General features: G+C 67.5%; 219 protein-coding genes, 3 tRNA genes and 1 pseudogene (2 of these 223 only partly in view). 131 read left to right on the top strand and 92 right to left on the bottom strand.

The annotated features are described in order from the left end of the window. The 3 genes in view from nadC to nadA are tightly spaced (at most 2 nt apart) and all read right to left on the bottom strand, a layout consistent with a single transcriptional unit that may run on beyond the window. A protein-coding gene (nadC, locus tag BLU38_RS07755; protein WP_091522494.1) for a carboxylating nicotinate-nucleotide diphosphorylase crosses the window boundary here: on the bottom strand, positions 1-360 show its start. Its footprint begins 561 nt before the window's first position; the window shows 360 of its 921 coding nt (coding positions 1-360); the start codon lies at positions 358-360; its stop codon lies off the left edge, out of view. Then, a complete protein-coding gene (nadB, locus tag BLU38_RS07750; RefSeq protein WP_091522491.1) occupies positions 357-2,063 on the bottom strand; it encodes an L-aspartate oxidase in 1,707 nt (568 codons plus the stop codon). The genes nadC and nadB overlap by 4 nt, the downstream gene beginning before the upstream one ends. A 2-nt stretch (positions 2,064-2,065) precedes the next feature. Continuing rightward, positions 2,066-3,046 (bottom strand): quinolinate synthase NadA, encoded by a 981-nt coding sequence (gene nadA / locus BLU38_RS07745; protein WP_197680182.1) that lies wholly within the window; start codon positions 3,044-3,046, stop codon positions 2,066-2,068. Between the two features lie 113 nt (positions 3,047-3,159). On the opposite strand from nadA, the gene BLU38_RS07740 reads away from it, so the two are divergent. Beyond that, a complete protein-coding gene (locus BLU38_RS07740) occupies positions 3,160-3,858 on the top strand; it encodes an NUDIX hydrolase (RefSeq protein ID WP_091522483.1) in 699 nt (232 codons plus the stop codon). Positions 3,859-3,928: 70 nt separating this feature from the next. Here BLU38_RS07740 and BLU38_RS07735 read toward each other — a convergent pair whose 3' ends face one another. Further along, positions 3,929-4,420: a hypothetical protein gene (locus BLU38_RS07735; RefSeq protein WP_157683281.1), complete on the bottom strand. Its 492-nt coding sequence runs from the start codon at positions 4,418-4,420 to the stop codon at positions 3,929-3,931. A gap of 211 nt (positions 4,421-4,631) precedes the next feature. Between BLU38_RS07735 and BLU38_RS07730 the strand changes: the two genes are divergently transcribed. Further along, on the top strand, positions 4,632-4,880 hold the full coding sequence (locus tag BLU38_RS07730) for a hypothetical protein (protein ID WP_231920226.1): 249 nt from the start codon (positions 4,632-4,634) through the stop codon (positions 4,878-4,880). Between the two features lie 388 nt (positions 4,881-5,268). Here the strand turns inward: BLU38_RS07730 and BLU38_RS07725 are convergent, their stop codons facing one another. The 12 genes from BLU38_RS07725 to BLU38_RS07670 form a co-directional block, all read right to left on the bottom strand. Further along, on the bottom strand, positions 5,269-6,246 hold the full coding sequence (locus tag BLU38_RS07725; protein ID WP_172836095.1) for an aldo/keto reductase: 978 nt from the start codon (positions 6,244-6,246) through the stop codon (positions 5,269-5,271). A 170-nt stretch (positions 6,247-6,416) separates the two neighbouring features. Further along, on the bottom strand, positions 6,417-7,394 hold the full coding sequence (locus BLU38_RS07720; RefSeq protein WP_091522472.1) for a hypothetical protein: 978 nt from the start codon (positions 7,392-7,394) through the stop codon (positions 6,417-6,419). After that, positions 7,391-8,185, bottom strand: a complete 795-nt coding sequence (locus tag BLU38_RS07715; protein ID WP_091522469.1) for a hypothetical protein — start codon at positions 8,183-8,185, stop codon at positions 7,391-7,393. The genes BLU38_RS07720 and BLU38_RS07715 overlap by 4 nt, the downstream gene beginning before the upstream one ends. Positions 8,186-8,290: 105 nt before the next feature. Further along, positions 8,291-8,929 (bottom strand): 5-formyltetrahydrofolate cyclo-ligase, encoded by a 639-nt coding sequence (locus BLU38_RS07710; RefSeq protein WP_157683280.1) that lies wholly within the window; start codon positions 8,927-8,929, stop codon positions 8,291-8,293. Between the two features lie 14 nt (positions 8,930-8,943). Beyond that, on the bottom strand, positions 8,944-9,915 hold the full coding sequence (gene ligD, locus BLU38_RS07705; RefSeq protein ID WP_091522463.1) for a non-homologous end-joining DNA ligase: 972 nt from the start codon (positions 9,913-9,915) through the stop codon (positions 8,944-8,946). Positions 9,916-10,022: 107 nt separating this feature from the next. Next, positions 10,023-11,369, bottom strand: coding sequence for an aspartate aminotransferase family protein (locus BLU38_RS07700; RefSeq protein WP_091522460.1), 1,347 nt, complete (start codon positions 11,367-11,369; stop codon positions 10,023-10,025). A gap of 4 nt (positions 11,370-11,373) precedes the next feature. Then, positions 11,374-12,747, bottom strand: a complete 1,374-nt coding sequence (locus BLU38_RS07695) for a hypothetical protein (protein ID WP_091522457.1) — start codon at positions 12,745-12,747, stop codon at positions 11,374-11,376. Further along, positions 12,744-13,655: an amidohydrolase family protein gene (locus BLU38_RS07690; RefSeq protein WP_091522453.1), complete on the bottom strand. Its 912-nt coding sequence runs from the start codon at positions 13,653-13,655 to the stop codon at positions 12,744-12,746. The genes BLU38_RS07695 and BLU38_RS07690 overlap by 4 nt, the downstream gene beginning before the upstream one ends. Further along, positions 13,652-14,434, bottom strand: coding sequence for an amidohydrolase family protein (locus BLU38_RS07685; protein WP_091522450.1), 783 nt, complete (start codon positions 14,432-14,434; stop codon positions 13,652-13,654). The genes BLU38_RS07690 and BLU38_RS07685 overlap by 4 nt, the downstream gene beginning before the upstream one ends. Then, the gene (locus tag BLU38_RS07680) at positions 14,427-16,703 is read right to left on the bottom strand and encodes a heparinase II/III family protein (RefSeq protein WP_091522446.1); all 2,277 of its coding nucleotides are present in this window, start codon (positions 16,701-16,703) and stop codon (positions 14,427-14,429) included. The genes BLU38_RS07685 and BLU38_RS07680 overlap by 8 nt, the downstream gene beginning before the upstream one ends. Next, on the bottom strand, positions 16,700-17,794 hold the full coding sequence (locus BLU38_RS07675; RefSeq protein WP_197680033.1) for a Gfo/Idh/MocA family protein: 1,095 nt from the start codon (positions 17,792-17,794) through the stop codon (positions 16,700-16,702). Before BLU38_RS07675 ends, BLU38_RS07680 begins: the two co-directional genes overlap by 4 nt. Positions 17,795-17,800: 6 nt before the next feature. Further along, on the bottom strand, positions 17,801-19,111 hold the full coding sequence (locus tag BLU38_RS07670) for an ABC transporter substrate-binding protein (RefSeq protein ID WP_091522442.1): 1,311 nt from the start codon (positions 19,109-19,111) through the stop codon (positions 17,801-17,803). 202 nt (positions 19,112-19,313) lie between these two features. On the opposite strand from BLU38_RS07670, the gene BLU38_RS07665 reads away from it, so the two are divergent. From BLU38_RS07665 to BLU38_RS07620, 10 genes are all read left to right on the top strand, one after another. Then, positions 19,314-20,342, top strand: a complete 1,029-nt coding sequence (locus BLU38_RS07665) for a carbohydrate ABC transporter permease (protein ID WP_231920225.1) — start codon at positions 19,314-19,316, stop codon at positions 20,340-20,342. Then, positions 20,342-21,172, top strand: a complete 831-nt coding sequence (locus BLU38_RS07660) for a carbohydrate ABC transporter permease (protein WP_091522433.1) — start codon at positions 20,342-20,344, stop codon at positions 21,170-21,172. Before BLU38_RS07665 ends, BLU38_RS07660 begins: the two co-directional genes overlap by 1 nt. Before the next feature lie 64 nt (positions 21,173-21,236). Continuing rightward, complete coding sequence (locus BLU38_RS07655; protein ID WP_091522430.1) at positions 21,237-22,766, top strand: glycoside hydrolase family 88 protein; 1,530 nt, start codon at positions 21,237-21,239, stop codon at positions 22,764-22,766. Further along, complete coding sequence (locus BLU38_RS07650) at positions 22,763-23,593, top strand: fumarylacetoacetate hydrolase family protein (RefSeq protein ID WP_091522426.1); 831 nt, start codon at positions 22,763-22,765, stop codon at positions 23,591-23,593. The genes BLU38_RS07655 and BLU38_RS07650 overlap by 4 nt, the downstream gene beginning before the upstream one ends. A gap of 131 nt (positions 23,594-23,724) precedes the next feature. Further along, positions 23,725-25,047, top strand: a complete 1,323-nt coding sequence (glp, locus tag BLU38_RS07645) for a molybdotransferase-like divisome protein Glp (RefSeq protein ID WP_091522422.1) — start codon at positions 23,725-23,727, stop codon at positions 25,045-25,047. 2 nt (positions 25,048-25,049) lie between these two features. Continuing rightward, complete coding sequence (gene moaC, locus BLU38_RS07640; protein WP_091522418.1) at positions 25,050-25,538, top strand: cyclic pyranopterin monophosphate synthase MoaC; 489 nt, start codon at positions 25,050-25,052, stop codon at positions 25,536-25,538. 1 nt (position 25,539) lies between these two features. After that, entirely contained in the window at positions 25,540-26,073 is a 534-nt protein-coding gene (locus tag BLU38_RS07635) for a MogA/MoaB family molybdenum cofactor biosynthesis protein (RefSeq protein WP_091522413.1), read from the top strand. Next, positions 26,073-26,909 carry a GNAT family N-acetyltransferase gene (locus BLU38_RS07630; RefSeq protein WP_091522410.1) on the top strand — a complete coding sequence of 279 codons (837 nt, stop codon included), beginning with the start codon at positions 26,073-26,075 and terminating at the stop codon, positions 26,907-26,909. The genes BLU38_RS07635 and BLU38_RS07630 overlap by 1 nt, the downstream gene beginning before the upstream one ends. A 132-nt stretch (positions 26,910-27,041) precedes the next feature. Then, a complete protein-coding gene (sepX, locus tag BLU38_RS07625; protein ID WP_091522407.1) occupies positions 27,042-27,845 on the top strand; it encodes a divisome protein SepX/GlpR in 804 nt (267 codons plus the stop codon). 104 nt (positions 27,846-27,949) lie between these two features. After that, a tRNA-Ala gene (locus BLU38_RS07620) sits at positions 27,950-28,022 on the top strand. Between the two features lie 250 nt (positions 28,023-28,272). Here the strand turns inward: BLU38_RS07620 and BLU38_RS07615 are convergent. Beyond that, complete coding sequence (locus tag BLU38_RS07615) at positions 28,273-28,992, bottom strand: SDR family oxidoreductase (RefSeq protein WP_091522403.1); 720 nt, start codon at positions 28,990-28,992, stop codon at positions 28,273-28,275. Positions 28,993-29,078: 86 nt separating this feature from the next. On the opposite strand from BLU38_RS07615, the gene BLU38_RS07610 reads away from it, so the two are divergent. Beyond that, a complete protein-coding gene (locus BLU38_RS07610; protein ID WP_091522399.1) occupies positions 29,079-29,648 on the top strand; it encodes a TetR/AcrR family transcriptional regulator in 570 nt (189 codons plus the stop codon). 76 nt (positions 29,649-29,724) lie between these two features. Here the strand turns inward: BLU38_RS07610 and BLU38_RS30785 are convergent, their stop codons facing one another. Continuing rightward, positions 29,725-29,925 (bottom strand): hypothetical protein, encoded by a 201-nt coding sequence (locus BLU38_RS30785; protein WP_157683279.1) that lies wholly within the window; start codon positions 29,923-29,925, stop codon positions 29,725-29,727. Between the two features lie 85 nt (positions 29,926-30,010). Here BLU38_RS30785 and BLU38_RS07605 point away from each other — a divergent pair, with 85 nt between their 5' ends. Further along, entirely contained in the window at positions 30,011-30,949 is a 939-nt protein-coding gene (locus BLU38_RS07605) for a phosphotransferase enzyme family protein (protein ID WP_157683278.1), read from the top strand. Between the two features lie 7 nt (positions 30,950-30,956). Here the strand turns inward: BLU38_RS07605 and BLU38_RS07600 are convergent, their stop codons facing one another. Beyond that, complete coding sequence (locus tag BLU38_RS07600) at positions 30,957-32,525, bottom strand: AMP-binding protein (RefSeq protein ID WP_091522392.1); 1,569 nt, start codon at positions 32,523-32,525, stop codon at positions 30,957-30,959. A gap of 178 nt (positions 32,526-32,703) precedes the next feature. On the opposite strand from BLU38_RS07600, the gene BLU38_RS07595 reads away from it, so the two are divergent. After that, entirely contained in the window at positions 32,704-33,726 is a 1,023-nt protein-coding gene (locus BLU38_RS07595; protein ID WP_091522390.1) for an ABC transporter substrate-binding protein, read from the top strand. A gap of 35 nt (positions 33,727-33,761) precedes the next feature. Here the strand turns inward: BLU38_RS07595 and BLU38_RS07590 are convergent, their stop codons facing one another. Then, positions 33,762-34,997 carry an MFS transporter gene (locus tag BLU38_RS07590; protein WP_091522387.1) on the bottom strand — a complete coding sequence of 412 codons (1,236 nt, stop codon included), beginning with the start codon at positions 34,995-34,997 and terminating at the stop codon, positions 33,762-33,764. 106 nt (positions 34,998-35,103) lie between these two features. Between BLU38_RS07590 and BLU38_RS07585 the strand changes: the two genes are divergently transcribed. Further along, entirely contained in the window at positions 35,104-36,621 is a 1,518-nt protein-coding gene (locus BLU38_RS07585; protein ID WP_091522384.1) for an alpha-N-arabinofuranosidase, read from the top strand. A gap of 48 nt (positions 36,622-36,669) precedes the next feature. On the opposite strand, the gene BLU38_RS07580 is transcribed toward BLU38_RS07585, so the two are convergent. The 4 genes from BLU38_RS07580 to BLU38_RS07565 all read right to left on the bottom strand — a co-directional run bounded on the left by BLU38_RS07580 (position 36,670) and on the right by BLU38_RS07565 (position 40,352). Next, positions 36,670-37,260: a cysteine hydrolase family protein gene (locus tag BLU38_RS07580; RefSeq protein ID WP_091522378.1), complete on the bottom strand. Its 591-nt coding sequence runs from the start codon at positions 37,258-37,260 to the stop codon at positions 36,670-36,672. Further along, on the bottom strand, positions 37,257-38,009 hold the full coding sequence (lipB, locus tag BLU38_RS07575) for a lipoyl(octanoyl) transferase LipB (protein ID WP_091522374.1): 753 nt from the start codon (positions 38,007-38,009) through the stop codon (positions 37,257-37,259). Before lipB ends, BLU38_RS07580 begins: the two co-directional genes overlap by 4 nt. Next, positions 38,006-38,947 (bottom strand): helix-turn-helix domain-containing protein, encoded by a 942-nt coding sequence (locus tag BLU38_RS07570; RefSeq protein WP_091522370.1) that lies wholly within the window; start codon positions 38,945-38,947, stop codon positions 38,006-38,008. Before BLU38_RS07570 ends, lipB begins: the two co-directional genes overlap by 4 nt. Positions 38,948-39,782: 835 nt before the next feature. Next, the gene (locus tag BLU38_RS07565; RefSeq protein WP_091522368.1) at positions 39,783-40,352 is read right to left on the bottom strand and encodes an ArsR/SmtB family transcription factor; all 570 of its coding nucleotides are present in this window, start codon (positions 40,350-40,352) and stop codon (positions 39,783-39,785) included. Here BLU38_RS07565 and BLU38_RS07560 point away from each other — a divergent pair. Together BLU38_RS07560 and BLU38_RS07555 are read left to right on the top strand one after the other, a co-directional pair. Beyond that, a complete protein-coding gene (locus BLU38_RS07560) occupies positions 40,345-41,259 on the top strand; it encodes a DinB family protein (protein ID WP_231920224.1) in 915 nt (304 codons plus the stop codon). The two genes, BLU38_RS07565 and BLU38_RS07560, sit on opposite strands and share 8 nt — an antisense overlap. 2 nt (positions 41,260-41,261) lie before the next feature. Next, positions 41,262-41,909, top strand: coding sequence for a GNAT family N-acetyltransferase (locus BLU38_RS07555; RefSeq protein ID WP_091522362.1), 648 nt, complete (start codon positions 41,262-41,264; stop codon positions 41,907-41,909). A 324-nt stretch (positions 41,910-42,233) separates the two neighbouring features. Here the strand turns inward: BLU38_RS07555 and BLU38_RS07550 are convergent, their stop codons facing one another. From BLU38_RS07550 to BLU38_RS07540, 3 genes are read right to left on the bottom strand one after another with little or no spacing between them, the layout of a single operon-like run. Further along, a complete protein-coding gene (locus tag BLU38_RS07550; RefSeq protein WP_091522359.1) occupies positions 42,234-42,965 on the bottom strand; it encodes a CE1759 family FMN reductase in 732 nt (243 codons plus the stop codon). Beyond that, positions 42,962-43,468, bottom strand: coding sequence for a MarR family winged helix-turn-helix transcriptional regulator (locus BLU38_RS07545; protein ID WP_091522355.1), 507 nt, complete (start codon positions 43,466-43,468; stop codon positions 42,962-42,964). The genes BLU38_RS07550 and BLU38_RS07545 overlap by 4 nt, the downstream gene beginning before the upstream one ends. Before the next feature lie 28 nt (positions 43,469-43,496). Next, a complete protein-coding gene (locus BLU38_RS07540; protein WP_091522351.1) occupies positions 43,497-44,684 on the bottom strand; it encodes an LLM class flavin-dependent oxidoreductase in 1,188 nt (395 codons plus the stop codon). Between the two features lie 285 nt (positions 44,685-44,969). Here BLU38_RS07540 and BLU38_RS07535 point away from each other — a divergent pair, with 285 nt between their 5' ends. Genes BLU38_RS07535 through BLU38_RS07525 form a run of 3 tightly spaced genes read left to right on the top strand, consistent with a single transcriptional unit; the run spans position 44,970 to position 46,791 of the window. Next, complete coding sequence (locus BLU38_RS07535) at positions 44,970-45,398, top strand: ArsR/SmtB family transcription factor (protein ID WP_231920223.1); 429 nt, start codon at positions 44,970-44,972, stop codon at positions 45,396-45,398. Then, a complete protein-coding gene (locus tag BLU38_RS07530) occupies positions 45,395-46,447 on the top strand; it encodes a serine hydrolase domain-containing protein (protein WP_091522344.1) in 1,053 nt (350 codons plus the stop codon). The genes BLU38_RS07535 and BLU38_RS07530 overlap by 4 nt, the downstream gene beginning before the upstream one ends. After that, positions 46,444-46,791: a hypothetical protein gene (locus BLU38_RS07525; protein ID WP_091522341.1), complete on the top strand. Its 348-nt coding sequence runs from the start codon at positions 46,444-46,446 to the stop codon at positions 46,789-46,791. The genes BLU38_RS07530 and BLU38_RS07525 overlap by 4 nt, the downstream gene beginning before the upstream one ends. Positions 46,792-46,845: 54 nt before the next feature. On the opposite strand, the gene BLU38_RS07520 is transcribed toward BLU38_RS07525, so the two are convergent. Next, a complete protein-coding gene (locus tag BLU38_RS07520; RefSeq protein WP_091532098.1) occupies positions 46,846-47,724 on the bottom strand; it encodes a fructosamine kinase family protein in 879 nt (292 codons plus the stop codon). Positions 47,725-47,992: 268 nt separating this feature from the next. Between BLU38_RS07520 and BLU38_RS07515 the strand changes: the two genes are divergently transcribed. The 3 genes from BLU38_RS07515 (at position 47,993) to BLU38_RS07505 (ending at position 54,352) form a co-directional block, all read left to right on the top strand. Then, positions 47,993-48,301, top strand: coding sequence for a hypothetical protein (locus BLU38_RS07515; RefSeq protein WP_091522338.1), 309 nt, complete (start codon positions 47,993-47,995; stop codon positions 48,299-48,301). Positions 48,302-48,314: 13 nt separating this feature from the next. Next, positions 48,315-51,308: a helix-turn-helix transcriptional regulator gene (locus BLU38_RS32015; protein WP_172836094.1), complete on the top strand. Its 2,994-nt coding sequence runs from the start codon at positions 48,315-48,317 to the stop codon at positions 51,306-51,308. Between the two features lie 158 nt (positions 51,309-51,466). Then, a complete protein-coding gene (locus BLU38_RS07505) occupies positions 51,467-54,352 on the top strand; it encodes a glycoside hydrolase family 2 TIM barrel-domain containing protein (RefSeq protein WP_091522331.1) in 2,886 nt (961 codons plus the stop codon). Between the two features lie 278 nt (positions 54,353-54,630). Here BLU38_RS07505 and BLU38_RS07500 read toward each other — a convergent pair whose 3' ends face one another. After that, positions 54,631-55,668, bottom strand: coding sequence for an ABC transporter substrate-binding protein (locus tag BLU38_RS07500; protein WP_091522326.1), 1,038 nt, complete (start codon positions 55,666-55,668; stop codon positions 54,631-54,633). A gap of 66 nt (positions 55,669-55,734) precedes the next feature. Beyond that, on the bottom strand, positions 55,735-57,267 hold the full coding sequence (locus BLU38_RS07495) for a dolichyl-phosphate-mannose--protein mannosyltransferase (protein WP_091532096.1): 1,533 nt from the start codon (positions 57,265-57,267) through the stop codon (positions 55,735-55,737). 512 nt (positions 57,268-57,779) lie between these two features. Here BLU38_RS07495 and rsmI point away from each other — a divergent pair. The 5 genes from rsmI to rsmA all read left to right on the top strand — a co-directional run bounded on the left by rsmI (position 57,780) and on the right by rsmA (position 62,534). Beyond that, positions 57,780-58,631, top strand: a complete 852-nt coding sequence (gene rsmI, locus BLU38_RS07490) for a 16S rRNA (cytidine(1402)-2'-O)-methyltransferase (protein WP_091522323.1) — start codon at positions 57,780-57,782, stop codon at positions 58,629-58,631. 134 nt (positions 58,632-58,765) lie between these two features. After that, on the top strand, positions 58,766-59,668 hold the full coding sequence (locus BLU38_RS07485) for a TatD family hydrolase (RefSeq protein WP_091532094.1): 903 nt from the start codon (positions 58,766-58,768) through the stop codon (positions 59,666-59,668). Positions 59,669-59,680: 12 nt separating this feature from the next. Next, on the top strand, positions 59,681-60,361 hold the full coding sequence (locus BLU38_RS07480; RefSeq protein WP_091522318.1) for a nitroreductase family protein: 681 nt from the start codon (positions 59,681-59,683) through the stop codon (positions 60,359-60,361). A gap of 65 nt (positions 60,362-60,426) precedes the next feature. Continuing rightward, positions 60,427-61,692, top strand: a complete 1,266-nt coding sequence (locus tag BLU38_RS32010; RefSeq protein WP_172836093.1) for a resuscitation-promoting factor — start codon at positions 60,427-60,429, stop codon at positions 61,690-61,692. After that, positions 61,689-62,534, top strand: coding sequence for a 16S rRNA (adenine(1518)-N(6)/adenine(1519)-N(6))-dimethyltransferase RsmA (gene rsmA / locus BLU38_RS07470; RefSeq protein ID WP_172836274.1), 846 nt, complete (start codon positions 61,689-61,691; stop codon positions 62,532-62,534). The genes BLU38_RS32010 and rsmA overlap by 4 nt, the downstream gene beginning before the upstream one ends. A 65-nt stretch (positions 62,535-62,599) precedes the next feature. Here the strand turns inward: rsmA and BLU38_RS07465 are convergent, their stop codons facing one another. Next, positions 62,600-63,085 carry a carboxymuconolactone decarboxylase family protein gene (locus tag BLU38_RS07465; protein ID WP_091522311.1) on the bottom strand — a complete coding sequence of 162 codons (486 nt, stop codon included), beginning with the start codon at positions 63,083-63,085 and terminating at the stop codon, positions 62,600-62,602. 187 nt (positions 63,086-63,272) lie between these two features. Here BLU38_RS07465 and BLU38_RS07460 point away from each other — a divergent pair, with 187 nt between their 5' ends. From BLU38_RS07460 to BLU38_RS07425, 8 genes are all read left to right on the top strand, one after another. Then, on the top strand, positions 63,273-64,202 hold the full coding sequence (locus tag BLU38_RS07460) for an RNA polymerase sigma-70 factor (protein ID WP_091522307.1): 930 nt from the start codon (positions 63,273-63,275) through the stop codon (positions 64,200-64,202). 151 nt (positions 64,203-64,353) lie between these two features. Further along, complete coding sequence (locus BLU38_RS07455) at positions 64,354-65,283, top strand: 4-(cytidine 5'-diphospho)-2-C-methyl-D-erythritol kinase (protein WP_091522303.1); 930 nt, start codon at positions 64,354-64,356, stop codon at positions 65,281-65,283. Positions 65,284-65,741: 458 nt separating this feature from the next. Beyond that, positions 65,742-66,596 carry a PIG-L deacetylase family protein gene (locus BLU38_RS07450; protein ID WP_091522300.1) on the top strand — a complete coding sequence of 285 codons (855 nt, stop codon included), beginning with the start codon at positions 65,742-65,744 and terminating at the stop codon, positions 66,594-66,596. A 47-nt stretch (positions 66,597-66,643) separates the two neighbouring features. After that, positions 66,644-67,780, top strand: a complete 1,137-nt coding sequence (locus BLU38_RS07445) for an ankyrin repeat domain-containing protein (RefSeq protein ID WP_091522296.1) — start codon at positions 66,644-66,646, stop codon at positions 67,778-67,780. Between the two features lie 23 nt (positions 67,781-67,803). Next, the gene (locus BLU38_RS07440; protein ID WP_091522293.1) at positions 67,804-69,051 is read left to right on the top strand and encodes an amidohydrolase family protein; all 1,248 of its coding nucleotides are present in this window, start codon (positions 67,804-67,806) and stop codon (positions 69,049-69,051) included. Positions 69,052-69,067: 16 nt separating this feature from the next. Further along, positions 69,068-70,279, top strand: coding sequence for an amidohydrolase (locus BLU38_RS07435; RefSeq protein WP_091522289.1), 1,212 nt, complete (start codon positions 69,068-69,070; stop codon positions 70,277-70,279). Further along, positions 70,272-71,378: a ring-opening amidohydrolase gene (locus tag BLU38_RS07430; protein WP_157683277.1), complete on the top strand. Its 1,107-nt coding sequence runs from the start codon at positions 70,272-70,274 to the stop codon at positions 71,376-71,378. Before BLU38_RS07435 ends, BLU38_RS07430 begins: the two co-directional genes overlap by 8 nt. A 41-nt stretch (positions 71,379-71,419) precedes the next feature. Continuing rightward, positions 71,420-72,649 (top strand): low temperature requirement protein A, encoded by a 1,230-nt coding sequence (locus BLU38_RS07425; protein ID WP_091522282.1) that lies wholly within the window; start codon positions 71,420-71,422, stop codon positions 72,647-72,649. Positions 72,650-72,767: 118 nt separating this feature from the next. On the opposite strand, the gene BLU38_RS07420 is transcribed toward BLU38_RS07425, so the two are convergent. Next, the gene (locus BLU38_RS07420; protein WP_091522277.1) at positions 72,768-74,555 is read right to left on the bottom strand and encodes a glycoside hydrolase family 35 protein; all 1,788 of its coding nucleotides are present in this window, start codon (positions 74,553-74,555) and stop codon (positions 72,768-72,770) included. Positions 74,556-74,745: 190 nt separating this feature from the next. Beyond that, a complete protein-coding gene (locus tag BLU38_RS07415) occupies positions 74,746-75,246 on the bottom strand; it encodes a MarR family winged helix-turn-helix transcriptional regulator (RefSeq protein ID WP_091532090.1) in 501 nt (166 codons plus the stop codon). A gap of 422 nt (positions 75,247-75,668) precedes the next feature. On the opposite strand from BLU38_RS07415, the gene BLU38_RS07410 reads away from it, so the two are divergent. The 5 genes from BLU38_RS07410 (at position 75,669) to BLU38_RS07390 (ending at position 81,823) form a co-directional block, all read left to right on the top strand. Then, entirely contained in the window at positions 75,669-77,525 is a 1,857-nt protein-coding gene (locus BLU38_RS07410) for a patatin-like phospholipase family protein (protein ID WP_157683276.1), read from the top strand. A 79-nt stretch (positions 77,526-77,604) separates the two neighbouring features. Beyond that, on the top strand, positions 77,605-78,318 hold the full coding sequence (locus BLU38_RS30780) for an HAD family hydrolase (RefSeq protein ID WP_157683275.1): 714 nt from the start codon (positions 77,605-77,607) through the stop codon (positions 78,316-78,318). Between the two features lie 99 nt (positions 78,319-78,417). Then, positions 78,418-78,496: transfer RNA gene (locus BLU38_RS07400), tRNA-Gln, on the top strand. A 298-nt stretch (positions 78,497-78,794) separates the two neighbouring features. Further along, positions 78,795-80,435, top strand: a complete 1,641-nt coding sequence (locus tag BLU38_RS07395; RefSeq protein ID WP_231920222.1) for an FAD-dependent oxidoreductase — start codon at positions 78,795-78,797, stop codon at positions 80,433-80,435. Then, a complete protein-coding gene (locus tag BLU38_RS07390; RefSeq protein ID WP_091522263.1) occupies positions 80,435-81,823 on the top strand; it encodes an ATP-binding protein in 1,389 nt (462 codons plus the stop codon). Before BLU38_RS07395 ends, BLU38_RS07390 begins: the two co-directional genes overlap by 1 nt. A 41-nt stretch (positions 81,824-81,864) precedes the next feature. Here BLU38_RS07390 and BLU38_RS07385 read toward each other — a convergent pair whose 3' ends face one another. The 4 genes from BLU38_RS07385 to BLU38_RS07370 all read right to left on the bottom strand — a co-directional run bounded on the left by BLU38_RS07385 (position 81,865) and on the right by BLU38_RS07370 (position 85,630). Continuing rightward, a complete protein-coding gene (locus BLU38_RS07385; protein ID WP_091532088.1) occupies positions 81,865-82,086 on the bottom strand; it encodes a ferredoxin in 222 nt (73 codons plus the stop codon). A gap of 5 nt (positions 82,087-82,091) precedes the next feature. Next, a complete protein-coding gene (locus tag BLU38_RS07380) occupies positions 82,092-83,288 on the bottom strand; it encodes a cytochrome P450 (RefSeq protein ID WP_157683274.1) in 1,197 nt (398 codons plus the stop codon). Between the two features lie 79 nt (positions 83,289-83,367). Beyond that, entirely contained in the window at positions 83,368-84,216 is an 849-nt protein-coding gene (locus BLU38_RS07375) for a PIG-L deacetylase family protein (protein WP_091522257.1), read from the bottom strand. 94 nt (positions 84,217-84,310) lie between these two features. Beyond that, complete coding sequence (locus tag BLU38_RS07370) at positions 84,311-85,630, bottom strand: aspartate aminotransferase family protein (protein WP_091522252.1); 1,320 nt, start codon at positions 85,628-85,630, stop codon at positions 84,311-84,313. 155 nt (positions 85,631-85,785) lie between these two features. Here BLU38_RS07370 and BLU38_RS07365 point away from each other — a divergent pair, with 155 nt between their 5' ends. From BLU38_RS07365 to BLU38_RS07355, 3 genes are read left to right on the top strand one after another with little or no spacing between them, the layout of a single operon-like run. Further along, on the top strand, positions 85,786-87,051 hold the full coding sequence (locus BLU38_RS07365) for a mandelate racemase/muconate lactonizing enzyme family protein (protein ID WP_231920221.1): 1,266 nt from the start codon (positions 85,786-85,788) through the stop codon (positions 87,049-87,051). Between the two features lie 2 nt (positions 87,052-87,053). After that, entirely contained in the window at positions 87,054-88,070 is a 1,017-nt protein-coding gene (locus BLU38_RS07360) for a D-2-hydroxyacid dehydrogenase (RefSeq protein WP_091522245.1), read from the top strand. 13 nt (positions 88,071-88,083) lie between these two features. Continuing rightward, positions 88,084-90,255, top strand: a complete 2,172-nt coding sequence (locus BLU38_RS07355; protein WP_157683273.1) for an alpha-galactosidase — start codon at positions 88,084-88,086, stop codon at positions 90,253-90,255. Positions 90,256-90,270: 15 nt separating this feature from the next. Here the strand turns inward: BLU38_RS07355 and BLU38_RS07350 are convergent, their stop codons facing one another. Further along, positions 90,271-92,604, bottom strand: coding sequence for a sialidase family protein (locus BLU38_RS07350; RefSeq protein ID WP_172836091.1), 2,334 nt, complete (start codon positions 92,602-92,604; stop codon positions 90,271-90,273). A 211-nt stretch (positions 92,605-92,815) separates the two neighbouring features. Between BLU38_RS07350 and BLU38_RS07345 the strand changes: the two genes are divergently transcribed. From BLU38_RS07345 to BLU38_RS07335, 3 genes are read left to right on the top strand one after another with little or no spacing between them, the layout of a single operon-like run. After that, complete coding sequence (locus BLU38_RS07345) at positions 92,816-93,910, top strand: Gfo/Idh/MocA family protein (RefSeq protein ID WP_091522235.1); 1,095 nt, start codon at positions 92,816-92,818, stop codon at positions 93,908-93,910. Continuing rightward, complete coding sequence (locus BLU38_RS07340; RefSeq protein WP_157683272.1) at positions 93,903-94,835, top strand: Gfo/Idh/MocA family oxidoreductase; 933 nt, start codon at positions 93,903-93,905, stop codon at positions 94,833-94,835. Before BLU38_RS07345 ends, BLU38_RS07340 begins: the two co-directional genes overlap by 8 nt. Positions 94,836-94,880: 45 nt before the next feature. After that, positions 94,881-95,726 carry a fumarylacetoacetate hydrolase family protein gene (locus BLU38_RS07335; protein ID WP_091522228.1) on the top strand — a complete coding sequence of 282 codons (846 nt, stop codon included), beginning with the start codon at positions 94,881-94,883 and terminating at the stop codon, positions 95,724-95,726. A gap of 42 nt (positions 95,727-95,768) precedes the next feature. Here BLU38_RS07335 and BLU38_RS07330 read toward each other — a convergent pair whose 3' ends face one another. Continuing rightward, positions 95,769-96,560, bottom strand: coding sequence for an alpha/beta hydrolase family protein (locus BLU38_RS07330; protein WP_157683271.1), 792 nt, complete (start codon positions 96,558-96,560; stop codon positions 95,769-95,771). 263 nt (positions 96,561-96,823) lie between these two features. On the opposite strand from BLU38_RS07330, the gene BLU38_RS07325 reads away from it, so the two are divergent. From BLU38_RS07325 to BLU38_RS07290, 8 genes are all read left to right on the top strand, one after another. Continuing rightward, positions 96,824-98,455 carry an ABC transporter substrate-binding protein gene (locus BLU38_RS07325; protein WP_157683270.1) on the top strand — a complete coding sequence of 544 codons (1,632 nt, stop codon included), beginning with the start codon at positions 96,824-96,826 and terminating at the stop codon, positions 98,453-98,455. A gap of 89 nt (positions 98,456-98,544) precedes the next feature. After that, positions 98,545-99,504 (top strand): ABC transporter permease, encoded by a 960-nt coding sequence (locus BLU38_RS07320; RefSeq protein ID WP_269458164.1) that lies wholly within the window; start codon positions 98,545-98,547, stop codon positions 99,502-99,504. Further along, positions 99,501-100,436, top strand: coding sequence for an ABC transporter permease (locus BLU38_RS07315; RefSeq protein WP_091522216.1), 936 nt, complete (start codon positions 99,501-99,503; stop codon positions 100,434-100,436). The genes BLU38_RS07320 and BLU38_RS07315 overlap by 4 nt, the downstream gene beginning before the upstream one ends. 23 nt (positions 100,437-100,459) lie before the next feature. Beyond that, positions 100,460-101,530 (top strand): ABC transporter ATP-binding protein, encoded by a 1,071-nt coding sequence (locus tag BLU38_RS07310; protein WP_197680032.1) that lies wholly within the window; start codon positions 100,460-100,462, stop codon positions 101,528-101,530. Continuing rightward, entirely contained in the window at positions 101,523-102,635 is a 1,113-nt protein-coding gene (locus tag BLU38_RS07305) for an ABC transporter ATP-binding protein (protein WP_091532086.1), read from the top strand. The genes BLU38_RS07310 and BLU38_RS07305 overlap by 8 nt, the downstream gene beginning before the upstream one ends. Before the next feature lie 57 nt (positions 102,636-102,692). Continuing rightward, entirely contained in the window at positions 102,693-103,553 is an 861-nt protein-coding gene (locus BLU38_RS07300) for an IclR family transcriptional regulator (RefSeq protein WP_172836090.1), read from the top strand. A 126-nt stretch (positions 103,554-103,679) separates the two neighbouring features. Beyond that, positions 103,680-105,299, top strand: coding sequence for an N-acyl-D-amino-acid deacylase family protein (locus tag BLU38_RS07295; protein ID WP_091522205.1), 1,620 nt, complete (start codon positions 103,680-103,682; stop codon positions 105,297-105,299). A 25-nt stretch (positions 105,300-105,324) separates the two neighbouring features. Further along, a complete protein-coding gene (locus BLU38_RS07290; RefSeq protein WP_091522202.1) occupies positions 105,325-106,158 on the top strand; it encodes an amidohydrolase family protein in 834 nt (277 codons plus the stop codon). A gap of 32 nt (positions 106,159-106,190) precedes the next feature. On the opposite strand, the gene BLU38_RS07285 is transcribed toward BLU38_RS07290, so the two are convergent. Both BLU38_RS07285 and BLU38_RS07280 read right to left on the bottom strand, forming a co-directional pair. Beyond that, the gene (locus BLU38_RS07285; RefSeq protein ID WP_091522197.1) at positions 106,191-106,739 is read right to left on the bottom strand and encodes a response regulator transcription factor; all 549 of its coding nucleotides are present in this window, start codon (positions 106,737-106,739) and stop codon (positions 106,191-106,193) included. 43 nt (positions 106,740-106,782) lie between these two features. Continuing rightward, complete coding sequence (locus BLU38_RS07280) at positions 106,783-108,780, bottom strand: ATP-binding protein (protein ID WP_157683269.1); 1,998 nt, start codon at positions 108,778-108,780, stop codon at positions 106,783-106,785. Between the two features lie 104 nt (positions 108,781-108,884). Between BLU38_RS07280 and BLU38_RS30775 the strand changes: the two genes are divergently transcribed. The 5 genes from BLU38_RS30775 to BLU38_RS07260 are packed head-to-tail and all read left to right on the top strand — an operon-like array spanning position 108,885 to position 112,467. Beyond that, positions 108,885-109,088 carry a hypothetical protein gene (locus tag BLU38_RS30775; RefSeq protein ID WP_157683268.1) on the top strand — a complete coding sequence of 68 codons (204 nt, stop codon included), beginning with the start codon at positions 108,885-108,887 and terminating at the stop codon, positions 109,086-109,088. A 9-nt stretch (positions 109,089-109,097) separates the two neighbouring features. Further along, positions 109,098-109,631 (top strand): alternate-type signal peptide domain-containing protein, encoded by a 534-nt coding sequence (locus BLU38_RS07275; RefSeq protein WP_091522189.1) that lies wholly within the window; start codon positions 109,098-109,100, stop codon positions 109,629-109,631. 43 nt (positions 109,632-109,674) lie between these two features. Continuing rightward, complete coding sequence (locus BLU38_RS07270) at positions 109,675-110,235, top strand: signal peptidase I (RefSeq protein ID WP_091522185.1); 561 nt, start codon at positions 109,675-109,677, stop codon at positions 110,233-110,235. Beyond that, positions 110,204-110,830 (top strand): SipW-dependent-type signal peptide-containing protein, encoded by a 627-nt coding sequence (locus BLU38_RS07265; RefSeq protein WP_091522182.1) that lies wholly within the window; start codon positions 110,204-110,206, stop codon positions 110,828-110,830. Before BLU38_RS07270 ends, BLU38_RS07265 begins: the two co-directional genes overlap by 32 nt. After that, complete coding sequence (locus BLU38_RS07260) at positions 110,830-112,467, top strand: S24/S26 family peptidase (protein ID WP_091522180.1); 1,638 nt, start codon at positions 110,830-110,832, stop codon at positions 112,465-112,467. The genes BLU38_RS07265 and BLU38_RS07260 overlap by 1 nt, the downstream gene beginning before the upstream one ends. Before the next feature lie 90 nt (positions 112,468-112,557). On the opposite strand, the gene BLU38_RS07255 is transcribed toward BLU38_RS07260, so the two are convergent. From BLU38_RS07255 to BLU38_RS07245, 3 genes are all read right to left on the bottom strand, one after another. Then, a complete protein-coding gene (locus BLU38_RS07255; protein WP_091522176.1) occupies positions 112,558-113,091 on the bottom strand; it encodes a GNAT family N-acetyltransferase in 534 nt (177 codons plus the stop codon). A gap of 172 nt (positions 113,092-113,263) precedes the next feature. Continuing rightward, complete coding sequence (locus tag BLU38_RS07250) at positions 113,264-114,073, bottom strand: (d)CMP kinase (RefSeq protein ID WP_091522171.1); 810 nt, start codon at positions 114,071-114,073, stop codon at positions 113,264-113,266. Between the two features lie 222 nt (positions 114,074-114,295). After that, positions 114,296-115,291: a ketopantoate reductase family protein gene (locus BLU38_RS07245; protein WP_091522168.1), complete on the bottom strand. Its 996-nt coding sequence runs from the start codon at positions 115,289-115,291 to the stop codon at positions 114,296-114,298. Positions 115,292-115,468: 177 nt separating this feature from the next. Between BLU38_RS07245 and BLU38_RS07240 the strand changes: the two genes are divergently transcribed. Beyond that, positions 115,469-116,164: a TetR/AcrR family transcriptional regulator gene (locus tag BLU38_RS07240; RefSeq protein WP_091522164.1), complete on the top strand. Its 696-nt coding sequence runs from the start codon at positions 115,469-115,471 to the stop codon at positions 116,162-116,164. A gap of 49 nt (positions 116,165-116,213) precedes the next feature. Here the strand turns inward: BLU38_RS07240 and BLU38_RS07235 are convergent, their stop codons facing one another. Further along, positions 116,214-117,017 carry an SDR family NAD(P)-dependent oxidoreductase gene (locus BLU38_RS07235; protein WP_091522160.1) on the bottom strand — a complete coding sequence of 268 codons (804 nt, stop codon included), beginning with the start codon at positions 117,015-117,017 and terminating at the stop codon, positions 116,214-116,216. Then, entirely contained in the window at positions 117,014-118,024 is a 1,011-nt protein-coding gene (locus BLU38_RS07230) for an aldo/keto reductase (RefSeq protein WP_091522157.1), read from the bottom strand. Before BLU38_RS07230 ends, BLU38_RS07235 begins: the two co-directional genes overlap by 4 nt. 366 nt (positions 118,025-118,390) lie before the next feature. Here BLU38_RS07230 and BLU38_RS07225 point away from each other — a divergent pair, with 366 nt between their 5' ends. From BLU38_RS07225 to BLU38_RS07210, 4 genes are all read left to right on the top strand, one after another. After that, complete coding sequence (locus BLU38_RS07225; protein WP_197680031.1) at positions 118,391-119,419, top strand: hypothetical protein; 1,029 nt, start codon at positions 118,391-118,393, stop codon at positions 119,417-119,419. A gap of 152 nt (positions 119,420-119,571) precedes the next feature. Continuing rightward, positions 119,572-121,518, top strand: coding sequence for a LamG-like jellyroll fold domain-containing protein (locus tag BLU38_RS07220; protein WP_091522154.1), 1,947 nt, complete (start codon positions 119,572-119,574; stop codon positions 121,516-121,518). Between the two features lie 41 nt (positions 121,519-121,559). Then, on the top strand, positions 121,560-122,471 hold the full coding sequence (locus tag BLU38_RS07215; RefSeq protein ID WP_091522151.1) for an RNA polymerase subunit sigma-70: 912 nt from the start codon (positions 121,560-121,562) through the stop codon (positions 122,469-122,471). 91 nt (positions 122,472-122,562) lie between these two features. Next, positions 122,563-123,120: a dihydrofolate reductase family protein gene (locus BLU38_RS07210; RefSeq protein ID WP_091522148.1), complete on the top strand. Its 558-nt coding sequence runs from the start codon at positions 122,563-122,565 to the stop codon at positions 123,118-123,120. 28 nt (positions 123,121-123,148) lie between these two features. Here the strand turns inward: BLU38_RS07210 and BLU38_RS07205 are convergent, their stop codons facing one another. Together BLU38_RS07205 and BLU38_RS07200 are read right to left on the bottom strand one after the other, a co-directional pair. Then, complete coding sequence (locus tag BLU38_RS07205) at positions 123,149-124,147, bottom strand: aldo/keto reductase (RefSeq protein ID WP_091522145.1); 999 nt, start codon at positions 124,145-124,147, stop codon at positions 123,149-123,151. A 169-nt stretch (positions 124,148-124,316) separates the two neighbouring features. Next, on the bottom strand, positions 124,317-124,802 hold the full coding sequence (locus tag BLU38_RS07200) for an Lrp/AsnC family transcriptional regulator (protein ID WP_091522142.1): 486 nt from the start codon (positions 124,800-124,802) through the stop codon (positions 124,317-124,319). A gap of 114 nt (positions 124,803-124,916) precedes the next feature. Here BLU38_RS07200 and ddaH point away from each other — a divergent pair, with 114 nt between their 5' ends. From ddaH to pth, 6 genes are all read left to right on the top strand, one after another. Further along, on the top strand, positions 124,917-125,756 hold the full coding sequence (ddaH, locus tag BLU38_RS07195) for a dimethylargininase (protein ID WP_091522138.1): 840 nt from the start codon (positions 124,917-124,919) through the stop codon (positions 125,754-125,756). After that, positions 125,753-127,063 (top strand): ornithine--oxo-acid transaminase, encoded by a 1,311-nt coding sequence (rocD, locus tag BLU38_RS07190; RefSeq protein ID WP_231920220.1) that lies wholly within the window; start codon positions 125,753-125,755, stop codon positions 127,061-127,063. Before ddaH ends, rocD begins: the two co-directional genes overlap by 4 nt. 113 nt (positions 127,064-127,176) lie before the next feature. After that, positions 127,177-128,640, top strand: a complete 1,464-nt coding sequence (gene glmU, locus BLU38_RS07185) for a bifunctional UDP-N-acetylglucosamine diphosphorylase/glucosamine-1-phosphate N-acetyltransferase GlmU (protein ID WP_269458162.1) — start codon at positions 127,177-127,179, stop codon at positions 128,638-128,640. A 127-nt stretch (positions 128,641-128,767) separates the two neighbouring features. Beyond that, positions 128,768-129,745, top strand: a complete 978-nt coding sequence (locus BLU38_RS07180; RefSeq protein WP_091522135.1) for a ribose-phosphate diphosphokinase — start codon at positions 128,768-128,770, stop codon at positions 129,743-129,745. Between the two features lie 299 nt (positions 129,746-130,044). Continuing rightward, positions 130,045-130,692: a 50S ribosomal protein L25/general stress protein Ctc gene (locus BLU38_RS07175; RefSeq protein WP_091522131.1), complete on the top strand. Its 648-nt coding sequence runs from the start codon at positions 130,045-130,047 to the stop codon at positions 130,690-130,692. Between the two features lie 72 nt (positions 130,693-130,764). Continuing rightward, positions 130,765-131,343, top strand: coding sequence for an aminoacyl-tRNA hydrolase (gene pth / locus BLU38_RS07170; protein ID WP_091522127.1), 579 nt, complete (start codon positions 130,765-130,767; stop codon positions 131,341-131,343). A gap of 673 nt (positions 131,344-132,016) precedes the next feature. Here the strand turns inward: pth and BLU38_RS07165 are convergent. Together BLU38_RS07165 and BLU38_RS07160 are read right to left on the bottom strand one after the other, a co-directional pair. Further along, on the bottom strand, positions 132,017-132,640 hold the full coding sequence (locus tag BLU38_RS07165) for a response regulator (RefSeq protein ID WP_091522124.1): 624 nt from the start codon (positions 132,638-132,640) through the stop codon (positions 132,017-132,019). 10 nt (positions 132,641-132,650) lie between these two features. Further along, entirely contained in the window at positions 132,651-133,868 is a 1,218-nt protein-coding gene (locus BLU38_RS07160; protein WP_231920219.1) for a sensor histidine kinase, read from the bottom strand. A 215-nt stretch (positions 133,869-134,083) separates the two neighbouring features. Between BLU38_RS07160 and BLU38_RS07155 the strand changes: the two genes are divergently transcribed. Next, positions 134,084-134,626: a GlcG/HbpS family heme-binding protein gene (locus BLU38_RS07155; protein ID WP_091522119.1), complete on the top strand. Its 543-nt coding sequence runs from the start codon at positions 134,084-134,086 to the stop codon at positions 134,624-134,626. An 83-nt stretch (positions 134,627-134,709) separates the two neighbouring features. Here the strand turns inward: BLU38_RS07155 and BLU38_RS07150 are convergent, their stop codons facing one another. After that, positions 134,710-135,120: a hypothetical protein gene (locus BLU38_RS07150; protein ID WP_091522116.1), complete on the bottom strand. Its 411-nt coding sequence runs from the start codon at positions 135,118-135,120 to the stop codon at positions 134,710-134,712. 396 nt (positions 135,121-135,516) lie between these two features. Between BLU38_RS07150 and BLU38_RS31595 the strand changes: the two genes are divergently transcribed. The 5 genes from BLU38_RS31595 to BLU38_RS07120 all read left to right on the top strand — a co-directional run bounded on the left by BLU38_RS31595 (position 135,517) and on the right by BLU38_RS07120 (position 142,820). Beyond that, entirely contained in the window at positions 135,517-135,876 is a 360-nt protein-coding gene (locus BLU38_RS31595; protein WP_091522113.1) for a hypothetical protein, read from the top strand. A gap of 358 nt (positions 135,877-136,234) precedes the next feature. After that, entirely contained in the window at positions 136,235-136,801 is a 567-nt protein-coding gene (locus BLU38_RS07135) for a hypothetical protein (RefSeq protein ID WP_091522109.1), read from the top strand. 113 nt (positions 136,802-136,914) lie between these two features. Beyond that, the gene (locus BLU38_RS07130; RefSeq protein WP_091522106.1) at positions 136,915-137,484 is read left to right on the top strand and encodes an SH3 domain-containing protein; all 570 of its coding nucleotides are present in this window, start codon (positions 136,915-136,917) and stop codon (positions 137,482-137,484) included. A 795-nt stretch (positions 137,485-138,279) separates the two neighbouring features. Further along, entirely contained in the window at positions 138,280-141,888 is a 3,609-nt protein-coding gene (gene mfd, locus BLU38_RS07125; protein ID WP_091522102.1) for a transcription-repair coupling factor, read from the top strand. Between the two features lie 107 nt (positions 141,889-141,995). Next, positions 141,996-142,820, top strand: coding sequence for a MerR family transcriptional regulator (locus BLU38_RS07120; protein WP_197680028.1), 825 nt, complete (start codon positions 141,996-141,998; stop codon positions 142,818-142,820). Positions 142,821-142,881: 61 nt separating this feature from the next. Here the strand turns inward: BLU38_RS07120 and BLU38_RS07115 are convergent, their stop codons facing one another. The 10 genes and pseudogenes from BLU38_RS07115 to BLU38_RS07075 all read right to left on the bottom strand — a co-directional run bounded on the left by BLU38_RS07115 (position 142,882) and on the right by BLU38_RS07075 (position 151,427). Continuing rightward, positions 142,882-144,234 carry a sulfatase-like hydrolase/transferase gene (locus BLU38_RS07115; protein WP_091522099.1) on the bottom strand — a complete coding sequence of 451 codons (1,353 nt, stop codon included), beginning with the start codon at positions 144,232-144,234 and terminating at the stop codon, positions 142,882-142,884. Between the two features lie 65 nt (positions 144,235-144,299). Continuing rightward, a complete protein-coding gene (locus tag BLU38_RS07110) occupies positions 144,300-145,295 on the bottom strand; it encodes a LacI family DNA-binding transcriptional regulator (RefSeq protein WP_172836089.1) in 996 nt (331 codons plus the stop codon). A gap of 5 nt (positions 145,296-145,300) precedes the next feature. Beyond that, positions 145,301-146,185, bottom strand: coding sequence for a carbohydrate ABC transporter permease (locus tag BLU38_RS07105; protein WP_091522093.1), 885 nt, complete (start codon positions 146,183-146,185; stop codon positions 145,301-145,303). Next, entirely contained in the window at positions 146,178-147,143 is a 966-nt protein-coding gene (locus BLU38_RS07100; RefSeq protein ID WP_157683267.1) for a carbohydrate ABC transporter permease, read from the bottom strand. Before BLU38_RS07100 ends, BLU38_RS07105 begins: the two co-directional genes overlap by 8 nt. 8 nt (positions 147,144-147,151) lie before the next feature. Beyond that, complete coding sequence (locus tag BLU38_RS07095; protein ID WP_157683266.1) at positions 147,152-148,435, bottom strand: ABC transporter substrate-binding protein; 1,284 nt, start codon at positions 148,433-148,435, stop codon at positions 147,152-147,154. A 316-nt stretch (positions 148,436-148,751) separates the two neighbouring features. Then, positions 148,752-148,853 (bottom strand): annotated as a pseudogene (locus BLU38_RS32465) (CysS/YqeB C-terminal domain-containing protein); the annotation flags it as partial. An 18-nt stretch (positions 148,854-148,871) separates the two neighbouring features. Continuing rightward, a complete protein-coding gene (locus BLU38_RS07090) occupies positions 148,872-149,330 on the bottom strand; it encodes a class I SAM-dependent methyltransferase (RefSeq protein WP_091522085.1) in 459 nt (152 codons plus the stop codon). A 64-nt stretch (positions 149,331-149,394) separates the two neighbouring features. Further along, positions 149,395-149,973, bottom strand: coding sequence for a hypothetical protein (locus BLU38_RS07085; protein ID WP_157683265.1), 579 nt, complete (start codon positions 149,971-149,973; stop codon positions 149,395-149,397). A 139-nt stretch (positions 149,974-150,112) separates the two neighbouring features. Next, positions 150,113-150,661, bottom strand: coding sequence for a hypothetical protein (locus BLU38_RS07080; RefSeq protein ID WP_091522079.1), 549 nt, complete (start codon positions 150,659-150,661; stop codon positions 150,113-150,115). A gap of 82 nt (positions 150,662-150,743) precedes the next feature. Continuing rightward, positions 150,744-151,427, bottom strand: coding sequence for a tyrosine-protein phosphatase (locus tag BLU38_RS07075; RefSeq protein WP_157683264.1), 684 nt, complete (start codon positions 151,425-151,427; stop codon positions 150,744-150,746). A gap of 110 nt (positions 151,428-151,537) precedes the next feature. On the opposite strand from BLU38_RS07075, the gene BLU38_RS07070 reads away from it, so the two are divergent. The 16 genes from BLU38_RS07070 (at position 151,538) to BLU38_RS07000 (ending at position 164,196) form a co-directional block, all read left to right on the top strand. Further along, positions 151,538-152,092, top strand: coding sequence for a SurA N-terminal domain-containing protein (locus BLU38_RS07070; protein WP_157683263.1), 555 nt, complete (start codon positions 151,538-151,540; stop codon positions 152,090-152,092). 74 nt (positions 152,093-152,166) lie between these two features. Continuing rightward, positions 152,167-152,823 (top strand): MazG family protein, encoded by a 657-nt coding sequence (locus BLU38_RS07065; RefSeq protein WP_091532076.1) that lies wholly within the window; start codon positions 152,167-152,169, stop codon positions 152,821-152,823. 1 nt (position 152,824) lies between these two features. Then, positions 152,825-153,481: an HAD family hydrolase gene (locus BLU38_RS07060; RefSeq protein ID WP_091522068.1), complete on the top strand. Its 657-nt coding sequence runs from the start codon at positions 152,825-152,827 to the stop codon at positions 153,479-153,481. A gap of 16 nt (positions 153,482-153,497) precedes the next feature. After that, complete coding sequence (locus BLU38_RS07055) at positions 153,498-154,379, top strand: NAD-dependent epimerase/dehydratase family protein (RefSeq protein WP_091522065.1); 882 nt, start codon at positions 153,498-153,500, stop codon at positions 154,377-154,379. Continuing rightward, on the top strand, positions 154,376-154,945 hold the full coding sequence (locus tag BLU38_RS07050; RefSeq protein ID WP_091522062.1) for a P-loop NTPase family protein: 570 nt from the start codon (positions 154,376-154,378) through the stop codon (positions 154,943-154,945). The genes BLU38_RS07055 and BLU38_RS07050 overlap by 4 nt, the downstream gene beginning before the upstream one ends. Before the next feature lie 643 nt (positions 154,946-155,588). Beyond that, positions 155,589-155,960, top strand: a complete 372-nt coding sequence (locus BLU38_RS32295) for an alpha/beta fold hydrolase (protein WP_407939656.1) — start codon at positions 155,589-155,591, stop codon at positions 155,958-155,960. Then, positions 155,855-156,220, top strand: coding sequence for an alpha/beta fold hydrolase (locus tag BLU38_RS32290; protein WP_407939699.1), 366 nt, complete (start codon positions 155,855-155,857; stop codon positions 156,218-156,220). The genes BLU38_RS32295 and BLU38_RS32290 overlap by 106 nt, the downstream gene beginning before the upstream one ends. 224 nt (positions 156,221-156,444) lie before the next feature. After that, the gene (locus BLU38_RS07040; protein ID WP_091522055.1) at positions 156,445-156,825 is read left to right on the top strand and encodes a hypothetical protein; all 381 of its coding nucleotides are present in this window, start codon (positions 156,445-156,447) and stop codon (positions 156,823-156,825) included. A 289-nt stretch (positions 156,826-157,114) separates the two neighbouring features. Further along, entirely contained in the window at positions 157,115-158,398 is a 1,284-nt protein-coding gene (eno, locus tag BLU38_RS07035; RefSeq protein WP_091522052.1) for a phosphopyruvate hydratase, read from the top strand. 8 nt (positions 158,399-158,406) lie between these two features. Beyond that, positions 158,407-159,126 carry an FtsB family cell division protein gene (locus BLU38_RS07030; protein WP_091522050.1) on the top strand — a complete coding sequence of 240 codons (720 nt, stop codon included), beginning with the start codon at positions 158,407-158,409 and terminating at the stop codon, positions 159,124-159,126. Positions 159,127-159,488: 362 nt separating this feature from the next. Then, positions 159,489-160,040, top strand: coding sequence for a DUF501 domain-containing protein (locus BLU38_RS07025; protein ID WP_091522047.1), 552 nt, complete (start codon positions 159,489-159,491; stop codon positions 160,038-160,040). Continuing rightward, complete coding sequence (locus BLU38_RS07020; protein WP_091522043.1) at positions 160,037-160,990, top strand: Ppx/GppA phosphatase family protein; 954 nt, start codon at positions 160,037-160,039, stop codon at positions 160,988-160,990. Before BLU38_RS07025 ends, BLU38_RS07020 begins: the two co-directional genes overlap by 4 nt. A 134-nt stretch (positions 160,991-161,124) precedes the next feature. Next, positions 161,125-161,640 (top strand): glycine cleavage system protein R, encoded by a 516-nt coding sequence (locus tag BLU38_RS07015; protein ID WP_091522039.1) that lies wholly within the window; start codon positions 161,125-161,127, stop codon positions 161,638-161,640. Continuing rightward, positions 161,637-162,233: a peptide deformylase gene (locus BLU38_RS07010; protein ID WP_091522035.1), complete on the top strand. Its 597-nt coding sequence runs from the start codon at positions 161,637-161,639 to the stop codon at positions 162,231-162,233. Before BLU38_RS07015 ends, BLU38_RS07010 begins: the two co-directional genes overlap by 4 nt. An 85-nt stretch (positions 162,234-162,318) precedes the next feature. Then, complete coding sequence (locus BLU38_RS07005; protein ID WP_091522032.1) at positions 162,319-163,983, top strand: metallophosphoesterase family protein; 1,665 nt, start codon at positions 162,319-162,321, stop codon at positions 163,981-163,983. A 139-nt stretch (positions 163,984-164,122) separates the two neighbouring features. Further along, positions 164,123-164,196: transfer RNA gene (locus BLU38_RS07000), tRNA-Leu, on the top strand. Positions 164,197-164,224: 28 nt separating this feature from the next. Here BLU38_RS07000 and BLU38_RS06995 read toward each other — a convergent pair. Together BLU38_RS06995 and BLU38_RS06990 are read right to left on the bottom strand one after the other, a co-directional pair. Beyond that, positions 164,225-164,764 carry a MarR family winged helix-turn-helix transcriptional regulator gene (locus BLU38_RS06995; RefSeq protein ID WP_091522028.1) on the bottom strand — a complete coding sequence of 180 codons (540 nt, stop codon included), beginning with the start codon at positions 164,762-164,764 and terminating at the stop codon, positions 164,225-164,227. Positions 164,765-164,794: 30 nt separating this feature from the next. After that, positions 164,795-166,180, bottom strand: a complete 1,386-nt coding sequence (locus BLU38_RS06990; RefSeq protein ID WP_091522024.1) for an MFS transporter — start codon at positions 166,178-166,180, stop codon at positions 164,795-164,797. A 163-nt stretch (positions 166,181-166,343) separates the two neighbouring features. Between BLU38_RS06990 and BLU38_RS06985 the strand changes: the two genes are divergently transcribed. From BLU38_RS06985 to BLU38_RS06975, 3 genes are all read left to right on the top strand, one after another. Beyond that, positions 166,344-167,471: a phosphoribosylaminoimidazolecarboxamide formyltransferase gene (locus tag BLU38_RS06985; RefSeq protein WP_157683262.1), complete on the top strand. Its 1,128-nt coding sequence runs from the start codon at positions 166,344-166,346 to the stop codon at positions 167,469-167,471. Between the two features lie 340 nt (positions 167,472-167,811). Further along, complete coding sequence (locus BLU38_RS06980) at positions 167,812-168,558, top strand: RluA family pseudouridine synthase (protein WP_091522017.1); 747 nt, start codon at positions 167,812-167,814, stop codon at positions 168,556-168,558. 236 nt (positions 168,559-168,794) lie between these two features. Continuing rightward, a complete protein-coding gene (locus BLU38_RS06975; protein ID WP_091522014.1) occupies positions 168,795-169,700 on the top strand; it encodes a Bax inhibitor-1/YccA family protein in 906 nt (301 codons plus the stop codon). Positions 169,701-169,729: 29 nt separating this feature from the next. Here the strand turns inward: BLU38_RS06975 and BLU38_RS06970 are convergent, their stop codons facing one another. Then, entirely contained in the window at positions 169,730-170,602 is an 873-nt protein-coding gene (locus BLU38_RS06970; protein ID WP_091532074.1) for a phosphotransferase, read from the bottom strand. Between the two features lie 172 nt (positions 170,603-170,774). On the opposite strand from BLU38_RS06970, the gene BLU38_RS06965 reads away from it, so the two are divergent. Continuing rightward, on the top strand, positions 170,775-172,145 hold the full coding sequence (locus tag BLU38_RS06965; protein ID WP_091532072.1) for a cystathionine beta-synthase: 1,371 nt from the start codon (positions 170,775-170,777) through the stop codon (positions 172,143-172,145). On the opposite strand, the gene BLU38_RS06960 is transcribed toward BLU38_RS06965, so the two are convergent. Next, entirely contained in the window at positions 172,138-172,836 is a 699-nt protein-coding gene (locus BLU38_RS06960; RefSeq protein WP_091522011.1) for an NUDIX hydrolase, read from the bottom strand. The two genes, BLU38_RS06965 and BLU38_RS06960, sit on opposite strands and share 8 nt — an antisense overlap. 68 nt (positions 172,837-172,904) lie before the next feature. Here BLU38_RS06960 and BLU38_RS06955 point away from each other — a divergent pair, with 68 nt between their 5' ends. Beyond that, complete coding sequence (locus BLU38_RS06955) at positions 172,905-173,270, top strand: hypothetical protein (protein WP_091522007.1); 366 nt, start codon at positions 172,905-172,907, stop codon at positions 173,268-173,270. Further along, positions 173,263-173,706: a hypothetical protein gene (locus BLU38_RS06950; RefSeq protein ID WP_231920218.1), complete on the top strand. Its 444-nt coding sequence runs from the start codon at positions 173,263-173,265 to the stop codon at positions 173,704-173,706. The genes BLU38_RS06955 and BLU38_RS06950 overlap by 8 nt, the downstream gene beginning before the upstream one ends. 12 nt (positions 173,707-173,718) lie before the next feature. Here BLU38_RS06950 and BLU38_RS06945 read toward each other — a convergent pair whose 3' ends face one another. Together BLU38_RS06945 and BLU38_RS06940 are read right to left on the bottom strand one after the other, a co-directional pair. Continuing rightward, positions 173,719-174,987, bottom strand: coding sequence for an RNA polymerase sigma factor (locus BLU38_RS06945; RefSeq protein ID WP_172836087.1), 1,269 nt, complete (start codon positions 174,985-174,987; stop codon positions 173,719-173,721). Between the two features lie 151 nt (positions 174,988-175,138). Continuing rightward, positions 175,139-175,558, bottom strand: coding sequence for a YciI family protein (locus BLU38_RS06940; protein WP_091521939.1), 420 nt, complete (start codon positions 175,556-175,558; stop codon positions 175,139-175,141). Between the two features lie 209 nt (positions 175,559-175,767). On the opposite strand from BLU38_RS06940, the gene BLU38_RS06935 reads away from it, so the two are divergent. Both BLU38_RS06935 and BLU38_RS06930 read left to right on the top strand, forming a co-directional pair. Then, positions 175,768-176,712, top strand: a complete 945-nt coding sequence (locus BLU38_RS06935; protein WP_091521936.1) for a transglutaminase-like domain-containing protein — start codon at positions 175,768-175,770, stop codon at positions 176,710-176,712. Between the two features lie 1,072 nt (positions 176,713-177,784). Continuing rightward, positions 177,785-178,186 (top strand): YccF domain-containing protein, encoded by a 402-nt coding sequence (locus BLU38_RS06930; RefSeq protein WP_091521933.1) that lies wholly within the window; start codon positions 177,785-177,787, stop codon positions 178,184-178,186. A gap of 119 nt (positions 178,187-178,305) precedes the next feature. Here the strand turns inward: BLU38_RS06930 and BLU38_RS06925 are convergent, their stop codons facing one another. Beyond that, a complete protein-coding gene (locus BLU38_RS06925) occupies positions 178,306-178,962 on the bottom strand; it encodes a vWA domain-containing protein (protein WP_091521930.1) in 657 nt (218 codons plus the stop codon). Between the two features lie 10 nt (positions 178,963-178,972). After that, on the bottom strand, positions 178,973-179,440 hold the full coding sequence (locus BLU38_RS06920; protein ID WP_157683261.1) for a hypothetical protein: 468 nt from the start codon (positions 179,438-179,440) through the stop codon (positions 178,973-178,975). A gap of 97 nt (positions 179,441-179,537) precedes the next feature. Here BLU38_RS06920 and BLU38_RS06915 point away from each other — a divergent pair, with 97 nt between their 5' ends. After that, entirely contained in the window at positions 179,538-180,413 is an 876-nt protein-coding gene (locus BLU38_RS06915) for an LLM class flavin-dependent oxidoreductase (RefSeq protein WP_091521923.1), read from the top strand. Between the two features lie 28 nt (positions 180,414-180,441). Here the strand turns inward: BLU38_RS06915 and BLU38_RS06910 are convergent, their stop codons facing one another. Both BLU38_RS06910 and BLU38_RS06905 read right to left on the bottom strand, forming a co-directional pair. Continuing rightward, positions 180,442-180,822 (bottom strand): YciI family protein, encoded by a 381-nt coding sequence (locus BLU38_RS06910; RefSeq protein ID WP_091521921.1) that lies wholly within the window; start codon positions 180,820-180,822, stop codon positions 180,442-180,444. Between the two features lie 75 nt (positions 180,823-180,897). Then, positions 180,898-182,355: an MFS transporter gene (locus BLU38_RS06905; RefSeq protein WP_091521917.1), complete on the bottom strand. Its 1,458-nt coding sequence runs from the start codon at positions 182,353-182,355 to the stop codon at positions 180,898-180,900. A gap of 121 nt (positions 182,356-182,476) precedes the next feature. On the opposite strand from BLU38_RS06905, the gene BLU38_RS06900 reads away from it, so the two are divergent. Further along, entirely contained in the window at positions 182,477-183,190 is a 714-nt protein-coding gene (locus BLU38_RS06900) for a dienelactone hydrolase family protein (protein ID WP_091521914.1), read from the top strand. A gap of 78 nt (positions 183,191-183,268) precedes the next feature. Here BLU38_RS06900 and BLU38_RS06895 read toward each other — a convergent pair whose 3' ends face one another. The 3 genes from BLU38_RS06895 to BLU38_RS06885 all read right to left on the bottom strand — a co-directional run bounded on the left by BLU38_RS06895 (position 183,269) and on the right by BLU38_RS06885 (position 184,665). Then, on the bottom strand, positions 183,269-183,454 hold the full coding sequence (locus BLU38_RS06895; RefSeq protein WP_091521912.1) for a YegP family protein: 186 nt from the start codon (positions 183,452-183,454) through the stop codon (positions 183,269-183,271). A 207-nt stretch (positions 183,455-183,661) separates the two neighbouring features. Continuing rightward, positions 183,662-184,174 carry a DinB family protein gene (locus BLU38_RS06890; RefSeq protein ID WP_197680027.1) on the bottom strand — a complete coding sequence of 171 codons (513 nt, stop codon included), beginning with the start codon at positions 184,172-184,174 and terminating at the stop codon, positions 183,662-183,664. An 89-nt stretch (positions 184,175-184,263) separates the two neighbouring features. Next, positions 184,264-184,665 carry a DoxX family protein gene (locus BLU38_RS06885; protein ID WP_091521908.1) on the bottom strand — a complete coding sequence of 134 codons (402 nt, stop codon included), beginning with the start codon at positions 184,663-184,665 and terminating at the stop codon, positions 184,264-184,266. Between the two features lie 31 nt (positions 184,666-184,696). Between BLU38_RS06885 and BLU38_RS06880 the strand changes: the two genes are divergently transcribed. Together BLU38_RS06880 and BLU38_RS06875 are read left to right on the top strand one after the other, a co-directional pair. Further along, positions 184,697-185,245, top strand: coding sequence for a TetR/AcrR family transcriptional regulator (locus BLU38_RS06880; RefSeq protein WP_091521905.1), 549 nt, complete (start codon positions 184,697-184,699; stop codon positions 185,243-185,245). 5 nt (positions 185,246-185,250) lie between these two features. Then, positions 185,251-185,922: a histidine phosphatase family protein gene (locus BLU38_RS06875; protein WP_091521902.1), complete on the top strand. Its 672-nt coding sequence runs from the start codon at positions 185,251-185,253 to the stop codon at positions 185,920-185,922. Between the two features lie 41 nt (positions 185,923-185,963). On the opposite strand, the gene BLU38_RS06870 is transcribed toward BLU38_RS06875, so the two are convergent. Next, positions 185,964-186,857 (bottom strand): SDR family oxidoreductase, encoded by an 894-nt coding sequence (locus BLU38_RS06870; RefSeq protein WP_231920217.1) that lies wholly within the window; start codon positions 186,855-186,857, stop codon positions 185,964-185,966. On the opposite strand from BLU38_RS06870, the gene BLU38_RS06865 reads away from it, so the two are divergent. Further along, on the top strand, positions 186,842-187,693 hold the full coding sequence (locus tag BLU38_RS06865) for a helix-turn-helix transcriptional regulator (protein WP_091521900.1): 852 nt from the start codon (positions 186,842-186,844) through the stop codon (positions 187,691-187,693). The genes BLU38_RS06870 and BLU38_RS06865 overlap by 16 nt on opposite strands. 78 nt (positions 187,694-187,771) lie before the next feature. Here BLU38_RS06865 and BLU38_RS06860 read toward each other — a convergent pair whose 3' ends face one another. Then, entirely contained in the window at positions 187,772-188,404 is a 633-nt protein-coding gene (locus tag BLU38_RS06860) for a maleylpyruvate isomerase N-terminal domain-containing protein (RefSeq protein ID WP_091521897.1), read from the bottom strand. Between the two features lie 250 nt (positions 188,405-188,654). Here BLU38_RS06860 and BLU38_RS06855 point away from each other — a divergent pair, with 250 nt between their 5' ends. Next, positions 188,655-189,638 (top strand): EamA family transporter, encoded by a 984-nt coding sequence (locus BLU38_RS06855; RefSeq protein WP_091521894.1) that lies wholly within the window; start codon positions 188,655-188,657, stop codon positions 189,636-189,638. A 51-nt stretch (positions 189,639-189,689) separates the two neighbouring features. Here the strand turns inward: BLU38_RS06855 and BLU38_RS06850 are convergent, their stop codons facing one another. Beyond that, a complete protein-coding gene (locus tag BLU38_RS06850) occupies positions 189,690-190,790 on the bottom strand; it encodes an acyltransferase family protein (protein ID WP_157683260.1) in 1,101 nt (366 codons plus the stop codon). A 265-nt stretch (positions 190,791-191,055) separates the two neighbouring features. On the opposite strand from BLU38_RS06850, the gene BLU38_RS06845 reads away from it, so the two are divergent. The 9 genes from BLU38_RS06845 (at position 191,056) to BLU38_RS06810 (ending at position 200,367) form a co-directional block, all read left to right on the top strand. Beyond that, a complete protein-coding gene (locus tag BLU38_RS06845) occupies positions 191,056-191,760 on the top strand; it encodes a GntR family transcriptional regulator (RefSeq protein ID WP_197680026.1) in 705 nt (234 codons plus the stop codon). Between the two features lie 96 nt (positions 191,761-191,856). Then, complete coding sequence (locus BLU38_RS06840; RefSeq protein WP_157683259.1) at positions 191,857-193,125, top strand: extracellular solute-binding protein; 1,269 nt, start codon at positions 191,857-191,859, stop codon at positions 193,123-193,125. 2 nt (positions 193,126-193,127) lie between these two features. Then, positions 193,128-193,802: a carbohydrate ABC transporter permease gene (locus BLU38_RS31590; protein WP_231920463.1), complete on the top strand. Its 675-nt coding sequence runs from the start codon at positions 193,128-193,130 to the stop codon at positions 193,800-193,802. Then, positions 193,718-194,017 (top strand): carbohydrate ABC transporter permease, encoded by a 300-nt coding sequence (locus tag BLU38_RS06835; protein ID WP_231920376.1) that lies wholly within the window; start codon positions 193,718-193,720, stop codon positions 194,015-194,017. Before BLU38_RS31590 ends, BLU38_RS06835 begins: the two co-directional genes overlap by 85 nt. Continuing rightward, complete coding sequence (locus BLU38_RS06830) at positions 194,014-194,958, top strand: carbohydrate ABC transporter permease (RefSeq protein WP_091521879.1); 945 nt, start codon at positions 194,014-194,016, stop codon at positions 194,956-194,958. The genes BLU38_RS06835 and BLU38_RS06830 overlap by 4 nt, the downstream gene beginning before the upstream one ends. An 8-nt stretch (positions 194,959-194,966) precedes the next feature. Continuing rightward, positions 194,967-196,058, top strand: coding sequence for a sialidase family protein (locus BLU38_RS06825; RefSeq protein ID WP_091532060.1), 1,092 nt, complete (start codon positions 194,967-194,969; stop codon positions 196,056-196,058). 95 nt (positions 196,059-196,153) lie between these two features. After that, positions 196,154-196,951 carry a dihydrodipicolinate synthase family protein gene (locus BLU38_RS06820; protein ID WP_157683258.1) on the top strand — a complete coding sequence of 266 codons (798 nt, stop codon included), beginning with the start codon at positions 196,154-196,156 and terminating at the stop codon, positions 196,949-196,951. A 36-nt stretch (positions 196,952-196,987) separates the two neighbouring features. After that, positions 196,988-198,580 carry an ABC transporter transmembrane domain-containing protein gene (locus BLU38_RS06815; RefSeq protein ID WP_231920216.1) on the top strand — a complete coding sequence of 531 codons (1,593 nt, stop codon included), beginning with the start codon at positions 196,988-196,990 and terminating at the stop codon, positions 198,578-198,580. Then, positions 198,577-200,367 (top strand): ABC transporter ATP-binding protein, encoded by a 1,791-nt coding sequence (locus BLU38_RS06810; RefSeq protein WP_091521869.1) that lies wholly within the window; start codon positions 198,577-198,579, stop codon positions 200,365-200,367. Before BLU38_RS06815 ends, BLU38_RS06810 begins: the two co-directional genes overlap by 4 nt. 72 nt (positions 200,368-200,439) lie before the next feature. Here BLU38_RS06810 and BLU38_RS06805 read toward each other — a convergent pair whose 3' ends face one another. The 5 genes from BLU38_RS06805 to BLU38_RS06785 form a co-directional block, all read right to left on the bottom strand. Next, complete coding sequence (locus BLU38_RS06805) at positions 200,440-200,976, bottom strand: hypothetical protein (protein WP_091521866.1); 537 nt, start codon at positions 200,974-200,976, stop codon at positions 200,440-200,442. A 178-nt stretch (positions 200,977-201,154) separates the two neighbouring features. Next, positions 201,155-201,823, bottom strand: coding sequence for a flavodoxin family protein (locus BLU38_RS06800; RefSeq protein ID WP_091521863.1), 669 nt, complete (start codon positions 201,821-201,823; stop codon positions 201,155-201,157). Next, on the bottom strand, positions 201,820-202,617 hold the full coding sequence (locus BLU38_RS06795) for a DUF2306 domain-containing protein (RefSeq protein ID WP_091521860.1): 798 nt from the start codon (positions 202,615-202,617) through the stop codon (positions 201,820-201,822). The genes BLU38_RS06800 and BLU38_RS06795 overlap by 4 nt, the downstream gene beginning before the upstream one ends. Further along, positions 202,614-203,570 (bottom strand): NmrA/HSCARG family protein, encoded by a 957-nt coding sequence (locus tag BLU38_RS06790; protein WP_231920215.1) that lies wholly within the window; start codon positions 203,568-203,570, stop codon positions 202,614-202,616. The genes BLU38_RS06795 and BLU38_RS06790 overlap by 4 nt, the downstream gene beginning before the upstream one ends. Before the next feature lie 76 nt (positions 203,571-203,646). Continuing rightward, positions 203,647-204,783: an amidohydrolase family protein gene (locus BLU38_RS06785; protein ID WP_091521853.1), complete on the bottom strand. Its 1,137-nt coding sequence runs from the start codon at positions 204,781-204,783 to the stop codon at positions 203,647-203,649. Between the two features lie 183 nt (positions 204,784-204,966). On the opposite strand from BLU38_RS06785, the gene sigJ reads away from it, so the two are divergent. Next, entirely contained in the window at positions 204,967-205,848 is an 882-nt protein-coding gene (gene sigJ, locus BLU38_RS06775; protein WP_091521847.1) for an RNA polymerase sigma factor SigJ, read from the top strand. Between the two features lie 200 nt (positions 205,849-206,048). Here sigJ and BLU38_RS06770 read toward each other — a convergent pair whose 3' ends face one another. After that, positions 206,049-206,561 (bottom strand): GNAT family N-acetyltransferase, encoded by a 513-nt coding sequence (locus tag BLU38_RS06770; protein ID WP_091521844.1) that lies wholly within the window; start codon positions 206,559-206,561, stop codon positions 206,049-206,051. Between the two features lie 129 nt (positions 206,562-206,690). Here BLU38_RS06770 and BLU38_RS32005 point away from each other — a divergent pair, with 129 nt between their 5' ends. From BLU38_RS32005 to BLU38_RS06745, 5 genes are all read left to right on the top strand, one after another. After that, positions 206,691-207,308: a TetR family transcriptional regulator gene (locus BLU38_RS32005; RefSeq protein ID WP_157683257.1), complete on the top strand. Its 618-nt coding sequence runs from the start codon at positions 206,691-206,693 to the stop codon at positions 207,306-207,308. Continuing rightward, on the top strand, positions 207,308-208,243 hold the full coding sequence (locus BLU38_RS06760; protein WP_091532058.1) for an ABC transporter ATP-binding protein: 936 nt from the start codon (positions 207,308-207,310) through the stop codon (positions 208,241-208,243). The genes BLU38_RS32005 and BLU38_RS06760 overlap by 1 nt, the downstream gene beginning before the upstream one ends. Continuing rightward, entirely contained in the window at positions 208,236-209,810 is a 1,575-nt protein-coding gene (locus tag BLU38_RS06755; protein WP_091521837.1) for an ABC transporter permease, read from the top strand. Before BLU38_RS06760 ends, BLU38_RS06755 begins: the two co-directional genes overlap by 8 nt. A 55-nt stretch (positions 209,811-209,865) precedes the next feature. Continuing rightward, complete coding sequence (gene ccsB / locus BLU38_RS06750; RefSeq protein WP_331715069.1) at positions 209,866-210,897, top strand: c-type cytochrome biogenesis protein CcsB; 1,032 nt, start codon at positions 209,866-209,868, stop codon at positions 210,895-210,897. A 69-nt stretch (positions 210,898-210,966) separates the two neighbouring features. Next, entirely contained in the window at positions 210,967-211,812 is an 846-nt protein-coding gene (locus BLU38_RS06745; RefSeq protein WP_091521834.1) for a TIGR03619 family F420-dependent LLM class oxidoreductase, read from the top strand. A 164-nt stretch (positions 211,813-211,976) separates the two neighbouring features. On the opposite strand, the gene BLU38_RS06740 is transcribed toward BLU38_RS06745, so the two are convergent. Next, on the bottom strand, positions 211,977-212,336 hold the full coding sequence (locus BLU38_RS06740; protein WP_091521830.1) for an ArsR/SmtB family transcription factor: 360 nt from the start codon (positions 212,334-212,336) through the stop codon (positions 211,977-211,979). An 86-nt stretch (positions 212,337-212,422) separates the two neighbouring features. Here BLU38_RS06740 and BLU38_RS06735 point away from each other — a divergent pair, with 86 nt between their 5' ends. Genes BLU38_RS06735 through BLU38_RS06725 form a run of 3 tightly spaced genes read left to right on the top strand, consistent with a single transcriptional unit; the run spans position 212,423 to position 215,425 of the window. Continuing rightward, positions 212,423-213,838: an FAD-dependent oxidoreductase gene (locus tag BLU38_RS06735; RefSeq protein WP_231920214.1), complete on the top strand. Its 1,416-nt coding sequence runs from the start codon at positions 212,423-212,425 to the stop codon at positions 213,836-213,838. Positions 213,839-213,896: 58 nt separating this feature from the next. Beyond that, positions 213,897-215,003: an ACR3 family arsenite efflux transporter gene (gene arsB / locus BLU38_RS06730; RefSeq protein WP_091521827.1), complete on the top strand. Its 1,107-nt coding sequence runs from the start codon at positions 213,897-213,899 to the stop codon at positions 215,001-215,003. Next, positions 215,000-215,425 carry an arsenate reductase ArsC gene (locus BLU38_RS06725; RefSeq protein ID WP_091521823.1) on the top strand — a complete coding sequence of 142 codons (426 nt, stop codon included), beginning with the start codon at positions 215,000-215,002 and terminating at the stop codon, positions 215,423-215,425. Before arsB ends, BLU38_RS06725 begins: the two co-directional genes overlap by 4 nt. A gap of 4 nt (positions 215,426-215,429) precedes the next feature. Here the strand turns inward: BLU38_RS06725 and msrA are convergent, their stop codons facing one another. Then, a complete protein-coding gene (gene msrA / locus BLU38_RS06720; RefSeq protein ID WP_172836085.1) occupies positions 215,430-215,981 on the bottom strand; it encodes a peptide-methionine (S)-S-oxide reductase MsrA in 552 nt (183 codons plus the stop codon). 205 nt (positions 215,982-216,186) lie between these two features. Between msrA and BLU38_RS06715 the strand changes: the two genes are divergently transcribed. Both BLU38_RS06715 and BLU38_RS06710 read left to right on the top strand, forming a co-directional pair. Beyond that, a complete protein-coding gene (locus BLU38_RS06715) occupies positions 216,187-217,338 on the top strand; it encodes a cystathionine gamma-synthase (RefSeq protein ID WP_091521815.1) in 1,152 nt (383 codons plus the stop codon). 27 nt (positions 217,339-217,365) lie between these two features. After that, on the top strand, positions 217,366-217,869 hold the full coding sequence (locus tag BLU38_RS06710) for a nucleotidyltransferase domain-containing protein (RefSeq protein WP_197680025.1): 504 nt from the start codon (positions 217,366-217,368) through the stop codon (positions 217,867-217,869). Between the two features lie 29 nt (positions 217,870-217,898). Here the strand turns inward: BLU38_RS06710 and BLU38_RS06705 are convergent, their stop codons facing one another. The 3 genes from BLU38_RS06705 to BLU38_RS06695 form a co-directional block, all read right to left on the bottom strand. Then, on the bottom strand, positions 217,899-218,714 hold the full coding sequence (locus BLU38_RS06705) for a MarR family transcriptional regulator (protein ID WP_091521811.1): 816 nt from the start codon (positions 218,712-218,714) through the stop codon (positions 217,899-217,901). Between the two features lie 9 nt (positions 218,715-218,723). After that, positions 218,724-219,929 carry an MFS transporter gene (locus BLU38_RS06700; RefSeq protein ID WP_091521807.1) on the bottom strand — a complete coding sequence of 402 codons (1,206 nt, stop codon included), beginning with the start codon at positions 219,927-219,929 and terminating at the stop codon, positions 218,724-218,726. Between the two features lie 133 nt (positions 219,930-220,062). Beyond that, on the bottom strand, positions 220,063-220,743 hold the full coding sequence (locus tag BLU38_RS06695) for a uracil-DNA glycosylase (RefSeq protein WP_091521804.1): 681 nt from the start codon (positions 220,741-220,743) through the stop codon (positions 220,063-220,065). A gap of 169 nt (positions 220,744-220,912) precedes the next feature. Here BLU38_RS06695 and BLU38_RS06690 point away from each other — a divergent pair, with 169 nt between their 5' ends. Further along, complete coding sequence (locus tag BLU38_RS06690; RefSeq protein WP_091521801.1) at positions 220,913-222,292, top strand: AI-2E family transporter; 1,380 nt, start codon at positions 220,913-220,915, stop codon at positions 222,290-222,292. A 49-nt stretch (positions 222,293-222,341) separates the two neighbouring features. On the opposite strand, the gene BLU38_RS06685 is transcribed toward BLU38_RS06690, so the two are convergent. The 3 genes from BLU38_RS06685 to BLU38_RS06675 all read right to left on the bottom strand — a co-directional run bounded on the left by BLU38_RS06685 (position 222,342) and on the right by BLU38_RS06675 (position 224,738). Then, complete coding sequence (locus BLU38_RS06685) at positions 222,342-222,773, bottom strand: HIT family protein (RefSeq protein WP_091521798.1); 432 nt, start codon at positions 222,771-222,773, stop codon at positions 222,342-222,344. A 57-nt stretch (positions 222,774-222,830) separates the two neighbouring features. Further along, on the bottom strand, positions 222,831-223,367 hold the full coding sequence (locus tag BLU38_RS06680; RefSeq protein ID WP_157683256.1) for a DUF402 domain-containing protein: 537 nt from the start codon (positions 223,365-223,367) through the stop codon (positions 222,831-222,833). Positions 223,368-223,448: 81 nt separating this feature from the next. Continuing rightward, a complete protein-coding gene (locus BLU38_RS06675; protein ID WP_157683255.1) occupies positions 223,449-224,738 on the bottom strand; it encodes a L,D-transpeptidase in 1,290 nt (429 codons plus the stop codon). A gap of 536 nt (positions 224,739-225,274) precedes the next feature. Here BLU38_RS06675 and BLU38_RS31345 point away from each other — a divergent pair. Then, entirely contained in the window at positions 225,275-226,465 is a 1,191-nt protein-coding gene (locus BLU38_RS31345; RefSeq protein ID WP_197680024.1) for a hypothetical protein, read from the top strand. Next, positions 226,462-226,902 (top strand): DUF2089 domain-containing protein, encoded by a 441-nt coding sequence (locus tag BLU38_RS06665; RefSeq protein WP_231920213.1) that lies wholly within the window; start codon positions 226,462-226,464, stop codon positions 226,900-226,902. The genes BLU38_RS31345 and BLU38_RS06665 overlap by 4 nt, the downstream gene beginning before the upstream one ends. Before the next feature lie 39 nt (positions 226,903-226,941). On the opposite strand, the gene greA is transcribed toward BLU38_RS06665, so the two are convergent. Continuing rightward, positions 226,942-227,254, bottom strand: partial view of a transcription elongation factor GreA gene (greA, locus tag BLU38_RS06660; RefSeq protein ID WP_091521783.1) — the 3' portion only. Its footprint extends 197 nt past the window's final position; only the last 313 of its 510 coding nucleotides appear in the window; its start codon lies off the right edge, out of view; the stop codon is at positions 226,942-226,944.

Here is a 227,254-nt window from a genome sequence, read left to right as displayed (position 1 = left end):
GGCGGTCAGCAGGGTCCGCAACGGGCCGGCGATGCTGAGCACGCGATCACCCGGCAGCACCCGATCGCCGTCGACACGGACGATGTCGATCGTCAATCGATCGCCGCGCTGCTCGGCCAGCTCGTCGGCGATCACTGCTGCCACCGGGATCCCGGCAAGCGTCCCGGCGGCGCGCGCGACGACATCGGCGACACCCTGCTGGTCGGCCGGGATGGTGGCCTCGGTCGTCAGATCCGGACCCCACTGCAGGTCCTCGGCCAGTGTCGATCGGGCAAAGCCGGCGATCTCTGCCGGGTCCAGTCCGGCTACTCGCAGTTGATCATCGATCGTTGCTCGGTCGATCGCCGTCGTCGTCGTCATGCCGCCACCGCCTCGGACTGACCGGTGCCGACCAGTCGACCCGACCGGTCCAGCACCAGATGGCTGTGCCGTTGCCATTGCGGCAACGGTCGATCATGATCGGAACGTCGATGACAGCCGCGGCTTTCGGTACGGGCCAGGGCAGCCGTTGCCACCAGAGCTCCGATCGTCGCCAGGTTGGTGGTTTCGACGTCCGCGGCCGACGCGGGCCGGTCAGTGTCCCGCAGACCGGCCAGGCTCCGCTGCAGCTCGAGCAGCCCGTCGCCGGAGCGCAGCACGCCCGCACCGCGAGTGATGGCTTCGGTGACGGCCGGTCGCTGATCGGCTGCGATCAGCGATCCGCGTCGTACCGGATCGATCGGCTGCTGATCATGGTCCAGCCCGGTCTGGTAGCGCAGTGCCGCGGCCGTGACGGTGATCTTCGCATCCTGCTCCGCGGTGGGCACGGACAACAGCACCCCGAGCCGGTCACCGGCGACGAACGCCTCGGTCAGACTGTTGGAAGCCAGCCGATTGGCGCCTTGGACGCCGGTCGAGGCGACCTCGCCGATCGCGTACAGACCGGGGACCGTGGTGATCCCGTCGAGGGTTGCGAGCACACCGCCACAGAAGTAGTGCTCGGCGGGGCGGATCGGGATCGGTTCGCTGACCGGGTCGACTCCGCGTTCTCGACAGAGGCTGAGGATGGTGGGGAAGTGTCGGTGCCAGACATCGGCGCCGAGGCCGACACCGTCCAGGAAAACATGATCCTCACCGCTGGCGAGCAGATCGGCATGGATGGCCGAGGCGACCACATCCCGTGGCGCCAGATCGGCCAACGGATGCCGGCCTTCCATGATCAGATTTCCGCGGCGGTCCACCAGCCGCGCCCCCTCGCCGCGGACCGCCTCGGAGATCAACACTCCGCGGTCGCCGGCTCGACGATGCGCGGACGGGACCGCGAGCACCGTCGGATGGAACTGGACGAATTCCGGATCGCGGATCACCGCGCCGGCTCTCAGCGCGATACCCGGACCGTCACCCGTTGCGGTGGTCGGGTTGCTGGTCGTGGTCCAGGCCTGCCCGATGCCCCCGGTGGCCAACACCACGGCGTCGGCCAGCAGCTGCACGACCTCGCCGTCGGTGTCGATCAGCCACAGACCGCGGACGCTGCCGGTGTCATCGGTGATCACGTCGACGGCCGTGCCGACGATCACCGTCAGCAGCTCGGAGGTGCGCTCACCGGTGGTCAGTGCGGCAGCCAGAGCACGCGCCACTTCGGCGCCACTGGCGTCGCCGCCGGCGTGCACGATCCGACGACGATGGTGGCCACCCTCCAGCCCCAGCGCCAGCCGATCCTCGGTGTCGCGGTCGAACACGGCGCCGAGAGTGATCATCCGGTTGATCGCCGAAGGTGCGGCGGCGACCAGCTCGGCCACCTGGTCCGGCTCGCAGAGACCGGCACCGGCGACCAGGGTATCGGCGAGATGGTCGGTGAGGCTGTCGGTCGGTGCGGTCACCGCCGCCATGCCGCCCTGCGCCCAGGCCGTCGATCCGTCGCCGAGCGTTCCCTTGGTGATCATGGTGACCCGACGACCGGCAGCCAGCAGTCGGATCGCGGCCGCCATCCCTGCAGCGCCGCCGCCGACGATGATCACGTCGGCCTCATCGTGATCACTGGCGGGGTCGATCCGCAATCGGGTGGGGAGTTCAGGAGCGCTCATGGTCACTCCCCACCGCCGGGGCGACCGATCGCGACCATTCGCTCGACGGCCTGCCGGGCACGATCCGCGACGTCCGGGGCGACTCGTACCTCGTCGGTCTCGTTGCGCAGCGAATTGATCAACTTCTCCGGTGTGATCATCTTCATGAACCGGCAGGAGGCCTGCGGGTTGACCGGCTGGAAGTCGGTGCCCGGATTGGCCCTACGCAGCTGGTGCAGCATCCCGACCTCTGTCGCTACCAGCACCTTGCGGGCTGTGCTGCTGCGAGCCTCGTCCAGCATCGCTCCGGTGGACAGGATGTGGGTCCGCTCGGCCGGAATGTCGCCGACGGTGGTCATCCACAGCGCCGAAGTGGAGCAGCCACACTCGGGATGCACGTAGAGCTCGGCATCGGTGTCGGCATGGACCGCGGCCTCCAGGTCCTGCGGCGAGATCCCTGCGTGCACGTGGCATTCGCCCATCCAGTTGTGGATGTTGCTGCGACCGGTCTTCCGCTTCACGTGTGCGGCCAGGAACATGTCGGGCAGGAACAACACCTCCTGATCGGCCGGGACCGACTCGACGACCTCGACGGCGTTGGAGGAGGTGCAGCAGATGTCGGACTCCGCCTTCACCTCGGCCGTGGTGTTGACATAGGCGACCACGACCGCACCGGGATGCTCGGCCTTCCAGGCCCGCAGCTGGTCGGCGGTGATGGTGTCGGCCAGCGAGCAGCCGGCCCGAGCATCGGGGATGAGTACCTTCTTGTCCGGCGAGAGGATCTTCGCGGTCTCGGCCATGAAATGCACGCCGGCGAAAACGATCATGGACGCCTCGGCCGAGGCTGCCAGCCGGGACAGGGCCAGCGAGTCACCGACATGATCGGCAACGTCCTGGATCTGTGGCAGCTGGTAGTTGTGCGCAAGCACGACAGCGTCCTTGCGCCGGGCCAGCTCGTGCACTTCGCGCTGCCAGCTGGTCCAATCGGCGAAGTCCGGCGGCAATGCTCCGTCGCCGGTGTCGTAGCGGTTGACCGACTCGATGATGGTCACAGAATCTCCCGTAGTCAGGTTTTCGCCTCATAGTCGAAAACTAGGATCGACGGTAGCATCAGGTCGTGGTCAGATCGAGCGCAGCGCCCACCTATCGACACGAAGCGGTGGCCGTTGTGTTCAAGATCACGGATTCCGAGCTGACCGTGCTGGCCTGGCAGCGGGTCCGTGACCCGTACGACGGGGCCTGGGCTCTGCCCAGCGGACCACTGGCGATCGATGAGTCACTGGGCGCCTGCGTCGCCCGCCATCTGGCGACCAAGGTCGACCTGGACGAGATCGCCCACCTGGAGCAGTTGGAAACCCGCAGCGACCCGGATCGGGACCCGTTCCAACGCACGATCGCGACGGCGTACCTGGGGCTGGTGCCGAGCACCGCCGAGCCGCAACTGCCGGAGAATGCGGCCTGGATCAGGGCGGGGGAGTTGCCGCCGATGGCGTTCGATCATGCCTCGGTGGTCACGTCGGCGATCGAGCGGCTGCAACGAAAGCTCTCCTACAGCAACCTCGGCTTCGGGCTGGCTCCGGAGGAGTTCACCATCGCCCAGCTACGCGACATCTACTCGGCCGCGCTGGGTCGCGATGTGTCGGCGACCAACCTGCAGCGGGTGCTGCAACGGCGCGGCCAACTCGAGCCGACCGGCCGCACGGCACCCTCCCGAGGCGGTGGCGGACGTCCCGCGGCGCTGTTCCGATTCGCCGACCGCAGCCTGGCGATCACCGACCCCTTCGCCGCCCTGCGTCCCGGAGACCGCACCAGCTGACCGGTGTGGCGTCGTTGTCGGCCTCCAGCTCGCCGACCGATGATGCTGGGTGGCGAAGCCGTACCTGTTCTCAGGCGTGCACCAATCCCTTGACCCCGCAGTTGTAGAGCGTTTTCGACGCCATCCTGATCTCGCAGGGCTGAAAAGTGATGGCGCGGCCTTCGGCGAAGTCGAAGTCGTACTTCTCCACGTCGATCGGGCCCTCGTTCGGTCCGCTGTCGCGGTAGAGCGTGTCGTGCCAGGTCCCGTTCACGCAATAGCTGAAGAGTGCAACGATCCGCCGGCCGTTCGACGAGGTGTCGACGACGCGCAGGCGTTCGCCGTCGGAACTCCAGGTCACGTATCCCCGCTTGGACCCGTCGGGTCCGTAGCTGTACCCCGTGGCAGTGTCGTCGTTCGAGCCGCCGATGAACTCCTTGCACCATCCATCGGCATGGGCAGGGGCCGCGAAGACCACGTCCATCACGGCCGCCATGACCGCGACGACAGTCGCGGCAATGATGCGCTGGAAGGCAGCGGTGGCTCGCGAGGACGATCCAGTAGTCGTTTGCATGACATCCATCGATATCCGCTCGACGGTTCGCTGAGGCCGGAGATTCGACCCCCTTCGAATCTGGACCCGGCACAACGCAGGAACGCCTCCGAGGAAACGCCTGTCACGCCATTGCCGTGTGGTGTGGAGGGGTGTGCGCAGCGTCGTCGTGGTCGCAGACTCCTTCGTGCGCGGCGGTAAACTCGGGCCTCAGGCGATCGCTCTCGGTTGAGGAGTAGCAGTGATTCCCACCATGATCTTGTTCGGAGCAGTCCTCGGGCGCTGGTGGCGTTTGACCTTGGTCGCGGGCACGATCGGTTGGCCGGTCCTGCTGCTGCTTGCAGACATCCCCATGTCGCCGCAAGGTCTCGCGGAGGCAGCAGCCCTGGGACTGGCCAATACCCTGGCTGGGGTGTTGGTGCATCAGGCGGTGCTCAAACTTGTCCGGATCGTGCGCAGCCGGCGGCACGCGATTGTCCAACCTCAATAGCTGCGGCGCGAACGAGCGCTGAACCACGACGACCGAGATCGTCTACGAGAAGCACTCATGGCGTGAACACGATGATCGCGGGTCGCCTCCGGCTGGCTGGGCAGCCGGTTCTCGGCACGCGACGGCAGCGGAGTTGGGAGACCGCCGGTCGTCGAACGTGGCGGACCTGTCCTGAGTGACCTACGATGCGGTTGTCCTGTTCACGCGTCCTGATCATCGACACGCCGCGACTCGTAGGTCGCTCGATCATTGCGTTGACGGTCAACCGATGCGACGCTGATCAACTCCGACTTCGCCTGGCGGCGACAGGGCTGGGAGCATCGGCTCAATCCCTGACGCCGGAACGTTCCCGCTGGAACGCTCCGGCGAGGGGACATCTCAGCGGAATCTACTGGTGGCCCTGGATCGCACGCGGGGTGTAGGCGGCCTCCAGTTCCTCGATCTCGTGATCATCGAGGGCGATGTCCACGCTGGTGAGTGCCTCGGTGAGCTGCTCGGGCTTGGTCGCGCCGATGATCGGTGAGTGCACGTACGGCTTGCTCAGCATCCAGGCGAGGGCGACGCCGGCCCGCGGCACGCCACGCTCTGTGGCGATCTTGGTGACCGCCTCGTGGATCGACTTGTCCGACGCGTTGGTCGGGGACGCCTTGCGCTCGCTCTGCTCCGAGCGCGCGGTGCCGCGGACGCCCCAGTCCCGGGCCAGTCGGCCGCCGGCCAGCGGACTCCACGGGATGACGCCGACGCCGGTCGCGGCGCAGTACGGCATCATCTCCCGCTCCTCCTCGCGGTAGAGCAGGTTGTAGTGGTTCTGCATCGAGATGAACGGCGTCCAGCTGTTCGCCTCGGCTACGTTCTGCAGCTCCTGGAACTGCCAGGTCCACATCGACGAGGCGCCGATGTAGCGGGCCTTGCCGGCCTTGACGACGTCGTGCAGTGCCTCCATCGTCTCCTCCATCGGCACCTCGGCGTCGAAGCGGTGGATCTGGTAGAGGTCGACGTAGTCCATGTTGAGTCGGCGCAGGCTGTTGTCGATCTCGGCCAGGATCGCCTTGCGGGACTGGCCGTGCCCGTACGGTCCGGGCCGCATCTCGCCGTGCACCTTGGTGGCGACGACGATGTCGTCACGGTCGGCGAGCTCGCCGAGGACCTTGCCGGTGATCTCCTCCGAACGCCCCGTCGAATAGACATTGGCGGTGTCGAAGGTAGTGATGCCTGCGTCCAGGGCCTGCTTGATGATCACTCGGCTGGCGTCCTCGTCCAACGCCCAGCTGTGCCGTCCGGAACCGCCGCCGAAACTCATACACCCGAGGGTGATCTCCGAGACCTGCAAACCACTGTCGCCGAGGCGTACTACGTCCACCGTCATCTCTCGTTGCTCCTCATCGCGTTGAGTCGTCGATCCGCTTCCGGGCTATGCGTTAGCCGGCTGCGTCGGCGTGGGACCAGGCACCATCCTTCGCCGGATCGGTCCGCACCGCAATGCTCTTGCCAGGGCTTGGGATGCTGCCGGCGTCAGCGCGGCGCACGCCGAATGAGTCAATAGCTGGTGTAGTCGCTGCCGGTCAGATCGTCCAGGGACCACACCATGTGCTGCACGGCGAATTTTCCCTTCTTCGGAACGCGCAACGCATATCGACAGTAACTGGTGTACGTGAGCGAACTGTACTTTCCCGGGAGCAGCTTCTTCTCATAGCCGCTCTTGAAGTAGGTGTAGTAGTCGTCGAGGTAGTCATAGCGGGTGGTGCGCGTGAAGGCGCCAAACACGATCAGATCACCCTTGCCGGTCCGGTAGGCCTGCTGCCACGGGACACTGATGTAGTCGAAGGTCCGCTTCTGGTGGGCACTCTCCTTCTTGTCCAGGGGCACGGCTTTCGCGTCGTTGAAAGAGTCGTTGGCGACGAAACGCTTGGATACCTTTGCCGTCGGCTGCCGCAGCGCGTCAGTGAGCAGGTCGGTGATCCTGCCGGCGGTGACGCCGTTGATCTTGGTCTTCGCGCCGACGGGTTTGAACATCCGTTCACGCTTGTCGACAGCGGGCAGGAAGGTATTGAGGTCCTCCCCGGCGGAGTAGCTGATCAACCAGGGGTCGGCAGCGGACGCCCGCTCGGCCAGATAGAAGCTGTCCGGAGCGTCCTCCGCCTCGGCGAAGCCGCTGATCACAGCCAATGCGGGGTAGTGTCCGCCGGGTGTCGAGGTGACGGTGTAGCGGGCATCCGTGGGCAGGTGGGGTGGTCTGTCCTTGCCCCCGATCCGTTTCTGTATGGTCATCAGATGGCCCTGTCGCGCCAACTCGGGTCCTGTGGCTGTCTCGCTCAGCCGCGACGGGTCCAGCTTCTCCCAAGCCGCGTTGTCGAGGGCGATGTAGCGTTTGACCAGCTTGGTCGCAGTGGCGCCCGTCATCGAGGGGCGGGGATCGGTCGTTCCGGTGACGCGCTGCGGGATCTGGACACATCCGGTGAGGGCGGCGATCACGCATGCGGTTGCGATCGCGCAGATCCGTCGGAGCATGATCATCGGCCTCCTGCCGGATCGGACTCGGTCGACGGAGGTCGGGCCGTCGTCGGAGAGGCCGATGGCTGCGGTCCAGGGTCTGCGTCCGTCGCCGGGTCCGAACCCGCCGAAGCGCTCGAGCCTGGGGTCTGGCCGGCGTCGGCTGGAGTCGAGCCGATCGTGGGGTCCGGTGTCGGTCGACGTCGCGGGCGGGTGGCGATGAAGACCCCGATTCCGAGCAGGATACCGATCAACCCGCCCAGACCGGCCAGCTCGGCGGTCTCGAAGACGCCCTTGATTTGAAGCCCGAGGCCGACGTCACCGGAGAACTTCCGACTGCCGTTCTGATTCATGATCACCGCGCCGTAGGCGGCGTTGCGCATCGGCCAGGAAAGCTGCGCCGATCCGGTGCCCTTCGCCGAGGCGACCCACCAGTCCAGCTGTGCCGGTGCCACGAGATCGTTGTCGACGCCCCGGTAGTTGTTGATCCCGATCTGATCCGGGTACTGATACGAAATGATCTCGGCCCGCGACTTGTCGGCCAGGTAGCTGGACAGGTCGTCCTGATGAGCGATACCGATCCAGACCTTCGCCTTCGGATCTTTCGCCTTCACCTGCACGGTCAGGGTGGTGTCGTAATAGGACAGCAGGCCCTTGCCCGTTGTGACGGCCGGTCCGGCGGTGCTGACCGTCCGGGGATCCATCATGATCGTGTTGTCCTTGCCGATGAATTTCATCGTCACAATGGCCACGGCAATCGCCAGCACGCCGATGAAGATCAGCAGCGAACCGCCGACCCTGGCCAGAATGCGCATCTCCAACTTCCCTTTCGAGAATCGTTGACAGCAAACTAGCGGACCGGGGAGTCGCCTCGCGGATTTCTTGTGGACAGCGTCGCAGAGGGCTCTGCGGAGAGCCCTTCACCGTCGGGTGCCGGCGATCACACGGGTCGGGGTGATGATCACGTCGACCCGACGGTCCCAGCCGTGGCTGGGGATCACCTCGACGACCTCGTCGTCGTTGAGCAGCATCACCACGACGGCCCCGGGGCCGATGTGTTGCAACGCCCGGTCGTACCAGCCGCCGCCGCGACCGAGACGTCGGCCGTCGACACCGCCGGCCAACCCGGGGACGATGATCAGGTCGGCCTCGGCGAGCGCCGTCGGTCCGAGTGGGTTGCCGGTCGGCTCGATGATCGACAATCGGCCACGGTGCAGCGACTCCGGGCCGTCGTACGGCGCCCAGTCCGGTTCGCCGAACAGTTGATCATGATCTGTCGGTTCGGTGATCACCGGCAACAAGATCGGGACATCCTGGGCGGCGAACCAGGCGATCAGTTGCAGGGTTGCGGGTTCGGGAGGTTCGGAGACGTAGCAGGCAACCGATTTCGGCAGCCGTCCGGCGATGAAATCCCGGAGCCGGTCGAAGCGAGCGTGGTCCAGGGCGGCACGTTCGTCGTCGGGCCGGGCACGCCGTCGCACCAGCACTGCCCGCCGCAGGGCCTTCTTCGCGTCGGTGATCGCGGCCACATCGGCCTCGGACTGCGGTGGCCACATCATCGGCACGATGTTGATCAACTCTCCGGTTCGGGTGGGGTCTCGGCGCCGTCACGTTCGTCGCGATCGGCCCAGTCGAGCAATTCGTCGATCGCGAACACGGCGTCGTCGATCCCGTCATGCAGATCACCCAGCTCGGCGAACCGGGACGGCATGGTCGCGATGGTGAAGTCGGCCGGCAGCGCGTCGTCGATCTCGTCCCAACGCAGCGGTGCCGACACCGTACCCTCGGGATTGCCGCGCACCGAATAGGCCGCAGCGATCGTGTGATCGCGGGCGTTCTGGTTGTAGTCGATGAACAGTTTTGCCGGATCGCGGTCCTTGCGCCACCAGGTGGTGGTGGCCCGTTCGGGGGTTCGCCGCTCCACCTCGCGGGCAAACGCCAGCGCGGCCCGTCGGACCTCGGAGAAACCGTGGTCGGGCGGGATCCGGACGTAGATGTGCATTCCCGACCCGCCGGAGGTCTTCGGCCAACCGGTGGCACCGAGTTCGTCCAGCACCTCGTGCGCGACGTGGGCCACCGCCCGTACGGTGTCGAAATCGCAGTCCGGCATCGGATCGAGATCGATCCGCCATTCGTCCGGCTGCTCGGTGTCGGCCCGGCGGGAGTTCCAGGGGTGGAATTCGACTGTCGACATCTGGACCGCCCAGATCACCTGCGCAGGATCGGTGACGCACAACTCATAGGCGTGCCTGTTGTAGCGCGGGAATTCGACCCGGACGGTTTCGACCCAGGGCGGTGCGCCGTGCGGGATGCGTTTCTGATGCACCTTTTCCCCGGACACCCCGGTCGGGAATCGGTGCAGCATGCAGGGCCGTTCCCGCAGTGCGTTGACGATGCCGTCGGCGACACTCAGGTAGTAGTTGGCCAGATCGAGCTTGGTCTCCCCGCGGGCAGGGAAATAGACCCGGTCCGGGTTGGAGATCCGCACCGCGTACGGGCCGACCTCCAGTTCGGTCGCCGGCGACGAGCTCCGCGAACTTGCCATGCGCTGAGCCTACTGACCCGGCGCTGTCAGAACGCCGACCCGGCAGTTTCTCCCCGACACGCCGGGCGTTTCGGGGAGAAACTGCCGGGTCAGCGTTGGGAGGTGGGTCAGAGGGCGGCGAGGGCGGTGTCGGCGATCTGGAGGGTCTCTTCGATCTGGGCGGTGGTGTGTTCGGTGGACAGGAACCAGAGTCCGCGCGGGACGATGTTGATGCCGTCGGTCAGCAACAGTTCGTGCAGCCGGGCCATCGCGGCGCGGTCGCAGCGGGCGAACGTCCGGTAGTCGGTGACGGCCGGCTGGTCGGTGATGCAGGTCTGGAAGACCGGGCCCGGGCCGTCGACCAGCATCGGTACGCCGTGTCGCCGGGCGGCGGCCCGCAGACCGTCCATCAGGGTCCGGCCCCGTTCGTCGATCGCCGGGTAGAGCACGTCGGCCTGCTCCTCCAGCTGCGCCAGGGTCGCGTCGGCGGCGGCCATCGCCACCGGGTGGGAGTTGAACGTACCGGCGTGAGCAACGGTGCCGTCGCTGATCGTGTCCATCACCCGACGGCTGCCGGCCAGCGCGGAGACCTGCATGCCGCCTGCCATCGCCTTGCCGAAGGTGGCCAGGTCGGGCGTCACGCCGTACAGCTGCTGGGCGCCGCCGGGTGCAACCCGGAAGCCGGAGATGATCTCGTCGAAGATCAACAGCGCGCCGTGTCGGCTGGTGATCTCGCGGATGCCTTCGAGGTAGCCGGGGAGTGGTGCGATGCAGCCGGTGTTGCAGAGCAACGGTTCCATGATCACCGCGGCGATGTCATCGGAGTCGGCGAAGGCGTCCGCGACAGCGGCAAGATCGTTGTACGGAAGGATGATCAGGTCCGCCGCCCCGGCGCTGGGCAACCCGAGCGTGCCGCCGACCGCCGCCGGGTGTGCCGCGTCACCGGCCAGCGCCAGATCGGGGTGGACGCTGTAAAGCACCGGATCGAGCCAACCGTGGTAGTTACCCTCGAACTTGATGATCTTGCTCTTCCCGGTGTGCCCGCGGGCGAGCCGGATCGCGCCGTGCACCGCCTCGGAGCCGACACTGTTGAAGCGGACCAACTCCGCGCACGGCACCATCCGGCAGATCCGCTCGGCGACCGCGGCCTCCAGCTCGTGCTGGGCGGCGTAGGCGACCCCGCGGGTGACCTGACGACTGACCGCCTCGGCGACAATCGGCGCGGCATGGCCGAGCAGATTCGGTCCCTGGCCGAGCACATAGTCGATCAGCCGGTTGCCGTCCACATCCCAGAGCTCTGCGCCGGCCGCATGGTCGACGAACAGCGGGGTCCCGGTCGACCGGCGGGCGTCGCTGGAGACGCCGCCGGCGATCACCCGGCGGGCGCGGTCGTAGGCGGCCTCGGCACGGGAATGCCCGACACTGTCTGAGCCACGGACGGACCGGGCCGGTCGGGCGGAGGGTGGGGATGTCATCTCATCACTCCAGCTTTTCGGTGAGCAGGCGGAACTGTTGACGGGGACGTCCACCGGAGACCGAACGCACCGGCGGCAGCGGCCACGCCAGTCCGGCGTCGACGAGCTCCTTCAGCATCCGACGCCCGGTCCGCTGGGTGACCGACATGACCTCGGCGACGGTCTCGACGTCGGCAACCAGCCGGTCGTCGCCGGTTGCCGGAACCGCTGCGATCAGCTGTCCGGCGATCTCGGCGGCACGCGTCTGCGACGTCCCGCCCCGTTCGCCGGGCTCGGAGCGTGCGGTCGGCCGCGGCGAGCGGACCGGCAACTCGGAGCGTTCGCCGGCCGCGCCCAGATAGATCGCCACCTCGCCGCCGCTGTCGAGCGATCCCTCGACGGCGGTCAGCGCGTTGACCTCGGCGGCCCGGGCGGTGTGTCCCAGCCCGACTCCGACGGCGACCGGCACGCCGAGCCGGCGACCGAGGTCGGCGGCGAACGGCGCCACCTGCAGTTGATCGGTCGCCCGGGTCAGGGCGCCGTAGGTCATCGTGGTCAGGAACAGCCGGTCGGTGTGCCGGGTCACGGTGGCGCCGGCGCCGCGAGCGGCGGCCAGGAGCTGTTGATGGGCCGACAGAGCCAACTCCTGCTGCCAGTAGTCTCCGGCTCCGCCCACCGACCGGGTCGGCACCAGATGGACCGCCACCATGGCGATCTGGTTCTCGCCGAGCCGGGTGCCTTGCCCGAGCAGCGTTGCGGTCTGCAGCGCGTCCCGGATCGAGGCGTGGGTCGGGACGATCCGCAGGGCCGGCACCGACCGCGACCGCAACGCCCGATCGACCGAGAGGATGGTGGTCAGCGCCAGCGTCGAGCGTTCGGCTTGGTAGGCAGCGCGGTGGAAGTCGACGTAGCCGGCGACCGAGTCCGGCCCGAGATACGCCTGACAGTGGACCGCTGAGCTGTCCAGGCCGATCTCGTCGTAGGCCTCGTCGACGTCCTGGGCGGAGAGCGAATCGATCGTCACCCGGGTCAGATCGACCTCGGGCATCGTCAACGTAGCGCGCAGCAGGGCGGCGTAGAGCGCCGCCCCGGTCAACGGGATGTGGGTTGCCGGACCGGTCAGCCAGCCACCGGAGCGAGCAAGATCGTAGAGCCACGGGCCGGCGAACACCGCGGCGTCGATCCGCGGCGCCAGTTGCCGGTAGCGGTCCTCGGCCTGTTGCGGATGATCATGAATGCCGCTCAGAAACTTGATCCGTTGGGCGCCGGGACGCTCGGACAGTTGGTGCGCGCTGTCCAGCATCAACCGGACCACCCGGCGCGGTCCGAACAGGCCGATCGTCAGGTCCGGCATCCGGTCGGCGATGCTCCGGGCCGCCTCCGCCTCCGCCCCGCTCATCGGGTGCGCTCCGAGGTTTCGGCCGGGTGCTGTGTCGAGGTTCGCGGCGGTGTCGTACGACGACCCGGCGCACCGTCGGGAGTTGGCGCGCCGGCGGGGATCGGCAGCGGGCGCCAGCGGAACAGACGTCGGCTGTTCGCACCGAGGATCGCTCGCTGGGCCGCAGCGTCCAGGCCGGAATGGACCACCCGACCCAGCGACATCCGTTGATCGATGAACGGGAAGTCCGAGCCGAACAGGACGCGCTCGGAGCCGACGTGTCGCACCATGTGTCCGATTAGCGCACCGGTCAGCTGCGAACCGCAAATCTCCAGGTAGCTGTGTGCGCTGTCGGCGACGACCGCGATCGAGGCATCGACCCCGGCCGGGGAGATGCCGGCGTGGCCGAGGATGATCGGCGCGGACGGATAGCGGGCGGTGATCGAGGCGAACAGGCCCGGATGATCGACCGCGGAGTCGGCATCGGTGTGGCTGAGCACCGGGCAGCCGGTGGCGTCGGCGAACTCCCAGACTGCGGCATAGCGGGCGCCGGTGACCGGATAACGATGCAGGGAGGGGTGGATCTTGATCCCGACGAAGCGAGGATCGTCGACCACCCGGTCGATCTCGACGGTCGGTCGTTGCCACGGATTGATCACCGCATAGGCGGCGATCCGGTCGGGATGGGCCTCGACGGCGGCCAGCGTCTCGGTGTTGCCCGCATGGGCGTCGGCCTGGATGCCGAGATTGCTGGCGATCACGGCGACGTCGGTGCCGGTGCGATTCATCACGTCGATCATCGTCGCGGCGTCGGGATCGGGGATGAAGAACCGGGAGTACGGCCCGAGGTGGGCATGGACGTCGACCACGTCGACCGACAGCGGCGCGCCGGTGATCTTGGGACGATGATCATTCGGCGGACCGTTCACGGCCGACCTCCGAACAGTCGATAGGCGTTGGCCGACCCGACGGTGACCACGTCGGTCTCACTGAGTCCGGACCAGCCGAGGCGGGCCATACTTTCGCCGGGATCGCGCAGGCCGAAGCCGGTGCCGAACAGGATCCGCCGGGCACCGAAGGCGCCGACCAGCCACTCCAGTCCCTGGTGGGTGGCGAAGTTGACCAGATCCAGATGGAGTTGATCATGGCGCGTGAGCATGGTCGCGACCGTCCGCAGCTCGCGGTAGCCGACCAACGAGATGATCATCGGCAGTTCCGGATGATCACCGGCGATCCGGTCGATGGTCGGCCAGTCGATCTCGGTGCGGTTGAGGCACAGCGGCATCCGATGACCGGACAGGTCGTCGAAGAACTGTGACCAGGCGGGATCGTCGACAACGTAACCATGGGTATGCGGGTAGAGCCGGAACGCGGCGACGCCAGCCGCCACCGCCTGTCGCACCAGCGCCGTCAGGCTGGTCAGTTCCCCCGGTGTCGGCGGGATCGCCGTCCAGCAGGCCCGGACCCCGGCAGTCCGGGATGCTGCGGCGGTTGCCGCGGCGTTGCCGGACAGCGGGTCGTGCAGCCAGCTCAGCATCGAACCGGCCAGCGCTCCGGTCAGACCGTAGCGCTGCAGATGATCATCGAGTCGGTCCCGGCCGGCGGGTTGCTCGGGGTGGGCGCCGATCAGGACGTGGGCGTCGAACCAGCCGGCGCCGGCGGCCCCTGCCTGATCATGGGGGTCGGTGCTGTCGTGGGGTTCAGACATCGCGGACTCCGGTGATCGTCCAACGTCCGGCGTAGGGGAGCGTCAGCTCGGTCCCGTCAGCGGTGCTGGCCGCCGGGACCACGATGTCGTCCAGGGTGACGCGCCGCCAGCTGTCCCGGAGCCGGACCCGGCTCCGGGTGGCACAGTCGATCACCAGCGTCAGGAGCCCGTTCGCGACGATGGCCGACAGCATCGCCGGGCCGTCGGTGCGGATCAGCGGTCCGGCGTCGTCGTTCAGCCGGTCGGTGTCCCAGCCGGCGGCCTCCCAAACGCTCTGGTCGTTCCGGCTCCACTGGGACGGGCCGATCCGATCGACCCGGTCGGCGGTGCGGATGATCAGGGAATCACCGTCGGTGGTGATCACCGGCCGGGTGCTCGACGAGGTCGCGAGCGGCCACAGCACCGTACGGAAGCTGCCGTTGTCCCGGCCAACGGCCAGGGTGTGCAGCGGGCCGTACTCGCTGGAACGTGTAACCGGCAGTGGTCGCCGTGCGGTGCCGGTCTGCTGTTGGATCGTCGAGCCGCCGGGGTCGCCGACCTCGGCGACGTGCAACCCGGGACCGGTGTCGTCAACTGCCTCGAACAGCAGCATCTCGGCCTCCGGCGGACCGTCGATCTGCTGCCAGCCGGTCAGCGCCTGCAGCCGCAGCTCGAACCGATGATCATGGTCGTCGGCGGCGCTGTCCAGGATGATCAGGTAGCCGGGCCGGTCACGGATCAGCAGGATGGTTCGCTGCTGGTACAGGCCGTTGCCCCGATGGCTGCCGGTGAAGACGGTCACCCGTCCGGCGGTCGGATCGGAGCCGACCGGGAGGGGTGGGGTGTCGGTGAACCGGTGACATCGGGCATCCCGTTCGGTCCCACATTCGCCGTCGTCGACCAGCACGGTGTTGTGGCCCCGACCGGATTGGAACCAGCTCCGGTAGTCGTCGACGTCGTAGCTCGGCGGGCCGCCGGCCTCCCAGAGCAGCGGCCGGCCCCAGCCGGACAGTACGAGGTCGAGCACCGCTTGATGGGAGTGCGACTCCAGTTCGTGCTCGATGTGCGGACCGACGTTGATCACGACCTGCAGGTCGTCGGTCGATCCGCCCGTGCGGGCGATCGCGTAGCCGGACTCCGGCAGCAGCCGGCTACTCGGCCGGGTCGGTGGCGTGCTGGGCGATCCGACGGCTCGTTGCCACCGCTGTCCGCGATCGGCGTCGGCGTGTGCGGGCAGTTGAGCCGCCTCGGTCGCGAACTGTTCGGGATCCATCCATCCGCGCGCGTGGTTCACCAGGTCCAGGGCGTCCAGCAGGTAGCCACCGCGGAGCAGGTGCCGGCCGGCCCAGACCAGACCGCTGTCCTGCAGATGCGGCAGCCAGCCGGTCGGGTCGGCCAGGTCGATCAACCAGTCATGCATGGCCCGGATCCGCGTCTTGAATTCGGCATCATCCAGCAATCCGCCGCCGTACCGCTGGTCGATCATGAGCGCGGTCTGGACGGCGTCCAGGCACATCGTGTGATAGCCGGGGGATCGCTCGTAATGTCCGCCGTCGGGATAGACGTCCAGGATCAGGTGTTCGGCCAGCCGTCGGCGCCCGCGCTCCCGCCAAGCCGCGGCCTCAGGCAGATCCGGCAGTACCGAGCCGATATGCAGCAGTTCGGCGGCCGAAGCCAACTGCCAGTTGCCGTGCCGGAAGCTGTCGTGTTCGTCATGGGCCCAGCGCGCACCGCCGATCAAGGTCGCGAACAGGGCCTGCCAGGCCTCATCCGACACCGGCGAGCGGGTGAGGATCTCCAGGGCCGGCAGCAGATTGTGACAGCGGGCCCAGGTGCCGAGCGAATACCAGATCACGTCCAGTCCGGGCCAGTCACCGGACACCGCATCGCGTTCGGCCTGCCAGCGCACCAGGTGCCGGTCGAAGCCGTCCAGATAGCGATGATCAGCGGTCAGCAGCCAGGCCGAGACACCGGCACGAAGCCAACCCAGGTAGTGGAATCCGTAACGTCGGGATCGCCCCTCGGCAGCGCCGGTGACATCGATGGAACCGAGCAGCGGTGCCGCCGAGGCCACGATCGCGTCGGCGTCGGCGGTGCCCCGGACCGCCGACGCCCACTCCGGCAACGGCCACGCGGGACGCTGCATCCGACCGCCGACCCAACGGCGCAGCGTCTCCAGGTCGCTGACGCCGTCCGGCTCGCCGCAGGCCACGATCAGGTCGGCGGTGTCGAGATGGCGGATCCGGTCGTCGATGTGTGCCGGCTTCTCGATCGCTGTCGTCGCCGTCATCGCACCCTACCGGTCGGATGGGGGATGTCGACCGGCTGCCGGGTGCTGATCGAATGATGGGCCGCTTCCAACACCGCGGTCACCGAACGGCTGCTTTCCACACTGATCAGCGGCTGCTCGCCGGTCCGACAGCAGCGCAGGAAGTGGGCGATCGCGTCGGCGTAGGCGCCGGCCGGCACACCGTGGACGACTCGCTGTAGGAGATTGCGCGGGTACCGCACCCCGGACGGATCGGCGACCACGACGTTCTCGGTCTGCCGATCGAGCTGGATCACCCCGTCGGCACAGGTCAGGGTGACGTAGGAGTCGACCATGGTGGGGAAGGTGTTCGGATAGATCCAAGCTGATTCGAAGGTGGCCACCGCGCCTCGGGAATACTCGGCCTGGATCTGGATCGCATCGGGGGTGTCGATGCCGAGCGACTGCAGTTTGCCGGTCCGTGCCGTCGCAAAGACCCGGATCACCTGATCGTCGATCAACCAGCTCATCAGGTCGATGTCGTGGCTGGACAGGAACCAGGCACAGGTCGTGCGATGTGCCCAGGACAGCATCTCGGTCGGTACGTACAGGGTGTCGTTCTTCCGGGCATAGCCGACGGCCGGCGCACCCAGTCCGGCACTGAGTTCCTTCGCCTGCGCGTAGGCCGGAACCCACCGATGATTGAACAGGCACATCGCCACCACGCCCGCTTCACGGATCGCGGCGACGGCCCGATCGGCCTCTGCGACCGATGTAGTGAACGGCTTCTCCACCAGGATGTGTTTGTCGGCCCGCGCGGCGGCCACCATCATCGGGCCATGCAGGTCGTCGGGAGTGGTGAGCACCACCGCGTCGACCTGCTGATCGGCCAGCAGTTGATCAAGGTCGGCATGGACGACCGGGCGCCGGCGGCCGCGGCCGGCGATCTCGTCGGCCAGAGCGTCGGCATGGTTTGCTGTCGCCGAGGTGACAGCAGTGATCTCGACGCCGCGTTGCTGCGACATCGCCAACGCATTGCCCTGGCCCATGATCCCGGCGCCGACGATCCCGATCCTCAGCGGAGGGTCATCGTCGGGCCGCCCGCGGTCGGGGGCCGTGGTGTGGGTCTGCACAGACGGTCACTTCTCCTTGGAGAGCTCGGTATTCCAGGACTTCTCCGCTGCAGCGAGGGCCTGCTGGGCGGTCTTCTTCCCGGGCAGGTAGGCCTGGACCTCGGCGGCGAAGAGCAGCCCCAGCTGCTCGTCGTTGCCGGAGCCGAGCGAGCCGTCGACGGCATGCGGGAAGGTCTGCACCAAGGTCTTGCGCGCCTCCGAGGCGGGATCGGTGCCGCTGATCTCGGTGAAGAACGGGTCCTGCAGGGTCGCCGACGTCGACGGGTAGATCGCCACCAGCTTGCAGAAGGCGAGCTGGTTCTCCGGCGACGTGACGAACTTCAGCCATTCCGCCGCTGCAGCCTGATTGCCCGACGCCTTGGGGATCCCGAACACCTGTTGTCCGGGCAGGATGAAGCGGTCGGCGGTGCCGGTGACCGGTGGTGCGACTGCGATCGCCCGGTAGACGTCCGGGGCGTTCTTCTGGATGTTCAGCAGGTTGGTCGAGATCTCCATCGGGGAGAAGGCGACCCGTTTGTTGTCCAGCGTCTGTGGCAGGTTGCGGATGTCGGTGCTGATCGCGCCCGGGGCGATCGCGCCGGAGCCGTAGAGCGGTTTGAACTTCTCCAGGATCGCCGCTGCCTCCGCCGTGTTGAACGCCGCGGTCCTCTTGTCCGCCGACAACATCTCGATGCCGTAGGACTGCAACAGGGTGACGCTGGGGATCAGGTTCATCGCCGACTTCTTGGTGGCGGTGTGGTAACGCTCGGCCAGCGTGACCGCCTGGTCGATGGTGGTCGGCGGATCGGCCTCGTCGAAGGAGACCTTCTTCAGCAGATCGGTGTTGTAGAAGCCGAGCGATGTGCCGCCGTTGTACCAGGGGATGGCGACGCGACGGCCGTCGGCCGCCTTCAACGGATCGGCCAGTCCAGCGGCGTAGCGGCCGAGCTCATCGGCGCTGAAGAGCTGGGAGAGGTCGGTCATCGAGGAGGCGAACAGGCCGAGCGTGGTCGAGGTGTAGTTGACCGCATCCGGCACCTTGCCCGACGCGATCGCGGCCAGCAGCTTGGTGGTGATGTCCTGGCCCGGTACGTCGACCCAGTTGATCTTCACCTTCGGGTGCTGCTTGGTGTAGCCGGCGATCATCGAGTTGATGTAGTCGGCATAGTTCTTCTGCAGGTTGATCGTCCACCACTCGACCTCGCCGGAGAACTTGTCGCCGGTCTGCGTGGTCTTGGCTGCCGTGGGATTGCCGGACAGGCAGCCGGACAGCACGAACGGCGCCGACGCCCCGGCGCCGAGGGCGAGTAGATGCCGCCGGGAGAGGGATTGGGTCATCGCGTACTCCGATGTCCTGAAGATGGGTTATGGACATGAGTCTCTAGGTCTTTGAGCGTGGCGTCAAGGTTTCGGTGAGCAGTAGATGTTCCGAATGCGTTACCGAAATTGCAGAAGGTCTTGACATCGCCGATCGCTGAGTGGGTTACTTATGGGTATCCGAAATGGCAGTTTCGGACGCTCCCCGAGCCGTGGTGGGCGAGTGCTCAATCCGATTGGGGAGGGGATGCCGGTGGGGGTGGTGGACGCGGCCGTGGACACCCGCGAAGTTGACCGGCATCGCCGAGCAGAGCGTCCGCGCGGACAGCGTCTGCAGCGCGATCCGCGGTCCGGCCGCGGCGTGTTCTTCGGTCGAGTGCCGGCCGGCCGGGTCGTCGGCCAGCGCTGGTTCACCCCGTACCTGTTCATGCTCCCGGGATTAGTGCTGTTCGCTCTGATGTTCGCCTGGCCGGCGGTGATCGCGATCCAGTTGGCGTTCTCCCATTACGACATCTCCTCGCCGATCGAACCGGTCGGATTGGCCAACTTCGTCGAGCTGACCCACGATCCGCAGTTCGGTCGGGCCATGATCAACTCGCTGGCCTTCGTCGCGATGCACCTGCCGCTGACCGTCGTGTTGCCGCTGCTGCTGGCACTGTTGGTCAACCAGCGGTTGCGCGCTATCCAGTTCTTCCGGGTGCTCTACTACCTTCCGGTGATCACCTCGATGGTCGCTGTCGCCGTCGCCTGGCGGTACGTCTTCAACCGGGAGGGAGTGATCAACTTCCTGCTCGGGCTGATCGGTGTCGGTCCGATCGACTTCCTGCTGAACACTTCCTGGGCGTTGCCGACGGTGGTGATGCTCGAAGCCTGGAAGAACATGGGCCTGTTCATGATGATCTATCTCGCCGGCCTGCAGGCTGTGCCGTCGGAGCTGATCGATGCCGCCAAGGTCGACGGGGCGCGGGCCGCGAGTCGACTGATCCACGTCATCGTCCCGTCTCTGCTGCCGACCGTCGCGGTCACGCTGACACTGAGCATGCTGGACGCGATGCGTGCCTTCGAATCGGTCTACGTGCTGACCCGCGGCGGCCCGCAGGATGCGACCGTCACGCTCGGCTACTTCATCTGGGCCAAGGCGTTCCAGCAGTACGACATGGGTTACGCCAGTGCCGCCGGCCTGGTGCTCTGGGCGATCATGATCATCCTGGCCGGGGTCAATCTGCTCCTGACTCGGCGGCGGGACCGCTGATGCGCCCGACCTCGCTGTCGGCTCGGACAGTCCTGCGTTACGCACCGTTGGTGCTGATCGCCTGCGTCTTCGTCGGGCCGTTCTTGATCCTGCTGTCCTCGGCCATCAAACCGGCGAGCCAGGACGTCTTCGGTTTCCCGCCCGACCTGATCCCGCGGCCGCCGGTCGCAGACTACTTCGTCGAAGCCTGGTCGACCATCCCGTACGCGCGGTTCTTGATCAACTCGGTGATCTACATCGTGATCATCATCCCGCTCTACCTCGCCGTGTCGGCGTTGACGGCCTACCCGCTGGCCAGGATCGCCTTCCGCGGACGCGGACTGTTCTTTCTGCTCTTCCTGTCCACGATGTTCCTACCCGGTGAGCTGATGCTGATCCCACGGTTCCTGGTGATGAGCCAACTCAGGCTCACCGACACCTACACCGCGGTGATCCTGCCCGCGATCCTTTCCTCGCTGGGGATCTTCCTGCTCAGACAGGCCTTCGCGCAGATCCCGGACGAGGTGGTGGAGGCTGCCCGGATCGACGGAGCCGGCGAGTTCGCGATCTTCTGGCGGGTCTGCATCCCGGTGGTCCGACCGACCCTGGCTGTGCTGTCCATCCTCGGCTTCATCTCGGTCTGGAACAGCTTCATCTGGCCGTTGGTCGTGCTGACCAGCCAGAGCAAGTTCCCGATCACACTCGGGCTGGCTTATCTGACCGGCGTCAGCGGCACCGACGTCCGCGGGCTGGCTGCCGGAACGATCATCTCGTTGGTTCCGGTCCTGATCATCTTCGTCCTGCTGCAACGCCACATCCTGAACAGCATGAGCGGTGCCGTCAAGGGGTAGCCGCTCCTGATCACGTTCTCCTCCCTCCCATCCCGGCCCCGACCACGGGGCGAAAGGAATCACCATGACGATCCCCATCGGCAATCGGCCGATCGGTCGCCGTCGAGTGTTGCTCGGCGCGCTGGCCGCCGGCACCGCCAGTTGGGCGCTCGGCAGACCCTCGGTAGCCGGCGCCGCCGCCCTGGAATACGACGGCCCGGGTGCCTTCGACATCGCCGAACAGGCCTACTTCGATCAAGGATTTACCGACAACGAGGGCGGCGGGTACGCCTGGGGTGCCTCCTACTATCTGCTCGGCCTGCTCCGGATGTACCAGGCGCATCGGGATCGTGGCTACCTCGACAGGTTCGCCGACTACGCCGACACCGTGCTGAACCGTACGGACACGGCTCGCGGAGTCACCGACTACGCCGGCCGTTCCGGAGACGTCTGGCGGACCGCCGGCAACTACACCGCGGCGCACGGGACGGTGACCACAGCCGACGGCACGCCCGCGGTGCAGGTGCGCTGGGCCGGGACCAGGGGCGCGGAGACGTCCGGAACGATCAGCGCGGTCGTCGGGGACCGTTTCACCCTCACCCTGAACAATCCGACCGCCGCGGCGCTGACGCTGACCGACGTCAGCCTCGACCCGGCCGACGACCGCTACCTGGTCGCGTTGATCAACGCCGCCTACAAGACCTCTGCCCGGTGGACCGCGGTCGAGCTGAGGGAGCAGCCGGCAGCGGCGCCGGTCGGGACGACGATGAGGTTCGCCATCCAGTACTACGTGTTCGCGGTGCACACGGGCATGATCAGCTATCCGCTGGCGAAGTTCGCTCGGATCGTCCTCGACTCCGACGCTCTGCTGCTGGACCGGCTCGGCGGTCAGGCCCGGCGGGCCTTGGGGGCGGCCGAGCGGGCGGCAGCGTTCCATGATCACGAATACCGGACGGCTCCCGACGGCAGCGGTGACTACGTGTTCGAAAGGGGTGCGCCGATACCGTTCGACGGTGCGGTGCAGCCCTACAACCAGAGCCACGCGATGGGCCAGACGCTGGCCGAGCTGTACCGGGCGACCGGCGACACCGGCTATCGGGACAAGGTCGAGGCACTGCTGGCGTCGTACATGCACGGTCTGCGATCGAGTGCTGACGGTGCCTACTCCTGGCCCTACTGGGCGGTGAATTCCGAGGTGTACCGGGGCTACTCGGCCGCCGATGACGTCTCCAGCTATACGCCGTCCTATTCGGCGTCCCAACAGGTCGAGGACATCAGCCACGCAGCCATCTCGGTCGAGTTCGTACACGCCGCAGCCGATGCCGGGATCCGGTCCGCCCAAGATCAACTCCCGAGGTTCGCCGCCACCTACCGCAACCTTGTGGTGCGGAGCGACACCGAGGTCTGGTATCGGGTCGACGGCACCGGCGACGCCGCACCATCCAATGCCGTGCAGTGTGCCCGCTGGGGTGCCTACGCCCAACAGGATGTCGAGATCTATCGGCAGGCGCTGCGGGTCTACGAGGCGGCCGAACTGGTCCCGAACCAGGGATCGCACGCCCTCGGGATCGGCTATCTCAACTGGGGTCGCTTGAAGGGAAGGCAGAACCGATGAGACGTGCCCGGATCCGGACCGCCGACGGTCTCGTCGATGCGGTCGTGGTCGAGCTGGCCGGCGAGGACACGGTGCTGACCGTGCCGGACGGCAGCAGCCCGCAGCAGGTGATCGACGACCCGACGACGGCGGGAGCGGAGCTGTCGCTGGAGAAGGTGAGGTTTGCGCCGCCGGTCACGCCGGGCAAGATCATCTGCGTCGGCCTCAATTACGCCGACCACGCCGCCGAAGGCGGTCAACAGGCGCCCGACCAGCCGATCCTGTTCATGAAGGCGCCGGACACGATGATCGGGGCCCGGGACGACATCGTCCTGCCGCGCGGGTCGGTGAAGACCGACTGGGAGGTCGAGCTCGGAGTGGTGATCGGCGGCGAACCGACCGGTACGGCCTATCTGGACTCCGAGGAGCAGGCCGACGCCTACATCGCCGGCTACGTCCTGGTCGACGACGTCTCCGAACGGGAGTTCCAGCTGGAGCGCGGCGGACAATGGGACAAGGGCAAGAACTGCGCCACCTTCTGCCCGATCGGGCCGTGGCTGCTGACCGCGGACGAGGTGCCGGACCCGCAGGCGATCCGGCTCGGTCTGGAGGTGAACGGGCAGCCCCTTCAGGACAGCGACACCGGCCGGATGATTTTCGGCGTCCGGCACCTGGTGCACTACATCTCGCAATACCTGACCCTCTATCCCGGCGACGTGATCAGCACCGGCACCCCGGCCGGCGTCGGCGCCGGCCAACACCCGCCCCGCTACCTGACCGCAGGCGACACCGTACGAGCCTGGGCCGACGGCCTCGGCCAGCACCTCAACCAGGTGCGGTCCAACTAGGCGCGATATATCAAGGTTAGGCACGTTCCCGCACCCCTGGAACGTGCCTAACCTTGATATATCGCGCGCAGGTGGCCTGCCTGTGGGCGGGTTGCCGGGGCTGAGTGGGGTCGGAGATTAGGGTTGGCGGCATGCCATTGTTGCGCCGCAAGCGAAAGCCGGAACCGGTTGTCGAAGAGCCGGAGGCTCCGAAGCTGCCCGATCCGCCGGAGCCGGGGGCCGGTGGACTGCGTGCGATGGCGGACCACCGGGCATACCTGTTGAGCTGCATCGAGCCGCTGCCGCCGTTCGGCCAACAGATCCTGGACTCGGTCGGGTTGAGCTTGTGCGAGGACGTGGTCGCCGGGGTGAGCATGCCGCGGTTCGACAACTCCGCGATGGACGGCTACGCGGTCCGTGCCGCCGATGTCCAGAACGCCACCGAGCAGACTCCGGTCAGCCTGCCGGTCGTCGGTGAGGTGCAGGCCGGTTCCCCGGCGCCGCACACCCTGTCGCCGGGGACGGCTATGAAGATCATGACCGGCGCCGCGCTGCCGGAAGGTGCCGACGCGATCGTGCCCTACGAGGCGACCGATCGCGGCGCCGAGGACGTCCGGATCAACGAACCGTCGATCAACGGTCAGCATGTCCGCCGCGTCGGGGAGGACGTCAACGAGGGCGACACCGTACTGCGTGCCGGTGACCGGCTGACCTCCCGCTCGATCGGGCTGCTGGCGGCGATCGGCGTCGATCAGGTGATGGTCCGGCCTCGGCCCCGCGTCGTGGTCGTCTCCACCGGCAGCGAACTGGTCGAGCCGGGACTCGCGTTGCAGAACGATCAGCAGATCTACGATTCCAATTCCTACATGCTGGCTGCTGCTGCCAAGGCCGCCGGCGCGCAGGTGTTCCGGGTCGGCCGGGTGCCCGACGACCCGGCGCAGCTCAAGCAGGTGATCTCCGATCAACTGGTCCGCGCGGACCTGATCCTGACCACCGGTGGGGTCAGCCAGGGTGACTACGACATCGTCAAGCAGGTGCTGCCCGAACTCGGCCCGTGCGACTTCTCCGGCGTTGCGATGCAGCCGGGAAAGCCGCAGGGATTCGGGCTGATCGGCGAGGACCAGACGCCGATCATCATGATGCCGGGCAACCCGGTGAGCGCGTTCGTCTCCTTCGAGGCGTTCGTCCGACCGGTGCTGCGCAAGCTTGCCGGGGTCGAACCGTTCGTCCGTCCGACCGTCCGACTGACTGCGGCGCGAGCGATCACCTCGGTCCCGGGCAAGCTGCAGTTCGCCCGTGGCGTGGTGCGGACCGATGATCAAGGACACCGGACGGTTGATCTTGCCGGCGGGCACGGATCACACCTGCTCGGTGGGCTGTCGCTGTCCGATGCGTTGCTGCTGATCGACGAGGAGACCGACTTCGTCGCCGCAGGCGACGAGATCGACTGTTGGTTGCTGGGTGAGGACAACTGACGATGCCCGGTGATCTTCCGCACCTCACTGCCACCGGGACGGCCCGGATGGTCGACGTGTCGGACAAGGAGTCGACGGCTCGTACCGCGACAGCCTCCGGCCTGGTGCGATTGAACGCCGAGGCCGTCGGCGCGCTGCGGGACGGCACGGTTCCGAAGGGCGACGCGCTGGCGGTTGCCCGGATCGCCGGTATCCAGGGCGCGAAGAAGACCCCCGATCTGGTGCCGTTGTGTCATCCGCTGCCGCTCAGCGGAGTGGACATCGACCTCGAGGTCGTCGACGAGGGAGTCCGGATCGCCGTCACCGTCCGGACCACCGGCCGGACCGGGGTGGAGATGGAGGCGCTGACCGCGGTCAGCGTGGCCGCCTTGTCGGTGGTCGACATGATCAAGGCGATCGATCGGGGTGCGGTGATCACCGATGTCCGGGTCGAGTCCAAGAGCGGCGGTCGACGCGGCGACTGGCGGCGTCCGGCGACAGAAGCCGGGTGAGATGGCAGCTCCTGTCGCGGGTCGACCAGAGCCGGCCGAACCGTCCGAAGGTGATCGCAGCGGACTGAGCGCCGCCGTGATCACGGTGTCGACCCGCGCGTCGGCCGGCGTCTATGCCGACCGATCCGGTCCGCTGATCGTCGACGCGCTGGCCGAAGCCGGCTTCGCGGTCGGTGACCCGGTCGTCGTCGCCGACGGTGAGCCGGTGGCGACCGCCCTGTTCGCCGCCGTCGCCGCCGAGCACGCCGTGATCATCACCACCGGTGGCACCGGTCTCAGCCCGGATGACCACACCCCGGAGATGACCCGCCGGGTGATCGAACGCGAGATGCCGCAGCTGGCCGCGGCGATCGCTGACTATGGTGTCGATCATGGAGTACCGACGGCCGTGCTGAGCCGAGGGATCGCCGGAACCGCCGGCCGCAGCCTGATCGTCAATCTGCCCGGTTCTCGCGGCGGCGCCCGGGACGGGATGGCGGTCCTCGCCCCGGTGCTGGGGCACGCCGTCAGCCAACTCCGGGGCGGGGACCACTGATGGACACACCGCCGGTCGGCCGACGGTGGCCGGTCACCCTGCAACACCGCGACGTGACGCTGCGACCGATGCGGCTACGAGACGCCGCCGAGTGGGAACGGGTCCGGCGTCGGAACGCGAGCTGGTTGCGCCCCTGGGAGGCGACGTTGCCGCCGAACTCCTCGCCCGGACCGCCGACCTACGGTGCCCTGGTACGCAATCTCAACCGGCAGGCTCGACAGGGCCGGATGCTGCCGTGGCTGATCGTCTTCCAACCCGAGGAGCACAGCCGGTCCAACCGGCCGGTGCTGGCCGGTCAACTGACGGTCAGCGGGATCGTCGGCGGATCGGCCGCCTCCGGACAGATCGGATATTGGATCGACCAACGGCTGGCGGGTCGTGGGCTTACCCCGACGGCGGTGGCGATGGCGGTCGACTATTGCTTCCGGACCCTGCAACTGCATCGGATCGAGGTCGCGATCCGTCCCGAGAACGCCCCGAGCCTGCGGGTGGTGGAGAAGCTCGGCTTCCGCAGTGAGGGCAGTCGGCCGCGCTATCTGCACATCGACGGCGACTGGCGTGATCATCTGATCTTCGCGTTGAACGGCGACGAGGTCGGCGACGGTCTGCTCGACCGCTGGGATCACCGTCGGGAGCAAGATCAAATTCGTTCAGCCGGTGAGTCCGTCCAGGACGCCGAGTCCACCGAGGTCCCTGAACCTGTCGAAGGGCGTCCCGGCGAGCACCCTGAGCCTGCCGAACGGCACACCGAGCACACCCGGCCCATCGAGCACCCTGAGCCTGACGAGCGCCCTGAGCCTGTCGAAGGGCAGGAGCCCAACGCACACGCCTCCTGATCACTCCGGTCGTGAGAAATCCTTCGATGGGATCCCGGGCGAGGTGTCCGAACCAGACCGGGTGGACACAGACTCCGCGACACACCGCACGACATCGGGCCGGACCGGGCGAACAACCCGTACGGTTTCGGTGTGGGTACGACAGGTCTGATCTATGCAGCCATCGCGTTCGCCTGGCTGGCCTATCTGGTGCCCAATTACCTGCGACGCAAGGAAGAATCGACCAGCACCGAGGCCGATCCTCATGATCGTTTCTCCGACTCGGTCCGGATCATCCGGTCCGGCTCGGCTCCGTTGCTCGATCAGGATCTGACCGAGATGCCCGAGGTCGAGATCTCCACCCCGTTGACCCGCCGGGCAGCGGTCGGTGAACTCCGCCGGCTCGAACAGACCGCCGCGTTGCGCCGCCGTCGGGTCCTGCTGGTGCTGATGATCTTGCTGACCGCAGCCGTCGTGGTCTGGGCGACCGGCCTGGTCCCATGGTGGGTGATGGCCATTCCGGCGGGCTTGGTGGTCGGCTTCTTCGGACTGTCCCGCTTCACCGTCGCCGCGATGCACCGTGACCTCGACGCCCGCTACGCCGAGATCCGGCGGGGGAGCGAGGAGTCCACCGTGCTGCTCAATCGGCGGACGGTCGCCGATCTGGTCGGCACCCCGGACTCCGAGCCGTCGATCAAGATCAAGTCCAAGTCCGGCGGGCTCTGGGAGCCGTTGCCGATCACGATGCCGACCTACGTGTCCAAGCCGCTCGCGCCGCGGACGGTCCGAACCATCGATCTGGCCGCACCGGAGATGTCCCAGCCGGTCCGGGAGGACGGTCCGGTGACGGCGGACCGGCCGACTCCGCAGCCGGTCGCGCAGCCCGACCAGGTGGTCGAGGTGGCCCGTAAACCCGAGCAGACCGGCGACGACCTGGGGCGTGCCGTCGGCGAGTGATCGCCGGCTGGTCCGGATCGGGCGGCCGATTCGGACCGATCGCGTCACCGGTGTTAGTCTTGCTCGCGCACATCACCCGAGGTCCACGGATAGCGGCGTGATCTGGGGCTATAGCTCAGTTGGTAGAGCGTCGCGTTCGCAATGCGAAGGTCAGGGGTTCGAATCCCCTTAGCTCCACATCAGTTCAGAAGATCGGAACCTGCCCCGCCTGATGACGGGGCAGGTTCGTTTTTGTGTGCACATCGCCGGCCACCGCGGTGTTGGCGTGGGCGAGGATGCCGGCGGCAGGCTCGCAGGGTGTAGCCGAGGTCTTCGTCCAAGATGATCTTGGTGAACAGCGTCCGGTCGGATCGGTGGCATCCAGCTGTCGAGCCGGTTCGTGATCGCGTTGATTCTGTGCTTCCGTCGGCCCTTGAGCGTCGACGTGTCAGCTCTCGGACAGTGCCGCGAACAACTGCTCGTATCGCTGTGCGGGGTCGAGGGTGAGTCCGGACTTCACGAGCTTCGCCCAGTCGTCGGCCAGGACTTCGTCGTGACCCGACTCGATCGCGTCCAGCCCGGCGTCGACCAAGGCGCGCGGAGTGATCTTCGGCCCGTCGGAACCCGCAGCCATGTCGGTGTCGACAAGACCCATGTGCACGCCGACGACGTGCGTGCCCTGATCCGCGAGTTCGAGACGCGTACTGTCCGTCAGACTCCAGGTGGCCGCCTTGGATGCGGCATAGGCGCCGGCGACCGGGATTGTGAACCACGACAGTGCCGAGACGACGTTGAGGATGGCACCTCCCCCGTTGGTCTTCAGGATCGGCGCGAACGCTTGCGTCATGAGTAGCGGGCCGAAGAAGTTCGTGTCCATCTCCCGCCGGATCTCCGCCACGTCACCGGAAACGAGGGACGTACCGGTCGCGACTCCGGCGTTGTTGATCAGGACCTGCACGTCGTCAGCCGCGGCGGCGACGGCCTTGATCTGCGAGGGGTCGGTGATGTCGAGCTGGATCGGCTCGACTCCGTCTGCGGCGATGGCACTCGCATCGCGGGCGGTCGCGTAGATCCTTGACGCTCCACGCTCCTTGAGCTGCGCGACGAACTCCGCTCCGATCCCTCGGTTCGCTCCGGTCACCAGCACCACGGCGTTCTTCAATTGCACGTGACTCTCCCTTTTTGTAGCGATCACTATTGATTGAGTCCTGAACGTATCACATTCAATAGCGATCGTTACGATATGCTGGTGGCATGGCTGGCAGACCTCGAAGCTTTTCCCGTGACGCTGCGCTGGCCGCAGCCGTCGAGCAGTTCTGGCGCACGGGCTATGCCGAGACCAGCGTTGCCATGCTGACCAGAGCGATGGGCGTGACTCCGCCGAGCCTGTACGCGGCGTTCGGCGACAAGGAAAGCCTCTTCGCGGAGGCCTCCGACCTCTACTTCCGCCGGACCTGCGACGCCGTGCAGCGGGCGTTCGCCTGTCCGACCGCTCGCGAGGCCATCGCCGCGATGCTCGACGACACCGCCCGGGCGCACACCAGCACGGAAACTCCACTGGGCTGCCTGTTGCTGACCGAACCGCGCCTGGCCGCACAACGTGAAGCCCTCCGTCGCAGGCTCACCGACCGGATCGAACAAGGCGTCGCCGACGGCGACCTTCCGCACGCCGTTCGACCTGACGACTTGGCGTCGTTCCTGATGGCGGTGATGCGCGGCATGTCAGGGTGTGCCAGGGACGGGGGCTCGACCGAGGAGGTACTCGCCATCGCCGGTGCCGCCCTGGCAGCCGTACCGGACCGACCGGCCGCCCACGCGCGTTGAGAGGCTCGCACGCATGGTCGTGCTGCCCGTGCCCGGTGGATCGTTGACGCCCCTCGCGCCGGCCCGGAGCTGTGGTTCAGCCGAGTCCGATGCCACGCTCACCCAGCCACCGCGTCAGCCGCAGCGGGTCGGTCAATCGGCGATCACCATCCGACGGAGTCCGCACCGTGGCCGCGTCGCTCAGGACGCCGTACTCGGCAAGGACAGTACGCCGATCGAGGAAGACCACGGACGCGACCGGCCACTCCATCGGGGCCGCCGGCCCGTCCGGTCGCATCCGGCTCTCGCCCGATCACGCGGTCCACACCAGCGGCACGCCGGGACGCTACCGTGCTGCCGACGCCGATACCTGGAGGACTTCGATGCTGATCGCACCGCCGCCGGAGATGCTCTGGGAGAGTGTCGACCCGGAGAACGAACTGCGCCGGCGGTTCGGCTTCGAGGATGCCGCGGCGGCGGTCGACTGGGCGGCCGATCTGTTGGCCGGGGACTACCGGATCAGCGTGCGTTCGGTCGACCGGCTGGTGATCAGCGCGCAGAATCTGATGGTCTGGGTGACGACACCCCCGTCGCGATTGATGATCAAGATCTGCCGGATCGCGGCGGTGCACGGCTGGCTCGACGCTCGCGCCGCGATGGTCGACTGGCTCGCCGATCATGATCATCCGGTGGCCCGGCCGCTGACCTCGCTCGGCGGCGAACGACAACTGCTACGAGACGACAGATCGATCGGTGTCCAGCCGGTCCTGGACGGGTCGCTGTTGGACGCCGGCGACGATGTTCAGGTGCGTGCCGCGGGTCAGACCCTGGCCGCCTTGCACGACGATCTGGCCTGCTGGCCGGACGCGAAACGGCTCACTGACGCATGGCCGGTCGCCGGCCGCGGCGAGCTGTGGGTGCTGCCCGAAGGGCGTGCGGAGACCGCACCGGAACTGGTGGAGCGGTTGCGGCGCAGGATCGACGAACTGCCCGACCGGTCCGGCCTGCCGGCCGAACAGCCGGTGCATACCGACTTCCGCGGCGCCAACCTGCTCTGGCACGACACCAGGATCAGCGGCGTACTCGACTTCGAGGAGGCCCGACTCGATCCGGCCGTCGTCGACCTGGCGCACGCCGTCTGCCTGCTCGGCACCTGGTATCACGACTGGCAACCGATCACACCGCAGCGGCAGCGACTGCTGATCGACAGTTATACCGATCGTCGGCCGCTCAGCGAAACCGAGGACCGGTGGCTGCAGGCATTGATCGGCTGGGGCATGCTCGGGCTCGGATGGTACGCCGAGGCCGACCGCTGGTTGTGACGACAGGTCAGTTCACCTGACGGTCCAGCCCCGTCCAGTACCGTGCCCGCAGTTCGCGTTTGAGCACCTTCCCGGTGGGCGACAGCGGAAGCGCCGCCGCGAGCTCCCAGCTCTGCGGGACCTTGAAATCCGGCAACAACGCGCCGCAATGTTTGTGCAACTGCGCGGTATCCGGTTCGCTTCCCGCCCGGGCCACCACCACGGCATGAACGCGCTCGCCGGTGGTGTCGTCGGGGACGCCGATCACGGCACAGGCCGCCACGTCAGGGTGGGAGGCCAGGACGTTCTCCACCTCGGGAGAGTGCACGTTGTCGCCGTCGACGATGACGACATCCTTGAGTCGGTCGACGATGTAGAGGTAACCGTGTTCGTCGAGGTAGCCGACGTCGCCGGTGTGCATCCAGCCACCGCGAAGTGCGTCGGCGGTGGCGTCAGGGGCGTCCCAGTAGCCGCGCATCAGCCCGGGGCCGCGGAGCAGGATCTCCCCGGCCGTGCCGGTCGGCAGATCGTTGTCGTCGGCATCGACGACCCGCAGCTCGGTGTGCAGCATCGCCCGACCGCCGGAGCGGCGCTGCGGCCCCGGCCGACGGTGGTCCTCCGGCGTGGACATCGTGAAGGACAGTGACTCCGACAGCCCGTAGAGCTGGGCAAAACCTGCCTGCGGGAAGCGCGCCGAGGCTCGCTGCAGGAGTTGCTCGGTGATCGGGGAGGCGCCGTACATGATGTTGCGGACGCTGCTGAGCTCACTCCGTTCGATGTCGGGGTGGTCGACGACCCGCTGCAGCATCGGCGGCACGATGAATACCGCCGTGATCCGGTGCTTCTCGATCGCCTCCAGGACCACCGCCGGGTCGAATCGCGGGAACGGTACCAGAGTGTTGCCGAACTGGGACTGCATCAGCACCGAGCCCACGCCGGAGACATGCGAGATCGGCGTCAGTTGCAGCTGGCGGGTACCGGGCCGGATGAAGTCGGGATTCGTCAGCCCCATCGTCATGATCATGGTGAGCATCGCGCGGTGGGTGTGCATCACGGTCTTCGGTGCGCTCGTCGTCCCTCCGGTGTGCACCAGTCCCGCGAGCGCGTCGCCGCCCCGGTTCGCGTCCTCCGCCGGGGAGCTGCCGGCGATCAGTGCCTCGTAGTCGATCATCCCGTCCGGTGTCGGTTCGTCGCCGAGGTGGATCACGGCGCGGAGCCGAGGCCACCCCCGTCGGACCTCGGGCACCACAGCTGCGAAGGCGTCGTCGACGAAGAGGATTTCGGTATCGGATTCGGCCAGCATCGGCGCGATCTCGAACGGTGCGCGCATGGTGTCGATCAGGTTGAACACTCCGTCCGCCCACGGGATCGCGAGGATCGTTTCGACAGTACGGTCTGAATTGAGGGCGAGCAGGCCGACCCGAACGCCATCACCGACGCCGAGCCCGCGCAACCCACCGGCGAGCCGGGCCACCCGATCGGCCTGCTCGGCGAAGGTGCGCTGCCGGTCCCCCTGGATGGTGGCGATCCCGTCCGGCTGTTGTTGCAGCGCACGATGCAAGCCGGAGGTCCAGTACGGTTCGGGCTGAGTCCTCATGGTCTGTGACGGTAGGACCGCCCGGCCGGCGACGCTCGCACATTAGACCGGCCTCGAAACAGCCAGCGCGGAACATCCGGTTCGAGCCGCCGGTCCCAGGGATCGGGCCGGGGTCGGTATTGCCGCGCCGGCTCGCTAGGGTTAGGTGCACCTAACTTCTAGTGGAGGGTTGTTCTCGATGCCGTCTCGTTCCCGGCCCGTGATCGTGGCCGTCGTCTTCACCCTGCTGGCGTTGGCCGGCTGTTCGGGAGGGGCAGGAGCCGGCTCCGGCGCAACGTCGGACTCCGCGGCGTTGACCGCCGTCGGGCCGAAGAAGGCGCCGGGTGACGAGGTCTGCGGTCGCGCCGCGAAGCCGTCCGGTTCGCGGACGATCAAGCATGCGATGGGGCAGACCGAGGTGCCGGCGGACCCACAGCGGATCGTGGTGCTGGACAGCGACAAGCTGGACACCGTCTGCGCACTCGGTCTGCAGGACAAGCTGGTCGGTGCGATCGCGGTCGGAACCGGTGAACAGCCCCAGTACCTCGGTCCGACGGTTCACGACGTGCCGACGGTCGGCAGCATCGCCGAACCGGCGTTGGAGAAGATCGCGGCGCTCAAGCCGGACCTGATCCTGGGATCGAAGTTCCGCACCCCGGACAAGTACGACGAGTTGTCCAAGATCGCGCCGACGGTGTTCACCGAGTCGGTCGGCAGCACCTGGAAGCAGAATGTCCTGCTCGACGGGAAGGCGCTGCGTCAGGGTGATCGCGCGAAGACGTTGCTCACCGAGCTCACCGATCGGGCCGAGAAGGTCGGCCAACAGGTCGACGGGCCGACCGCCGATGTCTCCCTGGTGCGCTTCATCAAGGCCGGGATCCGGATCTACGGTCCGGACAGCTTTGCCGGTCAGGTGCTCGCCGACGCCCGGATCTCGCGTCCGCAGTTCCAGCAACTCAACGGAGCCGAGGATCGGCGCTTCACCGAGATCAGCGAGGAGGAGTTGCAACACGCCGACGGCAAGACGATCTACGTCGCCACCTACGGCCAGGAGAATGTCGAGGCCGAGCAGTCGGCACTCGGCTCGCCGCTGTGGAAGACCTTGAAGGGTGTGAAAGCCGAGCGGGCCTTCCGGGTCCAGGACGAGGTCTGGATGACCGGCATCGGTGTGATCGCCGCCGGTCGCATCCTGGACGATCTGCAGGAGTCGTTGGCATCCTGATCGTCACCTGTGCGGTCGCGGCCCGGTCGTCATTGTCAGGCCGGGTCGGCGGCGACCTGGCGAGCGTGTCGCGCGGTCAGTCCGGCGACCACTCCGTGCAGGATCAAGGTCAGGGCGAGAACACCGGCGGCAACCCACAGCAGGCTGGGTGCCGGGGCACCGGCGGTCAAGGTCAGGCCGCCGAGCCCACCGCCGAGCGCTGAGCCGAGCGAAATCGCACTGGCGTTCAGGGCCATCACGATCGCCGCCGACTGCGGTGCCATCGAGGCCAGCCGGGCCTGCTGCGGCACCGCTGCGCCACCGTTGCCGATGCCGGCCAGGAAGAACCAGGCCAGTCCCAGAACGGCGATCACCGCCGGTGCGGCCGCTGCGAACGCGACCGCACCCAGCAGGGCATTGGCGAACAGGCCGATCAAGATCACCGTCAGCACCCGAAGCGGGGTGAACCGGTCGGCCAGTCGGCCGGTGAAGGCGTTGCCGAGCATGCTCGCCAGGCCGTAGCCGAACATGATCAGGATCATCATCCAACCGGCCGGGTGGGTCGGACTCAAGATCAACACGGCGTAGGTGAAGCAGGTGTAGCTGGCGCACAGGATGCCGGTGGTGACCAGCAGGCCGGCGACCAGTCGCGGCTGCTTCAGCGGGAGCAGTCGCTCGGCCAGGGTGGTCGGCGGTAGCCGCAGCTTCGGCAGCTTGATCAGGATCCCGATCAGCGCGACAGTGCCGACCACCGAGACCATGACCAGCGGGAACCGCCAGCTGGTCTGGCCGAGCACCAGCCCGACCGGTACGCCGAGCGCGGTCGCGGTCATCCAGCCCCCGAGCACGAAGGACAGAGCCTTGCCGCGATGCTCCGGCGGGGCCAGATGGATCACGTGGCCGGTGATCGCGGCGTTCAGCAGGCAGCCGCCCAGAGCAGCGATCACCCGGCCGGCCAGCGCGACCGGGTAGATCGGCGCCAGCGCAACCACCAGGTTGCCGAGCACGAAGACCGCCAGCGCCAACGCGATCGTCCGGCGCCGTTCCCAGGAGCTGGTGGCCGTCCCGAGCAGGGGAGCGGCCAGCGCCGAGGTCAGCGCGAACACCGAGACCAGCTGGCCGGCCAGTGCCTCGGTGACGCTCAGCTCGCCGGCGATCTTGGGCAGCAGACCGGCCAGCACGTAGCCGTCGATCCCGGTGGAGAAGGCGGCCACGGCCAGCCAGATCAGAGCGTTGTACGGCAGCGGCGACCCGACCCGGGGCGTCGATGTCGTGGCGGGTGAGGTGTTCACCGGGCGAGCTCCTCGCGGACGAGCCGAATCGATTAGGCGCTAACGCTACTCACCGTACCGGTAGCGTTCACTCACCACCCCATCACACCGGAAAAGGTATTCATCGATGAGCACCGCTGCAGCCGTGATCGACCTCGACGTCACCGGGCCCAAGATCAGCAAGCACCTGTACGGACACTTCGCCGAGCATCTCGGCCGCTGCATCTACGGCGGCTTCTGGGTCGGCGAGGACTCCGAGCTGCCGAACACCGGAGGGATCCGGACCGATGTCGTCGACGCACTCCGGGCGCTGAACATCCCCAATCTGCGTTGGCCCGGCGGCTGCTTCGCCGACGAGTATCACTGGATGGATGGCATCGGACCTCGCGACCAGCGGCCGTCGATGGTCAATACCCACTGGGGCAACGTCGAGGAGAACAACCAGTTCGGCACGCACGAATTCATGGCGCTGTGTGAGCTGCTGGACGCCGATCCGTACATCAACGGCAACGTCGGATCCGGCACCGTACGGGAGATGAGCGAGTGGGTCGAATACCTGACCCGGGACGGCGCCTCCCCGATGGTCAGCCTCCGGAAGGCCAACGGCCGGGACAAGCCGTGGCGGGTGCCGTACTTCGGGATCGGCAACGAGGCGTGGGGCTGTGGTGGCCAGATGCGGGCCGAGGCCTATGCCGACGAGGCCCGCCGCTATGCGACCTACCTGCGTGATCACGGTGACAACGAGCTGTACCGGATCGCGGCCGGTGCCTCCGACGGCGACCTGGTCTGGACCGAGGCGCTGCTGAAGGCAGTCAGCCAGATGAACTGCGGCCGGGTCAAGCCACGGAAGATCTTCCAGGGCGTCTCGTTCCACTACTACACCCACGGCGGCGAAGGCATCCGACGCGGCTCGGCGACCGAGTTCGGTGATGATCATTTCTACCGCACCATGATCAAGGCGAACGGGATCGATGCGGTGATCCGCGGTCACAGCGCCCTGATGGACGTCTACGATCCGGACCGGACCCTCGGGCTGATCTGCGACGAGTGGGGGACCTGGTGGGAGGTCGAGCCCGGCACCAACCCCGGTTTCCTCTATCAGCAGAACACGCTGCGGGATGCGCTCGTCGCCGGACGGCATTTCGACATCTTCCACGCCCACGCCGAGCGGCTGGTGATGGCCAACATCGCCCAAACCGTGAACGTGTTGCAGGCGATGATCCTGACCGACGACGCCGGTGCGTTGGTCCTCACTCCGACCTACCACGTGTTCGAGATGAACAAGGGCCACCAGGACGCGCTCCGGCTGCCGGCCCACCTGATCTCGACGCCGGACCCGGTTGAGATCGACGATGATCAACTACAGCCCGTCTCGCTGACCGCCAGCACGACCGGTGACCGGGCGCTGCTGTCGGCCAGCAACCTGTCGGCCACCGAGGATCTGACGCTGTCGATCGACCTGCGCGGCCGTCCGGTGCGGAACGCAACCGCTCGGCTGCTGTCAGCCGATCGGCCACAGGCGCACAACACCCCGGAGGCGACCGCGGTCAGCCCGGTGCAGCATGAGGCCACCCTGGCCGACGGCAAGCTCACCCTGGAACTGCCCAAACACTCCTTCGGCACGGTGTCGCTCGAGCTTGCCTAGTGTTGTAAGTCGGATGATGACCCGCGCAGCAATCCTCGGCCGAACGGCTCAGCTGCTCTCTCGGCGGGCATCGGGAAGCGATCGAAGATCAGTCGCGAGCTCGGTGAAGGTGATCACCGTGGCGAACTCGCCGTGCAAGTTCGCTGCGGTCATCGCCGATACAGTCGCGGCCGGGATCATGGAACCGTCGAGCGCCTGACGATCGAAGGTGTGCGTCGCGTCGACGACGAAGTACGTGTCATAGCCGAGGTTGCCCGCGACGCGGGCGGTGGTCTCGCAGCAGTGGTTCGTCGTGATCCCGCAGATGACGACTTCAGTGATGTCCTCCGCGCTGAGCCAGCGATCCAGGTCGGGGGACCCGTGGAAGCTCGAGTTCACCCTCTTGCTGACCAGGAGATCCGGTTCACCGGTGATCATCTCCTTGAAGTCGTTGCCCCGGCTGCCGCTCGCGAGCGGGGATCGCGGATCGGCGGAGTCGTGGCGGACGAACACGACCGGCCAGGAGCGTCGCCGCCAGACGCCGAGGAGCGTCGCGATGTTGGCCTCGCAGTCCGGGTTGTCGCGAGGACCCCACGAGGCGTCATCGAAGCCGCGCTGTACGTCGATGACGATCAGAGCCGGGCGACGCAACGGGTTCATCGTTCTTGATCTTCATCGGAGGACGGCTGATCCGCGGAAGCAGCATTCTTCGACGGTCCTGCCGGATGACCAGCGGCGAAGCGCGACGCGAGTGCAGCGCGCACCGCCTCCACGGTCGGAATCGGAGCGCCATGTTCGGCGGCCAGGCGTGCGAGCGAGGTCATCTCCACTCCGGGGAGACGACACGCGGTGAAGCGGGTGAACACCGTCAGGTCGGGGTCGACGTTGATCGCGAAGCCGTGACTGGTGATGCCGTCTCGGATCCGCATCCCGATCGAGACCAGCTTGTGGTCCTCGCCTGCCCAGACACCGACCAGGCTGGCAGCTCCGGGTGGGGTGTCGCGCCGATAGGCGCAGAATCCGAGGTCCTCCAGGGCACCGATCACGGTCTCCTCCAACCATCTGATCAGACGTGCCGGACCGGCGCCGTCGAGGTCGATAACGAGATATCCGACGAGTTGGCCCGGACCGTGATACGTCGCGTAGCCGCCCCTGTCGGCGGGGACCAGGTCGATGCCGAGCGCATCGTCCGGCAGTTCGTCGGTGCGGGTGTTGCGGCCGAAGGTGATCACCGGTGGATGTGAGAGCAGGAACAGCCGATCTCCGACCGACTCCGATCGACGCCGCGCAACCCAGTGGTCCATCATCGTCACGGCTTCGGTGTAGCGCAGCTCGCCGAGATCGACCGTCTCGATCGCAGCCCGCTCTCGAGCGTTACAGGTCACCGCTTCCCTGTCGGTGATGATCATGTGTTCGATCCAACGACCTCAACCGCAGTTGATGTCAACGGGCTCCGACGGTCACGCTGCACACCGGATGTCTCGCGTGACGAACGGGGCGAACCGGAGGGCCTGGACAGGCGTGCCAGAGCGGCCTCGGTGACTGAGCCGACCGGCAGGTGGACGACCAACGAGAACCCGTCGCGTGCTGCCAGTGTCTCTGCCTGCAGTTCCAGACGACCGACGTCGGGGCTGACGACGGAGCCGAGGCCAAGATCGAGTCGGCCCAGCGGACGGCGGCTCCAGCGGTCGGCGAATTCCGATCCCGCCAGAGCAGAGAGTTCGTCCACGATCGCCTCGGTCCCCGGGTTGGCGTTGGTATGCAACCAGGTCACGAGGGCATCGGCCATCGCACCCCAGTCGGCGACGACTTGCTTCGCGCGCGGGTCGGTGAACGCGAAACGGATCATGGACGGACGTGGCTCGGAGGACAGCAGCCCGAACGGTCGCATCAATGCAGCGAACGAATCGTTCCACGCACACAACTCGGTTCCCGGTGCGACGACGACGGCCGGCGCCGGGTCGAGCCGGCCCAATAGGTCGCGCAGAGTGGCCGGAACGACCTGGTGAACAGGGCATCCGACGCTGCAGGCAAGATCCCTTCCGTGGCTCTTCGCTACCAGATCATGGAGATGCAACTTGTCGTGCGGGCCCATTTTCAGCGCGTCGGCGATCGCCCCGACGACCTGGATGCTGGGGTGCCGGTCGTGTCCCTGCTCAAGCCGTGTCAGGTACTCGACGCTGATCCCCGCCAAGCTCGCGACCTCGTGGCGTCGCAGCCCCGGTGTTCTGCGGCGCTCGCCCCTCGGCAGACCGACATCCTCCGGACGAACCAGTTCGCGACGAGCACGTAACAGGCTGCCGAGATCGTTGGTTGGGCCCGACCCGGTTCCATTCCTTGTTGGCATCTGCGTGCTTCCTGTTTCGGTGTCGGCATCAATGGGTGTGCAAGGAGGGATGAGTCCGAGTCTAAGCAGGCGGAATCAGTCCTCGCGACGGCTGTCGACGATGCCGATGGATGCTTCAGCCGAACTTGTCGATCTTGATCACGATCCAGCAAAGAAGTTGACCGGCTGGAAGTCAACGTCCGTGGCTATCCCCACGAGGGCCATGATCGCCCGACCTCCGACGACGAGGGCGTGTCCCGTGAGCTCTCGGCTACTGCGCGGCGCCCAGTACGCACGCTGACGACGTTGTCCCCAGTCGACAGAGGACCCATCCTGCTGAGGACAGGATGATTGCCCGTAACGCCCCGTTGATGCCACGTCCCCGCCCGGTGCTGTGGCCGCTGAGACCCACGCAGTCAGCCGATGTACGGCCACCTCCCGGGCCCGATGACCTACGGCCGGAGCGGGCTATCCCCGCTATTTCGTGTGGCACCCACTGGATCACATCAGCCGCGACGCTGATCGTGTGCCCGGTACGGACTCGGTGACGGCCGCTGCAGGGCTGCACATTGTCGGAGCATCCGGGCGAGACCCGAGCCGGGTCCTCGACGTCAGGGTCGAGGTGAAGAGCTTCGAGCGATCTGCGGTGTCGATCGCCAAGCAGGCTGCTCAACCGTCGCGCTCGGCGGGCCCGACGCTTCGAGATCTGCCGAAGATCGCCGCATCGTCAGCGGAGGTCCTACGACGCAACGCTCCCGTCGTAGCGATCACTGACCGGCCGCGTGGGTTGCGTCTTCCGTCGTCCTGACCTCCGCCAGCCCCGTGGTTGAGGGCTACCGGCGCAGCCGCCGGCAGGTTACTCCTCGGGGTCCGGGAGACGCGGGGCCTGAGTAGTGGGATAGATGGCAGCCATGAAGGCGTGCGCTTCGCCATTGTCGACGCTGGGAAGCTCGGAGAACTCGCGGACCAGCAGCAGCACGCGGTCCCAGAATGCGTTGGCGTGTTCTTCGCTGATCCAGGCGTACCGGCGGATCGCTCGGAGCTGGTCGGCTTCGTGGGCGAGTGTGGTGTCGGCAGCCCACTGGGGCATCGCGTTGGGGATCAGGGAGACCTGTTCGGGGTTGATCTCGCCGACGCTGAAGAGTCGGGCGGTCCGGCCGTAGAAGCGTTCCTGTTGGCCGCGGATTCTGCGTGTTCGGACCACCTTCACCATTCCGGCCGCGGTCAGTACGCGGACGTGATAGGCGACGGTGCCCTTGGGGCGCCGGGTCGCGACTGCAAGCTCGTGGATGGTTGCTGCTCTGTCCAGGAGTAGCTGTAACAGGATGCTGCGAAAGGGGTCGAACATCGCCTTGAGCTCTTGGCTGGACGTGACGACGTGTACGTCGTCGAGCCCGTAATCGGGGACTTGCTGATTGGTGGACAACTTCTTGATCGCTCCGCTACTGTCACTGTTTGAAGATCCGAAACAGTCTTTCAGAGGCCGCGTTGAACCGGTAGGGCCGGATCCGATTCAGCACGAGACGGCGAGAGGACGGCGCATGTCCGAATTCGATGCTGACGACGATCTGCAGGACGCCACGTTCACCGACACCAAACTGAGCAACGCTCGGTTTCACCGTGTCGACCTTCGGGGCGCACGATTCCGCGCCAGCAACATGTCGGGCATGGTGTTGCGAGCCGTTGACGTCGACCGATCCGAGATCGACGCGCCGTGGCTCTACGAGGGCACGCTGATGGTCAACGACGTCGACGTCGTTCCCCTCGTCGACGCGGAGCTGGACCGACGCTTCCCTGGTCGGTCCCAACGTCGCGCCGCTGACCCCGACGGTGTCCGCGCAGCCTGGACAGCAGTCCAAGCCGCGTGGGATGCGGTTCTCCGTCGGGTGGAGACCATGCCGGATGGGACGGCCGACCTCTCGATCGCCGATGAGTGGTCCTTCGCCGAGACCCTGCGTCACCTGGTGCTGGCCACCGACATGTGGCTCGGCAGGTCGGTTCTGGGGAAGGAACAGCCGTTCCATGCGCTCGCGCTCGGGGCCAACTTGCCCGACTGGGCTGATCACTCGGTCTTTGTCGCCGGGATTCCGACCTACGCTGAAGTGCTCGACGCGCGCGTCGGACGGGTCGCGATGGTGACCGAATTCCTCTCGACTGTGACCGTGGAAGACCTGGCGGGTCAAGTATCGAATCCGAATGCGCCCGAATACAACGAGACGGTGTTGTCCTGTCTGCACACGATCTTGGAAGAGGAATGGGAACACCAGCGCTACGCCGTGCGTGATCTCGACCGAATCGCCGCCGGCCAGGTGTCAGCGTCGGCCGGAATTTGATCATGGCCGACAGCAATGACAACGAAGTCAACAATCTGCGGATCGTCCCGGCGAACCACGCAGCCGCCGTGGATCTGGACACGATCTACGGCAGCGAAACGGCGTCGAGGTGCCGCTGCCAATGGTTCAAGTTGGAAAAGAAGGAGTCGCTCGGGGCCATCGGCGGAGAAGGGCTGCGGGAGAGACATCTGAGACAGACCGGCTGCGGCCATCCCGACGGGCGGAGCACCAGTGGTCTGGTCGGATACCTCGACGAAGAACCGGTCGCGTGGGTCGCCGTCGAACCACGACCCAACTATCCGGGAATGCTTCGCGTTTATCGCGTCCCGTGGGACGGCCGTAACGAGGACAAGACCGATCCGTCGGTGTGGGCTATCACCTGCCTGTACACCCGAGCCGGCTATCGCGGGCGCGGTATCAGTACACGGATGGCGATCGCAGCTGTCGACTTCGCGCGCGAAAACGGGGCCGCTGCAGTTGAGGCGTACCCGATCACCCACGGTGCGTTGAGCTACGAGCGGCGGGTCGGCACTCCGGCGACGTTCGGCGCAGCCGGGCTGCAGGAGGTTCACCAGCCGTCAAAGCGTCGGATCGTGATGCGACTCGACTTCGGGCCGTCCGCAGCCGACGCCCGCGCCGCAAAGAACTGAACTGTGGCGTGATCACGAACGGCACCAACGACGTCGCGGCCGACGCTTGACCGGGCGATCATCACTCGTCCCGTGGTCGGGGGAGCAGTGGGCATGGCGATCGGATCCGCGCCCGGTTCGACCTGACGGGTTGCTGGGGCCGGCACAGTCCGAACCGGTCGCCATTGTGGTCGCGCCCAAGGCGCGGGCGTTCCTGCTGGAATGTCCCGGTGCGCCGATGAGCTCGTCCGATCGGCCGCTCCGAGCCTGTCGAAGGACTGTCGCGTGACCGGCGTGGGTCGCTCCGGTCGGCGAGTCCTTCGACAGCCGCAGCGCGGTGTCGAGTCAGCGCCGCGGTCGGGCTGCCGAACCGCCGGTGGCCAGCTGCATCAGGTCGGTGCCGAGATCGATGTCGAGCTCGGTGCCGCCGGCACTGCCGTACTCGTGTTGGTAGTGCTGCCAGGAGTCGCTCTTGATCTTGTGCGAAAAACCGCTCTCGATCAACAGCAGCAGCTCGAAGGCAGCCCGATCGATCCGAGTGCCGAGGTCGCCGGAGTTCCAGTCCTCGCTGGCTGCGAAGACCGAGGTCGGTACGGTCAGGGTCCGCAGGTAGGCGAACAGCGACCGCATCTGATCATCGATCACCAGGGCGTGCCGGGCCGTACCGGCAGTCGCCGCCAGCACCACTGGCTTGCCGATCAACAGGTCGTTGTCCAGCACGTGGAAGAACGAACTGAACAGCCCGCTGGGCGCAGCCTTGTAGACCGGCGCGCTGGCCACGATCCCGTCGGCCGCACCGAGCACCTCGATCGCCCGGGTGAGTTTCGGTCCGATCAGCTGAGACACCAGGGCGGTGGAGATCTCGGTGGCCAGCTCCCGCAGATCGATGACACTGACCAGCACCTTCTCGTCCCGGTCGGCGGCCAGGCCGCGGACCCGATCGGCGATCCGGTCGGCCAGCATCCTGGTCGAGGACGGATCGCTGGTGCCGGCACTGACCACGGCCAACCGGTAGCCGACCGTCTGCTCGGCGACCCCGTTGGTGGTCGGTGTGCTGTCGTTCAGTGGGCTGTTCATACGGCCACGTCCTCGCTCTCGTTCGCTTCGTTGTTGATCGTGTCGTCGCTCGGATCGGCAGTCACGTCCTCTGTTCCGGCCAGTTTGTTGCAGAGTCGCTCCAGCTGGCGCAGTTCGTCCTCGTTCAACCGATCCGTGACGGCCCGGGCGACGTCCAGCGCATGCTGGCCGCCGACCCGTCGTTGTGCGTCCCGTCCGCTCGGCGTCAGCGAGAGCCGGACGCCGCGTCCGTCGTCGGGGTCGGAGGTCCGAGCCACCAGCTCCCGCTCGACCAGCCGGTCGACCATCCGGGACAGCGCCGGCTGGCTGAGCAGGACGTTGCGGTTGAGCTCGGTCAGCCGGATCGGTCCGGGGCACTTGGACAGTGTGTAGAGGACGTCGTACTCCCGGATCGTGACCGGATGCCAGATGTCCTGGGCGGTGAATCTCTTCATCATCGTCGCGTGCGCGGTGAGCAGCGACTCCCAGGCATCGTTGGCCAGCCTGCTGGTGGTTCGTTCCATGATCGACTCAGACCCTGACTCCGGCGCCTCAGACGAGGCTGGGGTAGCTGACGGCAACGTTTTCGCTATCCTGGTAGGGAGAATCACCGGTCACGTTGTCGCCGCGGTTGGCATTCGGTCGTGGCTGGCGGGCCGGCTCGTCGCCGTACTTGGCACGCACCAGGCTCTCATGGGTCGGGGCGTCGGCCGACTCCGGATCCTTCCGCGACGCGAACTCCTTGCGCAGCGTCGGAATCACTTCCTCACCCAACAGATCGAGCTGGTTCAGCACCGTCTTCAGCGGCAACCCGGCATGGTCCATCAGGAACAGCTGGCGCTGGTAGTCGCCGAACGCGTCGTGGAAGGTCAACGTCTTCTCGATGAACTCCTGCGGGCTGCCGACGGCCATCGGAGTCATCTGGCTGAAGTCCTCCAGGCTGGGTCCGTTGCCGTAGACCGGCGCCTGATCGAAGTACGGCCGGAACTCGGCGTAGGCATCCTGCGACCGCTTGGCGATGTAACCCTGACCACCCAACCCGACGACCGCTTGCTTCTGCGTCCCATGACCGTAGTGCTCGAACCGCTGCCGGTAGAAGTTGATCAAGCGCAGCGAATGCGAGGTCGGCCAGAAGATGTGGTTGGCGAAGAAGCCGTTGCCGTAGAACGCGGCCTGTTCGGCGATCTCCGGGGTCCGGATCGAGCCGTGCCAGACGAACGGAGGTACGTCGTCCAGCGGCCGAGGGGTGGAGGTGAAGCCCTGCAGAGCCGTCCGGAACTGTCCCTCCCAATCCACGACATCCTCGCGCCACAGCCGATGCAGCAGGTTGTAGTTCTCCAACGCCAGCGGCAGACCCTGTCGGATGTCGGCGCCGAACCAGGGGTAGACCGGCGCTGTGTTACCGCGCCCGAGCATCAGGTCCATCCGGCCCTTGGCCAGGTGCTGCAGCATCGCGTACTCCTCGGCGATGCGAACCGGATCGTTGGTGGTGATCAACGTCGTCGAGGTGGAAACGATCAGCCGCTTGGTCAGCGCAGCGATGCTGGCCAGCAACGTGGTCGGCGACGACGAAAAGAAGGGCGGGTTGTGGTGCTCGCCGATGGCGAACACGTCCATCCCGACCTCCTCGGTCTTCTGGGCGATCTTGACGACGGCGTCGATCCGCTCCGCCTCGCTCGGTGTGATCCCCGAGACCGGGTCCCGCGTGATGTCGCTGACCGACATGATTCCGAACTGCATCGTCTCTCCTTCGACTTCCCGCTCCGGCGGGTTCATGCGTTTGCATCTACTCTAACCGGGGTGGACCGGGGTCTATTCCCGGAGAACCGGAGTTGCGTTTTCCGGAAATTCCGTAATTATGGATATATGGATGAAGGAGAGCTTGCCGATCGGTTGAGCGCGATCGAAGCCCGGCTGACCGAACTCGAGGCCGTTCGGCGACCGGCACTGTCGGAGCGCTCGGCCCCGGGCGATTCGACCGTGGGCGACTCGGCCGTGGGCGATTCGACTGTGGGCGATTCGACTGTGGGCAGGGCAGGCCGGGATGCGGACGTGTTCTGGGTGCTGGACGGCCTGCGGAGCCGGATCGGTGGCAACGGCGGGGTCACGTTCGCCGGCTCGGTGACCCTCGCCGACGGACCGGTCGACTGGCAGATCGGGGCCACCACCGATCAGCTGATGTCGCTGGACTGGGCCGAGTTCGCCGCAGATCTCGCTGCCCTCGGACACGCGACCCGGCTGGCGCTGGTGCAGGCCGTGCTCGGTGGAGCACACACGGTCGCCGAACTGTCCGCCATGGACGGGATGGGCAGCACCGGACAGCTCTACCACCATCTCGGGCAGCTGTCGTCGCACGGCTGGTTGACCACCGCCGGTCGCGGCACCTATGTCGTGCCGGCTCCGCGGGTGGTGCCGTTGTTGGCGATCATCAGCGCGACCAGGAGGATGACATGAGAAGACCGCCGACTCGCACAGTGATCATGATCGTCGTCGCGGCACTGATCATCGGCTCTGGCGTGCTGACGATGCCTCGTCCGCCGAAACTGTCGACCCAGGTCGCCGGAGACCGAGGACTGATCGATCAGGTCCGACAGCGGCTCGGACCCGGACCGCATGATCGTCTCAGCGTCGCCGTGATCGACCACGATCAGGTCCGGACTGCCCGCTTCGGTGCGGACGAAGACGACAGCTACGAGATCGGGTCGGTCACCAAGACCTTCACCGGATCGCTGTTCGCGATCGCGCTCGAGCGCGGCGAGGTACGTCACGACACCCGGCTGTCCGAGCTGCTCGACGTCGGCGACGGTCCGGTCGGCGACATCACCCTGCGGCAGCTCGCCACCCAGTCCAGCGGACTTCCGCGGCTGCCCACAGGTGTGCTGAACACCCTGCGCACCGTGATCAGCGCGCTGCGGGCCGATGACCCCTACCCCCAAGATCCTGCGACCTTGATCGAGGAGGCACGGAGGGCGTCGGTCGGGGAGAAACGCTACCTGTACTCGAATTTCGGCATGTCGCTGCTTGGCGCAGCGCTGGCCGCTGCCGCTGACACCGACTATCAGAGCCTGGTGTCGCAGCGGATCACCGGCCCATTGCATCTGGGGTCGACCCGCCCGGGTACGGCCGATGATCCGCACATCGGCTACACCGCTTCGGGGCGTCCGTCGGCCAACTGGGTGATGGGTGCCTACAGCGGTGCCGGCGGGTTGCGCTCCACGCTGCCGGACATGATCACCTACATCCGCGCCCAGGCCGACGGCAGTGCTCCTGGCGCCGACGCGCTTCGCCCGATCGCACCAGCGGGGAAACAACGGATCGGCTACGCCTGGATGACCACCACGACCGTCGGCGGCGGAACGATCACCTGGCACAACGGAGGGACCGGCGGCTTCACCAGCTTCGTCGGGTTCGATCGTGACGCGGGCCGGGCGGTCGTCGTACTCAACAACACGGCGACGTCGGTCGATGATCTCGCGGTCGGACTGCTGGAGGAATCGTCATGATCATCGACCTGATCCTGGGGCTGTTGGTCCTTGCCGCATTGGGCTACCGATGCTGGCAGGCTGCTACCGGCACCGGCCGGCAGAGCAGACTGGGCTGGCTGGTCGCCGCCGGCGAGATAGCCCTGACCATGGTGATCGCCAAACTGTTGTTGACCTGGTCGGTGATTCCGCCGCTGCTCTGGTTGCTGCCGATCATGATCATCGCCGGGACAGCGGCCCTGGTGGTCCGCCGCTGGCATCAGCTCCCCTGGTTGCTGGCGGGGCGCCGCCGCGCCGTCTCGATCGCCGGCTCAACAGTCAACGGCCTTGTGATCATCGCCTGTGGTGTGCTGCTGCTCGGTTGACCTGGGTCCGAAGCTCCGGGCGGATGCCCTTCGCCAAGCTCAGGGGCCTTCAGGTCAGCTCGACCGCAGACAGGCCCGTGCAGTATCGCCGACAGCGGCGCCGTAGGAGCCGCCGAAGATCACCGCGTGGACCAGCAGCGGGAACAGTTGGTGCACGGCGATCCGCTGCTGCCAACCGTCGGCCAATGGTGCCTGCTGCTGATAGGAGGCCAGCACCACGTCGAGTTGGGGGAGTCCGAAGAGGGGAAGCATCGCCAGGTCGGTCTCCCGATGACCGCCGTAACAGGCCGGGTCGATCAACACCGCCTCGTCGGTGGTCCACAGCACATTGCCCGACCACAGGTCGCCGTGCAGCAGGGCCGGCGGCTCCGCCGCGCCGGCCAGGCTCGGCAGCTTGTCGATCACCTGCTGCAGCGATCGCCGGTCGCGATCGTCGAGACGACCGCGCGCGACGGCACGCTCCAGGAACGGCGTGAGTCGGGCCGCTGCATAGAAGTCCGGCCAGTTGTCGTACCCGTTGCCGGCGGGCAGCGGCTCGGAGGCGATCACGCTGTCGGTGTCGCGACCGAATCCAGTGGCGGCCGCGGCGTGGGTGACGGCCAGCCGGCGCCCGAAGTCCGCCGCTGCGGCATGGCCGGCCGGTGCCTGGTCGACCCATTCCAGGATCAGGAGTCCGTCGTCGGCGGCAACGACCGCTGCGGTCCTGGCTCCGCCGGCAACGGCTCCGAGTCGACGCAAACCGTACGCTTCATGATCGAAGGCACCCGGCAGCGGCTCGGTAGCCTTGACGAACAGCTCACTGCCGTCGTCCGCCGTCGCCCGATAGGCCCGCCCGAACCCGGCACCACCGAGCGGACGGATCGACGCCAGAGGAGTCCCGGTCAGCTCGGCCACCCGGTCGGCGAGCCGCTGACTGTCGTCTTCGGTCACCATGACGGCCATGCTGCCTTATCCGTCGCCGGCGGTTCGACCGGACGGACCAGAAACGAAACCCGCTCCTAAGCCTGGATCCAGGCTAAGGCGATCAGCGACCCGATGAGGTGGCTCTAAGGCACCTTAGGCATCGCCTCAGTCGCGGTCTGAGTCGTTACCGGCGGGTATCGCGCGGAGAAGATACGGCAGTTGCCCGATGTCGGCGCCCGTGCCTCAGGACGAGGATTGTGTCATCGGATCGAACAGGTCCGAAGCCGGAGGAGGCGACATGATCAACGACATCTACTACACAACGGTGGTCAAGCAGGAAGCCCAGGAGCTGCGCGACCGCGCGGCGGAGGACCGGCTGGCAAACGAGGCGAAGAAGTTGCGTCGGCAGCAGCGTGCTCATCAGCGCGAGATCGACAGTCTGGAGCACGCCGTCCACGGTCGGCCCAGCTGGTGGACGCTGTTGGTGCGTCGGTTCGGTGGCCGGAGCGCGACGAGGCCCGGTACGACGATCGATGCGGGCCCGCAGCAGGGCGTGAGTCGTGAGACCAGCCATGACGAGACAGGGGCCACCACCCACAAGGCATGACACCATGACGTCCATGAGTGCCCGACACGTCGTGGTGTCAGATGCGGCCGGCCATCCGCCGGTCGGCCGTGGCGACGACGATCACGTCGCATTCGCAGACCGTGCGTCCGGTCTGTCGGATGCGACGTCGATCGTCGGTCGCATGCCCGAGTTGGAACGACTGCACGGCATCCGCGATGCTGCCTTCGACGGCGGCTTCGGCTGTGCGCTGGTCGGCGGCGAGGCCGGGGTCGGCAAGACCAGCCTGGTCAACGCCGCAGCCGCGATCGCCGACCGCGACGTCGCCGGCCTGACGATCGCCCGTGGCGAATGCGTACCGCTCGGCGGCGAGGGACTCCCGTACGCGCCGGTGGTCGGTCTCCTCCACGATCTTGCGCACCGCTTCACCGAGGCCACACTGTTGGAGTGGGCCGGCGCCGGAGCCGCCGAGCTGTGCTGGTTGATCCCCGAATTCGGCGATCCGCAGGAACCCGTCGATGCCGGTGGTGCGCAGACCCGGCTGCGCCTGTTCGAGACGATCGCCGGTCTGATCGAAGAGGCGGCGCGGCGTGCGCCGCTGTTGATCGTCATTGAGGACCTGCACTGGGCCGACGACTCGAGCCGCCATCTGATCGAGTTCCTGCTCCGGGCCATCGGACCGGTGCCGGTGATGTTGATCTTGACCTATCGGACCGACGAACTGACCCGGCGACATCCGCTGCGGCCGTTCCTGGCCGAGCTCGGCCGGCTGCCGGTGGTGACCCGCGTCGAGGTCGGACCGTTGGGCGCCGCCGAGGTCGAGCAATTGATCACCAGCGGATCGGCGGCCCTCGGCGTTGCCGACGAGCAACGGTCCTTGATCAAGAGGGTGGTCCGAGCCAGCGGCGGGATCCCCTACTTTGCGGTCGAATTGGCCCGGGCCAGCAGCAGCGTCGGCTCCGATCTGCCGGAAACTCTCCGGGACACGCTGCTGCTGCGGGTGTCCCGGGTCGGCGAGGAATGCCAGCGGCTGCTGCGACTGTTGGCGATCGGCGGCAACCGGGTCGAGCATGATCTGATAGCCGCCGTGGCTGAGCTGCCCGCCGGCGAGCTGGAATCGACGCTGCGGGAAGCGGTCGAAGCCAACCTGCTGATCCCTGACAGCAGTGGGTACGCCTTTCGGCATGCACTGATGCGAGAAGTGCTGGACGACGATCTGTTGCCCGGCGAACGGACTCGGATGCATCGGGCGTACGCGCCGTCGTTGGAGGGAATGAGTGTCGGGCCGACGCTGCCGGAATCGGTCCGCGCGGTCGAACTGGCCCGACACTGGTACGCGGCTCGGGACAACGCCGAGGCACTGCGCTGGTCGGTCGCCGCCGCCCGGTTGCAGCGGTACGGCTTCAGCGAGGCGCTGCGGCTCTACGAACGAGCGCTCGAGCTGCACGAGGTCGTGCCGGACGCCGACCGGATCGCGGCACCGCTGCTGACGCTGCTGGACGAGGCAGCCTCGTCCGCCGCCGACGCCGGTGAGCCGGAGCGTGCGCTGGCGTTGCTGGACGAGGCACTGCGGCTGACCGACGAGGAGACCGATCCGCTGACCGCGGCCGACCGGCTCTCGGAGAAGAGTCGGGTGCTGCAGAATCTGATGCAGCCCGGTGCCCTGGAAACGGTCGACCGTGCGTTGTCTCTGGTTCCCCGCGAGCCGCCGACCCGGCGGCTCGCCGACGTGCTCACGATGCGTGCGGCACGGTTGTTGCTGCTGCACAAGCCGGCCTCGATCGAGGCGGCTAGGGAGGCGATCGTGGCCGCTCGACAGGTCGACGCCATCGGTCTGGAGGCGCATGCCCGGAACACCCTGGGCAGCGCCCTGATCGTGCTGGACGTCGATCCCGAGCAGGGCTGGACCGAACTGGATCAGGCGGGCGCCCTGTCGCCGGTCAGCGACAACGTGCGACTGCGACATTCCATCAACTGCTCCGACACGTTGTATCAGACGGGCCGCTATCGGGAATCCTTCGACGTGGCCGTTCGCGCACGCGACGTCGCCGGCCGTCTCGGGCAGGAACGGCGCAGCGGAGTGATGCTGGCCGGCAACGCTGCCGAAGCGGCGATGGCGCTCGGCGATTGGAGTCGTGCCCGGGAGCTGGTGGAGTGGGCGCTGAAGCTGAGCCCGCCGGGCAACCACTGGGTGCATCAGCGGAGGCTGTTGGCATCGATCCTGCTCTGGGTCGACGACGACGCCGACGCGGCCGCGGAGATCCTCTGCGAGATCAGTGCGCACTCCCAACTGGCTGCCACCGGACCGCAGTATTTCGCTGCCCTGCAACAGAGTCTGGCCGAGGTGGCATTGGCCAATGGTGATCCGGTCGGTGCCTGGGACATCGAACGCCGGACGTTGGACACCCTGCCGTGGGCCGAGCTCGGGCACGACCTACCGGCGCTCGGTGTCGCGGCGATGGCGTACGGACGGGCCGACGGACGACCGGCCGATTGGGCGCCCTGGCTGAGGCAACGGATGATCTTCCGTGACACGTTGCCGATCACCCGGCAGTGGGCCAGTTACATCGAGGCCGAGTTGCGCGCCTCGACGCAGCAGTGGACGTCGGCAATCGCGACGATGCGTGCGGCGGCCGCACCGCCACACATGATCGGTTACGCCACCCTGCGATCGGCCGCCAGCCAACTCGCCGACGGGCAGCACGACGAGGCGCGCCGCAGCGCGCAGGTCGCTCGTGAGCTCGCCGACCGGATGGGGCTGCGGCTGCTGCAGCGGTGGGTCGTCGAATTCTGCGATGCCGCGTTCGCCGACGACCCGAAGGGCGTCCGGTCGGGCGACAGTCCGCAGCCTGACGTCGGGGGAGGGCTGACCCCGCGCGAGCAGGAAGTGCTGACGTTGGTGGCCGATGGACTCTCCAACCGACAGATCGGCCAGCAGTTGGTGATCTCGACCAAGACCGCCAGCGTGCACGTGTCCAACATTCTGGCCAAGCTCGGCGTCGGCAGCCGTGGTGAGGCGGCGGCGGTGTTTCGCGCCGGTCGACCCTGAGCGGCCGGCGGACAGCGACGACAACTCGCGGACCGTCCCTGATCGTGAACGTTCACGATCCCGATGTGCCGTCCGTCGCTCGGAGGCGATAGCGTGAGCCGCGGCGGCGCCGACGACGCAGGAGCGGCGCCGGAGTCGTACATCGTCTGGAGCCCAGCATGGACCTGTCATCGCTCGATCCCGGAGTCGGAACCCTCCCGCCGAGGGCTCGTTTCAGCTCGAGTCTCGGCGAGCAATCGCTGAACGGGACATGGCGGTTCCGGCTGTCCGCCCGGCTTGCCGACGCGCCGGCCGGGATCGAGGCCGAAGGCTACGACGATGCCGACTGGGGGACCATCCCGGTGCCGTCCAGTTGGCCGATGCACGGACATGGCGCCCCCGCCTACACCAATGTCCAGTATCCGTTCCCGGTCGATCCGCCGTACGTTCCCGACGAGAATCCGATCGGTGATCATCGGCTCGTCTTCGATGCCGAGGCCTTCCTGCTGGACGGTGCAGTGCTCCGCTTCGACGGCATCGACAACACCGCAGATGTCTGGCTGAACGGTGAACTGCTGGGCAGCACCCGGGGTAGCAGACTGGTCAGCGAATTCGACGTCAGCCGGCTGCTGCGTGCCACCGGCAACGTCCTGGTGGTGCGGGTCGCGCAGTGGTCGGCCAGCAGCTATCTCGAAGATCAGGACATGTGGTGGCTGCCCGGGATCTTCCGCGACGTCACGCTGTTGGCCAAGCCGCAGGGTGCGATCAACGACCTCTTCGTGCACGCCGACTACGCCGACGGCTCCGGCACCCTGAGCATCGACGTCGACAGCGCCTCGCCCGCCACGATCAGCATTCCCGAGCTGGGCGTCGAGACCGCACCGGGCAGCTCGGTCGAGATCCCCGAGGTCGTCGGCTGGACCGCGGAGGAGCCGAAGCTGTATCGGGCCACCGTTCGCACCGAGTTGGAGACCGTCGAGTTGGCGATCGGATTCCGCACCGTCTCGGTCGTCGACAGCACGTTGTTGATCAACGGCCGGCCGATCCTCTTCAAGGGTGTCAACCGACACGAGCACCATCCTGATCTTGGTCGGGTCGTTCCCCGGGAGGTCGTCGAATCCGAGCTCCGGTTGATGAAACAGCACAACATCAACGCGATCCGGACCTCGCATTACCCGCCGCACCCGGTGTTGCTGGAGCTGGCCGACGAGCTCGGTTTCTACGTGATCGACGAATGCGATCTGGAGACCCACGGCTTCGGGATGAACAAGTGGCGACGCAACCCGGTCGCCGATCCGGCCTGGCGCCCCGCCCTGGTCGAGCGCATGATCAAGACCGTCCAGCGGGACAAGAACCACCCGTCGATCGTGATCTGGTCATTGGGCAACGAATGCGGCACCGGCGACAACCTGGCGGCGATGGCCGACGCGGCGCGGGCGATCGATGGCTCGCGGCTGATCCACTACGAGGGTGACTGGGACTCCAGCTACGTCGACCTCTACTCCCGGATGTATGCCTCGGTCGACGAGGTCAAGGCGATCGGGGAGAAGACCGAGGAGCAGACCAAGGATCCGACCGTCGACGCGCATCGTCGTTCACTGCCGTTCATCCAATGTGAATACATCCACGCGATGGGCAACGGCCCGGGTGGGATGACGGAGTATCAGGAACTGTTCGAACGCTACCCGCGGCTGGCCGGTGGGTTCGTCTGGGAGTGGCTGGAACACGGCATCCGGCAGCACACCGACGACGGCGTCGAATACTACGGCTACGGCGGCGACTTCGGCGAGACCGTGCATGACGGCAACTTCGTGATCGACGGACTGGTCAGCGCCGATCGGGAGCCGCGGCCCGGCCTGGTCGACCTGAAGAAGGTCTACGAGCCGGTCGGGATCGGCATCGGCACCGACTGGAAGACGATCACCATCGCCAACAAGTACGCCTTCAGCGACCTTGATCATCTTCGGTTGGACTGGGCGGTCGAGGACGCCGAGGGTCGGTACGCCGCCGGTGTGCTGCCCGCGATCGAGGTCGCTGCCGCTGACCAGGTCACCGCCGTGTTACCCGACGAGATCGCCGCCGCCCGCAGGGACGGGGCGGTGTTGACCGTCGTCGCTCGACTGGCCAAGGACACCGATTGGGCCGGCGAGGGACACGAGGTCGCCTGGGGCCAGGCCGGGGCAGTGACCATGATCAGCGAGCCGATCGACGGGACCGCACCTGTGCTCACCCAGGACCGGACGCTGTCGGTCGGCCCGGCCCGCTTCGACGCGACCACCGGTCGGCTGATCGCACTCGACGACGTGGCGATCGACGGCCCGCGGCTGACGCTGTGGCGATCACCGACCGACAACGACAACGGGATGGATCATCGGGTCAAGCGACGCGATTCCAGCGGCTGGACGGGGCAGCGGCTGGACAAGGTGGTCGGCCGTCTGGTCGGTCTCACTGAGGTCGATGATGATCATGGTCATGGACTGCAGGTGACGACCCGGTACGCCGCACCGTCCTACGATCGGCATGTCGACGTCACGATCACCTGGCGCAGTGACGGCTCACGGGTGGCCGCCGCCGTACGGCTGGAACCGTCCGGGGACTGGAAGCAGAGCTGGGCCAGGATCGGTCTGGACTTCGTCCTGGACGGTGCCGCCGACCGGGTCAGCTGGGCGGGGCACGGACCGGGGCAGAAGTATCCCGACACCGGGCAGGCGGCCCGACTGGGCTACTTCGAGTCCTCGGTGACCGATCTGCAGGTGCCCTATGTCCGTCCGCAGGAGAACGGTGCCCGTTGGGCCGAGCGGCTGACCCTGTCCGGTAGCGGCCGCGGGATCACGATCGGCGGCGACGGGTTCGCCTTCACCGCCCGGCCGTGGTCGACGCCGGCTCTGGATGCGGCCGAACACACGCCGGATCTGCAGCCGGACGGCTCGACCTACCTGACCATCGATCACCGCCAGCACGGCATCGGTACCGCGTCCTGCGGCCCGGGCGTACTGCCGGCCTACCACCTCGACCCGACGCAGCTCACCGAGGCGGACCTCAATTTCGAGCTGACCTTCTCCTGACCTCTGCGGCCCGGCGGGGCGCGTTTCGTATCACATGGTGCGAAAACTCCCCGCCGAGTCGAGATCCAGCGGCGATATGGCGCCACGTGCTGGGATCTGGCCGCTGCCTGGGTCGGGCGTGCGGCGGCGCGTACGGGGTGCTCCGGGCTGGACGAAAGCCGGTGCGTTTCGTATCACCTGCTGCGAAAAGTCCCTGCCGGGTCGAGTTGGAGGGGCGATTCGGTAACAGCTGCTGAGAAATGCGCCGAGGGGTACGCCGACGACCGGTCGGTCAGGAGTCAGGAGGTCGGGGGCAGGTAGCCGACGTCCGGCCAGATCACCGAGGACTTGCCGAACGCCCCGTAGTTGGCCAGTGACCGCCGGGTAGCGACGAACTGGCTGGTGCCGCCGGGCACGGAGGCCTCGCGGACCTCGCAGTTGGCGATCTTGCTGATCTCGGCGGACTTGCTGGAATCGGCGGTCAGGTCGACGGCATCGATCCGGTTCTGCTTCAGCGCGTTGATCCGGTCCTTGGCCGCGAACCGGCGGAAGGTGAGCTGGGCCAGCTTCGGCTGGTCGCCCCACCACTCGGCATTCGGCTTCTCCGTCAGCAGACCCTCGCGGTCGTCCAGTCGGTCGACCTGGAACGGGCCGGCGGTCCAGTCCGACACCTTGGTCAGCGACTTCCAGCCGTCGTTGAACGTCTCCGGGTCCTTGACCCCCGCTGCCGGCAGCAAGGTGTTGAACGTGGACGGCCAGTCGTCGTACGCGCCGCGATAGGTGACGACCACCTGCTGGGCGGTGCTGCCCTGCTTCACCGAGGCGACCTCGGCCATGCCCTTGGTGTCGGCGCATTTGAAGCTGACGTTCTGCCCGTTGCAGGCCTGCCAGTCGGCGATGAAGTCCGCCGCGCTGATCGCCTTGCCGTCGCCCCAGACGGCGCCCGGGTTGAGCGTGTAGGTGACCACCTGCGGATTGTCGCCGGTGGCGTTCACCGCGGACAGGTAATCGGGATTGGGTGACGGGTTGCCGGTGCCGTCGTCGTTGAACAGTCGCGGCAGCAGGGTGCTGGTGATCAACCGGGTGTCGGCGTCGGCGTCGGCGTGCAGCGGATTCCACTGGTCACCGAATCCGCCGACCGGGAGCCGCAGCTCACCGCCCGAGGCGACCACGCTGCGCGGCTGGCTGTTGACGGTGACCGCCGCGGCCGCGGACGGGGTCGGCGTACTGCTCGGTGCCTGTCCGCCGGCACCGCTGCAGGCGGTCAGCACGGTGAACAGCAGCAGCACGGGAATCGCCAGCAGCCTGCCGGGGTGGCGTCGGTTCAGTCCAATCATCGCGGAGCCACGATAGCCGGGGACGCCCAACCAGCCACATTTCCGGTGCCCCGGGCGACGACCGGATCAGATCCAACCGCGGAACCACATTCGGGCCAACCACTTGCTGTACGGCAGTAACTGATCGGTCAGCACCGGGTAGATGTAGGCGAAGTTGACCGCCACCAGGGCGACGAACGCGCCGGCGACCACACCTCCGATCATCCGTCGCCGCTGTTGCTGCGGCGTCTGCGGCTTCGGTCCGATCAATAAGCCCAGACACAGTGCCACGGCCATCGCCGAGAACGGGATGATGGTGATCGCGTAGAAGAAGAACTGCGGCCGGTCGGTGTACTGGAACCAGGGCAGCCAGGCGCTCAGGACACCGACGATCGGGATGCCGAAGCGCCAGTCCCGGCCACCCACCCAGAGGATCAGTGCGACCACCAGCGCGATCACCGCGCCCCACCAGAGCACCGGGGTGCCGATCCCGCTGATCACCCGCAGACAGTTCTCGCCGGTGGCGTGGCAGCCGTCGGTGCCGGGCTTGATGTCGTTGACCGCATCGATGCCGATGGTGCGGGCGATCACCAACCAGCCGGCCGGATTGGCGTTGTAGGTGTGGGTCTGGTGATTGATGTAGTCGCCGGTGTGGAAGTTGTAGATGTCGCGTTGGTAGTGCAGGAAGGACGCGATCGCTTCGCCGAAGGTTCGGGTCGTCCGAGCCTCGGGGTTTTCCGCACCCCACTGCCGGTCGTAGCCACCGGCGGTGACGAACCAGTTGGTCCAGCTGGCGACGTACACGATCGCGGCGACCACGACGACCGACACGAACGCCGGTACGCCGTCGGAGATGATCGCCCGGGCCGACCGGCGACCGGCGCCGGCCAGCCGGCGGGCGCCGACATCCCAGGCCAGGGCCAGCAGGCAGAACGCGGCGATCACGTACATCGCGTTCCACTTGGTGCCGACGGCCAGCCCGAACATCAGACCGGCCAGCAACCGCCACGGACGGAACAGCACCAGCGGACCGTAATCCTGGCCGAGGTCGGGTTTGCCGATCCGGACCAGATGATCGGCCAGCCGGCCGCGGAACCAGTCCCGGTCGGCCGCCAGACAGGCGACCCCGGCGACGATGAAGAAGGCCAGGAAGATGTCCAGCAGTGCGATCCGGGACATCACGAAGCTCAGCCCGTCGACGGTCAGCAACAGGCCGGCGATGCAGCCGATCATGGTCGACCTGCTGACCCGGCGGACCAGCCGGATCGTGATCAAGATCAACAACGAACCGAAGACCAGCGAGCTGAAGCGCCAGCCGAACGAGTTCATCCCGAACAGCTGCTCGCCACCGGCGATCAGCCACTTGCCGACCGGCGGGTGCACGATGAACTCGGCGGAATCCTGCAGAGTCGGCGTCCGACCGGAGGCCAGGACGGTGTTGGCGTTGTCCGGCCAGTTGCGCTCGTAACCGTGTTTGAGCAGCGACCAGGCGTCCTTGGCGTAGTAGGTCTCGTCGAACACGATGTAGCCGGGCCGGCCGAGATGGACCAGCCGGATCACGAACGCGATCGCGGTGATCACCAGGGTGGCCAGCCAGCCGATCAGCCGGTCTGTCGGCATCGGGGAGCGGAGCCGTTCGATCGTGGTCGGCGGTGTCGCCGGTCGCGGCCGCCGGATCAACGCGTACGAGGGACGATCGGGCACCATCGCACCCGGTCCCGGGTCACCGGGACCTTCGTCGAGCGCGGCCCGATCCGTCGCGGGTGGGGCGCCGAACCGTGACCGCCCGGCCGTCGCCTCTTCCGTCACGCCGACATAGTAGGTGGCCGGACGGCGGCCCGCTCAGTTGCCGCCCAGCCAGGAGGGTGCTGAACAATGTGCCCGTCGCGAGCGGTGCGATGTGCGTGCAGCGGCAAGGCGCGCGACTGAGGTCGTGCGTCAGCACGTTGAAGGAGTGCAACGCCGCCGATGTGCGTGCAGCGCACCGCGCAGCAGGGCAGATTGTTCAGCAGTCTCCTCTGCAGAACGCGATCTCAATCCGATCCGCCGGGGCGCCTCAGGCGTGACCGGCCCCGGCCGACCGCCGATGACATCGCAGATCGCCTGGTGTCCGCGTGTGCCAGGCTTGCCCGGTGACGCAGAACGAGGACACCGGCCTGGTCGTGCTGGCCGCGACGCCGATCGGTGACAGCCGGGACGCCAGTCCACGGCTGATCGAGGAGTTGCGGTCGGCCGACGTGATCGCCGCCGAGGACACCCGGCGACTGCAGAACCTGCTGCAGCGGCTCGCCGTGACGACCACGGCACGGGTGGTGTCCTACTTCGAGGGCAATGAGGCGGGGCGGACCGGGCAGCTGTTGGCCGAGGTCGAGGCGGGCGCCCGACTGCTGCTGGTCACCGACGCCGGAATGCCGTCGGTCTCCGACCCGGGGTATCGGCTGGTCGCGGCCGCCGTTGACGCCGGCGTCCGGGTGACCGCCGTACCGGGGCCGTCGGCGGTGCTGACCGCGCTCGCCGTCTCCGGACTGCCGGTCGACCGGTTCTGCTTCGAAGGCTTCCTGCCACGCAAGGGCGGCGAACGGCAGCGCCGACTCGACGAACTGGCCACCGAGCCGCGGACCCTGGTGTTCTTCGAAGCGCCGCATCGGACCGCTGACGCGCTGACCGCGCTGGCGACCGCCTTCGGTGCCGATCGGCGAGCGGCGGTCTGCCGGGAGCTCACCAAGACCTACGAGGAGATCCGGCGCGGTCCGCTGGCCGAGCTCGCCCAGTGGGCTGCCGACGGCGTACGGGGTGAGGTCACGATTGTGGTGGACGGTGCACCGGCCACCACAACCGACAGCGTCGACGCGGTCGGCGAGGTGACCGAACTCGTGGCCGGCGGGATGCGCCTCAAACCGGCGGTCGCGGTGGTCGCCGAGCGGCACGGTCTGGCCAAGAACGCGCTGTACGAGGCCGCCCTCGCCGCCCGCAACCAACCCTGACCCTCCATTCTTCCCGCACGATCTACGAATTCCCGCACCCAGTGCACGCGCTGCGGGAAGTCGTAACTGGTGCGGGAAGGGGCGGCCGGATCGGCGGCGGCCGGAGGAGTTCCTAGGCTGTCGGGGTGAACGATCTGCAACCGCGGGAGCGCCGGGCGGCCGACACCGAACAAGGTCAGCGCCGCAATCTCGACCATCCACCGGTACCGCAACCGTTGCCGCACCCGGTCGTCGACACGCATTGCCATCTCGACGTCGCCGACGGTCGGACCGATCTGTCACCGGCGGCCGCGATCGAGTTGGCGGCCGAGGTCGGCGTCACCCGGATCATCCAGGTGGGCTGCGATGTCGAGGGCTCCCGCTGGGCGGTGCAGGCCGCGCACCGGTGGCCGACCGTGCTGGCCTCGGTCGCCATCCATCCCAACGACGCCGCCCGGTTGGGCAGTGCTCTGGACGACGGGCTGGCCGAGATCGAACGGCTCGCCGCCGATGACCGGGTGGTCGGGGTCGGCGAGACCGGACTGGACTACTTCCGCACCCGGGACGAAGCGGGCCAGCAGATCCAGAAACGTTCCTTCGCAGCACACATCGCGCTGGCCAAGCAGTACGACAGGACGCTGGTGATCCACGATCGCGACGCCCATGCCGACATCCTGGAGGTGCTGGACGCCGAGGGCCTGCCGGATCGGATCGTGATGCACTGCTTCTCCGGCGACCCCGACTTCGCCCGGGCCTGCCTGGACCGCGGAGCGTATCTGTCCTTCGGCGGGACCGTCACGTTCAAGAATTCGACCGCGCTGCGGGATGCGCTGGCGATCACCCCGTTGGACCGGATCGTGACCGAGACCGACGCGCCCTACCTGACACCCGAGCCGTTCCGGGGCCGGCCGAATGCGTCGTACCTGATCCCGCACACGGCCCGCCGGATCGCCGACGTCCTGGGCGCCGACCTGGAAACCGTCTGTCGTGCCCTCGACACCAACGCCACCACCGCCTTCGGCACGCTGCCCCCAACCCCGCTTCCGGCTCGGGTTTGAGGAGGAGGTCTCGTGGAGTTCGGTGAGGTGGCGCGGCGGCGCCGAATGGTGCGGGACTACGACCCCGAACGGCCGTTGCCGGACGGGCTGCTCGACCGTCTGGTGGATCTCGGGTTGCGGGCGCCGACGGCCGGCTTCACCCAGGGGGTGTCGTTCCTGATCCTGGCGACGGCGGCGGACCGGGAGCGCTTCTGGGCCGCGACCAGCGACGGCGGGGAGCCGGACAGCTGGCTACGAGGGATGCGGACCGCGCCCGGGCTGGTCCTGGTGCTGTCCAGTGCCGAGGCCTACCTGGACCGTTACGCCGAGCCGGACAAGGGGTGGACCGAGCGTTCGACCGAACCGTGGACGGCACCGTACTGGTTCGTCGATGCCGGGATGGCGGCAATGGCGATGCTGTACGGAGTGGTCGACGCCGGGCTCGGCGGCTGCTTCTTCGGTGTGCCCGCCGATCGGGTGCAAGCGGTCCGCGGTAGCTTCGCCATCCCGCCGGATCGATCGGTGGTCGGGGTGCTCAGCGTCGGGTACCCGGCCGGCGGAGAACGACGCTCCGGATCTCCGCGGAGCAGGCGACGCCGGCCGCGTACGGAGTTGGTCCGTTACGGCCGATGGGCGGAAACGAACGGAAATATCGACGATTCTGTGACTCATGTGACTCGTGAGACGGGCGAGATCGGGGCGGGTGGCGGATAGCACCCTGGGCCGTTATGCTCTCGTGACGTTCCAGACCGTTGTGGGCCGACCCGTTATGGAGAGCCGTGCGCAAGATCATTCCCATTGCCGTCGCCAGTGCTGTCGTTGCAGCAGCCTCCGGTGGGACGTTCGCCTACGCCGCCGCCGACAAGCAGGTGACGGTGTCGGTCGACGGTCAGCAGCAGACGATCAACACCTTCTCCGGCACCGTCGGTGGCGTGTTGGCCGACCGGGGCATCAAGGTCGGCGAGCATGATCAGGTGGCGCCGGCCGCGGACGCCAAGCTCTCCGAGGGCACCGAGATCGCGGTCCAGTACGGCCGTCCGGTGACGGTTCAGGTGGACGGCAAGTCCAAGACCTTCTGGACCACGGCCAAGTCGGTCGGCGACGCGATGAAGCTGGCCGGGATGGACAAGCCTCAACTGGAGGTCTCCACCAGCCGTGACACCGCGATCGGCCGCAAGGGCCTGAGCTGGACTGTGGACAGCGTCAAGCAGGTCACGATCACCGCCGACGGCAAGTCCAAGAAGCTCAAGACCTCGGCCAGCACCGTCGGCGCGGCGTTGCAGGAAGCCAAGATCTCCGCCGATGACGACGACCTGGTGTCGACGCCGAAGAGCGCGGCGCTCAAGAACGGCGAGACGATCAAGGTCACCGACGTCGTCACCAAGACCGAGAAGAAGACCGAGTCGGTCGACTTCAAGTCCACCGAACGCAAGACCAAGTCGCTGGAACAGGGCGAGACCCAGGTCGAGACCGAAGGCAAGGCGGGAGAGCGTACCTCGACCTACCTGGTCACCTCCTATGACGGCAAGGAACACCAGCGGCGGTTGATCTCCAAGGAGATCACCACCGAGCCGATCGACAAGGTCACCCTGGTCGGGACCGGCGAGGTCACCGAGGACACCTCCGACGACGAAGCCACCGACGACGAGACGTCGAGTGATGACTCCTCGAACGATGACGGCTCCGCAGACGACAACAGCAGCTCCGACGACAAGAGCGATTCCGACGACAGCGGTTCCGACGACAGCGGTTCCGACGACAGCGGTTCCGACGACAGCTCCGACGACGGCGCACCCTCGGTCCCGTCCGGCAGCGTCTGGGACAAGATCGCCGAGTGCGAGTCCGGCGGCGACTGGAGCATCAACACCGGCAACGGCTTCTACGGCGGCCTGCAGTTCACCCTGCAGACCTGGCACGGTTTCGGCGGCAGCGGGATGCCGAACAATGCCAGCCGCGAGGAGCAGATCCGGATCGCCAAGAAGGTCCAGGCCGAGCAGGGCTGGGGAGCCTGGCCAGTCTGCAGCGGCAAGGCCGGACTCCGCTGACCCGACTGCTTGATCCGACCGCGGTCCGCGAACTGGCCGGCCGGCTCGACCTGCGCCCGACCAAACAGCGTGGACAGAACTTCGTCACCGACGCCAACACCGTACGGCGGATCGTGCAGCTCGCCGGTGTCCGTTCCGATGATGTGGTGCTCGAGATCGGCCCCGGGCTCGGCTCGTTGACCCTGGCCCTGCTGGAGGTCGCCGACCGGGTGGTTGCGATCGAGATCGATCATCTGCTGGCCGACGCCCTCGGTGACACCGTCGCAGCCCGGGCGCCGGAGCATCGCGACCGGCTGGACGTCGTGGAGGCCGACGCGATGGCGGTCACCGAACTGCCGCATCCGCCGACGATCGTGGTGGCCAATCTGCCGTACAACGTCTCGGTGCCGGTGCTGCTGCACCTGCTGGCCCGCTTCGACAGTTGGCGACGGGGTCTGGTGATGGTGCAGTCCGAGGTCGCCGATCGGCTGGCTGCCGGTCCCGGCTCGAAGATCTACGGCATCCCGTCGGTGAAGATGGCCTGGTACGCCGCCACCAGCCAGGTCGGCTCGGTGCCGCCGCGGGTCTTCTGGCCGGTGCCCAACGTCGACTCCGGGCTGGTCGCCATCGAACGTCGCGACCCGCCGACCACCAGCGCCACCCGGGACCAGGTGTTCGCCGTGGTCGACGCCGCGTTCGCCCAGCGCCGCAAGATGTTGCGGTCGGCGCTGTCCGGTCTGGCCGGCTCGTCGGCTGCGGCGTCGACCGCTTTGGAGGCCGCCGGGGTGGACCCGACGGCCCGTGGCGAAGTCTGTACCGTGCAGGACTTCGCCCGGATCGCCGAACAGCTGCACGGGTCCTGAGCCCACCAAGGTTCCTGAGCCTGTCGAAGGACCGCAACCGAACCTCCGACAAGCCCACGGACCACTCAGCCGACGGCCGCGGCCAGCATCCCGGCCTCGTACGATCCGCCCTTCTTCCGGACGATCACGCCCATCCGATTGGCCGCGTTGATCAACGCCACCAGCATCACCAGGGCCGCGACCTCATCGTCGGTGAAGTAGCTCCGGACGGCGTCCCAGGTCTCGTCGGAGACGCCGGTGGAGGCGTCGGCCAGCCGGGTTCCCTCCTCGGCCAGCGCGAGCGCGGCACGTTCGGCGTCGGTGAACACCTCCGCCTCCCGCCAGCCGGCGACCAGATGCAGCCGGGTCGCGGACTCGCCGGCGGCGGTGGCTTCCTTGGTGTGCATGTCGATGCACCAACCGCAGCCGTTGATCTGGCTGGCGCGCAGCGATACCAGCTCCTGGAGGGACTGCGGCAACGGCGATTGGCTGATCACCATGCTGACATTGGCCAGCCGGCGAGCCGCCTTGGCGCCGAGCTCGTTGGCCTGCAGATCGAATCGGGCAGTCATGAATGTTTCTCCTCGAGAGTGATGAATCCGATGACCACCAGATGCCGCCCGGTGTGCGGCTGTGACAGGCTGCCGCCGTGACGGATGCCACAACCCATCGCTGTCACAAGATCACCGTCGCCGGTGTCTGGTGCACGTGACCGCGAGGAGATACCGGGGTCGCATCTCGATCGGCAGGAGGAGTCAGATGGCCACCGAGCCAGACCCGACGCAGCAGGTGCCGCGCGGCGCGGGCGGTCCGGACGCCGCGACCGAGGCGTTCGTCGCGCACCGCAACCTGTTGTTCACCGTTGCCTACGAGATGCTCGGCTCGGCCGCCGATGCCGAGGACGTGCTGCAGGAGACCTGGCTGCGCTGGGTCGGTGTCGATCTCGACGAGGTACGGGATCGGCGCGCCTACCTGGTCCGGATCGCCACCCGGCAGTCGCTGATCCGGCTGCGTACGCTCGGTCGGCGACGTGAGTCCTACGTCGGCCCGTGGTTGCCCGAACCGTTGCTGACCACTCCGGACGTCGCCGACGATGTCGAGCTCGCCGAGAGCGTCTCGATGGCGATGCTGCTGGTGTTGGAGACGCTCGCGCCGACCGAGCGCGCGGTGTTCGTGCTCCGCGAGGTGTTCGCCGTCGACTACGACGAGGTCGCCGAGGCCGTCGGCAAGACGCCGGCGGCGGTGCGGCAGATCGCCCACCGGGCGCGTGAACACGTGGCGGCTCGGCGACCACGGACGTCGGTGTCGGCGACCCAGACCCGTGACGTCATCGACGCGTTCCGGCGGGCGACCGAGACCGGTGACCTGCAGAGTCTGCTCGACCTGCTTGCTCCCGATGTGGTGTTGCTCGGCGACGGCGGTGGGGTCAAACAGGCCGTGCCGCGGCCGGTCGTCGGCGCTGACAAGGTGGCCCGGCTGATCGTCGGTGGGCTCGGTCGGCTGGCGGCCGATGTCGGGTTCCGGCCGACCACGGTGAACGGTCTGCCGGCGTTGATCATCCAGCTCGACGGCGAGACCGACACGGTGATCGCGGTACGGATCGACGACGGCCTGATCAGTGGCCTCTACGCGGTCCGCAATCCTGACAAGCTGACGCACATGGCGCGGGAGACCGTCCTGGGCCGATGAGCCCGCGCCCCTCAACCTCAGCACCCCACTTCCGCCGACCCGTCAGTTTCTCCCCGACATGCCCGGCATGTCGGGGAGAAACTGACGGGTCGGCGGAAGTGGGGTGCGGGGATGATCGGCCGTCCGATCCGGCACCGCTACGCTCGCAGCTGTGGCAGAACCGATTCTTCCCGGCCCGCCGGAGATCACCGTCCGTGCTCCCGCCAAGATCAATCTGACCTTGCGGGTCGGTCCGGCGCGCCGCGACGGGTTCCATCCGCTGGCGACGGTGTATCAAGCGGTCTCGTTGTACGAGGAGGTGACCGCGACACCGGCGGAGGCCGGCGTGTTCGACCTGGAGGTACGCGGTGAGGGAGCCGATCAGCTGCCCACCGATGATCGCAATCTCGCGCTGCGCGCTGCCCGGCTGCTCGCCGAGGATGCGGCGCTGGACGGGCAGGTCGGTGTCTCGCTGGTGATCAACAAGCAGATCCCGGTGGCTGCCGGGCTGGCCGGCGGATCCGCCGACGCGGCCGCCGCCCTGCTGGCCTGCGCCGAGGTCTGGGGACTTGATCTTGCTCCGCAGGACCTGCAGCCACTGGCCGCGCGGCTCGGATCCGACGTCCCGTTCGCCTTGATCGGTGGAACGGCCGTCGGCAGCGGCCGCGGTGAGAGCGTCGTCCCGGCTCTGGCCCGCGGTCGCTATCATTGGGCGCTCGCCTTCGGCCGGCGTGGGCTGTCCACCCCGGCGGTGTACGCCCGCTATGACGAGCTCGGTCCGACCCCGCCGTCGCCGTTCGAGGTCTCGACCGAGCTGATGAACGCCGTGCGCAGCGGCGATCCGGAACTTCTCGGCGGGCAGTTGATCAACGATCTGCAGGCGCCGGCGATCGATCTGATGCCCGAGCTGGGCACGCTGCTGCAGGCTGGTCGTGATCTCGGCGCGATCGGCGCGGTGGTTTCCGGGTCGGGACCGACCTGTGCGTTCCTGGCCGGCAGCGAATCCGCCGCGGTCAACCTCACCGTCGGACTGTCGTCCTCGGGGCTGTGCCGCTCCACCCGTTACGTCACCGGTCCGGTGCCGGGGGCGCGGCGAACCTAGTGGGTTGGAAGCCGAAGCGGTCATCCGCCGCGCGTGTGTCGAGGTGACATCGCCCGGTGAGTGCACCGCCCGCCCTTGCAACTCACCGCTTCGGCCGCCTGGCCAGCACCGACAGACTGGCGCGGACACCAGGCTGGGGACCTCAGTGCCCGGCTGGCTCTTAAAGATTGCATACCATTTCAGGTGGCGTGATGTGCGCCGTGGTTGAGATCAGCGGCCTTGGCTCCGCGCTGTGAAGTCGTGCGCATACATCGGGATTTCACTGGTTTACAAGGGAATTCTCCCACACGTCCGATGGTGACGAGATCGGAATCGTCGCTGCGATGACGTCGCAATGCTTGTCGACGGGGAGTAATTCTGTATACAGTTTGACGGGACGGAGCTCGGGGCTGAGATCGTGAACACGGACCGAGTTCCACGGCTCCCGCTGTCCGACTCGTCGAGAGGTTCGCCGATCCATGTCAGACCGACTCCGTGTCCTCGTTGTCGTCGCGCATCCCGACGAGGCCGAGGAGTACGTTGCCGGCACCCTCGCCCAGCTCACCGCCCGCGGTCACCACGTGAAGGTGTTGTCCGCCACCAACGGCGACGCCGGCCATCACAGCCTGCGGCGCAAACCGCTCGCGCTGCGACGGGCCGAGGAGGCCTACGCCGCGTTGCGGATCCTCGACCTCGCCGACTACGAGATCTGGGACGTCCACGACGGCGATCTGATGGACAGCCTGGAGAACCGGCACCGGATGGTGACCGCCATCCGCCGCTGGCGGGCCGACATGATCATCACCTTCACCGACGAAGGCCCGGGACACAGTGACAACCGGACCGCGGCCCTGCTGGTTCGCCGCGCGACGGATCTGCTCACACTGCGCAATCAATGCCCGAAAGTGCCGGCTCTGGACGAAGTGCCGATCGTCCTGCGCATGATCGACGACGGGTCGACCGATCGCCATCGGCACCAGGTCGCGGTCGACATCGGCTCGACGCTGACTGCCAAGCTGCGGGCCTGTGCCGCCCATCGGACCCAGTTCCTCGAGTTCGCGGCGACCGGAAACGGTTGGGCCGACGACGTCCCCGACGTCGACGACCACGAGGCGGTGGATGCCTTCATCCTCCAACACTGGAACGAGTTCTTCGTGACGCCGGCGGCAGCCGGACCGGCACTGGAGCGTGCCTACGGTCCCGAGGCAGAAGAGATCGAATACTGCGAGACCTTCGATCTCGCTCCGTACGGCCGCCCGACGACAGCGGAGGAGATCGACCGCCTGCTGGTGGGGAGCCGGGCAGCCGGAACCGAAGCGATCGACCGGTGTTGAGGTCGATCAGACCCGACCACCAACGACGAATGAGGAGAATCCTGCCGATGGCCGCGACCGAGAACGCCCACCGAAATGATCATGAACGGGCCGCTGATCTGCGGGCGGCCGTGTGGGCATCCGACCGGGACGCGGCGATCGATCTGATCGAGGCCGGCGCGGATGTCAACGACCAGGACGACACCCAGCAGTCGGCGTTCCTGATCGCTGCCAGCGAAGGGGAGTGGGAGATCCTGCGCGCCACCTTGCAGCACGGCGCCGACCTCGCCGATCTGGACTCCTGGCGCGGTACGGCGCTGATCCGAGCCGCCGAACGCGGTCATGCGACCGTGGTCGGCGACCTGATCAGGGCGGGCATCGACCACAGCCATGTCAACCGGATCGGCTACCAGGCGCTGCATGAGGCCGTCTGGCTCGGTCGGGACACGGCGGCCTATCACGACACCGTACGCATCCTGCTGGCCGGCGGTGCCGAAACCGACAGGCCGTCCGGGTCGGAAGGACTGACTCCGGCGCAGATGGCCGAGCAGCGTTCGTCCGCTGGAGTCGTGCGGATCTTCCGAGCCCTGACGACCTCGCCCGGGACCGCCGATCCGGATGCCGCCCTGTTGGCGGCGGCGCGGGACGGGGACGCCGACCGTGCCATGGTGGCGCTCCGCGCCGGGGCGGACCCGGAGATCACCGACACCGCCGGTCGGACTCCGTTGTTGCTGGCCGCGGCGGCCGATCACCTCGAGGTGGCGAGGCTGCTGGTCGGGATCGGTGCCGACCCGAATGCTGTCGACGACCGTCGGGACTCCCCGTGGCTGGTGACCGGCGTGACGGGCAGTACGGCGATGGTCGATGCGCTATTGCCCGGACGCCCCGACTTCGCGCTGGTCAACCGCTTCGGCGGCATCTCGGTGATCCCGGCCAGCGAACGTGGTCACGTCGATTACGTCCGGCGGATGGTCGACCTTGCCGTCGACCTCGATCACGTCAACCGACTCGGCTGGACCGCATTGCTGGAGGCGATCATCCTCGGCGACGGTGGTGTGCAGCATCAGCGGATCGTCGACGTCCTGCTCGGTGGTGGTGCGGATCCGAACCGTGCCGACGCCGACGGGCGATCACCGCTGCACCACGCTGAGCAGCAGGGTTACACCGAGATCGCCGATCGGCTGCGCCGCGCCGGCGGCCGCTGACCGACCAGGAAAGGAACTCCGCGATGACCATCGAACAGACACAGCCGGCCGCCGAGAACACACCCCGGTGGATCGAGGGCGTCCTCATCGAGACCAAGATCATCGACACCGACGACGGTGCCCGGACGCTGACCGAGCCCGCTGCGATCAAGATCGAGAACGGCACCTTCACCGAGATCAGGTTCGGTGCCTCGGCGCCGTCGGATGCGCATACGCGGATGGATGCCGACGGGATGCTGATGCTGCCGTCGTTGCGGGACACCCATGTGCATCTGGACAAGACCTTCTACGGCGGACCGTGGCGGGCTCCGATCCCCGGCCGACACTGGCTGGCCGAGGAGGAGCGGCTGTTGCCGGAGATGTCGGAGAACATCCCGATCCGCAGCAACGCGATCCTCGACCTGCTGATCTCCAACGGAACAACAGAAGTGGTGGCGCACTGCAATGTCGATCATGTGATCGGCACCCGCAACGTCGAACGGTTGCTGCAGGTCGTACGGAGCCGCGACGACGTCGACACCGCAGTGGTGGCCTACCCACAACACGGCCTGCAGGGAGGAAAGATCAAACCGTTGCTGGCCGACGCCTTGCGAGCCGGCGCGTCGGTGATCGGCGGGCTGGACCCAGGATCACGCGAGCGCGACGTCGACCGGACACTGGACACGATCTTCGACCTCGCCGTGGAGTACGACGTCGGCGTCGACCTGCACCTGCACGACCCGGGCACCCTGGGTCTGTTCGAACTGGACCGGGTGATCGACTACACCCTGCAGGCCGGTCGGCAGGGTCGGGTGTCGTTGAGCAACGCCAACGCACTCGCGAACGCCGATGCCCCGACGGTCCGGGCGATGGCGGAGCGACTCGCCGAGAACAGGATCGGGATCGGAACCACAATCGGAGTCGGCGGATCGGTGATCCCGATTTCCGCGCTGTCGGCTGCCGGGGTCGAGGTCTCGTTGGGCAGCGACAGCATCACCGACATCCTCACCCCGTTCGGGCAGGGCGACATCCTGGAACAGGTGTGGATGCTGGCCCAGCGATTCGGCTGGTCCGACGAACGACGTCTGGCCCAGGCACTGTTGTACGGCGCCGGCGAGCCGGCGCGCTGGTCCGCGGACGGTCGTCGGGCCTGGCCGGCCGTCGGTGACGCCGCCGACTTCCTCCTGGTCCGGGCGTCCTGCACGGCGGAAGCCGTCGCCCGCCGGGCGGACCGATGCCACGTCTTCCACCGCGGACGCCAGGTCTGTGGTCCGACCACGGAAACTCGATAACGGAATCGGAGCAGAGATGGCGAACAACCTGTTGATCACCGACGTGTTGCCGCGGGGCCACCAGCAGCGCTGCGACGTGTTGATCATGGACGGCAAGATCGTGTCGATCGGCGTCGGACCGGCGGCTCCCGACGGTGTCGAGGTGATCGACGGCAGCAATCAGGTGCTACTGCCGGGGTTCGTCGACGCACATTCCCACCTGGACAAGTCACTGGTCGGCATGCCCTGGTATCGCCGGGAACCCGGCCGCGGACTGCAGCAGATGGTGGCCGACGAACGGCGGCTGCGCAAGACGCCGGAGTGGGACTACCAGCGCCAGATCGGGCGCAACGCGGAGATCATGATCAGCAACGGCGCGACCAGCACCCGGGCGTTCGTCGACATCGACACCGACGGCGGTCTTCGTGGACTGGAGGCGATGTTGGCGGTCCGGGAAACGTACGCGCACGCCTTGACGATGCAGATCATCGCCTTCCCGCAGAGCGGAGTGGCAGCCCGCCCGGGGACAGCGGAGCTCCTGGACCAGGCTCTGGCTTGTGGCGCCGACGTGATCGGCGGGATCGATCCGTGCCTGCTCGAACGTGATCCGGTGCAGCATCTCGACCTGTTGTTCGCGCTTGCGGAGCGGCACCACGCCGGGGTCGACGTCCATCTGCACGAGGGTGGCGCTCTGGGCGCCTTCTCGGCGGAGTTGATCATCGAACGGACCCGACGTGCAGAGCTGGCGGGCCGGGTAGTGATCAGTCACCCGGACTTCCTCGGCGGGATCGGGGAGTCGGCAGCACGGAAGCTGGTCGACGACCTGGCCGAGGCCGGCGTCGCGGTGACCACGAATGCACCCAGCGGTGATCCGAAGCCACCGTTGCCGCTGTTGCGTGCATCGGGCGTGAACGTCGGCGCCGGCTGCGACGGTGCACTGGACTCGTGGGGTCCGATGAATCGATCGGACATGCTGTTCAAGGGCTATCAGTTGGCCTGGCGCAACGGATTGTCCACCGATGACGAGCTGGACACCGTGTTCGATCTGATCAGCGTCGGCGGGGCGGCGATCATGGACCTCGACAGCCGCGGCATCACCGTCGGTGGGGCGGCCGACCTGGTGTTGCTACCGGGCGAGACACCGATCGAACCGATCGTGACGCTGCCGGTCGAGCGGACGGTGATCAAGGCCGGCCGCGTCGTCGCACGCGCCGGGACGTATCTGCCGCCGAGGACACCAGGTGTCTGAGGAAACGTCGCTCGCCGTCGATGCGGTCCGAATCCCGATGGAGCATCCGCGCGACACCGCCGGACTGGCCGAACTGGTGTCCGAAGGGCGGATCGATCCGGACAAGATCATCGCGGTCACCGGAAAGACGATCTCCAGCACGTCGGTGGAGAACAGCAGGGTCGACGCCGACCGTGCCGTCCGGGCCTTCCTGGTCGAGCAGGGCAGCCGATCGGCTCGTGAGATCGACGCGATCCCGATGATCTTCACCGCCGGCATCGCGGGACTGTTGACACCTCAGATCGTCGTCTTCAGCCGGTACCGGGCCGATTCGACCGCCGATGGCTCCGGCCGGCTGGCCATCGGCACCGCACGATCGGCGATCATGCGCCCCGAATGGACCGGGGGACTGCAGGTCGTCCGGGCCATTGCCGACACGGTACGCGGCGCCGCTCGCGACGCCGGGATTCGCCCGAGCGAGATCGAGTACGTCGTCGGCAAGGCCTATCACCCCGTCCTGGAAGAGATCCAGCGTGCGCGGGAGCGCCACGACATCCCTGCGGTCGACGATGCCACCGTCTTCCGCACGACCAGTGGCAGTGCCGGACTCGGCATCGCGGTCGCAACCGAGGGTCTGGAACTCTCCGATCCAGCGGTGATCGGCGACCTCGACGTCTGGACCGGACGCTCGGCCGTGTCGGCCAACGCCTGGGAGCCGGTGGGCGGTGACGGCCCGCACACCCAGCTGATCGCGTTCGGCAACCGCGCCGACGCAGCCGGTCGGCTACGCGTCGGGCACGCCGTGATGGCAGACCTGCTCGACGTCCACGCGCTGCCACGAGCACTCCGGTCGGCCGGCCTCGACGTCGGGGACGGACCACTCACCGAAGATCAACAACGGCGGGTGGTCTCGGTCTATGCCAAGATCAGCGGCGCTCCCCGGGGCAGGCTCCGGGGGCGGCGCCAGGTCACCGAGAACCCCGGCTACGACGCCAAGACAGCGGTCGGCGGGATGCTCGCCGGCTGGCTGCAGGACACTCTGATCTGGATCTCGGCTTCGGCCGTCCAACAGGGACCTCCCGGCGGCGGCACCCTGGGAGTCATCGTCGACGTCGGATGACACCTGTTCCTTGCAAGCTCGGGACCGTTTAACCTGAGGCCATGCCGAGCCCCACCGGCCCGCTGATCCGGGCCATCCGACCGCGCGACCCCGACGAACAGCACCGGGTCGCGACACCGCTGGAACTGTTGACCGACCTGTGCTTCGTCGTTGCGGTGGCGCAGACCTCGGTGCAGTTGCATCACGCCTTCGTCGAAGGTGAGATCGCACACGGGCTGATCGGTTTCGCGATGGCCTTCATGGCGATCTGGTGGACCTGGTTGAACTTCACCTGGTTCGCATCCGCTTACGACAACGACGACGTGATCTATCGGTTGTTGACGATCCTGCAGATCGTCGGTTCGTTGATCATCGCGGCCGGCGTGGAGGCGATGTTCGACGGGCACTTCACGATCGCCGTCATCGGCTACATCGTGATGCGCGTCGCTCTGGTGGCGCAATGGCTGAGGGCGGCTCGACAGGATCCGGGTCGGGCGATCACCTGTCGCCGATACGCCGTCGGCATCATCGCGGTCCAAGTGCTCTGGGTGATCTTCCTCTTCCTGCCGTCCCAGGCAGCGATCCCGGTCTGGGTGCTGATCATGCTCTGCGAGTTCGCTGTCCCGGTCTTCGCCGAGCGGCGGGTGCCGACCACCTGGCACCCGCACCACGTCGCCGAGCGGTACAGCCTGTTCTTCATCATCGTGCTCGGCGAGGTGATCCTGTCCACCATGACCTCGATCCAGCAGGTGCTGGCGGCGCCGGAGCAGGGCGGCCACGGCGGTGAAGCGGGTCAGGAGGTACAGAGCTGGACCTTCGAGCACCCGGAGGTGTTGATCGTTGCAACCTCGGGGGTGGCGATCGTCTTCAGCCTGTGGTGGCTGTACTTCTCGCGCAGCGCGGCGGCGACCCTGATCCGGTTCCGGATGACCGGCAGCGGGCAGTCCTACCTGTGGGGCTACGGTCACTATCTGATCTTCGCCTCGGCTGCCGCGATCGGCGCCGGGCTCGGAGCACGGGTCGACTACTGGAACCACGAGGGAGAGGTCTCGGCGCTGGGTTCGGCGGCACTGATCACCGGTGCGGTGGCGATCCTGATGACCGCGTTGTGGGTCCTGCATCTGCGTTTCCACGACGCGAGTTGGCGCACCGTGGTCCCGTTTGCGGTCGCGGTGGTTGCCGTCCTCGGCTCCACCTTCACCCCGGTGCCGGAACTGATCACCGCCGTGATCTGCATCGTGCTGTTGATCATCGAAGTCCGATTCGCCGGCCTGGTGAACACCGCGGAGTAGCCCTGGCAGGCCCTGAGCGTGGGTAGCGCGATCAGGTCCCTGAGCTTGTCGAAGGGGTGGTTGGGCTGGAGTGCTGGTGGTGGTTCGCGGTCCTTCGACAGGCTCAGGACCCAGGGGATCAGCCGAGATCGGGGGTGGAGCGGAGGGCCAGCTCTCGGCCGGGGTGGCCGAACTCCAAGATCACCAATTCGTTGGCCCCCTGTCGCCACAGCGGTGCGGGGGCGTAGAGGGTGCGTTGCGGTGCGACGGTGTTCCAGTAGCGGCCGAGGTTGAAGCCGTTCAGGAACAGGTAGCCGTGCTGCCAGCCCGGCAGTTCGAGATAGCTGTCGCCGGTGGTGTCGACGGTGACGGTTGTCCGGAAGAATCCGGCGGCGTCCGTCGGTGCTGCCCACGGCGCGGTCGACAGGTCGGGCAGCGCGGTCAGATCGAGGGCCGCCTGCTCGAACCCGAACAGATGCTGGTAGTCCAACCGGACCGAGCCGAGCCCTTTCCGGTCGCCGAGTCCCGGTCCGAAGTTGACCCGGCCCAGCGAATGCACCACCACATCCAGACGATGATCACCGTCAGCCAGTTCGAGGTCGACGCCATGGTCAGCGGCCGCCGGGTACGCGGCGTCGATGGCGGATCGGCCGAGACGACCGACAACGGATCCGTCGACCACGATGTCGGCCAGATCGGCCAGACCGCTGAGGCTGACCCGGCCGGCGATCGGCCCGGCGATGCTGGTCCGGTAGCGCGTCACACCGTGGTGCAGGCCGAGTCGTTCGAACCGTTCGGGGGTCGGGCTGGGGACCGCGTCGAGTTGATCAAGAACGGCGTCCAGGGCGACCGACTCGGTGACCGGCACGGTCCGTTCGGCCAGGACGGGCCCCGGTTCGGGGAGTCGGTCCGGTTCGAGGCCGGTGTGCTCGGCGATCACCCGGCGGAACGCCTCGAACTTGTCGGTCGACCGGCCGTCCTCGGCGATCGGAGCGTCGTAGTCGTAGCTGGTGATCGTCGGCTGCAGATCGCCGTCCGGGCCGAGATTGGCGCCGGCCCAGGTGCCGAAGCTGGTGCCGCCGTGAGCCATGTAGAGGTTGACCGAGCGGCCTGCGGCCAGCATCGCCTGAAGTTCGGCGGCCGCGTCGTCGGCATCCCGGCTGTGATGTTCGGTGCCCCAGTGGTCGAACCAACCGTTCCAGAATTCCATGCATATCCCGGGCCGGTCCGGCTGCTGGCTGTCCAGCAGGGCGAACGCCTCCTGTTGCCGGGAACCGAAGTTGACGGTGGCCAGCGTCTGAGGCACCCGGCCGCCGGACAGCATCAGGGTGCTCGGTCCGTCGGAGGTGAAGAGCATCACTGAGACGCCACGTTCGATCAGGCCGTCCCGCAGGTGGGCCAGGTAGTCATGATCATTGCCGTAACTGCCGTACTCGTTCTCCACCTGGACGCCGACCACTCGTCCGCCACGATCTGCCTGCCGGCGGACGATGATCGGCAGCAGCGTGTCGAACCAGTTGTCGACATGATCAAGGTATCCGGGGTCGCTGGTGCGCAAGGCGTCGAGCGCCCGATGATCATCGAGTAACCACGCCGGTAGACCGCCGTTGTCCCATTCGGCGCAGATGTACGGCCCGGGACGGACCAGGATGTCCAGATCCAGGGACGCGGCCAGATCGAGGAACCGGCCGAGGTCGCGATCACCGGTGAAGTCGGCCGGCCGGGCGGCGTGCGGCTGGTGGAAGTTCCAGGCGACATAGGTCTCGACGGTGTTGCAACCGAGCGCCCGCAGCCGGCGCAGCCGGTCCTCCCAGAGCGCCGCGGGGATGCGGAAGTAGTGCAGTGCGCCGGAGATGATCTGGTGGCGTTCGTCGTTACGGAGGAAATGATCTTGGGCGTAGCTGATTTCGATGCGCTCGGTAGTCACCGGACGAGCCTAAGCCTGGATCCACCGATTTGCGGCGTAGCGAGCGGCACCAGGCGGGTGCATCGGCACGTTGCCGGCGCGAGGGCGGTCTGGTTGACCGTTGAGCGGCGGCAACGCCGCCGATGGGCCCGGATGGGTCGCGCAGTAGCCGCAGATCGGTGGATCCAGGCTAGGGCAGGGCGTAACCGGATCAGATCTGCCCGTTGCTGTCGTACGGGGCGATCAGTCGACGCAGCGCTTCGGCGAGCTGACTGCGTTGGGCCGCCGGCAGCACGGCGAGGATCTGTTGCTCGGCCTGCATCAGGTCCTCGATCGCGGCGTCCACCGACTGCTTGCCGTCGGTGGTCAGCCGGACCAGGACGCCGCGGCGATCGTCGGGGTGATCGGTCCGGGTGACCAGTCCGCGCGCGGTGAGCCGATCCACCCGGTTGGTCATCGTGCCGGAGGTGACCATCGTCTCGCGGAGCAGTTGGCCGGGGGAGAGCTGATAGGGCTCACCGGAGCGCCGCAACGCCGCCAGCACGTCGAATTCCCAGGACTCCAGATCATGGCGGCTGAAGGAGATCCGGCGTTGCCGATCGAGGTAGTGCGCCAGTCGGGTGACCCGGGACAGCACCGCCATCGGGGTCACATCCAGGTCGGGGCGTTCGCGTTGCCACGCCTCGACCAGGCCGTCGACCTCGTCGCGCAGGATCTCGGGGCCTTCGTCGTGCAGGATCTCGGTGCCGTCATCGTGCAGCGGCGCAGCGTCCGCCGGCTGCGCTGAGCGAGATCCGGTGTCATCCGACATGACCCGATTGTATTCAAGATTCTTGATGTCGAGACGTTGCGGCCACCGGTGCGTCGGTCCGGGCCCTCGACGGCCCGATCAGGACAAGATGAACCATGCCCAACTCCGACTCCGCACCCGGACAGCCTCGCCATCCGCAGCATCCCGAGTCTGTCGATGGACCGATCGAGGGTGCTGAGCCTGTCGAAGGACCGCGATCTGGGCCGGTCGACGCCGGGGGCACCGCTGACGCCGTCCCTTCGACAAGCTCAGCGCCCTCGGGGAGCTCGGCCGGAGCCGCCGAGGAATGCGATGTCGTACTGCAGGGCGGTACGGCGTCAGGGGTGATCTATCCGCGGGCGCTGGCAGCACTGGCCGAGCGGTATCGGCTGCGCGGCATCGGAGGCACTTCGGCGGGCGCGATGGCGGCGGCGGTGGCTGCCGCCGCTGAGTACGGCAGGACGACCGGTGGTGGCGGTTTCGACCTGTTCGACGACATCCCGACCGAACTCGGCGGTGGCGGTTTGCTGCGGTTGTTCCAGCCGGAACGGGAGACGCGACCGTTGTTCCGGCTGTTGCTCGCGCTGACCGGTGGTGATCGTCCGGAGGGGAGGACGGTCCCGAGCAAGATCATCGGCACTCTGGCCGCCGCCCTCAGCGGATATCCGTTGGTCGCCACGCTGGCCGCACTGCCCGGGTTGGCAGTGATCCTGTTGGGTGCACTGGTCGCGGGACCGTGGGCGGTGCTGCTCGGCGCCGTCCTGCTGGTGATCATCGAGCTGATCGCGCTGCCGGTGGCGATCTTGAGGAACCTGTCCCGTGACGTGCCGGCGAACAACTTCGGCATCTGCACCGGGTTGTCCACCGGGACCGGTGAGCCCGCGGTCACCGAATGGTTGCAGTCCAAGATCAACATTGCTGCCGGGCTGACCGCCGACGATCCGCCGCTGACCTTCGGGCAGTTGTGGACCGCCGGCCATCGCGCCCCGGCAGGTGGCCCGGACGACGCCGTGCGAGCCGCGCTGCAGGATCCGACCCGGCGTGCCATCGATCTTCGGGTGATCACCACCTGCCTGAGCGAGTCCAGACCGTACGAGCTGCCGTTCGAGTCGACGCGCTTCTTCTACGACGCCGACGAATGGCGACGGATCTTCCCGGCGTCGGTGCTGGCAGCGCTGCAGGCCGCGCCGGCGTCGCGTACGCCGCAGGACCGTGACCCGGTCGCCTGGCAGAGCGAGCATGACCAGGCGTTGCAGCATTCGCCGGGGCTGCGCCGGCTGCCCGATGCCGAGCACCTGCCGATCGTGGTCGCGGTGCGGATGTCGTTGAGCATGCCGATGATGATCTCCGCGGTCCCACTCTGGGCGGTCGAACGAACCGACCTCGGCGGCAACCCCAGGCTCGACCCGACCGGTCCACGACATTTCGAACACGTCTGGTTCTCCGACGGTGGACTGTCCAGCAACTTCCCGGTGCAGTTGTTCGATGCCGCACTGCCGACCCGGCCGACCTATGCGATCAACCTGCAGAGTTTCCCGCCCGGTGTACAGCCGGCCATCGACGAGACCGACGATGCCCGCGACGCGGTGGAATGGGCGCAGGACAACGCCGACGGTCTGGCGCCAAAGATCGCCCGCTGGCCGAGCCGCGGACTTGCCGCGATCCTCGGCTTCTTCGGCGCGATCTACACCTCGTCGAGCAGCTGGCAGGACAACACCCAGCTGAATTTCCCAGGATTCCGGGATCGGATCGTCCGGGTCCTGCAGACCGCACGGGAGGGCGGCATCAACCTGGCGATGAGCGACGCCACCATCGAACGGCTCGCCGGCCGCGGCGAGTATGCCGCGCAGGCGATCATGGACCAGTTCGACCAGCCGCACTATCCGCCACTGGTCGACGGCCGGCCGACCCGGACCGGCTGGGACAACCATCGCTGGGTCCGCTACCGCGCGCTGCTGTCGGTGCTGCCGGCCTGGGCCGAGTCCTACCGCCTCGGCCGCGCCGTACTCGGCGACGACCTGGTGGCCGACCCACCGAGCTACCGGTTCACCGACGCCGACGAGGCGAGACTTGCCGCCGAACTCGACCGGACCATGGCGCGGCTCGCACAACTCGTCGACCAGGCCGATCCGCAGACCGTCGCCGCGCTGGCCGCGCAACCCCGGCCGGTCGGGGCGATCCGCCGGGTGCCACAGATCTGAACCCGCAGAAACGCGATCTCATCGACCGACCGGCCGGGCCGCGCACGCTCAGCCCGACCAGGATCGGGACAATGAGATCGTGAATCGGCGGGAAGTCGGGCGACGCGTGGTGTTCTGGGACTTCGACGGCACCCTGGCGCGCCGGGACGGGATGTGGGCCGGTGCACTGGTCGACGCGCTCGCTCTGCTCGGACCGACCGACGTGACCGCCGACGATCTCAGACCCCACCTACGGGGCGGCTTCCCGTGGCACCGACCGGAGGTCGTCGTCGGACCGCTCGAGGCCACGGCCTGGTGGCGTCGACTGTCGGCGCGGCTGATCGGCGCCTACCGTGCCGTCGGGGTCGATCCTGACACGGCGACGGCGGCCACAGCGCTGGTCGGTGAGCAGTACTACCGGCTGGACGCCTGGCAGCTGATCGACGGCGCTCGCCCCGCACTGCAGCTGGTGCAGGCGGCCGGTTACACCAATGTCGTGCTCAGCAACCATGGGCCGGAACTGCCTGAGCTGGTGACGACACTGGGGCTCGGCGACCTGATCGCCACGGTCATCACTTCCGCGCTGGTCGGAGCGGAGAAGCCGAATCCGATGATCTTCGAGCACGCCCGGACCGTCAGCGGCGCTGGCGCGGACTGCTGGATGATCGGAGACAATCCGATCGCCGATGTCGCCGGCGCCGAGTCGGTGGGCATCCGCGCCGTGCTGGCCGACGGTGTCTATCCCGATGCCCGCGGGATGACGGTGCTGCGGGCCGCCGAACATGTCGTCGGCACCGGCGCTCGTGGGGCCTGACGACCACCCGGATCGCCGAACCTGGCTCTGACATGGGAGGATGCGATGCGGCACCGGAGTTGCGTACTCTGTGTGCCTGGCCGGACCAGGTTCGGCCGTTCCCCGGTTGGTCTGCCGGCAGGGCCCGCCTGACTTTGAATCAGGATTAGCGACGTAGGTTCGACTCCTACCCGGGGAGCACCGATGTGTGCGAACACGCCGTGCGTCGCGCCGATCTTCATTAGGCTGGCCCGACCGGCCCTTGAACTGTCTCGCTCTCGGCGGACAGGCGTAACCGGGCCGCTCGGGGATGATCAGATGACGAAGCCTGGATCCACCGATGTGCCGCGACTGCGCGGCACCGTACGGGCTCATCGGCGGTGTTGCCGCCGCTCAGCGGTCGACCAGACCACCCTCGCAACGGCGCCTGGCCGATGAACCCGTCCGGTGCCGGTCGGCACGCGGCACATCGGTGGAATCAGGCGAAGCCGGTCATCATGACGGTGGACGACGACGCGATGGTCTCGGCCGCGATCTCGCGTGATCTACGCAGCAGGTACGGCGCCGACTACCGGATCGTCCGGGCGACGTCGGGCGACCAGGCGCTGGCGGCGCTGGCGAAACTGGCACTGCGCAACCAGCCGGTGGCGCTGATCGCGTCCGACCAACGGATGCCGGGGATGACCGGCATCCAGATGTTGGAGCAGAGCCGCAGTCAGGCCCCGACCGCCAAGTTCTTGTTGCTGACCGCCTATGCCGACACCGAGGTCGCTATCCGGGCGATCAACGACATCGGCCTGGACTACTACCTGCTCAAGCCGTGGGAACCGCCGGCCGAACGGCTCTATCCGATCATCGACGACCTGCTGGACGACTGGCGCGAGGCCAACCCCGATCACAGTGCCGACGTCCGGGTGGTCGGTCATCGTTGGTCCGACCGCAGTCACGAGGTCAAGAACTTCTTGGCCCGCAACCATGTGCCTTACCAGTGGTATGACATCGAGCGCAGCGCGGCGGGGCAACAGCTCGGTGATCTTGCGGAGGCATCGGTGACCGACCTGCCGCTGGTGCTGATCCCGGATGGCGACACCCTGCGGGCACCGTCCAATCTTGATCTTGCCGACGCGCTCGGCCTGCGCACCACAGCCCGGCAACCGTTGTACGACCTGTGCATCGTCGGCGGCGGGCCGGCCGGGCTCGCTGCTGCGGTGTATGCGGCCTCGGAGGGGCTGAGCACCGTCATCGTCGAGCGGGAGGCGCCCGGCGGCCAGGCAGGCCAGAGTGCGGCGATCGAGAACTATCTCGGGTTCCCGCGCGGGCTGACCGGTGCGGACCTGACCCACCGTGCGGTGGCCCAGGTCGGACGCTTCGGTGCCGAGATGGTGCTGGCACGATCGGTGATCGGCATCGAGACCAGGGGACCGGTCCATGCGGTGCTGTCCGACGGAGCGGGAGATCTGGAGGCTCGCGCGGTGCTGGTCGCCACCGGCGTCTCCTACCGGCAGCTCGCGGCGACGGGGATCAGCGAGCTCAACGGTCGCGGGGTGTATTACGGAGCGACCGCCAGTGAGGCCAGCCAATGCCAGGGTGACGACGTGTACGTGGTCGGTGCCGCCAACTCGGCCGGTCAGGCCGTGCTCAATCTCGCCCGATTCGCCAAACGGGTGGTGCTGGTGGTTCGCGGACCCGACCTGGAGCGCGGCATGTCGCGCTACCTGATCGAACGCATCACCGCGGCCGAGAACGTCGAGGTGCGCTGCCGCAGCGAGGTCGTCGGCTGTCGTGGCGACGGCCATCTGGAATCGGTCACCCTGCTGGACAACGGATCCGGTCGCACCGAGGAGATCGCGACGAGTTGGCTGTTCATCTTCATCGGAGCCTCACCGCACACCGGCTGGCTGGGCTCGGAGGTCGTCCGCGACGACAAGGGATTCGTCGTCACCGGCCCTGAGCTGCTCGGATCCCATGATCAACAACACTGGCCGTTGAGCCGACCGCCGTACGCGTTGGAGACCAGTGTGCCGGGGCTGTTCGCCGCCGGTGACGTCCGGCTGGATTCGATGAAACGCGTCGCCTCGGCGGTCGGTGAGGGCGCGATGGCGGTGTACCTGGTGCACCAGTATCTGGCGACGATCTGATGCAGCTCGACGATCTGCGGCCGCTCGGCCTGTTCGACGGACTCTCCGACCGTCAGCTCGAAGAGTTGCTGGCCTCCGGCGACGCGATACCCGTCGAGCCCGGGGTCGAGCTGTTCACCGAAGGGCAGCCCGCCGACTTCTGGTGGGTGCTGGTGAGTGGCGCGATCGAGCTGCACCGGCGCACCGGCCGAGAGGACTCCGTCGTCGGTCGGATGGACGTACCGGGTCGGTGGGCCGGCGGGTTCCGGGCCTGGGATCCGCAGGGTCGTTATCTGGCCAGCGGTCGTGGCGTGACCGACGGCGTCGTGCTCCGGGTGCCGTCGTCGGCGCTGGCCGACCTGACCGTTGCGTGGTTCCCGTTCGCCCATCACCTGATCGACGGCGTGTACGGCACCGCCCGGAGCATCGAGGCAACCGCCCGGCAGCGGGAGTCCCTGGTCACCTTGGGCACCCTCGCCGCCGGTCTGGCACACGAGCTCAACAATCCGGCGGCCGCTGCGATGCGTGCCGTCGATGCCCTCGAGGACGCATGTCGCACCCTGTTGTCCTCCCTCGGCCGGCTCGCCGGCGGGGAGATCACCGCCCGGCAGTTCACCGCTCTTGATCAACTCCGTCAGCAGGCCGAACCGCAGCGGCCGATCACCGACCCGCTGCTGATCGCCGATCAGGAGGACGCGCTGTCGGACTGGTTGGCCGATCACGGCGTCGAACGGGATTGGCTGGTTGCGCCGCCGCTGGCCGCGGCCGGTGTCGATACCGCCTGGTGTGAACGCGCCGCAACGATTCTGCCGGATGCCGCCCTCGGCCCGGGCCTGGAGTGGGTGGCCAGTACGTTCTCGGCCATCACCCTATTGTCGGAGGTGAAGGAATCCACCGGTCGAGTCTCCGAGCTGGTCTCTGCGGTCCGGTCCTACTCGCAGATGGATCGTGGATCGCTGCAGCGCATCGACCTCACCGACGGCCTGGAGAGCACCCTGGTGATGCTCAGCCACAAGCTCCGCGGTGTCGAGGTGGTCCGGCAGTACGACCCCGCCGTGCCCGAGATCGAGGCGTACGCCGGTGAGCTCAATCAGGTTTGGACCAATCTGATCGACAACGCGGTCGACGCCATGGCCGGGGAGGGAACGCTGCGGGTCGGCACCACGGTGGACGGTGATCACGTCATGATCGAGATCGGTGACAGCGGACCGGGAATGCCGGCCGAGGTCGAGGCCCGCGCGTTCGACGCCTTCTACACAACCAAAGACGTCGGCAAGGGCACCGGGCTGGGCCTCGACATCGCTCGGCGGATCGTCGTGGAGCGGCACGGCGGAACGATCACCATCGACACCCGTCCGGGTGCGACGGTGTTGCGTGTCCGGCTGCCGCTGACACCGCCGCTCGCCTGATCACCCGGCCGCGCCACCAGGGAACCTTGATCAGTGCTTCGCTAGCGCTCAGCGGACTCGATCCGCAGGGCCTGCGAGGGACAGGATCGCACGGCGTCCTCGACATCGGCGATCAAACCCTCGGCCGGCTGCTCCTGGAGCAGCACCACGGTGCCGTCCTGCTCGCTCTGCTCGAACACCTCCGGGACCGCGAAGGTGCACATCCCGCTGCCGATGCAGACCTCCCGATCCGCGATCACCCGGACCTCGGAACCGTCGTCCATGCCGGTCACCAGGCCACCGGCAGCGCGGCGACGCCGACCAGGTTGGAATCGTTGAACTCGACCCGATCGGGATCGACCGCCAACCGGAGGCCGGGCAGCCGGTCCAGCAGCCGGTCGAAGACGATCTCCAGCTCCAGCCGCGCCACCTGCTGGCCGAGACACTGGTGGACGCCGTAACCGAAGGCGATGTGGCCGCGGGCGTCGCGGGTGATGTCGAAGTGATCCGGATCCGGGAACCGGTCGGGATCCTTGTTGGCAGCGGCCGGTGTGACGATCATCCCGTCGCCGGGCTCGACCCGGCTGCCACCAAGATCAACTCGTTGCTTGGCGACTCGGACGATGGTGGTGTGCAGCATGCTGATGTAGCGCAGTAACTCCTCGACGGTTCCCGGCAGCAGGGTCCGGTCGGTACGCACCCGCTCCAGTTGATCGGGATGGTTGAGCAGCACGAAGACCCCGGTGCCGATCATGGTCGCGGTGGTCTCGTAGCCTGCTGTCAGCAGCAGCCGGATGATCGGCACCAGCTCCTCGCGGGCGACCAGACCGGGCTCCAGCAGATCGGTCACCAGACGACTGGTCAGATCGCCGGAGCGCCGTTCGAGCTTCTGCCCGACGAGCCGGTCGACGTAGTCCAGCAGTTCCTCGGTGGCGTGATCGGCGTCGTCAGGGTCGGCGTTCATGATCGATCGCACGTGGGCCAGGCTCTCGAACCATTCGTGGTCGGCGTAGGGGACGCCGATCAGCTCGCACATCGCCTGGGAGGCTACCGGGAACGCGAACCGGGACACCAGGTCCAGCGGCTGTTCGGCAGCGTTGATCACCGACAGTTGCCGGTCGACGATCTGCTCGACCGCCGGGCGCAGGGCCTGCACCTGCTTGACGGAGAAGTAGCGGGCGAGCTGCTTGCGGAAGCGGGTGTGTTCCGGTGGATCCATTGCGGTGAACGACTTCTCGCCGCGTTCGGCGGCCGAACGTGATGCCGACGGCTGATACGGCCAGGATCGGACCGAGCTGAACCGGGGATCGGACAGTACCGTTCGAACGTCGGCATACCGGGTGACCAGCCAGGGTGTCCGGCCGTTGTAGAGCCGGACTCGGCGGACCGGGCACTCTCGGCGCAGCTCGGAGTAGATCCGCGGCGGGTCGAGGGGAGTGTCTCGTGGGATGGGGAAGTCGAGCGGCTCCCCGGTCTGCGTCGTCATCTCGGGCTCCCGGACGGATGGGCCATGATTCTTCTTCGGATCAAATACAGAATTGTGTTTCATGTCAAGATCTCTGCTGCTAGCGGGCGGCGGGGTGTTCGCTGCGCAGGTCGATCCGGGAGTAGCTCAGGTGCCGGGTCAGGACGTCGGTGGATTCGGCGTAGCTCGTCACCGGCAGCAACGCGTGGGTCTCGTTGTAGTGCCGCACGTAGGCCTCGGCAAAATTGACCCCGGCCGCGCGACCGAACTCGCCGTTGTTGGACTCGATCAGCTTGCGAGCGAAGTTGCCGTCGTAGCCCTGCGACGCGAAGCAGTCCATGGCGGCGATCTTGCGTCCGACCACATCGGTGATGTCGATGAAGAGATCGTTACGGACCCCGTTGCTGCTGAGTGCCTCGGTGGCGAAGACCGGCAGCGAGGTGAAGAAGATCTGCTTGACGTTGACCTCGGAGCGGCCGTCGAGATTCTCCAGATAGATGCCGGCGCGGCCGATCCCGGCCAGTGCAGTCATGGTCGCCGCGGTATGCGGATTGGCGCTCTGGGCGGGATTCAGCGGATAGTCGCAGATCACCACGTCGGGCTGCTCGGCGGCAACCTGACGGGCAACCTCCTCGACCAGGTCGTCCTGGACAGTGTGCACCGCATCATCCCGGTCGAGCGTGATCACCTTCCCGATCCCGAGGATCTCGGCGGCCCGAGACAGTTCGTCCTTCTTGTTGGTGATCACCTCAGCCAGTCCGGAACCGGTGATCGTCCGGTCGGGATCGTCCTTGCGCCACTCCTCGGCATAGCGGTTGGGATGGATCCGGCCGCCGTGGGTGAGGATCAGCGCGGTGATGTCGTCGCCGTCGTCGGCGTGGCGGGCCAGGGTCCCGCCGCAATTGGTCACCGTGTCGGCCGGGTGAGCGTAGATGGTCATGATCTTCATCGCGTCACGACTTCCTGTCTGTCTCCTGATCAAACGCTGTTCTGTGGATGATCAACGCCGCTGCGTCGCGTGCACAACGCTGATGTGCCGGTGATCATCGATCGGAACGCTCGGTCGCGATCTCGCCCAGCACCTGTTCGGCGGCGGCGAGGGTCTGTTCGACATCGTCTGCGGTGTGCGATCCCGACACGTGGTTGCGCTTCAGGGCCAACGGCAGCATCAGGAATCCGCGGTCGGTCATCCGACGATGGAACAGCCGGTAGGCGTCGTTGTCGTTGCGCAGCAGATCTCGATAGCCGGCCGGCGCATCGGCGGTGAAGTAGAGGTTGAAGACCCCGCCGAAGCCGGCAGCATGGGCCGGCAGCCCGAGCTCGGTGGCGATCTTCTGCAGGCCCGAGCGCAGCCGTTCCCCCAGTTCGTGGGTCCGGGTGTAGAAGTCGGGATGGCTCTCCAGGTAGCCGATCGTCGCCAGCGCGGCAGCGCAGCCGACCGGGTTTCCGTTGAAGGTTCCGGCCACCAGGACGTCACCGTCACGGCTGAAGTGCTCCATCAGGTCGCGTCGCCCTGCCACGCCGCCGATCGGGTAGCCGTTGGCCATGCCCTTACCGAAGGTCGTGACGTCCGGTGTGACCTGCAGGATCTTCTGGTATCCGCCGAGATCGTGCCGGAAGCCGGTGATCACCTCGTCGAAGATCAACACCGATCCGTTGTCGGTGGTCAGTCTGCGCAGGCCGGCGGCGAACTCCTGGGTAGGCAGCAGGGCTCCGACGTTGTGCGGGATCGGCTCCAGGATGATCCCGGCGATCTGTCCCGGATGTCTGTCGTAGAGCTCGCGTACCGAATCCAGGTCGTTGAACTCGGCGATCAGTGTGGCGTCCAGGGCCGAGGGCAGGATCCCCTTCGACAGCGGGTCGAGGCCATAGGCGCGATCGGCCGGAGAGATCACGTTGCGAGCCACGGCGTCGTGACCGCCGTGGAATCCGCCTTGGAACTTGATGATCAGCTCGCGTCCGGTCGCAGCTCGGGCCAGCCGGACGGCCTGGGCGGTTGCCTCGCTGCCGCTCATGGTGAGCAGCATGGTTTCTGCGCTCGGGAGCAGCGAGGTGACCTTCTCGGCAAGGGCGACCTCGAGCTCGGAGACGCCGAGACCGCTCAACACCGGTCCGCCGATGACCTCGCGGACCGCCTCGTCCACCGCGTCGAAGTTGTGCCCGAGCAGCATCGCGCCGAAGGCGGCGTGATAGTCGAGATACCGATGCCCGTCGAGGTCGTCGAGATAGGCGCCGCTCCCGCTGCCGAACGCGTACGGCGTCCCGATGTAGCGGGTCGTGGAGTTCACACCGCCGGGAATGACCCGTTCGGCCGCAGCCGCCAATGCTGTGCCTCGCGGATACGAATCCGAACTCGTCTCCATGACCAGCCCTTTCATATGGAACGACGTTTTACGTGGACTATACGGGTGCCCGCCGGGAGAGGCAACGCCCAGGCGTTCTGTCTCTGGACGACTCTGAATGATCGGCCGTCGAATATGCAACGATGTTCCATGCCGTGACAGATCCGGGAGGACGAGTGAAGATCACCGAGATTCGCACCACCTTGTTGACCGGGCCGTGCACCGACGACCCCTGGCTCAGCGTCTTCAAACAGAGCCGAACGGCGGCGTTCGTCGAGCTGGTCACCGACGTCGGGGAGACCGGTGTCGGGGAGACCTACCTCGGCTACTTCTTCCCCGAGGCCGTCGCGCCGGTGGTCGACTACATCCGGCCGATCCTGACCGCACCGACCTTCGCCGCAGCCGAGGAGATCGACGTCACCGCGCTGACGGCTCGGATGCGGACCTGCATCGCCTATTGGGGGCGTACCGGGCTCGGTGCCGGGGCGCTGGCCGGTGTCGAGGCAGCGTTGTGGGACCTCAAGGGACGGTTGTTGGGTGTTCCGGCGCATGCTCTGTTGCGTTCGGAGGTGCCGACACCGGGTGGCGCAGTGGACGACGGTGCGGCGCCCGACGCACTGCCGTGTTATGCCACCGGCGGACCGACGCCCTGGCCGATCGACGATCTGCTGGCCAAGGCGGATTTCTATCTGGGGCTGGGATTCGACGCTTTCAAGGTGTCCTCCGGTTACGTCGAGCAATCGTCGCGCCGCGAGCGCTCGATCGCTCCGCAACGGGCAGCCGAGGAGGAAGCGGCGAAGCTGAGCCGGCTGCGTGAACACGTCGGTAACGACGTCGGGATCATGCTGGACGGTCACATGGGCCACCGCGAGGGCGAGGGGCGATGGGATGTCGCGGTCGCTGCCCAGGTGTTGTCCGCGATCGAACCCTACGATGTCGGGTTCTTCGAGGAGCCGTTGCCGTACGACGATCTTGACGCCTATGCCCGGCTGACCGCCGCGGTGTCGGTCCCGGTCGCGGGCGGTGAGCAGCTGGCCAGCTACGGGGAGTTCGACCTGCTGGCTGACCGGAGGGCACTGTCGGTGGCGCAGCCGGACGCCGCCTGGCTCGGCCCCGGCGACTTCGTCCGGGTCGCGCGCCGGTTCGCCGCGCTGGGCAGCCGGGTCGCACCGCACGCCTGGGGAGCAGGTGGCGCGGTGATGCAGAACGTGCACGTGGCGTTCGCCTCACCGGCGCTCCAGACGGTCGAATTGCCACCGGCGGCGGGCCCGTTGCATCGCGAGATCTGGAGGGACGGTCTGGCGGTCGTCGACGGGAAGGTGCAGCGTCCCGATGCTCCCGGCTTCGGCGTCCGGCTGACCGACGAACTGCGCAGCAGGTATCCGTTCCGGCCCGGAGCCGAGGAATTCTCCAGCGTGCCGGGCAAGCTGATGAGGAGTTGATCATGAACGCCAAGGGACTCCTGCTGGCTCAACCCGAGTTGCCCGGTGCGCTGGACCGGGTCCGGGCGATCGCTGCCGGCAGGCTGGTGACCCTGATCGAGCCGTACGGGCCGGGTACTCGGCTGGATCGGGACCTGCTGGCGGATACAGAGGTGCTGTTCGCCGATCTGCCCCCGGACAACGTTGCCGACGCTACGGGTCTGCGTTGGTTGCAGCTGGGATCACACGGCTACGGGCAGTTGGCCGGTCGGCGACTACCCGCTGGCTGCGTGGTGACGAATGCCAGTGGAGTCAACGACATCCCGATCGCCGAGTGGTGCGTGATGATGATGCTCGCGCTGAGCCGGGATCTCCCCGGCATGCTGACCGCCCAGCAGGATCGTCGGTGGGACCGAGCACCGATCTTCCAGAATGAACTGCGCGGCAAACGGCTCGGGCTGTGGGGCTACGGCAACATCGGCCGGGAGCTCGCCGGGCTGGGCCACGCGCTCGGCTTGACGGTCACAGCGCTGTCCCGCAGCGGTTCGGCCGATCGGGGACTGCGCTACCACAGCGACCGGGCGATCCCGGCAGTGACGGTGGACCGGATGTACCCGCCGGGTGCGGAGGCAGAATTCCTTGCCGAGCTGGACTTCCTGGTCCTGACCCTGCCGCTCACCTCGGCCACGCAGGCGATGGTCGACGCCGAGACGCTGGCCCTGTTGCCTCCGACCGCGTACCTGCTGAACCCTGCCCGCGCCGGGATCGTCGACGAGCAGGCGTTGTTGCACGCGCTCCGCGCCGGCACGATCGCCGGCGCCGCTCTCGATGATCATTACCGGACCCCGATGTCTGCCGACGACCCGTTCTGGGAGCTGCCGAACACCATCAGCACGGCACACATCTCCGGGTCGACGGGAAGCCCACACTTCCGGGCCCGGATCTGGGATCTGTTCGGTGCCAATCTCGAACGTTGGCAGCAGGGCGAGCAGCTGACCAACGTGATCGACCGGGCCGACCTGGAGCTGGCCGCATCGTGATCACGAAGAGCCGGTGCAGTCCCGCGTTCCGGGGCCGCCGACGATGATCGAACACGGCGCCGACGACGGGATCTACCTACTGACCGGCGACGACTTCGGCTACGCACTGGCCGTCGAACCCGATCCGGGACCCGGTGCCGGGCCCGTTCGGCATTTGCATTGGGGCGCCGCGATCACGCTCGACGACGCCCGGAACCTGGACGCCCGGCCGGCCACCCGCGCCGCGCCGAGCGGCAGTTGGTCGCAACCGCGGGCCGACCAGGAGGAGTACGTCGTCGACGGCGGTTACCGGCACGACGAGCCGGCGCTGTCGGTCGAGTTCGCCGATGGTGTCCGGTCACTCGACCTGCGATCCGCCGGAGTCGAGGTCGACGTCGACGAGCTCGTCATTCGGCTGGTCGACCGGGTCTACCCGTTCGAGGTGATGCTGCACTACCGCGTCGAGCCGGGGCTGGGCGCGTTGGTCCGTTCGACGGAGTTGATCAATCGCGGCGCTGAGCCGGTGCTGATCCACCGGGCGGCAACGGCCGGCTGGGCGCTGCCGCCGCGGACCGACTATCGACTCACCTCACTGTCCGGTGGCTATGCAGCCGAGACCCAGCTGACGCGCCGGCCGGTCCGGATCGGCCGAATCGTCCTGGAGTCCCGGACCGGAATCACCGGGCATGAGAATCAGCCCTGGCTGGCCTTCGATGTCGACGCCGGTGATGATCATGGTGAGGTGTGGAGTGTCGCGCTGGCCTGGAGCGGCGTCTGGCGTGCGACGGCGCAGTCGTTGCTCGACGGAGGCACCCACCTGACCATCGGCACCGGCGGGGAACTGCCGTCGGTGTTGGCGGCAGGGGAGCGCCTCGACCTGCCGCCGAGCGTCGGGATCTACGGCGGCAACGGATTCGACGGGCTGGCCCGGCGCTGGCATCGCTACGAGATCGAGCGGGTGTTGCCCCAGCCGGCAGCGCTGCGGCCGGTGCTCTACAACTCCTGGGAGGCGACGGGTTTCGACGTCACGGCCGCCGGCCAGCTGGCCTTGGCGCGGACGGCCCGCGATCTCGGAATTGAGCTGTTCGTCATCGACGACGGTTGGTTCCGGCCGCGGGACGACGACACCGCTGGCCTCGGCGACTGGTACGAGGTGCCGCGACGGTTCCCCGACGGACTGCGCGCGGTCGCCGACGAGGTCCATCGGATGGGACTGGCGTTCGGGCTGTGGGTGGAGCCGGAGATGGTCAGCGCCGACAGTGATCTCTATCGTCGCCGCCCGGACTGGATCCATCGCTGGCCGACCCGGGAACCGACCTTGCAGCGACACCAGTACGTCTTGGACTTCGGTCGCGCCGAGGTCGTCGACTGGGCGTTGCGGCAGCTCGACCGGCTGGTCTCCGATCTCGATCTGGACTACCTGAAATGGGACGTGAACCGGTCGCTGGCCGAACCGTACCCCGGGCCACGGCGGCGTAATCCCTGGCTTGATCATGTTCGCGGTTTCTACCGGGTTCTCGACGGCCTGCGGGAGCGGCACCCGGAGCTGCTGATCGAGACCTGTGCGGCGGGTGGCGGTCGTGTCGATCAAGGAATCCTGTCGCGCAGCGACTGGGCCTGGCCCAGCGACAACACCGATGCTCGGGATCGGCTGTCCATCCAGCACGGCTTCACCCAAGTGCACCCGACGAGGGCGATGGCGTGCTGGGTGACCGACACTCCGGGTGTGCTGTCGGGCCGTACGATGCCGTTGCGATTCCGCTTCCATGTGGCGATGACCGGTGTGCTCGGGATCGGCGCCGACATCGCCGGTTGGACGGCCGAGGAGTCGGTGCAGGGCCGAGAGCTGATCGCGACCTACCGGCGCCTTCGGCCGACGATCCAGCAGGGCGAACGCTTCCGGCTCGGCGCACCGGACCCGGAACGGCCGTTCGGGGTGCTGTTCCGATCGGCCGACGGCGAACGGATCGTGATCTTCGCCTTTGCCTTGAGCATCCGGCACGGCGCCCGTGGCCAAGATCTGCCGCTGGCCGGGCTCGACCCGACCGCACTCTACCGCGACGACAGCAGCGGACAGACCTACAGCGGAAGTCTCCTGCTACACAGGGGATTGCGCGTCGAGCTGCGCGGCGACTACGCCTCCACCCTGATCACCCTCAGCCGAGTTGTCGGGACGTCGGCGGGCCCCAGCCGAACGACGTCCTGACAACCTCGGGAAAGGTCAGCTGATCTCGACGTCGTCGATCCACATCTCGGTGTGGTAGAGCTCCATGCCGTCGGAGTGGAAGCGCAGTCCGGAGAGCAGGGTGGCCGGCTCTGCGGCCATCGACGTCGTGAACACGCGTCCGTCGATGGTCACCTCCGCCTTCGTCGCGGTGGCGTCGACATGCACCTGGTGCCACTTGCCGACCGGATTGGCGACGTTGGTGATCTCCAGTCCGGGCAGGGTGCCGAAGGTCTGCCAGCGGCCGGCGGAGTAGGTCTGCAGCTGCGGCTTGCTGGTCTGCGGATCGATGATCCGGAAGTGCCAACGGTCGACCGGGTCGGCTCCGGTCTGGGACCTGCCCTGGATCGCGAAGTAGAGCGGGTCGCCGCCGAACTCGTAGGCCAGTCGGAAGTCGGTGACCTGGTGGTCGGTGTCGGACGTGATCTTGGAGATGCTCGCAGCCTGGTCGGTGTAGCGATCCTCGATCCGCAGTGCCCGTTGGCTGTGATAGCCGCCCGGCGCAATGCTTTGCACGTTGACGTTCTTGGACTTCGACCAGCCCCGCGGGATCGCCAGCTCGGCGTCGTTCTCAAAGGTGTCGATGTCGGCTGCGTAGAGCTCCATCTCGGTGATCGGCGTTGTCACGCTCTCGGCGCCGGTGACCCGGACGTATCTGGCCCTGGTGTCGGCGAAGGACGAGTAGCTCATCGCGTGATCAGTGCGCTGCCTGGCCTTGATCACCGGAGCGCCCCAGGCCTTGCCGTCGGTGGACAGCTGCACGGTCGCGTCGAGCGGTTGGCCGTCGCCGAGCATCAGTCCGATCTTGTTCAGGCTGTAGGTGCGGTCGAGCTGGAGCGTCATCGACGGCTTGCCACCCTTCGCGTCGTGCAACACCGTCGCCGCCCTGGGTGTCGAACTGCCGTCGAAGGCACCCTCCGGGCGCTGCTCGGGAAACGTGGCAGGGGTGTCGGCGAAGGACCCGGACAGGGTGGCGGTGTGGTCCAGCAGCTTGCTCAGCACGTCGATCTTTCCGACGCCGGGGGTGACGGCGCTGACGTAGCGAGCGCCGATCGAATATTGCTCGTTGTAGGAATGGCACCAGTTGTTGGTGATGCAGGTGTCGTAGAAGAACAGGGTGCGGTTGGCGCCTGCGCCGATCATGCTGGTGTTGCCGCCGGAGCCGAAGTAGCGTTCCTGGCCGGCGTTGCCCTGCTCGGTGTTGGTGGTCTTCGGTGCATTGTCGAAGACGGTGTCGGCCAGTTCCCAGTGCTCGCCGCTGCCGTCGGCGGAAACGTACACGCGATTGGCCGGACGGCCGGTCGACATCAGCAGCATTCCGTTGGGTTGCAACACCATGGTCGGCTGGATGCCGTCGACCGGCTCGCCGTCGGGACCGAGCAACTCGGTCGGGTCGGACCAGGTCTTGCCCAGGTCGTCGGAGAAGGTCTGCAGCAGCGGGTGCACCAGGGCCGAGCCGGCGCCCGTTCCCTGCCGGATCACGGCGACCATCCGGTCGGAGTCCCGGGTGAAGCTGATCGTGGCCTCATTGACCGGATAGTCGGCAGATGCCGAGGTAGCGATCGTCGAGCGGACCGTCCAGGATCCGCCGTCGTCGGTCGACTGCAGCAGGATGCTCCGCCAACCGACGTCACCGGCATATTGGGTGTAGGCGGGTTGCAGCAGTGTCCCGTCCGGCAACTCCATCAGTCCGCGGGTGATCCGCAGCCCGCGTTCCAGGGCGAACTTCTTGCCCTCCGGTGGGGTGACCGGAGCCTTCGTCCCGGTCCAGGTCTCACCGAGGTCGTCGGAGCTGTGCACGTCGAGCACGATCGCGGTGTGGCCGCTGTCGGCCCATTCCGGGATGAAGTCGACCTCCTTGATGCTGCCGTCGGACAGCCGGAGGTAGCTCAGCGATGCCCAATCGGTGGGTTGGGTGGTCAGGAAGGTGCGACCGCCGTCGCGGGAGGTCGAGGTCAGCGTCACCGAATCCTCGGTGGCGACGTCGGGGTTGGCACTGAAGGAGACGTTGATCTGCTTGACGGTGCGTCCGTCGACCACCGTGTCGAAGCCGGCCGCGGTCGGCGCGGTCGCCTTCTGACCGGGTGCGGCGCCGAAGATCGTCCAGTTCGCGCCCAGATCGAGGCCGGCCTCGTCGGCCGGTCCGCCGTCGCCGACCGGGGCGAAGTCGGTGAGCTCGGTGTTGCGAGGATCGGCGTCGCCCGGCTGACTCACGGAGATCACCATCGTGAGTCCGAAGGCGGCGATCAACGCGCCCGTTGCGCCGCGACGCACTCGTCCGGAGCGCCGAGATCGGACGGCGACGGTCGGACGGTTGGATGGTTCTGGCATGCGGCTCTCCCTTGAGCGATCGGGCGGAAGTCTGCTCGGATACAAAACGAAACGTCGTTCCATGTCAAGAGGTGAGTGGTGTCGTATGTCTCGCGGCGACTGCGTCATGATTGACGACGGGTCGGTCGGAGACTAGATTGCATCAACGTGGAATGGTGTTCCGTGACGATGATCACGATGGTGCCCGCTCGAGTCTCGGTGGTGTCGACCGGTGAGTGAATCGGGTGTCCACGGCGAAGCGTCGGCCGCGGCCGAGACCGCGGCGATCGGTGTCGTGATCGTCGGTGTCGGCTTCATCGCCGGAGCCCACATCGCGGCGATCGCGAGCACTCCCGGCGTGACACTGGTCGGTGTCGTCGATGCCGATCCGGCGCGGGCCACGGCCTTCTCCTACTCTCACGGCAGCATCCGCTGGACCGCGGAGCTGGCCGAGGCGTTGACCTGGTCGGACTGCGACGCGGTGATCATCTGCACGCCCAACTTCACCCATGCCGCCCTGGTGCAGGAGGTGATCGCCGCCGGCAAGCACGTGCTGGTGGAGAAGCCGCTGGCGACGTCGGTGCGCGATGCCGCGGAGATGGTCGCGGCCGCCGAACGCCGCCGGGTCGTCCTGATGGCCGCGCACACCCACCGCTTCTACGACTACGGCCGAACCGTCCGCGGACTGATCGCCGACGGAGAGCTGGGGCGTCCGGTGTTCGGACGGCTGGCCATCCTCGGTGACTGGATCTGGCCGGACTGGGGCGCGTGGATGATCGACGCCGCCAAGTCCGGTGGCCATGCCCTGCACAACGGCGTCCATCTGCTCGATCTGATGGCCTGGTGGTTCGCCGCCGAGCCGATCGCGGTTCGTGCCCGCGGTCGCAAGGTGGCGTCGGCGGAGTTGGAGATCTACGACTATCTGGAGATGACGATGATCTTCGAATCCGGCGCGACGGCGGTCTGCGAGATGAGCCGTGGCCACCGGGTCGGTGGGCTCGGCCAGCGCGAGTTGCTGGTGGTCGGCACCGAAGGTGTGCTCGAGCAGAACTGGGACGAGGACGGTGGCCTGGTGATCAGTCCGGATCGTGCCGCGGTGCTTCCGGCTCAGGCAAACGACGGCTTCGCGACCCAGCTCGCCGCCTGGGCCGACGCGATCGGCGGAGGAACGCCGGCGATGACGGCGGAGGAGGGCCTGCGCGCCGTCAGGCTTGGGGTGGCGGTCGAGGAATCCATCCGCTCCGGCCACCAGATCCGGCTCACCGACGCCGCAGCCGTCCCGGCCGGCGACCGTGGCAGCGTCCCGGCTAGGAGCGACCGTGCTTGATCGACAACGGCGACCGCACCGGGTGCTGGTGCTCGACGGCAGCCCCGAGGGCACGGCCGTCGACCGACCAGCCGCGGCCCTGCTCGCGGGACTCGACGCACATCCGGCCTTCGAGCTGGTGACCCCGGGCGCCAGCACCTCCTGGGACCCCGATCAGGCGCAGCGGCAGCGAGTCGATCTGGTCGTGATCGCCGGGCCACCGGCGGTCAGGCGTGATCTGATCAACGCAGTCCTGGGCGAAACCGCCCTTCGCGACAAGATCACGGTGCTGGCCGCGCCGGTGGGCGCCCGCACCGCCGATCACCCGACAGCCGATCGACTGATCCCGCTCTACCCGCAGCGCTATGCGCCGGCGCTGCGTCCGGCCGCAGCTGCCGTCGCCGGCGGCCGGATCGGACTGCCGTGGAGCATCCAGGTCGACCACCTGGTGTCGTCCGACGGGCCTGCCGACAGCGATGACCTGATCGATCAGGCTGCCGGGGTTGTCGACGCCGTCCTGCATGTCCTGCGGCTGCCGGTCCGGACGGTGTACGTCCCGGCCGGCCGTGCCGGGATCGAGCAGACGCTCACTGTCCAGTGCGATCATGATCACGGCGTCCTCAGCACGATCATGGTCGGCCGGGTGCCAGGACTCCCGGGGGACAGCGGCTTCGGCGATCCGGTCATCCGCAATCGGTATCGGATCGCCGGTTCCCACGGCGAAGTGCTCGTCGACGGACTCCGCCCGCAGGTCCGGCTCACCCGGGCAACCGGTCGCAGTGCGCGCTGGGACGGGCCGACGGCCCTTTCCGGCCTCCTGGACGCGGTCGCTGCCGGCGCTGGGATCCCGGCCCGGTCCGACATCATCGCCGTGCAACAGGTGCTCGACGCCGCGCGGCAATCGATCCGGATCGGCGGGCCGGTCGACGTGAGTACCGAATCATGATCAACAAAATCATCGTCAACAGACTGATGGAAGGGCCGATCCGGCGTGCGCCTGCTCAACTACCGACACGATGATCAACTCCGGCACGGCCGGCTGGACGGCGACGAGGTCGTCGAGCTGGGTTCCGGTGACCTCACCCTGCGTATCGCGGAGTATTCCGACTCGATTCCCCGCGGTGGCCGGCGCGTCCCGATCGTCGACGTCGAGATCCTGGCGCCGCTGTTGACACCACCGAAGGTGCTCGCCGCAGCGGCCAACTATCAAGATCACGTACGGGAGGGCGGCGGCGAACCGCTGGACAAGTCCCGACTGGTGCCCCGGCTGTTCCTCAAGCCGACGACGTCGATCACCGGACCGGGGGCCGATGTTGCGATCCCGGACCTGACCCAGCAATTGGACTGGGAGGCCGAGCTCGCCGTGGTGATCGGTCGGGGTGGCAAGGACATCGCCGGCGACGATGCCCTGACCCACGTCTTCGGCTATACCTGCGCCAACGACATCTCGGCACGCAGCATGGACTACGGCTTCGAACGCGACGCCTCCGACGCCGTCGACTATTTCGACTGGTTGGCAGGCAAGTGGGGCGACGCGTTCGCACCGATCGGACCGTGGATCAGCACCGCCGACGAGGTCGGCGATCCCCAACGGCTGCAGATCACCTTCGACCTGAACGGCGATCGGTATCAGGACGGCAGCTCGGCCGACATGATCTTCACCGTCGCCGAGCTGGTCGCGCACGCGTCCCGGCTGTGCACCCTGCTCCCCGGTGACATCCTGTTGACCGGGACGCCGTCCGGCGTCGGTCTGGCCAGCGGGCGGCTGCTGCGGCCGGGCGATCGGATGACGGTGGCGATCTCCGGCATCGGTGAGCTGACCAACCAGGTCGTGTGAGGAGCTGTCGGTGAGCAGTCGCGCGCTCCACCGTGGCCCTGGCTAGGTTTCCCCGGCCACGGTCAGCGGACCGCCGGGCTGGTCGAACACCCGATGCAGCCAGTGGGCCGACAGTCGGGCGCCATCGGCAGGCGTGGTGTGGCCGCCGGGCTCGGACAGCACGTGCATCGCCAGCTGGCTTGGCCTGTCGGCTGCCTCGGCGGCCGCAGCCAGTGCGCTGCCGAGGCTGATCGTGGCGTCGGTGCCGACGCGATGATCGCGATCGCCGATCACCAGGAAGACCGGACGTCCGACCAGATCCTCCACGCGGCGCAACACATTCCATTGCTCGATCAGCTCGGCGTCCACGGCATCGAACTCACGCAGTCGACCAAGATCGACAACCGGCGCGTAGGCGGCAACCGCGCGGAGCCGGTGGTCTCGGGCCACGGCCTGAAGCGCGAGGTAACCGCCTCGCGACGTCCCGGTGATCGCCATCCGTCGCGGATCGGAGCTGCCGTCGTCGATCAGCCGGTCGACGATTTCGGTCAGTTGATCGAGGAACGGTCCGACGAAGTCTTCGCCGGTGGCCACCCGACGCGCCCAGCCGGCCAGTTCTTCGGGCTCGCCCTCGCGGCGTGAGTTGCCGTGGCAGGGTAATTCGACACCGACATAGCGGTAGCCGGCCGGGAGTAGGAATCGCCCAGCCTGCAGGAAGTCCTGGCCGAGCGCCTGGTCGGCGGTGCTGGCGAGATTGATCACCGTCGGCCGTGGCCCGCCGCCCGGCGCGCCGGTGACGCGATAGTCCAGACCGGCGCTGGTCGCGTAGCGGTTCGAAGCCGTGCTGGGCGTCATGGGTTGCTGTACCTCCGAGACCAGTGCAAACCGTGTGCGGCATATCGGTGGATCGAGGCTTAGCATAAGCGGCCGGCTGCGTGATCGCAGAACGTCGTTCCATGTTCGTTACCGGAACGACTCACGGGGATGTCTGTTGACTCTTGACAGTGGCGGCGCTCGGCACGATGCTGTCTGAAACACTGTTTCATGTTGCCCGTCGGGATCGCCGCGCCAGCGGAGATTGGGGCCATGCTCAGACCGTCATCGTCCAGCGAGGTGCCATGCGTTATTCACGAAAGCTCCTGTCCCTGCTGCTCGCTGCCGTCGTCGCGGTGGCGGTGGTCGCGTGTTCGGATCCGACCAATCCGAGCAGCGGTGGGGGCGGCGCCAGCTCCCAACAGGGCAATGGCCCGAGTGGCACGATCAATCTGTTCATGTATCAGAAGCCGAACGGCGTTTTCGGCCCGCTGGCCTCCGCCTCGGGCCCGGACCAGCAGGTCATCTCGCTGGCCTACGACACGTTGATGGCGGCCACACCGAAGGGTGAGCTGGTGCCGGCGGCCGCCGCCTCCGAGCCGAAGGTGTCCGACGGTGGCAAGACGATCACCTTCACGCTGCGCGACGGGCTGACCTGGAGCGACGGCAAACCGTTGACCAGCGACGATCTGCTGTTCACCTACACCAGGGCGGCCGACACCAACGCCGCCAGCAGCCAGGCCGCGTACCTGGGTGGTGTGGCCGGGGTCGCCGACTACATCGCCGGCAAGGCCAAGGAGATCTCCGGGCTGAGCGCGCCGGACGAGCACACCTTCGTGATCAAGCAGACCGAAGCCAATCCCGCTCTGGTCGGTCAGGTCGGCATGATCGGGATCTTGCCCAAGCACGTGCTGGAGAAGGAGCCGATCAAGGACTTCGCCAACAACGACTGGTTCCACAAGCCGACGGTCACCTCGGGCCCGTTCACCTTCGACGAGTACAAGACCGATCAGTACGTGCACCTGACCGCCAATCCGAAGTTCCGCGAACCGGTGGGAGTGAAGGACGTCTACGTCAAGCCGCTGACTGCCGATGTGGCGACCCAGCAGTTGTCCACGGGTGAGATGGATGTCGCCTGGATCTCTCCCAATGACATCGACACCGTCAAGGGCTTCCAGGGGGCCTCGGTGCAAGAGGTGAAGTCCACCGGCATGGTGGTCGCCGGCTGGAACCAGAGCCAGAAGCGGTTCGCCGACCCGAAGGTGAAGCAGGCCTTCCTGTATGCGGTGGACCGCAAGGGCATCGTGAAGAGTGCGCTGGCCGGGCATGGTCAGGTGCGCAACAGCGTCTGGCCGGAGAAGTGGTCCGGCACTGACATCAACAGCTACGACTACGACCCGGCCAAGGCCAAGCAGTTGCTCAAGGAAGCCAAGTTCGATTTCAGCAAGCCGGTCACCCTGGCCTGGATCGCCGGCGGCAACCCGGACCGTGATGCCGCCGCGACGGTGATGGAGCAGCAGCTCAATGCTGTGGGTGTGAAGCTGAAGCTGAAGCGGGTGCAAGGGTCCTACTTCACCGACGTGTTCACCACCCACAAGTACGACATGCTGCTCTACGGCGGCGGCGACTACGGCACGGTCCCGGCCAACGCCGGTCCGGTCACCGCGTGTGACCAGAAAGTCCCGAAGGGCCCGAACACCGGTCTGTACTGCAACCCCGAGCTGGACACGGCGATCAAGGCGGCGATGCTGAAGACCGATCCGACCGAACAGCAGGCGGCCTTCGAGAAAGCGGCCAAGATCGAGAACGCCGATCCGGCTCTGATGTGGCTGTACAGCCTGAACTGGGTCTTCGGGGTCAGCAAGCGGGTGCAGAACTTCCAGCCGTTGAACAACGCCAACTACTACGAGCCGTGGAAGTGGACGGTCACATCTTGATCATCCTCGAGGAGGGCGCCGGGCGACGTCCGAGCCATGACACCCGTCGGCTGCCGCAGACCATCAGCATGAACGGTGAGGAGTGACTGTTGGGCGCGTTTCTCGTCAGACGGATGATCTCGACCGTGGTGGTGTTCTTCTTCATCACGGTCGCGATCTTCGGTCTGGTCCATGCCGCACCGGGCGACCCGGTCGCTCAGTTGATCCCGCCATCGATGTACAACTCCGGCAGCCAGGCGTTCATCGAGCAGAAGCGGCATGAGCTCGGGCTGGATCGTCCGCTGCCCGTGCAGTATGTGCACTGGCTGGGTAACGCTCTGCACGGCGACCTGGGCTACTCGATCGGTGCGAGTCGACCGGTCGGAGAGATGATCACCGAGCGGATCGTGCCGACCGTCGAGCTGATGGGACTGGCCATTCTCCTCGGGCTGGTGATCGCGCTGCCGCTCGGCACCGTGGCAGCGCTGCGCAGGAACCGCGCCACCGACTACATCGCCACCTTCGTCAGCCTGATTGCGGTCTCCACGCCGTCCTTCTTCCTCGGCATCCTGGCGATCTACGTCTTCGCCCTGAAGCTGCGGGTGCTGCCATCGGCGGGAATGTCGACTCCGGGTAACGGCGGCCTGGGCGACCTGCTGCTGCATCTGGTGATACCGGTGTTCATCCTCGGGCTGAGCATGGCGGGACAGTTCACCCGCTACATCAGATCCAGCATGCTCAGCGAGTTGGGTTCGGAGTACGTCCGGACCGGACTGGCCAAGGGGATGCCGATGATCAGCGTGCTGTTCAAGCACGTCCTGCGCAACGCGTTGATCCCGATCATCACCGTGGTCGCGCTGTCGATACCGGGACTGCTCGGCGGCGCCGTCGTGGTCGAGCAGGTGTTCGCCTGGCCCGGGATGGGGCAGCTCGCGATCACGGCCGTGACCTCCCAGGACTACTCGGTGATCATCGCCTTCGCCCTGATGGTGTCGATCCTGGTGCTGCTGTCCAACCTGGTCGCCGACCTGCTGTACGCCGCGGTCGACCCGAGGGTGGTGCTGAAATGAGTCTGAAGTCCTCGATCGTCCGGACGGCGACGCAGGCCACTCCACAGGCCCTCGCAGATCGGGCCGAAGGTTTGGCGAGCACCCGGCGATCACCGGCCCAGTTGGCGTTCCGTCGATTCACCCGGAACCGGATGGCTGTCGCCGGGACGGCGTTGCTGGTCCTGCTGCTGGCGATCTCGTTCCTGCTGCCACTCTTCGTCGATCTCCAGCCCTACCAGGTCAATCTCACCAGCAGCCGGGTGCCACCGGGGCCGGGCCACCTGCTGGGCACCGACCTCAGTGGCCGGGACGTGTTCGCCAGGATGGTCTACGGCGGCCGGGTCTCGATGGGGATCGGGCTGGCCGCGGGGCTGATCGCGGTCGTCCTGGGTGCCCTGATCGGAGCCGTCTCCGGCGCCTTCGGCGGCTGGGTCGACATGATCATCATGCGGGTCGCCGACGCGTTCCTGTCCTTCCCGCAGACCGTGGTGGTGATCGTGATCGCCGGCATCTTCGGACCGAGCCTGCCGCTGTTGATCTTGGTGCTGGGGCTGTTCCAGTGGCCGGGCGCCGCGCGGATCGTCCGCAGCGTCGTGCTGACGATGACCCAACGCGAGTTCGTCCAGGCCTCGCGCGGGGCGGGCGCCGGGCAGGCCTGGCTGATCCGCAAACATCTGCTGCCGGCGGCCCTCAGTCAGATCGTCGTCGTGTTCACCCTCAGCGTGGCGATCTGCATCCTGCAGGAGGCCGGATTGTCCTTCCTGGGACTCGGTGTGCAGGCGCCGTTGCCGAGCTGGGGCAACATGCTGCACGACGCGCAGAGCATCACCGTGATCAGCAGCATGCCCTGGCTGTGGGTTCCACCGGGGGTCGCCGTCGCCGTCACCGTTTTCTGCGTGAACTTCCTCGGCGACGGGCTGCGAGACGCTGCCGATCCGAAGGCCAGGGGGTGACGGACATGGCTTCCAGTCAACCGATGACGGCCACGGCCGACTCCGCAGGTCCGGTGCTCCTGCAGGTCGAGGACCTGCAGGTCGAATTCGCCACCGACGAAGGGATCGTCCGGGCCGTCGACGGCGTCAGCTTCGAGGTACGCGAGGGGGAGATCCTCGGCGTCGTCGGCGAGTCCGGCTCGGGCAAGAGCGTCACCATGATGTCGCTGATGGGCCTGATCGGTGCTCAATCGGGGACGGTCACCGGCAGCGTTCGATTCCAGGACCGCGTGCTGCACCCGGAGTCCGGGCGGGAGATGCGCAAGATCAGAGGCAACCAGATCGGGATGGTCTTCCAGGATCCGATGACGGCATTGAACCCGGTCCTGAAGGTCGGCACCCAGATCGCCGAAGCGGTCCGGATCCATCACCGGGTGAGCAAGCAGGCAGCCTGGCAGCGGGCCGTCGACCTGCTGACCCGGGTGGGCGTTCCACAGCCCGATCAGCGAGCCGATCAGTACCCGCACCAGTTCTCCGGGGGAATGCGGCAGCGGGCCATGATCGCGATGGCGATCGCCAACGATCCGTTGTTGCTGATCGCCGACGAGCCGACCACGGCCCTGGACGTCACGATCCAGGCCCAGGTGCTCGACCTGTTGCGCAAGGCCCAGCAGGAGACCGGCGCCGCGACGATCTTCATCACCCATGATCTTGGTGTGATCGCCGAACTCGCCGAACGGGTGATCGTGATGTACGCCGGTCGGATCGTCGAACGCGGCTCGGTGGCCAGCATCTTCGCGCGGCCCCGACATCCGTACACGATCGGGCTACTGAGCAGCCTGCCGTCGCTGAAGCACGATGTCGACACCCTGACGCCGATCCCGGGCAGCCCGCCCAATCTGCTGCAGCCTGCCGCCGGCTGCCCGTTCGAACCGCGGTGCGTCGTCGGCCGCGGCCGGCCGGAGTGCGCCGAGGTGCGACCCCAGCTGGTGGAGATCGCACCGGGGCACGAGTCGGCCTGTCACTTCGCCGAGGACCTGGAGATCATCGACGGCGTCCCGGTTGCGGCGGGAGCCGCGGTCTCTGATGCGGGAACGGGAGGATCCGATGACTGAGACGGTGACCGACCAGGGGACCGATGCCGCCGCAGGCGAACCGGTCCTGCAGGTGCAGGGGTTGCAGAAGCATTTCCCCGTCCGGCAAGGGATCCTGCGGCGGGCGCACTCGCACGTGAAGGCGGTGGACGGCGTCGACTTCGAGCTGTTCGCCGGTGAGACGCTGGGCCTGGTGGGGGAGTCCGGGTGCGGCAAGTCGACGACCGGACGGCTGCTGATGCGGTTGGAGGATCCGACCGGCGGCACGATCCGCTATCGCGGGCTCGATGTCGCTGCCGCGGGCAAGCAGCAGCGCAGCGAGCTCAGCCGAAGGATCCAGATCGTCTTCCAGGATCCGTACGCCTCGCTCAGCCCGCGGATGACCGTGCAGGAGATCGTCGCCGAGCCGTTGCAGATCCAGGGGCGCTATCGCGACGGTGGCCGGCAGAAGGTCGCCGCTGTGCTGGAATCGGTCGGCCTGACCGCCCAGCATGCGAACCGCTACGCCCACGAATTCTCCGGCGGCCAACGGCAGCGGATCGGGATCGCTCGAGCACTGGTGCTCGATCCTTCCGTGCTCGTCTTGGACGAACCGGTGTCGGCGCTCGACGTGTCGATCCGTGCCCAGGTGATCAACCAGCTGGAACTGCTGCAGGAACAGCTCGGATTGGCCTACCTGTTCATCTCCCATGATCTTTCGGTGGTCCGGCACACCTGCGATCGGGTCGCGGTGATGTATCTGGGCAAGATCGTGGAGTCGGGCAGCCGGACCGATATCTTCAGCCGCCCGAGCCACCCTTACACCCAGGCCCTGCTGTCGGCCATCCCGTCGCCGGACATCAGTGATCTAGGCGGCCGGGACCGGATCGTGTTACGTGGCGACGTGCCCAGCCCGAGCAACCCGCCCAGTGGCTGCCGCTTCCGTACCCGATGTTGGAAGGCTGCCGAGATCTGCGCCAGCATCGAACCGCCGCTGCAGCCTGCACCCGATCGCGCACCGGGATCCCAGCAGGTCGTCGCCTGTCATTTCCCGGATCCGATCGACGTCGTCGGCGGTGAGCCGGTCGGCGCCTACCGGGACGGTGATCCGGACGAGCGCAGCGCCGGTCGGGACGGCACAAACTAGGATGTGGCCGGCGACGGCTCAGTCAGAGCCGTTGCCGCCGATGGAGACGGAGAGGTCGTGAGCAGCATCGCAGGCACGAGGTCGCAGCGCGGCACAACCGAACAGGACCGACCGGCGTCGGCCAACTATCACGCCAACGCGTTGGCGCGCGGACTGGCGCTGCTGGAGCAGTTGGCCGATACGACCGAGCCGCTCACCCTGAGCACGTTGAGTGATCACACCGGGCTGCCGAAGAGCACACTGATCCGGCTGCTGTCGGTGCTCACCGAGTTGGAGTACGTCGTCCGGCTCGATGATCAGCCGAGCTTCCGGCTCGGACACAAGGTCCAGCAGTTGGCCCGCGGCTACGAACGCAATCTCGATGTCCGGGCGCTGGCCTCGTCCGAGATGAAGCAACTGGCCCGATCGACCGGCCACACCGCCAATCTGGGGGTGCTCGACGGCCCCCAGGTCGTGCACGTCTGCGTCGAGGAGTCGGGACGGCCGCTCCGCTTCACCTCCACCGTCGGCTCCCGTGACGAGCTCTATTGCACCGGGCTGGGTAAGGTGCTGCTGTCCGGCCTCGCCGACGAAGAACTGCCTGGCAGGCTGCCGGCCGAGCCGTTCGCCGCGTTCACCGACAAGACGATCACCGGTCTCGCCGAGCTGACCGCCGATCTGCGCAGGCTGCGCCGACGGGGCTACGGCATCGACGACAACGAGCGCAGCGTCGGGCTGCGCTGTCTGGCGGTCCCATTGGTGCTGGACGGGAGAACGGTGGCGGCGTTGAGCGTCTCCGGTCCGGCAGCCGAATTCAGTACGGCCGCCCAGCGGGACTACCGCGAACAGCTGGACGCCACCGCCGAACGGCTGCTCGCCTCGCCCGACTTCGTGACCGCCATCAGCGAGCTGACCTCGACCATCGACCGCCGTCCCTGAGTCTCGGGGCGGCCGACCCAGCGGGTGATCATCTCCGCGGGTCGTCACGGTGCGGAGCTGGTCCTTGATCGTTGCCGTACTACATGAAAAGATCTTTCATGTACGGGACGAGGAGTGATCACGGGCATGGCTGGACGGGCGACGCTGCTGCGCGGTGGACTCGTCATCGACGGCACCGGAGCCGACCCGCAACGGCGCGACCTCGTGCTGGCCGACGGAGCGGTAGCCGACGGTGTGATCGTCGACAGGGTCGCGGATGCGACGATCATCGACGTGACCGGCAGGCTGGTGCTGCCCGGATTCGTCGATATCCACACCCATTCGGATCTGACCCTGCTGTCGGCGCCCGATGCCCCGAGCCGGGTCCGCCAGGGGATCACCACCGAGGTCATCGGCAACTGCGGCCTCGGCACCTTCCCGGTGGGCCGGGCGGTCGCTTCGGCAATCGGCCCGGATCGGGCCGGCATCCGCGCCGCGGTCAGCTATCTTGATCTTGATCCGGCCATCGCCTGGGACTGGGAGGATCTCGGCGGCTATCGTGAGGAACTGATCCGTCGGCGCCCCGCGGTCAACGTGGCCGCACTGGTGGGACATCTTCCGCTGCACGCCGGCGTCTGCGGCTTCGACAACCTGCCGCCGACCGATCACCAGCTCCGCCGGATGCAGGAGCTGCTCGCCGGCGAACTGGCCGCCGGCGCGGTCGGTCTCTCCACCGGTCTGGTGTACCCGCCGTTGACGACGGTCGGTGAGCAGGAGCTGACGATGCTGGCCGAGGTCGTTCGGGACCACGACGCCCTGTTCGCCTGGCACGTCCGTGACTACGCCGACGATCTCGTGTCCTCCGTGCAGTTGGCGTTGCGGGTCGCGCGACGGACCGGATGCCGCACCCAGATCTCCCATCTGAACGCCGTCGGCCGACGCAACTGGCCGGCCATCGGGCCGGTGCTGGCCGAGATCGACGCCGCCCGGGTCGACGGTGTCGAGGTCGGCATCGACCTCTATCCCTACCTGTACGGGAATGCGCCGCTGGCACAGCTGCTGCCGGACTGGGCGCAGCAGGGACCGGTCGAGCGGTGGCGACCGCTGCTCGCCGAGCGTGACGTCCGCCGTCGGATCGCCGACCACTGGCGCGACCCGGCCGTCGGCTGGGACGAGATCACCATCAGCCGGATCGCCGCCGCGGACGACTGCACACTGATCGGGCACAGCGTCGCCGCGTCGGCCGCAGACCTGCGGACCGACCCGGTGACCCTGGCACTGGACCTGCTGACCGACCACGGCACCGGTGTACTGATGGTGGCCGGTGGCCGCAGCACCGAGGTGATGAACCGGGTACTCGGCCACCCGGGATGTGTGATCGCCTCCGACGGGCTCAGCCTCGACCCGCACGGGCCGACCGGCACCGGCAGCCCGCACCCGCGGTCGTACGGCTGCTTCGCACGCTATCTGGCCGACGTGATCAGCACCGATCCGCCGCCGTCCGACCTGAGCGATGCCGTGGCGCGCTGCACGTCACGACCGGCGGCCCGGGTCGGCCTCAACCGGGGGCGCCTGCTGACCGGTGCCGCGGCCGACGTGGTGGTGATCGACCCGGCCCGGCTTGCCGACCGGGCCAGCTTCTCCGAACCGCAGCAGTTCCCAGCCGGCATCGAGCACGTGTTGGTCGGTGGCGTACCCGTGGTCCGGGACGGGCAGCCCACCGGAGCGCGGCCCGGAGTGATGTTGTCGGCGACCACCTATCCATGATCACAACGCGTCCAGGAGTGCAGGCATGATCGACGTCCACACCCACTGTCACCTCGCCGAACACTGGGGCGAGGAATGGCGGAAGAACTGGCAGCCCGTCTACGGCCACGAATACGTTGATCAGAATCCGGCCGACTTCGACCGGGACATGAAGGCGGCCGGAGTTGATCTTGCCTTCACCTTCGGGATGCGAGCCACCCGAGCCGGTGTGATCACGCCGAACGAGCACGTGCAGTGGTTCTGCGAACAGACCGAGACACCGACGATCGGCTTCATGGCGTTGGATCCGACCGACGACGATGTTCTTGATCAACTCGCTGACGGTGTCGCCCGCGGGCTCGGTGGGATCAAGCTCTACCCCGTCCTGGCCCACTTCGACGGCCGTGACCCGCAGTACGAACCGTTCTTCCGCGCAGCCCAACAAGCCGGTCTGATGGTGCTCTGGCACATCGGGGCGACGCCCAGCCCGGAAGGCAGGCTGGACCTGAGCCAGCCGTTGATCGTCGACGACGTGGCCCGCCGGTTCCCCGAGCTGACCCAGATCATCGCGCACCTCGGGCATCCCTGGCAGCGCGAGACGCTGGTCACGTTGCGGAAGAACCGGCAGGTCTTCGCCGACGTCTCGGCCAGCTGGGAACGGCCGCTGGACGGCTATCTGGCCCTGGTCCGAGCCCAGGAGTGGGGTGCGGTGGACAAGCTGCTGTTCGGTTCGGACTATGCCCTGTGGACCCCGACCCGGGCCGTCGACGGGCTGCGCGAGCTGGCCGCGATGCGGCCGCAGGGGCTGCCCTGGATCAAGTCCGAGACCGTGGAATGGTTGCTGGACGGCGATCCGCGGGCCGCACTCGGGATCGGCTGATCACTGCGATGTCGCGTTCCGGCACCCGATGATCACAACAACTCCAACGAGCCCAGCTCGGCCGAGGAGAGCCAGGTCGTCATCACCCGACCGAGAGCGTCACGGTTTTCGACGCCGATCTTGCGGTAGCTGCTGAGCAGATGATTCTCCACGGTGCGTACGCTGAGCGAAAGGTGACCCGCGATCGACTGGTTGGTCCGTCCGGACGACGCCAACCGCGCGATCTCGAGTTCGCGCGGGGTGAGGTCGATGTCGTGCGCCAGCGCCGCGGACACGACCGGAAGATCAACACCGAGGGCCTTCGACTTCTGCCACAGCACGTCGGTGGCCCGGGCCGCGGCGAGCACGTCGCCCCGAGCACGCCGAAGGCGTAGAGCGGCGACGTGGGCCCGCAGGCCGACAATGGCGAAACCCACGTCGAGCAGGTCGTCGCCGGTGCTGGTGAGCGTCGCGATGTCCCGCTCGGAGATGGCAACCGCATAGTCCGCGACCAGCTGCAGGGCCCTGCTGTCGCTGGCCTCCGCGGCCTGTCGGACCCGACGCGCGGCGCCCGGATCCGGTCGACGTTCGGCGGCCCACATGCTGTGCAGGATCGCCTGGGCGACGTATCCGCGGTCGAGTCGATCACCGACCTTGGGCCCACAGGTCGTTGCTGTCGGTGCCCTCGGTGACCCGCAACGGCTCGGCGCTCACGTCGGGCACCATGGCCGGGTACGGGCCCGGCCGGACGCCGTGCGTTCTGGCCTGCATCAGCAACGATGAGGCGTAGCCGTGCCGTCCGCGGGCCGCGGCGAGCAGGGCGGCGACGACCAGCGTTCCGACCTGGAAATGCCATTGCATCATCGGTGGCTCGACGACGGCGAGGGTGGCGTCGAGGTGATGCTCGAGATCGTCCAGACGGCCCGCGAGCAACAACCCGAGCGCCATCACGTAGGCGTGCCCGGCGATCGCCGCAGCATCAAGCGACACCTGTGCAGTTCGCAGATTCTCCGCGGCGATCGCCACTCCTTGATCAACTTCGCCGCGCAGCACCAGGTCCAGTTCGCCGACGAGGTCGGACCGGAGCAGGTACGGGGAGAACTCGATCCGGGCCGCCCGGAGCTGCTCGGAGGCGGCGGCGCAGTGACCCGCGGCGAGCAGCGCTTCGGCCGCCACCACCGTTTGTGCCTCCTGCGACAGCGGCAGCTCGTCCGCGCCGGCGGGCCGTAGCAGTGTTTGCTCGGGCTGCCGGTCGAGCATCAGCTGCAGGTGTGCTTCGGTGGCCCGCATCAGACCGTCGGTGGCCGGCCGCGCTTCGCGCTCCCGACGCAGGATCGCGTAGGCGGATCGAAGATCATTCCCGGCGACGGCGGCGTAGCACGCTCGCCAGACCTGCAGCACGGCCGAGTCCGCTTGCTCCGCCTCACGCGCCGGCGTCTTCTCGACCACCTCGGTGATCACGGCGGGATCGGCCCCGTGGTTGTGCAGCGAGATGACGTACGGCACGGCGGTCTGCGGTCGCGGATCCTGTGTCCAGGCGGCTCGGCGCCGCGCCACCTCGGCTGCGCCGCGTCCCTTCAGATACTGACTGCGGACCGCCTCACTCTCGGTGACGTCGGCTGCCGGGGCGGTCGGCGGCGGCACCAGTACCGGCGAACCATCGGCCTCCGGACGGGAGATGGCAGCCAGGTTCTCTGCGACATGGTGCCGACGAACAGTTCCGGTCTCGTGCCGGAAGTAGTCGGCGACCAACGGCGGGTAGATCCCGATCATCGAGCTGTCGCCAGCACCCATCACATGGAGCAGCCCGGCTTCCTCGAGTGCGTCGAGGTGTTCCCACGGAAGGACCTTGACCGCGTCGGCGACCGGCATCGCGGTCGCCAACGCCAGCGTCAGGAGGGCCTCGATCTCTGCTTCGTCGCAGCCGCCGAGGATCGGTGCGACGGCCTGCGACAGCTCCGCAGACCACAGCTCAGGGCCCGACGACCAGACCCCGTCCCGTCGGACCAGGCGTCCGTTCTTCCGGCCCGTTTCGGCCAGCGCGACGACCAGGCCGGGAAGACCGCCGGACATGGTCGCGATCCGGGCCATCGTGGCGGGCTCGACCGATCCCGGCAACACGCCGAGCACCAGCGCGCAGACCGAGTCGTAGCGCATCGCCCGCAGCTCGATCCGGACCCCCGACCCCGAAGGCGACCACAGCTCCACCGCTGCGGCCGAACGACGGCCTGGACGGATGGTGGTCAGGACCGGTGTCGGCTTCCGGCGCTGCGCTGCGATGATCACGCCCGCGGTCACATCGTCCAGGTCGTCGGCGTCGTCGACGATCAGGATCGTCGACGGGCGTCCGATCCGCTCGGCCAGCGCGTCGGTGCTGTTGGCGATGTTCGCGGTGGTCAGCGATCCGCCGGACATGTTGACCCCGGCCAACGCCAGCGGCACCAACGGACGTTGCCGGAACGCCGTCACGCCGGCGAGCTCGAAGACCCGCCAGCCGCGGGCGTCCAGCTCGTGCTTGGTCTCCCGTAGCAGGCTCGATCGTCCTGATCCGGGCATTCCGATCAGATTGACGTGGGCGCCGGCCTCGAGGTGGCTGACCACCTCGGTGACCGTCTCGCCCCGCAAGGACCTCGTCGACGGCACCTCTCCAACCTACGCCGTGGGCGGCCCGTCTCCTCGGTCGGGCGGTCCCGGGCGACAGTGCTACCTGCCCGTACAGCCTGTCCTACCCGGCCCGGATCCGTATCGTGCCCGACCTTCCCAAATGCGTACCCAGCGCCTCGGGCGGGGCTACTCAGCGTGGCTCGGAGCCGCCGTTCGACGCCTACCGCGGCCTTTCAATTGAAGTGCTCAAGGAGAAGGGCCCGACCGAACGGCAGGTGCTGAACTCCCGCGGCGACCACCACCACGACGACTCCGTGCTCCGCGATCAGGCGGCTGGAGAGAAATGAGGGACAGGCATGAGGAAACACACCAAGGGCGCCATTGCCGCAGGCTTCGCGGCCGTCCTGCTGCTCGGCGGCGCCAGCACCCTGGCCTACTGGAGCGACTCCGCCACCGGCGCCGGTGGGAAGATCAACTCCGGCAGCATGTCGTTGACGGCCGGCCAGTCCGGCGACTGGACCTACGCCGGGACCGACGACGTGGTCGGCGCGATCGTGCCGGGCGACAGCATCCAGAAGACCTTCGATTTCACCATCTCCGCCGACGGTGATCATCTCAAAGCTGCTCTCGATACGCCGGATTCGGTCAACGTCACGGCAACCGGCTCGCCCACGACGCTGAAGCTGGACGTCGAATCCAGCTTCCAGATCGATGGCGCCGCGGCACCGGCGACGATCACCGAGGCCAACGACGGTGATGTGGTCACCGCGACGGTCACGGTCGACTTCCCGTACGGCTCCGAGACGGTCAACGGCAACGACACCCAGAATCTGGAGGCGTCGCTGGATGACATCACGGTGTGGCTGACCCAGGTCGATCCGAACGCCTGATCTTCGATCCCGCCATCGATACGGACCCGGACACGGAGTTGTGATGAAGAGCTGGATCAGCGCAATCCTTTCCTGGACAGTGATCCTGGGCATGACCGCGGTCCTGGCGGCCGCGGTCGTGGTCCCACGGCTCGCCGGGGCGACGCCGTACACCGTGCTGACCGGTTCGATGCGGCCGGGGATGCCGCCCGGCACGTTGGTCGTCGTCAAACCGGTCGCCTTCGATCGGCTCCGGACCGGCGACGTCGTCACCTACCAGCTCGAGTCCGGCAAACCGACGGTCGTCACCCACCGGGTGATCGCCATCGGCGTCAACGGCGCCGGCGACCGAGTCCTGCAGACCCAGGGCGATGCGAACGACCGGCCCGATGCCAACTCGGTCCGGGAGGTTCAGGTCCGCGGCAAGGCCTGGTACTCGGTGCCCTACCTCGGTCATCTCAACAACCTGCTCACCAGCGGCCAGCGGCAGTGGGTGGTCTACGGCGTCGTCGTGGTCCTGATCGGTTACGCGCTGGCGATGTGGATCGGCGCGGCGCGTGATCGCACGCGTCGCCGAAACGACAAGGAGAAGGATGTCATCGGCACAACCGCGACGTCGGTCTAGCGGCAAGGTCCGGGCGCTGCTGAGCCTCGGCATGCTGCTCGGGATCACCCAGGTCGGCACCTTGGCCGCCTGGTCCGACTCGGCAACCGTCTCGGCCGGCTCGTTCGAGACCGGGACCCTCGATCTGACGGTAGGCGAGAAGTCTGCCGACCAACTGGCCGGGCAGGGCGGCTCCTGGCAGCATGCCGACCTCAGCCTGTCCGACATGGCACCCGGCGAGAGCGTCGCGCGGATGCTGACCGTCGGCAACGGCGGATCGATCGCCCTCAGCTACAACGGAACCGTCCGCACCGGTCAGTCGCTGGCCGGGGCGGACGGGCTGGTGGTCAGCGTCGTCGAGGACGCCACCGCGGCAACGAACACCGGCACCCAGGCCGCCGCCAACCGGCAGGGCAGTTGCACCGGCGGAAGCGCGACCTCGGTCGCCGGCGACGCCATCGGTACCGATCCGCGCACGATCCACAGCACCGCCGTCGACCTGGCACCCGATGCCAGCAAGACCTACTGCGTGATCGTCAAGCTGTCGGCCGACGCACCGAACGCGATGCAGTCCAAATCCTCAACCGTCACCGTCGATTTCAACGCGGAGCAGTGATGATCAACATCGGAATCCAGAAGATCGCCCGTGAGGTCGCGCTCACCCTCGGCGCCGCCCTCGGCCTGCTCTGCCTGCTGGGAGCAGTGGCCACACCGCTGTTCGGGATCCGACTGCTGGTGTTCCAGTCCGGCTCGATGAGTCCGACCATCGGCACCGGAGGAGCAGCGGTGACCCGTACGGTGCCGGCCGGTGATCTTGAACGCGGCGACATCGTCAGCGTGACCTCCTCCGACGGCACCCGGGTGACACATCGCATCACGGACGTGACCCACAACGGCGACCGGGCCCGGCTGACCCTGCGCGGCGACGCCAACTCCGGTCCGGACCGGGAGCGGTACACGGTCACGTCGGCCGATCGGGTGATCTGGCACGCCGACGGGCTGGGCTACCTGCTCCGGACCCTCGCCTCCCCGTACGTGATCTTCGTCGCCGGCGGTGCAGCGCTCGGCCTGCTCGTACTCGCCTTCCGACGTCCGTCGCGGCAGCCGCATGACAACGCCGCCAACACCACCCCGGCCGTCGCCGTCGATGCCGGTGCACAGCGGGGTTCACGACGTCCCAAGATCATCGGTACGGCTGTTGCCCTGGCCGCTCTCGGTGGTGGCGGTCTGGCCGCCGGGCTCACCGGTGGGGCCAGCAGCATCGCACCGACACTGGCCTCGTTCACCGATACCGCCGAGGTGGACGGCGACTTCGCAACCATGACGGTCCCGACACCCGCAGCGTCGACGATCGCCAACGACGATGACGATGTCGACTGCACCAACGGCACCTGGCTCAGTGGTGTGGTCTGGGTGGGCTGGTCGAACCTGAGCAATCAACCCGCGAACTACAGGTACCTGGTCGATGTCTACTTCACCGACCCGACCAGCCCGGACGTCACCTACACCGTGACCGACAAGATGGCCACGATCAGGCACGGCGATCTCAAACACGGCACCGGCACTTACCACGCACGGGTTTCCGGGGCGCTCGCCGGCACCAGTTGGCGCTCGGCCGAGAGCCTGGAGCGCACCATCGAGGTCGGCTCCGGCGGCACGGACATCCGCTGCAACGGCCCCTACACCCGGGCCGCGGCCTCGGCTGCGAAGAAGGCTGAGCGGTCCGACACTGCTGACTCCGATGGCACGACGAGCTCGGATGCGAAGTCGACCGAGTCGAAGGGGGCTGACACCAAGGCAGCCGATGCTGACAAGTCCGATGCAGAGAAGTCGGATGAGGAGGCTGCCGATGCTGAGAAGTCCGGTGCAGAGAAGTCGGATGAGGAGGCTGCCGACGCGGAGCAGGCCGACGCCGAGAAGTCCGATGCGAAGGACTCCGACGCCAAGGACGCGGAAGATCAGGCTGCGGACGGTAAGGAGGCCGACGACAAGGCTGTCGACAACGGGGACGCCGATGCGAAGGACTCCGATAAGGCCGATCCGGCTGTCTGCGCCGATTCGACCGACAAGCAGGATTCGAGCGACGAACAGAAGGACGATACAAAGGATTCCCGGTCCGACAACTCGAGTCAGCGCGAATCCGACGGTCCGCGGAGCGACGATCCTGCATCGTGCGCCGATACCTCCGCCGATCAGAAGGACTCCGACGACGACCAGGACCCTGCGGTTCGTGACGAAGATCGGAATCGTTGACGGTCGCGCTGGAGCAAGGTTTGTTGATCATCCGGCTGCCGTCGCTCGAACCCTCATGATGATCATGAGGCGACCACCGGCAGCCAACGGTCATCGACTCTGTGTTGGCCCGGCTTCCAGGAGGATGCGATACCCAGTGAACGTCCGGGTCGACTCCGCGGGCGTCGCCGCCGGCCCGGTGGACGCGAAGCCGCACCGCGTCAGGACGCGATGGGATGCCGGATTGTCGAGGGCCACCCGGGCAGCGACGGACCGGACGCCGCGTGCGCGGGCCTGCTCGAGTGCGGCCAGAACGCCGTACGTCGCGAGCCCCTTGCCCTGTTGGTCGGCAGCCACCCGGAAGCCGATCTCCGTCAGCTCGGGCTGGTCGATGTCATAGATGTTGACGCGGCCGACGATTCGGCCGTCGGCAGTAACCAGAACGAAGCACAACGATCTTGCTGTGTCGTTCTCGGCAACCAGTGCGGCAAGCCTGTCGGTGAAGTGGGCGAAGTAGTCGTTCCCGCGATCGCTGATGTAGCGAGCAAAGAATTCCCGGTTGGCTCGTTCGAATTGCTCCAAGCGATCGCGATGCTCCATCGAGAGCAACTCCAGGTCCACCGCGTCGTGCTGAGTGAGCGCCATGGGCACAGCATGAAAGCCGTCCCAGCTGGAACGCAACGGCGTTTCAGCTCCGGCCCGCGCCGGCCGGAAATGGCCTCAGGGGGCGGTACAGCTCCGGACGTCCCCGGTCAGACCTTCGGCGTTCAGCTCCCACGTGTCAGGCACGGTTGTCGACGCTACCCAATCGGCCGGCTCAGTCGTGGTGGCCCGGCGCAAGGATCGGTGCCGCGCTCGAGGTGAACGGATCCGGGATCGAGTCGAGACGCCGTTCGACCAGGGCGGAGCAGCCGGCATCTCCACACTCGCAGTCGTAGGCTCGCAGAAGCCCTCCGCCTTCGGTGTTTCCGGAACGAGCCATCCCGGCGCGGTATTGCTCGACGATCGCGGCGTTGCCCTCACGGATCAGTCGCCGGCGCGCACCTCCGCTGCCGGCCCTCGGTCGGCTCGCCAACCAGGCTTCGGCGACCGCCTCGATCCGGTCGGCTGTCTGCTCGGCGGTGCTGTGGCCGGTGGTGTCGATGGTGAGCGCCCCCGTACGGTCGAGTTCGGCGCGGAGCTCGCGTTCCTTGATCATGTCGACCTCTCCGCCGCCGGCACCCCAGCCGCGGCCGCTGGTCCGATCCGCGCGGACCGTCGGCTGCGCGATCAGCCAGATCGCCTTGCTCTGCGGGGGAACCATGGACGGGACGACGTTGGTCCCTTCGGCTATCACCGCAGGTTCAGCCGGTAGGGCAGCGACATCGTCCAGCACCATGGCCGATCTGTCGATCGCCAACGCGATGGCCGCGGTTGCCGAGAGTTGTGATCGTTCCTCCGGTGTCAGCCGTTCCCAGGCGATCGCTGCCTCGTCTCCGGCCGCGATGGCGCGGTCCCGGTGTGCCCAGGTCCGGGTGTCGCAGCTGTACCAGCGCAGGCCGTGGCGTCTGGCCAGGAGCCTTGCGACCGTTGATTTTCCTGCCCCCGATCGTCCACCGATCCACAGCACGTTGACCCAGGTCGTCATCGTGACAACTCATCCTTCCCACGGGTGTGCCGCCGCAACCGGAGCCGTCGATCAGCGCCTCGGTACCGGCCGCGTCCGATCCTGCCAAACCCGGCCCGGGCGTTCCAGCGGGAACGCCTCCGCGCGCCATCGGGATGGGCGGCAGCGGCGATCCCGGACGGTCGGTGATCACCGACGCTGCAGCGGGCGTGCCGGGCCGGTCGTCCGCGCCGATGGCGACCGTCATGCCGACGCTGCGGGGTCGGCGAGGGCTCGGGCCCGGTCGTCGATGATCGGGAAGGCGGCTGCGGTCTCCTCCAGGCGCGGCACCGGCACCTGGTAGCGGCGTGCGGTGGCCAGCACGTCGGAGACGTAGGCAGCGACGGCGGCCGGGCCACCGTGAGCGCTGTGATCGACCTGCTCCATGATGAAGCGGGGGATGCCGCGAGAACCGAGTATCTGCTTCAGGACACGGGCGATCAACGTCGGCGGCAGCCGTGCGACGGCGTGTCCGGCCAACCCGACCCGACCGCCTCTGATGATCATGACCGGAACGATCTCGCGGGCGATCACCGCGGCCTGCTCGAGTTCGGACGCTGATCTGAGGACCGTGGAGAACGATCCGGTGCTCAGGGCGCGGGCTGCGAGGGCGGCGTCCATCAGGAAGTGCAGCCACAGCCAGCTGCGGAAGTCGCGCGATGCCACGATCGTGAAGCCGGCCCGGCGGAACAGGTTGCGGACCATCCGATGGCGTGCCGTCGTCGAGGACCCGTCGATGTCGCCCATGAACACGGTCCGCAGGAAGGCGCCGCGCAGCCGCCCCTCGGTGAATCCGCCGCCACCACCGGGGAATCCCCACACGACGTGGTCGGCGGGCAGTGCCGCGATCACATCGGTCGGTTCGGCCCAGACGTTGTTGAACATCAGGACGGTGGCGTCGCCGACCTTGCCGCGGAGCACCTGCAGGGCGTCGTCGAGTTGATCATGGTTGACGCTGACGATGATCAGGTCGTAGTCGTGATCGGATCTGATCTCCTCGACCAGAGTGACCGGCCACTGCTCGGTGATGGTGCCGGGGCGGGTGATGCCGCGTCCGTCTTTGACATCCAGGCTCACCGATGTGCCGAGCGATACCGATCTGCCGGGGCGTACGTAGAACGTGACGTCGTTGCCGGCGCCCTCCAATGCCCGGCCGTACAGCGTCGAGATCACGCCACGTCCGAACATCAGGATCTTCATCGCCCCACCTCGGATGCTTGTCCGGTCGCCGCGTCGCCGATTGTCATCTGTGTTCCCTCTCGATCGTGATCGCCGTGGACCGACGGCGTAGGCTCATCTGGAAAGCTCGTTCCAGTTCTCGATGGACGGTAGTCGCGGCGGCACGTCCATCGAAGGGCGACGGCGGAAGTGAGAGTGATGAGCAGTCGATCGGCTCAGGTGCCCCAGCAGCACGATCAGCACGACGACCCCGGCGAGCTGCGGATCGATGCCCGGAACAATCGGGACCGGATCGTTGCCGCGGCGGCGGAAGCCTTCGCCGAACGTGGATTGGACATCTCGATGGCGGCCATCGCACGTCGCGCGGGTGTCGGCGTGGCAACGCTGTTCCGCCGGTTCCCGACCAAGCCCGCGCTCGTCGACGCCGTCTTCGCCCGGCAGTTCCGAGACTGCGGAGACCTGCTGGAGGCCGCGGTGGCCGATCCGGATCCCTGGCGCGCGTTCTGCGGACTGCTGGAGTCGGTCCGTCGGATGCAGGTCGCCGATCGCGGATTCGCCGAAGCCTTCATCCTGGCCGGCTCATCGGGTGCCATGACCGACGAGCGCATCTCCTTCACCGAAAAGGGATTCGCGGTTCTCATCGAGCGGGCACAGCACGCGGGACGGCTGCGTCCTGACTTCTCGGTCGCCGATCTGGTCCTCGTCCTGCTGTCCGTCGCCGGTGTCGCCACCGGCCCGCCTGCCCTGGTCGACGCCGGCTCGCAGCGGCTGCTCGGCTACCTCATCGAGTCCTTTGCCACCCGGCCAGGGGCCGAACGACGAACGCTGCCGCCGGCACCCGAGGTGGACCTCAGGACCACGGTCGACGTCATCAGCCGCGGAGGGCGTATCTGATCATGGCCGCCGGACCGGTTACTGGTCGCGAGGCACGATCGGTTCCCGGTCACCAGGCGGTCCACCCACCGTCGACGACAACGCTGGTCCCGGTGACGAAGGACGCGGCGGGAGAGCAGAGGAACACCACCGCACCGGCGATCTCCTCGGCGTTGCCGACCCGCCCCAAGGGCACCCGCCGGGCCAGTCGATCGACGAAGTCGGCAGCGGCGCCCTGACCGGCCGGATTCGGGAACGGGCCGGGGATCACGGCGTTGACGGTGATCTTGTCGGGGCCGAGTCGTACGGCCTGATAACGCACCAGTTGCAGGATCCCGGCCTTGGCGATCCCGTAGTCGACGGGGTTGATCGGGATGTCCTCGGGATAGTTCGCCGGGTCCGGGCTGACGACGCCGTACATGCTGCCGAACTGAACGATCCGGCCGCCGCCTGATGCGCGCATGGCTTCACCTGCGGCACGCCCCAGATGGAAGGCGCCGATCAGATTGGTACGCAGGCCGGTCTCCAGCGCCTCGGTGGTGATCTCGTCGTAGCCCTGGCCGGTATGAGTGGCGACCAGATTGACGCAGATGTCGAGTCCGCCATGTTCCTGACCGATGGCGCCGGCCTGCTCCTCGATGGCGGCCTGGTCGGCGACGTCGAGTGTTGTCGCCGATGCCGTCAGCCCGTCGGACCGCAGCCGCTCGGCCAGTTGCTCGGCTCGCTGCCGGTCCCGGTCGGCGATGATCACGTTCGCGCCGTGCTCCGCCAGTGCGGTGCTGACCTGACCGCCGAGGAGACCGGCCCCGCCGACCACCCAGGCCACCCGGCCGGACAGGTCGAAGCGATCAGGGGCCGAACGTGCCGAGGTCATCGAGTGCCTTTCGTTGGGCGGCGTCGGAAACGCCAGCGGGACGGGTCGATCAGGTCATCGGGTCCGGCTGGGATGCAGTGCTCGACATACCGGATCTGATCTTCATCGAGGGGCGGGGCGGCGACAGCGTCGAGGAGCGCGGTCAGCTGGTCCGGCCTGCGGAGGCCGAGGACGACCGCGTCGACCCAGTCGTGGCCGAGGACGTAGCCGATCGCCAGCTCCAGCGGATCGGTGCGCCCCAGTTCGGACGCCAGCCGATGCAGTTCGGCGATGATCGCCGCCGGGTCGACTCCGGGTGCTGTCGGCCACCGCGCCGGATCGCTGCCGACCAGAAGGCCCTGCAACAGAGCCGAACGGACGGTGACGTGCACGTCGGTGCCGGCCAGCAGCGACGCGGTCGGCGCCGCCTTCCACCGCCGGTCGAGGAGATTGAAGGGGAGTTGGACGTAGCCGAGGTCCGGCAACCGGTGGACGGCGGCGAGTTCGGTCGGTGTGGACAGCGAGACACCCCATCGGCTCGCCATCCCAGCGCCGACCAGGGCGCGAAGCTCGTCGACTGCCGCACCGTGGGCGCACACCGCGTCCCGGGCGCGATGCAACAGCACGGTGTCCACCCGTCCGGTGCCCAGTGCCGCCAGCGACGTGTCCGCGCTGGCTCGGACCGCTGCGGCCACAGCACGCGAGGACCCGAAGTTGATCTCGGCCGGAAGCGGTTCGATCTTGGTCACGATCCGGATCCCGGGGCGATCTCGGACGGCACGGCCGACCGCGGCTTCGCTGTCGCCGTAGGCGCGGGCGGTGTCGAGATCCTCGACGCCATGCCGGAGCGCACGATCGAGGATGTCGCCGACGGCACGATCCGACGGCGCCGACCGATCGGGGCCATTGCCGTAGGGCTGGCCGAACTGAGCCGCCCCGAGGACGAGCCGGCCAGACGGGACGTGTCGATCATCGTCGGTCGGCAGCCGGGTCGCCATCCGCCCAGCCAACTTGAAGTCATGTTCCATGTCAAGGAGCCGTAGGTCCTGGTGGCCATTCCTGAGCGCTGACGTGGAATGATGTTCCGCGTACCATCCGATGGATCATGACGAACATGTTGAGAGGGTGGTGCGCCGGCTGCTGGCGCGGCTCGTGAGCTTCGGACTGATCATGGCGGTCGCGATCGTTGGACCTTCGAGGACGACCCGGTGGGGTCGATTGCAACGGGCTGTCGGGCGCCGCGGGTCGCGCCCCGGTACCGGTGACCGATCAGGCAGCCGATCAAGGAATGCGGGCGTTGCGGGTCGATGACCGTTCGTCGGAATCGCTGCCCGCCATCAGTTGCGGGCGGACGGCGCCTCAGGAGTGGACCCATACGAGCGTATGGTGTTGGAATGTCTTCCGTTCTGCTGCCGCGGCGATCTCGTGTGGCCGGTCCGTGGCGTCGGTTGTCATCCAGCAGCATCTGGCTGACTCTGCTGGGCGGCTTGATCGTCAACGGCGTCCTGATCCTGATCGGCGGCGGGCACCTGCCGTTCCGCGCATCCTCGCTGGCGACGCCGCCGACGGTCGGAGTGATCCTGCAGACCGACGCGATGTACGTCGAGGTCGTCGCCCTGATGGTCGTGGTGGGGCTGTTGACCCGCCGCCGCAAGGTCCCCGACATCGCGGCCCGGGTGCCGAATCGTGCGATCGCCGGCCGTGAGACCGCGCTGCTGCTCGGCTACGGAGCGCTGGTGATGATCGGCGGCTTCCTGCTCGGCCGCGGGCTCGGGTTCCACGCCTTCGGCTTCCATCTGGACGGAATGGTGATCCGAACCGGCCAGCCGGTGGTCCCGGCCGAGGCGCTGCTCTGGGCCGGCTACAACCTGATCGGCTACGCCGTGTTGCCGTTGATCTTCTTCCGGCGCCGTTACACCGCCGAACAACTCAATCTGCGTTCGGTCGACCGCCGCGCCGATCTGTTGCTTGTCGCGGTGGTGTTGATCATCGAATCATTGGTCCAACTGGCGCTGCACCCCCAGATCTTCGAACTGACCGGACGCCAGCTATTGATCGGCGCACCGGTCACCTTCGTGCTGTCCTTCGCCGGGACGGTACTGCCGACGATGGTCTTCATCGCGTGCATCCTGGTCCCGCGCTACCTCAAGCTGACCGGCTCGGTGCCGGCTACTGTCGTCCTCGGCGGCCTCAGCTACGCCGCGCTGCACGTACTGGACGGCTGGACGACCTTCCACTCACCGGTCGACGCGCTGTTGTCTGTGCTGTTCGTGTTCCTCTTCTACACCGGACCCGGCATGTTCAAGGCCTTCATCACCATCCGCAGTGCCAACGCCTGGACCCACGTCTGGGCCTACCATGCGCTCGCGCCGCACACCTGGCTGGATACGCCGATGTTCGTCCGGATCTTCGGCATTCGTTGATCATGGTCGGTGCCGGCGCCCCGGTCGTCAGCTTCCGGTCAGCTTCTTGATCATCGAATGTCATCAACTCACCGTCGATCCGTACATCGTGGCTGGCTACCGTCAGCGCTGCCCGATGCTGAGGGCACCCCGGCGAGCTCGAGAAGAGGCCCATGACCAGCCACGCTGACACGTCGTCTGCACAACCCTCCGGGCACAGCCGCCGCGGGTTCCTCCGTGGCGCGGCCCTGGCGGCGACCGGCACGGCCGCCGTCGTCGGCGAGGCCGCGATCGGCCGAACGCCCGCGCTGGCCGATGACAACGAACGGTCGGCCGGAACCGGCAGCTGGCGGCCGGATGCGACGGCGGAGCAGTTCACGCTGGCGGTGATGCCGGACACCCAGTTCCTCTACTGGGGCAGCCAGGACAGCATCGACCGGAAACCGCAGGAGGAATCGTTCCGCTACATCATCGACAACAGTGGAACGCCCGACAACAACATCGTGTTCATGGCGCATCTGGGCGACCTGACCCAGGACGCCGACCCATCGTCCTTCGACGAGGTCGACAAGGCGTTCAGAATGCTGGACGCACGGCGGGTCGGCTACAGCGTGCTGGCCGGCAATCACGATGTGACCGGTGACGACAGCCGGGGTGAGACGCCTTATCTGCAGACGATGGGTCCGCGGCGGTTCAAGCGGTCACCCACGTTCGCCGGGGCCGACACAGCCGGCTACAACACCGCGCACATCTTCCAGGCGGCGGGCCGCTCCTGGCTGCTGCTGGCGCTGGATTGGCGAACCACCGACGCCGGCTACGCCTGGGCGAACAAGATCATCAAGGACCATCCGAAGCTGCCGGTGATCGTCACCTCGCACGACATCGTCGCCTCGACCTATGACGACAACGTCTTCCCCTACGAGTCAGGGGATCCGGAGGACAACGCCGTACTCGCCGACAACGGCAGACGGATGTGGGGCTCGCTGATCAACGACAACGATCAGATCTTCCTGACCATCAACGGTCACTACTGGCCGCCGGGCCGGACGACCAAGCAGAACGCTGCCGGCAACGACGTCCACCTGCACATCACCAACTACCAGATCCGCTACTTCGGCGGCGGCGCGATGCTCCGGCTCTACCACTTCGACCTGGCACGTAACACGATCGACGTCGAGACGATCAACCCCTGGATCCTTGCCGAGGACCCGGGAGACCGCAGTGAGCTGGCCGCCGAACATTCCCGCGTCACCGGCCCGGTCGACGACTTCTCGATCATGATCGACTTCGATCGGCGATTCTCCGGATTCGCCCCGGTCCCGGTCCGACCGGCCCGACCGGCAGCCAAACAGTTGGTGCCGGGCACCCAGGCCTACTGGCGATTCGACAACCAAGGCGCACCGGGCACGTCACTCCCGGCAGGACACACAATCCGTGATCTGTCCGGACGCGGCAACGATCTGACGGTGACAGCAGTTGCAGGGACAGCGTCCGACGCGCTGACCTGGTCAGCTGATCACCATCGGGATCAACCCGGCCACGCCAGCCTGACCTTCGTCGGTGGTCGCGACCCGTTGCACGGCGCGTACCTGACGACCGGCGACGCGGCGCCCCTGAACGACGCCACCTTCGACCGCGGCTACACCATCGAGACCTTTGTGATGTTGCCACTGGACTGGGACGCCGGCAAGAACGGCTGGGCATCGATCCTCTCCCGGCGTGGGTCGGCCGAAGCCGCCGGCAAGCACGGCGAGAACACCGATCCGGGCGAGCCCGTGCTCCAGCTCGCGATCACCAACAACGGTCGCGAACCGCAGTTCAACCACTACCCGCTGAACAACAGTTACCCGACAACCAACTGGGGTCATGGCCTGGTCGAGCGGCGTTGGTGGCATCTGGCCGTGGTCAACGACGGTCGACGCACCAAGCTCTACGTCGACGGTGCCCCGGTCGTCGACAACCCGAACCGGACATCGATCGGCCTCAGCTCGCTGGGGCTGCCGTGGCTGCTCGGCGGCCACGAGTACGACGGCGCCATCGACATCGTCTTCCACGGAAACATCGGTGACACCCGGATCGTGAATCGGCCGCTGCCCAGCCGTGAGTTCCTGACCGCATAGGAGTATCCCGCGCCCGGTCTGCGATAGGGCACGATGAGGGTGTGAACGTCGAGCCGTACCGCGATGAGCTGGTCGCGCACTGCTACCGGATGATGGGAACCATCCAGGATGCCGAGGACCTCGCCCAGGAGACGTTGTTGCGAGCCTGGCGGGCACGTGATCGCTACGACAGCGCCCGTGCTTCGGTGCGGACCTGGCTCTTTCGGATCGCCACCAACGCCTGTCTGACCGCCTTGCACGGACGTGCGCGGCGGCCGTTGCCGTCCGGTCTCGGCGCACCCAGCGACGACCCCGGCGCACCGCTCACCCCGGCACTCGACATCCCTTGGCTGCAACCGTTTCCCGACGGCCGCTTCGACGCCGCAGCACGGGCCGATCTGCGGCTGGCCGTCGTGGCGGCACTGCAGACACTGCCGGCGCGACAGCGAGCCGTGTTGATCTTGCGCGACGTCCTGGACTTCACAGCCGCAGAGGTCGCAGAGCAACTCCAGACCACCGTTGCAGCGGTGAACAGCGCCCTGCAACGGGCCCGCGCGACGCTGGCCGAACGTCCCGACCCCTACCGGATCGCCGAGTCCGACGACGCCGACACCGACGCGACCGTCCGCGCCTACCTGACGGCCTTCGAGGCCGCCGACGTCGACGGCCTGGTGCGGCTGCTGGCCGAAGAAGCGGTGCTGGAGATGCCGCCGGTCCCGCTCTGGTATCGCGGCCGCGGCGACTACCGGCGCTTCATGGAACGCGTCTTCGCGATGCGCGGCCGGGACTGGCGGGTGCTGCCGCTGACGGCCAACGGCCAGCCGGCGTTCGCCGCCTACGCCGCCGACGACAAGGGTCGACACCTGCCGCACACGCTGCAGGTGCTGTCGGTCGTCGATGGTCTGATCGCCGCCAACGTGGTCTTCGCCGACCCGCGGGTGCTCGCAGCCTTCGAACTGCCGGCCCAGCTCTGAGAAAAAGATCGATCGGCAGCGATGAGTCCGGCCGAGGTGCGCGGTATGTACCGACGAAACCATCAGCAACCCTCACAGACGGGACCTCATCGTGACCATCACCGTGATCGAGTTCATCACCCTCGACGGCATCATCTCCGACCCGGACGGCTCCGGCGGCACCGCGGGCGGCGGCTGGGCCTTCCGCTACGGCCCGGACAGCGTTGCCGGTGACAAGTTCCGGCTCGGCCCCATCCTCGACGACGGTGTGCTGCTGCTCGGCCGGCAGACCTGGCAACTGTTCGCCACGATCTGGCCGGGCCGCGACGATCCGTTCGCGGCCCGGATGAACGCCGTACCGAAGCTGGTCGCGTCGCGCAGCCTGTCGGACGTGTCGGCCTGGCCCGGCTCGGAGTTGATCACCGGCGATCTGGTCGAGGTGATCAAGAGCGAGCACCATGACGTGGTCGTCGCCGGCAGCCTGAGCGTCGTCCGCAGCCTGGCCGCTGTCGACCTGATCGACGAGTACCGGCTGCTGACGTTCCCGATCGTCATCGGCTCCGGAGACCGGCTGTTCCCCGACGATGCGACGGTGGAGTTGGAGTGCGTATCGGTCGAGCAATCCGGCGCTGCGGTGCTCTCCCGCTACGCCCGGCCCGTCGGCCGATGATCAGCAGCCCGGAGCACGTCGTCGGAGGTCATGATCGCCGGACGAATTGCGGGAGACGCTGCAGCTCGTAGGGGTAGGGAAGCGGCCGTCGACTGGCCGCCTCCAGGGCGGTCAGCTGCTCATCGGTCAGCGACCAGTCGACGGTGTCCAGACTGTCGGTCAACTGCTCCACCGAACGAGCACCGATGATCGGCGCGGTGACGGCGGGCTGCTGCAACAACCAGCGCAGCGCAACTTGGGACGGTGTCCGGCCGACCTCGGCGGCGATCTTGTCCACCGTCGCCACGACCTGCCACGTGGCCTCGGTCGCCTGCGCCCGCCAGGCCTCGGGCTGGTCGGCGAAGCGACTGTCCGACGGCGGCGCCGTCATTGTCGGTGCGTAGCGGCCGGACAGCCAACCACCTGCGAGCGGGCTCCAGCAGAGCACCCCCAGGCCCTCGTTGACGCAGATCGGCAGCAACTCGTTCTCGGCGTCGCGCTGCAGCAGGTTGTACAGCGGTTGCAGCCCGGCGAACGGCTCCCAGCCGTTCGTATGGGCCAGATCGACCGACTTCTGCAATTGCCAGCCGGTGTAGTTGCTGGCACCGACGAAACGCACCTTCCCGCTCGTGACCAACCCGTTCAGCGTCGACAGCGTCTCCTCGAACGGCGTCGCGTCGTCGAAGACGTGGATCTGATAGAGGTCGATGTAGTCGGTGCCCAGCCGACGCAGGCTGTCCTCGACCGCACGCAGCAGATGTTTTCGGCCGGCGCCGTGCACCGGGCCGCCCGGCTCGGACTCCCCGTACGCCTTGGTGGCGATCACGAACCGATCGCGATCCTGTCCGGCCAACCAGCCGCCGAGGATCCGTTCGGACTCTCCGAACTGATAGGTGTCGGCGGTATCGATGAAGGTGCCGCCCGCCGCAGCGAAGCGGTCCAACATGCGCTGCGCCGTCGGTTCGTCGGTGCGGGCACCGAAGGACATCGTGCCGAGCCCGAGTTCACTGATCTGCAGGCCGGTCCGGCCGAGGAATCGTTGCTGCATCCGTCGAGGGTAGGAAGATCATCTTCGACTGTCCCGGTCCAATCGACCCCCGCGATCCCACACCAATTCCGGACGACGAAACCGGGCCGGGTCCCTGAGCTTGTCGAAAGGCTGCCCGTGATATTGATCATGGTCCTTCGACAGGCTGAGGACTCTTGGGGCGGCAGGCTCAGGAGTCCTGGGGTTCGACCGGCTCGCGGCCGTTGCCGGTGCGTTCGATCAGCCGGGAGAGCACGATGACGCTGTCGCTGTGGTCGACCGAACCGCTGCGCCGGATCCGCTCGATGGCCCGTTCCAGATGGCCGACATCGCTGGCGACGACCCGGAGCACGGCGTCGGCCGCCCCGGTCACGGTGGCAGCGCTGACGATCTCGGGGATGTCCTCCCAGGCCCGGGCCAGCACCTCCGGGGCCACCACCCCGGTGCAGAAGACGCTGACGTAGGCCTCGGTGGTCCATCCCATCGCTGCCGGGTCGACGACCGTGGTGAAGCCGCGGATCGCCTTGCTGGCGACCAGTCGGTCGACGCGTCGTTTGACCGCCGGCGCGGACAGCCCGACCACGCTGCCGATCTCGTTGAACGTCGCCCGAGCGTTGCGGGTCAGCACGGTGAGGATCCGTTCATCGGTCTCATCGAGCACCATCGGTCCGGACATGCGCCCCCCCTGTGCAATAAATAGCCACCAACATCCGACAGCTGCAATATATCGCTATCATCTGTGAAATGTTTGGCGATTGATTGCGCCAGGCCGGACTCGTACGGTCCAGATATGTCGACCACTACTCTGACCCGCCACGAGCGGGCGGCGCGGCAGCCACGCCTGCGCAACTTCGCGATGACCAGGCCGGACCACTTCGCGGTCCGCTACGCGATCAATCCCTGGATGGATCCGGGTCGGCCGGTCGATGTGGACCGTGCGGTGGCCCAGTGGCAGCAGTTGCAGGACAGCTACCGGCAGTTGGGGCATCAGGTCAACTTGGTGCCGTCACTGCCCGGTCTGCCGGACATGGTGTACGCCGCCAACGGCGGCCTGGTCGTCGACGGGCTCGCGATCACCGCCCGCTTCGCCCACCCCGAACGATCGGCCGAAGGTCCCGCGTACGCCGAGTGGTTCGGCACACAGGGGCTGACCGTTCACGACAGCGTCGCCACCAATGAGGGGGAGGGGGACTTCCTGGTGGTCGGCGACCGGATCCTTGCCGGCTGGGGCTTCCGGACCGATCCGGCAGCCCACGTAGAGGTCGCCGAGGTGACCGGCCGCGAGGTGATCAGCCTGGAGCTGGTCGATCCGCGGTACTACCACCTGGACACCGCGCTCGCGGTGCTGTCCGAGGACGAGATCGCCTACTATCCCGACGCCTTCGCCCCGACCAGCCGATCCCTGCTAAAGACGCTCTATCCCGATGCGGTGCTGGCCACCGCCGCTGACGCCGCGGTTCTCGGCCTGAACGCGGTGTCCGACGGACTGCACGTGATCATGACCGACGCTGCTCCCGAACTCGCCGAGCAGCTGCGGCGCAGAGGGTTCGAACCGATCGGAGTCGACCTGTCCGAGCTGCTCAAGGGCGGCGGTTCGGTGAAGTGCTGCACCTTGGAGATCCGGCGATGACCACCACCACGAAGGGAGAATCCATGATCACCACGCCCGAGCAGGGCGAGATCGGGTCGGAGAAGCCGCGTCCGGATGCCGACCGGCTCAGCCTGGAGTTGATCGACCAGCATGTCGCCCACAACTACCACCCGCTTCCGGTGGTCGCCGCGGCGGCCACCGGAGCCTGGGTCACCGATCTGCGCGGCCGGCGCTACCTCGACCTGCTGAGTGCCTACTCGGCGATGAACTTCGGCCACGCCAACCAGCGGCTGCTGATGGCGGCCCGCCGGCAGTTGGACGAACTGACGCTGGTCAGCCGGGCGTTCAACCATGATCAACTCGGTCCGTTCGCCGCCGAGCTCTGCTCGCTGGTCGGCAAAGAGATGATGATCCCGATGAACACCGGCGCTGAAGCGGTCGAGACCGCGATCAAGATCAGCCGGAAGTGGGCGTATGACGTCAAAGGCGTCCCCGACGGCGCCGCAGAGATCATCGTCGCGGCCGGCAACTTCCACGGCCGTACCACCACGATCGTCGGGTTCTCCGACGATCCGATCGCCCGGGACGGGTTCGGTCCGTTCACGCCGGGCTTCGTCACCGTCCCGTACGGCGACGCCGATGCGTTGGCCGCAGCCATCACCGACAACACCGCCGCCGTGTTGATCGAACCGATCCAGGGTGAGGCCGGGGTGATCATTCCGCCCGACGGCTACCTGAGCCGGGTGCGCCAACTGTGCTCGGACCATCGGGTGTTGTTCGTCGCCGACGAGATCCAGTCCGGTCTCGGGCGCACCGGGCGAACGCTGGCCGTCGACCATGTCGGAGTCAGCCCCGACCTGATCATCCTCGGCAAGGCGCTCGGCGGCGGCATCGTCCCGGTGTCGGCGGTGGTCGGCAACACCGAGATCCTCGGCGTCCTCGGCCCGGGGCAGCACGGCTCCACCTTCGGTGGCAACCCACTGGCCTGCGCCATCGGCCGCGAGGTCGTGGCCATCCTGGCCGAGGGCGAGGTCCAGCGGCGGGCCGAACGAGTCGGGGAGGTCTTGGCCGATGAACTGAAACCCCTGCTGGGCAACGGATTGCGAGCGGTCCGGACGATCGGCCTGTGGGCCGGGATCGACATCGAGCCTGAGCTCGGTTCCGGCCGCGACGTCTGCGAACGACTCGCTGATCGGGGCATCCTGGCCAAGGACACCCACGGCTCGACGATCCGATTCTCTCCGCCGCTGGTGATCGCCGAGGAGGACCTGCGCTGGGCGGTCGGCCAACTCGCCGCCGTCCTCGCCGATCGGGCGGCCGGACGGTCCGCCGAGGAGCCAACCTGAGGAGGACTGGCGTCGGCGGGGTGGGGTGACTACTCTGCGCCGGGACGGACCCGGGATCGGGACCGTGACATAGTGAGACTGTCTCGCCGACGTCGACTTCTCAGGGAGCATGTGTGAGCACCTCGTCCGAACCCGAGGCCGAGTTCGCCCCGGTCGCCGCCGTGATCGTGCTGGCGGCCGGCGGCGGCACCCGGATGAAGTCGGCGAAGTCCAAACTGCTGCACGAGATCGCCGGTCGACCGCTGGTCGGGCACGCCATCAACGCCGCCGAGCAGTTGCGTTCGGAACATCTGGTCGTCGTGGTGGGCGTGATGGCCGACCAGGTCGAACCGGCGCTGGCCCAGATCGCCCCCAACGTCCAGGTGGTCCATCAGTCCGACGACGCCTACGGCACCGGTCACGCTGTTCGCTGCGCGATGGACCAGCTCGGTGACGTGGCCGGTGAGGTCGTCGTCACTCTCGGCGATGCGCCGCTGCTGACCGGCAGCACCCTGCAGCGCTTCGTCCATCAGCACCGCGCCGAGCAGAACGCGCTCACCGTCCTCAGCGCCCGGGTCCCGGACCCGACCGGCTACGGACGGATCATCCGGGACAGCACCGGCCGGGTGCAACGCATCGTCGAGCACAAGGACGCCGACGCCGCCGAGCGAGCTGTCGACGAGATCAACTCCGGGCTGTTCGTCTTCGACGCCGCCGTACTGCGCGAAGGACTGAGCCGGCTGACCACCGACAACTCCCAAGGCGAGTACTACCTCACCGACCTGCCCGCCATCGCCGAAGCCGCGGGGCATCGGATCGGGGCCTACGTCACCGATGACCTGTGGGAGGTCGAGGGCGTCAACACCCGCGTCCAGCTCGCCGCCGTGGGCAAGGAACTGAACCGGCGGATCTGCGAACACTGGATGCTGGAGGGCGTCACCATCGTGGACCCGGCCACCACCTGGATCCACGCCGACGTCGATCTGGCCGCCGACGTCACGCTGCTGCCCGGCACGGTCCTGGAAGGCACCACCGTCGTCGGCGCGGACTCGGTGATCGGACCGGACACCACACTGACCGACGTCGAGGTCGGCGAAGGCGCCACGGTCTGCCGTACGCATGGCTCGCTGGCCGTGATCGGATCCGGCGTGACGATCGGACCGTACGCGTACCTGCGGCCGGGAACGGTGCTGGACGCCGACGCACACATCGGCACCTTCGTCGAGCTGAAGAACTCCCACGTCGGCCCCGGCGCCAAGGTGCCGCATCTGACCTACGCCGGCGACACCGAGATCGGCGAGGGCGCCAACATCGGTGCGGGCACGATCTTCGCCAACTACGACGGGGTGAACAAGCACAGCTCCAGTGTCGGACGGTTCAGCTTCGTCGGCAGCGACAGCGTGTTGGTGGCGCCGGTCACCGTCGCCGACGGCGCCTATGTTGCGGCCGGTTCGGTGGTCACCGAAGATGTCGGAGTCGGCGAGTTGGGGATTGCGCGGGGTAGGCAGCACAATTCGACGGGCTGGGTTGCTCGCAACCGAGCCGGCAGCAAGACCGCCGATGCTGCAACGGCAGCGGAGGACCAGGGCACGGAATAGGCCGAGCCGTGTGCAGGAAGCAGGACCGAGCAGCGCAGCATCAGGGCCGACCAGCGCAGCATCAGGGCCGAACAGCGCAGGACCAGGGCCGGACGCAGGACCAGGGCCGAACAAGGGGAGACCAGCGATGACCGGAGTTCTCAAACCGAACAACAAGCACCTGATGTTGTTCAGCGGCCGGGCCTATCCCGAGCTCGCACACGAGATCGCTGACCTGATGAAGGTCGAGTTGGTGCCGACCCGCGCGCTGGCCTACGCCAACTCCGAGATCTACGTCCGCTTCGAGGAGTCGGTGCGCGGCAGCGACGCCTTCGTCATCCAGTCCCACGCCGCACCGGTCAACGAGTGGGTGATGGAGCAGTTGATCATGGTCGATGCGCTGAAGCGGGCGTCGGCCAAGCGGATCACGGTGGTCGCGCCGTTCTACCCGTACGCGCGTCAGGACAAGAAGCACGCCGGCCGGGAGCCGATCTCGGCCCGGCTGATCGCAGATCTCTACAAGACCGCCGGCGCCGATCGGCTGATGTCGGTCGACCTGCACGCCGCCCAGATCCAGGGCTTCTTCGACGGCCCGGTCGACCACCTCTGGGCGTTGCCCGTGCTCGCCCAGCACGTCAAGGCCCAGTACGACACCTCCGAGATGACGATCGTGTCGCCGGACGCCGGCCGGGTCCGGCTGGCGGACATGTGGAGTGACCAACTCGGCTGCCCGCTGGCGATCATCCACAAGCGGCGCGATCCCAACGTGGCCAACACCGTTGCCGTGCACGAGGTGGTCGGCGACGTGTCCGGCCGGGTCTGCCTGCTGGTCGACGACATGATCGACACCGCCGGCACGATCTGCCAGGCCGCCGAGGCACTGGTTGCCCGCGGCGCCAAGGCCGTGATCGCCGCAGCCACCCACCCGGTGCTCTCCGGCCCGGCGACCGAACGGCTGAACAACTCCCCGTTCGAAGAGGTCATCGTCACCAACACCCTGCCGATCCCGCCCGAGCGGCAGTTCGGCAAGCTCACCGTGCTCTCCATCGCCCCGCTGATCTCCCGCGCCATCCAGGAGGTCTTCGAGGACGGCTCGGTCACCTCCCTGTTCAACGGCGCGAGCTGATAGGTCCTCGCTTCGCTCGGCGGCGGGCGACCCCCGGACCCCGGGCGTGGGCACCCACCGTGGTCACCTACGCTGCTCACCCCACGTCGTCGCATCTGGATAGCGCTGATCGTGGAGTGCAGGGGAGGCTGAGCGCGGAGTTGGCGGTGCGGTGACCCATTGGGTACGCTGTCCCGGTTGCCTCGGCGAGGGCCGGATCGGCCGTGATCGACCTGGTTGCGTCGCACCGTGTGTGCACGCCGGTCACTCCTCGCTGAGCATGTCGGAAATCAAAACGCATTCAGTTCGAGGAGTCGTTCGTGGCCGAGGTCAAGCTCACCGCCGAATTGCGCACCGAATTCGGCAAGGGTGCAGCCCGCCGTATTCGTCGCGCCGACAAGGTCCCCGCCGTCCTGTACGGACACGGTTCGGATCCCCAGCACATCACCCTTCCGGGACACGCGACCCTGATGGCACTGCGCGAGCACAACGCGCTGCTGTCGATCGAGGTCGACGGCAAGTCCCAGCTCGCGCTGCCCAAGCAGATCCAGCGCGATCCGATCAAGGGCTTCATCGAGCACGTCGACCTGGTGATGGTGCGTCGCGGTGAGAAGGTCACCGTCGACGTCACCCTGCACTCCGAGGGCGAGACCGCTCCGGACACCGTCGCGATGTGGGACCGCAACGATGTCGCCATCGAGGCCGAGGCCACCAACATCCCCGAAGGCATCACCATCTCCGTCGAGGGCCTGGACGTCGGTGCACAGATCCACGCCTCGGATCTGGAGCTGCCGGAGGGCTCGACCCTGGCGGTCGATCCGGACACCCTGATCGTGAGCGTCAGCGCTGCTCGGTCCGCGGCCGAGGAAGAGGAAGAAGCGGCCGCAGCCGAAGGCGAGGAGACCGAGGGCGAGGGCGAAGGCGAGGAGTCCGGCGAGGATTCCGAGTCCGACGACTCCGAGTCCTGACCGATCGCGGCTGCGCACCAACACCGCCATCACCGCTTGACCTGACCGACCACCTGGAAGTCGACGACACTGATGTGGCTGATCGTTGGGCTCGGAAACCCGGGCCCCGGATATGCCATGCATCGGCACAACGTCGGCTTCCGGGTGGTCGACGAGCTTGGGCGCCGTTTCGGGTCGAAATTCTCCAACCCGGCACGGATGCGGGCCGAGATCGCCGAAGGCCGGATCGGTCCACCCGGGCCGGACAGCACCCGCGCAGTGCTGCTCAAATCCCGTACTTTCATGAACGAGACCGGTGCCGCGGTCAGCAAGGCATCCGGCTACTACAAGATCAAACCCGATCATCTGATCGTGATCCATGACGAGCTCGATCTCGATCTCGGCCAGATGCGGGTCAAACTCGGCGGCGGCGACAACGGACACAATGGTCTGCGGTCGATCCGCAAGTCGCTGTCGGTCGGCGACTACTACCGGGTCCGGTTCGGTGTCGGCCGTCCGCCCGGCCGGCAGGATCCCGCAGACTTCCTGCTCAGCAACTTCGCCGCTCGAGAACGCGACGATGTCGAGATCGAGATCGCTCGCGCCGCCGACGCCGTCGAGTCCTTGATCATCAACGGCCTCGAACGCACCCAGAGCAGCTTCAACTCCTGACCGTTTTCAACACAGCCTGGTTGATCGCGAGCGGTACCGCGCCAGACCCGGCCAGATCCTGCACTCCGCTCAACAAGACGTACTCATCTCGGACGCAGTAAGCACGCCTGGCTCGACGGTGGTGCGCACGATGGCGTCAGGTCCATCGATAGCCGCCGGTGGGACCGTCCACCTCAGGTCGCGGTCGAAGGCTCGCCACTCGAGGTCACTGCGCAGATTGACGAGAGCGAGGGCGCGATTCCCGCGGGTAGCTGCCGGGCACCAATCGACGACGCCGTGGAAGTTGGCACCGTGTGCCGGCCGGTGGCGAAGGTGGCGGCGTCGGTGAACGGCCGAGGTCAGCCGAGCGGCCCGAGCCGTCTGCTACCCGCGAAACGTGGACGAATGTCCGAAACTTCTCGCGTCGACCTGGCGTTGAGCCTGGGAAAAGTGGACGAGTGTCCGGGTTTCGCGGGTTGACCGGCGGTGGGCTTGGGAATGTGGACGAGTGTCTGAATTTCCGGCGGAGCACGGGGCGGCGGGATTTTGCCGGAGCAGCTACGGACAACCATGCACCAGTCGGCGATGTCGGAGCCGGACTGTGAGGGCAACGGCACTGCGGCGCGGCACGACTTGATCATCGATCGGAGGATGACCTCTCAGCACCCGCGGAGTCTGACCTGGTTGCTTGACGTCACGGAAGGAGCCGGAGTTCGTGAGCCGCGGCCACTGCTCCGGCGCGGGTCTCGACACCCAGCTTGCTGTAGATCCGGCCCAGATGCGTTTTGACTGTTGCTTCGCTGATGAACAGCGTCCGGGAGATCTCCCGATTGCCGATTCCGTCGGCGAGCAGCTTCAGGATCTCGGTCTCGCGTCGGGTCAGGCGAGCAGGTGCGGTTCCGCGCATCTGATTCATCACCCGATCCGCGACCGGCGCGGAGAGCGTCGTCCGGCCTACGGCCGCGGCACGGATCGCGGCGAAGAGTTCTTCGGGGCGTTCGGCCTTGAGCAGGTAGCCGGTGGCGCCGGCACCGATGGCCCGGGTGATGTCGGCGTCGGTGTCATAGGTGGTGAGGACGAGCACCTGCACGCCGGTCGTGGCGATCCGTCGGGTCGCTTCGACGCCGTCGATCCCGTCACCCAACTGCAGGTCCATCAGCACCACATCGGGCCGCAACTTCGCGGCCATCGCGATCGCCTCCTCGCCGCTGCCGGCCTCGCCGACGACCTCGATGTCCGGTTCGCTGCCCAGCAGAGCGAGCAGCCCGGCACGGACCACGACGTGATCGTCGCAGACGACAAGGCGTACCGGGTTCATGGCGTGGTCCTCATGACGTCGGGTTACCGAGCGGGATCGCCGCCGACACGACGGTGCTCTCGCCGGGGGTCGATTCGACGGTGACGGTGCCGCCGACCTGTTGGGCGCGGGCGCGCATAGCCGGGAGGCCGTGGCCCCGGAAGCCATCAGATCCCTGTGTGGGTGTGAATCCCCGACCGTTGTCAGCAATGTCCAGCATCACCTGATCATCGAGATAGGTGACGGTGATCACGGCCACGCCAGCGTCGGCATGCTCGCGGACGTTGGCCAGTGCGCCCTGCGCGATCCGTAGCAAGGTCGACTGGACGCGTTCGGGAAGCGGCGTTGCCGACGTACCGTCCTGGTGGAAACGGACCCGGAGGGAGTCGGTGGACTCTCGTTCGGCCAACGAACGCAGCGCATCGTCCAGGCCGTTGCCCTCAGCCAGGTCAGCGGGTGCAAGATCATGAACGAAGCGCCGAGCCTCGATGAGATTGCGTTCCGCGATGCTCTCGGCGGACCGGAGATGACGGTGCGCGGCGTCGGGATCGCTGTCCCAGAGCCGGTTCGCCGCCTGCAACAGCATCTGCTGGCTGGACAAGCCCTGCGCGAGACTGTCGTGGATCTCCATCGACAAGCGCTGGCGTTCGGTCAAGGTGCCCGCACGCCGTTCGGTTGCCGCCAGCTCGCGGCGGGTCTCCACCAGATCGGCGATGGCATCACGCAGCCGGTCGGCCTGGCGCTGGGAGTAGATGAACATCGCCGTTGCCACCGCGGCGACGGCCGGGGGAGCGAACATCAGATTGGGATCGAAGCCGAACTTCATCCGCAGCCTGACCTGCGCAGCGACCACCAGAGCGGTGAACAACACGACCAGGACGATCGCCGCCTGCGGCCGGAGCATCCGCAGTGCCGTGTAGAACAGCGGTACCGCGCACCAGCCGAAGCTCGGCGCGAGGATCACCAATGTCGCCCAGCAGGTGATCACGGCCGCGAGCCAGAGCCTGGACGACGTGCTGACCGGGACCGTCCTCTCGGCCGGCCCGGCGACCGGTCCGAAGACGTACAACACGGCAAGGGCGATGGCCAGCAGGATCACCCACACCGAGATGGGCTTGTCGAAGTGAACGATCAAGAAGCGGGTCAAGGACGAGGACAGCAGCACGAAGAACGCGACATGCATCACTGTCGCCAACCAGCGGGCATCGGAGTCCCTGGGAGGACCCGCCGGAGCCGCATCGTCCGTCACATGCACCTCCCTGATCGTCGCCGCACCGTTTCCAGGCTATCGGGAGTGGATCCGTGCCTGGGTCAACCGATCGGATGACCCAGGCCTGGTCCCTCCGGCGCTCAGCTGTCAGCCTGACGATCGACGCCATGGCGCAGGTTCCGGGCTGAGCATGGATACCAGAGCGGGACAGCAGAAGGCTTCCCGTCCCCAAGCTCCGAGTCGAAGGAATCCTCATGAACAAGCTGTCCCTGCGTACCCGTGTGCTGACCGGTGTCGCTGCGGCCACCGTGGCAGTCGGCGCCTTCGGTGCCCTCGCGACCGCCCAGGCAGAGCCGGCCACCGAGGCTCCCGCAGCTGCGGCCAACACGAACGTCATGCAGTCCAGCCACCTCACCGTGGCAGCCGCAACCGAGGCTGCCCAGGCCGCTATGAACGCGGCGGAGAAGGAGGACCAGCGGGTCTCGGTCGCCGTCGTCGACCGCAACGGCAACACGATTGTCACCCTGCGGGGCGACGGTGCAGGACCGCAGTCGCCGGAGTCGGCGGTGCGGAAGGCCTACACCGCTGTCGCGTGGAACGCCCCGACATCCGAACTCGTCGAGCGGCTCGAGCAGACGCCCAACCTGAAGGACATCCCGGGCACCCTGTTCCTCGGTGGTGGCGCCCCGGTCACCTCCAAGGACGCCCCGATCGCGGGTGTCGGAGTCGCCGGCGCTCCGAGCGGTGATCTCGATCAGAAGTTCGCCCAGGCCGGTGCCGAGGCGCTGGACGACTGACGCATCACCCACCATCATCGGCGGCACTCGGCGGCGAGTGTCGCCGATGATCATTTCCGGGTACGGCGAGGAGGGCTGAGAGGTCAGTGCCGGGCGAGGTGCTCGAAGGACTCCTCCCCAGCTCGCCAGGCCATCCAGTGCCGATCGGCGAATCCGTGCAGTTCGGCGATCTCGGGTCCGATCTCGTCGAGTTCGTCCCAGGTCGGGTTGATCTGGAGCGTTCCGGATGGCAGTTCGATGACCAGTCCTTCGCGGTCTCCCTCTCGGGTCGCTATGACGATCTGCGGGATGAAGGACCGCAGCGCGTCGGCCCACCCCAGGTCACCTTCGGTCCACCGGACGCCGTCGGTGATCACTGCCGGCCAGGCGTAGCTGTTCAGCATCGGCCGGTCGGAATGATCATTGTCGAACCACAGCTGGACGTAGTCCATCACGAACTGCACCGAGTAGAGCCGGCAACCGACCAGCCGACCGAGTATCGGGACGTAGGCCATGGCGGCAGCGTAGTGCCACGCACATTCGCGCCGCGACTCCCGACCGGACGGGCGCGGATCCGCTGGATGGTGATGGACTGCGCTGAGCTCGGCGGAACATCATCAATCATGACAACGGACCGTGAGCAGGTCACCGATCGACGGCAGCGGATCCACCCGCGCTAGGACACTAGATCATCGACGGCGCTCTGATCGTGCTGGCAGTGGTCTTCATCGTCGAGAACCGGCAGGCGGTCCAGATCCGTCTGATCGTGCCGGTCGCCACGTTGCCGTTGTGGCTGACACTGGCGGGGATCTTCCTGATCGGCGGCGTCGCCGGTTGGCTGTCGGCGCGCCGCCGGGCGGCCCGGAAGGTGACGCCGAAGGGGGAGCCGGGACACCAGGTGCCCGGTGTCGATGAACAGCAGTGCGATGCTGGGGACCATGAGCCTGACCGACGTACTGGCCGACGTCGCCGCCGAACGAGCGCGGCAGGACGCACGATGGGGGGAGCAGAACCATCCCGATGGCACCGGTGCCGACTACACCCTGTCCGAGGTCCCCGAACTGGACGTGCGCTTCGCGCGGACCCGCTGTGATCGAGCCTTCGAACGCGGCGCAGGCAGCTGGGAACACATCCTGTACGAGGAGTTCTGCGAGGCGATGGCCGAGGACGACCCGGCCCGATTGCGTGCCGAACTGCTCCAACTCGCCGCCGTCGCCGTGCACTGGATGGAAGCCATCGACGCCCGGCAGGCCCCCGCAGCACAACCGTGAGCCAGTTGTGAGAAAGCCGTGATGGCACGGTCGTCTCGTTGAGCCGTTGCCCTCCTAACGTCATCATCACCACCTCGTCGGGAGGTGGCGGTACAAGATCGACTTGGGGGTGCGCCGGTGAGCAAGAGGATGACCGATCCGGCGTCCGAGTCGGGAGCGTCTTGGATCGCCGCCGCCCGCGAGGGGACTACCAGCTCGGCTTGTGGGTGCACAGCCGATCGGTGTCCGTACGCCTTGAGGATGATCTTGGTCTGCTGAGATGCGGATCTGTCCGAAAGGCACTCCCGGGGCTCGTCGGCCGGGTCTAGCGTCATGGTGTCGGGATCTGTCGGGGTCCCGCAGACAAAGGGGTTCAATCATGATCAAGAAGGTCGTCAGCGTGGCCGTGGCCGCCCTGACAGCAGGAGCAGGCCTGGTGTCGCTCGGGGCGACGACGGCCGACGCAGCAAGCTCGGACGGCAAGATCATCGCCAAGCCGAGCCTCTCGGTCCGGTATGCGCCGAGCAGTCACGCCAAGTACCTGACCTCGATCAAGTACGGCAAGGTGGTTCCGCTCAACTGCAAGGTGACCGGCACCAGTGTCGGCGGCAACAACCGCTGGTACTTGCTGCCCGGCGACAGCTTCGGCGGCCACGAATGGATCGCGGCCCGCTACGTGACCAACATCGGGTCGACGCCGGGCTGGTGCGGCAACAGCGAACGGTTCGTCGGTCGGGCGACGACCACGGTCAGCAAGCGCACCGGACCGACCACCGCAGACCCCCGTTCGGGCTCGATCGCCAGGGGCGTTGGCGTCGACATCATCTGCAAGTTGCCGTCGCAGAGCGTCAACGGCAACAAGCTCTGGTATTGGACGACCGACCACAAGTGGGTCTCCGCCCGATACATCGACAACGTCGGACGGGCGCCGAATCACTGCGTCTGATCCGTCCCAGGACTGGCCCGGCTCGGGGGCAGGGCCATGACGTGTGGCCTCGGCGGTACCGCATCACCGCCGGGGCCGCACCTTTCATCGACACGCATCACCAAGGGGAGTTCATGATCAAGAAGATTGCCGCCACGGCAGCGGCGCTCGCAGCAGCCACCGCCGGGACCTTGGCATTGGGCGCCGGCACCGCACAGGCAGCGGACTACCAGGGTCAGGTGACCGCCTCCGGCGGACTGTCGGTCCGGTATGCGCCGAGCACCCACGCCTCCAAGGTCGATCACCTCAAGAAGGGCGAGAAGGTAGGACTCGGCTGTTGGGTCTACGGCACCTCGGTCGACGGCAATCGCACCTGGTACGCCGGGCAGACCGACAGCCCGAGCAGTCAGTGGATCTCCGGCCGCTACGTCAAGCTGCTGGGCAAGAAGCCGCCGCGCTGCACCGGCGACACGGCCAAGGCCAAGGCCACTGCAACGCTGTCGGTCCGGCACGGACCGAACACCAGCGACAAGCGCACCGGGACGATCGGGAAATCCACGTCGTTCAGCGTGATCTGCAAGCAACCCGGCCAGAGCGTCGGCGGCAACAACCGCTGGTACCTGACCAGCGAGAAGGGTTGGGTCTCCGCCCGCTACGTCGACAACGTCGGCAAGGCTCCACAGTGGTGCCGTTGGGACAACTGAACCAGCACCACGGAGCGACTGCCCGGATGCGGCCATCGGCCCTGTCCGGGCCGCTCTCCGGCACGATCCGAGGAGTCGCTGCCAGCTGAGCCGGACAACCGGGCGGGCGGTAACGATCATGGAATCGCCGTCCTGGGCAACGATGCCTTCGACGTGTCGAGGTTCGCGCAGTTCCTGGGAGGTCACCCGGCGATCGTCAGGTCGATGATCCAGGAGGCCGGTGCCGGTTCGTTCGTGGTCGTAGCGCTTGGCGATGTCGTCGGTCCGTCGCGAACCGGCGAGACGCTGCTTCGATTCCGCCGACGACCTGCCGTTGCGCATCGTGCAGACGTGGGCCGCCGCCCGATGACGACGCCGTCGACAGTTCCGTCCGACGGATCTCGACCGGCTCCGGTTGCTCCGATTCGTCGAAACCGAGCGGGCCGACATCGCTGCCGGGATCGTCACGACTCGGCTCCTGAGGCGGCGCGACCGGGATCCGCCGACGTGCGCGACCGCGCGGCTCGATCCGCCGCAGGGCGATTCGGTAACACCAGGTGCGATGTGTGCCGGGATGACGCTGGTTCTGGGGCGATTTGGTAGCACCGGTTGCGATATGTCCCGGTGTGGTGCTGCCGCCAAGGCGATGTGGTAACACGAGTTGCGATGTGTGCCGGGAACGCCATGAGCACTCGTCTGGTGCTGCTCGTTACGCGACACCTCAGTGTTCAGGACCCACGACAGTACGGCGCGGCGGGAGCCGGTCATCCACAGCCACGATTCCGGCCGTGGAACCATCGCGAGTAGGGTTACCCGGTGACCCTTTCGGGACTCGTCGACCTTCTTGCAACAGAACCCACCATCTCCGAAGCCATCGGTGATGCGCGCTCGCATGCCGTGAACGCGCTGGACCTGACCATGCCGGCACCGATGCGCCCCCTTTTCGCCGCGGCCATGACCGCGGCCACCGACCGTGGCGGCGCCGACGCGCCGGTGCTGCTGGTCACCTCGACCTACCGTGAGGCCGAGGACGTCACCGAGACCCTGCAGTCTCTGATGGACCCGGACCTGGTCGCCTATTACCCGGCCTGGGAGACGCTGCCGCACGAGCGGCTGAGTCCGCGGTCCGACACCGTCGGCCGGCGGCTGGCAGTGCTGCGCCGGCTCGTCCATCCCACGGCGGACGAGACGCCGCTCAAGATCATCGTCGCACCGATCCGCAGCGTGCTGCAGCCGCAGGTCAGGGGGCTGGCCGACCTGAAGCCGGTCCGGCTCCGCACCGGCGAGGACTTCGACATCTCCGACCTGGCTCGCGCCCTGGTGGATGCCGCCTACGTCCGGGTCGACCTGGTCGAGCGACGCGGCGAGTTCGCCGTCCGCGGCGGCATCGTCGACGTCTTCCCACCGACCGAGGAACACCCGGTCCGGATCGACTTCTTCGGCGACACCATCGAGGAGATCCGCTACTTCGCCGTCGCCGACCAGCGGTCCTCCGACCTGACCACCGACGACATCACCGCCTCGCCCTGCCGCGAACTGCTGCTGACCGACCAGGTCAAGCAGCGGGCCGCCGAGCTGATGGAGGCCCATCCCGAGCTGTCGGAGATGCTGGAACGGATCGCCGCCGGCCATGCCGTGGAAGGCATGGAGTCGCTGTCCCCGGCACTGGTCGACGGCATGGAGCTGTTGGTCGATCTGCTCCCCGACGGCACCCACGTGCTGGTCGCGGACCCGGAACTGGTCCGCACCCGGTCGGCCGATCTGGTCAAGACCAGCGAGGAGTTCCTCGGTGCCTCCTGGGCCGCGGCCGCAGGCGGAGGTCAGGCGCCGATCGATCTCGGCTCGTCGTCCTACCGACCGCTGGCCGAGGTCCGCGAACACGCGTTGGACCGTGGGCTGGCCTGGTGGACGCTGTCGGTCTTCAGCGCCGGGCCGGAGCAGCAGAGTGGTCCGATCCGCACCGAGGAAGGGGAGATCATCGATTTCTCCACCGCGGTCAGCACCCTCGGAGTCTCCTCCCGTACGGTCGAGGCGCAACTGCCCGAGACGCACCGTGGGGATGCGGAGAAGTCGATCGCCGAGATCGCCGATCATGCCCGCGATGGCTGGCGGGTCGTGCTGGTCGCCGAGGGCAAGGGCACCGCACAGCGGATGGTGCAACTGCTCGGCGAGCAGGACATCGCCGCCCGGCTGATCGACGATCTCGGCACCGCACCGGAGCCGCAACTGGTCAGCGTCAGCACCGGTGAGCTGCGCACCGGTCTGCTGGTGGACAAGATCAAACTCGCCGTCTACACCACCGGCGACCTGTCCGGTCAGCATCAGGTCGACCGCTCCGAGCGGAAGATGCCGGCCCGGCGCAAGAAGCAGATCGATCCGCTGGAACTGCAGCCGGGCGACGCGATCGTGCACGAACAGCACGGCGTCGGCCGCTACCGTGAGATGGTTCAACGCACGGTCGCCGGCTCCACCCGGGAATACCTCGTCGTGGAGTACGCCGCCAGCAAACGCGGCCAGCCCGGTGACCGGCTCTATGTGCCGATGGACCAGCTCGATCTGGTCACCCGTTACGTCGGCGGCGAGGCTCCGTCGCTGGACCGGATGGGTGGCTCGGACTGGGCCAAGCGCAAGGGCCGGGCGCGCAAGGCCGTTCGCGAGATCGCCGCCGAGTTGATCAAGCTGTACGCCGCCCGGCAGGCCAGCCGCGGCCACGCCTTCGCCCCGGACACCACCTGGCAGCGGGAGCTGGAGGACGCGTTCAACTTCGTCGAGACGCCGGACCAGCTGGCCTGCATCGACGAGGTCAAGCACGACATGGAACAGGTCATCCCGATGGACAGGCTGATCTGTGGCGACGTCGGCTACGGGAAGACCGAGATCGCCGTCCGGGCAGCGTTCAAGGCCGTCCAGGACGGCAAGCAGGTCGCCATCCTGGTGCCGACAACGCTGCTGGTGCAGCAGCACTACAACACCTTCGCCGACCGGTACGCCGGCTTCCCGATCAAGGTCGGTGCGCTGAGCCGCTTCTCCTCCGACGCCGACAGCAAGGCGACCGTCGCCGGACTTGCCGACGGCAGTGTCGATGTCGTCGTCGGCACCCATCGGTTGATCAGCGACAAGATCAGGTTCAAGGATCTTGGTCTGGTGATCATCGACGAGGAACAGCGATTCGGCGTCGAGCACAAGGAATCGCTGAAGCGGCTGCGGATGGACGTCGACGTGCTCGCCATGTCGGCGACCCCGATCCCGCGCACCCTGGAGATGGCCGTTACCGGCATCCGTGAGATGTCCACGATCACCACCCCACCGGAGGAACGTCACCCGGTGCTCACCTTCGCCGGCCCGTACGACGAGGCCCAGGTGACGGCGGCGATCCGCCGTGAGCTGATGCGGGAAGGCCAGGTCTTCTTCGTGCACAACCGGGTGCAGTCGATCGAGAAGGCCGCCCGCCGGATCCGTGAGTTGGTGCCCGAGGCCCGCGTGGTGACCGCGCATGGACAGATGGGGGAGCACCAGCTGGAACAGGTGATGGTGGACTTCTGGGAACGTCGCGCAGACGTCCTGGTGGCGACCACGATCGTCGAAGCGGGGTTGGACATCTCGACGGCGAACACCTTGATCGTCGAACGGTCCGACACCCTCGGTCTGTCCCAGCTCCACCAGTTGCGCGGCCGGGTCGGCAGGAGCCGGGAACGGGGGTATGCCTACTTCCTGTATCCGCCGGAGAAGCCGCTCACCGAGACCGCCCATGATCGACTCGCCACGATCGCTGCGCACACCGACCTCGGGGCCGGGATGGCGGTGGCGATGAAGGACCTGGAGATCCGTGGCGCCGGCAACCTGCTGGGTGGTCAGCAGTCCGGTCACATCGCCGACGTCGGTTTCGATCTCTACGTCCGGTTGGTCGGCGAGGCGGTCGCGGAGTTCCGCGGCGACGGTGTCGAGCCGGAGGCCGAGGTCAAGATCGAATTGCCGATCGAGGCGCATCTGCCGACCGACTACGTCGAGTCCGAACGGCTTCGGCTGGAGATGTACAAGCGGATCGCCGAGGTCCGCGAACCGGCCGACATCGAGGCCGTCCGGGCCGAGCTCACCGACCGTTACGGCGCTCCCGGCTCCGAGGTGGAGAGCCTGTTGGCCGTCGCGAGATTCCGTTTGCTGGCCAGGCAGGCAGGACTGTCCGAGGTGGTCATCGCCGGCAACTTCATCCGTTTCGCCCCGGTCGACCTGGCCGAGTCCAAACAGCTGCGGCTGAAGCGTCTCTACCCGGGCAGCGTGGTCAAGGAGAAGGCCGGCCTGATGCTGGTGCCGAAGCCGAAGTCACCGCAGATCGGTGGGCCGCCGATCAAGGATCTCGAGCTCCTCGACTGGTGCACCGAGGTGGTCAGCAACGTCCTGATCGCCACCAACGCGCCGGCATCCTGAAGCTACCCGGACCGCTGCCCGAGGTCCCTGAGCTTGTCGAGGTTGGTTCCGCTGGTCGCGTTCTCGGTCCGTCGACCGGTTCAGGACCCGTGGTTGATCTTGACACTGTGTCATGGGTTGGAGTGGTGATCGACATGTTGAGCATCGGTGAGTTGGCCCACCGGACGGGAGTGTCCCGCCGGATGCTGCGGCACTGGGAGACGGTCGGATTGCTGTCACCGGCCGAGGTCGATCAGTGGACCGGGCGTCGGAGGTACGCGCCGCACCAGGTCGGCCGGGTGCAGGCGATCGCAGGGTTGCGTGCCGTCGGCTTCGGCCTGGACACGATCGGCGACCTGCTGGCGGAAGGGCTCTCGGAGCAGCGGCTCGTCGAGCTGCTCCGAGCTCGGGAAGCGGAGTTGACCGAGCAGATCACCGAGGCTTCGAGATGTCTCAGCGAGGTGCGGGCGCGCCTCGGAGCCATCGAGGAAGGTCATCGAACGATCATGGAAACATTGCAACTCACTGCACTGCCGGCGCTGAAACTGCTGGGTGCCCAGGAAATCGTGACCGATGAGTCGGAGATCGGCGCGGCGGTCGGCCAGCTGGTCGGCAGCCTTCGGGAGCGGGTGCCGGGTGATCGTGACCTGGTGCTGACCTACGACGGAACATCGGATCCGGAGTCGATCATGGTGACCGCCGGCATCGTGCACGAGCCGGAGCCGGCTCCGGTGGCGGGCCTGGAGGTCATCGAGATCGCCGGGTCGGAGCAGGGGGCGGCCGTCCACTATCCGCAAGCGCCGGTGAACATCGGCGATGCCTGGATGACCCTCGACACCGCCCTGGAACGGTATGCACTGCGGACGTCCGGTGTCTACCGGCAGTTGGTGGCACGGGAGGGCGCCGTGACCCTGCAGGCACCGGTCGTCGGCAGGGATGCTTGCGAACGATGAAGGCCGGTCGAGGATCCTGGTCGGGTTCGAGGTCCTTCGACAGGCTCAGGACCCTGGTGGGTTAGGGAGCGGCCGTCGGGATGGGGGAGAGTTCCTGTCCCTGTTGGGAGATCTGCTGCTGCCAACCGGTCAGGCGCGTCTCGAAATCGTCCAGCGCGGCCCCCAGCCGGACGGCTTCGGAGTGGTCGGCGGCGTACAGGTTGCTGGTCTCCGCCTCGTCGACGGCGAGATGGTAGAGCCCGATCTTTTCGACGGTCGGCGCACCGAGCCGTTCGCGGACGTTGCGGACCAGTTTCCAGGTGCCGTCGCTGACAGCCGTCTGGCCGTCGTATTCCCAGTACAGCAAGCGATCCTCGGGCTCCGACTTCGTGCCGGTGAGCAGGTCCAAGACCGAGGAACCGTCCACGACATGCTGGTCAGCCGGTGGGATGCCGGCCGCGTCGAGCACGGTCGGCAGCACGTCACTCATCTGACAGCAGGTCGTGATCTGGGTGCCGGGTGTGATCCGTGCCGGCCAGGACCAGAGCGTCGGCATCCGGATGCCGCCCTCGTACAACGAGCCCTTGTGTCCACGAAGGCCGCCGGCCGATCCGCCGGCGAAGGCGATCTCCTCCCCGTTCAGCCAGTTGCGCTCTTCGGCGGACGGGCCGTTGTCGGAGGAGAACAGGATGATCGTGTTGTCCCGGATCCCTTGTCGTTCCAGGGCGGCGACGATCTCGCCGACCCCGTCGTCGACCGCTGACATCATCGCCGCGATCATCCGCCGGTCCTCCGGGAGGTGGGCGTTGCGGTCGACATACTCCTGCGGGGCGTGCAGCGGGTAGTGCGGCGCGTTGTAGCTGACGAACAGGAACATCGGATCGTCGGCCACCTCGTCGATCACCTGCACGGCCGCATCGGTGATCATGGTCGTCAGATACTCCCCGTTGCGCCAGGTCTCCTGGGTCCCGGTCCACAGGTCATGGATCGGATGATGGTCACCCCAGTACATGATGTGGGAGTAGTAGTCGACGCAACCGGCCAGGAATCCGAAGAAGGATCCGAACCCGAGGGCCCGCGGAGACGAGGACTCCGACGTACCCAGATGCCACTTGCCGACCATACTGGTGGCGTAGCCGGCGTCGGCGAGCCGAGACGCCAGCGTGGGCTGCGGCGGCAAGCCGTCCCGGCCGCGCGGTGCGCCGAGGATGTGGTCGACACCGGCCCGCGACGGATGGCAGCCGGTGAGCAGAGCTGCCCGCGACGGTGAGCAGACCGGCGAGTTGGAGTACCACCGCCGCATCGTCGCCCCGCCGGCGGCCAGCGCGTCCAGATGCGGGGTGGCGATGTCGCTCGGCCCGAGGAAGCCGACGTCGCCGTAGCCGAGGTCGTCGGTGTAGATCACGATCAGATGGGGGCGTTCGGGTGTCGTCACAGTCTTCCTCGGGGCTGGCTCGATGTGGGCGGGATGTCTTTGTCGGGGAATCGGGTGCCGGGATGCTACGTCGGGTCGTACCGGTCGACGACGGTGTCCAGTAGCACGGTGCGGTGCTCGGTGGTTCGGCCAACAGGCTGATCGGCGAGCAGGCCCTGCAGTGTCTGCGCCGCGACCCGGGCCAGCTCGTCGAGATCGCCGTGGGTGATGATCAACCGCACCGGTGTCAGCTCCGGTGTGTCGATGGTCTCGTAGGAGGCGATCGCGATCGGCCAGTCGTGCTCCGCCGCCATTCGCAGCGCCGCATGCAGCGGCGGTGCCACCGTGACCACCAGTGCCGTCGGCGGGTCGGCGAGCGTCCGAAGCTGCTCCAGCGCCGGCCAGGTGTCCTGATCGGTCAGATGATCGGTGCTGATCAGGTCCGGGTCCGGCTCGACCCCGTGGGACCGCAGCCCGTCACGGAAGGCGGCCAGCCGGCGTCGTCCCGGATCCTCGGCGACCGTGCCGCCCAGGAAGGCGATCCGCCGGTGCCCGTCGGCCCACAGCTGGTCGATCTGCTCCAGCCCGGCACGGTAGTAGTCGAACGTCACCACGTCGGCGTCGATCCCGGGCGGGAACCGCTCTACATACACCACCGGGAGACCGGCGGGATGCCGCGCACGGTCGCCGCTGCGGTCACCCGACGCCGCGACCACGAACAATCCGTCGACCTGCCGGGCGCGCATCTCCATCAGGATCCGCCGCTCGCGTTCGTAGGCCTTCTGGGTGGTGACGATCAGCAGCGTGCAGCCGTCCTCGAGCGCGATCTTGGTCAACGATTCGGCGAGCCCGGAGAAGAAGGCGGTGTTGAGGTCGTCGACCAGCAGGGCGTAGGTCCGGGTCCGAGTCCCACGCAAGGATCGGGCCGAGACGTTGGTGACATAGTCCAGCTGCTGCAGCGCCTGCTCGATCCGGGCGCGCTTCTCGGGGGTGACGCCACCCCGGTCGTTGAGCACGCGGGAAACGGTGCTCATGCTGACACCGGCCAGCGCGGCGACGTCGCGCAACGTCGGCACGGTCATCGGCACTACTCCTTCACACCACCGGCTGCCAGGCCGGACACCAGTCGTCGCTGGGCCACCGCGAACAGGACGATCGTCGGCACGGAAGCCAGCACCGAGGCTGCCATGACCAGGTCCCATCGCGTGGTGAACTCGCCGAAGAAGTTTGCCAGCCCGACCTGGACGGTCTTCATCTCATCGTCGGTGACCAGCACCTTGGCGAACAGATACTCCTCCCAGGACAGGATGAACGCGTTGATGCCGACGGTAGCGATCCCCGGCCAAGCGACCGGCAACACCACCCGGAACAGCACACCGACCGTGCTGCAGCCGTCCACCCGGGCGGCCTCGTCCAGCGAGGTGGGGATCGTCTCGAAGAACCCCAACATCAGGTACGACGCGAACGGCAACGTGATCGCCACGTAGGCGATGATCAGCCCGAGGTGGGTGTTCAGCAGCTGCAGCTCGGAGAAGAACGCGTACATCGGGGTGATCAGGATGACGAACGGGAACAGGTGGACGGCGATGATCGCCACCATGATCAGCCGGCGGCCCCGGAACCGATAGCGGGAGAACGCATACCCCGACAGACTCGACAGCACCACCGAGACGACCATCGCAGCACAGGAGACGATCAGCGAGTTCGCCGTGTAGGTGAGGAATTTCGACTGGGTGATCAACTGCACGTAGTTGCCGATCGTCGCGGTCTCGATCCGCGGCAGCAGGCGTTGTGGCGTGAAGAGTTCTTCGGGCGGGAAGAAGGACGTGATCACCATCCACAGGAACGGGAAGGCGATCATCAGACAGACCACGACCGTGATCACTACGGTGGCGATCTCGGCACCGGTCAGCGGTTTGCGACGCAGCGACCTGGTGGCTCGGGCGGTCGATGCGGCGGTGGCCTCACTCATCGTTCCTCCGGGTGGTTGCCGTCAGGTAGATCACCGCGAAGATCAGCATCACCGCACTCATCACCAGTCCGATGGCGGCCCCCTTGCCGAGCTGGTTGTCGACGAACGCGGTGCTGTACAGCTGGGTGGCCAGCACCTGGGTGAAGGTGCCGGGGCCGCCGCCGGTGGTCAGCCAGACGTAGATGAAGTTGTTGAAGGCGCCGATGGTGATCATCAGCCCGACGACTGCGATCACCGGGCGCAGATTCGGCAGCGTCACATACCAGAACGCCCGCCAGGCGGTCGCGCCGTCCAGCGCAGCGGCCTCGTACTGATCGGACGGGATCGCCTGCAGGCCGGCCATCAGCGAGATCACCACGAAGGGCAGCTCCCGCCAGACCATCACCGCGGCGATGCTCGGCCAGACCGTGGAGAGCTCACCGAAGAAGGCGATGCCTTGATCGATGACGCCGAGCTGCAGCAGCACCTTGTTGACCAGCCCGGTCCGGCCGTCCAGCAACCACTGCCAGGCCGCGACGGCGACCGTGGGCGGGATCATCCACGGCAGCAGGATGATCGTCCGCGCGACGCCGAGGATCCGGATCCGTCGCAACACGGCCTGCTGCAGCAGCACGGCCAGACCGAGCCCGAAGATCAGCCGGAGCAGGACGGTCGCCAGCGTCAGCCAGAGCACCGTATTGCGGGCCGACAGCCAGAGCTGCGGACTGGTCAGCACGGACGCGAAGTTCTTCCCCGCAACGAAGTCGCCATCGCCGAGTGCGTCGTACGGCGTGACCTCGTGCAGTGCCAGCCAGACGTTGTAGACCGCCGGCACGGCGAACAGCAGGGCCAGCAGTACCAGCGTCGGGGTCAGCAGCGCGTACGGTGTCGGGTTGCGCCGCCGGCGCCGGTGTGCGGCGCCGCTCGGCGCCGATCCGCCGGTGGATTCGGGACGGCGCGCGGTGGCGACTGCGGTCACCTCGGAGGTCACCCCTTGATCGCCGACGCGATGCCGTCGACCAGTTCGGTCGCCGCCTGGGCCGGCTTCTTCTGACCGGCATACACCGAACCGAACGCCGCACAGGTCAGCTTCTGCAGGGTCGCCACCGGCACCGGGCCTGCTGTGTAGCGAGCGAAGGACCGGGAGTGCGGGATCTGTTGCTGGTAGCCATCTTCACCGTCCGGGGCCTGAAGATCATTCAGCACGGTGGTGGCCGCCGGGTACTGCGGGATGTCTTCGAAGGCCTTGGCGCTGTTCAGATACTTGACGAACTCCCAGGCCTCCTCGGGGTGGTCGGAGGATGCGTTGATGCCGAGCGATCGACCGCCCAAATGGGTGTTGCCGTCGGTCAGGCCGTCCGGCATCACCGCCGAGACGACCTTGGTCGACGACTCCCGGGCCTGCCGCAGGGTCTGCGGCGCCATCATGGTCATCGCCACGGTCCCGCCGGCCACGCCGGAGATCAGCTGAGGATCGTTGATCGCCTCGACCGCGATCATCGACCGCGGGGTGGCCTTGGTGGTGAAGAGCGAGTTGAAGTACTCCATCGCGGACCTGAATTGCTCGACCGTAGCTCCCGGAGCCCAGCTGCCGCCGTTGTCGGCGATCAGCGTGAAGCCGTTGCTCCACAGGTAATAGTTGATCGCAAACCATTGGCCCGCGGTCGGGCTGCTGGCGCCGGGGAACGCGAAGCCCGCGGTACCGCTCTTGCTGATCTCGGCGGCGTTGTCACGCAACTCGTCCCAGCTGGTCGGCGGCTTCATCCCCGCCTTCTTCATGGTCGTGCTGTTGTAGGCGAGGGCGAAGGTGTCGACGGTCCACGGCAATGCCCAGGTCTGCTCCTCGAACCGGTTGATGTCCAGGGCGAGGAACTTGTCGATCGGCGTGTCCGGCTGGGATTTCTCAGCCAGCTCGGAGACGGGCTTGAGGATCTTCGGCTTGGCCAGGTCCTTGACGTTGACGAAGCCGAGCTGAACCACGTCCGGACCGGACCCCGAGTTGGCCTCCCGGGCGAACTGCTGCGCGTAGTCGTCGGAACCGGTCAGGGTCTCGATCTTGACCTGGATGTCGGCGTGGCTCTTGTTCCACGCCTGGACGGCCTTGGTCAGGCCGTCGATCTCGGTCGGCGGGTCGAACTGTCGGAACGTGAGCTGGACCTTGCCGCCGGAGCTGCCCGAACCCGAGTCGGATCCGCCGCAGCCGGCGAGTGTTGTGGTGGCCCCCAAGGCCGAAGCGGCGGCGAGCGAGCCGATGAATTGACGACGACGCATCTGAGCAGACTCCCTTGTTTGACCGATGACGCACCCTGTTCGACCGATGTCGCACTGACTGACCGGTGCCGGGCAGCGCGACCGATGCGGGCCTGGCGGCTGAAGGCGGGCCGCCTGAGCCGATGATCTCGACGGTAGTTGGCAACGTTGCCAGACGTCAAGACTCATTCGGCGACGGAATGCTTCTGGGCAAGAAGGACAGCGCGAATGAGGCGATTGCAAACGTTGCCAAGAGAGATCCTCAAGGTTTCCGAACGACCGCGGGAACGCGGGGATCGACGGCGGGCAGCACAGCCGCCTTGCTGTCGCCGAGTCGTCAGCTCGATCGGACGTCTCCGCAGACGATCTCGCCGCCACGCTGATCGCGGACGGTGAAGCCGGCCGCCGCCAACTCCGCGCGGAGGGCGTCGGCAGACGGGTGTCGCCGGTTCGGAAGTCAGCGCCGGCCGGACCGTACGACGCTGTCCGGGCTCGCCGTGGCGGTGGGTGTCCAGACGATGCCGGTGGCGTCGCGCTGATCCAGGATGAGGTCGAAGCGGGCGGTGGTCGGGCCCCAGCGCCAGACGTCCTGGATCGCGAACTCGATGTCGCCGCCACGCCGGCGGGCGTGCTCTCGGGCGAGCGTGACGGCGTCCGGCACAAGATCAACTGCGGTGACCCGATAGCCCAGTTCGGCCAGCCGGACCGCGGAACCGCCGCTGCCGCAGCCGTAGACCAGTGCCGATCGTGCAGCGTTGTCGGCGGGCCGGACAACCCGATCCACAAACTGGCGGCTGGGGACGTCGTCGTAGCCGGTCCGCTGTTCGTGCGGGTCGCTCCACTGATCCAGCCGTCGGCTGCGGATCTCTGCGTACGCAGCGAAGTGCTCGTTCTCGTCGGAGCGGCGACCGGACATGGGCCAACACTGGCAGCGCGAGCTCGGCCCGACAATCAGGTTTGCCGGCTCGGTGCTGTCGTGCTCAACGGGTCAGGGTCTGCGGCAGTCGCAGCGCTCGACCGGTCCGTGGGGCGGCGCCGGATCGAGGGTTGGCGCCGGGGCCTCGGATCGCGCCGGGGTCGGCGACAGCCGTGGGTGTGCGGGAGGCCCGAGCGTCGATCGCGGCTGAGGGGAAGCGCGGCTCCGGAACCGGGCGGGTCGACCAGGCTGCCAGGGCAGGAGTCCCGGCCAGCAGGACGATGGCGACCGGCAGGGGTGCGACACCGGCCCGGCCGAGCAGCACCGCGACGGTCAGGGCCGCCAGACCGAAGCCGGCGACCGCCAGCACGTACAGTCCTCCGAGCCTGACCAGGATCGCCGAGCCGAAAAGGATCGCCAGACCGACCGTGGTTCCCGCCGCGATGCCGCGGAAGATCAGCCCGAGGCACCCGAAACCGTCGACGACGCAGGTGTCGGCTGCGTGATGGAAGACGGCGATGATGATCACCGCGCCCGCAGTTGCCGCAGCCACGCAGAGATAACCGGCGGCGACCCGGTGCAGACCGGTCGGTCGGGGACGAAGCATCCACCCCATGATCGCGGGATGGACGGGCGACCTCATCAACACACCATCCATAGTGGAACGCGAAGGGGTCGATCCAGGGGCAATGACCCGTTGAAAACCTGCCGAACTTCTGGTGACGCAGTAACTTCTGGCGACGTACGACTTCTTGGCCGCAGCGTCGGCGCGGTCCGGCGGGTCAGCCGAACGGCAGGCCCGGACGGTTCAGCCAACCGGCGAGGCCGCCGACGATGATCATCGTCACCGGCGCGACGACCAGAGCCGACCAGCGCGGAATCCAATGCCGCAACACACTCCGCTGGCGGTGAGGCGGATCGGTGATCCAGGCCGCCGCACCGGGCCACAGCACCATCAGCACGATCAGCAGCCAGGGCAGTCCGATGGTCAAGGCAGCGACCGCGAATCCGAGCATCGCAACGCCCCAGAACCGCCAGCCCAGTCGGAATTGGATCGCCAGTACCAGCAGCACGATGGTCGCCAGCACGGCACCGGCCAGCGGCCCGTACGCGGTCCGTCCGACACAGTCCAGGCCGCGGAGTTGGCAGTTGTTGGCCGTGATCGCGCCGGCCAACAGCCCGGGCAGTCCCAACACGGCCGCCAACAGCGACGCGGCGTAGCCGGACAACAGACGGCGGCGGCCGGTCGGAGGCTGTCGGGTCGCTGCGTCCCGTTCGCCACCGAAGCTGCCGTCCTTGTTCGGGCGCGAGGAGGGGCGAGACGCTAGCACCCCACAAGTGTTCTCGGCGCAGGCCGATTTGTCCTCAGACCACGGGGGGAATCGATGTCATCCCGCGGCCGGACCCCGCCGGTCAGAGCGCGTCGATCTGTTCTGCGGTCAGGCCGAGCGAGAGCAGATACTCCGCGACGCTGCCGTAGCGGTCCTCGATGTGCTCGATCACGGTGGTCATCACCACCGGCACACAGCGCTGCTGGATCAGCGTGTGATCGCGATCGCCGGTAGCGGCGAGTTCGGCGGCGAACTGGTCGGCCAACGCTGCACCGGACGCGGCATAGTCGGCACCGATCCGGTCCAGGTCGGCACCCCACAACCGAGCCAGGACGGCGCTCACGACACCGGTCCGATCCTTGCCGGCCGAGCAGCAGACCAGTGCGTCACCGCTGGGGCGGGCGAGCGCAAGGAACACCGCGGGGATGGCTGCCCGGTGCCGCTGCAGCCAATCCACATACTGTTCCTCGAGCTGGACCGCTTCGGCCGCCGACTCGATCTCCGACGCCGGATCGAACAACGGCACCTGTCGATAGCCGGGGTGCTCGCGCAGCGGATGCGGCAGTCGGTCGATCTCGTCGATCCGACGCAGGTCAAGGATCAGACTCAGCCCGGTGGGATAGGCGTCGGCTCCGACCGCCCGGGTGTTCGACCGGTAGACGAGGCGTCGACGGCCTGCCTGAAAGCCCGGACCGCCGACCTCACGCAGGTTGGCCAGGACCGGTGCGAGCGGCGGAACGGAGGACTCGGTGATGCTGTCGGTCACGGCTGCCAGCCTGCCAGACCGGTGCGGCGTCGACGGGGCAGGACTGCTGAAGGGGCAGCGTATAAGATCGCCGGGGTTCACCGACAGCGCGAAGGAAGCGGTAACAGCTGATGAAGGCAGACAGCAAGCTCGTACGGAGTCGCTCGGACCGGGAGGCAACGCCGACCCGGCGCCCGGCCACGCTGCGACTGCTGCCGCTGGTCGGGGCCACCGTGGCGGCGGCGGTTCTCGGCGGCTGTGCCGCGTCACCGACCGACGTTGCGACGATCGGGGACACCACGATCAGTCGCGACCAGCTGAACAGCTCGCTGGAGGGTGCCCGCGCGGTCGGCCAGCAGTTCTCCAACGATCAGTTGCTTTCGGTAATGATCCAGGGCGAGATCGCCGATCAGGCCGCGACCGAACGGGGCATCACCATCACCGACGCCGACCGGGACAAGCAGCTGAACCCCGCCGTGCTCAAGGTCCAGAAGGCACGCGATCTGGCCTACGACCTGGCCGACATCCAGATCGTCACCAAGGCACTCGGCGAGGACGAGTTCAAGAAGGCCATCACCCGCGCCGACGTCGAGGTCAATCCGCGCTACGGCAGCTGGGACCCCAAGCAAGCCCTCGCGGTCATCCCTGGCACCGGTTCGCTGTCCCGGGCCGGCCAAGGGTCGTAGTCGGCGTGTCCGCGGAGGAGCGCCCGGCGGAGCTCGACGCCGACGGGCAGCAACTCGTCCGGCTGCTGGAGGTGATGCGGACCCTGCGGGACCGGTGCCCGTGGGATGCCCGGCAGACCCACCGCACCCTGGTGCAGTATCTGGTCGAGGAGACGGCCGAGGTCATCGAGGTGATCGAGTCCGGCACCGACTCGACCGGGATCGACCATGATCATCTTCGCGAGGAGCTGGGTGATCTGTTGCTGCAGGTGTTCTTCCACAGCACGATAGCCGCCGAATCCGATCCCGATTTCACTGTCGGATCGGTCGCCGGCGGCATCGCCGACAAGCTGATCGCCCGACATCCCTACGTGTACGGCGACGGTGACGTTCCGGAGGATCTGAACCGCAGCTGGGAGGCGCGCAAGGCCGAGGAGAAGGGCCGCACCTCCGTACTGGAAGGAATTCCCGAGCAGCTGTCCGCACTGGCGCGAGCCAACAAGATCATCAGCAGGGCACGATCCCGATCGGTGCCGGTGACCGTGCCGGAACTGTCGGCCGGAACGGCGGTCGACGCCGAGTCGATCGGCGGGACCATGATCAGTCTGGTGGCCGCCGCGCAGTCCCGGGGGATCGATCCGGAGCAGGCGGCCCGGGATGCCGTACGCAGGTTGGAGTCCGACGTGCTGGCTGCCGAGGCCGGCCGCACCGCGGACGGTTCCGATCAGCGTCCGACCCCGCAAGGGAGTTGAGATGCACCTGATCTGGGACTGGAACGGGACCCTGCTCGACGACTACCACCTGACTGTCGAGGCCAGTAACGCCGCCTTCGCCAGCGTCGGTGGAGAACCGGTCGACCCCGAAGATCATCGGCGGCGCTTCCGGCGGCCGGTCCAGGACTATTACGCCGAGGTGCTCGGGCGTCCGTTGCCCGACGACGAGTTCGCCCTGCTCGACCGCGTCTACCACGAGACCTATCACGCACGAATGGCCGACTGCCTGCTGGCCGCCGGCGCCGAGGAAGCCCTGGCCGGCTGGTCGGGTACCCAGTCGCTGCTGTCGATGTGGTTCCACGAGCGGCTGGTGCCGTTCGTCGACGGCTTCGGCCTGACCGACCACTTCGTGCGGATCGACGGGCTGCGCGATCGGGTCGGCGGCGGCAACAAGGCCGAGCATGCGATGCGGCACCTGGCCGCCATCGGGATCCCCGGCTCGCAGTGCGTGATGATCGGCGACACCCTCGACGATGCCGCAGCCGCAGCCGCCGTCGGGGCCGGCTGCGTCCTGATCTCCGGCGGCTTCACCGACGCGGACCGGCTGGCCGCCACCGGTCTGCCGTTGGCCCACAACCTGGCCGACGCCGTCGCCCTGGCCGCAGACGTCGACCCATCCATGTCGCGTCGGCACTGACAGCTAACCTGAGCCGGTGCACATCCTTGTGACCGGCGCCACCGGCTACGTCGGTCGGTCCGCCGCGCTAGCGCTGACAGCGGACGGACACCGGGTCGATGCCCTCACCCGAGATCCCGGCGCCGAGCGAGCCGTCGAGCTGTCGGATGCCGGAGTCAGATCCGTCCGCGGCGACCTCGGCGATCCCGCTTCACTGACGGCGGCGATCCGAGACGTCGACGCGGTCCTGCACACGGCGTTCGACGCCGATGATCATGTCGGCACCGACCGGGCGCTCTTCGGTGCGCTGCGGACCGCGGACCAGGACGGCCGCCACCGGCACCTGGTCTACACCACCGGCTGTTCGGTATACGGCCCGAGCGATCACCCCGTTCTCACCGAGTCGACGCCGGTAGATCCGGACAACCGGCGGGCACGGCTGGAGGCGGAACTGCGTGCCACCGGGATCCCACACACGATCCTGCGGCCGGCGATGGTGCACGGCGGCGATGCCCGGACCTCGATCGTCGGCCGCTGGTTCGAGGCGGCCCGAGCAGGGCGCCCGGTGCATCACGGACGGCGGGACAAGCGCTGGTCGTGGGTCCACGTCGACGACGTTGCCGACGCCTACCGAGCGGTACTGAGGGACCCTGCCGCACAAGCAGGCAAGGTCTTCCTTCTTGCCGAGGACCAGCCGGTGGAACCGCTGGCCGTGCTCCAGGCCGCAGCCCGGACCGCCGGCCACCGGGGCGCGGTGTCCTTCGCGCCGATCGAGGACGAGATCGCGACCTATCGGGTGTTCGATCACGACGAGATCGTCGACGCCACACAGGCCCGCACGCACCTCGGCTGGACGCCCGGTCGACCGGACGTCCTCGCCGAGCTGTCTGCCTCGTACGCGGCCTGGTCGCGAGCATGACCGCCGCATCGACCGAAGACGGTCCGGCACCAGCCCGACGAGTCATGGTCTACGGCGTCACCGGCAGCGGGAAGTCCACCCTGGCAGCCGAATTGGCCCGCGTCACCGAGTTGCCCGGGATCGCGATCGACGACTTGACCTGGCAACCGGGCTGGGTCCCGGTCGGTAAGGACGAACAGCGCCGGATCATCGGCGAGGTCTGCGCCCAGAACAGCTGGATCCTGGACCACGGCTACGGATCCTGGCTGGATCTGGTCAACGAACGGGTCGAGTTGATCATCGGGCTGGACTATCCGCGGTGGTTGTCGTTGGGTCGACTGATCAGGCGGACCGTCGGCAATGCCCTGACCAAGAAGCCGATGTGCAACGGCAATGTCGAGCGGCTGGACCGGATCCTCGCCAAGGACTCGATCATCCGCTGGCACTTCCATTCCTTTGCCAAGAAGCGTCGACGGCTCCGGCAATGGGCCGCCGACCCGGACGGCCCACAGGTGCTGTTGTTCAGCCGCCCGGCGCAGGTCGAACGCTGGCTGCGGGCGCAGGTGCCCGGCGGGGTCCGGAGCTGATCGCTTCCGAGCCGAGGACCTGTTGCGCATGACGCATCTCCGCAGGCTTCGGAGCCGGGCAGGGCAACGGACACCACAGAACACGGCATCTCGTGCGGCGGCTCCGTCCCGGAGGTGGAACCTCTAGCGGGACGGTACTTGCTCCGGTGGGAGCAGATCAGAGCATGGTCCGCGGGGATTGGGTGGATTTGTGGTGTGAACTCGGTCCATAATCCACCCGCTGTCGGCTTTGTCGGTGCTCGGCGAGTGCCGCCCGATTCCTCGTCACCTAGCGGTTGTGAACCACGCAATTTGCGATCTCAGCGGGCCCGAAGCGGAGTGCCTCCCGCTCAGGTGGTCGGTCTGGGCGGAATGAGATCGTGATGTGCAGGGATTCTCCGGCAGCACTGATGACCGATCGGTGCCGGCGCAGCGAGGGAAGTTTCCGCCGGAACCTCCCACTGTGGAGCACCACACCTGATCGCGCGGTCATCGATCTCCAATGACACAGCGATCCCAGTCGCGGTCGGATGCCCGATTGGGTTGTCCGGAGGGTCTGTCCGCCAGGGTCTGCTTGCGGGCGGTGTCGGCCAGCGTCGACCGAGGAGCGCTCTACGGGCGCGGCTTCGACGTCAAGTGAGCCTTGTCGCGGAGGATTCAGTGCATGTCTGGTGAGCATTACGTCTCGGTCGGTGGCGAGGTCAGGCTGTTCGTTCGCGAGCTGGGTGACCGCGGCCGTGACCGGCCGTCTCTGCTTGTGCTGCACGGCGGCCCGGATGTCGGGCATAGCTATCGGCTGCCCGGGGTGGAACGACTTGCAGCCGATCATCATGTGGTCTTGTTCGACTTCCGCGGCTGTGGTCGAAGCAGCTGCGGTCTGGCAGTGGAGGAACTTCAGCCCGAGTTGGTGGTTCAGACACGCATCGGCTCATCGCAGCCCTTTCCCTTGGACCGGTCGACCTGCTCGGATTCTCGACCGGGGGACGGGCTGCAACCGCGTTCGTGGAGCGCCATCCTGAGGATGTCCGGCGGTTGATCCTGGCGTCCACGAGTGCCTATCCCAGTTCTGACGGCGAGCAGTACCTGCAGGACTGGGCGGAGTACCAGCGACGCCTGGAGGGTGAGCGGGCGGCAGAAGGGGGTCGGTTCGTCAGTGGTGGGTTCGGTCCGCGGCGCGTAGGGACCCGAGCTGCGTCGTGGCGCGGCCGGGATGACACGAACGAGGAGTTCGTCACACTGCCATCACCTGCGACATCGCGACCAGTGAGCACCGGTCCGCTGAGGGATCCCTACTGAGGCGTCGATTCCACGATGATCTGCACGACAAACGGCAGCCCCGCCGGACGAACCGCTGGATGACGGATGGCGGTTTCAACCGATCGTCACCGGGCACTCGATAACGATCGATTCCGGCACCCGATCGACGACAGCAGCGGCGGACCTCGGTATCTCCCCGATCGGCCCCTGATCCTCGGGTTATCCCGACTGTGCACGACTCTCCTGAGAGCTACATTGCTGGTATGTCAGTTCCGTCGTACGAGGCCCGGCGCGATGCCGCCGCGGCGATGGGGGCACGCCAGGAACTGGGGCCCGAATACGAAGCACAGATCGCCGCCGGCCTCGCCGAGCGGGTCGAGCACGCCGTCTGGCAACAGCACCAGCACGGCAGTCAGTACGCCCAGATCGAGCTCGCCAAGATCCACGACGAGCGAGCGAGCCGCGCTCAACGCTTCGCGCTGGCGATCATCTCGCTCGGCACGGGCATCCCGCTCACCGCGATCGGTGCGGAGCTGGTCCAACCCGGACTGCTGGGCATCGGCGTGACCTGGGCCGGCATCGTCGGCGTGAACGCCGTCTTCGCCCTCCGCGATCGCAACCGCCGGCAGTCACCGCACCGCTGAGCACATCACCGACCGAATCCCGGGGAGCCCTTTTGGTCCCGCGGACGCTCTGACCTACCCGGATAGCACACCTTGGCGGGAAGTCGGAGAGGAAGCCGTGCCGATGCCGATGGACCAGCGGGGCTGTGGTCTGCAAAAGCCGGGACGGACCGTGGCGTACCGGTTCGTCCAGCGGTCGCGCCGTTAGGCTGGGGGTCCGGGCAGGGTGCGTCCGAGCTGTCCGTGCATGACACGGCTGGGACACGGTCGCCCGGTCTGACTTATGCGATTTTCTAGGAAGGCAAGATCTGTGGCCAGTATTGAGTTCGTCGACGCACGCGAGATCCTCGATTCGCGCGGTAACCCGACCGTCGAGGTCGAGGTCCTGCTCGACGACGGCGCCGAGGGTCGCGCAGCGGTTCCGTCCGGCGCCTCGACCGGTGCCTTCGAGGCCGTCGAGTTGCGGGACGGCGAGCAGCGCTACGGCGGCAAGGGCGTCACCAAGGCCGTTGCCGGTGTGATCGACCAGATCGGTCCCGAGGTGGTCGGCTTCGACGCCTCCGAGCAGCGACTGATCGACCAGACCATGCTCGACCTGGACGGCACCCCCAACAAGGCCAAGCTCGGTGCCAACGCCATCCTCGGCGTCTCGCTCGCCGTTGCTCATGCCGCCGCCCAGTCGGCGGAGTTGCCGCTCTACCGTTACCTCGGCGGACCGAACGCGCACACCCTGCCGGTGCCGATGATGAACATCATGAACGGTGGGGCGCACGCCGACTCCGACGTCGACGTCCAGGAGTTCATGATCGCTCCGATCGGCGCGGCGACCTACGCCGAGGCGTTGGAGAGCGGCGTCTCGGTCTACCACAGCCTCAAGTCGGTGCTGAAGAAGCAGGGCCTGTCGACCGGACTCGGTGACGAGGGCGGCTTCGCGCCGAACCTGCCGAAGAACGTCGCAGCCCTGGAGCTCATCGCCGAGGCGATCGACAAGGCCGGCCTCAAGATCGGCACCGACATCGCGCTCGCGCTCGACGTCGCCAGCACCGAGTTCTTCGCCGACGGCGCCTACACCTTCGAAGGCAAGAAGTTGTCCGCCGACGAGATGACCGCGATCTACGAGCAGTGGATGAAGGATTTCCCGATCGTCTCGATCGAGGATCCGCTGGCCGAGGACGACTGGGCGGGCTGGAGCAATCTGGTCAGCAGGATCGGGGACAAGGTGCAGATCGTCGGCGACGACCTGTTCGTCACCAACGTCGAGCGGCTGCAGCGCGGCATCGACGAGGCCGCTGCCAACGCGTTGCTGGTCAAGGTCAACCAGATCGGCACTCTGACCGAGACCTTCGACGCTGTTGATCTTGCTCACCGTTCGCAGTTCCATTGCATGATGAGCCACCGGTCGGGGGAGACCGAGGACACCACGATCGCCGACCTCGCCGTCGCCACCAACGTCGGCCAGATCAAGTCCGGCGCCCCGGCCCGTACCGACCGGGTGGCCAAGTACAACCAACTGTTGCGGATCGAGGAGGACCTCGACGACGCGGCCCGCTACGCCGGAGCTGCAGCGTTCCCGCGCTACCAGGCTGCGAACTGAGGTAGCAGATGCCGAATTCGCGCCGCCCGAATCGACCCGGCCCCGGACGCAGCACCGGAACCGGACGTAACCCCGGGACCAGCCGCAGCGCTGGGACGGGCCGGTCGGGCGCGCGCGGATCCGCGGCCAAGAGCTCGGCCGGCAAGGCCGGGACCAAACGGACCGGCAGCAACCGCCGGTCCGGGGCCTCGCACAAGCCCACCACGCCGGCACAGTCCCAGACGGTTTCGGAGCCGACGGTCACCCGGGAGGAGTCGCCGACCGGCGCTGTCGCCCGTCGACGCGCCAGTCTGACCACCCGGGCGATCGCGCTCGCGGTCGTGGTGTTGATCTTGACCATCTCGTACGCGTCCAGCCTGCGGGTCTACTTCAAGCAACGCCAGGACATCGCCGACACCAAACAGCAGATCATCAACGCCCAACGCAACATCAGCGAACTCAGCAATGAGATCTCTCGCTGGAACGATCCCAACTACGTCCGCACCCAGGCTCGTGACCGGCTCGGCTGGGTGGTCCCCGGTGAACGCGGATACCGCGTCATCGGGGCCGACGGCCAGCCTGTCACCGGCGACACGGAGATCGCCGCCGAGAAGACCAGCAACGCTCCGAAGAAGGCCTGGTACACCAAGATGTGGGGCTCGGTGGAGACCGCCGACGACCCGCGGCCGGCCAAGAAGGACGACCCGGCCGACAAGCCGCCGATCACCGAGAAGACCAAACGCCGCTGACCCGTCAGTTTGTCCCCGACATGCCCGGCATGTCGGGGACAAACTGACGGGTCAGCGGAATGGGTGGCCGCTGGCCCAGCCGTCGACCACGGTTCGAGGTACCGTTCTCAGGAAATCCCTTCCTGGCAAGGGAAAGCGTACGGCGTTCGGGCAGGTGAAGCAGGCCTGGCGGGCCGGTGCTGCACGGTTGATCATGCTTGACCTGATGGCTACCCGATCAGTCCATATCGCCGGCTGCGTCCACGAGCGTTCGAAGGATCGCAGCTGCGGCCACACGCTCGAGCCGGTCCGCGCCGTCCGATCCCGATGCGATCGGCAACCGCAGTTACTCCGAACGGCGCTCCGACTGAGAGACTGGACCGGTGCTGGAACCATTCACCGAAGCCGACGAGGCCGCCGTCCACGCCCAACTGGGCCGGGTGCCGCGCGGTGTTGCCGGTGTCGCTCATCGCTGCCCCTGCGGGAAACCAGCCGTGCTGGCGACCGAGCCGCGGCTGCCGGACGGGACGCCGTTCCCGACCACCTATTACCTGACCTGTCCGCGGGCGACCGCGGCCATCTCGACCCTGGAATCCGACGGTCGGATGGCGGAGATGACCGAGCGGCTCAGCACCGACGCCGAGCTGGCGGCCGGCTACCGTGCGGCACACCAGGCCTATCTCGCGGATCGGCAAGCCCTGGGTCGAGGACCGAGCGCCGAGGTCCCCGAGATCGACGGGATCAGTGCCGGTGGAATGCCGGACCGGGTCAAGTGTCTGCACGCGCTGGCGGCGCACTCGTTGGCCGCCGGACCGGGTGTCAATCCGGTGGGCGACGAGGCGGTCGCCGAGATCGGCAACTTCTGGCAGCGGCCGTGCCTGACCGATCCGGACGATGATCAGCAGGAAACCTCGGCGCCGGGCAGCGGCCGATGACCGGCGGTCCGGTGGCGATCGTCGACTGCGGCACCAACACCATCCGGCTGCTGATCGCCGAGTCCGACGGTCGCGGCGGCCTGCGGGAGCTGGACCGTCGGATGGAGATCGTCCGGCTGGGCCAAGGGGTCGACGCGACCGGCAGCTTCCTGCCGGAGGCGTTGCAGCGGACGTTCGCCGCGACCGAACGCTACGCAGGCGTGATCACCGAACACGGTGTTGATCTTGAACGGATCCGGTTCGTCGCCACCTCGGCAAGCCGGGACGTCAGCAACCGCGAGGAATTCTTCGCGGGCATCAGCACCCGTCTCGGCGTGATTCCGCAGGTGATCACCGGCGACGAGGAAGCGCGGCTGTCCTTCGCCGGTGCGTTGTCGGGGGCGAACGAACCCGCCGGGCCGGTGCTGGTCACCGACATCGGCGGTGGCTCCACGGAGTTGATCATCGGGAACGCCGCCGGTGAGCCGAGCCGGGGGATTTCACTGGACATCGGCTCGGTCCGCATCACCGAACGCTTCTGGTCCGCCGACCCGCCGACAGTCGACGATCGTGCCCGGGCAACCCGGCTGATCGACGAGCTGTTGGACGACAGCGGTATCGCCTTCTCCGAGGTCCGGACCTGGATCGGTGTCGCCGGCACGCTGACCACGCTTGCCGCGATCGATCTCGACCTGGCCGACTACGACCGGACGCTGGTCCACGGCCACCGCGTCGGCCGCGACCGGGTGACGGCGATCGCCGCCGCACTCGCGGCCTCCAGCAGCGAACAGATCCGCGGCCGCAACGGCGTCCATCCGCAACGCGCCGATGTGATCACCGCCGGCGCCCTGATCGCCGGCCGGATCGGCTCCCGACTGATGGTCGACGCCCTGATCGTCAGCGAGTCCGACATCCTGGACGGCGCCGCTCTCGATCTGCTCCGAGCAGCCGGCGCCGGCCAAGGGGCCTGAGCCTGTCGAGGGACCGATCCGCAACCCAAGGGCCCTGAGCTTGTCGAAGGGCCGAAGACCGTCCGAGCGGTCGCACCCTTCGACAGGCTCAGGGATCTTGGATGCTCGGCAACGGCGCATGAAACAATCGCCCGGTGACCACGTACGCGATCACCGTCATCGCCCAGGACCGGCCGGGCATCATCGCGCGGGTCGCCGCCGCCTTGGCCGCCGAGCAGCTCAATCTCGCCGACTCGTCGATGACTGTGCTCCGTGGCCAGCTGGCGATGACCCTGATCTGCACCGGCCAGGCCGAGCTCGAACGCGTCCGCGCGGCGATGACCGATGCGGCCGCCGACGATCTGATCATCCATGTCCATCTGATCGACGGTGCGGCATCGGTGACCGGCACGGGGCCGAGCTACCTGCTGACCGTGCACGGTGCGGATCGGTTGGGGATCGTCGCGACGCTGACCGGCGTGCTGGCCGAGGCAGGGGGCAACATCAGCGATCTGACGACCCAGCTGGCCGGCGAGCTCTACGTGCTCACCGCGGAGGTCGACCTGGCTGTCGGCACCGACCTCGAAGCGCTCCGGACCAAGATCAACATCGCAGCCGGCGAGCTCGGCGTCGAAGCCCAGCTGCAGCCGGTGGACCAGGACGAGTTGTGACCGACGCCTTCCCCGACTGGTCGACGCTGCTGCCGGCCGGCCGGATCCGTGACGTGGTCAGGGCTCCTGCCGGCGTACTGTCGGAGTCCGGGCCACAGCTCGATCCGACCGATCCCCGGACCGTCCAGCTCTGTGCCGATCTGGTCGCCACGATGCGGGTCTCGCCGGGATGCGTCGGTCTCGCCGCACCGCAGATCGGCGTCGCCGGGCAGGCGTTCTGCGTCGACGTGTCCGGTCACCCGAAGACCCGGACCGATCATGGGCTGATCGTCCTGGTCAACGCCGAGGTCACCGCGTCCAGTCGCAACAGCAAGGGCCGGGAGGGATGCATGTCGGTTCCCGACCTGACCGGTGACGTGAAGCGGGCCGACCGGATCACGGTGGCCGGTCGGCTCCCGGTCAGCGGCGACCCGGTCGAGCTGAGCACCGACGCGTACGAGGCACGGGCGTTGCAGCACGAGATCGACCATTGCGCGGGCTACCTGTTCCTGGATCGCGTCATCGGAGCCCACGGGCTGCATCATCGCAAGGTCTACCTGGATGCACCGGATCCGGATTCGCCGGGTGCGGGTGCGTCGCGGCATCCCGAGTGATTCGCGGCATCCGGGTGATTCGCGGCATCCGGGCGATTCGCGCTGACTCCTGGGAAATCGGCTGCGACGCCGTACGCTGGCCGCGATGGTGATGGACCGAGCACGACTGATCCGCCTCCTGGTGCGAGGGGCGTTGATCCTGCTGATCAGCGCCGTGCTGGCTGCTCCGCTGGCGATCGGCTGGGGGATCGGGCATGCCGAGATCACCGACTACCTCGGTGCGAACCGGGCAACGATTGCCGTCGACTACACCGGCGAAACCCGGATCGACCTCGGCCCGCTCGGCAACGCGTACCTGCCCTTCTCCTACGGGCCGATCGGGCTGACGATCACGGTCGGCGGTCTGGTCTCGCCGACCGCCGGCCGGCAGTTGCTGTCCGAGGACACCCTGCAGTCCTACCTCAACCTGTACAACGATCCGGGACAGGCGATCACCGGCATCGGCGACCAGTTGGTTGCCGATGCGGTCGGCAATGCCGTCGCCGCCGAGCTGGTGCTGGTGTTGATCATGGCCGGCTGGACCCAGCGTCGACTGTTCCTGTCGGCGCGGCTGGTGCGGTTGAGCGCGGCCCGGCACGGGGTGTTGGCCTATCTGGTGGTGGTGATCATCTTCGGTACCGTGGCGATCGCACCGCCGGCAGCCGAACCGACCTCCCGCTACCCGGTGACCATCGCCGACGGCACCCGGTTCGAGGGCATGACCGTCGACTCCCAGTTGCTCGCCGACCTGCTGGACCGGGGTGTCAAGGGGCTGCGAACGATGGCCGCACGGCAGAACGCCGCCGTGGACGACTACGTCCAACAGACCCGGGAGAACCTGCTGACCCAGGTCGATCGCTGGCCGTCGCCGGGCGCCGATCAGGACCTGATCTTCGGGATCAGTGATCTGCACTGCAATCTGGCGATGACCCAGTTCTGGAAGGAGATCGTCGAGGTGACCCACCCGGTCGCCGTGTTCAGCTCCGGCGACGACACCCTCAACGGGACCGCCACCGAAAAGACCTGCGTCACCGGTGAACGGGCGATCTCCGGCGACCGGCCGTTCATCGACATCGGCGGCAATCACGACTCCGCCACAACCGAGAAGCAGATGAAGGCGGCCGGCGCGACGGTGTTGGACGGCAAGGTCACCGACGTGGACGACATCTCCTTCCTCGGAGACGACGATCCCGAGTACAACCCGCCGTTCAGCATCGACCGGATCGCCGAGCGATCCGAGACCGAGGAGCAAATGGGCCAACGGATGATCAAGACCGCGATCGGTCGCAACGTCGACGTGATCATGTTGCATCAGCCGCGGGCCGCCCGGGTCGTCGCCGAGCAGCCCAACCCGCCGGCGAAGTTGATCGCCTGGGGCCATATCCACAGCCAGGAAGGGCCACAGGTGATCCTGCATGACGACGGGTCCTGGACCGTGACCCTGCAACTCGGCACCGCCGGCGGGGTCGCAGCACCGACGATCACCTCGTTCAGTACGCCGTTCAGCGTTCCGCGCAAGTCCGCCGACGGCTACTTCTTCTACCGCGACCGGGCGACCGGGCTGATCACCGCGGTGCAGCCGGTGCACTGTCTGCCGGATGCGTCGGTGATCATCGACGACCCGATCCCGACCGGCGATCTGGCCAGCCTGCCGCCGGAGACCCGCAGTCGACTGGGCGGCGACGAGGAGGCACCGACGCCTACGCCTACGCCGACGCCGACCGCGACCGGCACCGCCGAGCCGACGGCCTCGGAATCGCCGGCCCGTTAGGAGCCCTGCACCGCGAAGCCTCTCTGGGCCAGCATCCGTACACACACGTCGAGGTTAGGCACCTCCCAGAGCCGCGGGAACGTGCGCAACCTTGATCTATCGAGGTTGTGCACGGGGCAGGTCGTAGGATCGGGCGGGCGCTCCCGTAGCCCAACTGGCAGAGGCAGGCGGCTTAAACCCGCCGAAGTATGGGTTCGAATCCCATCGGGGGCACGGTGCCGATCCTTGGGATCGGAGCGGATCAGGGTCGTACGCCGTTGGTCGCGGCGGGCGGTTCGGTCGGGGCCGGTGTCTTCGGATGAGTTGGCACCTGGGTCTTGTGGGTGCTGCGATCGACCAGGCTGTCGATACTGCCGATCAGCTCGCGCAGCGCCGGCAGCGAGGACGAGATCAGGCTCTGCCAGCCGGGGTGCAGGGTGTCGAACGCGGTCCGCAGGATCTGGGCATTGGTGATCTGCCAGCGGCGTACGGCCTCCTCGCCGGCAGCGGTCAGGGTGAGTTCGACGGTCCGGCGGTCATCGGGATTGCTGGCCCGGGTGATCAGCCCCATCGTGTGCAGTCCGTTGACCAGTGTGGTGACCGAATTCGGCGCCAGATGCAGGAAGCGGGCGAGTTGGCCGGGTCTGGTGCCCGGATTCTCCGAGACCGCCGACAGCAACTCCAATTGGGCGACCGACAGTTTGTTCTGCGGATCGGTCGACCGTGCCGCCCGGCGCATCGCGCGCCGCAGTCGGGCGACGGCGTCGGCCAGTTCGCGTTCGGTGTCGTCGTTCTGCACCATGCCTCCAATTCCTACTGGAGCACTAGTGAATCAGATGGTCGGACGATTCCCGGTCAGTGTCCCACTTACTGCACCGATCGCCCCGAAGATCGCCAAACAGATCAGCGCCGTGACCGCACCGCTCGCGGCACCGGCGTGCAGGCAGACGGTGACCACCGCGACTCCGAGCGCGGTGCCCAGGCTGCGGGCCATGTTCACCAGACCGCCCCCGGTCGCCGAGAGGCGGGAGGGGATCGCGGCCATGATGGTGGTGTTGTTCGCCGGGATGAAGACGCCGAGGCCCAGGCCGGTGACGAACAGCAGGGCGGCGAGCCAGCCGGGCTGCGGCAGGGCCCAGGCCAGCAGGGCCAGGGCGACAGCGGCGAGTCCGGCGCCCAATGCCGCCCGGCCACGCGGCCCCAGCCGGCGAGGCAGCAGACGTTGGGCGAGCACCGCGGCGACGCCGAAGCCGAGCGGCAGGCAGGTCAACGCGAGGCCGACCCGCCCGTGCGAACCCTCGGTCTGGGGAATCAGGGTCAGCGGCCCGAACAGCACCAAATAGCCGCACAGCGCACCGATCAGACCGACCGAGACCGCTCGCGCCCGAAGGATCTCCGGCCGTACCAACGGGTCGACCGACGCACCCTCCCAGCGCAGCCAGCCGACAGCCAATCCGAGTCCACCGATGATCAACACGACGCTGGCCAACGGCGACAGCCCGAGCCCGCCCAGTCCGGACAGTCCGAGTAGGACGCCGCCGGACGCGAGCAGCAACAGCAGCAGGCCGAGGATGTCGAAACGCTGCATCGGCGTGCGTTCCCTGGTCCGCGGCAGCAGGAACCATCCGGCGACCAGTCCGATCAAGCCGATCGGCAACTTGATCCAGAACACCCAGCGCCAGTCCAGGGCCGAGACCAACAGCCCGCCGACGACGGGGCCGGCGGCCAACCCGATCGCCTGAGCGGCGGACTGGATCCCCAAGGCGGACCGCATCTGCTCCCGCGGCACGCTGGTCACCACCAGGGCGACGCTGTTGGCCTGCAACATCGCCGCACCGACCGCCTGCAGCACCCGCAGGCCGACCAGAACGCCCAGATTGGGGGCGAAGCCGCACGCCACGGAGGCGGCGCTGAAGAGGGCGAACCCGTACAGATACATCTGCTTGCGACCGGTCGAGTCGGCGATCCGACCGGCGGCCGGCAACAACCCGACCAGGGTCAGTAGGTAGGCCAGCGACACCCACTGCACCGCGGCCAGCGGGCTGCCGAAATCCTGCTGCATCGCCGGGAACGCCAGCGTGACGATGCTGGCGTCGAGTTGGCCCATGAACGCCCCGAAGCAGACCGTCGCAACGGCGAACCAGCCGGCGTGCCGATGCTCGCGGATGACGTCGGGACGGGGCCGCTCGACGCGGATCGCTTGGAATGGCTCGAACATGGACTTTCTTCTGAAACCGAACTATCTCTGATGACTCCCGAGTCTAGGGGCTTGCCGGCGGGGATCGAAAGTCGTTCGGAGGCAGATTCAACGTGACGTTCATCGCGTCGTCACCGGGCGGCCTGTTGGCGGCCGGGCCGGTGATCGGTGAAAGACTGTCGCCGTGGACCTCCGCTATGGCATGAACCCCAACCAGCCGCACGCCCGGATCGAGCCCGTCGGCGACAAGCTCCCCTTCGAGGTGCTGTCCGGATCGCCCGGGTTCATCAACGTGCTGGATGCGCTGAACGCGTGGCAGCTGGTGGCCGAGGCCGCGGCCGCGACGCAGAAGATCGCGGCGACCTCGTTCAAGCACGTCTCGCCGGCCGGGGTGGCCGTCGAAGGCGAGGTGCCGCCGTTCCTGCTCGACGTGCTGCGGGTGCAGCACGCCGACCTGTCGCCGGCCGCAGCCGCCTATCTGCGGTCCCGCAGCTCGGACCCGCGGGCGTCGTACGGGGATTTCATCGCGATCAGCGGGCAGGTCGACGAGTCCTGCGCGCAGCTGATCAAGAAGGTCGTCTCCGACGGCATCATCGCCCCGAGCTACACACCGCAGGCGCTGGAGATCCTGAAGGCCAAGCGGAAGGGGTCCTATCTCGTCCTGCAGGCTGATCCGGACTACCGGTCACCGGCCACCGAAACCCGCGAGATCTTCGGGGTCCGCCTGGTGCAGGACGCCGACAGCACGCCGCTGACGATCGACTCCGAGCTCTCCGACGTGGTCACCGGTAGCGTCGACGCGGCGGCCAAGGAGGATCTGATCCTCGGCCTGATCGCCCTGAAATACACCCAATCCAACTCCGTCGCCTACTCCCGCAACGGTCAGGTGATCGCGATCGGCGCCGGTCAGCAGTCCCGGATCGCGTGTACGCAGCTGGCAGGGGAGAAGCTGGCCACCTGGCTGTGGATCCAGCACGAGCGGATCCGCGAGGTCGCCGGCGCAAAGAAGGGCCAGGACCGGCTCAACCTGCTCTACGCCCTGGCCCTCGGCGACGCCGCCGGGGCCGGCGAGTTGATCAAGGACGCGCTGACCGACGACGAACGAGCCGCCATCCTGGCCGAGGCGACCGGCATCAGCTTCACCTCCGACGGGTTCCTGCCGTTCTCCGACAACGTCGAGGAAGCCCACAAGTACGGCGTCTCGACGATCGCCGCACCGACCGGCTCGGTCCGCGACGACGTCGTCTTCGACCGCTGCCAGGAGCTCGACATCAGCTTCGTCCGCACCCCGCGCCGCTACTTCCACCACTGACCCTTGCAAGGGGGACGACCCCCTTGGACCCCGAGGTGGTTGCGTTCGGCGGGTCGCGAGGGGGATGGTTTCGTTCGGACTCCGAGGCGGTCGGCTCGAGGGCTCGGTGCTCCGGGTGATCGGATCCGATCCCAGCGTGGATGCGTTGTGAGTTAGGGTGTGTCTCCTTATTCGTCCGGGGCTGCGTGGCACGCGGTCGGCACCTCGCCGCGGCCGGACTCGGTCGACATATCCCGATATGCCTCCCTCACCGGCCACGCCGAGGCACTCGACCGCGCACCTGCTCGCTCCCACCCGAATAAGGAGACACACCCTAGGAAAGTCGGTGGATCGAGGGCAGATGGTCGATTGGACAACGGTCCGTGATCACCGGGTGGTCTACGGCGATGATCATCTTCTGGTGATCGACAAACCCGCCGGGATCGCGTTGATCGGTGAACGCAACGACACCGACCTGATGCAGCAGGCCCGGGAGGTCGGGGACTTCGTGATGCCGGCGCACCGGATCGACAAGGTGACCAGCGGGTTGGTGCTGCTGGCCCGTGATCAACAGACCCATGGTGTGCTCACCCGGCAGTTCGCCGATCGCACGGTGATCAAGGAATACCTGGCCGTGGTCCGCGGCACCGGGCTGGCCGACACCGGACGGATCGACCTGCCGCTGAGTGTCGGGCGCAAGAACCGGGTGCGGATCGCGGCCGCCCGGGACGCGATCATCGAATCCGCATCCGGGCACTGGACTGTTCCCGAGGACGCTGTCCTGTCCGGCCGGCACTACCCGGCCAGCACCGACTTCCGCACCGTCGGTGAGCAGAATGATCACGCGGCCCTGCTGCTGCGGCCGCACACCGGCCGACGGCACCAGTTACGGGTCCAACTGGCCTGGATCGGCCATCCGATCGAGGGCGATCCACTCTTCTGCAAGCCGCCGGGGGAACGCACCCACCTGCACGCCTGGCGGCTCACCTTCAGTCATCCGGCCAGCGGCGAATCCATCACCGTACGAGCCGACCCGGACCACGCCTTCTGGCAGCCACTCGGCGGACTTGTACCCTCACTCGACGCGCAACTCGGCGAGGGCGCCTGAGCCTGCCGTTCGAGGGCTCCTGAGCCTGTCGTTCGAGGGTCCTGAGCTTGTCGAAGAACCGTGACTACCCTGGCGTACCACCCTTCGACAAGCTCAGGGCGCTTGAAGAAGTGCGTTCGTCGGCAGTCTCAGGGTTGTCCCTGACCCCGCTGCTCCGCCCGGGCCCTCGGCAGACACGTAGACTGGAACAGACGGGCCGTGACGGTCCGCCCGAATCAGAACCGTGAGGACATTCAATGTTGCGTAGTTCGAATCCGATCTTGTCGCGGAAGGACGCGTTCACCCCCGCGGCTCCTCAAGGTGGCCAATACGGTCAGGGCCAATACGGTCAGGGGCAGTACGGCCAGGCGCAATACGGTCAGCCTCAGTACGGTCAGGGCCAGGCGGACCCGTTCCAGCAGGGTTACGCGCAGCCCGACCAGCGGCAGGGCTACCCCGGACAGGTGACGCCGTCCGGCGGCCGGATGACGTTCGACGACGTGGTCACCAAGACCGTGATCACGATGGCTGTGCTGGTCGCCGCTGCGACCGCCAGCTGGTGGGGCGTCGCGTCCGGAGTGATCCCGGGATCGATGTTGATGCCGGCGTTGATCGTTTCGGCCATCGTCGGCTTCATCACCGTGCTGTTGGTCTCGATCCGCAGGGTTGTGAATCCTGCGCTGGTGCTGGTCTATGCGGCCGTCGAGGGCGTCTTCATCGGCATGCTGAGCCTGATGTTCGAGCGGCTGTATCCGGGCATCGTGATGCAGGCGGTGATCGGCACGTTCGCCGCCGCCGGAGTCACGCTCGCGGCGTACAAGATCTTCAACATCCGGGTGACGGCGAAGTTCCGCAAGATCGTCATCCTGGCGACCATCGGCTTCGCGGCCGCGATGTTGATCAACCTGGTGTTCAGCCTGTTCGGTCTGAACCTCGGCATCCGCGACGCCGGCGGCAGCGTCAGCATCCTGGCGATCGTCTTCTCCGCGATCGGCGTCACCCTGGCCGTTCTCAACCTGGTGCTCGACTTCGACTACATCGAGCGGGGCGTTGAGGCCGGTGCACCGGCCAAGGAATCCTGGCGCGGCGCCTTCGGCCTCACCGTGACCATGGTCTGGCTGTATGTGGAGATCCTGCGGATCCTGTCCTACTTCCGCCGATAGCACCCACCGATCTCAGGAAGGGCCGCGACTCACTGCAGTCGCGGCCCTTCGTCGTTCCGTCGGATGATCTTGTCGATGGCGCGCAATACGTCGGCTTCCATCTCGGTGCCGAGTGCCCAGCTGGCATAGCGGACGGCATAGATGCCGAGATACAGCCGCCAGGCATCGCGCGGCAGCTGCTCGTGGATGGCCCGGTAGAGCCCGCCGAGCACGTCCGGATCGGCCTTGTCGCCGATCTCGATGTCGTAGATCATGCCGGCCAGATCAAAACCGACATCGCCGACGCGAGCCTGCTCCCAGTCGACGACGGCGGTGATCTCGCCGTCGCGGACCAGCAGATTCTCCGGTGCGAAGTCGCCGTGCACGATGTCGGTCGTACGGAGATTCCGCGGATCGCAGGCCTCCAGGGCAGCGAGGGTCGTGGTCAGGATCGTTCGCCCGGCCGGATGCTCTCGGAGCCGCGCGGGAGCGATGTCGAGCGTGGCATCACCATCGGTGAGCATGGTCGCGAGCAGTGCCGGCGCACTCCTAGGTTCGGGTCCGGGAGCGGCGTCTCGTTGGCGATCGATGAGGGTGAGCATTTGCCGGGCGAGACCGAGGTCAATGCTCGGCGGCCACTCGCCCTCGACGAATTCATAGATCAGGTAGCTGTGGTCGGCGACGATGCCGCGCTCGAGGAGTCGAGGAATCGGCACCTGCCGAGCCGCCATCACCGCGGCGCAGCGGATTCCCCGGTCGAGGGTCCGTTCCCGGATCGGTGAGGTCGGCCAGGCCTTGACCACCACCGGTTCCCCGCTCAGCAGAGCCAGCGAGGTACCCCAGGCGCCATGATCGAAACGGCGCACCAGCTCGATGGGCCGATCGCCGGAGAGCTGCTCGATCACTTCGGTGACAGCCGTCATGGCGTCAGCCAACCGCATCACGACCGAGGGCGCCAGGGGTGGAATCTTGCGCCGGCCGGTTGCCCGGTGACGATCTCACGGGCCTGTCAAACGATTGATCCGGCAGCGGGTGCTGATCCGATCCGATGAAGTTGTCGTCCTGCTGCCGCCCGACCCGGATATCCTCGGCCACGTGGAGTACGTGAACTCGTTGATCGAGCTGGTCGGCAACACCCCGCTGCTCAAGCTGTCCGCCACGACCGGCGGGGCAAAACCGCTGGTGTTGGCCAAGGTGGAATACCTCAACCCCGGTGGGTCGGTGAAGGACCGGATCGCGGTCAAGATGATCGAGGCGGCCGAGCGGGAGGGCAAGCTCAAGCCCGGCGGCGTGATCGTCGAGCCGACCAGCGGCAACACCGGCGTCGGGTTGGCGATGGTCGCCCAGGCCAAGGGCTATCACTGCATCTTCGTCTGCCCCGACAAGGTCAGCGAGGACAAACAGAACGTACTGCGCGCCTACGGCGCCGAGGTGGTCGTCTGCCCGACCGCTGTCGACCCCGACCATCCCGATTCCTACTACTCGGTCTCGGACCGGCTGATGCGGGAGACGCCGGGCGCCTGGAAGCCGGACCAGTACAGCAATCCGAACAACCCAGCCAGCCACTACGCCTCGACCGGCCCGGAGATCTGGAAGCAGACCGAGGGAAAGATCACCCACTTCGTCGCCGGTATCGGCACCGGCGGAACGATCTCGGGCACCGGTCGCTATCTGAAGGAGATCTCCGGCGGCGCGGTCCAGATCGTCGGCGCCGACCCAGCCGGATCGGTCTACTCCGGCGGTTCCGGGCGGCCGTATCTGGTGGAGGGTGTCGGCGAGGACTTCTGGCCCGACAACTACGACCGCGAGGTCTGTGATCGGGTGATCGAGATCTCCGACGCCGATTCGTTCGCCTTCACCCGGCGGCTGGCACGCGAGGAAGCCCTGCTGGTCGGCGGATCCTCCGGAATGGCGGCGGCAGCGGCGGTCCGGCTGGCGGCCGAGATCGACGATCCGGAGGCAGTGATCGTGGTCCTGCTGCCGGACTCCGGACGCGGCTACCTGACCAAGATCTTCTCCGACGACTGGCTGGCCCGCTACGGTTTCGCGCCGCGTCCGGATGCCGCGGTCCGTACCGTCGGCGACGTGCTGCGGGAAAAGTCGGGATCGCTGCCCAGCCTGGTGCACACACATCCCAACGAGACCGTCGCCGAGGCGGTCCAGATCCTTCGGGAGTACGGCGTCTCGCAGATGCCGGTGGTCCGGGCCGAGCCGCCGGTGATGGCCGCCGAGGTGGTCGGCTCGGTCAGTGAGCGTGGTCTGCTGGGCGCGCTGTTCAACCACTCCACCCGGCCGTCGGAAGCGGTGGGCAGCGTGATGGAACCGGCGTTGCCGATGCTCGGTGCCAGCGAGCCGGTCGCAGCAGCCGTCGCCGCGCTGACCGACAACGACGCCCTGCTTGTCCTCGAAGGCGGTAAGCCGTCCGGCATCGTCACCCGTCAGGACCTGCTCACCGACATCAACTGACCGACTTGCCCGACGGTGCGTCCGTCATAGCAGCAGTACGCTCCGACAACTTGGTGAGGAGGGCGCGCCAGCCGGGCGTCCAGGGTGCCTGCAGCCAGTTCTCGTACGGGAACCAGGTCGCGTCGCTGGTGCTGCCGCCGACGTCGATCACCACCGGATCGGTCGGGTCGGGGCAGTCGGCGCGGTAGATCAGCCGGACGGCGTGGAAGTCTTCCCGTTCGCCGTTGCGGGAGCCGATCCGGCGGCTGGTGTTGATCGCGATCAGTTCACCGAGTTCGATCCGCTGCGAGGTCTCTTCCATCACTTCCCGGTGCACGGCGGCGGTGGCTTCCTCACCCGGATCGATGCCGCCGCCGGGCAGTGTCCAGCGGCCGTCGGGGAGGTGGCGATGGTATTCGGCAGCCAGCACGCCGCGGCTGGAACGGACCCAGGCGTACGCCGCGACGCGTTGCCGGACGACCGTCCCCTCCGGCGCGGGCCGGGGTGACCGGCGGCGCCGGCGTCGACGGGGTCTGCGTGACCCGGACTCGGCGAGCAGGCGGACGGTGAGGGCGTCGTCGGTGCCGACCGCTTCGATCGGCCGGACCAGGCGCAGCCCGCGACGGCGGAGTTCGTCGGCCGGATCGTCACCGTGACCGAGCACGAACTCGGTCAACCGGCGCCCGGTTTCGTTCTCCGCCACGATCCGCATCCGGCCATCATGACAAAGCCGGCGGCCACCGGTATATCCACTACGCTCTGTAGTGGAAGGATGGGTGGATGATCGGCTGGCTGAGCTACGTGGTGATCGGGATCGCGGTCGTTGCGGCGATCTGGGGTGGCGTATCGGCGATCACCCGCAAACCGCCGGGCAACCTGCAGTTCTACTGGTCGTTCCTAGCCGAGCTCGCGGTGATCGCGCAGTCGGTGATCGGGTTCGTTGCGATCGGCCGTGGACACGGGCCGGCCGAGACCGCGACCGCGATCGGCTACCTGATCGGCATCGTGGTGCTGATGCCGGTGGGGATCTGGTGGGCCGTGGTCGACCGCAGTCGCTATTCCGGGCTGGTGATGACCGTTGCCGGTGTCGCGATCGCGGTGATGAGCCTGCGGCTGCTGCAGCTGTGGAGCGTGGCCAGTGGCTGACCGGGTCCAAGATCACGACACCGACGATGATCACGCCGAACGCCTGCAGCCACCGACCCGGCGCGGGCCGGGCCGGGTGCTGATCGCCGTCTACGGGCTGTTCGCGATCGCGGCGTGCTCGCGCGCTGGTGTCCAGTTGGCCACCCAATTCGATCAAGCGCCGCTGGCCTACCTGCTGTCCGCGCTCTCCGGGGTGATCTACGTGCTGGCCACGATCGCCCTGGCGATGGGCAGTCGGGTCGGGCGTCGACTGGCCTGGATCGCGATCGGCAGCGAGCTGGTCGGCGTCCTGGCGGTCGGGACCGCGAGTGTTGTCGATCCGGCCGCGTTCCCACGGGCGACGGTTTGGTCGACCTACGGCATCGGGTACGGCTTCATCCCGCTGATCCTGCCGTTCATCGGGTTGTTCTGGTTGTGGCGTACTCGCCGAAGTTGATCAAGGAACCGGTCATGCCTCCGCGGACTCGGCGCGCTTGATCAACAGGGCCCGGTCCTGCTCGTTGCCTGCCAGGTCCGCTGCCCGCCGGAACTCTGCCGCTGCCTCCTCGGGGCGGTCGAGCTTGGCCAACAGGTCACCGCGAACACTCGGCAGCAGGTGGTAGCGCTGCAGCGCCGGCACGTCGAGCAATTGGTCGACAAGATCAAGTCCGGCCTGCGGCCCGTACGCCATTCCCACCGCGACGGCCCTGTTCAGCTCGACGACGGGGGAGGGTGATTCCTCGGCCAGGGTGGCGTAGATCGCCGCGATGGTTGCCCAGTCGGTGTCCTCGGCCCGCGCCGCTCGGGCGTGGCAGGCGGCCAACGCCGCCTGCAATGCGTAGTTGCCGCGGGCGCCACCCAGCGCGTGCGCCCGGTCCAGTGCCCGCAATCCTCGGGAGATCAACAACCGATCCCAGCGCGACCGCTGTTGATCAAGGAGCAACACCGCGTTGCCGTTGCGGTCGGTCCTGGCTCCGATCCTGGAGGCCTGCAGCTCCATCAGCGCGGTCAGCGCGAACACCTCCGACTCCTCGGGCAGCAGCCCGCACAGCATCCGTCCGACCCGGAGCGCGTCGTGGCACAGCTGCGGTCGGAGCCAGTCGTCGCCGCTGCTGGCCACGTACCCTTCGTTGAAGATCAGGTAGATCACCGACAGCACGGTCGGCAGCCGTTCCGGCAGCTCCTGCGGTGTCGGCGCTTCGAAGCCGACCTGCTTGGTCAGCAAGGTCTTCTTGGCTCGGACGATGCGTTGCGCGATCGTCGCTTCCGAGCTCAGGAACGCCCGCGCGATCTCGGCCGTGCTCATCCCGCCGACCGCCTTCAGGGTCAGCGCAACGCGTGCGTCGGAGCCGAGCACCGGATGGCAGGCGGTGAAGATCAGCCGCAGCAGGTCATCGCCGACGGCGTCGTCGATCCGTTCGTCGACCTCGTCGTAGGGATCCTCCTGGTCCTTCAGCTCGCGGCCGATGATGGTGATCTTCTCGCGCAGCGTGACGTCGCGCCGGATCCGGTCGATCGCCCGCCGCTTGCCGGTGGTCATCAACCAGGCGCCCGGGTTGCGCGGGATGCCTTCGGACGGCCACTGCTCCAACGCGGCGACCAGAGCATCCTGTGCCAGCTCCTCGGCCAGCCCGAGGTCACCCACGATCCGGCCCAGTGCGGAGATCACCCGTGCGGCCTCGATCCGCCAGACCGCGTCGATCCGGGCATTGACATCGCTGGCCGTTGCCTGACTCACGGCCCCATTCAACACCGCAGCAGGAGTCCTGAGCCCGCGAAAATCCGCTGACCCGTCAGTTTCTCCCCGACTTGCCCGGCGTGTTGCGGAGGAACTGACGGGTCAGCGGATTGGGGCTGCCTCCTCGACAGGCTCAGCGATCTGCTGGCGATCAACCGGCGTCGGTGATGCCGGACTTGATGCTCTCGTTGAGCTCGCGGACCTCGGTGGTCATGTTGTCCTCGAATTCGGCCAGCTCGTAGATCGGCCGGAGCTGGATCTCTGCACCCTCCCCGCAGGGGCAGTGCTGGAAGCGTTCCTTGGCTTCGTCGAGCGACGTCACGTCGACGATCCAGAAGCCGGCGACGACCTCCTTGGCCTCGGTGAACGGGCCGTCGATCACCGTCGGACCGTCCCCGGTCCAATGCAGCTTGGCGCTGTCGGCAGTGGGATGCAGTCCGTCGGCGGCCAGCAGCACGCCGGCGTCGACCAGGGTCTGGTTGAAGCGGCCCATTTCGGCGAATTCCTCGCTGGACGGGATCCGGCCGGTCTCACTGTCCGCGTTGCCCATCATGAACGCTACGACTCGCATCGTGGTCTCCTCTGATCGTCGGCGGACTCCGTTCGGGCGCCCGCAGGGATGATGTTGCCAGTGCGTCGGACGGGCCGAATCGTATTCGACACGTCGGGAGAAGTTCTTCGGTCGTGGGCCCGGATGCACGACATTCGGGCCAGGCTTGACCCTGACGCTACGTCAGCTGCTGAAGTGGTCGCCATCGTCTTCGGAACGGGGTGAAAGCAATGGCCGAGAGAATGCTGCCGGTGCTGCCGGACTATCAGCCGGGGCGCTGGGCGGTGCACACGGCGTACAGCGATCCGGGACGGTTCGGCCCGCTGCTCGATGCAGTGCCCGGTCAGGATCGGGCGGCGTCGACGGTGGCCCGTAATCTGATCGTGCACTACCGCGCCAGCGAGGTCGAGCTGCCCGAAGGCACTCGCAGCGACGTCAACGCGCGCTGGATCGCGAAGATTCTCGAGCTTGATCAACAACGGCACCCGGCTGATCTCGGGACCCCGCGCGCTGAGTCCCGCCGGGTGCAGGGCTGCTGCCGGGATCACTCGTTGCTGGCCGCCGCGATCCTTCGGCAGCACGGGATCGCAGCCAGGATCCGGTACGGGTTCGCCGGCTACTTCGTCGAGGAGTTCCAGGTCGATCACGTCGTCGTCGAGACCTGGGAACCGCAACTGCAACGCTGGCGACGCTTCGATCCGGAGGTCGCCTCACCGCTGCCGCGACTGGCGTCACCGCGCGACATCCCGGCCGGTCGCGGAGCGCCGTTCGTCACGGCCGCCGAGGTGTGGCGCGGGTACCGCGCCGGTGAGATCGATCCGGACCGGTACGGCGTCGACCCCGCGACGGAGGTCCGCGGTGTCTGGTTCATCCACGACGCCGTCATCCTGGACGCGGCGTTCCGGGCCGGCCACGAACTGTTGCTCTGGGACGCCTGGGACCCGATGACCGATCCGTCCGGTCCGACCGAGGAGCAGGCCGGATCGGTCGATCGGCTGGCGTCGCTGATCGTCGCCGCAGATGCCGGCGACCTCGATGCCGAACGCGAACTGATCGCCAGCATGACCGACGATCCGCAGCTGCGGCCACCGGACGTGGTGAACACCATCTGCCCGTGGGGCGATCCGCCGGTGCGGTCCGAGCTGCGTCGTGGCCCCGCAGCGGTGCAGAGCTGACCCCGCCGAACCCGGCGAGGTGTCGAGATCGGCCGAGGATTGACAGGTCACCCCTCGGGTGACATGACCAACCGCGTCAGATCGCGACCCTTGTCAGCCTCCTGACTGTGCTGAAGAGCAGGTCGAAACGCTGCCCGCGTGATCATGATCTTCGAGACAGCGGCAATCCGGATCCTGCTTCGCATGGCGACCATTGGGCGGGTAGGGGAGGCAGGCGGGTGTGGGGCACCTCGCTGCCCCGCTGGCTGCCTCGACAGGAGCCGGCCCGGTGCTGGAAGGTATCGGGACGGTACCTGCTCCGTCGGAGCAGAACAGCGCATGGTCGAGGGGATTGGGTGGATTTTGGTGTGAACTCGGTCCATAATCCACCCGCTGTCGGCTTTGTCGGTGCTCGGCGAGTGCCGCCCGATTCCTCGTCACCTAGCGGTTGTGAACCACGCAATTCGCGATCTCAGCGGGCCCGAAGCGGAGTGTCTCCCGCTCAGGTGGTCGGTCTGGGCGGTATGAGATCGTGATGTGCAGGGATTCTCCGGCAGCGCTGATGAACGATCGGGTGCCGGCGCGGCGAGGGAAGTTTCCGCCGGAACGTCCCACTGTGGAGCACCACGCGTGATCGCCCGGTGCCCGATCCCCAGTGGACACCGATTCAGCGCTCAGCCGGTACCGGTGAAGCTGCGCGGAGGGTCTGCCCGCCACGGGCCGCACCCGACGTCTGTCGGCGGGGTCCGTCGTAGAACGATCACCGGACGGCTGGTCGCGCGGCCGGACGATCAGAATGACGACCGCTGTGACCCTGCTGCGTCCATTTCCGGCTCGGAGGAGCGAGCCGAGCGTGAAAGGCGTCGTATGGACCGGCGCATGCCTGGCTAGATCCCAGCGCGACACCGATTGCGGCCCATGGGTGCCCGGTCTCGATTCTGCCCGGTCGAGGACGGCCCGGGCGTCGCCTCTTGCGCTGTTGGCGATCCTGCTTTGATCTTGATCCGGGGATCACCCGTGATCACCCCTGAATCCCCGTCGGCTGTGGACAACCCGCCCGGCGAGCGGTCTGTCCGGTGGCACCATGGAAATCATGCGGACCTTGCTGAACATCATCTGGCTGGTGCTGTCGGGCTTCTGGCTCGCACTGGGCTACATCGCGGCAGGAATCGTCTGCTGCGTGCTGATCGTGACGATTCCGTGGGGGATCGCGTCGTTCCGGATCGCCGGTTATGCGTTGTGGCCGTTCGGTCGGACAGTGGTGGACAAGCCACGGGTCGGCATCGGCGCGACCTTGGGCAACGTGGTCTGGCTGCTGGTTGCCGGGATCTGGCTGGCGATCGGACACGTCATCACCTCGATCCCGTTGTTCATCTCGATCATCGGCATCCCGCTGGGTTGGGCCAACCTGAAGCTGATCCCGGTCTCGTTGATGCCGTTGGGCAAGGAGATCGTCCGCAGCGATGCGGTGTTTCCCGCCTACCAGCGGGCCTGACCTCTGGACGCCGAGTTGGCCCGCTGAGCCCGTCCGCAGGTCCGCACCTGGAGGAGTCCGTCGGCGTCCCGGGCTGTGCTCGGACTACTGTCGTCCGAGCACAGCCGCGAGGTCCACGCTCAGTCCTCGGCGGCGTCGGCGCGCTGCTTGACCGTGTACTGCGATGTCTCACGGGCGGCGGCCGGTGCCGCACCGGCGGCGATCTTGTTGCGGTAGGCGTTCAGGTTGGCCGAGGTGGACGCGAAGGCGCTGTCGATCTTGCCCGCTTGGTAGGTCATCGCCATCCCCGGCGCGACCCCGAGCCCACCGGCGACGCTGATCGCGTCCTGGTTTGCTCCCAGGTAGACGAAGGTCCAGTCATAGCTGTCGGTCTGCTCGGTGATCATCCTGTTGACCGTGGCAGGATCGAATTCCCGGGAGGAGTTCTCCATCCCGTCGGTCATGATCACCATGATCACCGCGCCGGGGCGGTCATCCTCGGGCAGCCCGGCCAGTCGTGAGCCGGTGGTGTTGATCAAGCGACCGATGCCGTCCAGCAGCGCCGTCCCGCCACGCGGCTGCAGATCGAGCGGCGGTACGGCGGCCAGTGGAGTGGCGACGTAGACCTCTTCGTAGGTGTTGTCGAACTGGGCCAGCGTGACGTCGCACCGGCCAGGGTTCTTGCGCTGCTCGGCGATGAACGCGTCGAAGCCACCCTCGGTGTCGGCCTTGATGGTCTGCATCGATCCCGAGCGGTCCAGCAGCACGGCGATGTGGGTGTAGTTCGGATTGGTCATGATGATCTCCTCATCGGTCGACGCTGTCGGATGGATCGGTGTGCGCGGCCGGGCCCTGCGCTGATGGGCCGGTCGCGGGTCTGCTGATGTCGACGGTGTCCTCCTCGGTCGTCTCCTTCTCGGCTGCCGGTCGTTCGCTCGGCTGTCGCCCGATGTCGTACCGGGCTCGGGCGATGCCTTCGGCGCGGACCCGGCGGTCCGCTCCCTGATAACCCCCGAGCAGCGAGGTGCCGGCCAGCCGGGCCGGCAACGTGTTCGGCGCCAGCCCGCCGGCCGCTGCGGCCTGCCGCATGCTCAGCCCGTCACCGACGACACCGGCCGCGAGCGCCTCGTTGAGCGCGATCTCGGTGTTCCGCGACGCTTCCTGCAGGTGGGCGATCGCTGCCGACGGTGTCGAGGCGTCGACCCGCTGCAGGCTGTCGATCGCGCCGGTCACGGCGGTCTCGATCAATCGACGAGTCTGTTCCGGGGTACTCATCCATCCAGAGTATGCAGAAACTGCACATGCGCAATATCTGCACATGGTACGGGGCGGGGCGCTTCATTTCCGGCGGCAGCACCGACATGCTGGTGCCATGCGCATCGGCATCCACATCCCCCCGACCATCCCGCCCGAGAGGCTTCGCAGCCTGGCAACGGCGGCCGAACGCAGCGGCCTCGACGAACTGTGGGTGTGGGAGGACTCATTCAAGCAGAGCGGTGTCGCCTCGGCGACCGCCGCGCTGGCCTGGACCGACCGGATCCGGGTCGGGATCTCCCTGCTGCCGGCACCGCTGCGCAATCCCGTGCTGACGGCGATGGAATTCGCCACCGTCGAACGGATGTTCCCCGGACGCTTCGTTGCCGGCATCGGTCACGGCGTGCAGGAATGGATGGGGCAGGCGGGCGTCCGGGCCGCGTCCCCGCTGACCCTGCTGCGGGAGCAGGTGACGGCGATCCGTGACTTGCTGGCCGGCGAGGAAGTCACGGCCAGTGGGCGCTACGTGAATCTCGATCGGGTCCGGCTGGACTGGCCGCCGAGCCCGCCGCCACCGTTGATGGTCGGCGGCTCCGGGCCCAGATCGGTCGCCCTGGCCGCCGAGATCGGTGATGGCAACCTGCTCACCAATGCGCTCACCGATGACGAGGTACGGGCGCTCGCCGGTGCCGTGATCGTGGCGCGGAAGCAGGCAGGTCGGACGGATGCGGACAGGCCCGAGGTGGCCGCGGCGCAGATCGTGGCAACCGGCGCGGATGCCCAGCAGCGGCTCGATCGGGAGTTGCCGCTGTGGGGTGGTCGACCGGGAGCCGGGATCGGGGTGGCCGGCGATGCGGCGGCGGTCGCCGCGGCCGCGGACCGCTACGCGTCGTACGGAATCACCAGCTATGGCGTCCAGCCGACCGCGGACGAGCCCGATCTGGAGGGCTTCATCGCCTTCCTCGGTCGGCAGGTGAAGCCCCTGCTCAGCTGATCGGCCAGCAGCGAATCACTCGGGCCGATCAGGCTTCTGGCGGTGCCTCCTGCAGGGCGCGGACCTCGATCCGGCTCTGCATGGCCTTGGCCGCCCGGGTGCCCCAGTCCAGTGCGGTGTCCAGGTCGGCCGCCTCGATCACCCAGAAGCCGCCGACATATTCGGACGCCTCGACGAACGGGCCGTCGACGATCACCGGAGCATCCCCGGTGGCGTCGATCGTCTTCGCGGTGCTCGGCGGATGCAGGCCACCGGCGAACAGCAGGGCGCCCGACTCCTGCAGTGCGGTGTTGAAGTCGCCGACGGCCGCCATCACGGCCTCCAACTCGGCGGGGTCCATCTGCTGCATCGATTCCATCGTCGGCTCGTCGGCCGAATCATGGGGCAGGGTCAGGAAGTACTGCGTCATCGCGGATCCCTTCGCTTCGATGCCACAAACGTACCTTGTTGCCGACGGGGGCGGGAGGAGTTCACCCGAATTCGGCTACCAGCTGCCGCGATGCTCCGGGACCCGGATCAGCAGTGGCAGCACCAGGATCAGCAGACCGCTGAAGACCAGGAACACGTGGCCCAAGGTGTTGCCCGGTGAGGTGCTTGCGGCCAGGACGGCGGTTGCCACCGAGATCGACAGGATCGACCCGCCCTGTCTGAACATCGCGCGCATCCCGGAGATCCCGGCGACGGCATCCGGAGCGAGCTGGAGGATCGCGTTGTTGGAGGCGGGCAGGGCGATCCCCATGCCGACTCCGGACACCGCCGACGCGATCGACAACCACAGGTACGGGCTGATGCCCGGCGGGGCGCCGAGCGCGGTCGTCACCATCCCGACCGCCAGCACCGAGAAGCCGATCAGCATCGGCAACCGCGATCCCGTACGGCGGAGCGCGAAGGTCGCCAGACTGGCGACCAGGATCATCCCGATCGCCCGCGCGGTGAGCAGCGTTCCGGCCTCCAGCGTCGAGATCCCGTAGCGAGTCTCGGCGTACAACGGGACCAGCGCGCCGAAGCCGATCGCCGCACAGCCGTGCAACAGATTGATCAGGTTCATCACCCCGAAGCCTTTGCCGGTCAGCAGTCGGATCGGGATGAAGGGCGATCGACCGTGCTTGGCGTGCCGGACGAACAGCACCAGGGCGATGACCGCCAGCACCTCGGGCAGCAGGAAGCCGATGCTCAGCACGCTGCCGCCGCCACCCAGGTGCGTGACGCCGAGCATCAGGCCGAGGATCAAGCCGGCCAGCAGGGCCAAGCCGTAGACGTCGATCCGGTTCCGCTGGGCGGAGCCGCCGGCGGCCCGGTCGCGCGGGATGAAGATCACGGTCATGATGATCAAGGCGACGCCGAGCGGAACATTGACCAGGAAGATGCCTCGCCAGGACCAGTAGCTGACGAACACGCCGCCGATGATCGGACCGACGATCCCGCCGATCGGGAAGATCGAGGTGAACATTCCCAGTGCCCGATCCCGATTGGGTCCGAAATGATCGGCGACGATGCCGCTGGCCGACGGCAGGAACGCGCCGCCGCCCACTGACTGGATCGCGCGCAGCACCACCAGCAGGGCGATGTTGTCGACCAGCCCGCAACACAACGACGCGACGGTGAAGATCACCGCAGCGGTCAGGAATACGCGTTTGCGACCGAACATGTCGGCGAATTTGCCGGCCAACGGCAGCACGATCACCTGGCCGAGGGAGTAGACCGTGATCGTCCAGCCGCTCCATTCGATGCCGGCGCCGAGGTCGGATTGGATGGCAACCAGGGCGGTGGCAACGACGGTCTGGTCGACCGAGGCCATGAACAGCGCCATCGCCACGATGCCGAACACGAGCCGACGGCGGGGCAGTGCTGCCGGCGCGGTGGCCGATGCTTCGATGGCGCCGGTCGGCAGCGCGGAACCGCTGTTGGGATCGGTGGCGGCGGGTGGTGACTGACGTGGCATGGACGCAGGTGCCCCTCATCGCAGGTCGGACCGCCGGGCTCGGACCGTATATTACGTGCCGAGCGGCAACTAACTGCGTCCGGTCTTGCCGGCTGGACGACCGATCGAAGCGGAGGGCGCGATGAGTGCATCGAAGATCGAGGTCTTCAAGGCGATACCGAGCGGGGAGATCAAGGGCGGGCTGCTGCTGATCCACGAGATCTGGGGCCTGGTCGATCACATCCGGGACGTCGCCGGCCGATTCGCCGAACAGGGCTACCTGACCTACGCCCCGGACATCCTCAGCAAGGCCGGGATGACGCCGAAGATCGGGCAGGAACTCGTCGAGTTGTCCAACGATCCGGACGAGGAGAAGCGGGTCACCGTGCAGCCGCTGATGCGGGAGAAGGCCGCACCGGCGTTCGATCCGGAGTACGCCGAGTGGGCGGTCGCGACGCTGCGCGGCGTGGTCGACGAGTTGGCCGACCAGCCTGGCGTCGACGGGCGGCTCGCGGTGCTCGGTTTCTGTTTCGGCGGCACCTACTCCTTTGCGTTGGCGGCGGCTGACGACCGGATCAAGGCTGCAGTTCCGTTCTACGGTGCCCCGGCGGACCTGGGCGCAGTGTCTGCCATCGGCTGCCCGGTGCTCGCGATCTACGGCGACCAGGACGAACGGCTGATGACCGGGCTCCCCGATGTCGAGGCGGCGATGAAGGCCGCGGGTGTCGACTTCACCGCCAAGGTCTATCCGGGCGCCGCGCACGCCTTCTTCAACGACGCCGGACCGCGTTATGACGAGAAAGCTGCGACCGATGCGTGGCAGCTGTCGTTGGACTTCCTCCGGCGGAGCCTCTGAGCGCTCCCGACCTCGACATGCCGGACGCCGGTACGCCCGCCGACTGTTGTCGGGCGTACCGGCGTCGGATGATGCGTATCAGCCTTCGGTGAGGTCGACGACCGTCGATTCTCCGGCGGCGCGCTTCACCGACTCGGTGCCCTTCAGTGCCGCTGCCTTGGTCTCGTACGCCTCGCCGGAAGCGACATTCTCACCGTTGCCGGCCTTCAGTCGCCAGCGGTACTTGCCGGCCTTGTCCTTGTAGACCTCGAACTTTCCAGCCATCCGTGAGCCTCCTTGATCAGCGATAGTCGACCTCGACGCTACCGAAACCGTCCCCGACGGCGCCAGGGGGTCTGACACACAGCATCCTCAGCTGGGCGGGGGAGTGCCGCCGGCCCAACACGGTGATCTACGGGCCTGGTGGGTCGGTCGGTGTGTGACCTTGATCAACGTGCCATCCGCGCGGGCGGCTGAAGTCCGTTGTGATGATCATGGAAGCTGCGACCCCTCGCTACGGTGCCGTCGGACGTCCATGGTGTGGTGGACGATCTCGTGCACGGTGTGGGCGGCCACCCACTCCAGGGTGCGTTCGGCGCGCTCGGGGTAGTTGTAGACGACGCGACGTCGCCACTCCTCGGGCGAGAGGTGTTCCAGCGTGCGGGCCAGCGAATCGGCGGTGTCGTGGAGCTGGCGTGCGATATCGGCCGCGGTCAGTCCGGTGTATTCGCCCCAGCCGACCCGTTCGTCGCGTCCCATCGGGATGATCGGCGGCGTGTCCGCGGTACGGGCATGGAGGATGCGTTCGCGCTGCACGATCAGCATGTCGCGGACATGGCCGCCGTACTCGATGGCGGTCCAGCAACCCGGCGTCGGGCACGGCGCCGCGCCGACGGCCAGCACGGTGTCGCCGAGGTTGCCGGCATCGGTGCGCAGGCGGACGGCCGCTGATTCGGTCGTCACCTCGGCGTAGTCGAAATCGCACTCCTGACAGTGATCAGTCACCCTTCGATCCAAGCATGAGTCGGCGAGTCGGGCCAAGGGGTGACGATGAGTTGATCTTGGTCCATGCGGTGCTGATCGACGCGATGGGTTCAGATCGCCGAGATGACGAAGATCAACTCCGCAACACAGAGGATCATCATCCCTGCTGCGTTCAGGAAGAGATTGCGGCCGAAGTCTCTGGCCCGGACGTGGATGCCGATCGCGATCGCGAAATAGCCCACCAGGGCAGCGGCGGTGAGCAGGGCGAGTGCTGGCACCCAGATGCCGATCAGCAATCCGAGTGCGGCGGCAGCCTTGATCGGGGTGAGCAGTCGCCAATAGGGGCGCGGGAATCCCATGTTGGTCAGGCAGGTCGCGATGAAGGGCACCGGGCGCCAGCACAGCACTGCGTCCACAGCCGAGATCACGGCCAGCACGACGAGGGGCCACCAGGGCTCCAACACGATGATCAACTCCTTGCTGTGACGGTGCGCGAATCGCACCGTTCCCATACCATACCGTACCGTATGGTATGGTCGGGACATGGCACCGAGAGATCGCTGGATCGACGAAGGCTTCGTCGTGCTCCGTGAGCAGGGCGCGACCGGCCTGAAGGTGGACAGCATCGCCGCCCGGCTGGGGTTGACCAAGGGATCGTTCCACCACCATTTCCGCGGTGCGGGCGACTACCGACGCGTGCTGCTGGCGCGATACGAGGAGCAGGCCGTCGATGCGATCGAGCAGTTCCTGGCCGCGGCTGTTGACCTGGCGCCGGATCGGGCCGTGATGTCCCTGGCCGATGCACCGGTCCTGGACAACCGGCTGGACGCGGCGATCCGTTCCTGGGCAGCCGATGATGCCGACGCTCTCGCCGTCCAACAGCGGGTGGATCAGCAACGGCTGGCGGCCCTCATCGGTCTCTGGGAGAGGATCCTGCCGGATCCGCAGCAGGCCAGGATCGCTGCTCTGGTGCCGCATCTGGTCGTGATCGGGGCCAGCGCGGCGCAGCCTGCTCCGACCGAGCAGGAGATGCGGCAGGTCTTCGAGCTCCTGGCTGGCATGGTGCCGTCGATCGGTGATCAGGTTGGATAGTGTCCATGAGCACCGAATTGATCTTGGTCCGGCACGGCGAATCAGTGGCCAATGTCACCCCCGTGATCGGCGGGATGACCGGCGATGTCGGGCTGACCGATCGCGGCCGTCGGCAGGCCGAGCTGCTGGCCGAACGCTTGCGGGCAGAGAAGTTCGAGGCCGACGTGCTGTATGCGAGCACGCTGCCGCGGGCCCAACAGACCGCCCGGTACGTCTCGCAGGCGCTGGGTCTGCCGGTGCTCGACGACGCCGAGCTGCAGGAACTGCGGCCGGGTGATGCCGATGGCCTGTCGGTCGGGGAATGGAAGTCCCGGTGGCCCGGACTGGCCGACGGGATGTGGCGCCGACCGTTCCAGGCATTCGCCTCCGGCGGCGAGAGCTGGGCAACGTTCCTGGCTCGTGCCGGCGCGGGACTGACCGAGCTGGTCGCCCGGCACCCCGGAGAGCGGATCGTGGCCGTCACCCACGGTGGAGTGATCGAGGCCTCGCTCGCACTCGTCTTCGGGCTGGGACCGACGACCGCGCGGGTCAAGTTCGCCTTGGCCAACACCGGCGTCACGACCTGGCGTCACGATCCTGCTGCCGATGCAGCCCACTGGACGCTGGTCTCGGTCAATGACGCCGCGCACCTGTCCGGTCTGGCCCCGGAGGGCGACGGGCTGTCGGCTATTCGCTGAGGCCGGCCTCGGGCCAACGGCTCAGAGCCCGCGACCGGCGACTACTTGCCGTGCGGATCGGATGCGTTCACCGTGGCGACGACCTGGTCGTAGTCGCCGCGTACCTCGGCGTAGCGCAGGAACTTCACCTGCTCGACCTGGATCTCGTGCGCATCCGGATCGGCCTCGAGGAGGCCCATCACCTCGGACACGAACGCGTCCAGCGGCATGGCGAATTCGCTGTCTTGCTGGCCGGGTAGCAGCTCGGTCCGCACCGCCGGCGGGACCAGCTCGGTGATCTTGACCGAGGTGTCAGCCAGCTGCAGCCGCAGCGATTCACTGAGCATGTGGATGGCCGCCTTGGACGCGTTGTAGCTCGGCGTCACCGTCAACGGCGTGAACGCCAGCCCGGAGGAGACCGTGACGATCGTCGCGTCCGGCCGGGTCTGCAGATGCTCGACGAACGCCGCGATCAGCCGGACCGGTCCGAGCACGTTGGTGGTGATGATCGACTCGGCCGAGGCGAGGAAGGTTTCCGGATGATGCCAGTCCTCGACCGCCATGATGCCCGCCATCGCCACGACGACGTTCAGCTCGGGATGGTCGGTGATGAGCTGTTTGGCTGCGGCGGTGATGCTCTCGTTGTCAGTGGTGTCGATGACGACCGTTTCGAGGCCAGGATGCTCGGCGGCGAGCCGGGACAGCAACTCGGCCCGGCGACCCCCGATGATCACGGTGTTGCCCTTGGCCTGCAGTTCGAGCGCCAGGGCGAGGCCGATACCACTGGTCGATCCGGGGATGAAGACGGTATTGCCGGAGATGTTCATGTCGTCGATCATGATCGCTGCGGCCGGGCGGCGGCAGAGACCGGTTATCGGGGGATCACTGATCCCTGGTTGAGCGTCGCTGCGGGCAGCCGACCGGGACGATAATGGACCGTATGGATCGTGCAGCACTGGCCGACTTCCTGCGCCGGCGTCGGGAGGCGTTGCAACCCGCCGACGTCGGACTGCCAGCCGGGGCACGTCGCCGGGCGCCCGGGCTGCGGCGCGAGGAGGTCGCAAACCTGGCAGTGATGTCGACCGACTACTACACCCGACTGGAGCAGCGGCGCGGACCGCAGCCGAGCGAACAGATGCTCGCCGCGATCGCCCGTGCGCTGCGGCTGTCCGACGGCGAACGTGACTACCTGTTCCAGGTCGCCGGGCACAACGCGCCAGCACCGACCACCGCGGCGGCCCACGTGGCGCCGCAGCTGCTGCGGGTACTGGACAGGCTCGACGACACCCCGGCGATGATCATCTCCAACCTCGCGGAGACGTTGGTGCAGAACCGGATGGCCGATGCGCTGTTCGGCGATCGGACCCGGTTCACCGGCCCGGCGCGGAGTGAGATCTATCGGTGGTTCACCGATCCCACCGAACGGCTCCGCTACCCCGAGGACGACCGTGATCGGCAGAGCCGCGCGCAGGTGGCCAACCTGAGAGCAGCGTACGGGTCGATGGGCGCCGACTCACGAGCCGGCGACCTGGTCCGCAGGCTGCAGAAGATCAGTGCCGAATTCGCCGCCCTGTGGGAACGGCACGAGGTCACCAAGCGGTTCGCCGATCACAAGACCCTGATCCACCCCGAGCTCGGCGCGATCGAGGTTGACTGCCAGGCGCTGTTCACCGAAGACCAGTCCCAGGCGCTGCTGGTCCTCACCGCCCCGCCGCACACCGACGGCCACGACAAGCTGCAACTGCTGGCCGTCCTCGGCCAGGAACAGTTCGCCGACGCACGACGAGATTGATCACCCACGACCCACGAGGGCGATTGATCACGACACACGAACGGCCCTGAGCGCAGTCGTTGGGCAGGTTCCGGTGCCTCAGAAGGCGCTGATCGTCGGCGGCATCCGTTCCGACCGGGTCAGCGCACTGGTGACAGCTGCCTGGCCATGGCGCTCGACGGCCAGTTCGGCGAGGACCTGCAGCACCGGGCGATAGACCTCGATCGGGAACGACGGCGTCGGCAGCTCGACGCTGCGGGCCAGATCATCGACATGGGTGACGATCTCGATCATCCGGGTCAGCAGGAAGTCGCTGCGCCGCAGACTCCACCCCTGCCAGGGAATCCGGACCACGTCGGCAGCCTGGTCGTCCAACGACAGGGCAGCGACAGTACTCCGCGCGCCGGCCATCCTCGCCACCAATGCCGGATGCCCGAGAGCGGCCTCGGACTGGTCGGTGGAGCGGTCGAGAGCGGGGTCGTCGAGATCCGCTGCGGTCACCCAGGCGGCCCGCCGGTAGTGCTCGGCGACGGTGTCCAGCGGTTCGTCGGTCGCGGCCACCGGCAGCAGTTCGGCAGCCCGGACGGTCTGTCGGCCGAGGTGACAGGCCAGCATGCCGATGCTCATCCGCGGCAGCACGCTCGAATCCTGCCAGCGGGTCGCGACGCGGCGATCTCCGACGAGCTCGGCGGCAATGTCCGCGGCGTCCAGGAACTGGTCGATGGCCGGCACGGCGGTGAGCCTACCTGGGAGGATCGGCTGCCGGTACGGCGATCGCTTCCTGGTGCTCGGTGGTAGGGTCCGCGGCATGCGGTTGTGCATCGTTTCGCCACCACGCGCCTGATCGGGCGCGTCGTCAGCATCCTCTGAGGACAACTCCGGCCGGTAGTCGCCGGCCGTCGAGTTTCGCGCGCCCGAAGCCAGCTCCCTGCTGCCACTGCGAGGCGCCCCTGTCTGCTCGGGCGCGCGAAGGAACATCCTGATGTCTGATCTTGATCATCCGTCCTGTGCTGCCCGGGCAACGTCGGGTGCAACGACCAATCTCAATCTGTCGGCGATGATCATCGCCGGCATCGCCTGGGGGAGCGGTGGCCTGTTCGGGTCCCTGCTGGCTGCCCACGCTCACGTCTCCGCCGTCGCCGTCGCGGCCTGCCGACTACTCGGTGGCGGACTGATCGTGCTGGCAGGCTTGGCGATTCGACGGCCGAGGCGGGAGACGAACGGGAGCCGGCGGCTGATCTGCGCGGTCGGGGGCCTTGCCGCCCTGTTCCAGACCGGCTACTTCGTCGCCGTGATCTTGATCAACGTCAGCCTGGCGACCTTGATCACCATTGCGGCGGCGCCGGTGCTGGTCGGTCTGGTGGAGATCGTCACCGGGCGGCGCCGGTTCAGCCTGCGGCTGGCCGTGATCTTGACCCTCACGATTGCCGGTCTCGGTCTCCTGATCGGCTCGCCGATCGCCGGCGTCGCCCCGGCCGCCCTGGCGCTCGGTACGATCGCCGCTCTGCTGTCGTCGGCGAGCTTCGCCACGATGACTCTGATCGTCGCTCGCGCTCGATCGTCGATCGCGCCGGCTCGGCTGACCGGACTCGGCTTCACCTTCGGCGGGCTGTTGCTCGTCCCGGTCGTCGCCGTCACCGGGGGCATCGATTCGATCATGATCAACCCGAGCAGCATTGCCGCAGCGGTCGCGCTGGCGCTGATCCCGACCGCGCTCGCGTACAGCTTGTATTTCCGGGCGTTGGCGACGATCCCGGCTACGTCGGCCAGCGTGCTCGCCGTCATCGAGCCGCTCACCGCCGCCGTCCTCGGGCGCGTGGTGCTCGGAGAGCGGCTCGCGCTGCCCGCTCTGGCCGGGGGCGCGTTCCTGCTGGCGGCGATCGTCGGCGCCGCGCAGGACGCGGTCGCCACTCGGCGAGCGGCCGAGCACCGACAGTCGACTACGGGCAGCGTCGACGGACGGTGACACTCCCGAGCCGGGTGGGCCGTCGGCTGGATCGACCAGGAGACTCACCGGTCAGGGCGTCGGCCGCGCGTCCCCTCGCCATGCCGGACGGTCAGTGCGAGCTACCGATTGCTCGGTCGGTGTGCGCATCTTCTGGTGCGTTCGATCGCCGTCCGGCCGGAACAGCCACCGCCACCGGGGCCGGACGATCGGTGCGGCGATGGTGCGCACCGGTGCCGACCCGAGGACCGCCGCGGTCAACGCGCCGATCGCGACGGCACCCGGCAGCGCCCACCAGCCGTCCAGCCAGGTCTCCAGCCGGTCCCCGATCAGTCGCAACACCAGCGGGTGCAGGAGATAGACGAACAGGCCACCGGACCCGAGATAGGTGATCAGCGGGATCGACCGCTTCGGCACCAGCCGTAGCGTCGAGAGTGCGACCACCGTTGCGGTCGCCAACATGGCGAGCCGGACGGTCCAGGCGAGCAGCGGCGTCCAGTCACTCGGATACGGCGCATCCGTGCGGAGCCACGAACGATCGAGTCGATCATGCAGACCGATCGCGATCATGATGTCCGCGGTGATCACCGCCGCGGCCGCGACCAGCGTCCAGCGACGGCTGAGCAACCGTTGCGCCCAACCCTGCTGCAGCTTCCAGCCGATCACGAACAGCGGTAGCCAGACGACGGTACGCGAAGCGGAATAGACGTTGTCGACCTTGTCGACGTAGCCGATCACCAACGCCAGGACCACCGAGCAGAGCAGGGGATAGCGCAACCGCGCGATGTAGGGCAGCGCGATGCGCCAGCACAGCAGGGACAGCAGGAACCAGGTGGCCCAGGCGGGGACGACCGTGTGCACCCGGAACCCGTCGCCACGAACCAACAGGACGAGGGTGTGTAACAGTCCGAACAGCAGGTACGGCACGAGGAGCGATTCGATCAAACGGCGCAGGTCCCGGGGCGCGAGGTTCTCTGAGCGGGAGAAGTATCCGGCCAGGATGCAGAACACCGGCACCCGCATTCCCCAGGCCGCGAAATCCAGCATCTCCAACGTCGGATGGCGGGCAAGGAGCCCGCTGGTGAGGTGGTGGATCACGATCAAGGTTGCCGCGAGCCAGCGTGCGTTGTCCCAACCGGGCTGGCGTCGGGTCGCTTCGGCTGACGCACTCATCGGCACCGCTTGGTCGGGCGGCCGCCCCATCGATTAATCACAGTCGCACTATAGGAAATATCGGGATAATGCGTCGCCACCCGGGTGGCCGGCGAGGCGAATCCGTCATGGTCGGCGGCCGGCGGCGGGACGACCAGGAGCTGCTCCGTTCGTCGGCTGCATGATTGCCTCTTGACAGTTTCCGTAAACCGTTATTCGATGACGGTTAACCGTAGACAATCAGGGCCGGGCCCCCGGCCAGACCAGCTGAGAGCAGGGAGTGCCGGTGCGCCACGACCTCCAGATCGCCCCACCGGTAGCGCTGGGTGTGCACGTCACCGATCGACTGCGACGCGAGATCGTGTCCGGCGAGCTGCCGTCAGGGACCCATCTGGTGGAAGGCAAGCTGTCCGAACTGTTCGGTGTCAGTCGTGGCCCGGTCCGTGACTCGCTGCGGCAGCTGGAGGCGGAGGGGCTGGTCGAGTCTCGGCGTCGCGGCGTCTATGTCCGCGGGCTCTCCTTGGATGACATCGACGAGCTGTATTCGCTGCGCACGATGTTGGAACGGGAGGCGCTCCAGCTGGCGATGCACCGCGAGAGCCAGGACTGGACGGCGGTGCAACGAGCGCTCGGCGAGATGACCGAGGCCGCGGATCGCGGTGATGTCGAGGCGTTCGCTCACGCCGACCTCGACTACCACACCGCCTTCTACCGGGCCGCCGGTCACCGCCGCCTGGGCGATGTCTGGGGGCAGTACAAACCGACGTTCTCGGCGATGCTGTCGGTCACCAATGCGCAGGACGCCCGCGACCTGCATCCGACGCTCTCCGATCACTCCGGACTGTTGGCGGCTCTGGTCGCCCAGGACGAACCGTCGGTGATGGCGTTACTGGCCGAGCACATCGAGGGGTCCCGGCAACGGATGCGCCGGGCTCACGGCCAGGCGATCGCCGTAGCACGCCCGGCCGACCGGCTCGGTTTGCTCGACTAGACACCTGCAATCCCTTTGTTCCGTTGGGATTGTGCTCAGCTCGACCGATCAAGCAAGGAGGCTGTGATCATGACGGGTCTGCTACCGGAGGGACGCATGTCCCGTCGATCATTCGTCGGGTCGACCATTGCCCTCGGCGCCGCAGCCGCCAGTGGCGGTCTCCTCGCCGGATGCTCGTCCGGCGGTGGACCGGTGCGCGAGGTGTCGTTCTGGTCCCAATTGGCCGGCAGCAAACGGGAGGCCGGCGAAGCACTCGGCGAGGCGTTCGCCGCCGCCCATCCACGGGTCCGGGTCCGGGAATCGTTGTACGGCAGTCCCGATCAGCTCAACCAGAAGCTGTTGACCGGCATCATCGGCGGCACGTTGCCGGACCTGTTCATCCAGCACTGGGACTACTCACTGATCTACGCCTCCGGTGACCGGTTGGCCGACCTGTCCGGTCTGGTGCCCAACGCGAGCCGACTGACCGACCGATTCGCCAACTACTCCCGGCTGGGTGGGAAGTTGGTCTCCGCGCCGCTGTACGGCACGTCGCGGGCGTTGACGATCAACGTCGACATCGCGGCCGAGGCCGGACTGGATGTCGACCGTCCGCCGACCGACTGGGATGAGCTACGGGGCTGGGCGAAGGAACTGACGCGCTGGGACGGTGACAAGCTGCTCCGGGCCGGTTTGCATCTGTATGCCAACGATCTCGAGCTCTACGAGGCGTTCACGCTGTTCGTCCAGGGCGCCGGCGGCAGGGTGCTGACCGAGGACGGCACCGACGTCGCCTTCGACTCCGACGCCGGCGTGGCCGCCGTCGAGTTCATGGCTCAACTGGTGATCAAGGACCGAGTGACCGTCCCCGGGTTCGGGATCGGCGACAGCTCGTCGGCTCCGTTCCCGTCCGGCCGTGCCGGATTCGCCATCAACGGCAACTACGGGTTGACCTCGGCCAAGAAGGGCAAGATCAACGTTGCGGTAGCTCTGATGCCGTGCCGGGACGGCGGATACACGTCGATGATCGATCCTTTCGCCTTTGCCATCCCGGCCAAGGCCGCGTCCAGACAGGGAGCCGCACGGTTCATCGACTTCGCACTGTCGGAGGAGCAACAGATCCGCTTCGCAGCCGTCAGTCGCAACATCCCGGCGACCGCCACCGCAGCCGCGTCCCCGGCGATCAAGAAGGACAAGCTGCTGGCCCGGTTCGTCGAGGCCGCCGATCACGCGCCCGAGCACGGCCCGGTGACGCCGGCCGAGACCCGGATGATCCCGGTCATCGCACGATCGGTGGCCGATGTGTTCTACCGACGGTCGACCCCGGCCACCGCCGTCCGCTCTGCCGCCGCCAAGATCCGTCCCTTCGTCCAGGTCAGGAGTTGATCATGACCTCGCTCCGCCTGATCGCCGCCCGTCGCCCTCGACGCGACTGGATCGCCTACGCCTTCATCGCGCCCGCGGTGATCGTGCTGGCCCTCGTGGTCGGGATCCCGGCCCTCACCACGATCGGCTTCAGCCTCACCGACGTCACCTTCCTGCGGCCGACATCCTTCGTCGGGTTGAAGAACTACCTGACTTTGGCCGGCGACCCGGTGTTCCGCCAGGCCCTGCAGAACACGCTCTACTACACCGTCGGCGTCACGGTGCCGACGATGGCGATCGGTCTCGGCACAGCGATGCTGCTCAACGTGCGATATCCGGGACGTAACGTGTTCCGCGCCATCCTGTATCTCCCGGTACTGATCTCCATCGCCGCCGCGGCGATGGTCTGGATCTACCTGTACGATCCTGATCTTGGTCCGCTGAACGGCATCCTGCAGGGGATCGGGCTGCCTGCTCCGCGGTGGCTGCAGAATCCGTCGACGGCGATGCCGGCGTTGATCGTGATGGGCATCTGGCGGGACTACGGAACCTCGATGCTGCTCTACCTGGCCGGGCTGCAGAACGTCCCGAGGAGGTCCGTGAGGCGGCCCGGATCGACGGTGCCGGACCGGTCCGGACCTTCTGGTCTGTGGTGCTGCCGTTGCTGCGGCCGGTCACCTTCTATCTGGTGGTGCTGACCGTCACCGGCAGCTTCCAGGTGTTCGGCTCGATCTACATCATGACCCAGGGCGGGCCGGTCGGTACCACCTCGACCGTGGTGTATCAGATCTTTCAGAACGCCTTCTCCTATTCGGACTTCGGCTATTCCTCGGCCATGTCGGTCGTGCTGTTCGTGCTCATCCTGGCGTTCTCCGTGGTGGGCGCGCGGCTGGTCAACGGGAGGCAATCATGACCATCTCCGCGGTGCGCACCGAGATCGGATCCGACGCCGAGGTCCGGACCGAACCGATCCGCAACCGACCGCGCTGGACCCCGGCGAAGATCCGCCTGATCGTCGTCTGGTATCTGGTGATCGCCGCCGTCAGTGTGGTCGCGATCTACCCGTTCCTGATGATGATCTCGACCGCGCTGAAGGATGAGACCGAGCTGGCCCAGTTCCCACCCTCGCTGCTGCCCGGCCACTGGCAATGGTCGAATTTCGTCGCGGCCCTGTCGGCAACCGACTTCGCCCGGCAGCTGGCCAACTCGTTGATCTACGCCCTCGGCTCGATGGTAGGGAACATCGTGCTCTGTTCGCTGGCCGGCTATGCGTTCGCCAAGATGCGGTTCCCGGGACGGAACGTGATCTTCGCCGGCATCATCGCGCTGTTGATGGTGCCGGCTCAGAGCCAGATCGTGCCGGTCTTCATCGTCCTGCAACACATCCCGTTGGCCGGCGGCAACAATCTCCTGGGGATGGGCGGCAGCGGTCTGCTGAACACCTATGCCGGACTGATCATGCCGTCGGTGGCGACCCCGCTGGGGATCTTCCTGATGCGGCAGTTCTTCTCCGGCATCCCCGACGAATACCTCGAAGCCGCCCGGATGGACGGCGCATCGCACCTGCGGATCTTCGGCAGCATCATGATCCCGCTCTGCACGCCGGCCGTTGCCACACTGGGAATTCTCTCCTTCCAGAGTGCCTGGAACGACTTCGTGTGGCCGTTGATCCTCACCTCCGACACCCGGCTGGCGACCCTGCAGCTCGGCCTGCAGCTGTACGCCGACGGCACCGAATCGGAGACCAACGTCCTGATGGCGGCCAGCACGCTGACCGTCATCCCCATGATCATCTTGTTCCTCGCCGCTCAACGCTACTTCGTCGGCGGACTGTCCGCCGGCCTGAAAGGATGACCTCGCCGATGCAGCTGGACCGCAGCACCGTCTATCGCGAACCGGGACGATTCGCCGGCTGGCCGGCCAACTACGGCCTCTGGGGTTGGGGTGAGGAGGTGGTGTCGATCTTCGTGTCCGGCTGGATCGGCACCGACACCGGTCTGCATCCGCGGGACAGGTCCCGCCCGTTCGTCCCGGTGGTCGCGCGCAGTCAGGACGGCGGTCGCAGCTGGACCCACGAGCCGTTCACCGGGACCATCCCCGGTGGGGCACAGACCCTGTCCGGGGACGAACACGTCGACGCCGACCTGCAGATCGGACCTCGGCTGTCGGCCGACGACTTCGTGCCGATGGCCGAGCCGATCGACTTCACCGACCCGGAGACCATCGTGCTGGTCGCACGCACCGGCATCGTGGCCGGCGCCGTCTCGTGGTTCTACGTCAGCAGCGACCGAGCGCGCACCTGGACCGGTCCGTACCGGATCCCGGACTTCGGGCAGGCCGCCGTCGCGGCCCGCACCGACATCGTCGCGTTCGGGCCGGACGAGGCACTGTTCCAGCTGACCACCGGCAAACCGGACGGCTCGGAGGGTCGAGTGCTGTCTGCCTGGACAGGCGACGGCGGACGGACTTTCGAACAACGCGGCTGGGTCGGCGAGACCCCCGACGGGTACGCGATCATGCCGTCATCGGTCGCTCTCGAGGATGGCACCGTGCTGTGTGCCCGGCGATGTGCGGGCGCGGGGGAGAAGGGCGGCCGGGCGACCTGGATCGACCTGTATGCCAGCCAGGACAGGGGCGTCAGCTGGGAGCTGATCGGGCGTCCGGTGCCCGACGCCGGCGGCGGTGGCAATCCGCCGGCTCTGGTCCGGCTCGCCGACGACCGGCTGGTGCTGGCCTACGGCAGCCGTGCCGAACCGTACGGTCTGCGGGCAGTCAGCAGCGATGATCATGGTCGCAGCTGGACCCTGCAGGTGTTGACCGATGATGTCGCGGTCCGGGACATGGGCTACCCACGAGCGATCGCGATGGACGACGGCACCGTCCTCGCCGCCTACTACGCCAACTCGGGCAGCAGATCGGAGCGCTCCATCGAGGCAGTACGGTGGCGCCCGTGACCGCTCCTTGCCCGATGCCCGACAACCCCGTGCCGGAAACACCCCTTCCGACGGCAGCTCATCGAACGGACGAGTCGCCGCTGATCATTTCGGCCGTGCCGACACCGTTCGACGATCATGATCGGGTCGACCCCGACGCGTTCGCCGACGTCCTGTCCCGGCTGCCGGCCGGTCATGCCGACGTCCTGGTCGCCGGCACCACCGGCGAGTTCCCGGCGCTGGACCGCGACGAACGCAGGACGCTGACCGAGGTCGCGGTCCGGGCCGTCGGCGCCGACAAGGTGATCACCCACGTCGGTGCGGCCTCCTTGACGGCGTCGGACCGGTTGGCCGAGGACGCGGCCTCCGTCGGCGTGACCAGAGTGGCGCTGCTGACGCCGTACTATCTCCCCGCCGATGCCGAGCAGGTGGTGGCGCACTTCCACACCTTTGCCGAACGGCATCCGCAGCTGAGCATCTATCCGTACCTGTTTCCCGATCGCACCGGTGTCACCGTCGAGCCGGAGACGTTCGCCCGGTTGATGGCGCCGGCGAACATCGTCGGCGTCAAGCTCTCCGGCCGTGCCAATGATCATTTCGACGCCTTCCGCAGCCGGCTGCGGGACGACCAGGAGCTCTACACGGGTGACGATTCGCGGCTCCCGACGATCCGCGACGACGGCGGCACCGGCGTCGTCTCCGGTTGCTTCCCGGCCGTTCCCGACCTGCTGCTGCAGGCGATCGACGAGCCCGGTCGAGTCGCCGAGATCGTCGGTCTGCTCGGCCCGTCGATCGCGCGCCAGAAGTACGCTCTGCAGTTGATCACCGGACGAGCCTGGCGATCCAGGATGTCGATGCCGGACCTGTCCGCACCGCTGGCCGATCAGATCGAGCGGTTGGTCGGCCGAAGCTGAGCCGGCCAGGCATCTGGTCCGGTACGATCCGAGGTCGTGCCAGCTGCTGATCACGCGTCCCTCCCGGAGACTGTCGTCGACTACGCGGCACTACCCGGGCCGGGCGGGCGCCCGTCCAAGATGCCCGCACCGGATGCCAAGGCGTGGACGCTCAAGGTGGCCCTCTCCCAGCGTCCGTGGAGTTTCGTCGCGTCGATCTGCATGGCGGCGACCTTCGTCTGCAACGGCCTGACGCCGGTGGTGGTTGGGCATGCCGTCGACGAAGCCATCGCCGCGTTGTCCCTTGCCCGGTTGGGATTCTGGCTGATCGTGCTGGCCGGCCTGTACCTGGTCGCCGTCGGGGTCAGCTGGGTCGCGCGGTCGATGCTGATCCGCAGCCAGCAGTTGGTCAGCCACGACCTGCGCACCATGGTCACCGACCGGATCCAGGATCCGCGCGGCTTCGCCGGCCGGGAGCGTACCGCCGGTGGCCTGTTGTCGATCGCCTCCTCCGACACCACCCGGGTGGGGGAGATCGTGATGATGACGGTGATGCCGGTCGCCGAGGCGGCGTCCATCACCTACGGCGCGATCATGATGTTCACCATCAACCCCTGGCTCAGCCTGGCCACGCTGGTCGGCGGGCCACTGCTGGTCGTCGTCGCGTTGCGGGTCGGCCGCCCGCTGCAACGCCGATCGGTCGCCCGACAGCAGGCGATCGCGCAGACGGCCGCCACCGCCACCGATGTGGTGCAGGGACTGCGGATCCTCAAGGGACTGGGCGCGATCGTCACCGTCCGCGGACGCTACGACGAGGTCTCCGGGACGGCGTACGCCAGGACCATCGAGGCGAACGCGGCCGAGGCGCGGCTGAATGGTGTCACCGAGGCAGCCGGAGCCCTCTTCGTCGCCGGGCTCGGCATCGCCGCCGGCGTGCTGGCGCTGAACGGGGTGGTGACGATCGGCCAGTTGATCACCGTTGTCGGACTGACCCAGTTCCTGATCACCCCGATGACGATGTTCGGCCGCAACCTCGCCTCCCGGTGGGCGTCGGCGGAGGCGTCCGGACAGCGGATCCGTGAAGTGCTCGGTGCGGGATTCGAGCGCGGCTCCGAGGCCGACGCCGTCAGGACCGCCGCGTTCGTCGACGCACTGCCCACCGGGCTGACGGTCGTCCGCGGCATCGATCACGCGCTGGTCTCCAGGCTGGAATCGCTGCCCCGGCACCGGGTGATCGTCGCTCCACACGCGAGCGATCTGTTCGACGGCAACGTCGCCGACAACGTCCATCCCGACCGGATGATCGCCGAACGGGCGCTGTACGTCGCCAGCTGTGACGACATCCCCGAAGGCCCCGACAAGCGGGTGGGCGAGGGCGGCCGGATGCTGTCCGGCGGTCAGCGGCAGCGGGTGGCATTGGCCCGTGCGGTCGCGTTCGATCCCGAGGTCCTCGTCCTGCAGGATCCGACCACGGCCGTGGACTCGGTGACCGAGCAGAAGATCGCCGATCGGGTCGCGAAGCATCGCGCCGACAAGATCACGCTGGTGTTCAGCGAAGCGCCCGCCTGGAACGCGGTGGCCGCCAATCACCTGCACGCTGAGGATCTGCTGGCAGCGGCCGCCGAGTTGGGTGGAGAGCGGGCCGCATGAGCCAGGTGGACACCGGGCTGCGGTTTCCGCTGGCCAACCTGCGGCAGGTCCGGCGCGAGGTGGCACGCCAACTGGGCCGGGTCCGGTACGCGAAGTGGTGGTTCGCGCTGGCCGTGGTGCTGCTCGGTCTCGGCTCCTACGCCGGTGTGCTGGTGCCGCAGCTGATGGGCCAGATCGTCGACCTGGTCACCGGTGCGCGGACCGCAAAACCGATGTGGCGGATCTGTGTCGAACTGGTCGTCCTCGCCGTCGCCGCGGCGGCCATGGGTGCCGCCGGGTACTACCTCGTGTCCCGACTGTCCGAGCGAGTGATCGCCAACCTGCGGCAGGACATGGTGGGGACCGCGTTGGGCCTTCCCACCCATCAGGTCGAGGACGCCGGCACCGGCGACCTGGTCAGCCGGTCCACCGATGACGTCGCCGAACTCTCCGCAGCCGTGTCCGAGACGCTGCCGACGCTGTCGACCTCGCTGTTCTCGATCGTCGCCACGGTGATCGCGTTGTCGACGGTGGACTGGCATTTCATGATCATCCCGGTGGTGGTCGCCCCGGTGTACTACCTTGCCTCGCGGATCTATCTCGCACGAGCACCGAAGCGTTATGCCGCCGAGCGGGCGGCGATGGCCGAACGGGCCCGACGGGTGCTGGAAGCCATCCGTGGTCGCGCGACGGTCCGGGCGTTCTCGATGGAGGAGCGGATGCACATCGAGATCGCGAACGCCTCCTGGAGCGTTGTCCGCAAGGGGATCAGAGCCCGTACCACGATGCTTGTACTGAACACCTGGATGCTCGGCATCGAACTGCTGATGCTCGGAATGGCTCTGTCGGTGGGGTATTACCTGGTGTCCACCGACGCACTCACCGTGGGAGCCGTCACCGGCGCGGTGCTAATGATCATCCGGACCCGTGGGCCGATGAACATGTTCATGCGGGTGCTGGACGTCGTCCAGTCCGGATACGCCTCGCTGGCCCGGATCGTCGGCGTGGTTTCCGATCCGCCGGTCCCGGTGCCGGACAGCGGTGTCGACGCACCACGCGGCCGGGTCGAGCTGCGCAACGTCAGCTTCAGTTATGGCGGCGGGTGGGCCGTTCGCCAGGTCAACATCATGATCAATCCGGGCGAAACCGTTGCCATCGTCGGGGCTTCCGGCGCCGGAAAGACTACGGTGGCAGCGTTGCTGGCGGGCCTGCGGGTGCCCGACGAGGGCGTCGTCCTGGTCGACGGCTATCCGGTGTCCGAGCTCTCCGACCGTGAACGTATCGCCCGGATCGCGACGGTCAGCCAGGAGGTGCACGTCTTCTCCGGGACCCTTCGGCAGGATCTGACGTTGGCCAAGCCGGACGCCACCGACGCCGAGCTGCTCTCGGCGCTCGACCGGGTCCATGCCCAGCCGTGGTTCGATCGGCTGCCATCAGGGCTGGACACCGAAGTCGGTGCCCGCGGCCTCCAGTTGGAGCCGGTCGCCGCGCAGCAGCTCGCATTGGCCCGGCTGCTGTTGCTCGACCCGGCCATCGTGGTGATGGACGAGGCCACCGCCGAAGCCGGCTCGGCGGGAGCAGGAGCGTTGGAGGACGCCGCCGACGAGGTGACCCGCGGCCGTTCGGCTTTGGTCGTTGCGCATCGCCTGGACCAGGCCTCCCGGGCCGACACCATCCTGGTGATGGACGGCGGAGCAGTGGTCGAGCAGGGCACCCATCAGGAGTTGCTCGCACTCGGCGGCGGCTATCACCGACTCTGGTCGGCCTGGAGTGCCGGTCGGCGAGAGCTCGACGCCGACTCCGTCTGACGCCGTGCTCGGGCCCCTGCTGCCGGTCGACTGCCTGCGCGGGGCCGATCATGGGACTGCCCGGGAGAACGCTCAGGCCGAAGGGGCCGATCGTTCGCCCAGCCGCTCGAGCACCAGCTCGGCCACCCGCGACGGGTCGGCGGTGGCGTCGACGGTGATCAGCTGCCACCCGCTGCGGCTGATCAGACGGCGGCTCACCGCCGCCTCATCACGAAGATGCTGGATCGCCGTCGGCAGGTCGACGACGTGGGCGGTTCCCGGAGCCGCGGTCAGCTTCTGGATGTAGCTGTCGGCCCATCCGTCGGCCTCACGGGCGATCGCGCGCGGCAGGGTCACGGCCGGGTCGGAGGTGAGCATGATGATGATCACGGTCAGGTCGCCGGACACCTTCTCGAGTTCGGTGATCACCGACGCGATCTCGGACTCGGAGTGACCCCACGCAAGCAGGGACGGGATGTGCGGGATCAGCGCGTCGGTGATCACCAGGTCGCGGCCGTTGTCGATGCAACGCCCCGCGTATCGGGCGAACGCGTCGATCAAGGTCCCGGGTGCCACCTGAGCGGAGTCACCGAACTCGGCTGCGACCGTGCGGTAGTCGGGGTGGGTCATGATGTGGTGCTCTTCGAAACGTTCGACGCAGAGACCCTGTGACGCGTAGTGCCGGCACAGAGTCCCGCACAGCGTCGACTTGCCGGTCCCCGGACTGCCGATTACGGAGAGCAGGACCGTTCGCCCAGCAACGCCGTAGCAATCGCGTTCGGTGTCAACCGGTGGCATGGTCATGATGTCAACCCCAGACGTGGTGGCTGCGTACGGTGGCGGCGGTGTAGTCGCTGGTGTGCCGGGTGAAGAGCTCGTGTCCCAGCCTCCTGGCCGTCTCGATCGGATCGTCGGGATCGCGAGCCACTTCGCCGCGGTGATTGCCTACTCCGTGCACGATAGCGACCAGGTCCTGCCCCAGGTAACGCGACATCTCATGGAACTGTGCGGCGACGCCGGTCAGCAGGCCCGGGTAGCTCTCTTCGCTCGTGATCAAGAGCGCCGTCCTCTGTCGTGCGAGCGCTTCCGACAGATCAGTGCTGTGGCTGGCGCCGAGGTAGCACACCAGACGATCAAGGAAGTTCTTCAGCACCCCGGCGACCGCGTAGAAGTAGAGCGGGGACGCAAAGACGATCGCGTCGGCCGGCGCCACGACGTCGGTGATCAAGGTCGAGTAGCGATCATCGATCGTGCACCGTCCGCGGTCGTCGCGACACACTCGACAATCTCGCAGGAAGCCGCCGCCGACCCACTCGTTGAGATTGATCATGGTCACTCGCTCGCCGGCTTCGCGGGCGCCCTGGGCACAGGCCCTGGCGAGTGCCGTCGAGTTGCCGCCTGCTCGCGGACTTGCGGTCAGGATGGTGACGTTCCGACCGGCCCGTTGTCGGTCGGTCGACCGTCGTGGATCCGTCACTGTTGCGGCTCCGTTGCGAGCGGGCCGGCAGCGGCAACCGGCCGACTGTGCTGATCGGAATCGGAGGACGAATCCGAGGTGCGTGGAGCATTGTCTCGCCGCGCGGGCCGTTGTCGTCTTCCGTTGCGACGATGCAGCCAGGCCTCAGCGATGATCAGATTCACCACCCAGCTGAGCCAGGTCGCGATGCCGATTGCGGCTGTCAGCCCGTCGGGTTCGTCGTTGGGGCTGAGGATCGCGACACAGATGACCGTCCACACGCGGTTGGCCACGATGGATGAGGCGAGGGCGAAGCTGCGGATCATCCACTCCCGATGATCTCCGATCCGACGTTGTCGGACGGCGCGATAACCGAGAGCGGTGGTGGTGCCGAACAGCAGACCGAGCATCGTGTTGGCCACCTGTTGGACCGGACCGCCCTGCGGGAACTGCGCGACGATCAGACCGCCGAAGAAGACAGGGATCGCGCAGATCATGTACAGCCGGCCGCTCCACCGATGCACCGGCAGATGCCGGCGACGCAGCCAGGGCCACAGTTGCAGCACGGCGCAACACAGCATCACCGAGCCGGCAAAGATGTGGATCACCAACGCCGGATAGTAGATCGGGGCGGCCGGGACGTCGATCCGCGACGTCGCCGGGTCGAGTGACACGTAGGGCGGCAGCGCATAGATCAGAAAGGCGATCGTGGCGATCGCCAGCGGGACGATCCACGGCCGCCGCCACCAGGGCTTGACCGGTGCCGGCCGAGAGCGGTGTCGTCGGTTGTCATCGGGGATGGGTGTACCACTCATGCCCTCGACTCCGATGTTCCGGAGCGCTCGGCGGTCGGCCGGCTGTCGCGATCCGTCCGCGCGGGGTAGCGGGCCGACAGCCAGGTCTCGAAGGTGAGTAGTGCGGGATACACGGAGCGCAGGGCCGCGATGTCGGCCCGCCATCCTTCGCGTTCGTTGGCGAAGATGTAGCCGGCGAGGGCGTCGGGATCGGCGCCGCCGAGGGCGTCCCGTGCGATCGCGTGGTAGGCCACGGGCTGCCCTGTTGCCGCCGTGATCGCTTGAACGATCTGGGGCATCGTGAGCTCGTCGCCGGCGAGTTCGAGCGCCTGTCCGACGTACTCATCGGGGTGGGCAAAGGCCAATGCGGCGAAGGCTCCGATGTCGGTGCTGGCAATCAACTGGACCGGTACCTGGGGTTGGAACACGTCGGTCAGCACACCGTCGCGGATGCCGAGCTCGGGATGGAACTGGTTCTCCATGAACCGGACCGGTCGCAGAATCGTTGCCGGGATCCCGAGCTCGGCGATGCGCTGCTCGATCTGCCATTTGCTCTGCCACCGGCGGATGCCGCTGTCCCGCTCTGCGCCGCCGACCGAGGCGTAGACCAGATGCTGAACACCGGCCGCCGTGGCGGCCTCGGCAACGGCGACCCCGAGCGCAACCTCGTCGCCGACGGAGAAGTCAGCCGGAGTGCCCGGATAACCGGCGGTCGGCTGCACACTGAAGACGCCGACCGCCTGAGCGAACGCCGCCCGCAGCGATGCGATGTCGCTCATGTCGCCTCGGACGAGCGTTGCCCCGAGGTCCTGCAGGATCCGGGCTCGGGGTGAGCCCGGATCGCGTACCAGAGCGTGCACGGACCGCCCGTTCCGGAGCAGATGTCGCGCCGTTGCGCCTCCCTGAAGTCCGGTGGCGCCGGTCACCACAATCGGGCCGGCGGCCACCGAGGCATCGGGTGGGTCTGTTGTCACGGGCGAGAGGGAAGGTCTGATCACCCCTAAACTATACGCATGTACAGGAAATGGTTCATACGTATAGTGTTCGGAATCACGCCATGACGTTCACCTCGCCGAGCGGCACCCCGCGACGCCAGACGTCGACCAGGTTGCTGACCGCCCCGATGTCTCGGGTCGGGTCGCCGTCGACCAGCAGCAGGTCGGCCCGATGACCCGGTGCGATTCGGCCGCGATCGGTCAGGCCGAAGCGGTCCGCGTTCGAGCTCGTCGCCGCAGTGAGCGCCTCGAGCGGCGTCAATCCGGCAGTCGTCAACAACTGAAGCTCGCGCTGCAGTCCCGCCCCGTGTTTCGGGGCGAACGGTGTCGCGTCGGTTCCGGCGAGCAGCGTCGCCCCGGCGCGGTGCAGCGCCGCGGCCACCCGGACGGCGTTGTCGAACGTGCTGTCGCTCAAGCGATCCACTTCGACCCCCGACCCGACCGCCTCGAAGTAGGCCAGGGTGCTGACAACACCGACACCCTGCTCCACCACACGGGCGGCCAACTCGTCCGCTGCGGCCACGTTGTCGGTCCACACGTGGGCCAGGACGTCGACCCCGGCGTCGAGCGCAGTCACGACTTCGCGGTGCGACAGGGCATGAGCGACCACCTGCAGGCCGGCATCGTGACCGGCAGCGACCAGGGCAGCGGCCAGTTCTGCGGTCATCACCGGCAGTCGGTTGCCGTGCAGAGCGCCGTCATCGATGATCACCTTCAGGTAATCGGCCCCTTCCTCGATCCGTCGCCTGACGAAGGCCGCGGCCTCGCCGACCTCGGCGATGGTGTCGAAGGCGCCGATCGCCTCGCCGAAGCTGTCAGGGTCGTCCAGGGCCGTCATCAGTTGGCTAGGATGGCCACCGGGGGGAGTGGCCAGGGTGCCGGCACTGCGGATGTCGGCGACATCGTCTCGTTCGCGGGCCAGGCGTCGTTGACGCCGGAGATTGGCCGGCAGGCAGAACATGTCCAGCTCCGTCGTCACGCCGTACCGAAGCGCTTCGGCCAGACTGCCGTCGAACACGTGGGTGTGTGCGTCGATCAGGCCGGGCAGCACCGTACGGCCGGCGCCGTCGACGACGTGATCGGCGGCTGTGTTGTCGGGTGCCGCGATCACCGTCCCGTCGATCACGATGTCGGTTTCCTCGATTACCTGCTCGCCGTCGAACAGGCGAGCGTCCCGGATCAGGGTTCTCATGGCGATACCTCTCTCGCGTGTCGTGCGACGCAGCTGCGCCGCTACAGCCCTCAAGAGGGTCTACGGCGTTGTGAACGTGACAGCCGCGACGAAGATCACATTCGCCGCCGGCGATGTCACACCGATGAGCGCTGTGACGCTCATACCCGTGACACTGACATCCGCGAGCTCGGGAGAGTGACCATGATCGAATCCGAATGCGACGACACGTCCGCCTTCCTGGAACAACGGGACAGGCTGTTCGCCATCGTCTATGCCCTGTTGGGCAGCGCGTCCGACGCCGACGACGTGCTGCAACAGACCTGGCTGGCCTGGTCGGCGGCCGATCGCAGCGCGGTGCGTTCACCGCGGGCGTATCTGGTCAGAGTCGCGGTCAACGCAGCTCTTGCCCACCGGTCGGCGACCGCACGGCGCAGGGAGAACTACGTCGGGTCATGGCTGCCCGAGCCGACGGGGACACCGGCCGACGTCGACAGTGACGACCACGTGCTGCGGGCCGAAGCGATGTCGGTCGCCTTGCTGGTGGTGTTGGAGAGTCTGTCTCCCACCGAACGGGCGGTGTTCGTCCTGCACGAGGCATTCGGCTTTCCGCACACCGAGATCGCCGCGATGCTGGACCGCAGCCCGGCAGCCGTACGGCAGTTGGCGCACCGGGCGCGCGAGCACGTCCGGGCGCGCCGACCCCGGTACGAGGCCGATCGGCACCTCCAGCGGCGGGTCACCGAGGCGTTCATGGCGGCGGCCATCGACGGAGATCTGGAGGGCCTGCTGGTGGTGTTGGCACCGGACGCAACGTTGTGGACCGATGGTGGCGGCAAGGGGCCGGCGACCAGTCTGCAGCCGGTGCACGGGCGTGAAGCGGTGGCGCGATTGCTGACGACCGTGGCTGCACAGGCGCCGGCGCACTTGTCGGTGCGCTACCAGCACGTCGGTGGCGACTGGGCCGCTGTCGTGCTGGACCAGAACGATCCGTTCGCCGTGCTGGTTCTCGATCTGGCGGACGACGGGTTGATCCACGGGGTCTACTCGGTCACCAACCCGGACAAGCTGACCAGGATTCATTGACGTCGACACCCTGGAAAGCGCACAGCAACGAAGCTGCGCTCAGCCTGGAAACACCGATTTCCACCTGCTGCGCGACCCCATCCGGGCACACCGGCGGCGTTGCCAGCGCTCGACGGTCAACCAGACCGCCTTCGCGCCGGCGCCTTGCCGGTGCACCCGTCTGGTGCCGCTCGCGACGGTGCAAATCGGTGTTTCCAGGCTCAGCTGGGATCGAAGATGATCCAGCTGTCCGGCGGCAGGTCGTGACGGTCGGGAACGTCTCGCTGTTCCTCTCGCCAGCGCCCGGCTGCAACGGTTTCCGCCAGTCGCCGCCAGAACGCAGCCGCCCCGGCGTTGGACGGTTGGAACGCGATCTCCCACGGGCCCGGATGGCGTCGGATGACCTGTTGCGCTGCGGTCGTCCCGATGCCGCGGCGCCGGGCCGGCTTGACGAGGAAGAACGCGGTCAGCACATGCGGGACCTGATCGGCGCGCCGGACCACGGCCAGACCGGCCGGCCGACGATCGGTACGGATGACGTACGGCATCCAGTGCGGGTCGTCGAATGCCGAGTCGAGCCGATCGGTGCGGTACCGGCCGCGTTCGTCGGGGTAGGCGTCGGTGAAGGCGGACAGGTCGTGGTGGAACAACATCCACAGGCTGGTCAGGAGCTCACGGTCGGCGTGGTCGGCTGGCCGGACATCGACGCGTCGAGCCGAGTTGTCCGTGGTCATGGCGACTCCTGAGTCATCGGATGGGTGGCGGTGGGACACGCACACACTGTACATATGACCAGGAATCTGGTGTACCGTATAGGTAGCTGGGCACACACGGATGACTCCCAGCAGAAGGTTGTGATGATCATGGACGACAGACAGGATCTGACGGCGCGAGCGCGGATCCGCGATGCGGCACTCGAACTGTTCGCCGAGCGGGGCGTCGCCGGGACCAGCCTGCGCAGTGTCGCCGAGCGTGCCTCGGTGTCGCTTGCTCTGGTGCAGTATCACTTCACCTCCAAGGCCGGGCTGGCCTCGGCCTGTGACGACTACGTGGTGGAGTTCTTCCGCAACACCGCCAAGCAGGCTGCCGACGGTGCGGTGTCCGATCCTCAGTTCATCTCCGCCGCGCGGCGCGACGCGACGTCGGTGTGGCATTACCTCGGTCGGGCGCTGGCCGATGACACACCGGCCGCCGCGGTGATCTTCGACGAGTTGTTGATCTTGACCCAGGAGTACCTGCCCGGAGACAAGGAAGAGACCGTGACCGAGGCCGCCGTCTTCGTCGCCATGCGGCTGGGCGTGTACGTGTTGCATCAGCACATCTCGCGCGCGATCGGTGTTGATGCCGTCACCCCTGCTGGCATGCATCGGATCTCAACGGCGCTGTTGAAGATCATTTCGCCGTCCTTCGTCGGCGCCGCCGCAGCCGAGCAGGCCGAGACCGGCCTGGCCGGAGCTCGTCCGGATGACGGTGAGCAGTGATGGCGGATTCCTTGGTCATCGACGTCCAGGACCTGACGAAGCGTTACGGCTCAGCCCTGGCGCTCGACGGGCTGTCGTTGGAGGTCCGCGAGGGCGAGATCCACGGCTTCCTCGGCCCGAACGGTGCCGGCAAGTCGACCACGATCCGGACCCTGCTCGGTCTGCAACGTGCCGACGGCGGCACCGCCAGACTGTTCGGCCGGGACGCCTGGAAGGAAGCTTCGCAGCTTCACCGACGGATCTCCTACGTGCCCGGCGATGTGGCATTGTGGCCCAACCTGACCGGCGGTGAGGTCATCGATCTGATCTGTCGGCTGCGCGGCAATCAGGATCCCGGGCGGCGCCGGGCCCTGATCGAGCTCTTCGAGTTGGATCCCCGGAAGCGGTCCGGCACGTATTCCAAGGGCAACCGGCAGAAGGTCGCGATCATCGCAGCGTTGGCGTCGCGGTCCGACCTGTTCATCTTCGACGAACCGACGTCCGGCCTCGATCCGTTGATGGAGGCTCGCTTCCAGCAGGCCGTTCGGGACGTGTGCGGCGATGGGGCCACGGTGCTGCTGTCCAGCCACATCCTCAGTGAGGTCAACGCGCTGTGCGACCGGGTCACCATCATCCGCGCCGGACGAGTCGCCGACAGTGCACCGATCGACCGTCTTCGACACCTGGGACAGGTCATGGTGGACGTCGAACTGACCGCACCCGCGACGGATGAACCGGCCGTCGAGAAGCCGGGGTTGTCGGTCGATGGCACCCACGTCAGTGGCGAACTGGACACCGCTGAACTCGACGAGTTCCTGCGGAGCTGCACGCGGATCGGCATCCGCGAGATCAGCATCCAGCCGCCGTCCCTGGAACAGGTGTTCCTCCGCCATTACGATCAGGGCCGCCTCCCGACCGGCCGCGACGACTCCGTCCGGGAGGCCAGCCGTGTCTGACGACGCGGGTGGCGGCGGACTGCAGGGGACCGCGCAGTTGATCAAGTTCACGTTGCGTCGTGATCGACTTCCCGTGCCGGCCTGGGCCATGTTGGCGATCCTGCTTCCGTGGGGCATCGCCAGCGGGACCTTGTCTCTGTATCCCACGCCTGCTGCGCTGGCGGATTACGCGATCGACGCGCTTCGCAACGGCGCCGAGGTCGCCATGCGCGGCATCATCTACAGTCCGACCTCCGGCGGAGTCACGGCCTGGGGAGCCGGAATGAGCAGTGCCCTCGTCGCCGCGTTCGCCTCCGCGTTGTTGATCATCCGTCACACCCGGGCCGAGGAGGACAGCGGGCGCAGTGAATTGCTGGGTGCCACCAGCGTCGGTCGTTCGGCCAGGCTGGCCGCGCCGCTGATCGTGATCGGCGCGGCGAATCTGGTGATCGGCGCGGTGATGGCTGTGCCGCTGATCGCCTCCGGGCTTCCGGTCCCGGGATCGGTGCTGCTGGGGCTGTCGACGGGCGGGGTCGGACTCGTGATCACAGCCGCATCGGCCGTCATCGCACAATGGGTCGGAACCGCCGGGCAGGCTCGCAGCGTCAGCATTCTGGTGATCGCCGGCTTCTTCGTCATCCGCGCGGTCGGCGACAGCACGGTCGGTTGGTTGTCGTGGTTGTCCCCGTTCGGTTGGGCACGGCTCAGCCGCGCCTACGCCGGCGATCGCTGGTGGGTGCTCGGCCTCTTTGCCGCGACCGCGGCCGGGCTGATGATCATTGCCGGTCTGGTGCAACGACGCCGAGATATCGGCTCCGGCCTGCTGCAGCCCCGTCCCGGGCCGGCGGTCGCCACCCGGTGGCTCAACAGCATTGCGGCATCCACCTGGCGTACCCATCGAGCCGGTGTGATCATCTGGGCCGTGGCCTTCGCGGTTGTCGGCGCGTTGATCGGTGCGGCCGCCGCGGGTGCTTCCGATCAACTCGGGGCGATGTTCTCCGGGTCGGATGCGTTGCTCAGCTTCACGTTTTTGATCCTGAGCCAAGCGGCGACGGCTTTCGGCATCATCTCCGTCGGACGGCTTCGCGCTGAGGAGTTGGACGGACACGGTGAGCTGCTGCTGCCTGCGGCCGGCAGCCGCTGGCGCTGGGCGGCGTCCCATCTCGTGGTCGGCATCGTCGGACCCGGGTTGCTCCTGCTGGCCGCCGGGGTGACTGCCGGGCTGACCTCGGTCGCAGCGGGTGGCGAGGACGCAACATCCTGGGGTCGGGTGCTTGCATCGGCGTTGATCTGGCTGCCGGCTGTCTGGATCATCACGGCGATCGCGATGGCCTTGGTCGGGCTCTGGCCTCGGTCGACTCCGGGTCTGCCGTGGGCGCTGTTGATCATCGCACTGCTGCTCGAACTGGGGCACGAGTTCGGCCTGCTCGGTGACGCCGTCCTGGCGCTGTCGCCGTACAGCCACATTCCTCGGCTGCTGCTGGGGCAGGCCGTGTCGGCAGCCGTGCTCGCCGTCTCGGTGATCATCGCGGCCGCTCTGTGCACGGCCGGTTTGGTCGGTATCCGGAACCGGGATCTCGGTCGATGATCAACGAGCTCGCGTGCGGTCATGATCGGCGGCGCGCAGGAGCCGGAGGGGCGTCGTGACTCTGGCCCAGTTCGCCGGCCTGGCGATGCTCACCGCGACGGTCCTCTACTTGATGGCCTTGGTGCTGCACAGCGCCGACCGGGCACTCCGCGGCCGATCTGCAGCAACCTCGGTCGAACCGCGGGGCATCGCGTCCGGACGTGGGACCGCGGCTTCGTCGTCGACAGCGGCACCGGCCGTCGCGGAGGACGACAGCACATCCTCCACCGTGCTCCAGCGAGTGGTGCCGACCGGAAGAGTGGCCCGGGCCGGTCATCGACTGCCGGCGACGGCCTGGTGGGTTGGCGGAGGACCGGCCGACCTGGGGCACGCCATCACCTTGATCGGATGGGGTTGTGCGGTGGCCGGTGTCGCTGCTCGAGGGATCGCGGCCGGCCGCTGGCCGGTGGGCAACATGTACGAGTTCATCACCTTGGCGATGGTGATGATCGTCGGGGCTCATCTCGTCCTGGTGCGCCGCGAGGTCGGTTGGCTCGATGTTCCGGTGACGCTGCTCGCCGCGCTCGGCAACGGCTTGGCGATCGTCGTCTTCTACGTCGAGGTAGCGCCGTTGGTGCCGGCGCTGCACTCGGTCTGGTTCGTCATCCACATCACCGCCGGGGCGATCGCCGGAGCTGCCTTCAATGTCGGCGGACTTTTCGCGATCCGGTACCTGATCCGAACACGCACCTCGACTGAGAAACGGGAGACACAGAACGGAGCGTCCCGCCGCCCAACGACCCACCAGCTCGACGTCTACGCCTTCCGCGCCGCGGCGTTCGCCTTCCCGTTGTGGACCTTCGCGTTGGCTGCCGGTGCAATCTGGGCGGAGTATGCCTGGGGCAGATACTGGGGGTGGGATCCCAAGGAGGTCTGGACCCTCGTCACCTGGGTGATCTACGCCGGCTATCTGCACGCCCGCTCCACTGCGGGGTGGCGGGGGCGCCGGGCGGCGATCATCGCCGTGATCGGCTTGGCATCGTTCTGGTTCAACTTCGTCGGGGTGAACCTGCTGTTCTCCGGCCTGCACGCCTACTCGGGGATCTGACGTGGTGTCACGCACGGATGCGGGGCACGCCTCGACCCATGATGATCATGATTCGAAGGAGACCAACGGGTGAAGTTCTGTGTCAGCTACAGCACGCCGTACGTCGGTGTCGACCCGGATGCGCTGTTGGGATACGCGCGGCATGCCGAGAGCTGTGGATTCGAAGGCATCTACCTACCTGAGCACGTTGTCGGCTACCAGGGGGCAAAGGTCGGGGAATTCGATCTTGCCCCCGACCTGGAATACGTCGACCCGCTGGACGCGCTGGCTTTCGTCGCCGCCGGCACAGATCGCTTGCTGCTCGGCACCGGAGTGCTGCTGCTGCCCTACCATCATCCGGTCACGCTCGCCAAGCGACTGGCCACGATCGACCAACTGTCGCGAGGGCGCGTGCAACTGCTGACCGTCGGCCTCGGTTCGCTGCCCGGTGAGGCGACGGCGGTCGGGGTCGACTTCGCCAGCCGGGGCCGAAGAGCGGACGAAGCCATCCAGGTGCTGCGGCTGCTGTGGTCCGGCGACGCCGCCGGTGTCAGCTTCCACGGCGAGTTCTTCGACTTCGACGGTCTGGCCAGCTTCCCCCGGCCGTACCGCGGAATGCTGCCGATTCATGTCGGCGGCTCGAGTTCGCCGGCCGCCCGACGTGCCGGTCGGTACGGCGACGGCTACTTCCCTGGCGGGGCACTGCTGCCGCACGTACGAGCAGCCCAGCTCGAGTTGGCTCGCACCACGGCGGCGGAGCATGGGCGTGATCCGCAGGCGTTGGGCTACACCAGAACTGCACCGATCGACATGACACAGCAGCGCCTCGATGCCTACGTCGAGCAGGGAGTCGACCGCGTCGTCGTCAGCGCCTCTGGACGGACCCTGGACGAGCAACGAGCCGAACTCTCGGCCTTCGCTGACCGGTTCTTGTAAGTCGTTTCTCGAACGCGGGATCGTGGCCCTTCACCGGAATGGGAAGTTGATCTTGTGCCCGCCTGATCACGACAGGGTCAGTGCAACTGTGTCGGATCTGCAGGCCTGCCTCGCAGGATGCTGCTGATCCTTGCCCTGCGCTTGGTGTGATCGGTGGCCGGCGATCACGGACGGGGGAGTTGGTCGAGCAGATCGAGCCGTCCGGGGATGGCCCAGTAGTAGACCCAGGTGCCTCGTCGTTCGCAGTCGATCAGCCCGGCGTCGCGCAGCTTGCGCAGGTGGTGCGACACCGTCGGCTGGGAAACCCCGACGTCTTGGATGTCGCACACACAGACCTCGCCGGCCGCGCCGGCGATCCGCGAATACAACCGCAACCGGACCGGGTCGGCCAACGCCTTCAGCAACCCGGCAAGCCCGTCGGCCTCAACGGCCGACAACTCGACCGTCGACGGACCCGGCGCGCAGAGGGCGGCCGGCTCGGCGATCTGGAGCAGCTGCCGATTCGTCGGCTTTGTTGCGGTCATCACTCCATATTGACAATTGTCGATGCAGCCTGCAAGGTTGTCTGTATCGACAATCATCGAATCATGATCCCGATGGGGTGTAGCTGATGTCTGAGATCTCGCCCGCGCCGAACCCGGCCGACACGTCGGGCGCAGCGAGCCGTATGTTGCCGGTAGCGGTGCTCGGAGCCGGCCCGATCGGTCTGGCAGCTGCGGCAGAACTGGTCGGCCGCGATCAGCAGGTCATCGTGCTGGAGGCCGGTGACCGACCGGCGGCCGGGGTCGAGTCGTGGGGGCATGTCCGGCTGTTCTCGCCATGGTCGGAACTGACCTCACCCGCGGGTACGGCGCTGCTGCAGCCATCCGGCTGGCAGCATCCGGCCGCGGATCGATATCCCACGGGGGCCGAATGGGTGACCGACTACCTGGCGCCGCTGGCCGCCGTCCTGGGGGACCGGATCCGATTGGGGAATCGGGTGGTCGGCGTGGCTCGCCAGGATCGGGACCTGGTGGTCGACTCGGGCCGCGCCGAACAGGCGTTCGTGGTGTACGTGGAAGACAGCAGCGGCACGGTCAGCCGGATTCTGGCCCGTTCGGTGATCGATGCCACCGGCACCTTGGCCCGGCCGAACCCGCTCGGGTCGGAGGGCTACCCGGTCCCCGGTGAACGCGCCGCGGCCGATCGGATCGTCTACGGGATGCCCGACCCGGCCACCGATGAGGACCGCTACGCCGGCCGGGCGACAGCCGTCGTCGGGTCGGGTGCCTCGGCGCTGACCTCACTGATCGCCCTGACCTCGGAACCGCTGCACCGGCAGGGATCCCGGGTGGTGTGGGTGCTGCGCCGTGGCACTGTCGGGGACTCCTATGGCGGTGGCGAGGCCGACGAGCTCCCGGCCCGTGGCGCACTCGGCACCCGCGTGCGGGAAGCGGTCGAGGAGGGGCTGATCGATGTCGTCACCGGCTTCCGCACCCTCGCGGTCGATACCGATTCCAACGGCGTGACTCTGGTCGGCTCGGACGGCCGTCGGATCGACGGGCTGGATCAGGTCGTGTGTGTGACCGGGTTCCGGCCCGACCTGTCGTTCCTGTCCGAGGTACGGCTGGAACTGGACAACCGGCTCCAGGCCCCGGTCCAGCTGGCGGCCGAGATCGACCCGAACTACCACTCCTGCGGCTCGGTCCGACCCCATGGACACCGGGCGCTGGCCCAGCCCGAACCCGGCCTGTACCTGGCCGGAATGAAGTCCTACGGCCGAGCACCGTCTTTCCTGGCGATGACCGGATTCGAGCAGGTCCGCTCGATCGCTGCCGCCCTGGCCGGCGACGGGGCCGCAGCCGACGATGTCCAGCTGGTGTTGCCCGACAGCGGCGTCTGCGGCGGTGCGGGCCTGTTCGACGACGACACCACCGTCGGCGGCTGTTGCGGCACCACGGCGGCGACGCCGGAGTTCGTCGAGTTGACCGGGCTCGTCACAGCGACCGGTGCGCCGGTCGTCGCAGCGGAGCGCACCACCAACTGAGGCTGCGGCCCGGCAGCACACTCCACCGAGCCGGTCAGCATCACCAGCAAGGGACGACATGACGACGAACCAACCCGCACAGCGGCTCCGGGCCGCCGATGAACATCAGGAATCACCGGTGGCGCAGCTGTCCCGGCTGGACCGGTTCCTGCCGGTCTGGATCCTGGCAGCGATGGCCGTCGGCCTGCTCCTCGGCCGCCTCATCCCCGGCCTCGGCACAGCGTTGAGTGCTGTCGCGATCCAGGGCGTCTCACTGCCGATCGCGATCGGCTTGTTGATCATGATGTACCCGGTCCTGGCCAAGGTCCGCTACAACAGACTCGACACCGTCACCCGCGATACCAAGACGCTCGTGCTGTCGCTGATCTTGAACTGGATCATCGGCCCAGCACTGATGTTCACCCTGGCCTGGCTGCTGCTGCCCGACCTGCCCGACTACCGGACCGGGCTGATCATCGTCGGCCTGGCCCGCTGCATCGCGATGGTGATCATCTGGAACGATCTGGCCTGCGGCGACCGCGAAGCCGCCGCCGTCCTGGTCGCGATCAACTCCGTCTTCCAGATCATCGCCTTCGCCGGCCTCGGCTGGTTCTACCTGTCCGTCCTGCCCGGCTGGCTCGGCCTGACCCGAACCCGACTCGACATCTCGGCCGGCCAGATCGCCGTCTCGGTGTTGATCTTCCTCGGCATCCCGCTGATCGCCGGATTCCTCACCCGTCACTTCGGCGAACGCGCCCGCGGCCGGAAGTGGTACGAACACCGCTTCCTGCCCACGATCGGCCCCTTCGCGCTGTACGGGTTGCTGTTCACCATCGTCATCCTGTTCGCGCTGCAAGGCGACCAGATCACCGACCGGCCGCTCGACGTTGCCCGGATCGCCGTGCCGCTGCTGATCTACTTCGCGCTGATGTGGGGTGGAGGCTTCCTGCTCGGCCGGGCAGCTGGACTGCCGTACGAGCGCACCACCACGCTGGCGTTCACCGCCGCCGGCAACAACTTCGAACTCGCCATCGCCGTCGCGATCGCCACCTTCGGCGTCAGCTCCGGCCAAGCTCTAGCCGGCGTCGTCGGCCCCCTCATTGAAGTCCCGGCGCTGCTCGGCCTGGTGTACCTCTCGCTGGCTCTGCGCCAGCGCTACCCGTCAGCACAGGAGGTCCGATCATGACCGACCCGCGACCGTCGGTGTTGTTCGTCTGCGTGCACAACGCCGGACGATCCCAAATGGCTGCCGGCTACCTCACCCACTACGCAGGCGGTGCCGTCGAGGTCCGCTCCGCCGGCTCCGAACCCGCCGACCGGATCAACCCGATCGCGGTCCAGGTGATGGCCGAGGAAGGCATCGACATCACCGGCCAGACTCCCAAGATCATCACCACCGAGGCGGTCCGGGCCTCCGACGTCGTGATCACCATGGGCTGCGGTGACACCTGCCCCTTCTATCCCGGCACCCGCTACGAGGACTGGACCCTCGATGACCCCGCCGGCCAACCCGTCGAAGCTGTCCGCGCCATCCGCGACGACATCAAGCGACGAGTCCGCTTCCTGCTCGACGAACTCGTCCCGAGCCGGAGGACGACCGCATCCTGACCTCCTAGGCCGACGTGGTCTCCGTCTCCTGGCGCTGCGGAAGGATCCAACCGGGACGTGGGAAGTGGCAGGTGTATCCGTCGGGGTACTTGCGCAGGTAGTCCTGGTGTTCGGGCTCGGCCTGCCAGAACGGTCCGGCGGGCTCCAGCGTCGTGACAGCCTTACCGGGCCACAAACCCGAGGCGTCGACGTCGGCGATCGTCTCCCGGGCCACCTGCTCCTGCTCCGGGGTCACCGGGAAGATCGCGGAACGGTAGCTGCTGCCGATGTCGTTGCCCTGCCGGTTCAGCGTGGACGGATCATGGATCTGGAAGAAGAAGGCCAGGATGTTGCGGTAGCTGGTCTTCTGCGGATCGAAGACGATCTCGACGGCTTCGGCGTGGCCGGGATGGTTGCGGTACGTCGGATGATCATTCTGCCCGCCGGTGTAGCCGACGCGGGTCGCCAGCACGCCCGGCTCGTTGCGGATCAGATCCTGCATTCCCCAGAAGCAGCCGCCGGCAAGGACCGCGGTTTCGGCCCCAGGCTCGCGCGTGATCTCTCCCTTGTCGGTCATGATGCTTTCTCCCTCGTTGTTGTCGAAGTGCTCGCGGCGCCACAGTTGCTCGCCTGTTGAGCGGGTCGTCCCCGTCCGGGGCGACCACTGGGTTCAATCATCCCTCCCGGGGCGCTATTCCCTCACGGCCCCCGTCGGATGGTCATCGATCGGCAATCGAACCGGTGTCTGGGCGTGTCAGATCTGCCCAGGTACGCTCCGACCCATGACCGATCGCGTACCCGGCTTCGACACCCTGGCCATCCATGCCGGACAGGAACCCGACCCGACCACCGGTGCGGTGGTGCCGCCGATCTACGCCACCTCGACCTTCGCCCAGGACGGTGTCGGCGGGCTCCGTTCGGGCTACGAGTACTCCCGTTCCGGCAACCCGACCCGGACCGCGTTGGAGGAGTGCCTGCGCGCCCTCGAAGGTGGCGTCCGGGGCCTGGCCTTCGCCAGCGGACTGGCGGCCGAGGACACCGTGATCCGAACGCTGACGCGGCCCGGTGACGAGGTGTTGCTGCCCAACGACGCCTACGGCGGCACCTACCGTCAGTTCGCGCAGCTGCACGACCGTTGGGGGATCACCAGCACACCGGTTGCGGTCACCGATCCCGACGCGATCGCCCGGGCGATCGGGCCCAGGACGCGGGTGGTGTGGCTGGAGACTCCGACCAATCCGCTGCTGAACATCGCCGACATCGCCGCGATCGCCGAGCTGGCCCACGCGGCCGGCGCCAAAGTGGTGGTGGACAACACCTTCGCCACGCCGTATCTGCAGCAGCCGCTGGAACTCGGCGCCGATGTGGTGGTGCATTCGACGACCAAGTACTGCGGCGGGCATTCCGATGTCGTCGGCGGCGCGGTGGTCACCGACGACGAGGAGGTGGCCGAACAGCTGGGCTGGCATCAGAACGCGATCGGAGCGGTCGCCGGGCCGTTCGACTCCTGGCTGGTGCTGCGCGGGCTGAAGACGCTGGCGGTCCGGATGGATCGGCACAGCGCCAATGCGGCCGCGATCGCCGAACAACTGGACGATCATCCGGCCGTCTCCGAGGTGCTCTATCCCGGCCTGGCCAGCCATCCCGGTCATGATCTTGCCAAGCGGCAGATGCGTCACTTCGGCGGCATGATCAGCTTCCGGGTGAAAGCCGGCGAACAGGCGGCGGTCGACACCTGCGGCCGGACCAAGGTCTTCACCCTCGGCGAGTCCCTCGGCGGCGTCGAGTCGCTGATCGAACATCCGGGCCGGATGACCCACCAGTCGGTGGCCGGCACCGCGCTGGAGGTGCCCGACGACCTGATCCGGCTGAGCGTCGGCATCGAGAACGTCGAGGACCTGATCGACGATCTTGATCAAGCGCTCCGCGGATGATCTTGTCACCGCGATGACGCTGTATCGATGAAGCAGCAGATGACGGCCGAGGACGTGCTAGGTGTCCTGGCCGTGCTGCAGCAGGCTGACACCGAGGTCTGGGTCGGTGGCGGTTGGGGTATCGATGCCCTGATCGGACGGCAGACCCGGCCGCATCGTGATCTTGATCTGATGCATCGCGCCGGGCAGGAGCAGACCGTCGTCGGGACGCTGGCGGCGGTCGGATTCGTGCAGACCCTGGACTGGCGCCCGGTGCGCTTCGTGCTCACCGACGGACGCGATCGCGAGCTCGACCTGCATCCGTTGCGGTTCGCCGCCGACGGGTCGGCGGTCCAGTCATCGCCGGACCCGGAGCGCCCCTTCGAGTATCCGGCGTCCTGCTTCGTCACCGGTCGCATCGCGGGCAGTCCGGTCGGCTGTCTGTCGGCCGAGCAGCAGGTGTACTTCCACCGGGGCTACGAACCTGCTGATCATGATCGGCACGACATGGCCGAGCTCCGCCGAGCCTTCGGCATCGGTACTCACTTCTGAACGACCGTGACCTCGGGAGGCAGGCAGGATCAGGCCGGAGCCAGGCTCAGGCCGACCGTACGGGCCCGGTTACCGCGGAGGATTCGCAGGCTGATCCGGTCACGATTCCGGGTTGCCCGGTGCAGGTCGATGACCGACAACACCGGCACGCCCTCGGCGGCAACCACAAGATCATCGATCTTCAAACCTGCGGTCGAAGCCGGCGACCGGGGGAGTACCGCACGGATTCCGAGCCCGGCTCGCTCGGTCAGTCCCAATTCGGTACGGCGCCGGGCCGCGAGATGTGCCGGCAGCAGTGACATTCCCCAGCGATCCATCGCACGGTCGTCGGTCGACATCTCCACGGCCTGCAGCAGTCGCCGCAGCAGATCGGCGAGCTGATCGTGTTGCTCGGTCGACAGCCCGGACAGGAGTTGTCGGGAGTGGTGCAGGTGGACCGGTGCGCATTCCTCGAAGAGCGCGGCACCCCGTGCCGTGAGGACGATGATCGAACCGCGTCCGTCGCGGGGATCGGGATTGCGGGTGACCAGACCGGAGCGGACCAACCGTTCGATCCGGACGCTGACGGTGCCCGAGCTCAGGTCGAGCTCGGCCATCAGCGCTCGCTGACTGAGCCCGGTCGACGGCGCCACCCGGACCAGGGTGGCCAGCACGGCGAAGTCGGCGCCGTTCAGCCCGAACCGGTCGAACACCGACTGCTCGTCGACGGCCCGTTTCAACCGATCCAGTCTGGTCAGGATGGCGATCGGCCGGACGTCCAGGTCCGGACGGCTTGTCGCCCAGGACGCCAGGACGCGATCCACCGAGTCGGTCGGGGCCGATCCTGCTCCGGACTGTTCGGACATGGTGAAACGTTAGCGGCCGGCGGTTTGCCTGCGGTTGCGGAGGCGCTCGGCGATGATCGAGATCAGCACCAGGACGGCGACCAGTGCCGCGTAGCAGATCGCCGTGGTCGGCAGTCCGAGCCTGGTGCTGACGACCCCGGCGATCACCGCCGGGAGGGCAAAGGACAGATAGGCGACGGTGTAGACGGAGGCGATCAATCCGCCTCGCCACTGCGGTTCGGCACCAGCCACCAGATGTCGGACCGAGCCGAGGAACCCGGCCCCGAAACCGGCGCCGGAGATGATGCTGCCGATCCCCAGGACGACGCCGCTGCCGACCATGATCGACGGCACGGTCACCGCCAGCCCGATGATCAACATCAAACAGCCGATGATCATGATCCGGTCCGGCGTCAGTCCGCGCAGCAGCAAGCAGCTCAGTGCTCCCGCCGCGCACAGCGCGAAGACGGTCGCTCCACCGAGCAGCCGGTTGGCAGAGTGTTCCAGCCCGAGCATCAGCGATGGGCCGAGCGACAGGTACAGCCCACCGAGCGACCAGCAGGCGACGATGCACGGGACGACGGCCAGGAAGGTCGCCCGGAGTTCCGGATGTACCCCGATCCTCGGTCGCAATGAGATCGGCCGGCGATCGGTCGGCGGTAGATCGAAACTGAACAGGGCTACCGCCAGCGCCAGATAGCAGACCAGTAGCACGCCGTAGACCAGCCGCAGCGGCGCCGGCCCGTACTGCACCAGCGCCCCGGCCAGCAACGCACCCGCGGCCAGCCCGACGGTCGGCATCACCGCATTGGCCAGCGGGCCGCGGCCGGGGTGGTCCGCCGGTTCCAGGTCGAGCAGTGCGGCACTCACCGCCGCGGTCACCAGTCCGGTCGCGATGCCCTGCAGGATCCGGCCGACGTAGAGCCAGACCAGTCCTCTGGACAGCAGGAAGACAACCATGGCAAGGATCTGCACCGTCAACGCCAGCAGGATCACCGGTCGTCTACCGAGGCTGTCGGACAGCGATCCGGTCACCAACAACGTGATCAGCAGGGCGATCGCATAGACGCCGAACACCACCGTCACCGTGACCGGGGAGAAGTGCCAGATCGTCGCATAGCGGGCGTACAACGGCGTCGGTGCGCTGGCGCCGGCGAGGAAGGAGCCGAGCACGGCGGCGATGATCATGAATCCCCAACCGGCGCGCCGACCGGTCCGTTGCCGCACGGTCGTCATCAGCTGTCTCCTCGTCGAGCACGGATCTGCACCGGGCAGCGGAACTGCACGAGCGTCGACAGCGTATTCCGGAGTTAGCTTGGGCCCAAGGTATTCGGTGGCGGCCGAAACGTCAGCGCCGGCACAGCACAGCTCAGCGGTCGACCCGCCAGTCGATCGGATCCGCGCCGGCGTCGACCAGGAAGCGATTGGCTCGGCTGAACGGACGGGATCCGAAGAAGCCGCGATCGGCCGACATCGGTGACGGATGCGCGCTCTTGATGTACGGCACCGACCCGAGCATCGGGATCAATGACTGGGCGTCGCGGCCCCACAGGATCGCGACCAGCGGACCGCCGCGCGCCACCAGTGCCTCGATCGCGCACTGGGTGACCTGCTCCCACCCCTTCCCGCGATGGGACCCGGAAAGCCGCGGTTGCACGGTCAGCACCCGGTTCAGCAGCAGCACGCCCTGCTCGAACCAGGGGGTGAGGTCGCCACCGGCCGCCCGCGCGATGCCCAGATCGTCCTCCAATTCGCGATAGATGTTGGCCAGACTGCGCGGGATCGGCCGGACATCGGGGGCCACCGAGAACGACAACCCGACCGGATGTCCCGGAGTCGGATAGGGATCCTGGCCGACGATCAGCACCCGGACCTCGGCCAGTGGTCTGCTGAAGGCCCTCAGCACCGCGTCGCCGGCCGGCAGGTAGCCGTGGCCGGCGGCCAACTCGGCACGCAGGAAGTCGCCCATCCCGGAGATCGTTCCGGCGACCGGGGCAAGGGCCTGCGCCCAGTCGGGACTGACCAGCTCGGTCAGCGGTTTGGGGTTCACACGTCCTCCCGGCGGCCGTTCCTCGGGTCTGATCGATCCGGACCGGTGATCATGGCCGCGCATCGACCGGATCGCGTCCTCGGCATGATGTCATGGACATCGGGTACGGGTTGTCGGGGCAGGTAACTTAGGTCGTTCACAGCAGGCACTGCCGTAGTAGGAGGCGTGGGTGGGGATTCGCGATCGGTTGAACCTCGGGCGGCTGCGGGGACTGCGGGAACAGCTGCCGGCGTTGCCGAGGCCGAAGCACAGCGCCGACTCCGTTGCCGGCCTGGAGGCGAGCGGCGACACCCGTACGGCGACATCCACCGGATCAGGTCCGGGCGGCGCAGGCTCGTCGGACGGCGTCGGCCGGACGGTTCCGTCCGCGCCGGCCGTCGACGAAGGCCAGACGATGCCGCCGATCGACCCGACCGAGACCGCCCCGACCGCGACTGCACCGGCCGAGACCGCCACGAATGAGGCCGACCCGATCGACCGCGAGGTGCCGCGCGGCTTCCGGATCGCGGCGAGTTGGGCTTGGCGGTTGATCGTGGTCGTGATCGTGCTCGCCGGCATCGGCTGGGTGCTGCGCTACCTGTCCGAGGTGACGATCCCGATAGCGGTAGCGATTCTGCTGACCGCGCTGATCTCGCCGGTGGCCAACTGGTTCAATCGGCGACGCTTCCCGCGGGCGCTGTCCGCGGCGCTGTCGATGATCATCGGGCTGGTGCTGGTCTCCGGCACGCTCACCCTGATCGCCACCCAGATCGCCGGACAGGCCGAGTCGATGGGCAACCGCGTGGTCACCGGCTTCCGACAGGTCACCGACTGGCTCACCACGGGTCCGCTGAAGATCCCGGAGAAGTTCCTGCAGATCGATCAGCTGACCACCCAGGTGCAGGATCTGGTGACCAGCAGTAGCAGCACCATCGCCGGCTATGCGGCGGCGTTCGGGACCCAGATCGGTCACTTCTTCGCCGGGCTGGCGATCGCCCTGTTCGCCACCTTCTACTTCCTCTACGACGGCGGCGGGATCTGGAAGTTCCTCACCCGCTTGATGCCGCGCAACGCCAGTCAGCGGATCGACAGCGCCGGCCGGAATGGCTGGACGGCCTTGGTGCACTACGTCCGGGCGACGATCCTGGTCGCGTTCTCCGACGCGATCGGCGTCCTGATCGTCGCACTGGTCCTGCAGGTGCCGGTCGCCCCGGCGCTGGCCGCACTGGTGTTCCTCGGCGCCTTCGTGCCGCTGGTCGGTGCCTTCGTCTCCGGCTTCGTCGCCGTCCTGGTGGCGCTGGTGATGTTGGGCTGGGTGCAGGCGTTGATCATGCTCGCCGGGATCATCCTGGTGATGCAGTTGGAGGGTCACATCCTGCAGCCCTTCCTGCTCGGCCGCGCCGTCAAGCTGCATCCGTTGGCCGTGCTGTTGGGCATCGCCATCGGTGTCATCGTCGGCGGCATCGTCGGCGCGCTGATGTCGATCCCGCTGCTCGCCTTCGCCAAGACCTTCATCCAATATCTGGCGACCCACAAGGAAGAACCGGTCGCGACCGCCGTACGGGAGTAGCGGTCACGCCGTGTTGATCATCGGCACGCCGGCACGAGCAGCCAGAGGCTCATAACTGTCGTGCGGTGACCGCCCGGCGCAGCTCCGCCGGCCACTGCGTCCCGAGTCGATGACCGGACCTGCCACCCGGCCAGGTGTCCAGGCCGTCGGCTGCCCAACGGGGTACGACGTGAAAATGCAGATGGTCGACCGACTGGTCGGAGTCCGGGCCGCTGGCGTTCAGGACATTCACCCCGCGGGCGCCGAACGCGTCCCGCAGCGCGACCGAGACCTGCTGGACCAGCAGGATCACCTGGGTCAGTGCTGCCGGCGACACGTCCTGCACCCCGACCGCGTGCTGATCGGCGATCACCAGGGTGTGCCCGGGAGCCAACCGGCCGTCCTCCAGCGGCAGCAGGGCCGACGCGCCCTGACCGCGCCAGATCCAATCGGCCGCACCCTCGTCGCGCAGCAGCGAGCAGAAGACACAGTCGGAGTTCATGCCCGGGGAGCCTATCCACGCCGATCGCAGCGATCCTCCGAGATCGTGCGTCGGCGTTCAGTCGGTCGCCGAGTTCGGCCGTGGCAGGTCGCCGACCCGTTGCAACCAGGCCTCCGACCGGCCGTCGAACGGAGCCGCACCCGCGGCCAGCGCAGCGTGGACCTGATCACAGCTCCGACGGGCCTGGGTGATGATCTGGTCCGGGTAGCCGAGGGTGACCTGATGCTCGGCGAACTCGTCCTCGTCGTCGACGTACAGCCGGCCGGCGCGCTCCCGGACGACATCGAGGTCGAGGTCGACCGCGACGATCCGGCCGGGGGACAGCAGCGGCGGGGTCGTGATGTCGACGTAGGTGTGCACGGCGCCGGGCCGGTCGGGTGACGGTCCGGGTGCATAGAAGGTGGCGATGTAGCCGGCACCGCCGCTCGGCACGACCGCGGCGGCGTCAGCGTTGGAGTGGTACGACGCCCCGGGGCGGGTCAGCAGCGTTCCTGCTGGGACGCCGAACCACCAACCACTGTCGTCCAGGCCGAGCCAGCGGCCGTCGAACTCCCAGTGCGGCCGATCGGGCCACTTGGTCGCGATACAGCGCACCGGCTCTCCCGGACGCGGTTCGGGCGGCGGATGCATCGGGAGGTCAGCGGGTCGCGGTTCCGATCCGGGATCGGAAGCCGATCAGAGCGCCGACCCCTCGGCGTAGGTCTCGAAGTCGACGTTCCAGTCGGTCAGACCGTTCAGCGGATCCAGCGAACGCTTGCTGCCGGTCACGATCACCGGGCTGCCCGACTTGGCGTGCTTGTACAACCAGCCGGAATCCTCCACGCTCATCCCGATGCAGCCGTGGCTGGCGTTCTGCCTGCCGAAGTAGCCGGCGTTCCAGGGGGCGGAGTGCAGGAACTCTCCGGAGGTGGTGATCCGCATCGCGTAGGCGGCGGTCAGCCGGTAGGACTCGGGGCCGGTCTTCGGCAACCCGATCATCTCCGAGGTCATCGTGTAGTTGGTGCGCTTCTCGGTGATCACCGATGTCCCGCTGCGGGTGTCGTCGCCGGGCTTGCCGGCGCTGATCTTCATGGTCCGGGCCAGCTTGCTGTTGACGTAGACCTTGGCGATGTGGGACTTCAGGTTGACCTTGGTGATCACCGAGTCACCGACGGTGAAGCTGGTCGAGACGCTCTTCTGGCCGTACAGCCCGTCACCGGCGGGGACGCTGTTCAGGTCGGCGGTGGCGGTCACCTTGGTGCCCGGCTCCCAGTATTCGGCCGGCCGCCAGTGCACTTCCTTGTCGTTGTACCAATGCCAGCTGCCCTTCTGGTCGGAGCTGCTGCTGACATGGAGATGCTTCTCGAAGGTCTTCTTGTCCTTGACCGGGAGATCGAACTGCAGCACCACCGGGGTGGCCACCCCGACGGTGCCACTCATGGTGCCGGCGAAGCTGGGGAAGACCTGGTTGTCCAGCGACACGTCCTTGGTGCTGAAGGTCGAGGTGTCGCTCTCCTTCTTGCCGTCGCTGTTGATGCCGCTCACCTTGACGGTGTAGTCGCCGCTGGGTTCGAGCAGCTCGGAGGCGGTCCAACCGGTCTTGCCGTCGGTCAGGTCACCGTCCAGGCTGACCTTCTTGGTCTCGCCGTGGTCCAGCACCGACCCGGTCACCTTGACCTTGGACAGCGTTCCGTTGCTCGCCGTGAGCTTGAGGATCTTGTCGATCTTGACGTCGCTCGCCTCGTCCTTGATGTTGCTGGTGAGCTTGTACGGGTCCGGCGGCGGCGCGGGCTTGCTCGGCTTCTCGCCGGGTTGCTTACCACCGGCGCTCGGCTGGCTGGACGTCTTGGAGTCCGGATTGCCGTTGCCCCCGAGCGGGTTGTCCCCGCGCGCGATCTGGCCACAGCCGACCATCGACAGACTCGTCAGCAGAACAGTCGCCGCCAGCGCTCCGCGAACAACGCCGGGCTTACCGAACCGACTCATACCCCTCACCATCTCCATTCCTGGGTGCGGCGGCGACCCCGTGCCCCGGCACCCACAACCTGCGCGTGCTCGCCGTCCGTACGGCGAGCCCCTCCCGACCTGGAAACTGTCCTCGGCCCCAAACCGATTCGAGTCCTACCGATTCGGTCCTGGCCCGCCGGACCGCTGTGCGGTCGACGATGGCCGAACAGACCGTACGGAAGGGGTCCTCAGAGACTGCACCCATCGGACTCCGACAATCTGCCATGGACAAGGGCCGAAACGCGCATCCGAAGGGGGTGGGTTGCGAACCTGTGACCAATCCGCTACGAGACCGCCTGCTTTTGACGTCGGCTCGTGACCTTCGACATCGCGAAGGGTGCACGGTGCAGCAGCTCCGACAAGGGTCCCACCGATGGTGAGCCGGTGGCTCTCGGCTCGCAATCCCGTCGTCTGCCGGTCACACGCCGGCTGTCGGTACGTACCGAGGCCGAGCCGCGACCGCGCACCGAGAACAACCCTGAGCCATCCCCTGAATGTCGCAACGGGCCTTTCGAATGTGGGAGGTCGGTTTTAGATTCGTCAACATGAGCCCTTCCGAAGACATGACGAGGATCCTGGAGGAGCTGTCTGCCGGTCGGATCGACCCGGCCGAGGCAGCCCGTCGGATCGACGCGATCTCGACGACCAACCCCGAAGCCAATGCCGATCCCGCCCCCGAAGACACGGTGGGAGCCGAAGACACGGTGGGAGCCGAAGACACCGTGGGAGCCGAAGACACCGTGGCCCCGACGACCGCCACGTCGTCGGGCAGCGTTGCCGAGGACGTCACCAGCGTCGGGGTCGACGTCGACGCCACCGATGCCGACACTGCCGATGTCGAAGCGGGCGATGTCGACGGGGCGGACGCGGTCGAAGAGGATTCTGCGGCCGCGCTCGACGATGCGGCCGCCGAGACGATCGACAGCGACGCCTGGGCGGCCAGCACCGACCGGCCGCAGCAACCGGCGTACGGCAAGGAATCGGTGCGGCCGTCACGGCCGAAGACCAGGCTCGGCCGTCGTCCCGCCGGCACCAACGGCGTGGAGAAGTTGTCGATTCGAGCGGTGGGCCGCCGGGTCCGGATCATCGGCGAACCATCGGTCGCCACCGTGTCGGCCGACGGCCCGCACGTGCTGCGCCGCAACGGTCCGGTGCTGGAGATTTCCAGCGACGGTGAGTTCGGCGCCTCGATCGACGGATTCCAACTCCTCAAGGCCACGCGCAGCCTGGACGACTTCCGTTCCCTCGGACTCGGCAAGGAGCTGCTGCTCCGGGTCAATCCCAGCCTGCTGGTCGACATCGAGGTGACCGCCGGCAGCCTGAACACCGAGGCCGTACCGCGGCTCGGCAAGGTCCGGGTGACCGCCGGCGGCGCCAAGCTGGTGGACGTCGCGGAGATCGCCGACGCTCTGATCCAGGCCGGCCAGGCAACGGTCAAGGGAGCCATCACCACCGGCCGCTCCCGGATCCGGGTCGAGTCCGGTTCGCTGAGTCTGCAGCTGTCCGATGCCTCCAACGTGACGATCGCCACCGACTCCCAGCTCGGCAAGATCAGCTGGGGCGGCGCACACGCCGGATTCGTCGGCGACGAGGTCGTGATGGGTCACGGCAGCGCTCGGCTGGATGTCGAGGTCGTGATGGGGCACGCCTCGGTCAAGGCCGGCACCAGCAGTACCCACGATTCCGATCCCTCAGGCGTCGCATGAGTATGCCGGGCAGGCCCGGAACCGGCCATCGACATCAGACGGACGGTCCCGACCACCGGGCCCCGAGCGACTGCCCGGTCTGCGGTGAGCATCTGGTCGTCACCCGGCTCGGCTGTGAGTCCTGCGGTACGGAGTTGGCCGGCATCTTCGCGCCCTGCGAGTTCTGCGCACTGTCAGCGGCCGAGTTGGACATGCTGCGCGTCTTCCTCGCCGCCCGGGGCAACCTGCGGGAGGTGGAGAAACACCTCGGCGTCTCGTACCCGACGGCGCGGGCACGATTCACCGAGGTGTTGCAGAAGATGGGCCTGGCCGAGTCGGACGAGCCGAAACCTGCGGCCGGGCCTCCGGGACAGGGACCGTCCCGCGAGCAGATCCTGGCCGAGGTGGCTTCCGGCGCCCTGACCCCGGCCGAGGCCGCCTCCTTGCTCGCCGGCTGACCCTTCCCGTCGGCTCGATGCCCGGGCTCAGGACCAGGGTCAGGACTGGTAGGGCTGGACCTTGATGATGGTGACGCTGATCGGCTTGCCGTTCGGGGCGTCGTAGCTGACCTCGTCGCCCGGCTGCTTGCCGAGGATGGCCGCGCCCAGCGGGGATTGCGGGCTGTAGACGCTGGCCTTGCTGTCGTCCATTCCGAGCATCTCGCGGGAACCGAGCAGGAACGTCTCGGTATCGGACTCATCGCCGAAGAAGGCGATCGTGACCTCCATACCGGGAGCGACCTCATCGGAGTTGGCCGGCGCCTCACCGACCTTGGCCCGCCGCAGCATGTCGGTCAGCTGACGGATCCGC

Origin of the sequence: Microlunatus soli (genome assembly GCF_900105385.1) — a bacterium.
Lineage (GTDB): Bacteria > Actinomycetota > Actinomycetes > Propionibacteriales > Propionibacteriaceae > Microlunatus > Microlunatus soli.
The sequence above is the reverse complement of the archived record's forward strand: the minus strand, read 5'-3'. Positions and strand labels throughout refer to the sequence as shown.

What these genes read in the sequence shown, in the direction of transcription:
- nadB (WP_091522491.1), bottom strand. Translation starts at nt 2,063, where the DNA reads ATGAGCGCTCCTGAACTCCCCACCCGATTGCGGATCGACCCCGCCAGT.
- BLU38_RS07735 (WP_157683281.1), bottom strand. Translation starts at nt 4,420, where the DNA reads ATGGATGTCATGCAAACGACTACTGGATCGTCCTCGCGAGCCACCGCT.
- BLU38_RS07725 (WP_172836095.1), bottom strand. Translation starts at nt 6,246, where the DNA reads ATGACGGTGGACGTAGTACGCCTCGGCGACAGTGGTTTGCAGGTCTCG.
- BLU38_RS07720 (WP_091522472.1), bottom strand. Translation starts at nt 7,394, where the DNA reads ATGATCATGCTCCGACGGATCTGCGCGATCGCAACCGCATGCGTGATC.
- BLU38_RS07715 (WP_091522469.1), bottom strand. Translation starts at nt 8,185, where the DNA reads ATGCGCATTCTGGCCAGGGTCGGCGGTTCGCTGCTGATCTTCATCGGC.
- BLU38_RS07710 (WP_157683280.1), bottom strand. Translation starts at nt 8,929, where the DNA reads ATGATGTGGCCACCGCAGTCCGAGGCCGATGTGGCCGCGATCACCGAC.
- ligD (WP_091522463.1), bottom strand. Translation starts at nt 9,915, where the DNA reads ATGGCAAGTTCGCGGAGCTCGTCGCCGGCGACCGAACTGGAGGTCGGC.
- BLU38_RS07700 (WP_091522460.1), bottom strand. Translation starts at nt 11,369, where the DNA reads ATGACATCCCCACCCTCCGCCCGACCGGCCCGGTCCGTCCGTGGCTCA.
- BLU38_RS07695 (WP_091522457.1), bottom strand. Translation starts at nt 12,747, where the DNA reads ATGAGCGGGGCGGAGGCGGAGGCGGCCCGGAGCATCGCCGACCGGATG.
- BLU38_RS07685 (WP_091522450.1), bottom strand. Translation starts at nt 14,434, where the DNA reads ATGTCTGAACCCCACGACAGCACCGACCCCCATGATCAGGCAGGGGCC.
- BLU38_RS07680 (WP_091522446.1), bottom strand. Translation starts at nt 16,703, where the DNA reads ATGACGGCGACGACAGCGATCGAGAAGCCGGCACACATCGACGACCGG.
- BLU38_RS07670 (WP_091522442.1), bottom strand. Translation starts at nt 19,111, where the DNA reads ATGACCCAATCCCTCTCCCGGCGGCATCTACTCGCCCTCGGCGCCGGG.
- BLU38_RS07660 (WP_091522433.1), top strand. Translation starts at nt 20,342, where the DNA reads ATGCGCCCGACCTCGCTGTCGGCTCGGACAGTCCTGCGTTACGCACCG.
- BLU38_RS07655 (WP_091522430.1), top strand. Translation starts at nt 21,237, where the DNA reads ATGACGATCCCCATCGGCAATCGGCCGATCGGTCGCCGTCGAGTGTTG.
- BLU38_RS07650 (WP_091522426.1), top strand. Translation starts at nt 22,763, where the DNA reads ATGAGACGTGCCCGGATCCGGACCGCCGACGGTCTCGTCGATGCGGTC.
- glp (WP_091522422.1), top strand. Translation starts at nt 23,725, where the DNA reads ATGCCATTGTTGCGCCGCAAGCGAAAGCCGGAACCGGTTGTCGAAGAG.
- moaC (WP_091522418.1), top strand. Translation starts at nt 25,050, where the DNA reads ATGCCCGGTGATCTTCCGCACCTCACTGCCACCGGGACGGCCCGGATG.
- BLU38_RS07635 (WP_091522413.1), top strand. Translation starts at nt 25,540, where the DNA reads ATGGCAGCTCCTGTCGCGGGTCGACCAGAGCCGGCCGAACCGTCCGAA.
- BLU38_RS07630 (WP_091522410.1), top strand. Translation starts at nt 26,073, where the DNA reads ATGGACACACCGCCGGTCGGCCGACGGTGGCCGGTCACCCTGCAACAC.
- BLU38_RS07610 (WP_091522399.1), top strand. Translation starts at nt 29,079, where the DNA reads ATGGCTGGCAGACCTCGAAGCTTTTCCCGTGACGCTGCGCTGGCCGCA.
- BLU38_RS30785 (WP_157683279.1), bottom strand. Translation starts at nt 29,925, where the DNA reads ATGCGACCGGACGGGCCGGCGGCCCCGATGGAGTGGCCGGTCGCGTCC.
- BLU38_RS07605 (WP_157683278.1), top strand. Translation starts at nt 30,011, where the DNA reads ATGCTGATCGCACCGCCGCCGGAGATGCTCTGGGAGAGTGTCGACCCG.
- BLU38_RS07600 (WP_091522392.1), bottom strand. Translation starts at nt 32,525, where the DNA reads ATGAGGACTCAGCCCGAACCGTACTGGACCTCCGGCTTGCATCGTGCG.
- BLU38_RS07595 (WP_091522390.1), top strand. Translation starts at nt 32,704, where the DNA reads ATGCCGTCTCGTTCCCGGCCCGTGATCGTGGCCGTCGTCTTCACCCTG.
- BLU38_RS07585 (WP_091522384.1), top strand. Translation starts at nt 35,104, where the DNA reads ATGAGCACCGCTGCAGCCGTGATCGACCTCGACGTCACCGGGCCCAAG.
- BLU38_RS07580 (WP_091522378.1), bottom strand. Translation starts at nt 37,260, where the DNA reads ATGAACCCGTTGCGTCGCCCGGCTCTGATCGTCATCGACGTACAGCGC.
- lipB (WP_091522374.1), bottom strand. Translation starts at nt 38,009, where the DNA reads ATGATCATCACCGACAGGGAAGCGGTGACCTGTAACGCTCGAGAGCGG.
- BLU38_RS07570 (WP_091522370.1), bottom strand. Translation starts at nt 38,947, where the DNA reads ATGCCAACAAGGAATGGAACCGGGTCGGGCCCAACCAACGATCTCGGC.
- BLU38_RS07555 (WP_091522362.1), top strand. Translation starts at nt 41,262, where the DNA reads ATGGCCGACAGCAATGACAACGAAGTCAACAATCTGCGGATCGTCCCG.
- BLU38_RS07550 (WP_091522359.1), bottom strand. Translation starts at nt 42,965, where the DNA reads ATGAACAGCCCACTGAACGACAGCACACCGACCACCAACGGGGTCGCC.
- BLU38_RS07545 (WP_091522355.1), bottom strand. Translation starts at nt 43,468, where the DNA reads ATGGAACGAACCACCAGCAGGCTGGCCAACGATGCCTGGGAGTCGCTG.
- BLU38_RS07540 (WP_091522351.1), bottom strand. Translation starts at nt 44,684, where the DNA reads ATGCAGTTCGGAATCATGTCGGTCAGCGACATCACGCGGGACCCGGTC.
- BLU38_RS07530 (WP_091522344.1), top strand. Translation starts at nt 45,395, where the DNA reads ATGAGAAGACCGCCGACTCGCACAGTGATCATGATCGTCGTCGCGGCA.
- BLU38_RS07525 (WP_091522341.1), top strand. Translation starts at nt 46,444, where the DNA reads ATGATCATCGACCTGATCCTGGGGCTGTTGGTCCTTGCCGCATTGGGC.
- BLU38_RS07520 (WP_091532098.1), bottom strand. Translation starts at nt 47,724, where the DNA reads ATGGTGACCGAAGACGACAGTCAGCGGCTCGCCGACCGGGTGGCCGAG.
- BLU38_RS07515 (WP_091522338.1), top strand. Translation starts at nt 47,993, where the DNA reads ATGATCAACGACATCTACTACACAACGGTGGTCAAGCAGGAAGCCCAG.
- BLU38_RS32015 (WP_172836094.1), top strand. Translation starts at nt 48,315, where the DNA reads ATGAGTGCCCGACACGTCGTGGTGTCAGATGCGGCCGGCCATCCGCCG.
- BLU38_RS07505 (WP_091522331.1), top strand. Translation starts at nt 51,467, where the DNA reads ATGGACCTGTCATCGCTCGATCCCGGAGTCGGAACCCTCCCGCCGAGG.
- BLU38_RS07500 (WP_091522326.1), bottom strand. Translation starts at nt 55,668, where the DNA reads ATGATTGGACTGAACCGACGCCACCCCGGCAGGCTGCTGGCGATTCCC.
- BLU38_RS07495 (WP_091532096.1), bottom strand. Translation starts at nt 57,267, where the DNA reads ATGCCGACAGACCGGCTGATCGGCTGGCTGGCCACCCTGGTGATCACC.
- BLU38_RS07465 (WP_091522311.1), bottom strand. Translation starts at nt 63,085, where the DNA reads ATGACTGCCCGATTCGATCTGCAGGCCAACGAGCTCGGCGCCAAGGCG.
- BLU38_RS07460 (WP_091522307.1), top strand. Translation starts at nt 63,273, where the DNA reads ATGGCCACCGAGCCAGACCCGACGCAGCAGGTGCCGCGCGGCGCGGGC.
- BLU38_RS07450 (WP_091522300.1), top strand. Translation starts at nt 65,742, where the DNA reads ATGTCAGACCGACTCCGTGTCCTCGTTGTCGTCGCGCATCCCGACGAG.
- BLU38_RS07445 (WP_091522296.1), top strand. Translation starts at nt 66,644, where the DNA reads ATGGCCGCGACCGAGAACGCCCACCGAAATGATCATGAACGGGCCGCT.
- BLU38_RS07440 (WP_091522293.1), top strand. Translation starts at nt 67,804, where the DNA reads ATGACCATCGAACAGACACAGCCGGCCGCCGAGAACACACCCCGGTGG.
- BLU38_RS07435 (WP_091522289.1), top strand. Translation starts at nt 69,068, where the DNA reads ATGGCGAACAACCTGTTGATCACCGACGTGTTGCCGCGGGGCCACCAG.
- BLU38_RS07425 (WP_091522282.1), top strand. Translation starts at nt 71,420, where the DNA reads ATGCCGAGCCCCACCGGCCCGCTGATCCGGGCCATCCGACCGCGCGAC.
- BLU38_RS07395 (WP_231920222.1), top strand. Translation starts at nt 78,795, where the DNA reads ATGACGGTGGACGACGACGCGATGGTCTCGGCCGCGATCTCGCGTGAT.
- BLU38_RS07390 (WP_091522263.1), top strand. Translation starts at nt 80,435, where the DNA reads ATGCAGCTCGACGATCTGCGGCCGCTCGGCCTGTTCGACGGACTCTCC.
- BLU38_RS07385 (WP_091532088.1), bottom strand. Translation starts at nt 82,086, where the DNA reads ATGGACGACGGTTCCGAGGTCCGGGTGATCGCGGATCGGGAGGTCTGC.
- BLU38_RS07380 (WP_157683274.1), bottom strand. Translation starts at nt 83,288, where the DNA reads ATGACGACGCAGACCGGGGAGCCGCTCGACTTCCCCATCCCACGAGAC.
- BLU38_RS07375 (WP_091522257.1), bottom strand. Translation starts at nt 84,216, where the DNA reads ATGAAGATCATGACCATCTACGCTCACCCGGCCGACACGGTGACCAAT.
- BLU38_RS07370 (WP_091522252.1), bottom strand. Translation starts at nt 85,630, where the DNA reads ATGGAGACGAGTTCGGATTCGTATCCGCGAGGCACAGCATTGGCGGCT.
- BLU38_RS07360 (WP_091522245.1), top strand. Translation starts at nt 87,054, where the DNA reads ATGAACGCCAAGGGACTCCTGCTGGCTCAACCCGAGTTGCCCGGTGCG.
- BLU38_RS07350 (WP_172836091.1), bottom strand. Translation starts at nt 92,604, where the DNA reads ATGCCAGAACCATCCAACCGTCCGACCGTCGCCGTCCGATCTCGGCGC.
- BLU38_RS07330 (WP_157683271.1), bottom strand. Translation starts at nt 96,560, where the DNA reads ATGACGCCCAGCACGGCTTCGAACCGCTACGCGACCAGCGCCGGTCTG.
- BLU38_RS07325 (WP_157683270.1), top strand. Translation starts at nt 96,824, where the DNA reads ATGCGTTATTCACGAAAGCTCCTGTCCCTGCTGCTCGCTGCCGTCGTC.
- BLU38_RS07315 (WP_091522216.1), top strand. Translation starts at nt 99,501, where the DNA reads ATGAGTCTGAAGTCCTCGATCGTCCGGACGGCGACGCAGGCCACTCCA.
- BLU38_RS07310 (WP_197680032.1), top strand. Translation starts at nt 100,460, where the DNA reads ATGACGGCCACGGCCGACTCCGCAGGTCCGGTGCTCCTGCAGGTCGAG.
- BLU38_RS07305 (WP_091532086.1), top strand. Translation starts at nt 101,523, where the DNA reads ATGACTGAGACGGTGACCGACCAGGGGACCGATGCCGCCGCAGGCGAA.
- BLU38_RS07295 (WP_091522205.1), top strand. Translation starts at nt 103,680, where the DNA reads ATGGCTGGACGGGCGACGCTGCTGCGCGGTGGACTCGTCATCGACGGC.
- BLU38_RS07290 (WP_091522202.1), top strand. Translation starts at nt 105,325, where the DNA reads ATGATCGACGTCCACACCCACTGTCACCTCGCCGAACACTGGGGCGAG.
- BLU38_RS07285 (WP_091522197.1), bottom strand. Translation starts at nt 106,739, where the DNA reads ATGTGGGCCGCCGAACGTCGACCGGATCCGGGCGCCGCGCGTCGGGTC.
- BLU38_RS07275 (WP_091522189.1), top strand. Translation starts at nt 109,098, where the DNA reads ATGAGGAAACACACCAAGGGCGCCATTGCCGCAGGCTTCGCGGCCGTC.
- BLU38_RS07270 (WP_091522185.1), top strand. Translation starts at nt 109,675, where the DNA reads ATGAAGAGCTGGATCAGCGCAATCCTTTCCTGGACAGTGATCCTGGGC.
- BLU38_RS07265 (WP_091522182.1), top strand. Translation starts at nt 110,204, where the DNA reads ATGTCATCGGCACAACCGCGACGTCGGTCTAGCGGCAAGGTCCGGGCG.
- BLU38_RS07260 (WP_091522180.1), top strand. Translation starts at nt 110,830, where the DNA reads ATGATCAACATCGGAATCCAGAAGATCGCCCGTGAGGTCGCGCTCACC.
- BLU38_RS07255 (WP_091522176.1), bottom strand. Translation starts at nt 113,091, where the DNA reads ATGGCGCTCACTCAGCACGACGCGGTGGACCTGGAGTTGCTCTCGATG.
- BLU38_RS07250 (WP_091522171.1), bottom strand. Translation starts at nt 114,073, where the DNA reads ATGACGACCTGGGTCAACGTGCTGTGGATCGGTGGACGATCGGGGGCA.
- BLU38_RS07245 (WP_091522168.1), bottom strand. Translation starts at nt 115,291, where the DNA reads ATGAAGATCCTGATGTTCGGACGTGGCGTGATCTCGACGCTGTACGGC.
- BLU38_RS07240 (WP_091522164.1), top strand. Translation starts at nt 115,469, where the DNA reads ATGAGCAGTCGATCGGCTCAGGTGCCCCAGCAGCACGATCAGCACGAC.
- BLU38_RS07235 (WP_091522160.1), bottom strand. Translation starts at nt 117,017, where the DNA reads ATGACCTCGGCACGTTCGGCCCCTGATCGCTTCGACCTGTCCGGCCGG.
- BLU38_RS07230 (WP_091522157.1), bottom strand. Translation starts at nt 118,024, where the DNA reads ATGGAACATGACTTCAAGTTGGCTGGGCGGATGGCGACCCGGCTGCCG.
- BLU38_RS07225 (WP_197680031.1), top strand. Translation starts at nt 118,391, where the DNA reads ATGTCTTCCGTTCTGCTGCCGCGGCGATCTCGTGTGGCCGGTCCGTGG.
- BLU38_RS07220 (WP_091522154.1), top strand. Translation starts at nt 119,572, where the DNA reads ATGACCAGCCACGCTGACACGTCGTCTGCACAACCCTCCGGGCACAGC.
- BLU38_RS07205 (WP_091522145.1), bottom strand. Translation starts at nt 124,147, where the DNA reads ATGCAGCAACGATTCCTCGGCCGGACCGGCCTGCAGATCAGTGAACTC.
- BLU38_RS07200 (WP_091522142.1), bottom strand. Translation starts at nt 124,802, where the DNA reads ATGTCCGGACCGATGGTGCTCGATGAGACCGATGAACGGATCCTCACC.
- ddaH (WP_091522138.1), top strand. Translation starts at nt 124,917, where the DNA reads ATGTCGACCACTACTCTGACCCGCCACGAGCGGGCGGCGCGGCAGCCA.
- rocD (WP_231920220.1), top strand. Translation starts at nt 125,753, where the DNA reads ATGACCACCACCACGAAGGGAGAATCCATGATCACCACGCCCGAGCAG.
- BLU38_RS07180 (WP_091522135.1), top strand. Translation starts at nt 128,768, where the DNA reads ATGACCGGAGTTCTCAAACCGAACAACAAGCACCTGATGTTGTTCAGC.
- pth (WP_091522127.1), top strand. Translation starts at nt 130,765, where the DNA reads ATGTGGCTGATCGTTGGGCTCGGAAACCCGGGCCCCGGATATGCCATG.
- BLU38_RS07165 (WP_091522124.1), bottom strand. Translation starts at nt 132,640, where the DNA reads ATGAACCCGGTACGCCTTGTCGTCTGCGACGATCACGTCGTGGTCCGT.
- BLU38_RS07155 (WP_091522119.1), top strand. Translation starts at nt 134,084, where the DNA reads ATGAACAAGCTGTCCCTGCGTACCCGTGTGCTGACCGGTGTCGCTGCG.
- BLU38_RS07150 (WP_091522116.1), bottom strand. Translation starts at nt 135,120, where the DNA reads ATGGCCTACGTCCCGATACTCGGTCGGCTGGTCGGTTGCCGGCTCTAC.
- BLU38_RS31595 (WP_091522113.1), top strand. Translation starts at nt 135,517, where the DNA reads ATGAACAGCAGTGCGATGCTGGGGACCATGAGCCTGACCGACGTACTG.
- BLU38_RS07135 (WP_091522109.1), top strand. Translation starts at nt 136,235, where the DNA reads ATGATCAAGAAGGTCGTCAGCGTGGCCGTGGCCGCCCTGACAGCAGGA.
- BLU38_RS07130 (WP_091522106.1), top strand. Translation starts at nt 136,915, where the DNA reads ATGATCAAGAAGATTGCCGCCACGGCAGCGGCGCTCGCAGCAGCCACC.
- BLU38_RS07110 (WP_172836089.1), bottom strand. Translation starts at nt 145,295, where the DNA reads ATGACCGTGCCGACGTTGCGCGACGTCGCCGCGCTGGCCGGTGTCAGC.
- BLU38_RS07105 (WP_091522093.1), bottom strand. Translation starts at nt 146,185, where the DNA reads ATGAGTGAGGCCACCGCCGCATCGACCGCCCGAGCCACCAGGTCGCTG.
- BLU38_RS07095 (WP_157683266.1), bottom strand. Translation starts at nt 148,435, where the DNA reads ATGCGTCGTCGTCAATTCATCGGCTCGCTCGCCGCCGCTTCGGCCTTG.
- BLU38_RS07090 (WP_091522085.1), bottom strand. Translation starts at nt 149,330, where the DNA reads ATGTCCGGTCGCCGCTCCGACGAGAACGAGCACTTCGCTGCGTACGCA.
- BLU38_RS07085 (WP_157683265.1), bottom strand. Translation starts at nt 149,973, where the DNA reads ATGAGGTCGCCCGTCCATCCCGCGATCATGGGGTGGATGCTTCGTCCC.
- BLU38_RS07070 (WP_157683263.1), top strand. Translation starts at nt 151,538, where the DNA reads ATGAAGGCAGACAGCAAGCTCGTACGGAGTCGCTCGGACCGGGAGGCA.
- BLU38_RS07065 (WP_091532076.1), top strand. Translation starts at nt 152,167, where the DNA reads ATGCGGACCCTGCGGGACCGGTGCCCGTGGGATGCCCGGCAGACCCAC.
- BLU38_RS07060 (WP_091522068.1), top strand. Translation starts at nt 152,825, where the DNA reads ATGCACCTGATCTGGGACTGGAACGGGACCCTGCTCGACGACTACCAC.
- BLU38_RS07050 (WP_091522062.1), top strand. Translation starts at nt 154,376, where the DNA reads ATGACCGCCGCATCGACCGAAGACGGTCCGGCACCAGCCCGACGAGTC.
- BLU38_RS32295 (WP_407939656.1), top strand. Translation starts at nt 155,589, where the DNA reads ATGTCTGGTGAGCATTACGTCTCGGTCGGTGGCGAGGTCAGGCTGTTC.
- BLU38_RS07040 (WP_091522055.1), top strand. Translation starts at nt 156,445, where the DNA reads ATGTCAGTTCCGTCGTACGAGGCCCGGCGCGATGCCGCCGCGGCGATG.
- BLU38_RS07030 (WP_091522050.1), top strand. Translation starts at nt 158,407, where the DNA reads ATGCCGAATTCGCGCCGCCCGAATCGACCCGGCCCCGGACGCAGCACC.
- BLU38_RS07020 (WP_091522043.1), top strand. Translation starts at nt 160,037, where the DNA reads ATGACCGGCGGTCCGGTGGCGATCGTCGACTGCGGCACCAACACCATC.
- BLU38_RS07005 (WP_091522032.1), top strand. Translation starts at nt 162,319, where the DNA reads ATGGTGATGGACCGAGCACGACTGATCCGCCTCCTGGTGCGAGGGGCG.
- BLU38_RS06995 (WP_091522028.1), bottom strand. Translation starts at nt 164,764, where the DNA reads ATGGTGCAGAACGACGACACCGAACGCGAACTGGCCGACGCCGTCGCC.
- BLU38_RS06990 (WP_091522024.1), bottom strand. Translation starts at nt 166,180, where the DNA reads ATGTTCGAGCCATTCCAAGCGATCCGCGTCGAGCGGCCCCGTCCCGAC.
- BLU38_RS06980 (WP_091522017.1), top strand. Translation starts at nt 167,812, where the DNA reads ATGGTCGATTGGACAACGGTCCGTGATCACCGGGTGGTCTACGGCGAT.
- BLU38_RS06975 (WP_091522014.1), top strand. Translation starts at nt 168,795, where the DNA reads ATGTTGCGTAGTTCGAATCCGATCTTGTCGCGGAAGGACGCGTTCACC.
- BLU38_RS06970 (WP_091532074.1), bottom strand. Translation starts at nt 170,602, where the DNA reads ATGACGGCTGTCACCGAAGTGATCGAGCAGCTCTCCGGCGATCGGCCC.
- BLU38_RS06960 (WP_091522011.1), bottom strand. Translation starts at nt 172,836, where the DNA reads ATGCGGATCGTGGCGGAGAACGAAACCGGGCGCCGGTTGACCGAGTTC.
- BLU38_RS06955 (WP_091522007.1), top strand. Translation starts at nt 172,905, where the DNA reads ATGATCGGCTGGCTGAGCTACGTGGTGATCGGGATCGCGGTCGTTGCG.
- BLU38_RS06940 (WP_091521939.1), bottom strand. Translation starts at nt 175,558, where the DNA reads ATGCGAGTCGTAGCGTTCATGATGGGCAACGCGGACAGTGAGACCGGC.
- BLU38_RS06935 (WP_091521936.1), top strand. Translation starts at nt 175,768, where the DNA reads ATGGCCGAGAGAATGCTGCCGGTGCTGCCGGACTATCAGCCGGGGCGC.
- BLU38_RS06930 (WP_091521933.1), top strand. Translation starts at nt 177,785, where the DNA reads ATGCGGACCTTGCTGAACATCATCTGGCTGGTGCTGTCGGGCTTCTGG.
- BLU38_RS06925 (WP_091521930.1), bottom strand. Translation starts at nt 178,962, where the DNA reads ATGACCAATCCGAACTACACCCACATCGCCGTGCTGCTGGACCGCTCG.
- BLU38_RS06920 (WP_157683261.1), bottom strand. Translation starts at nt 179,440, where the DNA reads ATGAGTACCCCGGAACAGACTCGTCGATTGATCGAGACCGCCGTGACC.
- BLU38_RS06915 (WP_091521923.1), top strand. Translation starts at nt 179,538, where the DNA reads ATGCGCATCGGCATCCACATCCCCCCGACCATCCCGCCCGAGAGGCTT.
- BLU38_RS06910 (WP_091521921.1), bottom strand. Translation starts at nt 180,822, where the DNA reads ATGACGCAGTACTTCCTGACCCTGCCCCATGATTCGGCCGACGAGCCG.
- BLU38_RS06905 (WP_091521917.1), bottom strand. Translation starts at nt 182,355, where the DNA reads ATGCCACGTCAGTCACCACCCGCCGCCACCGATCCCAACAGCGGTTCC.
- BLU38_RS06900 (WP_091521914.1), top strand. Translation starts at nt 182,477, where the DNA reads ATGAGTGCATCGAAGATCGAGGTCTTCAAGGCGATACCGAGCGGGGAG.
- BLU38_RS06895 (WP_091521912.1), bottom strand. Translation starts at nt 183,454, where the DNA reads ATGGCTGGAAAGTTCGAGGTCTACAAGGACAAGGCCGGCAAGTACCGC.
- BLU38_RS06885 (WP_091521908.1), bottom strand. Translation starts at nt 184,665, where the DNA reads ATGGGAACGGTGCGATTCGCGCACCGTCACAGCAAGGAGTTGATCATC.
- BLU38_RS06880 (WP_091521905.1), top strand. Translation starts at nt 184,697, where the DNA reads ATGGCACCGAGAGATCGCTGGATCGACGAAGGCTTCGTCGTGCTCCGT.
- BLU38_RS06875 (WP_091521902.1), top strand. Translation starts at nt 185,251, where the DNA reads ATGAGCACCGAATTGATCTTGGTCCGGCACGGCGAATCAGTGGCCAAT.
- BLU38_RS06865 (WP_091521900.1), top strand. Translation starts at nt 186,842, where the DNA reads ATGGATCGTGCAGCACTGGCCGACTTCCTGCGCCGGCGTCGGGAGGCG.
- BLU38_RS06855 (WP_091521894.1), top strand. Translation starts at nt 188,655, where the DNA reads ATGTCTGATCTTGATCATCCGTCCTGTGCTGCCCGGGCAACGTCGGGT.
- BLU38_RS06850 (WP_157683260.1), bottom strand. Translation starts at nt 190,790, where the DNA reads ATGAGTGCGTCAGCCGAAGCGACCCGACGCCAGCCCGGTTGGGACAAC.
- BLU38_RS06840 (WP_157683259.1), top strand. Translation starts at nt 191,857, where the DNA reads ATGTCCCGTCGATCATTCGTCGGGTCGACCATTGCCCTCGGCGCCGCA.
- BLU38_RS31590 (WP_231920463.1), top strand. Translation starts at nt 193,128, where the DNA reads ATGACCTCGCTCCGCCTGATCGCCGCCCGTCGCCCTCGACGCGACTGG.
- BLU38_RS06830 (WP_091521879.1), top strand. Translation starts at nt 194,014, where the DNA reads ATGACCATCTCCGCGGTGCGCACCGAGATCGGATCCGACGCCGAGGTC.
- BLU38_RS06825 (WP_091532060.1), top strand. Translation starts at nt 194,967, where the DNA reads ATGCAGCTGGACCGCAGCACCGTCTATCGCGAACCGGGACGATTCGCC.
- BLU38_RS06810 (WP_091521869.1), top strand. Translation starts at nt 198,577, where the DNA reads ATGAGCCAGGTGGACACCGGGCTGCGGTTTCCGCTGGCCAACCTGCGG.
- BLU38_RS06805 (WP_091521866.1), bottom strand. Translation starts at nt 200,976, where the DNA reads ATGACCCACCCCGACTACCGCACGGTCGCAGCCGAGTTCGGTGACTCC.
- BLU38_RS06795 (WP_091521860.1), bottom strand. Translation starts at nt 202,617, where the DNA reads ATGAGTGGTACACCCATCCCCGATGACAACCGACGACACCGCTCTCGG.
- BLU38_RS06785 (WP_091521853.1), bottom strand. Translation starts at nt 204,783, where the DNA reads ATGAGAACCCTGATCCGGGACGCTCGCCTGTTCGACGGCGAGCAGGTA.
- sigJ (WP_091521847.1), top strand. Translation starts at nt 204,967, where the DNA reads ATGATCGAATCCGAATGCGACGACACGTCCGCCTTCCTGGAACAACGG.
- BLU38_RS06770 (WP_091521844.1), bottom strand. Translation starts at nt 206,561, where the DNA reads ATGACCACGGACAACTCGGCTCGACGCGTCGATGTCCGGCCAGCCGAC.
- BLU38_RS32005 (WP_157683257.1), top strand. Translation starts at nt 206,691, where the DNA reads ATGGACGACAGACAGGATCTGACGGCGCGAGCGCGGATCCGCGATGCG.
- BLU38_RS06760 (WP_091532058.1), top strand. Translation starts at nt 207,308, where the DNA reads ATGGCGGATTCCTTGGTCATCGACGTCCAGGACCTGACGAAGCGTTAC.
- BLU38_RS06740 (WP_091521830.1), bottom strand. Translation starts at nt 212,336, where the DNA reads ATGACCGCAACAAAGCCGACGAATCGGCAGCTGCTCCAGATCGCCGAG.
- BLU38_RS06735 (WP_231920214.1), top strand. Translation starts at nt 212,423, where the DNA reads ATGTCTGAGATCTCGCCCGCGCCGAACCCGGCCGACACGTCGGGCGCA.
- arsB (WP_091521827.1), top strand. Translation starts at nt 213,897, where the DNA reads ATGACGACGAACCAACCCGCACAGCGGCTCCGGGCCGCCGATGAACAT.
- BLU38_RS06725 (WP_091521823.1), top strand. Translation starts at nt 215,000, where the DNA reads ATGACCGACCCGCGACCGTCGGTGTTGTTCGTCTGCGTGCACAACGCC.
- msrA (WP_172836085.1), bottom strand. Translation starts at nt 215,981, where the DNA reads ATGACCGACAAGGGAGAGATCACGCGCGAGCCTGGGGCCGAAACCGCG.
- BLU38_RS06715 (WP_091521815.1), top strand. Translation starts at nt 216,187, where the DNA reads ATGACCGATCGCGTACCCGGCTTCGACACCCTGGCCATCCATGCCGGA.
- BLU38_RS06710 (WP_197680025.1), top strand. Translation starts at nt 217,366, where the DNA reads ATGAAGCAGCAGATGACGGCCGAGGACGTGCTAGGTGTCCTGGCCGTG.
- BLU38_RS06705 (WP_091521811.1), bottom strand. Translation starts at nt 218,714, where the DNA reads ATGTCCGAACAGTCCGGAGCAGGATCGGCCCCGACCGACTCGGTGGAT.
- BLU38_RS06700 (WP_091521807.1), bottom strand. Translation starts at nt 219,929, where the DNA reads ATGACGACCGTGCGGCAACGGACCGGTCGGCGCGCCGGTTGGGGATTC.
- BLU38_RS06685 (WP_091521798.1), bottom strand. Translation starts at nt 222,773, where the DNA reads ATGAACTCCGACTGTGTCTTCTGCTCGCTGCTGCGCGACGAGGGTGCG.
- BLU38_RS06675 (WP_157683255.1), bottom strand. Translation starts at nt 224,738, where the DNA reads ATGAGTCGGTTCGGTAAGCCCGGCGTTGTTCGCGGAGCGCTGGCGGCG.
- BLU38_RS31345 (WP_197680024.1), top strand. Translation starts at nt 225,275, where the DNA reads ATGTGGGAGGTCGGTTTTAGATTCGTCAACATGAGCCCTTCCGAAGAC.
- BLU38_RS06665 (WP_231920213.1), top strand. Translation starts at nt 226,462, where the DNA reads ATGAGTATGCCGGGCAGGCCCGGAACCGGCCATCGACATCAGACGGAC.